Below are 230,686 nucleotides of genomic sequence, written 5' to 3' on the forward strand. Positions count from 1 at the left end.
CCGGGGTCGTGGCCTCCATCGCGGTCCACCTCGGCTTCAACGCGACCATGGCCGTGCTGACCGTCGACTCGCCCGTGACGCAGGCGGCCGTCCTGGCGGTACAGGCCGTTCTCGCGATCACCCTGCTCGCCACCCAGCGCGATCGCCGGACGGAACCGCCGCTCGTCCAGGCGGAAGCGGCCCTCCACCCCCACCAGGCCGTCACCGAACACCAGGCTGTCATCGAACACCGGGCCTTCACCGAGCACGAGGCCGTCACCGAGGTGTCGCCTCTGATCAGTCCGGCCCGAGGCTGATTGATCCGGGCGGCACACCAGAACCGTCGCACGGTGGCAACGGACCACCCGAGGCCCCTTCATGACGCCACCGCGCCGGCCGCCCCGCCCCCGCCGGACCTGGATATGACCTCGCTGTGTGGCCCCGGGCCCGGACGGATCGACAGGGCAGGCGACCTGGTGGTGGTCGACGGGGAGGTAAACTGGTCGACTCCCGAGTGCGCGGGCTCCGGGATCGACAGTTACGACATGGCTCCGGGCACGTACCCCGTCTACGCGGGGAGCGTCGATCTGGGGGACGGGGAACGCCCCGGCCAGGTTCGCTACTACGTGAACACGCTGTTCGTGGCGTTCGCCACCCCCGAGGCGATCTCCGAATCGACAGGGTACTTCGACGAATCCGCCGCTCTGCGCATCGATGCATACGCATGCCTGTGGAGCCGCAGGGCGGAACGGAAAACCCTCACGGGGCTCAGGGAGTCGATGCTGTCCCCAAAGCCCTTTCCAGGAGAGGGCCCTGGCCCAACGAGGTGACCGACCCGGATTCCGGGGCCGATGTGATGTTGTTCCCGGTGGCTGACAACAGTGTGTCCTCCATCAAGGCCCTGAACAACGACGGCGAACTCCTCGCCCTGCTCTACTTGACCTGGTCCCCCTGACAGCACCGCGACCCCAGGGCGCGGTTGGTACTGAGGGGCCAATGGGGCGGACGGCATCCCGGCCGTGGTGACGTTGCGGACCCTCGATGCGGGGACGGCCGGGGAACCGATGGCGCTGCGCGCGGACGTTCCCACCAGACCCCGGCACCGCGCCGACCGCATGCCGCTGCCACTGCCCGGCGTCGGCGCGGCGGCCGGCACCGCCGGGACCACGATCGACACCCGCCCGTGCCTCGCGTTCACCACGGCCGTCACCGGCAACGGCACCCGCATGCACGACACGTAGCGCGGAAAGAACGAGTTCTACCTGCGGCTCGCCTCTTCAGCGGCGGTGACACAGAACCCGAACATTCACGCGATCGTTTCACGATCACCCGACCCCACCGTGTGTTCGCACCAGCAGGTCGGACAAGAACCCCCAAGTTGACCGAGAAGACAGATGAGTTCGCGCCTCGCCACAGGTTCATCCCGCTGCGCCCGCCTCGCCATGGCCGCCGTCGCCATGGCCGCCCTCACCGCCACGCTCACCGCGTGCGGCCCTGAAGAGACCGGGGCTGAAGTCGGTTCTTCGTCGGCGGGCAGGGAAACGGCGAGTGGGACAGCCGACAAGGACAACGACGTCGATGGTGCCAAGGACGGCTACTGCAGCGACAGCAGTGGCGCCGACGGCGGAAAGGACAAGGACGTCGACGGCGCCAAGCAGGACCAATTCGCCAAGAAGTGTGACAACGGCGATCTGAACTTCATCCCCGCGACGTTCTCCGAGGGCAGCGGCTACCACCTCGTCACCGCTCAGGCCAAGCCCGGTGTGACCTGCTTCCTCCAGGGCCCGCCCCAGCAGGTCATGTTCGGCTCCGACCCCGACACCGTGGCCGCCGACGCCGGTCAGGGGGTCGGCGAATCGATCAAGCTCAAGGGGTCCACCGCCGCTTAGGCAGCTCGTTCCGGGTCTGGGCGGCCGAGGTCTGGGCGAGGGCGTCGAGGAGTTCGCCTGTGCCGACCAGTTGGGCGGCGGCTGCGCCCTCGTCATCGCTGTTCAGTAGGTCAAGGGCCTGGGTTGCCGTGGTGACGGCGTTGCGATGGGGGTACGAGGGTCCGCGCTGGGGCGTTGGTGCGGTGCCGGTTCCCTCGTCGTGTGGGAGGTTGCTTGCGGTGAGGCGTTGGCGGATGCGGGGAAGGGAGAGGTCGGGGGCGAGTGTGGCGCCGGAGAACCAGATGGGATCGCGGTCGGCGTTGCGGTCGCCGACGATGGCGACGGAGTAGCCGATGGCGTCGCCCGACGGTGCGATGCGCATTTTGACGCGTACACCCTCTTCTGTGAGTCGAGCGAAGAACTCGTCCTCGCTTGCGGCTCCGGCCAGGGCGGCGCGCACGTGTCCGCGCAGGCGCTCGCGGGCTGTGAGCTGGTGTCCCCTGCGGGTGGCTTTCTCTTTCTCGGCACGGGTGGGGCGTTTGGCGGCGGTATGGTCGCCCCGCTCGACACGGCTGTAGCCTCCAAGGCCTCATCAACATGGTCGCCGAACCGCGCGAGTACGGTGTCTGCTTCACCTCGCTCCACCGGAGCCTGGACGCCACCGCTCCCGGGGGGCATTTACCATGTTTTCGCCGCTCGCGCCGAGTTCGTCCGCAAATTCATCGCCGTCGGCACTAGTGGCGGCCTGGCCGCCGTCCGCGCCCGCGGCCGTGACTGCTGGCAACTTGCCATGCCTGTGCACCCCGTGCACGATGTGACGCCACGCGCACGGAACCGGTTGCCCCTGCTCCGTTGCTGGGGCCAGGATTGTCTTGGCGACGCACAGGGGGGGGCACGCATGCCACGGCGGGGATTGCTCGATGACCGCTATCGCTTGCTGCGGATGATCGGCGCGGGCGGGATGGGAGTGGTTCATGAAGCACACGACACGATGCTCGACCGCAGAGTAGCCATCAAGATTCTTTCGGCCACGGCCGCCTCGCTGGACAGTGAGGAAATGTCTGAGCGCTTTCGGCGCGAGGCTCGGGCGCTGGCACGGATCACGGGCCCCCACACTGCGGCGTTGTACGACTTTGGAGTCCTCGATGCCGCTCCATATCTCGTGATGGAGTTTCTGGACGGTGTGGACATACAAAGCCTGGTGGCCTGGCGAGGCCGACTACCGGACGCGGCAGTCGTGGCTATAAGCGCCGGTGTTTGCTCCGGCCTGGCAGCGGCGCACGCTGCAGGCGTTCTGCACCGCGACGTCAAACCGACGAATGTGCGGATCACCACCCAGGGGCGGGTGGTACTGCAAGACTTCGGGCTTGCGCGCCTGGTTGAGGACACGGCGATAACGAAGGTGGGCGCGCTGATGGGCACACCTCGGTACATGGCTCCCGAGGTCATGCGGGGTGAGCGGCCCGGCCCGGCGGGCGACCTGTATGGCCTTGGCCTGTGCATGTATCTGATGCTCACGGGTGAACCACCGCTTGATGGAGTCGAGGAGGTCGGAGCCATCGTGGAGCGCGCGATTGATGACGGGATACCACGCCTCGTCGGCAGTCACCACACGGTCGCGTTCGAACTGGCCGAGCTGGTCGACTCCCTCGCAGCCAAAGAGCCGTCCATGCGGCCGAAGGGCGCTGGCGCTGCTCTCCCTGCTCTGCTGGCAATGCAAGCTCCACCGAACATGGTGCGGCAGCTCGGCGAAATGGTGCGGGAATGTATCCGGGACGGAGCCGTCGAGTTTGTTCACAACCCCTCCGGTGCGGAAACTTCCTATCCTGAATATCTTGACGCCAGCTTCGTGTATCGCGGCCCCGGACAGCGGTCAGACCATGTGCCGCCGCTATCCCTAAGCGATATGACCCGCCAGACCGTATTGAGTAGCATGACGGCCGAGAACGCCCTGTCCCGCCAGAGAGAGGCAGTCAGTCTTGTCCTGCGCGGAGAGTTGCAGGAAGCCGTCCGAGTGCTTACCTCAGTGGTGCAGGTGTGTTCCGCAACGCTTGGGTCCGACCATCCCACAACACTCGCGAGTCAGTACTGGCAGGGCGTTTGTCTTGCAAGACTCGGTGCGAGCGGGGAAGCGCTTGCGCTGTTCTCCGGGGTTAGCGCGCGTGTAGAGCAAGGAAAGGACAGGGCAATTGTCTGAACTGGAAATACACGTCGTGGCGAACAAGCACCCCGATGGAGGTGAGGAGGACCTTCGTTCCTTGCTGCGCTGGGTGGAAGCCGATGAGTTGCTGCGGCATGAGGTGAGAAGCCGACTCGTCAGCTCTGAGGCAACGTCACGCGGTTCCATGGGAACTGGCCTTGACGTACTGCAACTGGTGATTGGCTCAGCGCTTTCGACTGGTGCACTGGCTGTCTCAGTGTTGCAGTGGCGCGACTCCAGACGCAATCGGCCGGGGCTCGTCCTCCGCAGGGGCGGCGTTGAGGTAGAGATCCCGGTGGAGAGTACGGGTGCGGACCTTGAGAGGCGCATCATCGCGCTCCTGAGCCAGGAACCGGACGGCCCAGCCGACGATGAACAGGCTTCCTGATCCCGCTGCCTCCAGGGCCGTACTCATTGGCACAAGCTCCTACCAGAACCTTGAGCAGTTGCCTGCTGTGGAGGCCAACCTTCGGGACCTATCGGATGCTTTGCGCGACGCGATGCTCTGGGGATTGCCCGAACAGCACTGTGCCGTTGTGGCAGACCCCAGCGATGCTTCCGCCATGCTCGATCCGGTGTACGGAGCGGCCGAGGAAGCCACCGACACTTTCCTGGTGTACTTCGCGGGGCATGGCCTGCGCGATGCCGACTCCGCAGACCTTTATTTGGCGTTGACCGGTTCTCGTGAGGGCACCGGCTACACAGCGGTCGCCTACGAGCACTTACGGACAGCTGTCCGCTCCTCCAGGGCCCGCCGGCGAGTGATAGTGCTCGATTGTTGCTTCAGCGGGCGCGCGGCCAGGGCTCTCGCGGGTAACACAGACGCACTGGCCCTTCAGGTGGCAGTGGACGGCGCGTACGTTCTGACGTCGTCGCCCAAAGACAGGGTGTCGCTGGCTCCCGAAGGGGAACTCCACACCGCCTTCACTGGCGAGCTGCTCCACTTGATGCGGTTGGGAGTGACAGGTGGGCCGGAACTCATCGACCTCGACACGATCTACCGTGTGCTCGACGAAAGGCTGCGGGCAAAGAGCCGGCCGCAGCCTCAGCGCTCGCAGGAGAACGACATCGGACGGCTGCCGCTGATCCGCAACCGGGCACGCGCCGACCACCGCTTTCCGGCAGGCCCGGTCCTGGATGTCGACGTTCGAGCCGCCATGGTGGCTGCCGGGCTGAAGCTGGCCCGTCTGCTGCGATCCCAGGGGCGCAACCGTGACGCTTTGCCGGTGCTGCGTTTGGCTCTTGAAGAGCAGGCACCAGAGGGAGAAAGCAACACCTTTGCCGTACAGCTTGAACTCTCGGAGGTGCTGGCCGACGCGGGCCAGATGAGAGAGGCGATCGAGGTGCTGGAACAAGCCTTCCACCAGACCCACAAGACGTTCGGCCCGGAAGCTGTACTGATCTGCCGCCGACTCGCTGACCTGCTGCAGGAGTCCGGTAACCACATTCAGGCATGTGAGGTGCTTAAACATGCCCTGGACCTGAATCAGCACGGAACGATCCGTCGGCCTGCGCTCTGACCCGCAAGGCAGGCCAGAATAGACAACGTCAGGTGAGACGCTGGTGGTCGGCCGAGAGCTGAGCGGGAGCGGCCGCGTTCGGTACGGCCGCAGACCCCCGGTACGGCAGCGGGGCCCGGACCGTGCGTCGCGGCCCTGGCCCTGCCCCGTGCGGTGCCACCCCGCGACAGTGGTGCGTCAGCTCTGTGCGGTGTCGTCGCCCGTCTGCCCGGCGCCCTCGGCTGCGCCTGCCTTCTCGCGGATCTTGCGCACCAGCTCCGCCTTCCGGTCGGCTGCTCCCTGACGGTCGAGGTTGCGGTGCGGACCATTATTCTGCCGTTCGGCGCGGGACAGCCTCTTGCGCTGGCCGCCGCCCATGCCCACGGGGTTGTTGATGTTCTTGCTCACAGTCATAGGTTCTCCCGGAATGATGTGAAGTGATCTACGGATTCATCGGTGGGGGACGGGCGCGGCCACGCCGAGGGATGTCAGCAGGGGCCCATCACGCTCTCACACGTAAATCCGCGTCCTGGCCTTCGGCCGAGTATGCGCCGTGCACGGACCTGCTGGTCATGTATCGGTGCAAGCGCGAGACATCGATCCCAACCTCCCCGATCGCCCGCGCCCCGACCGTGCCCGCCATGATCTCCAGCCGCGGGGCAATCGCGTCCAGCGCCCGGCCACCTACGGCAGGAACCCTTGTACCGTTCGGCAAGAGCATCCCGGATGTCGAGGGCCTTACCGGCCTTGAGCGCGTGACGATCCCCGGGGCGGGTGCCCGGCCGGGCCGCGGGACGGCCGGCGCGAGGCCCGCGCTGGTAAGGTTGGCTCACGCTTGCAGAGAGCCTGGGCCCGTGCCGGACAAGGCACGGGCCCCGGTCCGTTCAGGGCGCCGAAACGAGGAACCCCCATGAAGGAGAAGCAGCCGGCCTCCGGCCGCTCCGGACCCGGCAGGTCCGACCAGGGGAGGGCCCCCCGGGGCGAGCTCTCGGTGCCGGGGACACTGGCGCCTGGCCTCCCGTCGGCCGGGTCCTTCGCGGAGATGGACCTCCCGGTCGAGCTGATGGGGGTGCTGGCGGGGCTCGGGGTACGGGAGCCATTCCCGATCCAGGCGGCCACCCTGCCGAGCGCGCTGGCCGGCCGGGACGTCCTCGGCCGCGCGCGGACCGGCTCGGGAAAGACCCTCGCCTTCGGGCTTGCGCTCCTCGCACGTACGGCGGGCCGGCGCGCCGAACCGAAGCGCCCTCTCGCGCTGGTCCTGGTGCCGACAAGGGAACTCGCGCAGCAGGTGAGCGAGGCGCTGGCTCCCTACGCGGAGGCGCTCGGGCTACGCTCGGTGACTGTGGTCGGCGGGCTCGCGATCAGCCGGCAGGTGGCGGCGCTCCGGGCGGGTGCCGAGGTCGTGGTGGCGACGCCGGGACGGCTGGCCGATCTCGTCGCCCGGCGGGACTGCCACCTGGACCGGGTGCGGATCGCGGTGCTGGACGAGGCGGACCAGATGTGCGACATGGGTTTCCTGCCGCAGGTCTCGGAGACCCTGGACCGGATGCCCCCCGGCGGGCAGCGGATGCTGTTCTCCGCGACGCTCGACCGCAACGTCGATCAACTGGTCAGGCAATATCTGAGTGAGCCGGTGTTCGCCGCGGTCGACCGGGCGGAGGGCTCGGTCGCGACGATGGAGCACCACGTACTGAACGTCCATCCCGCCGACAAGTACGCGACAGCCACCGAGATCGCTGCTCGGGACGGGCGGGTGCTGATGTTCCTGGACACCAAGCACGGTGTGGATCAGTTCACCCGGCACTTGCGGAGCAGCGGCATACAGGCGGGGGCTCTGCACAGCGGGAAGTCGCAGCCGCAGCGCACGCACACGCTGGCCCAGTTCAGGGACGGCGAGATCACGGTGCTGGTGGCCACCAACGTCGCTGCCCGTGGCATCCACGTCGAGCACCTGGACCTCGTCGTCAACGTGGATCCGCCCTCCGATCCCAAGGACTACCTCCACCGCGGCGGGCGCACCGCGCGTGCCGGGGAGTCCGGCAGCGTGGTCACGCTGGTCACGCCCGGCCAGCGCCGGGACGTGAACCGGATGATGTCGGACGCCGGGATCCGGCCCACGGTCGCTCAGGTTCGCTCCGGCGAGGAGAGGCTGACCAGCATCACAGGCGCGAAGCGCCCGCCCGTGCAGGACGGGGCGAAGACCGGCAACGCGGCGTTCCGGGGGCTGGGTACCCACGCGGGCCGCCCGCCGAAGGAATCCCGCAAGGCCGCGGAGGCGCGCACGATGGCGGAGGCCCGCAAGGCCGCCCGAGCGCGCAGGGCCCACTGACGGGCGGTACGGCCGCCGCGGTCGGGAGACACAAGGAGGCACCCACTGCCTCGCATCGAGTGGAGCGTCAAGGAGTGCCGATGACGAACAGGGTCCAACGACCCCAGGAGGACGCCGAGTTCGAGTTCATCCTGGCGAGGGCGGACGTGCCGGTGCTCGCGTACTTCCACGGGGTGTGGCCCAAGGCCGCGGCAGCATGCAAGGAAATGGATCCCCTGGTGCGGGAGGTTGCCAACGCCTACCAGGGCCGACTGATCGTCGTGCGGGCCGACATCGCAAGGTGCCCCAGCCCCGTACGGCGGTACGGCGTCACCGGCGCGCCCTCCTTCGTGCTGATCGATCGGGGCGAGGCGATGGCGGCCGGGAACGGTCCGATGTCCAGGACCGCGCTCGGGGAGTTCCTGGACGCCCACCTGTGAGCAGGCCGCATACCGGCCGGCGAGGTCGCGCCCGCAGCGACCGGCCCGGGCACCATCGTGGCCGCAGATGTACAACTCTTCACCGAAACCGGCGAGTGCCCTGGTGAGGTCCTGGTGCTCGCGCAAGGCGGCTACCCGTCGTGGCTGGAAGTCTGCTCATCGAACGACGAGACCGAAGTGAACCTGGGCGCCGAGTTCAAGTTCAGTAGCGGACGGGCCTGAGTGACCGCAACTTCCGGGTGCTGATTGTCGGCGCCGGTACTTGGTGCGGGGGAGCATCCGTATCTGTACCCGCAGGAGAACGGCGATTTCAGGCGTCCGGGCCGCTGCGCGTTGAGGATCAGGGCCTCTACGGCTCTGTTGGCTGGTCATGGGCGGCGCTGGTTCCGATCGCCGTCGAGGACGGCTGCAAGGTCATCAAAATCCCGACGAAATCCACGGCTGGCATCTCCGCCACGAAAAACCTGGCCCGCTTCCTTGGGGTGCCTGATCAGGTGTTCCCACGCCGGAACGGCAGCGTGAGCACGAAGCGGCCCCGGCCGCGCAAGAGGTGGGTGGCCGTCACGTCGTCGGTCGGGGCCCCAATCCAGGACCCGGAACCGGCGATGGAACTCGTACTCGGCTTGGGTCTCGTCGGGATCTCCGGCACGGAGCATGAGACGGCGGTGTGTTGCCTCAGGAGACAGGCCGTCGAACGGTAGCGGAGAGCCCTGGCCAGAGCGAAGCCGGCCGACAGTGTCGAGCACAGCGGGGCGGAATTGCCGGACGAAGGGGCGGAAGGCTCGCGCGGAAGTCGGCCTGCCTGAGGGCTTCCGCTTCTACGACCTCCGCCACAGCGGGAACACCCTCGTTACCCAGTTGGGCGACACGTTGAAGGACGCCACGGTCCGTGCCGGCCAGTCCTCGGAGAAGGCGGCCCTGATCTACCAGCACTCGACGCTGGAGCGGCAGAAGGAGGTCGCGGCCGGACTCGACGCCCCCGTGCGCGCGGAACGGCATGGCGTGGCCGAGGCCGAGGCAAGCGGTGCGGAAGTGGTGCGCCGGGCCTGACGCTGGACTGGCCGACCGTTCGGGAGCTGACGTGACGCGGCGTCAGCGCTCCGAACCGGCGTATCGTCACGTAAAGGATGACCCCGGGGACCACATGACGATGCAGCCCGGGGTCGACCTCTTCGACGAGCGTGGCCTCGACCTGACCAGGGAACAGTTCCATGCCTCGGTGATCGACATGATCGGGCAGATGTCGGCCCGACCCGTCCGTCACGGGCCGGGCCGGTCCCCGCTCGTCAGGACTTGCTGGGCAAGTGAGTACATTGACGAGCCGTGCGGCGGAGGTATTTCCGGAGCCGACGGCTATGGGGGGAAGTATGGGCAACCGACGGCTGCATGGATGTCTCGGCACCGTGGTGGGGCTGGCTCTTGCGGTGCTTACGGCCATGCTTCTCGGCAGGGCATTGAGCGCCTGCGACGCTGGAGTGAACAATGCGGCGAACAGCACCTTCCTGCTCTTCCTCTTCATCCCATGCCTCTGGGCTGTCCTGCTCCTGGGCTGGGTGGCGGTGGGCGCCCTCCTGGGGAACCGACCGCTCCTCCACGCTCTCGCCCTCGCGGTGGTACTCCTTGGCCTTTCCTGGTGCGCCATCTCGCTTTTCTGGAGTGGCATCACATATGACTGTCCCAGCGGCGTACCCCCGTGGTGGCCAGGCTTCCTTCCCGCCCCCGGGTTCTGAGTAAGGGCCGGGGACCGGCGCTGTGGCTTCGCTCCGTTTCCAGCCTCCGCCGCTTCAAGTGGTGTAGGCCGCCGACGAGGTGCCCGTGGCCGGAGCCGGATGCGACGCTGCGGACCTGGGTCGCTCCGCCGTGGACGACGACACGGTCGGGGCCGTCCCCGGAGGAGCCGACTTCTTTCCGCTCGCCGACGACGCGGCAAAGCTGCCCAAGCGGCTGCTCAAAGCCATCAGGGAGACGGCGGTCGAGGACGATGATCCGCAAGAATCCGTGCCGGATCCGCGGCGCGGGTCGTGAGGAGGCGGACGAGCGCCCCGTCGCCACGATCGTGCAGGTCTTCGCCCTGGCCGATGTGATCGGGCTGCGCCGGCGTCTGATGGTGCTGCTCGGCGCGTTCGCCTCGATGTGTCCGGAGGAACTGGCCGAGCTGCGGCGGGGCGACATCGACCTGGGCGCCGGGTCGGTATGGGTGCGGCGTGTCGCGCCCGAGCTGAACACCGGTCATCGCGTCGTCGGGGACCCCAAGTCCCGTGCGGGTAAGCGGGAGATCGCTGCCGGCCTTCGTACACGTCGACGTGCGACGACACCTGGACTGGTTCGCCCAGCCCAGCCCGGCCCGGACGGGCTGGTGTTCATCGGCGAGAAGGGGGCGGCGCTGCGGGGGACCACCTTTGGCCGCAAGTGGCGCAGGGCGCGCGACAAGGTCGGCCTGCCCGGGGATTTCCGCTTCTACGACCTGCGGCGCACCGGCAACACTCTCGCCGCCGACACCGGCGCCAAGCTGAAGGATCTGATGGTCCGCGCGGGTCAGTCGTCCGAGAAGGCGCAGTTGATGTACCAGCACTCCACCAAGGAGCACCAGCGCAGGCTCGCTGCAGATATCGACACCACTGTGCGCCATCAGCGGGTGAAGGAGGCGGAGGGCACCGGCGAGGGCGCGACTGTCCACCCACTCGTTCCTCGTCCGCGTGACGTCGATGGACTCGTCTCGCGGGAGGCGTGACGCTTCTCTGAGCGCCGGACCGGCACTCCGCTGGTCCGGCGCTTCACGTCCGCGCAACATCCACGATCCGGCCATCATGTGGCGCAGGTCACTCGAAATGGATCTCGCGACATGAGATCGCCGGGCGCGAGCCGTCGTCCAGGGGCTTGCGCTTCTCAATTCCGCGCGATAACCGGTCCCTTATGGGACGCGAATGGCGCGCGGCCTCGAAATGGTCTAGACAACAAATAACCCCCGGGTCATCGACCTGGGGGTTTGTCGTGGAGCGGGTGACGAGAATCGAACTCGCGCTCTGAGCTTGGGAATCCCCCAGCACGTGATGCCCAGGCGTGACTCTGACCAGCGAATACGCAGTGCGGATGGTCTCCGGGCCAGGGGTCGGATGGGGCCCGTAGCGACCGCTGTTTACCCCTACGAGTGGCACGTAGTGGCACGCGCCCCGCAGGGATGCCCCGCGTGGGGTGGTCTCTTGTGGGAGGTATGCCGGTGGGGTCGGCGGCCTCGTCATCGAGGATGAATGTCCTGACCGCGGCACGCCAATGTGCGCCTACGCGGGGGCCCTGGACGGTGACCGTCGTTGGTTCCGACGTTCCGACGGCACTGCGCGCTTCGCGGGCACGCGCATAGAGGCGCGTCGGGGGCCGACAGGCCCTCGGCGGGAACGTTGAAACCGCTGCCGGGTTCATGCCGGGAAGGGACGTCGGTGGGACCTGGTACCTGGTGGCGTGCCTGCCCTCCCGTATCCGCCGTGGTGATGGCGACGTAACAAAAGCTGTTGGCCGGTGTTCGCCGATCCGGGATGATCCGCGTGTCCGGAGGCGGGGGCTTCCGTTGTCAGACCTCTCGGTCAGACTCGTGGCATGAGCGTGAGGTCAGACTTCTCCCTGGATTTGCAGCTGGGGCTTGTGCTGAATGAGGCCGTTCATCCGGATGTGAAGGGAGCTCTCGTATCAGCAAGAGATCACATGAACAGTGGGCGAGGAAGGCATCGCCGTGGCGGGAAGGTACTCATCCACCTGTTGGAGGCGGTCCGTCAACGTGCGGCGGACGTTGGCGAATGGCAGGTCGTCCGGCTGGTACAGGACTCACTGGACTATGCCGAGGGGCGGATCCTTCAACCTGACTTCCATGAGCGCCATCGCCTGTTCCAGGATGGCGTTCGTAACAAGAGGCTGCAGAAGTATGTGGGAAACGGGCTCGGGATCGAGCTCAAATACCTTGCGGAGGCAGGTCGTGAGTTCGTTGACGAGCATCCTGATGTCGGCGTGGACGATCTGATCGCCCACCTCTACTCGCTCTCGGAGGATGCGCGGTTCCTTGACGCGCCCGAGGACCGTCCGGGGCGGTATCGCTTTCTCCGCGGGCGTGCGGAGTTGGCGGTGTGGCTGCAACGTGTCCTGCAGGAGCGGGTGGACATCGAGGATCCAGCAGAAGCTGCTCGCCGAATTACCACCTCGCCGGAGGCCATTGTCCTGCTTGCCGCAGATACAGAAGGCCAGATGGTTCTCCGCGCGGCGGAGTTGCACCGGCGATCGGGCGGCCTGGCGGCCTTGCGTACGGTCGTGGAGGATCCCACGGCGTCCGAACACGCACTTCAGCGTGCCTTGGAAGGACAGCACTGGATCTTCGGCGGACGGTTCGTGGGGGAGGCGATCCATCGTCGGCTAGTGCCGGGGGACGAGGTCGATCTTCCTCTGATTCGCCATGACGGGGCTTTGCACGTCGTCGAGTTGAAGCGAGCCATGAGCCTGACCGGCCCTCTGGTGAAGAAGCACCGCGGATCGTGGATTCCTACGGCCCAAGTGCACGACGCCGTCGGTCAGGCCGTGAATTACCTGGTCGGCTTGGACGAGAACCGCCACCGGCTCCGCGAAGATCTTGGCATTGAAACCCGTCGAGCCAGCGCGATGGTGCTGATCGGGCACCCGTTGGTGCAGCCCTTCGTACCCGAGGAGTCGATCAACGAGGCGTTGCGCACACTCAACACTCACGTGAATCGCGTCGAGGTGCTCACCTACAAGGAGTTGATCGACAACGCCGAACGTTCCCTCGGCAGCACATCGGCGGCCTAACGAGCTCGTGCATGGTTGGCGGTAGCGCGCCGATACCTTGATCGTTGATCATGGTCGGTGTGGTGGAGAACCGGGCTCGTGCGGCAATCATCCATAGCCAGCGGATCACTGGGCTGACGCCCGACGTGATTGCTGAACTCGTAGCTGAGATCGGCCCCTTGTGGCACGAGCGGCATCAGTCCGGACTGGCCTCGCGGCCTCGGCGTCGGGCGGTCGGTGCCGGAGCGAGGCACAAACTGGTCTTCGTCGACCGGCTGTTGGCCACGCTGGTGCACCTCCGCCACGGGGCCACACATGACGTACTGGCCTGCTGGTTCAGCGTTGACCGCTCCACGATTACGCGTGCAATCGGTGAGGTACGGCCCCTGCTCGTTGGTTGCCGATTCCAGGGCCATGCGGGCGACCGTAGCAGTGGTGCGGCGGCCAGCAGGGGGATTCGAACCCCTCGGCGGCACCGGAGACCGGGTGTACAGGGCGGGCTGCCTTGCCAGACCGCCCCGGTAGAGCTGACCCGGAACAGGATGTGGTGCAACCGTCCGAGGGCCGTCGGTGGTCCTGTGGTCTGTGAGACCAAATCTGTCCCGGCGTCGTGCCGAACGGCGCGGCCTGCGTCTGTGGCCTGTAGGCACCGTCCTGGCCTTGACCTTCATTATCGCGATCTCCGTCGCCAGTGCGGTGTTCTTCGCCGGATGGGACCTGCTCGGTGCTCGTGGATTGAAGCCTGAGCGCCGCATCGACGCCAAGACGCTGTTCGACTTGGTGAAACTGTCCTTTGGGGTGGTCGCCGGCGCTGGAGCCTTGGTCGCGTTGGTTGTGGCCTACCGGCGCCAACGTGTCGACGAGGACGGTGCTCTGCGTGATGCCACCCGCCTGCACAACGAACGTTTCGCTGCCGCAGTCTCCCAGCTCGGCGATCAATCCGCCGCCGTGCGCCTCGGTGGTGTTCACGCCCTAGCCGGCCTCGCCGATGACGCCCCCACTCGGGACCTACGACAGACATGCATCGACGTTCTGTGCGCATATCTCCGACTCCCATACACCACCGGGGACGATCTTCCGCAGCAGGGGAATACGGATGCCCGGCACGAGTACATGGCGCTTCGGGAGGTACGGCACACCGTCATCCGTCTGATTCGGGATCGTCTCCGTCTCGCTCCCCAGCATCCCCATTCCTGGCAGGGCCATAATCTGGACTTCACCGGAGTCGTCTTCGACGGCGGCGATCTTTCGGGCGCGACGTTCTCGGGGGGCACCGTCACTTTCAAGAACGCAACCTTCAATGCGGGAGCGTTCAGCTTCGACGAGGCCGATTTCAGTGGTGCCACGGTTGACTTCCGCCTCGCAGATTTCACCTCCGGCGTGGTCACTTTCATAGGCGCGATGTTCTCCGACGGATTAATCGATTTCAACGGCGTCAGCTTTGGCGCCCACACAGCCAGCTTCGTCGGCGCAAGATTCTCTGGTGCCGAAGTCGACTTCCAGGACGCCTACTTTAGCAGCCACGTCAGCTTCGGCAGTGCAACGTTTGCTGACGGCAGGGTCAGCTACATCGGCGCAGACTTCACGGATGCCGGAGCCGATTTCCTCAACGCAAGGTTCTCGGGCGGCACAGTCGACTTTAGCGAGGCCATGTTTTCCGGACACAGCACATTCCGTCAGGCAACGTTCTCTGCCGGCACCGTCCTCTTCGACGGCGTGGACTTCTCCACCGGCAGTGTCATCTTCCCACTGGCGATCTTTTCCGGAGGCACCGTTGATTTCAGAAGAGCGACCTTTCGCGGTGGCGTCCTCGATTTCGCCGATGCCTCGGGGGACGTCCTCCCGGTTGGGCTGAATCCTTTGCCGTCCGGCGTGACGTTGCCTCAGGCGTGGCGCTCACCACTCGGCCCTTGATGAGGCGTCCATTACAACAGGTGTCGGGCTTCCGTGTGGCACAGGCGCGGCAGACGTATACGAGCCCAGGAGCACAAGACAGTCCCATTCCAGCCATGGCTCGAAGCCGACGTGCTGTCCGGTCGTTGCCACCAGTATCAGCTCGGTTGCCGAAAGCCGTTGAGCGAAGACATCTGACGGGCCCGACCATGGACAGGTCGGGCCCGTCAGCGATTGCCGATCTGGAACGCGTTTCTTCGATTGATGCTCAGGGGTCTTCGGCATAAGCGCCGAAGACCCCAGTTTGTTTGACTGTGTGGTCACCTTGCGGTGCGGACGGGACGTGCTTCGACCGTCACAGCGAGTTGCGGCCAGATGGGAGGAAGGCCGGAACCGCCAGTAGTCGAATATGCGACCGCAGAGGCACGGAGGTTGACATCGCGTCTGCAATGACGAGCCAACTCACACCGGTGTGAACCAGTTCACGTGAAATGCGTCTCGCCATTCGAGAAGCCTGGCGTGGAAACGCATCGAGGCGGTGCCGAAGATAGCTGGAACCTGGCCTCCGTCAGGGGATAGGGCTGGCGGAGGGCTGGTCAAGCCGGGAATGGTCTAGACAACAACGAAGCCCCGGGCCGCTGGCCTGGGGCTTTTGTGTGGAGCGGGTGACGAGAATCGAACTCGCGCTCTGAGCTTGGGAATCACAGGCGCTTTGTTTACTTCCTCGCAGGTCGGCGGCTTGAATGGCTGTTGGGTGTGATCTGCGGAGCCGCTGTCATGTCCTCTGGGTGGCCGTGGTTTACCGCCTCTACTGGTGCAGCAGTGGTGCGAGACAGGTGCCACTTCTCTGTCGCCGCGAACCCTCCTGGGTTGATGACGACCACGCTCGCGTTCCACCAGACCCTTGGGTTCGGCTGGTTGCGAACCCTCCTGGGTTGATGACGACGCGCGAGAGGCGCCTACTGGAGATCTACCGGGCGTTGCGTTGCGAACCCTCCTGGGTTGATGACGACCGCCGGCGGAACGTGGCGGAACGACCCGGTGTCGGTGTTGCGAACCCTCCTGGGTTGATGACGACGGCTCCAGCACAGGTTGCGGAGTCAAGGGCTGGGCGTTGCGAACCCTCCTGGGTTGATGACGACGTGCGGAAACAGGTGACTGCCCCGGGCGCGAGCCGGAGTTGCGAACCCTCCTGGGTTGATGACGACGGGTCGAACGAGGGACCGGAGATGGGACAGCAGCGCGTTGCGAACCCTCCTGGGTTGATGACGACCGGCGGCACCGTCCGGGTCGGCCGGTCCGACATCACGTTGCGAACCCTCCTGGGTTGATGACGACCACCAGGTAGCCGGACAGGCGCAGGCCCAGGGCCAGGTTGCGAACCCTCCTGGGTTGATGACGACCCTGAGATCCACTGTGAGGTCGCGCCACACACGGGGTTGCGAACCCTCCTGGGTTGATGACGACCACCGGAGGGGCCACAGCGGGGCGCCGATCTCACGACGTTGCGAACCCTCCTGGGTTGATGACGACCCCGACGGTAAAACCGCAGGTCAGAGCATTGATGATTGGCCGCTTCGCGAGCTGTTTTGCAGCGGTCCGGCGGTAGTGCATCTGTGCAGGTCAGAAGGGTTCAGAGGATGTCTCCTGGGCCGCCGAGGTCGACACCGAGTGTGGTGGATTCGATCATGTCGGGGGAGCGGGTCGTGTAGGCGACGATGCTGTCGTATTCCGGGTCGATGGTGGTGTTCAGGGCTGCCATGAGGGCGCGGTACTGAGCTGTGGTGAGTTCGCCCTGGAAAACGCTGCGCTGGGTCCAGTGGAGGTATTTTCGGCAGGTTTTGAGGACTTTCGGGTTGCGTTCGACGGCGGTGTCGTAGACGAGGATCACGAAGATGGCTGGTCACCACCAGGGGCGGAAGGGCTTGTACGGCTTGTCTTCGAGGCACATGCGGACGATTTTGAGGGCTTCGAGGTGGATGAGTTCCTCGTAGCTGACTTTGCGTTTGAGCGTGCGGTGGTGGACGGTCGTGGCGAGTTCATCCTTGACGAGCGCGGCGACTTTCTTGCGGCCGTCCTTGCTGAGGGAGGCTCTGGCGACGTCGGTTTCGAAGTCGGTCGGCTTCAGCTTTTTCTGGCTCGCGGCGCGCTTGAGGAGCCGTTCCGCGAAGAGGGGCTTGAAGGGCTCGGCCAGGTCGAGTGCGAGGGTGTTGCGGCGTCGGTCGGTGTCGGAGTGGAGGAAGCCGATGGCCGGGTGGAGCGGGGTGGTGCGCAGGGCGGTGAGTACGCGGGCGTAGACGAGGGTGTTGAGGTAGCTGATGAAGGCGTTGCCCGCGTTGGTGGGAGGTCGGCGGGTGCGGCCGTTGAGCCGTAGCCAGGCGGGGAGTTGGGTGTCGAGGACGGCCCATGCGGTGCGGCGGAAGTTGCCTTCCTGGCCCATGACCGCGTCGCTGTCCTTGCAGTCGGGCAGTGCGGCGCGCAGGGACGACAGGGCGGAGTCGAGGAGGTCGGTGTCCATCGCCCAGCGCAGGTTCTGGGCGGTGGCGAGGACGAGTGAGCGGCCGACGGCGACTCTTCGGTCCGGGTCGGCGGTGATCTCCACCTGGCGGCGGATGACGCTGGCCGATGACATGGATTCCGAGGGACTGAAGTGTCCGGCGTGGTTGCCGTAGTGGTCGAGGACGTGGAGGGCCACGCCGTTGCGGCTCAGCAGGGACAGGGCTGAGGTGTTGATGTCGACGTGGTCGAAGGCCACGAAATCGCGGATGTCGGTGATGGGGATGCGGACCGGGCTGCCGTCGGGGCGTTCGATGCGGACGCTGTTGTCCTCGCGCCGGATGCGGCACGGTTCGGTGAGCCAGTAGGTACGGCCGACGGCGGGCATCAGTCTCCCCAGCAGTAGTCGAGGTAGGAGCAGCCGCGGCAGTTGCCGCGTGTGAGACGGGCCGGCGCTTCGGGGGCCGCGATGACGCCGCGGGCTTGGACTTCGGAGTCCTCCGCCTCGGCACGGGCGGTCGCGTCCCAGGGGACGTCGGTGGTGCGGCGGATAAGCGGGTAGTGGATGGTGCCGCCCCGGACGGTGATGCCCCGGCGTTCCAGCAGCAGGCAGTAGTGGCGGACCTGGGCAGCGTGGGCTGGCGAGGGGACGCGGGAGGACTTGGTCTCGTGTACGACCGCGCCCGTGGTCACCCAGTCGATCTTTGCTTCGCCGAGGTCGATGTCGCGTCGGCGGGTGAAGGTGGTGTCGTCGATGACTTCCCCGAAGGCGACGAGGTCACTGCGCTGTTCGGGCCGGTAACCGCGGCTGTACAGCCACAACTGGCGCGGGCAGTGATGCAGGTACTTGATGTGCACGCCGCCCAGCGGGGCGTTGCCGTCTTCTTCCGGCCCGTGGTCGGCGGCGTCGGTTGTTCGTGAGCTCACAGGATGGTCTCCGGCTCCTGCGGGGCTTCCAGCCCGAGGGTTTCGTCGTACTCCCCGTCGATCACATGGACTCCCAGGCCCCGGTCGTACTCAGCGTTGTAGGTCTTCAGCTGGCCGTACCGAAGCGGGATGAGCAGGCCGGCCGCGCGGAGGAGGTGGCCTTCCCGGCCGGTGGTGAGCTCCCGGTACTCCTCAATGTCGTCGCGATGCAGGACTTCGACGCTGTCGAATTGCTCGCTGAGCTTCTGGGCGAACTCGGAGCGGTCGTGGAACGGATCGGTGAAGGTGAGGAAGACATCCCTGAACGCGTCGCGGGCTCGGCGGGTCCTCTCCAGCCACCCCCTGCCCCAGTCGGTGTCGTACGCGAGGGCGAGGAGCCGGTCGATGTCCTGTTCGCTGAGCGTTTCGGTGCCGTCCGCTGTGAGGGTGGCCAGCGCATCCCAGGAGGCGGCGACGGCTTCTGGTTCGTAGGGACGGGTGCCGTCCGTACGGTGGACCCGGAACTCGGCAGGGCCGTCGGGGTGGAGACCGCGCCGGTTGACCCGGCCTGCGCGCTGGGCCACTGCCTCGACCGGGGCGTTTTCCACGGCTCCGCGGTCGAAATCGAGTTGCAGGGAGACTTCGACGGTCTGCGTGGCCACGGTGAGCCCGCCCCGCCGAGCCCGGTCGTCCGCGTGGCGTTCGGGGTGCCGTTTCAGGAGGTTCCGTTCGATCGCGTTCCGGTCGCGGTTTTTGAAACGGGAGTGCAGCAGCAGGGCGCTGTGCGGGTCGTCGAGGCAGGAGTCGCGGGCGTCGTCGTGCAGATCCTTGAACAACTGCTGAGCGCCGACGACCGTGTTGACGACGGCCAGGACGCTGTGACCTTCGCTCAGCCAGCCGCGCAGCCGTTCGACACTTGCGGCGGAGGTGAGGGGGATGTCGTCCAGCACGAGACGGTGGCGGACCGGGCTGGTGCCCTGGGGCGCGCGATGACAGGTCACCGGCCGGTTGAGGCTCTCCTTGATGATCTCGGTCATGGGCGGGGCGAGGGTGGCGGAGAGGACGGCGACCCGGCTGCCGAGCCGCTCCCACAGCCCCATGGCCGCGCAGAGACGGCCGAAGGTCTCCGGTTCGTAGGCGTGGAGCTCGTCCAGGACGAAGACGGAGTTGGTCTGTTCGAGAAGGACGGAGGAGTACACCGGTCCCGCGACGGCGCCGCGCAGAAGTTGGTGGGGGGTGGCGACGCGCAGACGTTGGGCGAACAGGCGCATGGCGCCGGCTCGTGCACGGGCCTGGCGTGCCATCGCGGCCGTCGGCTCGGCGTACCGGCGCTCGTTGGAGGTCGCGCTGTTGTCGGCTGCGTCGCTGTCGTACCTACCGCCGGCCGGTGCGTGGTCGACCGGTGGACAGTCGTCCTCAATTGCTTCGCTGAGAAGGGTGTGTGCGACGGCGCCGTGAAGGAGGCCGATGTCCGGCACTGTCTCTTCCGCCGCGGGGACGAGATCGTTTTGCAGTCGGCGGCGTGCCGCGTTGAGGGAGGCGCGGTACGGCAGCGTCCATACGACACGGGGCAGGCCCGGCATCGCTGCCGTTTGTCGGGCGGCCCAGGACAGTCCTGCTTCCGTCTTGCCGCTGCCCGTGGGGGCGATCAGGACGAGATGGCCGTCGGTGTCGGCTGCCTGGCGTTGGTGTGGGTAGGGCGTGTGGGGGAGCCGCTCGAAGTAATCGGCGGGCAGCGGCATATGGGTCTGCAGGCGCTCGTGCGCCGACCCGGCGTGGTCGGCGAGTGTCAGCGCGCCTTGGGCGAGGACAGCGAGCAGCCCGCGGTCGGCTTTGACGGGCCCCCGCCAGGTATCCAGCAGATGTTCGAGAGCCAGACGGGCCCGCTCGGCGAGGGTGGGGCCGCCAGCGGTGATGGGCGGCGGGTCCATGCCCAGGGCGCCGGAGAACCAGGCGACCAGTTCCCTGTGCAGTCCGAGCTGGACCTGCACCTGTATTCCTCCCGCGTGCGGGGTGTGGGTGAAGGCTTCGTCCCACCGGGTCTGGCTGTTGTACGTCTGCGACAGGCTGGGCTTGCCTCCGGCGGCGCCCGACGCCGAGGTGTGCAGAGCGCGGTGGTGGGTCGCGACGAGCGTGGCGACCATGAACCGGTCCTCGTCGTTCCATCCCGCTGCCGTGGCGAGGAGATCGACGTACGCGAGGGACAGCACTTCGTGGCGCTGGCCCCACAGTTTCCCGCCGGGACGAAGCTGCTGCTGGAAGCCTTCGGCGACTTTGCCGGCGTCGTGCAGGAGCGCGGCCCTACGGACGCGGGCCCAGAAGGCGGGTTCGGTGGCGAGGACGCCTGCGTTCGCGAGGCGTTCCTCGATCTGGGAGACGGTGTCGTGGACGGTGCGGGAATGGGTCGTCAGACGCTCGGGATCGTCGGCCGGGGCGGACTTGGCCCGTACGTCCGGCAGGACGCGCCGGGGAGTTCTCGGGGTTACGGGCTGAGCAGCCACACCGCCTGCCCTTTCTCGTCCCGATAGGCGTTCCGGACGGGTTGGCGGCCGGTTGGGGCGTCGCACCACAGAAAGTCCTCCCACGCCGTGGTGAGACGGTCGGTGGAGACACTGGCCGCCATACGGTGCAGCGTCGCGCTGGGTACGTCGTGGCCGCCGGCCGGTGCCAGAGCGTGGTCCACCACCGCCTTCTCGGCGGGGCGCAGTGTGCTGGGCCGCACGCGCAGGGGATGGACGATGTCCTGTGAGCGTCCCAGGCGCAGGGGCCAGCGGGGACGGCGCAGTGCTCGGGCGATGCGATCGCCGTCGGCTCCGGGCAGCCATACGCTCAGATGGACATGCGCGAGGAAGGAGCGGTCTCGGATCGTCATGCCGCCCTTACCGGCGCGTACACGTCCCGAGACAGCCGGGTTGGAGCCGTCCGCGGCGATCGGGTGGTACGTCTCGGCATCCACACCGTTCCCCTCGGACCAGGCGGCCATCCCCAGGGCCACGGACTCCGAGGGCTCTCCGGTGGCCGCCGCCAGCAGTCCTCGCACGGTGGAGGGCGGCGGCAGCGGCAGACCATGGCTGAGGCCGGGGAAGAGGGGATCACGGAAAGATGCGACGGGGGCCCAGAAGTCCGCCCGCCACGCCGTCTGCGGCTCATGCGGCACGGAGATCACCGCTTGGGGTCGTCGAACCAGCCGTCGAGTCGGCCTTCGCGCAACTCGGCGGCCAGACCTCGCAGGACAGTCCGGGGATGGTCGATGACCACCGTCCCATCCCCGATCTCCTGGGCGCACTCCTTCTCGAAGTCCTCACGCAGATCGTCCCGGAACCCGGGGCGCCAGCCGATCCGCACCGGGGCCTCCCACTCGCCGTCCCATGCCGCCAACTCTTCGCGCAGCACCTTGCCCCGGACGCGCAGGCCGGTGCCTTCCTGGCCGTCGACACAGTGCGCCAGCGGATTGATGCCGCCCTTGAACGGCACCAGCACGATCAGGGCGGGCACGCGGTCCCCGTAGTGGAGGGCCTGCTTGGCCCCGCCGCTCAGGTGAGCCAGCGCCTCCAGCAGCATCGCTGCCCGGGACCGGCGTTCCTCGATGGGCAGCCGTACGGCGGGCTGGTCCCGGAACGTGGTGGCGGATGCCCCGGCCGCCGCGGCGTCCGCCACGGCGAGGGCCTGTTCCTGGGTGAGGTAGTTCGGCCTGCCCACACCATTGTCGCCGGGGAGGGTGAACGTACCGATCCTCGGCACATCCAGCAGGAACGGGGCCGCCAGATCAGCGGTGTAGAACTCGTGCCCGTGCAGCACGGGCTCGGTGACCCCGCGCGACATGACACCGAAGTCCTCTGTCGGATATGCGGGCTCGACCGACATCAGCGTGCCCAACATGAACGGGCTGTCGCGCAGGGTAGTGGCCGCGTCGTCCTTCTTCGCTCCGGCCCGCATGTAACCGAACAGGTCGTCGTCGGCGTACCGCACCGGATCCGCCTCGGTGTTGGCCTTCTGCGCCTTGTTCTGTGCCTTGCCAACCCGGGTGACCGGGGAGGGCACGGCACCCAGCTCGACCATGCCGTCACGCGTCCAGCGCCGGACGGCCTGCGCGGAGATATAGGGATAGTGCCGACCACGGATACGGGCGTATTTCACCCTCGACTTGGTCTCCTCCGCCTTGCCGTTGTTCGGCGCGCCCGCCTCAATCGCGAGCACCATTTTTCCCGCCAGATAGGCCATCAGGCCGCTCCCCTGTCCTCGTCCTCGTCGCTCTCGTCGTCGGCGTCAGCGAGCACCGGTTGTTCGAGCAGACGCTCCGTGCGGGCCTGTTCGTCCGCGTCCACGGCCTTCTCGTTCACGGCCACGCCGCGCTCCTGGAGAAGTTGCAGCACGCTGGCGGCCAGCAGCATGCGCTGCTCCCAGGCACGGGGGCGCTGCTGGATCAGTGGTCTCCAGTCCTCCGGACCAGCTGCCACCGGTCGGCCGTCGAGCGTCAGTCGGAAGTGCGCCTGCATGAGCAGGGTGCCGAGCTTGTAGTCGCTCAACGCGACGTTCCGGTACTCCGCCAGCCGGCCCCGCGGGCTGCCGCTACCGTGCTCGATCCAGTCGACGACCACGGTCGCCACCGGCGTCAGGTCCGGATTCATGCCCAGAATCTCCTTGGCGTAGGTGAAGGCGAGCCCGGTGAGGGCGCGTCGGCCCTCTCCGGTCCAGGAACCGTCGGGCGCGTCCAACAGGTAGTGGAGTTGCGCGAGCAGCGACCGGCTGCGGCCGTCCTCGGCCTCGAACAGCAGTCGCGCCGACTCGGCGGAACCGCTGGCAGTCACATGGCCCTGCTTGTCCCGCCGGGTGAGGGCAAGCTCCAGCAGCCGCCAGCCCCGGCGCAGTTCCGCGTTGCCCTCGACCGTCGCCAGGAATACGGGTACGGCGCGACGCGTCCGGGTCACCCGGAGCCAGGGTTCCTGGTTGTCGTTCTTGAAGCTCCACAGCGTGGCGGCGGCAGGCAGACCGGCTCTCAGAGAACGCAGGGCACGGACAGCGATCAGCTCGGGCCGGGCGCCAGCCCGCAAGCCGGTGAATCCGAGATGCATGACCCGTCGGGCCCGCAGCACATTGCGTGCCGCAAACTCCCGTTCCACCGCGTCCACTTCGCAGGAGAGGACCGTCGCCGATCCGGCAGTGACCCAGGCGCCGTACGGCAGGGCCCATGCCGCGATACGGCAACCTCGGCAGACCGGCCAGCCCGGAACGCCAGGTGGCAGCGTGTTGAGTGCCTTGTTGGTGTCGAACATCGGCAGAGACGACTTCGTCCACACCGCCGCGGCGGCCGTTCCGCAGAATGTGCAGGGCCGCGTAGGCGCGTCTGGGGCGTCGGGTACGAACATCTCGGTGATCCCCGGCAGTAGCACCGCCTGGTCGCGGGAACGCTTGCTGTGCGTCGCCTTGGAGTTCGGATACAGCGCGAAGAGGACCTTCCACCAGTCGTACGCGGCGGTGTCCTTCGCGGCCATAGCGGCAGCCGAAATGTCATCCACCAGACGGGAGGCAACCAAATCGAGATCGGCCTCGGTGACGTCCTGCGGGATCGCGCGCTCGGCCAGCACCGCGATCGCCCACGCCCCCGCGCGCTGGAGCGGATGGCTCGTCGCCGCCAGCGGTCCCGGGGCCGTGGTGAGCGTGCTCACCGGATCCACCCGAACCCCTGCGCCGTGTCGAGCCCCAGGCCCCAGGAGCGCAGAGCCTCCACGAACCGGGCGTCGGCCTCCATGGCCACCCGGACATCCGCCCCGATCCTCGGCGCTCCCCGCACGGTGAACCGGCGCCGGGGCCCGGCCTCCAGCACCCGTAACCCGTGCGGGGCCGGAAGGCCCAGAACGTCGGCCTTGTGCGTCAGGTTGTGCTGAAGCCGTTCGACGTAATGGTCGTCGCCCGGAAGGAGATAACGGCTCTCGTGCTTGACCACTACGGGAGTGGCCGTCCTCAACTCCACCGGGCCGTCCGACGCGGGGGCGCCCACATCGACGGTGAAGCCGCGCACGGCCAGACGAGCCGACCCCCACACGATCTCGGTACGCGAAGCGAGCGACGCCACCAGCACCGCCGCGATCTCCGGAACCGGAGACCCGAACCACACCGACCCATCGCGCGACGTCGTGTACACGCCCTTCTTCTTCGGGGCCCCCTTGAACTGCGGACTCGTCAGCCCGAACGGCTTGAGCGGCTGCCCCTTCCACCCCTCGTCATGCAACGACTGGGCCAAGGCGGCGTCCTGGCTCCCCAGAAGCTCGTACATCACGGCACGCGCCGGCCCGTGCACGTCCTCCCACCGCAAGCTCGGCACGTCCGCTCCGACGTCCACTCTGACCCGCATCACACCCCCAACATCTTTGACAGCAGTGGCTGTTGTCGCATCACGAACCGAACGACCGTGGCTTGGTCAGACCCTAGCCGAGCGAAGGAAGGAAAGTCGCAATCGGTTATAAATTCCACCAAAGGCTTGATTTCTATGCTAGGGACGCTATTCCGGTCCGAGCAGCGCTGAAGCTGTCTGCTGTGAGGCCGAACCCGTAAACTAACGGGCACCACTGACAACCACCCCGCGGCAGCCATAGCCGCATGTCACTCAACGCTCTGACCTGCACTGATGCATCACCGCCGGATCGCTGCAAAATCCGCCCCGAGACGCCGCCGCAAGACGGCTCTGACCAGTGGTTTTACCCTCGGGTCGTCATCAGCCCTGGAGGGCTCGCAACCCGAAACCGACGACAGTGACCTCGGTCGCGCCGACGGTCGTCATCAGCCCTGGAGGGCTCGCAACACGTCCGGGGGCGCCCCCCGTGCGGCCTTGGCGAGGTCGTCATCAGCCCTGGAGGGCTCGCAACTTGGGTAAGTCGGCCTCGATGCGGATGGCGCCCGCCTGTCGTCATCAGCCCTGGAGGGCTCGCAACACGACGCCCGGAGCGCTCGGTGGGAAGCGGCTGCCCGTCGTCATCAGCCCTGGAGGGCTCGCAACCCGGATCCGTCCTCGTCATCGCCAGCCTCGGCTTGTCGTCATCAGCCCTGGAGGGCTCGCAACTGGAACCCGGCGTGGAGCAGGGTGGCCATGGCCCGGTCGTCATCAGCCCTGGAGGGCTCGCAACAAATGTGTATGCAGGATGCGCAGCGGCTTGTTGACGCCCCGGTCGTCATCAGCCCTGGAGGGCTCGCAACCGGCGCCCGCCTGTGGTCCGGGCAGATCGCCCACGGTCGTCATCAGCCCTGGAGGGCTCGCAACCAAGACCGGAGACATGAAGGACGGCTACGCATGAGCAGTCGTCATCAGCCCTGGAGGGCTCGCAACGGCGTGGCGGAGTACAGCGCCGATGGCCGCGCGGCGGGTCGTCATCAGCCCTGGAGGGCTCGCAACATGAAGGCGTCATCGGGCGGGGCGGAGTCGTCTGCCAGTCGTCATCAGCCCTGGAGGGTTCGCAACCCGGGCGCGATCCACCGGTCGTGAAAGACGGACCGGTCGTCATCAGCCCCTGGAGGGCTCGCAACGCGTAGTGCCGGGCGGCGTCGGGGTCGGGTCGGGCGGTCGTCATCAGCCCTGGAGGGCTCGTAACGCGTTGCCGGGCGGGATGCAGGGCGGGGCTGGCGGGTCCTCTTCAGCCCTGGAGGGCTCGCAACCGGATGGTTGTCATCCGCTCGGTGATGTGCGGTATGGCGCCAGGGCGAGATCCGGGGCCTCGGGACAGACTGTTGGGCAGTACTGGTGCCAGGTACAGGTATGTCAGATGACCGGTGGCGGCCGGTTGCCTCAGATGGTGCCTGGCCGCTTCGAATGCGGCGACGCCGCCCCTTCCTCGGCGAGGCAGTGAACGAGGCTCCCTCCCGCTGTGCTGACGGCCTGCATCATCGTGGAGAGCACTGACTCCGGCAGGGTCCCCTGACCGAGGCCGCCGTCGCGGACTATCGCTTCCAGCTCACGGCGTGACTGTTCGCCGGCCGCCAGGACGGGATGGCGGAGGATCTCGCGCGCGGCATAGGCGTCGCCTGCCTGCGTGGTGTCGCTGACGATCGCGTTGTGCAGGGGTGGCTCTGGGCTTCGCAGCCTTCTGGCGCCAGGTCGATCGCCGCCAGGACCAGCCTCACCCGGAACATGCGCAGGTGCGGCGGGGTCGGCTCCAGGGCATCCCGTACGGCGCGCGTCACAGCGGTGAACGCTTCTGCCGTGGCACGTCCCGCGAGATGGTCGGCGTAGTGGCGGAGGATCTGTGCGACGGCTTCTTCCCACGGTTCGGTGATCGTGGCCTTCTCGATCAGGGAGTTTGCTGTGTCCGGGTCGGCCGTGTGCAGGCGTGCCATGGCGTGTGCTTGCCTGCTGTCGTGCAGCCGCTCAGGGGTCTGGCCATAGGCTGTCGCGTGTTCTGCCGCTTGGGGCCATTGGCCGGTGGCGACAAGGAGCCGGGTGCCGTCTTCGAGCAGGAGGGTGTGTAGCCAGGGGCGTATGTGGTCGAGGGTCGCGTCGGTGGTGAATCCCGTGAGGTCGATGGGGTGGCCGTGGACGGTCACTGTGCCGCCGTCGTGTACGGCGCGGTGCACGCTCATCAGCTGCTGATAGGCAGCACGCGGGTCCCCCGCTCGGGCGGTCAGGCGCATGAGGTTGACGATCGGCTGGAGGCAGGCGATGGCGCTGTCTCCGGTGAGGGGCCATGCCGGCCGGAAGAGGCGGAGCTGACGCAGGCACAGGTCTGTCGCCAGGTCGGTCAGGCCGCGATCGGAGGCGATCAGCGCGGACAGGTTCCAGGTGGCGCACGCGAGATTGATCCGGTCGAGGAGGGGCCCGTCCTGTGCCGACATCTCCGCACAGGTGTGTACCTCTTCGACCCGGGCGGCGAAGCTGGGGTAGACGAGGTGGGACCGGCTGACCAGCGGGAACCGCTTGACGAACCGGTGGAGTTTTGCCTGCGGGTGTGGCGCGGTCACGGCATCGGCCTTTCCGTGGAGTCGGCGGGGTGCAGGATCGCGGTACGTGCCGCGTGAGCGAGAACGCTCTGAGCGCGGGCGTCCAGGCCGATCCGGTTCCAGTGGAAGATCACGTGGTAGGAGATGACCTCGCGCAGGCCGCGTTCGAGGGTTCCGTCCCGGGCGGCTGTGCCGAGGTCTCTTCCCGCGTGCCGGAACGCGTGGACCCAGTCGGCGGCGGGCTTGAGCGTGCGGTCCGACTGGAGCATGGGGCCGGTGGAGCTGGTGTCGGCGAGGAGCAGTTGCCGCAGGCTCCCGGCCATGGCGTGGACTTTGGCCGTCGGGACGTCTGGGGGCAGGGGCCGTTCCTTGGCGACGCGGTGCCAGACGTCGCCTTGCTCGTACCACTCCAGGCCGGCCGCGCGCATCAGGGTGGCGCACAGCAGTAGTGACAGCTCCCGGCGGCCCAGCTCGCCATGGCCTGTGGTGAGGACGGCGCGGCTGTCGGCGTGGAACAGGGTGTGGGCGATGGTCATGCTGGTGTCGCCGCCGAAGGCCGCGGTTTCGGGTTCGTAGATGCCGGGCCACCAGCGGTGGACTCGACCGCCGGCGGTGAGTTCGTCCAGCGTGTCGGCCAGTGCCGAGGGGAGCTGAGCCCCGGGCGTGGGGAGTAGTCGCATCCGCCAGCACGGGTGCTTCCGTATGAACCACCAGCCCGTGATCATCCTGTCCTGTTGGGTTAGGTCCAGGACGGGGGCGATGTGGTCGGCGGCGGTCTGCTCGGCCTTGTCCCAGTCGGCGAACTGAACGTACAGCTGACGCCACGCCGGGAGCCCCGCCTGCTGGGCGAGCGCGCGCTGTCCGGCCTGCCGGTAGACAGCGACGGCGGCCTCCAGGCCGGCGGGTTCGAGTCCGGCGTGAGCTGCGGCGTTGTTCGTGCCGGCACCGGCCAGGACCTCCAGCACGGCGTGCAAGGTCGCTTCCACGCGGGCGGGTTGGTTCAGTCGATCAGCAGACATGCGTCCCATCCCGAGATCGGCGCAGCGTCGTGCGCTGCGGTGGTCAGGGCGAGGGCGGTGCCCGCGTCGCCTTCCAGGAGGCCGGGATCGGGGCCGGGGTGGGCGTGCCGGGTCAGGGCGGCGGCGATGCCGGGCAGGGCAGCGCGTAAGGCGGGGGTGACAGCATCTTGGGCGGTGCGCCAGGCGGTCTGGTAAACGCCGGCCCAGCCGTGGCACAGGCTCGTGTCGGCGATCGTGGACAGTTGGCCGGGGTCGGTCAGGCAGCGGGCCATGGCGTCCTCGTACAGGTGCTGTCGCGCGGTGTCGTGGCGGGCGATGGAGGCGAGTTGTCCGGCGCGGGCGATGCTGGGGGTTCCGTAACACCAGCTGGGGCGGGCCGGGCCGGTCTGTCCGGGGGTGCCCGCGTGGAGGTCGCCGAGGTGAAGGTGTTCGGGCCACCAGGGTCCGCCGGGGCCGTCCTGCCGCCACGCGTCGAGCCAGCCGAGAATGGTGTCGATGGCGCCATGGTGGCCGTCGACGGTCAGGCCCTGCCGCAGGGCACGGGCGAGCAGCAGCAACGGGCCTGTGATGCCGTGAGCCGCACCCAGGTTGGCGTGCCCGCCGGGGAACTGCCGGGACTGGGCGAGGTTCGGGTCATGGCCGACCCACCAGCCGGGCAACTCCCCCTGATCGCTGTCTCGGATGGGCCGGGTCAGCGCCACGAGATAGGAGAGGACACGTTCGATCGCGTTTCCGGTTGGGGCGCGGCGCAGGAGGTAGGCGCCGATGCCGGTCATTCCGTAGAAGACGTCATACTCGTGGAAGGTGGGCCGGTGTCCGCTGCGCAGACGGCTGTCGGCGGCATCGGCGCGGCGGTGAGTGAGATCGGTGATGTGCCGGTCCATGGTGGCCGCGGTGTCGTGGTAGCGGGCCGAGTCGGCGGTGACGGCACAGCTGAGCATGAACGCGACGGCGGGCGCGCCCAGGTAGAGGCCGCTGGTGTCTGCGGCGCTGACGTCGGTGGCGACGGCGCTCTTGATCCAGGTGTGTGCCTGCTGCCAGGTGCCGTTCCCGGTGCGGGCTCGTTCGATGTGGAGCAGGGCGGTACCGGCTGCGCCGACGGCCAGGGACTGCGCGGCCCAGGGCTGGTCGTCGGGCGGGGGTGCGGGGGTGGTCAGGCGCCGGGCGAAGGAATCGGCCGGGCTGGTTGTGGTGGTCACGGTCGGCTCTCCCGGTGGCGCAGGGCACAGGCTCGGACGAGCCGGCCAGTGAGGCGTTCGTGGTCGGGGTCGACGGGCAGCGCGCGGATGTAGTGCTGGTGGAGAAGGGACATCAGCACGGTGTGTGGGTCGCGCTGCCGGGCCAGCTGATCGCGGTACATGTGCAGGGCGGAGGCGCGGTCCTGCCAGGCGGCGGCCACGTCCGGGCCGCCGGGGGTGGACCGCAGTGCCGCCCCGTCGGGGTGGGCCAGGGCGAGGGTCTGACGCAGCAGGGCCCGGTCGAGTGGGCCGTGCTCGCGGGGCAGGTGGCGGGTCAGCCAGTCGGCCGCCTGGTCCGCGTCGCCGGTGAACCGTGTCGCCAGGTCGTACATGCTCGCGGCGGTGAGAGCGTGGCCGGTGTGGCTGTCGCCGGACGTGAGGCGTATCTGCGCCAAGCAGGCGGCCGAGTCGGCAGCAAATACCGCGTGGGCCGCATCGAGGGCGGGGCCGTGACCGTAGCGGCCGGTCTGCGGCCGGTAGGTGGCCAGCTCCAGGCGGGAGGCCAGGCGCTGGTCGTGCAGAGCGTCGGCCCAGTCGTGGAGGATGGCGGAGACCGCGCCGTAGTCGTCCGGAGTCGGCAGGTGTAGGTACAGCGCCAGATGCTGGTCGGAGTCGGGCCGTGTGGTGTCGCGGTGACGGCGGAACCACCACCGTGGCGGGTCGGTGAACTCGGCGAGCAGGCTTGGCAGGTGTCCGGTCAGGATCTCGCCGAAACGCTGCGGGTGAGCCTGGAGTTGAGCGTGCAGGATCGACGCCCGTCCCGGCATCAGAGCCCTGGTGGTTGCGGCCGGTGCTGTGAGCGCGGGTGGCTCGGAGCGGAGGCCCGCGGTGTTCGCCAGCTTCAGGGGGATCAGCAGTTCGTGCGGGCGGCCGATCCAGGCGCGGTCCTCCGGGCCGGGGGTTTCGCGCAGCTCGATACGGCGGGTGCTGTCGAGCCGGGCCCGCAGCACCGCCCGATGCAAATGCTGAGACAGGTCGATGGGCAGCTGCTGGTCGTACTCGACCAGGGCCACGCGGTCGGGCACACGGAACCTGTCCCGCCAGCGGTGCAGGGCGGTCTCCCAGTCGGGCATCGAGACAGTGCGGCCGGGCAGGTCCTCGGCGGCCAGCAGCCAACGTGCGGGCGCGAGTACGGTCCGCTTGTACCGCACGCGCGGCAAGTACGGCAGGCGCGCGGCGGCGCCGAAGTTGAACGCCTTGTACACGGCGCAGCGACTGATGGTGATCTCCGCCAGGAACCGGGCGAGGGGCGGTGTGTGCACCGAGGCTTCCAGCGCGTGCGGGACACGGGGCTCGATACGGCGGCCGGTGGACATCTGCACGAGGTAGAACTGCCGGGCGTCCGCGGTCACTGCCAGGTCGGTCAGCGGGATGACACCTGGGCCGGGCGCGGGGTGCTCCCCCAACGGGATGACGTGCGGGAGCAGCCGCATGGTGCGGGTGACGTTCTCGTTGCGGCGGCGGCGCGGAGGGAACGACAGCTGAGCGGGGATCGCTCCGGGGCTGGCGGTCGCGTAGCTGGACGCAAGAGCGGACTGCGCCTCGGGCGGAAGCAGATGGGCGAAGCGCCCGAGCATGCTGCTGCCCGGACGAGGCGCCCCGGTGATCAGCAGCCGGTAGTCGGAGTGCTGGACGGCGTCCAGCGACGCGGCGTGGATCTCCACCGCGACCTCCGCCCGCGGAACCGGGAGGAAGAGTTCGGTGTCGCCGGCCGCGAGTTCGGAGACCATCGCCTTGGTGAGGACGATCTCGGGGCTGTCGTCGAGCATGGCCTGCTGGAGCAGGGTGAGGATGGTCTCGTCCCGTTCGACCAGTTGGCGTGGGGCGCGAGTGCGATCCGCACCGAGGTAGTCGGCGGGGAAGCCGAGACCGCTGTCGGCCACCAGGTCCAGGACGGGCACCATCGCCCCGGCCCCGTATCGCGCGCGGAACCGCTGGTGGTAGTCCCGCCACTGCGGATAGCCGTACGGGTGCGGCGTCAGCCGGTACATGACGGTGGCGGCTTCGGCAGCTTCGCACACCAGATGCTCAGGGATCTGAACGTCGCCGTCCAGGACGGTGTCCACCAGCAGCGGCACGCGGGCGGTGGCACTCACGTCCTGCATGCTCTGAGTCAGCCGGGCGCCGGGTGCCCACGGGGCCACGGTGTCCGGGCGGTTCACGCCGTCCCGGATCGACGCGAGCCGGGACGCCAGGTCTGCGATGTCGCGAATGCTGGCCGCGTCTGCCTTCACCAGCTGATCGCACACGTAGTTGAGCGTGTCGGTGCACGTCATCGGCGGCCAAAGGCTGCTGATCAGGATGTGCTTGGACAGAAGGCCGGCGAGGAGGCTGGAGAGCTGCTCCGGGCGGGCGGCCGGGAACAGCTCGGCCAGGCCGCGCAGCAGGGCGCTGTACGGGACGGGCGTTGCGGCTGCGGTGAGGGCAGCGGCCACGGGCCGGGTACGGCGGATGGACAACTCGACCGGGGCCAGCAGCTTGGTGTGCGCGTCGGACGGCAGACCGGGCACGACGTGCCGGTTGCCGCGCCGCTGGCCCGCGTTGTTGGCGACGACGTCCAGCCGGGCAAGCAGTCCGGGGGACTGTTCGAGGCGGGTGATGACGTCGGTGAGCCAGTCGGCGTCTGCGCGGAGCACGGTCCGCTGTTTGTCGCTCCACACCACACGCGTGGCCCGGCCGGCCTGCGCGGGGGCGACCCCGGCGAACACACCGAATGGTGTGGCCCGGTGGCTCCAGCGCAACAGGTACGAGGCCAGCGACAGGACGGCTCGGCGTACACGCCGGGAGTCGGTGTGTTTGCCGTCCAGGATCGCGGCGACCTGCTGGAACAGGATGGGGCTGGCAGCGGCCAGCGCTTCGGGCACCTGGTCGCGCCACACCGTGGCCAGCCATGCCCGGCCCTGCGTGGCCGCGTCGTCGCCGTACATGTCCAGGTCGGGCAGGGGTATCGCACCGGCAGCGGTGGAGGCACGTAGCAGTGCGCCGTGCTGCCACTCGTAGCCGATGGGTGATCCGTGTGCCACAGGTTTCTCCTCCTCCTATGGGACGCGCATACGGGTGTCGTCGGGGGGGGGGGGGGCGGGGGGGGGGGGCGCCCCCCGGGGGGGGGGCGCCGGGCGGGGCCCGCCGGGGTGGGGCTTGGGGGCGCGGGGGGGGCCGGGCCCCCCCCGGCCCCCCCGGCCCCCCCGGGGGGGCCCGGGGGGCCCCCCCCCCCCGCCCCCCCCCCCCCCCGACGATGGAAGGACCCGTCAGGAAGGGTCCTCGATGAAGGAGTTGCAGGAGCTGGCGCCGTTGGCGCAGGTGTTGCCGCAGCCGTCGCTCGTGGAGCACATGAGCTTGCGGTCCGGGTGCTCGGCGATGACGACGCGCACGTCCAGCTGGAAGTCGTCGTCGAGCAGATCCGCAACCGGCGGCTCGGCCAGCATGGCAGTGGTCATGCGATCACTCTCCCTTTCTCGATGGGGTGGTGCATGAAGTCCTGGCCCGGCACCGCGTACTACGCGGCCGACCAGGAGACCGAGATCCGGCTGTGCTTCTTGTCGATGACCTGATCGCCGGGAATCTGGTCATCAGGGGTACCGGCCGGGTAGATGGCGACGCGCGGGCCGGGTCCCCCGCGGTGCTCCTTGCCCCAGGCGCGAATGAGATCGGCGATTTCGCCGGCGAACGAGGCGCCATCAGGGCCGAAGGCGTGGACGCCGTACTCGACGTTCTTGTCGTCCGGGGTCCGGCGCACCAGTACGTAGGCGAAGTTCGGGCCACGGACCGCGGCCATGGAAAAGCCCTTGTTGCTGGGCTCGACCACGGCGGTGTCCGAGTCTTGGTCGACGGACATGATGCAGAACCCGGGCGCCATGGTCGCCAGGTACATCTGGAGCGTGCCGATGAGTTCGGTGCGGCCCACGGTCACACCGGTCCACGTCTCAGCGCGCGGGGTGCGCAGCACACCCTCCAGCGAGGAGGGGTCCACGGTAGGCCCGTCATCGAACCGAAGACTGACCCCGTCGCCCAAGGGCAGCCGCTGCTCGTCGTGGGCGCCCTCGCCCTGCATGGGGACAAAGCCGCACACGTGAGCGCTGGAGCTGACCAGACGGTCGCCCTCGCGGACAAAGCCGTACGTGCGCGTCAGGCTCCGGATACGCAGCGGGACGACGAGCCGGCCGCCTTCGGTCAGCTGCTCGCGCCAGGCGGGCGGGACATCCCAGGCCCCGACGGTCACCACGATGGCGTCGTACGGCGCGTACTCGGGAACGCCGTCTGAAGCGTCAGCCGTCAGGACGCGGACGCGGGAGTAGCCGGTCTCGGCGAGGAAGCGCGTGGCGCGGGCGTCGGCGTCGGCGTCGATGTCGACCGTGGTGACCTGACCCGTGTCACCCACCAGCTCAGCGATGTACGCGGCGTTGGGCCCGTTCGTGCCGAACTCCACGACGTTGTCGCCAGGGCGGATGTCGGCTTGTTCCAGCTGCATCGCCTGGACCTGCGGAGCGGAAACCGAGCTGGTGTGATGGCCGTGCTCGTCCTCCTGGGTGATCACGGCGTTGTAGGTGCTGTACGCGTCGTCGAGCGACGCCTCCGGTACGGCCAGGTGCCGGGGCACCTTTCGCATGGCGGCCTCGACGCCGGGCGACACGATCGTGCCGTCCTCCTTGAGTTGGTCGACGGTCTTGTTGCGGAGCTTGGTGGCCTCGTCGGGATTCACGGTCGCATCGGTCACAGAGGGGGTTCCTTACGTGGTGTCTCGGACAACTGCGCGGGCTGATAGGCGTCCTGGCCTGGCGGTCGGCTGCGACGCTAACCAGGTCGCAGTCTCTGGGGGACGGGTACGCGCCGCCGGAAGGGCCTCCGGAGTTCGGCTGAAACACAGTTCCGTGGCTGGCCACGGGTGTTCTTCCTCCTCCTTTCGTTCGGGCGGTCGGGCAAAGTCGAGAAGTGGGATTCCAGGAGCTAGCGTCTCCTTAGGGGGAAATTCGAGGCTGTTGTTCGAGATGCTCGAATTTACGCAAGAGGACGGGGCCCAGATTGTACGTGCGCCCGCTTTTCAGGTCGTAATGCTCGGCCATGGACTCGATCAGGTCCAAGGAGTCAGGCGGCGACAGTGAACTCGCCGCAATTAGGCTGTATGCAAATTCGTATTGCGCCACTGTTTCTGGATCGTCAAACAACTGGCCAGACGCGAAGCATTTCAGATAGGCAAGTGTCGGTGCATCCGAGAAGGTCATCAGTTTCAGTGCGCCTTCAATTGCCGGGTGTCCGCCGGCCGCAAATGGCAGTACCTGTGCGATGATTCTGCGCCGGCGCATCAGCGTGGCGATGTGGCGCAGTGCTTCGGCCATCACTGCAGGGCCGCCGATCATCCGCCGTAGGGCAGCCTCGTCAAGTACGGTCCACACTGCGGGCCCTGTTGCGTCTTGGAGCATCTTTGCGCGTTCGAGCACTGGAGTAAGCAGGTCTTTGATCGCGTCCTCGGCTGCTGTTGGGAGGCCGGAATGGAGGACCGCTTGCGCGTACGCCTTTGTTCGCAATATTCCCGGGATGACCTGTGGGGCATACTCGTGGATACGTTTTGCGTTCTGTTCGGCCTTGGCTGCTTCAATGCTTTGGTCGGGTTGTCGTAATTTCTTCAGCGCGTCACAGTTTCGGAAGAAAAACCCTCCGGTGTCGAAGAGGTCGTCAAGCCTGGGCGCGATTTCGGGCCGGATCCTGCGCGTGCCCGCCTCCAGCATTCCGATGAACGCGCCGGTCACAAAAAGCTGATGCCCGACCTCTCCCTGTGACATTCCTTCCTTTTCGCGGTGGTATTTGAGTTCTGCGCCGAGTAAGGCATGGACTGACGGTGACGTGTCCAGCGGCTTTGGGTGCATGGGAATCCTAGGAGAGTCAGTAGAGGCGTCTTGTCCGCTGCAATCAGTCCTGCGGTGGACGAGACATCTGCTGTCCTTACAGGCCCTTCAGGGCTTGCTGTTCGTATCGGACGATCGCCTCGTCGGAATAGCCGAGGTGTTTCCAACGGGTCACGGCGTCACCGCGGGGAAAGTCGTCTCCCCAGATGACCGTTCGGCGCGCGCTGTGAGCGCTTCCGGTCCCGCGCAAACGTACGGAGGGGAATCCCTGCCTGCCGGCCAGCGCCGACAGCGTCGCCTCCGCCTCGGCATCGTTCGCGACGGTGAGAGATCCCGCCCGGCGGGAGCCGCCAACCGGCACGGCGAGCCGGTACCGCGTCTTGCCGTCCGTCTCACCTACGGGCACGGCGAACGCCGAGTCCAGGAGCGTGGGGTCGGCAAGCCTTTCACGCATCGACGCGCGGTCAGTCTCCAGTGTGTGCTTCATGAATCCCCCTGTCTGAGGTCAGTTCCGGTGGGGCCGGACGAGTGGCCATGTGGTCAACCGGGCCGACGTGGGACGCATCACCGCGTCCGCCCGAGGTTGTGGGCCGCTCGGCGCGACAGGATGTCTGGGTGGGGTTGCCGCCGGGGGAGCGCATCACTTGTCGTCTCCCATCAGGTCGAGGAGAGCGAGGATGGCGAGAGCGAACCGACGGAGGTGAGGTACGGCCTGGCCCGGTTCCGGACGCTCGTCGTGCAGAGCAAGCAGGAGACGCAGTTCCTCGGCGGGATACGTCGCGACACGGTGCGGTGCGACCTGCATGAGCTGGGTCGTTGCCCTGCGGAACCTGTCGCTGATCCGCGCGGCTTCCTCATCACTCAGCACATGGGCGGAGTGCTGCCGCGTCCGGTGCGGCAGGGGAAGACGGAGACGGGGTAAGAGGCTGTTTACCGTGCGGCCGGGGGCCGCTGGGGCGGGGCCGGCCTGCTCGCAGAGGACCTCGTTCAGGATGTCGTAGAGGTCGTCGCTGATCCCGTCGTCTGCGAGCGAGCGGGTCAGGGCGTCAACGAGCCTGCGCATTGTCGTCTCTTGGGTGGAGACGGGCCCGCAGACCACGGGGGTGATGTCCGCGAGGGTGACCATCACGGCTTCCTTTCGGGGACGCGGAATGTGCACCACGTCGTCATGCCGTCGTCGCTGACGCCCCAGTCCTGCGCGAAGACGGCGACGAGGAACAGGCCGCGGCCCGTCTCGTCCACGGCGTCCGCGCAGCGCAGTGCCGCCCGGGTCGGGTTGCCATCGGTGACCTCGATGCGCAGCTCGTCGAGGGTGCGCAGCACTCGCAGCTCGACGTCTCCCCGGCCGTGCCGGATGGCGTTGGTGACCAGCTCGGAGACGGCGAGCACGATGTTCTCGGCCTCGGGATCGGGGACCTTCCACAGCCGCAGGTGGGCCCCGGTGATACGGCGCATGCGGGCAACGCGGGTCTTGTCCGGGGGGAACGCCACCGCGAAGCCGTCGGAGGTCTGGGACAGCAGTTCTGCTGCGACCGTTGCGACGGGTGTGGTGGGGGTCATTGGGAGCCTCCCAGGTGGGCACTGCGGCGTGCGGCGTGGGTGTGTCGCGCGGCACGCCTCGTCTCCCAGTCCTGCAACGTGTCAGGGAGAGGCACTGCCTCGTGTGCGTGCGCCCCCACCGACATGTCTGTGCGCAATGGCTTGGGCCCGCTGTCCTTGGGGGTTGACCTCTCGCCTGGCGCGCAGGCATCGGCCGCGATGCTGTCTGTGCTGCCCCGGCTGTGAGGGGCCGCCTTTCGGAGCGTGGTCATGTGCCCATCGGACCGCGTGACGATGTTGCCCAACAGGGGAATCGTGAGGGGGAAAATATCTGTCAAGGGGGAAACTGCAGTGCGGAATTAAGGACATGATTGGATTCCGTCCACTGACAAGGGCACACTCATGACAGCAGATCCGTTCGCCGAACTGCTCCTCCGACTCCGCAAGGAAGCGGGACGAACCCAGGAACAGCAGGCAGCCGCGATCAACGCTGTGTCCGGCCGACACACCGTGACCCGCCGAGAGATCAACCGTTACGAGCATTCTGAGAACATCCCGACAAACCACACGCTTGCGCATATCGCCGTGGCCTGCGGTGTCCCATTCGAGGAGCTACAGAAGGAAGCCAAGGCAGCTCGTGCCAGGCGGAGGAAGGAGGACCAGGACGACGTGAAGCGCCGCACGCTACTTGGGGGCGCCGCTGTTGGAGCGGCTGCCGCTGCCGAACCGTGGGGGCGACTTGCCTTCGCGCTCGGCAAGGGATCCACGATCGACTCGGCCTCTGCGGCGGCGCTCGTTGATCGAGCCGCCGAACTGCACCTAAGCGAGCTGGACCTTAGCGGTCGCCGACTGCAAAGCGTGGTCGAATCACACCTGGACGCGATCACTGCCGCTCTGACTCATGCCGGCGAGTACGAGCGGGCTCTCACGATCGCCGCCGGTGAGACCGCTGCCCTTGCCGGATGGGTGGCCTGGGATCTGGGGGAGCACCAAAAGGCTGGTGCCTACTACAAGGTCACATCAGAGTGTGCAGAGGCCGCCGGGCACCCGCCATTGAGGGGGCTGGCCTTGACCTACGCCAGCTATGGCGCCGCCACGCCGAAGAAGGCATTGGAACTGCTGTCCCAGGCGGCTCAGGACGTTCGAGGCCATGGCAACGCAACCGCTGCTGCCTGGGTCCACGGCAGGCAGGCCGAGGAGGCGGCTCAGACCGGAGATGAGACGGGCGCGATGCGTGCGTTGGAGCGTGCCCGCTTTGCCTATGACTTCGCGGATCACGTCAATGAACAAGCGTGGGTCCGGTTCGTGACCCCGTACCGGATGGACTCGCTGGCGCTCTCGGTGTATGGGCACTTGCGGCGCAAGGAATTGACCACCACCGCGGACAGCGCGGTAGCACGTCTAGGGGAGGCTCTACCGGATTCCGGCGTTGTCGTTCTGGGTGATCTGGCCTCGGCGCTGCTTCGCGGAGGTGACGTTGACCGGGGGGTCTACGTCTCACATGCGTTTGCGGCTGCGGCACGGGCCAAGCCCAACACCATGGGTAAAGAGCGAGCCCGGGCAGTCGCGGCCCGGCTTCCCCGTAGGGAACGGGAACTCTCCTACCACCTAGAGCAATTCGCGTCCTGAGTCCTCACTCCGCCACCGGCAGCGGACGAGTACTCGGGACGCGAACGCCGATGCGCGCGGGGGCGGGGAGTTACGCCGCAGTCGTCTCCTCGACAACCCAAGACAGGTACGCCTCGGACCCTCCGGTCACGGGAAGAGTGATCCACTCCGGAACTTCGTAAGTGTGCTGTTCCGCTACCCACGCCGCGAGGTCCGGGAGTCGGTCGGTCGTGGTCTTGTACGAGATTCGCCACTCCTGCGCGGTCTCGATGGCACCCTTCCACCTGTAGACGGCTGTGAACGGCGCATCGATGTGAGCGCACGCCGCCAACTGCTTCTCAACAGCCCCCCGTGCCAGCGCCTTCGCCCGGCCCTCGTCGTCAATGGTCGTTTGCGCAATCACAATCTCGCTAGTGGCCATGCAACTACCTCTCCTCTCGGCGTAACACGACTCTACCCAGCGGACTTACCTACATCTGAAGGAATCGAGCTGGAGGCGCTCCTTCGCCGCGACTCCAAGATCACTGCTCGGGCTCACCCTCCGGATGCTCCGCCAGGACGCCGTTACGGTCGGGATGCCACCGGACGCTCGCGTCGTCCGAGAAGAAGACGTGCGGCCGGTTGTTGTCGACCACATGCGCCGGCCAACGCTGCGACATGAAGACGAACGTCCGACGGGCCCTATGCGGTGAGCGGGCGCGATTTGGCGCCCCTGGCTGGGAAGGTCCCGCTCTGACTCGTCGTAAACCTCGCTTGCCACGTAGGCGCCGCCGAAGCGCACCAGAACGTTGCTCAGCGGTGTGTCACTCGCGTTCTCTATGGATACACGCCAGTGGTCGTAGCCGACCAAGTCCCCCTCGCTGTCGCGCTCTCCGCCCGCGGCCTCATACCTCATGTGTACCTGCCGCGCCTGCGACCACTTCCGGTGGAGGTAGCGGTGTGCCATGAACGGTTCCTCCAGCAACATGGCCAGCACATCAAAGTTCCGTCGCGGCGTTCGGACACGTGGTGCCGCGTTTCGCCGTACGCACGCGGTGACGCTCGGATACCTCGGTGCCACGCAGATCGCGAGCGGGAGCGTGGACGAAAGCGTGTGCCACTTGGGGTGGTGTCCTGGACGCGATGGAGGAGGGCATTTACTCCGGTCGTGCACGGCAGGCGGTCGTGGATATGCGCCATCTTGTCTCTCCGTACCGGCGCCGTGGCATCCCGGCGGTCGCCGAGCTGGATGCGCGGGCTGCCGCATATTTTGCCCGAGTAGATTGACGCCGTCGCCACGGAGGCTCGAAGGGGAGTGCGGATCGCATGACGAAGTCGCTGGAGATCAAGCCCATCGCCACCGTGGTCGGCGGACGCGCCGAGCCCATCGACGACCACTGGACCGGGACGGCCATCATCCGCTTGAACCCGGACTACCCCGTCGAGGTCGTCCAGGGCCTGGAGGAGTTTTCCCACCTGCTGGTCGTCTGGCACTTCCACAAGGCGTCGCCCGACGACGTCGCTCTCCACGCCCGCAGTCCCCGCAACAATCCTGAGTGGCCGTCCACCGGGACGTTCGTCCACCGCAACCACCGCCGGCCGAACCAGCTCGCCCAGTCCTTCCCCCGGCTGCTGAAGGTCGACGGCCTGGACCTGCACGTCACCGACCTAGACGCGATCGACGGAAGCCCGGTCTACGACCTTGCTCCCTACTTCAGGGAGATGGGCCCGCGTGGCGAGGTACGCGAACCCGGCTGGCCGGGCGAGATGCTCGCGGACTACTGGGACGACGCGCGGGACTGACGACACCTTCTCCCTCCCGAGGCACGTCGGCGCCTGTTCGCGTATGCGGTTTCCGTATCAACGTCCCCGGCCGCTTCGGGCGCTGGGCGGGGACGGCGGTGAATAGTTGGGCGGCTGGATGGCCGCAGCGCTCTGGAGTTGGGGCACGCCGCGTTTCGCAGGTCGTGGTGGTGTCGCGGCGGCGGGGAGTTCGGCGTGGTGGCGAAGGCGCCAGATGAGGACATCGCTGAGTGAGTCGGCAGTAGCCAATTCCCTTGTTTCCACAGCCCTGTGGAGAAGGGCGGTGGTGTCGTGTCCGGCGCGCTGGGCTTCGGCGAGGGTGGCGGCGAGGGCGGGCCAGTTCGGCTCGCCCTGGATGCGGTCGGCGTGTTCGGGCAGAACGGCGCGGAGGGTGTCGGCGTAGTGGGCCGTGGTGTGGGGCGGCAGGCTCTGGCCGTAGGCGCGCATCTCGGCCATGGGGGTCTGTGCGGCGGCGCGGTAGGCGGTGCGCAGATGCTGGGCGGCTTGGTGTGAGGCGGCGGCTTGCTGGGTGTGGCTGTGGGCGGCGTGCCAGTGGGCGGCGGCGATGGCGAGGAAGATGAGGGTGTCGATGATCATTGCGCTGGCGGCGCCGTCCTCGCCTCGGCCGAGGGAGGGGCCGGCGCGGATGATGTCGCGGGCGGCTTTGCGTAGAGCGCGGTAGTGGGTGCGCTGGGCGTGGATGTGGGAGCGGGTGGCGCGTTCGAAGGCACGGGCTGCTTCTTGCAGCTCGTTCAGGGTCTGGGCGGCCGAGGTCTGGGCGAGGGCGTCGAGGAGTTCGCCTGCGCCGACCAATTGGGCGGCGGCTGCGCCCTCGTCATCGCTGTTCAGTAGGTCAAGGGCCTGGGTTGCCGTGGTGACGGCGTTGCGACGGGCGTACGAGGGTCCGCGCTGGGGTGTCGGTGCGGTGCCGGTTCCCTCGTCGTGTGGGAGGTTGCTTGCGGTGAGGCGTTGGCGGATGCGGGGAAGGGAGAGGTCGGGGGCGAGTTTGGCGCCGGAGAACCAGATGGGATCGCGGTCGGCGTTGCGGTCGCCGACGATGGCGACGGAGTAGCCGATGGCGTCGCCCGACGGTGCGATGCGCATTTTGACGCGTACACCCTCTTCTGTGAGTCGAGCGAAGAACTCGTCCTCGCTTGCGGCTCCGGCCAGGGCGGCGCGCACGTGTCCGCGCAGGCGCTCGCGGGCGGTGAGCTGGTGTCCCCTGCGGGTGGCTTTCTCTTTCTCAGCACGGGTGGGGCGTTTGGCGGCGGTGTGGTCGCCCCGCTCGACTTGGAACAGGCCGAGTTCGGTTTCGATGGCGATGAGTTCTTTGTTGACGTGGCGGTAGTCGTTCCAGTTCCGTGCTGGCGTGAGGTCTCCTCGGACCTTGGTGGCGACGATGTGGATGTGGTCGTCTGCGTGGCGTACGGCGATCCAGCGGCATCCGTCCGGGTCGCCTTCGGGGGCTATGCCTGCTGCTGAGACGACTCGGCGGGCGATGGCGGCCCACTCGGTATCGGTGAGGACGCGATCGGTGGGGGCGGCCCGTACCGAGCAGTGCCAGACATGGCCGTCCGGTGCGCGGTCACCTGCCTGCTTGACGCGCAGGTCCATGGCCTTGGCGAGCTGGGCGCGGGCGGCGTTTTCGTCGGCCGAGCGTCCTGGATCGGGGGCGAAGCCGTCCCAGGAGGCGACCAGGTGGGGATCGGTGTGTTTGTTGGCCCGGCCGGGACCGTAGAGGTAGTTGATGACGCCGCGTGTGCTGCGGCCGGGCTTGACGATGTTCGCGATCACCTACGCCGCCTTCGCGGACACCGCTCGATCCGCGTTCTCGTCGAGATCGGCCAGTGTGGCGTGGACCTGCGTAAGGGCGTGCCTGGCCTCGGCGAGGACTGCTGTGTCCACAGGGTGTGCGGAACCGTTCGCGTTGAGGCGGTGGGCGATCTGGTTGACGTTGGTGCCGAGCTTGGCGACCTGGGTGCGCAGAGCGGCGAGTTCGTCGATGTAGTCGTCGAGTGGGGTGCGCTGGCCGGGCAGGGTGAGGTCGCCGTGGACGTGGGCCATGACGACGGCGCCGACGTAGTGGGCGCCTGCGATGTTCAGCGACCGCGCCTTGGCGAGGATCTCGGTCTTTTCGTCGACGCTGTAGCGGACGTCGACGCGCTCTTTGCGCTGGCTTGTGTCGCGCTTGCGGCGGCGGGCGACGCGGTGGAGCGCGGCTTCGTCGGCGGCGCGTGGCAGCGATGGGGCGGTGGTGTCGCGGGGCTTCTCCTCCTCGGGCGCCCCCTGGTGCCCGAGTTCCTCCGCCACCCCCGGGGCGGAGACAGTGCTGGACCGGCCGGTGGACGGTCCAGCGCCATTCCTTGCTCCGCCTGTGTCTGGGGCCGTGATCATCTGCTTTGGCGCGGTGGTCAGTTGGTGGTGCTGGTCGTGCATTTCTCTGCTCCAGGGCGGGTTCGTGGGGTTGGAACGGATCGGTTGCGGGGGCCGAGACCCGTCCCTGGCTTGGTTGATCGGCAGGGACGGGCGACGGGGCTGCGGATGGCTTGGGTGCGCGTGGGATTTCAGGCGTGGGCGTGGTCGAGTTCTTCCTGGAGCACGCGGGTGGCTTCGACCAGGCGGTCCTTGCCGATGGAGTGGCCCTGGGCGCGGATCGCTTTCTCGACGGCGCTGCGTGAGATGTTGCCGTCGGGGCCTCGGGGCGCGTTGCGGCCGATGGTGATGAGTTCATCCATGGTGGCGCTGGGCTGGCGGCCTTTTGGCTTTGCGCCGTCCGCCGGGCGTTCCGCCACTTCGGGCGCGTAATTCGCCACATGGGTGTTCGGCCGTGCGGTTTCGGGCTGGCCCGGAGAAGCCGTTGCGGCCTCGGGGCCCGGGTGGCGTTGTGGTGTGGCGGATTGCGCCGGTCGAGGTGGCTGGGGCCGTGTGGGGTGGCGGCGTATGACGAGGTAGAGGTGGACGGATCCGGCGAGGGCGAGCGGTGCGATGGCGGAGAGGGCGCCGACGGTGAGGTCGTCGAGATGGAGTCCGGTGCTGTGGGTCTGCTGGTTGAGGCGGATGGCGTGCAGGGCGTTGGCCCAGATGCTGGTGGCGGTGGCGATGCCGACGAGCGCCCACACGTACAGGCGGGATGGCAGCGGGGCGGTGCGCAGGATGAGCAGGGCGCCGACGCCGATGGCGATGAAGCCGTCGATGACGAGGGGGAAGGTGTAGGTCAGGAGCCCGCGGATGTGGATGGCGACGGCCATCTGGCGCAGGGCGTCGTAGGAGAGGGCGAAGCCGATGGTGCCGAGGAGGGTGATGCCGGCGCGGATCGCGGCGCTTCCGGGGGTGGGCACCGGGGCGGTGGGTATGGCGGGGGGCATGCGGAAGTACTCCGGGAAGGGTGTGTGGCGGCCACCGGCCTGGGCGGGGGCGGCGGTTGGCTGCCGAGGGGTGGTGACTCGTACCACTCGTCGCGTGCCTGTTCAGGGCAGGTACGGGTGAAGTGGTGATGTCGGGTTGACTCGTTGCGGGTGCCGCACTCGTCCCCGTGCTGACCTGCGCGGGGACGAGTGCGACGAGTGGCTACGGGTTACGGGCCGACCGCGGCGGCGGGCGCCGGTTCCTGTGCGGGGCAGTAGCGGGCCCAGGCGTCGAGGAACTGGTTGCGGGCGAAGCCCTTGGCCTGGGTGCCACCGGGGAAACGGTGGTTGGCCGAGCTGATGCCGTAGTCCTTCAGCAGCAGTTGCAGGCCGCGCGGCGTGAGGCCCTGCACGCTGTACTCGGCCCAGGGCGCTTCGGGGTCGGCGTTGAGCTGCTGGATGAGGCGGCCTGTGCGCAGGGTTGCCGGGTTGCCTTCGGCGGTGAAGACCCGGCGGATGTCGACAAGGATGCGGGTGCGGAGTCCGGCGTCCTCGTCCTGTCCGGCCTCGTGGGCGGTCATGGCCGAGCAGGTCGTACGGGCGAGGGCCGGCCACTGTCCGCCTGCCAGGTCGGCGACGATGACCAGTGGCTCCCAGGTGTCCGCGGCGCGGTCCTCGACCGGCATGACGGGCTCCATGCTCATCGCGGTGGCATGCAGCGGGTGCAGCCATGCGCTCAGGCGGTCGCGCAGCGCGTGGAGGGCGGGGGTGTCCCGGCCGGTGCGGAAAGCGGCGACGGTCTCGCCTGGAGCCCTGCGGCGCATGCGGATGACCACGGACCGGTCCATGATCGTGTCGGGCAGGTCGCCGATGCCAGCGAGGGCGGCCATCGCGAAGGTGGGGAAGGCGACCGGTGTGTGTTCTGGGCCGGTGACACGGAGGGTGGGGCGGTTGCGCTGGTGTCCGGCGTTGAGCAGTCCGCGCAGGTCTTCGTTGCGTTCGGCTGCTTTGAGGGTGCCGAACAGGGTGTCGGCCTCGTCCACGAGCAGGGTGGGCGGGTTCTTTGCCGTGATTGACCGGAAGATCGCTGCCGGGCTGGCGTTGACGGTGATCAGCGGGGCGTGCACGGTCTCGGTCACCACGTCCAGGAGCCGTGATTTGCCGCAGCGTTTCGCCGGACCGACCACGGCCAGGCGGGGCGCGTGCTGCCACGCGGTCTGGAGATGGGTGGCCGCCACCCAGAGCGTGACCGCCGTGAGCGCCTCCTCGCTCGGCATCACGACGAACCGCTTGATCTCCTCCCGGAGGTCCGCCAGCACGTGCTCGCCTTCGGAGACCGGGGCGGGATCGGGCTCGTCGGCGGGCGGCTCCGGGGACGCTGGCGTGGAGGGCGCGGGCTGGCCGGGTATGGCGACGGTGGGCCATGCGGCGGGCGTGGCGGGGAAGGATGGCGTGTTCGGCTGGGGGCCGGGCATACTTGGAATCAGCTCCTCTGCTTGCGGGCCATATGGGACGGCAATCCCGGCCTCGCGGGTTGATCGCTAGGGATGGCGGTTGAGAGGTTTGCGCTTGGCCCCCCGGCTCTGCCGGGGGGCTTTTCGCGTCTTGTGGGCGGGGCTCCTTGGTGCTCTCTGGTGGGGCTATCCAGTATGCCACACGGATTGCCGATCGCAGAAGCGTTATGCGTACCGCAGGACGCGTGCTATCGTTTTACCTGTGCCTGCGAACGGCAGAGACCCGCTACAAACGGAAGGAGGTGGTCATGGGGGACGAAGAACCCCAGCAGGGCGTGCTGATCAGCGGCGAGGAGAACGTCGCGGTGCGGATCAAGCTGGAGCGGGAAGCGCGTGGCTGGAGTACCAACTCGCTGTCCGACCGCCTGAACGAGGCCGGCTTCGACATGAATCCGTCCGCGGTCTGGCGCATCGAGAACCGCAAGCGCCGCATCAACGTGGACGAGGCGATCGGCTTCGCCGAGGTGTTCGGCATTGACCTGCGCAACCTGGTCGGCCCGCCGAACCTCGCTGCCAAGGCCCGTGCCATGGAGCTCATCGACGCCGTCGTCGACGCCTTCCGTCAGACGCAGCGCGCCAGCGCGGCCTTCACGAAGGCCCGGGTCGCCCTCGACGCCTACCTCGCCGAACACCCCGACATCCGCGAAGAGGCCGACGTGATGGTCTCCAACGCCATCGCCCAAGCCGCCGACAGCCACCTGCTGGAAGCGTACGGACCAGGGCCGGGTGACCATCCGGCTGGCGAGAGCGGCCCCAGCGGCGACGCGTAGCCCAACCTCCGCCTCTGGCCCGCAAACCCCAGGAGCGGACGCCCGTACACACAACCGCCATCCCACGCGATCAACCCCGCAGGCCGGCATTGCCGTGCCACACGCCTGCGAAGGAAGGACCCCGCCTTGCCCCGGCCGGCGATACCCCATGCCTCCACGCAGCCCCCGCGTACAGCGAAGGAGGTGACCCACACCGCCGACCGCCTCCTCACCGTGGACGAGGCAGCCGAACGCCTCGGCACCGGCGTCCGCTTCGTCCGCCGTCTCGTCGCGGAGCGCCGCATCGCCTTCGTCAAGGTCGGACGCCATGTCCGCGTCTCCCGGAGCGTGCTTGACGCGTTCATCGAGACCAACACCGTCCAGCCCGCTGTCCGTCGGACCCGTGCCCACTACGGGAGGGCGGCCTGATGGCGAAGAAGAAGGCGGCGAAGCGCCGCTTCGGAGCGGTGCGGCAGTACGCGTCGGGGCGTTGGACGGCCAGCTACGTCGACCCCACCGGCCTGCGGCGGCGCGCGCCGGAGACCTTCGCGACCAAGACGGACGCGGACATCTGGCTGTCCCAGATCGAGGCGGATCTCACGCGCGGTGACTGGACCGACCCGGATGCCGGGGCCGTCAACTTCGAGGAGTACGCTCTGTGCTGGGTCGACGAGCGCAAGCTCGCGGCCACCACGGAAGAGCTGTACCGCCGCTTGCTGCGGCTGCACATCCTGCCGGCCTTCCGGCAATGGGACCTTGACGAGATCACTCCGCCCCGGGTCCGTGCCTGGCGAGCCGAACGTCTGGAGACCATCAAGGCAGACACGACGGTCGCGAAGGCGTACAGGCTCGTGAAGGCGATTCTGCAGACGGCGGCCGACGATGAGCTGATCCGGCGTAACCCCTGCCGGATCAAGGGGGCGGGCAAGGAGTCCGCCGACGAGCGCCCGGTGGCCACCGTGGAGCAGGTGGACGCGCTCGCCGACGCGATGGGTCCACGCTGGCGGCTGATGGTCTACTTCGCCGCCTACGCCAGCCTGCGGCCGGAGGAGCAGGCCGAATTGCGGCGGCCTGACGTCGTCCTGCCCAACGAGCCCGGCCCGCGCGAGCGGCGCGAGGCCGAGCAGCACGAGCCCGTCCTGCTGCGCATCAGCCGGGCCGCGCCTGAGCTGACCACCGGCCGCCGGGTGACCGGCGACACCAAGTCCGAGGCGGGGAAGCGCACGGTCGTGTTGCCGGGCTTCTTGTACGTCGATGTGCGTCGGCATCTCGACTGGTTCGCAGCCAAGGAGCCCGACGGACTGCTGTTCGTCGGCGAGCGGGCCGCCTCCTTCCGCCGTTCCACCTTCGGTCGGAAGTGGCGCAAGGCCCGGGACAAGGTCGGGCTGCCGCCCAACTTCCGCTTCTACGACCTGCGGCACACCGGCAACACCCTCGTCGCCCAGTCCGGCGGCACGCTCAAGGACGTCATGGTGCGCGCCGGCCAGTCGTCGGAGAAGGCGGCGCTGATCTATCAGCACTCGCCCATGGACCGGCAGAAGGAAGTCGCTCAGGGCCTCGACGCCCGCGTACGGGCGGCGCGGAAGGACGCCGTCAGCAGCCACGGCGACGGGCGGTCCGCCTCGGACACCGACTCAAGTGGTGCGCCAGTGGTGCGCCGCGCCTGACCCCTCCGACACCCGCACCCAGGGGGCCGACGCGGCACGCGTCGGCCCCTTGACGCGGTCTCTTCAGCCTGAGAAACGGCATCGGTGAGCGGCTGAAGATCTACTTGTGACCGCTCAACTCCCCACTAATGCAAGGGGGTTGCCTTGACCGGGCCACCGATTCGAGCGGGTCGCCCAAACGAGGGGCACGTGACGCGAGTCACATGAAATCGATCTCGCCATTCGGGACGCACGCCGAACATGCGAACGGAGGGCCCGGGGCTCACCGCCTGAGTGGACGTTTCCGCCTCCCAAGTGGTGCGCAAGTGGTGCGAGAGGCCATGAGAGGTCTAGACAACAACGAAGCCCCGGGCCGCTGGCCTGGGGCTTTTGTGTGGAGCGGGTGACGAGAATCGAACTCGCGCTCTGAGCTTGGGAAGCTCATGTTCTACCATTAAACTACACCCGCGAGGCGGCCGGTGATCGGCTTCGCATCGTCGGACACTCTACCTCATCGTGGACCCCGGGCGTATCGCGCCGCGGGGTTTTTGCGTTGTCGGGGGGTGGAAGTGGGGGTGGCGGGCGGGGGTTGGGGCGTAGGGTCGGGGGCGGAGTGCCGGGGTGGGGGGCCTCCCGTTCATCCCCTAGTGTGGGCGTTCGTCCGCGTTTGTTGGGGAAGGGACCTGATGGACTTGATGGAGCGCACCGTCGTCCGCTGTGCCGAAGGGCATGTGTTCAGTACTGCGACGTTCCCGATGCAGCAGCTCGACACCGCGAGGATCGGGCCCGGTCGGCTCATCCGGTGTCCGCGGTGTGCGCGGTTGCGGCACGCCGTGCCGGTGGAGCCCGTGAAGGCTGTGGAGCTGGAACAGCGCTGACCCTGGTCGGCACCGGCGCGCGAGACCGCCCGATGGGGGCGGGCTCGCGCGCTCTGCGTATCCTCGGGGCGTGCTTCTCTCAGACAAGGACATCCGGGCCGAGCTCGATTCCGGACGCGTGCGCATCGAGCCGTACGACGGATCGATGGTGCAGCCCTCCAGCATCGATGTGCGGCTCGACCGGTTCTTCCGGGTGTTCGAGAACCACCGCTATCCCCATATCGATCCCGCCGTCGAGCAGGCCGATCTGACGCGCACGGTCGAGCCGGAGGGGGACGAGCCGTTCATCCTGCACCCCGGGGAGTTCGTGCTCGCGTCGACGTACGAGGTCATCTCGCTGCCCGACGACATCGCCTCCCGGCTGGAGGGGAAGTCCAGCCTCGGCCGGCTCGGGCTGGTGACCCATTCGACCGCCGGGTTCATCGACCCCGGCTTCTCCGGGCATGTCACCCTTGAACTGTCGAATCTGGCGACCCTGCCCATAAAGCTCTGGCCGGGTATGAAGATCGGACAGCTCTGTCTGTTCCGGCTCAGTTCGCCGGCGGAGTTCCCGTACGGTTCCGAGCGCTACGGATCGCGCTACCAGGGGCAGCGGGGGCCGACGGCCTCGCGCTCCTATCTGAACTTCCACCGGACCCAGGTGTGACCCAGGTGTGACGCCGCGCCGACGGGAACAATCCCTACGGGGGCGGCCGGGATAGTGGGGATGGCGGGACAGCGGGGAAGGCTGAGATGACGGAGACCCGGGAGAACCTGTCGTACGAGAGGTTCGGCGTGGCCGTCCGCGAACTCGCGCAGACGATCGCCGACGACGGTTACGAACCCGATGTCGTGCTGAGCATCGCGCGCGGCGGGGTCTTCGTGGCCGGCGCTCTCGCCTATGCCCTGGACATCAAGGACATCCACCTGGTGAATGTGGAGTTCTACACCGGCGTCGGCACCACCCTCGCCACGCCGGTGATGCTGGCGCCCCTGCCCGACGTCGTCGACCTCGCCCGCAAGAAGGTCCTCATCGCGGACGACGTCGCCGACAGCGGCAAGACGCTCAAGCTCGTCCGTGACTTCTGCGCGGACCATGTCGCCGAGGTGCGCGGCGCGGTCATCTACGAGAAGTCCCAGTCCCTCGTGACGTGCGAGTACGTCTGGAGGCGTACCGACCGCTGGATCAACTTCCCCTGGAGCGTCCAGCCGCCCGTCGTACGGCGGGGCGGGTAGGTCACGCGGCCGGTCCGCGGCCAGGTCCGCGGCCGGTCACGCGGCCGTGTGACGCCTGACGCCCGGGCGGAGGACGCCGGGGCGGAAGGCCCCGCCCCGGTGCCCTCCGGGGGAGACCCTCCGGGTCAGATCGTGCCCAGCTTCAGCAGCGACAGCAGCGCGACGAGCTGGATCGCCGACGCGCCCAGCGCCTTCGGCCACGGCAGATCGTGCGACTTGCCCACCATGATCGTGAAGAGCGCCCCGGACGCGATCCAGGTGACCCAGCCGAGGACCTGCACCAGGCCGTTCTCGCCGCCCAGGAAGAGCGCGAAGACCAGGCGCGGGGCGTCCGTGATCGACATGATCAGCATCGAGAGGCCCACGGTCGGCTGCCAGGCGCCGTCGCCGCCGAGCTGGCGCGCCAGCGTATGGGTCACCGCGCCCAGGATCATGCCGCCGAGGACGAAGGCGACGGCCGTCGTCAGGACGTACGGGATGGCGGTGGTCAGCGTCGCGTTGATGGCGTCGTCACGGGCCGTGTCGAAGCCGAAGAGCGCCAGCAGACCGTAGAGGAACGTCACGATCAGGGCGGGGCCCCAGACCGGGTAGTCACGCATCCGCAGAAACGTGTCCCCGGGGCGCAGCACGATGCCGCTCAGCAGTTCCTTCCAGCGCAGCCGGGGGCCGGCCGGGGCCGGGGCACCGCCCGCGCTGTAGGTGGCGCCGTCGCCGTACGGGTCGTCACCGAGGCTGAACGCCTGGGTGTGGCCCGGGTTGTTGGCGTACGGGTCGCCGTGCGCGCCCGGCCGGCCCTGGGGGGCGTGCGGGGGCTGGGGGCCGTGCGGGTCGCCGAAGTACTCCGGCTCGCCGTGTCCGCCACCGCCGCCGTGCTGCCCGCCGCCGGGGCCGCGGTGCATGCCGTACTGGCCGCTGCTGCCCGCCGGAGGCCACTGCTGCTGACCGTACGGGGGCGGGGCCGGGTGCCCGCCCCCGTAACCGGGTGGCGGCGTCGCCTGCCGTCCGTACGGCTGCTGCGGCGGTTGCTGCCGCTGCTGCTGCGGTTGTTGTCGCGAGGTGCGGTTGTCCCGGCCGCGTCCGATCCTGAATCCAGCCACGCGATCGAACGTACCTGGTCTCGGCCGGTGGGACGGCTGGGGCGGCGGGACGGACCGTCAGTTGCGGCCGAGCTGTGACATCCCTTAGGGGGACCCCGGGGGGTTTGCCCCAGGTGTCAAGGGGGGCCTACCCCAGGAAGATCGAGGTGCTGAACGTGATGACCGGACGGTTCGTCACACCTCCCGCACCCGTGGCACCACCGGCACCCCCGGCACCTCCGCCGTCCGGGGACGACGCGTACAGCGCGATCAGATCCGTCGTCTCGCCCCGGTGCGTACGGGTGACCAGGTCCGGGCGCCCGTCCCCGGTGAAGTCGGCGGCGAGAAGAAGCTCGGTGATCACCTTCCCCCTGCCCGGCGATCCCGTTCCCGCGCCCGGCTCCGCCCCCGCGTCCTGGTCCGTCCCCGCGTCCTGCTCCGTTCCTGATCCCGATCCCGGCCCCGCCCCCGGCAGGGTGGGCGCGGGCGGCAGTGTCACGGTCTTGAAACCGTACGGTCCTCCCGGGCGCCCCGGCCCCTCGGGGCCCCCGAGCAGCAGCTCGCCCCGGCCGGCCCGGCCCGGTGTACGGGCGCGGTCGGAGTGCACGAGGTCGTCGTAACCGTCGTCGTTCGCGTCCGCCGCGGGCGCGGGCGCCTCAAGGACGGGACCGCCCCCGGGGACCGGCGCCGAGGCACCGCGCGGGGCACCGGCCCGGGTGAAGGGACCGCGGAGGAAACTGACCTGGCCCGCGCTCGCCGTGACCGCGAGATCCACCTTCCCGTCGCCGTCGAAGTCGCCGCAGACGGGGTGGTCGGGCCATTCGTTGCCGAAGCGGGCCTTGCCGGGGATCCGGAGGACCACCGCCCTGCCGCTCGGTCCGGTGGGTCCGCCGAAGAGGATCTGGAGCGGTACGGGGGGCATGCCGTTGCCGTCGTACGGCGGATCCGTACCGATGATCAGATCGCCATAGCCGTCCTGATCGAGATCGCATACGGCCTCGGCGTCGAACGCGGCCGGGAGCACACCGTCCACCCGGGCGCCGTGCGTACGCGGGCCGAGGGTCTGCCGTACGGCGGGGTCGAGACCGCCGCCGGCACCGGCCGTGCCGTAGACGATCCCGATGCCCGGGTCGTCGCCGTACGGGTCGTCCGGGGCCCTGACCAGGTCGTTCAGTACGAGATCACGCTGGCCGTCGCCGTTGAGGTCGTCCGGGAGGCGGCTGCCCCGGCCGCGCGGTACGGGGTGGCGTACGGCGCCGGCCTTGCCCGAGAGCGGGGCGGTGTCGCCGTTCTTGGCCTTCGCCGTGCCCCCGCTGCCGCCGCCGGCCGCCGGATCCGGGCCGGCCGTACAGCCCGCCAGCAGCGCCGCCGTACACACGCAGACGCAGACGGCGGCGCGGGCACGGGCGGTCCGCGCGGTTCTCGCCGCATCCGTCTTTCCGGTCGTTCGCGTCGTTCGCCTGGTGCGCGTCGTTCGCCCGGTCTTCACCGCGCTCGGCGTGCTCGCGGTCTGCGTGGTTCTCATTTTCCGCGTGATTCGCGTGGCTGTGCTGTTCGGCATGCGCGACGCGGCCCTTGCCACCGCCCTGGTCACGAGGTGTATCCGCACGACCGCCCCACCCCATCCGTCCCGTCCGTACGTCCGGCCTCCGTGGCCCGCCGCCTCACCGGCCTGCCACATGATGCTCCCGCCCGGCCGCGGAACGAAAGCGAACGGCCGGACCCGCTCCCAGCCGGGTCCGGCCGTTCCCACCACGCTCACCCGGGGCGTACGGGTGTGAGCACCTCTCCGCGCGGGGTCACCCACGCTCTCCGCGCGGGGTGCACGACCGCGTCGCCTACTTCACCGGCTCCGGCTCCGGATCCGGCGCGCTCTCGTGGTCCTCCGACCCCTCCGGGCCGGCGGGCGTCCGTACCGAGTCGAGCAGGAGCTGCGCCACATCCACCACTTGGAGGGACTCCTTCGCCTGACCCTCGTTCTTCTTCCCGTTGACGGAGTCGGTCAGCATCACCAGACAGAACGGGCACGCCGTCGAGACGATGTCCGGATTCAGCGAGAGCGCCTCGTCCACGCGCTCGTTGTTGACGCGCTTGCCGATCCGCTCCTCCATCCACATCCGCGCGCCGCCCGCGCCGCAGCAGAAGCCGCGCTCCTTGTGGCGGTGCATCTCCTCGTTCCGCAGGCCGGGCACCTTCGCGATGATCTCGCGCGGGGGCGTGTAGATCTTGTTGTGGCGGCCGAGGTAGCAGGGGTCGTGGTACGTGATGAGCCCCTCGACCGGCGTCACGGGCACAAGCCTGCCGTCGTCGACGAGATGCTGGAGCAACTGGGTGTGGTGGATGACCTCGTACTCGCCGCCGAGCTGCGGGTACTCGTTGGCGATCGTGTTGAAGCAGTGGGGGCAGGTCGCGACGATCTTCTTCGACGGCTTCGGCCTCTTCGCCGGCCCGTCGTCCCCGGTGGCCGAGCCGCTGCCGGCCTCGGCCCCGTCACCGGCCTCGGCATCGTCCACGCCGAACGCCATGTTCAGCATCGCGACGTTCTCCTGGCCGAGCTGCTGGAACAGCGGCTCGTTGCCCAGACGGCGGGCCGAGTCGCCCGTGCACTTCTCGTCGCCGCCCATGATCGCGAACGAGACGCCCGCGATGTGCAGCAGCTCCGCGAAGGCCTTGGTGGTCTTCTTGGCCCGGTCCTCCAGCGCGCCGGCGCAGCCGACCCAGTAGAGGTAGTCGACCTCCGACAGGTCCTCGATGTCCTTGCCGACGACCGGTACCTCGAAGTCGACCTCCTTCGTCCACTCCAGGCGCTGCTTCTTGGCCAGCCCCCAGGGGTTGCCCTTCTTCTCCAGGTTCTTGAGCATCGTCCCGGCCTCGCTCGGGAAGGCGCTCTCGATCATCACCTGGTAGCGGCGCATGTCGACGATGTGGTCCACATGCTCGATGTCGACCGGGCACTGCTCCACACAGGCACCGCAGGTGGTGCAGGACCAGAGCACGTCGGGGTCGATGACGCCGTTCTCCTCCAGGGTCCCGATCAGCGGGCGCTCGGCCTCCGCGAGGGCCGCGGCGGGCACCGCGGCCAACTGCTCCTCGGAGGCCTTCTCCTCGCCCTCCATGGTCCTGCCGCCGCCCGCCAGCAGATAGGGCGCCTTGGCGTGCGCGTGGTCGCGCAGCGACATGATCAGGAGCTTGGGCGAGAGCGGCTTGCCGGTGTTCCAGGCCGGGCACTGCGACTGGCAGCGGCCGCACTCGGTGCAGGTGGAGAAGTCGAGCAGGCCCTTCCAGGAGAAGTGCTCGATCTGGGAGACACCGAAGACGTCGTCCTCGCCCGGGTCCTCGAAGTCGATCTCCTTGCCGCCGCTCGTCATCGGCGGCAGCGCGCCGAGGGCCGTGGCGCCGTCCGCCTCGCGCTTGAACCAGATGTTCGGGAAGGCGAGGAAGCGGTGCCAGGCGACACCCATGTCGGTCTTGAGCGCGACCGTGATCATCCAGACGAAGGACGTCCCGATCTTGATCATCGCGACCAGGTAGACCAGGTTCTGGAGGGTGCCGGCGTCGAGCCCCTTGAAGGCCGCGACCAGCGGGTACGAGACGAGATACGCCGCCTGGTACGTGTCCGCGTGGTGCAGCGCGCCCTCCAGGCCGCGCAGGACGAGGATCGCCACCCCGATGACGAGGATGACGGCCTCGACGAAGTACGCCTGGCCGAAGTTGGAGCCCGCGAAGCGCGACTTGCGGCCGGCCCTGCTGGGGAGCGAGAGCTGCCGGATGACGATCAGGGTCAGGATGCCGAGGGTCGTCAGCAGGCCGATCAGCTCGACGAAGACCTCGTACGGTGTCCAGTCCCCGATGACCGGCAGCAGCCAGTCGGCCTTGAAGAGCTGCCCGAAGGCGTTCACCAGGGTGAGGACGAGGGTGAAGAAGCCGACCGCGACGAACCAGTGCGCCACCCCCACGACACCCCAGCGGTTCATCCGGGTGTGACCGAGGAACTCCTTGGCCACCGTCCAGGTGCGTCGGCCCGGTTCGTCCGTGCGCGTGCCCGCGGGGACGGCCTGGCCGAGCCGCACGAAGCGGTAGATCTGCGCGATGGCTCGGCCGAACAGCGCCACACCGACGACGGCGAGTACCAGCGACACGGTGATCGCGGCGAGTTGCATGAGGGGCTCCTCGGGCCTGCCAGGGTGGGAAATCCGCACTCTACTAAGCGGTAACTTAATCGGTTCGTCGCTGAGGTTACCCACTTATCCCGACGCAATGTAGCGGCGTGGTCGGTGATCTGTGTCGCTCGGGGCACCCCGGCCGGTCCCAGGGCCGGGACCGGGGCCTCGTCGACGACCCCGTCGGCGGTCCCGTCGGCCGCTTCCCCCGGCCGCCCGGTCCGCGACCGGTGGGTCCGCGACCGCCTCAGTCCCCGGTCGGATCACCGTTTCTGTCCAGGGTGCCATCCCCGGCCGGGGCCCCGCTCGGCGCTCCGACGGAGATCCCCGCCGGCATCGCGGACGCCGCTCCGGCCGTGGCCCCCGCGGCCGGCCCGGCGGGCGCTCCGGCCGGTGCCCCGACGGGGTGCGCGGCCGTGCCGGGCCCCTGTCCGCGCCGGGCGTGCGGCAGCCCGGCGTCCGGCCGTACGGCGCCCAGCCAGGAGGCGTCCGACCGTGAGTAGGGCAGGGCGAGCCGTCGTGGCAGCCGTTGCGGCCGTCGCGCGGGCCGCCAGGGGAGCCGCCGCGCGGACCGCCGGACGCGTGACCTGTGGAGCGCGGGGAGTGTGTGGGCCAGGATCGCCAGATCGAGACCGAGCCAGTGGTGCTCCACATAGTGCTGGTCGAGCAGCGCCGCCTCGTCCCAGGGCAGCGGTGAGTGCCGCCGCACCTGCGCCAGTCCGGTCAGCCCCGGCCGTACGAGCTGACGCCACGGCGCCGCGCCGGCGGCGGAGCCGACCTTCAGGGGCGCGGGCCCCACCAGCGACAGCTCGCCGCGTACGACATGGGGGAGCCGGGAGAGCAGGTCCAGCCGGAACCGCCGGGTGCGCAGGGAACTCAGGATGAAGGGCCGTCCGTTGAGTCCTGTGCGGTAGTCACGCTGGAAAACACCGTCGGCCGGCCGGGACAGGGCGAGGACGAGGGCGGCTGCCGTGAGCAGGGGCGCGGCGAGCACCAGGAGGGCCGAGCCGAGCGTCAGATCCAGAAGGCGCTTGGGTTCCAGGCGGTGCTGCGGGCGCCACATCATGCGTCGCTTCAAGGTCACACCTGACCGTTTCTGTGCGTTCTGTTACTTTCCGGATTCTTTGAGGCTTACGTAGCTTTTGACTTATTCGAGGTATTTGATACAGAACGATCGCATGGAGGAGGGGCGTGAACCGGGGGCAACCCGCCGGGCGCAAGGCATCCGCACGTTAGTTGAGTCGACTCGACTCAGGTCCTTTGACTCCGGGGGATCTGTGATGCATCCTTGAGCCTGTTCCACTCAAGTCAGTTGGAGGAATCGAAATGGCACGTGCGGTCGGCATCGACCTGGGCACGACTAACTCCGTCGTCAGCGTTCTGGAAGGCGGCGAGCCCACCGTCATCACCAACGCCGAGGGCGCCAGGACCACGCCGTCCGTCGTCGCCTTCGCCAAGAACGGCGAGGTGCTCGTCGGCGAGGTCGCGAAGCGCCAGGCGGTTACGAACGTCGACAGGACCATCCGGTCGGTCAAGCGCCACATGGGCACCGACTGGAAGATCAACCTGGACGGCAAGGACTTCAACCCGCAGCAGATCTCGGCCTTCGTGCTCCAGAAGCTGAAGCGGGACGCCGAGTCGTACCTGGGCGAGAAGGTCACCGACGCGGTGATCACCGTCCCCGCGTACTTCAACGACTCGGAGCGCCAGGCCACCAAGGAGGCCGGCGAGATCGCGGGCCTCAACGTGCTGCGCATCGTCAACGAGCCGACGGCCGCCGCCCTGGCCTACGGCCTCGACAAGGACGACCAGACCATCCTCGTCTTCGACCTCGGTGGCGGCACCTTCGACGTCTCGCTGCTGGAGATCGGCGACGGCGTCGTCGAGGTGAAGGCCACCAACGGTGACAACCACCTCGGTGGTGACGACTGGGACCAGCGCGTCGTCGACTTCCTGGTGAAGCAGTTCGCCAACGGCCACGGCGTGGACCTGTCCAAGGACAAGATGGCCCTCCAGCGTCTGCGCGAGGCCGCGGAGAAGGCGAAGATCGAGCTGTCGTCCTCCTCCGAGACGACCATCAACCTTCCGTACATCACGGCGTCCGCCGAGGGCCCGCTGCACCTGGACGAGAAGATCAGCCGCGCCCAGTTCCAGCAGCTCACCGCGGATCTGCTGGACCGCTGCAAGACCCCGTTCCACAACGTGATCAAGGACGCGGGCATCCAGCTCTCCGAGATCGACCACGTGGTGCTGGTCGGCGGTTCGACCCGTATGCCCGCCGTCGCGGAACTGGTCAAGGAACTGACCGGCGGCCGTGAGGCCAACAAGGGCGTCAACCCGGACGAGGTCGTCGCCATCGGCGCCGCGCTCCAGGCCGGTGTCCTGAAGGGTGAGGTCAAGGACGTCCTGCTGCTCGACGTCACCCCGCTGTCCCTGGGTATCGAGACCAAGGGCGGCATCATGACCAAGCTCATCGAGCGCAACACGACGATCCCGACGAAGCGCTCGGAGATCTTCACGACGGCCGAGGACAACCAGCCGTCGGTGCAGATCCAGGTCTACCAGGGCGAGCGCGAGATCGCGGCGTACAACAAGAAGCTCGGGATGTTCGAGCTGACCGGTCTGCCGCCCGCCCCGCGCGGTGTGCCGCAGATCGAGGTCGCCTTCGACATCGACGCCAACGGCATCATGCACGTGGCCGCGAAGGACCTCGGCACCGGCAAGGAGCAGAAGATGACCGTCACCGGCGGCTCCTCGCTGCCGAGGGACGAGGTCAACCGGATGCGCGAAGAGGCCGAGCAGTACGCCGACGAGGACCACCGCCGTCGTGAGGCCGCCGAGACGCGCAACCAGGCCGAGCAGCTCGTCTACCAGACGGAGAAGTTCCTCAAGGACAACGAGGACAAGGTCCCCGGCGACGTCAAGACCGAGGTCGAGACGTCCATCGCCGAGCTGAAGGAGAAGCTCAAGGGCGAGGACACCGCGGAGATCCGCACCTCCACGGAGAAGCTCGCGGCCGTCTCCCAGAAGCTCGGCCAGGCGATGTACGCCGACGCCCAGGCCGGTGCCGCCGCGGGCGGTGCCGAGGGCGCCGCGGGTGCCGGACAGGACCGGGCCGACGACGATGTCGTCGACGCCGAGATCGTGGACGACGAGAAGCCCAAGAAGGACGGTGCGGCGTGACCGAGGAGACCCCGGGTTTCGACGAGAAGCCCGACGTCCCCTCCGGCGCCAACCATGACGACGCCACGCCGAACGCCGCCGGGCCGGACTCCGTGAAGGAGCCGGGCCCGGCGGCCTCGGCCGGGGACGTGCAGGAAGTAGCCCTGAAGGCGCAGCTCGACCAGGTCCGTATGGCGCTCAACGAGCGCACGGCGGATCTCCAGCGCCTCCAGGCGGAGTATCAGAACTACCGCCGGCGGGTGGAGCGCGACCGGGTCACGGTCAAGGAGATCGCCGTCGCGAGTCTGCTGACCGAGCTGCTGCCCGTGCTCGACGACATCGGCCGGGCGCGGGACCACGAGGAGCTGGTCGGCGGCTTCAAGTCGGTCGCCGAGTCGCTGGAGACGGTCGTCGCCAAGCTGGGCCTCCAGCAGTTCGGTACGGAGGGCGAGCCCTTCGACCCGACGATCCACGAGGCCCTGATGCACTCGTACGCTCCGGACGTCACGGAGACGACGTGCGTCGCGATCCTCCAGCCTGGGTACCGGTTCGGCGAGCGGACGATCCGCCCGGCCCGGGTCGCGGTGGCCGAGCCCCAGCCCGGGGCCCAGCCCAAGTCGGCCGACGAGCAGGCGGAGCCGGCGAACGACAAGGAGAACGGTGGCCCGGACGAGGGCTGACGTGACGCCGGACGGCGGTGCGGTGCCACAGGGTGCCGCACTGCCGGGTGGCGTCGGCAGTGAAGGTGGCGGAGAGGAGGGACGTCGGGAATGAGCACGAAGGACTTCGTGGAGAAGGACTACTACAAGGTTCTCGGGGTCCCCAAGGACGCCACCGAGGCCGAGATCAAGAAGGCGTACCGCAAGCTCGCCCGCGAGTTCCACCCGGACGCCAACAAGGGCGACGCCAGGGCCGAGGAGCGCTTCAAGGAGGTCTCCGAGGCGAATGACATCCTCGGCGATCCCAAGCGGCGCAAGGAGTACGACGAGGCGCGCGCCCTCTTCGGCAACGGCGGGTTCCGGCCGGGACCCGGCGCCGCGGGCGGCAACGGCTCGTTCAACTTCGACCTGGGCGATCTCTTCGGGGGCGGCCAGGGCGGTGCGCAGACCGGTGCCGGCGGCTTCGGCGGCGGCCTCGGGGACGTCTTCGGGGGTCTCTTCAACCGCGGCGGCACGGGCACGCGCACACAGCCGCGCCGCGGCCAGGACATCGAGTCCGAGGTGACGCTCAGCTTCACCGAGGCGGTCGACGGGGCCACGGTCCCGCTGCGGATGTCCAGCCAGGCGCCCTGCAAGGCCTGTTCGGGCACGGGCGACAAGAACGGCACCCCGCGGGTCTGCCCGACCTGTGTGGGCACCGGACAGGTGTCGCGCGGCACCGGCGGCGGGTTCTCGCTCACCGACCCGTGCGTGGACTGCAAGGGCCGTGGGCTGATCGCCCAGGACCCCTGCGAGGTCTGCAAGGGCAGCGGGCGTGCCAGGTCCTCGCGGACGATGCAGGTCCGGATCCCCGCGGGCGTCAGCGACGGCCAGCGGATCCGGCTGCGCGGCAAGGGCGCTCCGGGCGAGCGCGGCGGCCCCAACGGGGATCTGTATGTGGTCGTGCATGTCGACGCCCACCCGGTCTTCGGCCGCAAGGACGACAACCTCACGGTCACCGTGCCCGTCACCTTCGCGGAGGCGGCGCTCGGCGGCGAGGTGAAGGTGCCGACCCTGGGCGGTCCGCCCGTCACCCTGAAGCTGCCGGCCGGCACGCCCAACGGCCGGACGATGCGCGCCCGTGGCAAGGGCGCCGTACGCAAGGACGGCACCCGCGGCGACCTGCTGGTCACGGTCGAGGTGGTGGTGCCCCGGGATCTCGGCGCGCAGGCACGTGACGCGCTGGAGGCCTACCGCAAGGCGACCGCGGACGAGGATCCGCGGGCGGAGCTGTTCCAGGCGGCGAAGGGAGCGTGAGTCCCGTGAACAGGGCGGACGGACCGGACAGGGACGGCCGGCGGCGCAATCCTTACCAGCTCACCGAGGAGACGCCGGTGTACGTCATCTCGGTGGCGGCCCAGCTCTCCGGGCTGCATCCGCAGACCCTCAGGCAGTACGACCGGCTCGGTCTGGTCTGCCCGGACCGTACGGCGGGCCGGGGGCGCCGCTACTCGGCCCGTGACATCGAACTGCTCCGTCAGGTGCAGCAGTTGTCGCAGGACGAGGGCATCAACCTGGCCGGGATCAAGCGGATCATCGAACTGGAGAACCAGGTCGCCGCGCTCCAGGCCCGGATCGCCGAGCTGGCGGCGGCGGTGGACGGCGCGGCGGCGGCGATGCGGCAGCGCGAGGCCCAGGTGCATGCCTCGTACCGGCGGGATCTGGTGCCGTATCAGGATGTGCAGCAGGCGAGCGCGCTGGTGGTCTGGCGCCCGAAGCGGCCGACGGACTGAGAAGCGGCCGCCTGCTCAGGAGTGGCCGCCTGCTCAGGAGTGGCCGTCGGCCGGGGTATGGCCGTCGGCGGCTCAGGAGCGGCCGTGGGGCCGGGGCGTTCAGGAGCTGTGTGGAGGGCTCTCACCCAGGGGGTGGGGGCCCTTCTCCGTTTCCCGCTGTGCGGCCGTGTGCGGGGCGCACAGCCGCTCCCGGTGCCTCTTCCGCTCCCGGTGCCTCGTCGCGCTTCTGGCCCGCCCCCTGGCCCCCTCCCTGGGTCTGGGCGCCCTTGGCCCTGGGCGCCCCTGGCCCTGGGCGCCCGCCCGTGGTCCTCAGCCCTCCTCCTGGTCCAGGATTCCCGACTGGGCGACGAGATAGCCGAGTTGGGCGCGGCTGCCGCTGCCGAGGGTGGTGGCCAGCTTGGCGATATGCGCGCGGCAGGTCCGTACGTTCATCCCCAGCCGACGGGCGATGGCCTCGTCCACGTACCCCTCGACCAGGAGTTTCGCGATGGACCGCTGGATGCCCGTGATGCCGTCGGGGGTGGGCTCGTAGGAGACCTGCTCCGTCAGGGGCGTGGCGCGGCGCCAGAGCTGTTCGAACACCTGGGCCAGATAGTCGACGAGTCCGGGGTGGCGCAGTTCCAGCGCGATCTGCCGGTCGGAGCGGGCGGGTATGTACGCGACCGTGCGGTCGAAGATGATCAGCCGCTCGATCAGCTCTTCCAACGTCCGGATTTCGACCTTGCCCTCGGCCAACCGCTCCGCGTATGCGAGGGTGCCCTGGCTGTGCCGCACGGTGTGCTGGTACAGGGTGCGCAGACTGATGCCGCGGTCCACCACGGCCCGTCCCCGCTCCAGCGCCTCCGCCAGCACATGTTCGCTGCGACCACCGCCGGGCTGCACTGTCAGTACTTCCGTCCGGCACTCGGCGGTGGAGAGATCGAGCGCCGCGTTGATACGGCTCACACCCTCCAGAACCGTGATCGCGTGCGTGGTCGGCGGGTCCTGGGCGCTGATCGTCATGAACGGCTCGAAAGTGTCGGTCAGTTCGACGGCGAAGTGCCGGCGTTCCTGGATCTCCCGCTCGATCGGATGGAGACGCTTGGCGAGCGCCGCGGACGGCGGAACAGGGCGAAGCCAGTCGGCGTCGTCGGGATCAGGGTGCAGAAGAGCGAACTCCATGAGACATGGAGTCCCCGCGGCTTCGCCACGGGCTATGCGTCCGGAGCGCAGCGCACTGGCGTAAAGCCGCCTGCCGTCATCACACATATCGGTGACGGCATGGGGATGTGTCGGTTTTGAGTCGTTCGCGGGCAAATCTCCACCCCCCAGGGTCCTGAACATACAGGAACATGATGCCTCGTCCCGGTGGTGTTGACGTGCCCGGGTGAGACATCGTCTACATGGCGGGGGAGAGGAATCCATCAAGTGAGGACGAAGCCGACTATGTACAAGAGAATGCTTCGCGCGGTGGTTGCCACTGCTTTCTCTGCGGCTCTGGCCTATGGCGCGCTGGCTGTCGGGGGGGACATCGGCTGGGACTCCACGCCCGCCGGATCCACTGCTCAGGGTGCCCAGGGTCCGGAGTCGGGTGACATTAGCTGGGACGTCGCTCCGAAGGACATCGGCTGGGACGTGACGTCGGCCGGCAGCGGCCGCGTCACCGCATCGGCCGACCCGAGCGCGTGACCGTCCCGCCGGACGACCGGGTCTTCCGGCGCGAGATGGCCACGGCCTACCGGTCGGGGTGGCACTTCATCGATCTCGTCACGGCAATTCCTCACCGTGGTGATTCGCTGATGGTCACTCTGTTCGGCGAGCCGATCGTCGTCGTACGCGAGGAGGACGAGGACGTCCGTGCCTATCGCTGCCTCCGGAGGCCGCGAGGGGCTCCGCAGCCTGTCCGGTGTGCCATCCGTTACGACATGATCTTCGTCAATCTCGATCAACGGGACCACCAACTGGTCGAACCAAAGACCACCATCGCCACCCCCCGCAGCGCCTGAGCGATTCCCCCGTCGTTGTAAATCGCTCCGGCGCTTCCCCCACACAACGGCGCCATCGTGGACCTGAAACACGATGGCGCCGTTGTGCTGCCCGCGTGCGGGCCGCGTGCCCCACACACGCGGCCCGCACGCGGCTCGCTCCCGACTCGTCCCGGGCGCCCGGCTTCTCCGAGGTGGCCGAGGCATTACGCGCCTGAGACGCGCTTCATGCGTGCCCGATGCGTGTCTCATGCGCGCCTCTTGCGCGCCTCATGCGTGCCTCATACGTGGCCGAGCGCCCGGTCCAGGGCGATCTCGATGACGATCCGGTCCGGATTGGGCGCTGGGGTGCGTCCGTACCGTTCCGCGTAGCGGCTCACCGCGTCCGCCACCAGCTCCGGCTCCGTACGGACCGTGGCGCGCCCCTCCAGCGTCGCCCACTGGCCGCGCCGCACCTGGCACACCGCCACCCGCGCCCCCTCCGGGCCCGCCGCCAGGATGTTGGCGACCTTGGTGCTGTGCTTGTTGGTGATGATCCGGGCGAGCCCGGCCTCCGGGTCGTACGTCACACCGACCGGGACCACATGCGGCGTGCCGTCCGGCCGGAGGGTGGTCAGGGTGCACACATGGTGCTCGCGCCAGAACGCGAGAAAATCGGAGCTGGGATCGCGCACGTCGATGGACATACCGGAAGCCTAGGGGGCTTTCGTTTGGATCAGGCTGGATGAGGGAGTGGGCTCCCGGTTCAGGCTTGAGTGAAATAGACTCAACTTTGCGTATGTTGCTTCAGTCAAAGCCGCGGTCGGCACGGTCGCCGTGGCCGCCGCGGGTGACGTACGCGAAGCACCTGAGGAAGCACCTGAGGTTGAGACCCGTGCAAGGAGGAGAGTGGGCACGTGGACGCCGAGCTGACCAACAAGAGCCGGGACGCGATCAACGCCGCCACCAACCGCGCCGTGGCGGGCGGACATCCCGATCTGACCCCCGCACATCTGCTGCTCGCGCTGCTGGAGGGCCAGGACAACGAGAACGTCACCGACCTGCTGGCCGCCGTCGAGGCGGACCAGGCGGCGGTACGCTCCGGTGCCGAGCGGGTGCTCGCCGCGCTGCCCAGCGTGACCGGATCCACCGTCGCGCCCCCGCAGCCCAACCGCGAGATGCTCGCCGTCATCGCGGACGCCGCGCGGCGGGCCAAGGAACTGGGGGACGAGTACCTCTCCACCGAGCATCTGCTCATCGGCATCGCGGCCAAGGGGGGACAGGCGGGAGAGGTGCTCGACCAGCGGGGCGCCGACGCGAAGAAGCTGCTGGACGCGTTCGAGAAGACAAGGGGAGGGCGCCGGGTGACCACACCCGACCCGGAGGGCCAGTACAAGGCCCTGGAGAAGTTCGGTACCGATTTCACCGCCGCGGCCCGCGAGGGCAGGCTCGACCCGGTCATCGGCCGGGACCAGGAGATCCGGCGTGTGGTGCAGGTGCTGTCACGCCGTACGAAGAACAACCCGGTGCTGATCGGTGAGCCCGGCGTCGGCAAGACCGCCGTCGTCGAGGGGCTCGCCCAGCGGATCGTCAAGGGCGACGTGCCGGAATCGCTCAAGAACAAGCGGCTGGTTTCGCTGGACCTCGGCGCGATGGTGGCGGGGGCCAAGTACCGCGGCGAGTTCGAGGAGCGCCTGAAGACCGTCCTCTCCGAGATCAAGGCGAGCGACGGACAGATCATCACCTTCATCGACGAACTGCACACCGTCGTGGGCGCGGGCGCCGGCGGCGACTCCGCGATGGACGCGGGCAACATGCTCAAGCCGATGCTGGCGCGCGGCGAGCTGCGGATGGTCGGCGCGACCACGCTGGACGAGTACCGCGAGCGGATCGAGAAGGACGCGGCGCTGGAGCGGCGCTTCCAGCAGGTGCTGGTCGCCGAGCCCACCGTCGAGGACACCATCGCGATCCTGCGCGGGCTCAAGGGCCGGTACGAGGCCCATCACAAGGTGCAGATCGCGGACGCGGCCCTGGTCGCCGCGGCGGCGCTCTCCGACCGTTACATCACCTCCCGGTTCCTCCCGGACAAGGCCATCGACCTGGTGGACGAGGCCGCGTCCCGGCTCCGGATGGAGATCGACTCCTCGCCCGTGGAGATCGACGAGCTCCAGCGCGCCGTCGACCGCCTCCGAATGGAGGAACTGGCGCTGAAGAACGAGTCCGACCCCGCCTCCAAGCAGCGGCTGGAGAAGCTGCGCCGCGATCTGGCCGACCGCGAGGAGGAACTGCGCGGCCTCAACGCCCGCTGGGAGAAGGAGAAGCGGGGCCTCAACCGCGTCGGTGAGCTGAAGGAGCGCCTCGACGATCTGCGCGGCCAGGCCGAGCGGGCCCAGCGCGACGGAGACTTCGACACCGCCTCCAAGCTGCTGTACGGGGAGATCCCGGGCCTGGAGCGGGAGCTGGAGGAGGCCGCGGCGGCCGAGCAGGAGGCCGCCAAGGAGCCCACCGACAAGCTGGTCAAGGAGGAGGTCGGCCCGGACGACATCGCCGATGTGGTCGGCTCCTGGACCGGTATCCCGGCCGGGCGCCTGCTGGAGGGCGAGACGCAGAAGCTGCTGCGGATGGAGCAGGAGCTGGGCAGGCGGCTGATCGGCCAGACCGAGGCGGTGCGCGCGGTCTCCGACGCGGTGCGCCGTACGCGCGCCGGGATCGCCGACCCCGACCGGCCCACCGGGTCCTTCCTCTTCCTCGGTCCCACCGGGGTCGGCAAGACCGAGCTGGCCAAGGCCCTCGCGGACTTCCTCTTCGACGACGAGCGGGCCATGGTCCGTATCGACATGAGCGAGTACGGCGAGAAGCACTCGGTGGCCCGGCTGGTCGGCGCCCCGCCCGGCTATGTCGGCTACGAGGAGGGCGGCCAGCTCACGGAGGCCGTGCGCAGGCGCCCGTACTCCGTCATCCTGCTGGACGAGGTGGAGAAGGCCCACCCCGAGGTCTTCGACATCCTGCTCCAGGTCCTGGACGACGGCAGGCTCACCGACGGGCAGGGGCGGACGGTGGACTTCCGCAACACCATCCTGATCCTGACGTCCAACCTCGGCAGCCAGTACCTGGTCGAGCCGACCACCACCGAGGAGACGAAGAAGCAGCAGGTCCTGGAGGTGGTGCGGGCCTCCTTCAAGCCGGAGTTCCTGAACCGTCTGGACGATCTGGTGGTCTTCTCCGCCCTGACCAAGGCCGACCTGGCGCATATCGCCAAGCTCCAGATCGACCGTCTGGCGCGCCGCCTCGCCGAGCGCAGGCTCGCCCTGGACGTCACCCCGGCGGCCCTGGAATGGCTGGCCGACGAGGGCAACGACCCGGCCTACGGCGCCCGGCCGCTGCGCCGGCTCGTCCAGACGGCGATCGGTGACCGGCTCGCCAAGGAGATCCTCGCGGGCGAGATCACCGACGGCGACACGGTCCGCGTGGACCGCTTCGCCGACGGCCTGATCGTCGGCGCGGCCACCGCGGACCCGGAGGAGCCCCCGAAACCGGCCGGCAAGACGCTCTAGTCCGTACGCGCGGGCCGACTGGTCCCGCCGCGGCCGCCGACAGGCCCGTCACCCGCCCGGGTGGCGGGCCTGTTCGTGTTCAGGACGGGGAACTACCATCACCATGTACGAGCAATTTGTTCCGGCAATTTGCGATTCACTTGTTCACAAGGCGATTTACGGGGGTGGCGAATCCATGCTGCTGAGCTTTCGTGTCGCCAACCACGGCTCCCTTCGCGAACCCCAGGAGCTGAACTTCGCACCGACGTACGGGGACGACGACCGGCCGGCGGTGCCCGTGGCGGCGATCTTCGGCGCGAACGCTTCCGGGAAATCGACGGTGGTGGGCGCGTTCCGGTTGTTCCAACACGCGGTGCGTGAGTCGCAGGCCCGCTGGTTGCCGGGTGCTCCCGTACCGCGACGGCCCTTCCTCCTCGACCATGCGAGCCGCAACGAGCCGTCGTCGTACGCGGTGGATCTCCTGCTGAAGGGCGTGCGGTACGTGTACGGCTTCAGTGTCACGGACACGGAGGTCGCGGAGGAGTGGCTCTACGCCTATCCCAAGGGCCGCAGACGAGTTCTTTTCGAGCGGGATCGCATGACCGTGACCTATGGCGCGACGCTGACCGGTGAGCGCGTGGCAGCGGAGAGGACGATGCGGCCGAACAGCCTGTACCTCTCCGCTGCCGCACAGTCCTCGCATCAGCAACTCGGGGCGGTGTGGACCGCGGTGGAGGCCCCCATTGTCATCGAGGACGAGACTCGGCGGTCAGTCGCCGAACGTGGCGCGTTCGCGGTTCTGGTGTACGAAAGGCTGGAGACGCTGGGACTGCCGATCCGGGCAGAAGTCCTGGCGGCGGCCGACCTGGGCGTGCACGGCATTCGCCGTGGAGCCGGGAAGGCGGTCGACCCCGCGATGCCGGGGGACGCCAGGACGGGCCAGGAGTTCGGGAACGCCATGAGAGAGGCGGAGTCGGAGTCCTTGGAGTTTGTGCACCGGGTGGGGCATGAGGAGTTCGTCCTGCCTGTCGACGCCGAATCGGCCGGCACCAAGACCTGGCTGAACCTGGTCACCACGGCGGTCACGGCGATCCTGAGCGGAACGTCCATGTGGGTGGACGAGATCGATGTCAGCCTCCACCCCCTGCTCACTGCCAAGCTGCTCACGCTCTTCCAGGATCCGGAGCTGAACCCGCGCGGCGCTCAGTTGATCTTCACCACCCACGACGCGTCCCTGCTGGGCACGATGCTCGGGGACCAGGTGCTCCGCCGCGATCAGGTCTGGTTCGTGGAGAAGAACCCCGCAACCGGCGCGTCGGAGCTGTATCCGCTCAGCGACTTCAAGCCGCGCAAGGGCGAGAATTTCGAGCGCCGCTATCTGGCGGGCAGCTACGGAGCGGTGCCGCTGCTGCCGGAGACGGCCTTGGAGGACATGCTCAAGAAGTACTGGGGGGCTCATGGCGAGGTCGTTTCCGCGTGAGGGATCGGGCCGTCGGCGCGGCCCGGTCCGGCGCTCGGCGCGCACGATGCTGATCGTCTGCGGCAGCAAGGAGACCGAGCGGCAGTACTTACAAGGGCTGCGCGACGATCTTCGTAACCCTGCGGTCTCCGTCGTCGTACGCGGCAAGCCGTGCTCCCCGACACAGCTCGTGGCGTACGCACGCGGTCAGCGGGAGCTGAACAAGGGCGGGTACGACGAGGTGTGGTGCGTCTTCGATGTCGACGAGTATCAGGATGTGGCCCAGGCCGCCCTCGCGGCTCGTCGGCACAACATCGGAGTGGCTGTCTCCAATCCATGCTTCGAGCTGTGGCTCCTGCTCCACTTCGCGGACCACCGTGCGCACGTCGGCACGTACAAGAAGCTGCTCCCGCTGCTGGAGAAGCACGTGCCCGGCTACGACAAGACCCGGGTGGACTTCGCCAGATACCGGGGCGGGGTACCGCACGCGGGGGAGCGGGCCCGGAAACTCGACCCGACGGGCGCGGAACACGCCCTGAATCCCTCAACGGGCATATGGCAGCTCACGGACCGGATGGCGAACCCGTGACCCGCTGAGGGGTGGCCGGGGTTGCCAGGCCCCTCCTGGGATGGGGGAGGATGGCAGGAACCGTACGAAGGGAAATTCACGGTGAGCATCGACCCGTCCTCGATTCCGAATTTCGGGGGCCAGCCCCAACCGCAGGGAGCAGGACCGGCGGGCCCCGTCGTCCCTGATCAGGATCTGGTCAAGCAGCTCCTCGAACAGATGGAGCTGAAGTACGTCGTCGACGACGAGGGTGACCTCGCGGCGCCGTGGGAGGAATTCCGTACGTACTTCATGTTCCGCGGTGAGGAGGACCAGCAGGTCTTCTCGGTGCGGACGTTCTACGACCGGCCGCACCCCATCGCGGAGAAGTCCACGATCCTCGACGCGATCGACGACTGGAACCGGCGCACGCTGTGGCCCAAGGTCTACACCCACGTCCACGAGGAGGGGGACGGTCCGCCCACCGTCCGGCTCATCGGCGAGGCGCAGATGCTGATCGGCATGGGTGTCAGCCTGGAGCACTTCGTGTCGTCGACGGTGAGCTGGGTGCGGGCCTCCATCGAGTTCGACAAGTGGCTCGTGGAGCAGCTCGGTCTCCAGCCGGGTGACGAGAAGCCCGACGACGCCTGAGCCGGGCCCGTCCGCGGCGACCGCCGCCCCGTCCCACGCCGAGAGCCCGGCGGGGACCGTGACCACCCCTGGTCACGGTCCCCGCCGGGCTCCTCGCGTACGGCCGGAAGGGCCGGGCGGACGGCTACGCCAGTGTCTTGAGGCGTGCCGCCGCCTCCGCGAGGACGTCCGTGCGCTTGCAGAACGCGAACCGCACGAAGGGCGCGCCCCGGTCGCGGTGGTCGTAGAAGACCGCGTTCGGGATCGCCACGACCCCGCAGCGCTCGGGCAGGGCCCGGCAGAAGGCGAAGCCGTCGCTCTCGCCGAGCGGGCGGATGTCGGTCGTCACGAAGTACGTGCCCGCCGGGCGGTAGACCTCGAAACCGGCCGCCGTCAGCCCCGCCGAGAGCACATCGCGTTTGGGCCGCAGATCGGCGCGGAGCCCCTCGAAGTAGCTGTCCGGCAGCCGCAGGGCCTCCGCGATCGCGTACTGGAACGGCCCCGAGGCCACATAGGTCAGGAACTGCTTGGCGGAGCGCACCGCCGTCACCAGCTCCGGTGTGCCCGTCACCCACCCCACCTTCCAGCCGGTGAAGGAGAAGGTCTTGCCGGCGGAGCTGATCGTCAGGGTGCGCTCGCGCATGCCGGGGAGGCTCGCGATCGGTACGTGCTCGCCCTCGAAGACGAGATGCTCGTACACCTCGTCGGTGACGACGAGGAGATCACGTTCGACGGCGAGCTCCGCGACGGCCGCCAGGTGCTCGCGGCCGAGGACGGTGCCCGTCGGGTTGTGCGGGGTGTTGAGCAGGATCAGCCGGGTCCGGTCGGTGACGGCGGCGCGCAGCTCGTCCGGGTCCAGGTGGTACGCGCCGTCGTGGGGGCGCAGGGTGACCGGGACGCGGGTGCCGCCCGCCATGCCGATACAGGCGGCGTACGAGTCGTAGTACGGCTCCAGCGCGATCACCTCGTCGCCGGGCTCGACCAGCGCGAGCAGCGCGGCGGCGATCGCCTCGGTGGCGCCCGCCGTCACCAGGACCTCGGTGTCCGGGTCGTACGTCAGGCCGTACCGCAGCCGCTGGTGATCGGTGATCGCGGCGCGCAGTTCCGGTACGCCGGGGCCCGGCGGGTACTGATTGCCGCGCCCGTCGCGCAGTGCCCTGACCGCGGCCTCCCTGATCTCCTCGGGGCCGTCGGTGTCGGGGAAGCCCTGGCCGAGGTTGATCGCCCCGGTGCGTACCGCCAGCGCCGACATCTCCGCGAAGATCGTCGTGCCGCCGAGCCATTCTTTGGTCATGGCGGCCATCCTGTGCCGAACCTCTGGAGTTGCTCAAGTCAGCTTTGGGCCGCCGGCACCACGGGGAGACCCACGTCACGTCGGGTTCACGGCCATGTGCACACGACAGCACCACCGCAACTACCGCACCACCGCACGAGAGCACGGCAGCACGGCAGCACGGCAGCACGGAGTACGCGGGTCAGGGCGGCGCCGTCCGCGCGACGGGCGCGGGGCACCGCCACGGGGGAACAGAAGGACGGTGGGGATCGATGACTGTGGGAATTGTGGTCGTCCTGGTCATGGTGGCGATCGCGTTGGTCGGGCTGGTGTCGAGCGTGCGCAACCGGGACACCTCGCGTGCGCGGCGCCGTGGCGCGGCGCGCACCACGACCAGGAGCGGTGCCACCGCCGGCGTCCCGCTGAAGAAGAAGGGCACGAAGCGCACGAAGCGTCGCTCCGACAGCAGTTGGTGGGCCGGAGGCGGTGCCGCCGACGGAGGGGGCGGCGGCGGTTCGTGCGGTGGAGCTTCCTCTTCCTGCGGCGGGAGTTCGTCGTGCGGCGGCGGAGGGGGATGCGGCGGCGGAGGCGGCTGACACGGGGCAGCCGGTCCGCGGTGCCGACGATGCCCGGTGGGGGACGAACTCCCGCCGGGCATCTCCTTGTTGACCGTTCGGAGGCTCTTCTCCACCGGTCTTCGTCGCTTTTGTTGAACAGTTGAACTGTAGGGCCCCCGAGCGGATGGAAAACCCTGCCAAGTTGGGTAAAAGCGCTGTGAGCGTCGCGTACTTCGTGATTCCCTCGCTGTGAGAGCTTCCAGCCCTCGGACCTTACGCGGAGCCGAGCCGGCGATCTCCCCCCACAAGTTTCCCTCGCTCATCGTCCGGGTCGTCCCGGTCCTCCCGTCAAGCGTGTTTGCGGAGCCTGCCCATGCTCACCACTCTGAATACGGCCTACACCGATTCCCGTGCCGCCGATCTGGCCTGGGCGCTGGGCCGGGACCCACTGCCCGCCCTGGCCGTCCTCGATCTCGACCTCGACGGCGCCGGACTTCAGCTCAGACTGCTCGGCGCTTCCCACCAGGTACTTCTGGAGGAGGAGCGCGGTACCTGTTCCGAGACCGTCGCCTGTATCCCGGGCAGCAGCACTCCGCTGCCGCTCGGTGTCTCCAAGCGCCTCGGGGACTGGGAGTACGAGTTCGCGGCGCGCGTCGAGACGCTCTCGCAGGGCTCGTTCGCGGGCCGGGCGCAGGAGTTGCTCGCACTGGTCGCCGACCACCCGAACGGGTTGGCGGGCATCTTCCCCGGCACCCCGTACGCCTTCACCGCCATGCTGGCGCAGCGCGACGAAGGCCAGGTCCGCTGGCGTACCTGGCATGCGTACCCCCAGGAGGGACAACTCGTCGTCACGCGCACACGAGTGGGTGTGCGTATGCCTGCGGTGCTGTAGTTACACCCGTGTGGGTGACAAACCGCAATGAATTCGTGACGTAGCGTTACGGACATGATCGAGCATGTCGCGTCCTCGCCGCCCCAGGGTGGGAAACGGCTGCCCGTGCGCGCGGACGCGGGACGCTTTCTGATCCTCGCCGTGGTCTTCATCTGTGCCGCGTGCGGACTGGTGTACGAGCTGGAGCTGGTCGCGCTCGCCTCCTATCTGATCGGGGACTCCGTCACCCAGGCGTCCGTCGTCCTCTCGGTGATGGTCTTCGCGATGGGCATCGGCTCGCTGCTCGCCAAGCGGCTGCGCTGCCGCGCGGCGGTCGGGTTCGGGCTGGTGGAGGCGGCGCTCGCGCTGCTGGGAGGCTGTTCGGCACTGGTGCTGTACGGCAGCTTCGTGTGGATGGGCGAGTCCCGCTACGCGCTCGTCGGTTTCTCGCTGGCCATCGGCATCCTGATCGGTGCCGAGATCCCGCTGCTGATGACGCTGATGCAGCGGTTCTCCCGGCAGAGCGCGGAGGGGACCGTCGCCGATCTGTTCGCCGCCGACTATGTGGGGGCGCTCGTCGGGGGGCTCGCCTTTCCGTTCCTGCTGCTGCCCTGGCTCGGACAGCTCACCGGCGCGCTGCTGACGGGCGCGGTCAACGCGGTGGCGGGCGGCGCCCTGGTCCTGTGGCTCTTCCGGCGGGATCTGACACCGCGTTCGCGCTTGCTGCTGGTGACCGTCAATGTCCTGGTCCTGGCCGTGCTGGCCACCGCGGCCGTGCTGGTCGACGACTTCGAGCGGGCGGCGCGGCGCGCGGTGTACGGCGACCGGGTGCGGGTCGCGGTCCATACGGATGTCCAGGAGGTCGTGCTCACGGGCGGCCGGGACGGACCGCTGGACCTCTATCTGGACGGCCGGCTGCGGGTCAGCGGGCGCGACGAGTTCCGTTACCACGAGGCGCTGGTGCACCCCGCGATGCGCGGGGCGCACGCGCGCGTGCTGATCCTGGGCGGGGGCGACGGACTGGCCGCGCGTGAGGTCCTGCGGTACGGGGGCGTGCGCTCGGTCACCGTGGTCGAGCTGGACGAGGGGGTCGTCCGGCTGGCCCGTACGGATCCCGCGCTGGCCGCGCTGAACGGATACGCGTACGACGATCCGCGGGTGCGCGCGGTCTTCGCGGACGCGTTCACCTGGCTCAGGACGGCGCCGCGGCGGACCTATGACGTGGTGATAGCGGACCTGCCGAACCCGGGCATCACGGCCAGCACGAAGCTGTACTCGGAGGAGTTCTACGGTCTGGCCACCCAGGTGCTCACGGACGGCGGCCGGCTGGTCGTGCACGCGGGCTCGCCCACGGCCCAGCCGCACACGTACTGGACGGTCGACGCGACGCTGCGCGCGGCCGGATTCGGCACCGTTCCCTACAGCGCGACGGGCCCGCTCTCGGGTTTCGCCGCGGGACCCGACCGGGTGAAGGACGGCAGTCCGGCCGTGTCCGACTGGGGGTTCGCGCTGGCCGCGCTGGGCAGCCGTCCCCGGCTGGGCCTGGCGGCGCACGCGCCCCCGCTGCGGTCGCTGGGGATGCCGTTGCTGGCGGCCGGTGCCCGGGGGGTGGAGCGCACGCGGATACCGGATCTGCCGCCGTCGACGCTGGTGCATCCGCGGTACACCGGGTGAAGCGGGCGGGGCGGCGGTGAATCAGCCTCTGCAAGAAGGACGCTTCGGCGGCCGGGTCTGAGTAGGCTCGGTTTTCATGGAGCATGAGGTGTTCGTTCCGGTGGTGGCAGAGGCTCTCCGAAAGACGCTGCGGGACCCCTCTCGGGTGGCGCGCTGTGTCCCGGGGCTCCAGCAGGACGCCGACGAGTCGGCGGGTCCGCTCTCCGGCCGTCTCAAGGTCCGTATCGGCGGCCATACGATCACCTACCGGGGTGTGCTGACGCTGGTCGAACGGGACGGTGTCTTCACCGCCGAGGGTGAGGGCACGGAGGCCCGGGGCACGGGCTCCGCCAAGCTGACGCTCGCGCTGCGGCTCACGGAGACACCGGACGGTACGACGCTCTCCTTCACCGGCGGATCACGGGTGGAGGGCCGACTGGCGGAACTGGCCCCGGAGACGGTGACGGCCGCGGCGCACCGGCTGCTGGACCGCCTGGCGGCGCGGCTGGGCGAGGTGTCGGTCCCGGCGGAGACACCGGACACAGCAGAGACGGTGGAGACCGGAGAGACACCGGAGACGGTGGAGACGGCCGGCGCGGCGGATGCGGCGGGCGCGGCAGAGAAGGACGACGCGGCCGGGGTGTCCGGAGCCGCGAAGGCGGCTGATGGCGACCGGCCCGGACCGCCCCCGTCGGCGGACGCCGCGGCGGATCCGCTGCCGAAGCGCGGCTCCGAGGAGCCGGACCGTGTCGATGACGTGGACAGCGCCACCGATGAGGCGGACGGGGCCACCGCTGCCGATGACGACAACGCTGCCGCTGCCGATGACGACGCTGACGGTGGCGTCATTGATCCGAAGGACGCCGTCGCCGAGGAGCTGGAAGACGATCTGGACGACGCCGATCTGGAAGCCGACGCCGACGCCGACGCGGACGACCGCGGTGACGACGGCCGCGACGCCGATGACCGCGGTGACGACGATCTCGATGTCTCCGTCTTCGAGGTGGACGTGCCGTCGCCGTCCCTCGACGGGGAGACCATCTCCGGTGAAGGGGACTTCATCATTCCCGACGAGCCGCCCGCCGAGGCCGCGCACGCCCGGCGCACCATGATCGGCCGCAGTGCCGAGGAGGTCGACCACGCGCCGCCGCGCGGACGGTACGCGCCCGTGCCCGCGCCCGACTCCGGCAGTGCGGGGGCCACGCTGCGGTGGGTGGCCCCGGCCGCCGCCCTCGCGCTCGCCTCCGCCGTGGTGGTGGGACGCGCACTGCGCCGCCGCAAGTAGTGTCGGGGTGTGAGTAGCAGCGAAGAGAGCATCCGACTGGCGGCGGGCGACGCCGAGTTGACCATCACTCCGGAGAACGGCTGCCGGATCAGCAGTCTGCGGATCGGCGGGACCGAACTGCTGCGCCAGGGAGAGCGGTACGGCTGTTTCCCGATGGTGCCGTGGTGCGGACGGATCGCGGACGGACAGTTCCGCAACGGCGGTGTGGTCCATCAGATGCCCCTCAACTCCCCGCCCCACGCGATCCATGGCACCGGCCGGGACACGGCCTGGCGTACGGCCCGGGTGAGCGGGAGCGAGGCGGCGTTCACCTATGACCTCGCCGAGCCCTGGCCGTACAGCGGGCGGGTCACCCAGACCTTCGAGCTGACCGAGGACGCGCTGACGCTCGCGCTGGGGGTGGAGACGTATGACACCTCCTTCCCGGCCCAGGCCGGCTGGCACCCCTGGTTCCTGCGCAATCTGGGCGGCAGTGGCGGCGGCAGCGGCGGCGACGCACAGATCGATGTCGCCCCCGCCTGGCAGGAGGAGCGCGGCGGCGACCATCTGCCCACCGGCCGACGGGTGACACCGCGCCCCGGCCCCTGGGACGACTGCTTCGGGATGCCCGACGGTGTGGAGGTGACGCTCACCTGGCCGGACGAGCTGGAGCTGAAGGTCACCAGCCCGGCCGAGTGGGTCGTGCTCTACGACGAGCAGGCCGAGGCGGTCTGTGTGGAGCCGCAGTCCGGTCCGCCGAACGGGCTGAACACCGCGCCTCGGCTGGTCACCCCCGTCGAGCCGCTGGAGATCACCGCGAACTGGAGCTGGCGACGCCTCTGACAGCCCGGCCGTCGGCAGCGCATAAGCTCAGCCCCATGACTGACGCACGGGCTGAGCTGCTGCAACTGATCAAGGACAAGGCCGTGGTCCACGGCAAAGTGACCCTCTCCTCGGGGCGTGAGGCCGATTGGTATATCGACCTTCGCCGGATCACCCTGGACGGTCATGCCGCGCCGCTGGTCGGTCAGGTCATGCTCGACGCCACGGCCGAGCTGGACTACGACTGCGTGGGCGGGCTGACGTTGGGCGCCGACCCGGTGGCGACGGCGATGCTGCATGCCTCGGCCGCGCGCGGGAAGCGGCTGGACGCCTTTGTCGTCCGTAAGGCGCAGAAGACGCACGGTCTTCAGCGCCGGATCGAGGGCACCGAGGTGAAGGGCCGCCGCTGTCTGGTGGTCGAGGACACCTCCACCACGGGCGGTTCCCCGCTGACGGCCGTCGAGGCCGTACGCGAGGCGGGCGGCGAGGTCGTCGCGGTCGCGGTCATCGTGGAGCGGGGCGCGGCTCCGGCCATCGCCGAGGCGGGACTTCCCTATCTCCGTGTCTATGGGCTGGACGAGCTGGGTCTCGCCTGAGACCGGGCTCGGGGGCCGGCCCCGTGGTGCGAAGGGGCGGACCGTAGGCCCCTCACATCGTTGCTGAGCTGGGCATTCCACGCGGCCTTGGCTGTTTCACGTGAAACAGCCAAGGCCGCGTCGCTGTGCGGAGCGCCCCGGGCCCGGACGTCTGACAGAACCTGGATGCGGTGCTCCGGGTGGAGCTCGCACCGGAGTCTGGAAGGATGGGGGCGACGATGACGTCGCCCCCAGGTCAGGGACCCCAGTCAGGGACAAGCACCTCACACCCGCACATCACAAGGAGCGGCCCGATGCCCATCGCAACCCCCGAGGTCTACGCCGAGATGCTCGACCGGGCGAAGGCAGGCAAGTTCGCCTACCCGGCCATCAATGTGACCTCGTCCCAGACCCTGCACGCTGCGCTGCGCGGCTTCGCGGAGGCCGAGAGCGACGGCATCATCCAGATGTCCACCGGCGGTGCGGAGTTCCTGGGCGGTCAGTACAACAAGGACATGGTGACCGGCGCGGTCGCCCTCGCCGAGTTCGCGCATGTGGTCGCCGCGAAGTACGACATCACGGTCGCGCTGCACACCGACCACTGTCCCAAGGACAAGCTCGACGCCTATGTCCGTCCGCTGCTCGACATCTCCGCCGAGCGGGTGCGGGAGGGGCGTAACCCGCTCTTCCAGTCGCATATGTGGGACGGCTCCGCCGAGACCCTGGCCGACAATCTGGCCATCGCCGAGGAACTGCTCGCCAAGGCCGCCGCGGCCAAGATCATCCTTGAGGTCGAGATCACCCCGACCGGTGGCGAGGAGGACGGCGTCACCCACGAGATCAACGACGAGCTGTACACCACCGTCGAGGACGCGCTGCGCACCGCCGAGGCACTGGGTCTGGGCGAGAAGGGGCGCTATCTGCTGGCCGCTTCCTTCGGCAATGTTCATGGCGTCTACAAGCCGGGCAATGTCGTGCTCCGTCCCGAGCTGCTCAAGGACCTTCAGGAAGGTGTGGCCGCCAAGTACGCCAAGGCCGCGGGCAGCCAGCCGTTCGACTTCGTCTTCCACGGGGGCTCCGGCTCCTCGGCGGAGGAGATCGCCACCGCGCTGGAGAACGGCGTGGTGAAGATGAACCTGGACACGGACACGCAGTACGCCTTCACGCGTCCGGTCGCGGCGCACATGTTCACCAACTACGACGGTGTGCTGAAGGTCGACGGCGAGGTCGGCTCGAAGAAGACGTACGACCCGCGCACCTGGGGCAAGCTGGCCGAGGCGGGCATGGCCAAGCGCGTCACCGAGGCGTGCGCGGCGCTGCGCTCGACGGGCACCAAGCTCAAGTAGCGCACGGAGCACGGCGACGGCACGGCGCACGGCACCGCGCACGACGACGGCACAGCGCACGGCACCGCGCGCGGCGACGGCACGCAGCCTGCGGCGCGCGGCGCGCAGGAGCATGGAGCGGCTTCCGCATTCGGGCCCGGCACCTCCCACGGTGCCGGGCCCGATCCGTGTCCTGGGCCCGGTCCCTGTCCTGGGCCCGGCCCGTGCCCTGCGACGGGAACGTCCCAGGGAACGTCCTGGGGAACACGGTCGGCCGGGTCGCCCCCGGGCGTGGGGGCGAGGATGATCCCCGTATGGAGATCAGGCTGTCCTCGGCCAAGGGCCGCTGGATCATTTTCACGACGGTGCTCGGTTCGAGCATGGCTCTGCTCGACTCCACCGTCGTCAATGTCGCCCTGCCCCATATCGGGAGATCGCTCAACGCGGATCTGGCATCGCTCCAGTGGACCGTGAACGCGTACATGCTCACCCTGGCCGCGCTGATCCTGCTGGGCGGCTCGCTCGGCGACCGGTACGGGCGCCGCAAGATCTTTGTGCTCGGGGTGGTCTGGTTCGCGCTCGGCTCGCTGCTCTGCGGGATCGCGCCCAACGCCCTCGTGCTGATCGTCGCGCGGGCCTTGCAGGGGATCGGTGGCGCGCTGCTCGTACCGGGCTCGCTCGCGATCATCCAGGCGAGCTTCCATCCGGACGACCGGGCGCGGGCCGTCGGTCTCTGGTCGGGGTTCGGCGGGGTCGGCGCGGCGATCGGCCCGTTCGTGGGCGGCTGGCTGGTCGACGGACCCGGCTGGCGCTGGGTGTTCCTGCTGAATGTGCCGCTGGCCGCGATCTGTGCGCCGGTGGCGCTGCGGCACGTACCGGAGTCCAGGGACCCGGCGGCGCACGGCCGGTTCGATGTCCTGGGCGCGCTGCTCGGCGCGGTGGCGCTGGCGCTGATCACCTACGCGCTGATCGGCAAGACGATCTGGACCGGGGTGGCCGGGGTGCTGGTCGCCGTGGCCTTCGTACTCGTCGAGCGGCGCCGTCCCGACCCGATGCTGCCACCGTCGATCTTCGGATCACGGCAGTTCACCGCGGTGAATCTGGTGACGCTGTGCGTGTACGCGGCGTTCGGCGGTTTCTTCTTCCTCGCCGCGCTCCAACTCCAGGTGGTGGTGGGCTACTCGGCACTGGGCGCGGGGGCGGCGCTGCTGCCGACGACGATCCTGATGCTGCTGCTCTCCGCGCGCTCGGGGGCACTGGGGGAGAAGACGGGCCCGCGCCTTCCGCTGACCGTGGGACCCCTGCTGTGTGCCGGGGGCATGCTGCTGATGCTGCGGGTGGGCCAGGGCTCCTCGTATCTCGCGGACGCGCTGCCCGCGCTGCTGGTGCTGGGTCTGGGCATGGTGACCCTGGTCGCGCCGCTGACGGCCACGGTCCTGGGCTCCGTGGACACCGCGCGGGCGGGGCTGGCCAGCGGGATCAACAACGCGGCGGCCCGCGCGGCCGGCCTCCTCGCGGTGGCGGCGCTGCCGCTGCTGGCGGGCATGGGCCCGGAGGCGTACCGCTCGGCGACCCAGTTCGGTGAGACCTTCCGCCGGGCGATGCCGATGTGCGCGGGCATTCTGGTGCTGGGCGCGCTGATCGCCTTCGCGACGGTACGCAGGCCACAGGTGCCGGGCGAGCGGCCCGAATGCAAGATCCACTGCGGACTGACGGCGCCGCCGCTGGAACCGGAGACGGTACGGCGTTCCTCCCCCGGCGGAGGAGCGGCGGACCGTCCGGCGGCGGAGGGCTGACACGGCGGCCCGCCCGCCCTCGGCGGCCGGGGGCGGGTGATGCCGGGAGGACTTCGGGGTGGCCGGGAGGCGGTCCCGGAGGGGGTGGCCGGGAAGTGGTCCCTCAGGCGGGGCCGGGGGGACGAGCCCGGGGGGACGAGCCCGGGGCCCCGGCAAGGCAGACTGTACGTATGGCCATCCATAAAGACCTTCTGGGGGGACCGCCCCCCACCCAGCTTCCTGACGATCCCGAGCCGCGCGAGCTGCTTGCCAACGGGACGCCGCCCGCCGAGGTCGCCGCGAAGTACCCGACGTCCTCGCTGGCCTGGGCACAGCTCGCCGACGGCGCGTTCGAGAACGGCCGGGTCATCGAGTCGTACGCGTACGCCAGGACCGGCTACCACCGCGGGCTCGACTCCCTGCGCCGCAACGGCTGGAAGGGCCACGGCCCCGTGCCGTGGGAGCACGAGCCGAACCGCGGCTTCCTGCGCGCGCTGCACGCGCTCGCACGGGCCGCGCAGGCGATCGGCGAGCAGGAGGAGTACGAGCGCTGCTCGACGTTCCTGCGTGACTCCTCCTCGCTGGCCGCCGACACCCTCGGCTGACATCCCCGGCCGGCTCCCTCGGCCGGCACCCGCCACGGGGGCGGACACCGGGCGCACGGACGCCCGGGACAGCGGCACAGGCGCCGGGGACAGCGGCACCGGGGACAGCGGCGCCGGGGGAACCGGCGCGTGCGGGACCGGGCGTCCGGGCCACGCGGCCCCGGTGCCGTCCGGACCGCGCGGCGGCCCCGCACCCGTCGGCCGGCGTTCCCGCCCGCGGTTCCGCCTCCAGCGGTCCGTTGGCAGCGGTCCGCCGGCGGTGTGCCGCGGGGAAGTGTCCGGTGCGACCGTGACCGGCGGTGTGAAATTGTCCGGTCGAGAACGCAACCTTTCGAAGGCCCCGCCCGTCTGCCAGGGCGCGGGCCTTCGGTCGTCTGTACGATCCTGTGGGTCCGCGGCTCCACACCGTTCGTATCCTCCGGCCCAGAGGCAACCCCAGCCGCCCTCCCCTCAGCGCCGGTCTGACCAGGGGAGAAGTCCCGTCTTGGGCAAGCGCGCCATCAGCCGTCGAAGCCTCCGCCCCGGACGTGTCCGCGGTCGCCGGGCCAACCGCCGCCCCACGCTCAGTCCGCTGGCCCTCGGCGGGCTCGGTCTCGCGGGCGTGATCGTCCTCGGCGGAGCCGCGTTCGCCCTCCGGCCCGGCGCCCAGGAGGTCCCGTCCACGGCCGGCGAGGTCGCCGACGTCCTCGGTACGCCCCGGGCCGCCCCCGCCGCTTCCACGCCTCCGGAGTCCGCGTCCCCGCGGTCCTCGCCGCCCGCGCGGGGCGGCGGTCCCGGCGGGGCGAGCCCCTCCCCGTCCGTCACGCCGTCCGCCTCCCGCTCCTCCGTCCCGCCCCCGCCGCCCCGCGTGCCCGCCTCGGGCCCCGGCACCTTCACCACCGCGCGGACACAGGGAGACAGGGTCGGCTCGGGGCCGCTGCGCCGTTACCGGGTCCAGGTCGAGAAGGGCATAGACATCTCCGCGGCGGAGGCGGCCACCGAGATAGAGCGGATACTCGCCCATCCGCGCGGCTGGGCCGCGCACGGCAGGGGCTCCTTCCAGCTCGTCTCCTCGAACGCCGACTTCGTGATCCGTATCGCCACCCCGGCCACCGCCGACCGGCTCTGTCTGGCCCAGGGGCTCAACACCCGGGGCGAGCTGAACTGCGAGACCGTCGACGGTGTCGTGGTCAATCTGCGCCGCTGGGTGCTGGGGTCGCCCACGTTCGACGGGCCGGCCGCCGCGTACCGGCACCTGATCATCAACCACGAGGTCGGCCATGAGATCGGCATACGCCACCACCTGGGCTGCTCGGGGCACGGCAGGCCCGCGCCGGTGATGATGCAGCAGATCAAGGGCCTGGACGGCTGTGTGTCCAACCCCTGGCCGTTCACCGAGGACGGGAAGTACATCACCGGGCCGAGGGTCTGAGTCCCCAGGGCCGGGCGGATGGGGGGCGGCGGCGCCGGGTGGGGCCGGCCGGGGTGGGGCCGAAGGGGTCCGGGGGCCCGGGGGCCCGGGGGCCCGGGGGCCAGGGATGGCGAGCGGTGCCCGTGCACGCCCCCGCGCGCGCCCCCGGATTATGATGCCCGGAGGGGACCGGGGCTCCGTAACCACACGGAAAGGGGCGGACCGCTACCCGGCAGCACATATCGAGGAGACAGAGATGTCGCACGCCCCCGATGCCCCGGAAGCCGGTTCGGAAGCCCCGAACCTCGACTTCGCCGGGACCACCCCCTACGAGGACTACGTCCAGGCGGACGTCCTCACCCATTTGCAGCATCTGCGCTCCGACGACCCCGGTGAGATGGTCTTCCTCGTCACCACCCAGGTCATGGAGCTGTGGTTCACCGTCATCGTCCACGAGTGGGAGACCGCGTCCCGCGCGCTGCGCGAGGACCGCACCCAGGTGGCGGTCGACGCCCTCAAGCGCTCCGTACGGGAGCTGGAGGCGCTCAACGCCTCCTGGAAGCCGCTCGGCCAGCTCACGCCCGCGCAGTTCAACTCGTACCGCGGCGCGCTCGGCGAGGGCTCGGGATTCCAGTCGGCGATGTACCGGCGGCTGGAGTTCCTGCTCGGTGAGAAGTCCTCGTCGATGCTGGTCCCGCACCGCGGCGCCCCGCGCGTCCACGGCGAGCTGGAGAAGGCGCTCCAGGAGCCGAGCCTGTACGACGAGGTCCTGCGGCTGCTCGCCCGGCGCGGGCTGCCGGTGCCGACGGAGGTGCTCGACCGGGATCCCGCGCGGCGCCATGAGCCGTCGCCCGCGGTCGAGGAGATCTGGGCCGGGATCTACGCGGACCCCGACCAGCACAGCGAACTGATCAGGCTCGGTGAGGCGTTGACGGACGTCGGAGAGCTGGTCTGGCGATGGCGCAACGACCATCTCGTGGCGACGCGGCGCGCGATGGGCTCCAAGACCGGCACGGGCGGCTCCGCGGGCGTCGCCTGGCTGGAGAAGCGGGCGTCGAAGAACGTGTTCCCCGAGCTGTGGACGGCGCGCAGCCATGTCTGACTCCCTGGCCGTACAGGCCGCGATGCTGGACGCCGCCGACGAACTGGCCGGCCGGCGCGAGCTGTTCGCGCTCGACGACGGTGTCGTCTATCTCGACGGGAACTCGCTGGGCGCGCTGCCCCGCCATGTCCCCGGACGGCTCCAGGAGGTGATCGCCCACCAGTGGGGCGAGCTGCGGATCCGTTCCTGGACCGAGAGCGGCTGGTGGGAGGCGCCGGAGCGGACGGGCGACCGGATCGCGCCGCTCGTCGGCGCGGCACCCGGCCGGATCGTGGTCGGCGACTCCACCAGCGTCAATGTCTTCAAGGCCGTCGTGGCGGCCGTACGCCTCGCCCAGGACGGGCGGGGCGGCGGGCAGGACGGGCAGCCGGGCCCCGCCGACCAGCCGGGGCGGGACGGCCAGCCGGGCCCCGACGGGCAGCCGGGTCCCGCCGGGCGGGACGAGATCCTCGTCGACGCCACGACCTTTCCCACGGACGGCTACATAGCCCGGTCCGCGGCCCGGATGACCGGCTGCCGTCTCGTGCCCGTCGTACCGGAGGAGCTGCCCGCCGCGCTCGGGCCGCGCACCGCCGTGGCGCTCGTCAACCATGTCGACTTCCGTACCGGCCGCCTGCACGACCTGCCGGGGATCACCGCGGCCGTGCACGAGGCCGGGGCTCTCGCCGTCTGGGACCTGTGCCACAGCGCGGGCGCGCTGCCGGTCGGTCTGGACGCCCATGGGGTGGACCTCGCGGTGGGGTGCACCTACAAGTACCTCAACGGGGGGCCCGGGGCGCCCGCCTTCCTGTATGTGGCCGAGCGCCATCAGGAGCGTTTCGACTCCCCGCTGCCCGGCTGGACCTCGCACGCCGATCCGTTCGCGATGACACCGGACTTCGTGGCGGCGGAGGGCGTGGTACGGGGCCGGGTCGGCACCCCCGACATCCTCTCCCTGCTGGCGCTCGACGCGGCCCTCGACGTCTGGGCCGGGGTGCGGATGGAGGCGGTGCGCGAGAAGAGCCTGGCGCTCACGGACTTCTTCCTGGAGTGCGTGGAGGAGTACGCGCCGCCGGGCCGGGTCGAGCCGCTGACCCCGGCCGCGCACGCCGAACGCGGCAGCCAGGTCGCCCTGCGCTGCGCCGAGGCGCCCGCGGTGATGGAGACGCTGATCGCCCGGGGGATCGTCGGCGATCTGCGCAGACCGGATGTGCTGCGCTTCGGATTCACCCCGTTGTACATCGGTTTCGCCGATGCGGAACGGGCCGCGCGGGTGCTCGGGGAAGTCCTCCGCGAGGTGCCCGCGGGTCCGCTCGGGTAGCCGTCGGGGCGGTACGGGGGACGGGGCGGGACCCGCACCGGGGCAGGGAGTGTGATCGACCCCCTTCGGGGCTGATACCGTCCCCGCTGATCAGGCCAATTCGGCCCCCGTACCGAAAGGTTGGCGCAAGATGCCGGACCCCGCCGCGCACGAAGCCGTCGCTCGTGACGCCGCAGAGACCGAGTCGGCCTTCGCCCATCCGGTCGTCCGGCCCGATGCGAGCGCCGCGTACGGCGACCATCCTGATCAGGTGATCGACTTCTACGCTCCCCGGGCCAACCAGGAGCGGGTGCCGCTGGTCGTCGTCCTGCACGGCGGCGCGTGGCGGGCGCCGTACAACCGCGACCACCTCACCCCGTTCGCCGATTTCCTGGCCCGCCGGGGCTTCGCCGTCGCCAATGTCGAGTACCGGCGGGGCCCCGCCGTGCCGCAGCAGGGCGCCGGCGCCCCCCTCGCGGGCCGGTGGCCGGAGACGTTCGACGATGTCGCCGCGGCGATGGACGCGATTCCCGCGCTGGTCGCGGACGCGCTCCCGCAGGCGGACGCCCGGCGGACGGTGGTCACCGGGCACTCCGCGGGCGGCCATCTCGCGCTCTGGGCCTCGGCCCGTCATGTGCTGCCCGAGGGCTCGCCCTGGCGGCTGCCGGAAGCGCCGCCGCTGCGCGGAGTCGTCGCGCTGTCGCCGATCGCGGATCTCGTACGGGCCGTGGAGCTGGATGTGTGCGGTGGGGCGATCCTGCAACTGCTGGGCGGTGAGGAGGAGTTCAAGCGGCGCCGGGAGAGCGCGGACCCGGCGGCGCTGCTGCCGACGGGGATCGCGACCGCCATCGTGCAGGGCCGTACGGATCTGACGGTGCCGTACAGCGTGGCCGAGGAGTATGTGGACGCGGCGGCCAGGGCCGGCGAGACGGTCGGGCTGACGCTGCTGGAGGACGTCGGCCACTTCCCGCTCATCGATCCGACGGCGGACGCGTGCGCGGTGGTCGCGGAGGAGATCGCCCAGCTCGCGTGGTGAGGACCCGGGAGCGGGCGCGTGGTGAGGACCCGCGGCCAGGCCCGTGGTAAGGCCCCGCGAGCAGGCGGGCAGGGCGGTGCCGGGCGCGTGAGGCGTCGCACAGCGCGGACCGCGGCTGACCGGTCGGATCTCTCCCGGTCGGACCTCTCCATGGCCGGTGGGAGCCCGTAGTACCTGGGACGGACGCGGAAGGATCCGCTTCCGTGGTGACGACCCCCGTCGCCCCTGCCCCTACCGTGGCAACGTGACCGAGACAGATACCGGGAAGACCCGGAGCCCCGAGGTCCGCCTCGCCGCCGGAGCGTTCAGCAGCCTGCGCCAGGACCTCTTCCACGAGGCCTTCGCCTACCGTCCGCTGGCCCCGATGCGGACGGACGGGCCGATCACGCGCCGGCTCCCGGAGCGGATACGCCTGTACGCCGTCTGGACCCCGCACGCCCTGATCGTCGCGAGCGCCCTGCTGGTCCTCGTGATCGGTTTCGCCAACGGGGCCCTGCCCAGCGTTCTTCCGGTGTTCCCGGTGCTGCTCACGCTGGCCAGGCCGGTCGGCGCCTGGTGGCTGGCGCTGGGGGCCTCAGGACTGCTGAGCATCTTCGGCGGTTACGGCGACTCGCCCTGGCCGCCCAGCGCCTTCGCGGGCTATCTCGTCGTCATCACGGTGGTGGCGATCCGCACCCGGCCGCGCACCGCCGCCTGGATGTGGGTGGTGAGCGTCGTCTATGTGCTGTTCGCCTCGGTCTTCCTCGACCGGTACGGATACGGCAGCGCCACGGCCGGGCCCATGCTCTTCGTCTCCGCGCTCGTCCTGCTGGCCGTGAGCATGCGGCAGGTCCGCCAGGAGGCGAAACAGGAGGTGGCCGCCCAGCAGAGCGTCACCGCCGTCGAACGGGACCGGCGGACCCTCCTGGAGGAGCGCACCACCATCGCCCGCGAGCTGCACGATGTGGTCGCGCACCATATGTCGGTGGTCGCGATCCAGGCCGAGGCCGCACCGTACCGGGTGGACAATCCGCCGCCCGAGCTGGAGCAGGCCTTCGTCACGATCCGGGAGAACGCCGTCGCCGCGCTGACCGAGCTGCGCCGCGTGCTCGGTGTCGTACGGGCGGAGGACTACCAGGCACCGGACGCCCCGCAGCCCACCCTCGCCGATCTCGACGGGCTGCTCGGAAACGTCAGGGACGCCGGCCTGACCGTGGAGAAGACGATCACGGGCGCGGTGCGCGAGCTGCCGCAGGGCGTCGAGCTGTCGGCGTACCGCATCGTCCAGGAGGCGCTGAGCAACGCGCTGCGGCACGCCCCCGGCTCGACCGCGACGGTCGAGATCGCGTATGTCCTCGGCGGGCTGGGCCTGCGGATCGTCAACACCCCGCCGCGCGGGCTGGTCAAGCCGTCGCCCGGCGCCGGGCACGGCATCACCGGGATGCGCGAGCGGGTGACCATGCTCGACGGTGAGATGACCGCGGACCTCACCGAAGACGGTGGCTACGAGGTCGCGGCCTTCATCCCGGTGGCCGTGGAGCGCACGCGGAAGGACGGCGAAGCGGCATGACGATCCGGGTTCTGATCGTCGACGACCAGGTGATGGTCCGCGAGGGCTTCTCGGTGCTGCTGAACGCGATGCCGGACATCGAGGTCGTGGGGGAGGCCGTGAACGGCCGTGAGGCGGTCTCCCAGGTCGCGGCCCTGCGCCCCGACGTCGTGCTGATGGACATCCGTATGCCGGAGCTGAACGGGATCGAGGCGACTCGTGAGATCGTCGCGGCGGACGCCGAGGCGAAGGTGCTGGTGCTGACCACCTTCGACCTGGACGAGTACGTGTACCAGGCGCTGCGCGCGGGGGCCTCGGGCTTTCTGCTCAAGGACGCGTCCGCGCGGCAGCTCGCCGACGGTGTACGGGTGGTGGCCTCCGGCGAGGCCCTGCTCGCGCCGACCGTCACCCGGCGGCTGATCACGGAGTTCTCCAAGCTGGCGGAGGCGCCCCGGGCGCCGGCGATGGCCCGGGTCGGGGATCTCACGGAGCGCGAGACGGAGGTGCTGGTCCTGATCGCCCAGGGGCTGTCCAACGCGGAGATCGCCGAGCATCTGGTGGTGGCGGAGTCCACGATCAAGACGCATGTCAGCCGCATCCTGGTGAAGCTGGGGCTGCGGGACCGCACACAGGCGGCGGTGTTCGCGTACGAGGCACGGCTGGTCACACCGGGCTGAGGACGGACGGTACGGGGGCGGCAGGGGGACGCCGGTGTCCGTACGGCCCGCGGCTCCGTCCCCAGCCTGTGGACGAGCACGGGCCGTATGCCGTTCGTGTCGCCGGTCCCGCTGCCCGACCCTCGCCGCTACCCGGCCGCGCCTGTCGGCCCCGCCGTGACTGTTGGCCCTACCGCGCCTGTCGGTAACGCCGCCCCTACGGCCGGAGCGGGCCGGAGCCGGGCAGCGTCAGCCCCCACGCGCCCGGCCGCAGCGTCCACGTCCGGGTCCGCACCGGCCCGGTGACCCGGGTGTCCGCGCGATAGCGGAAGTCCGCACCCGAGACCGTCACCGAGAGCGCGCTCGCCCTGACCGGCTCGGGCGACGCGCACGTACGGATCACCACCTCGGCCCGGCCGCCGAACGAGCGCACCGTCACGCCCTCGACCGGCTCGTCCAGATCGTTCAGCAGGACACCGTCCGCCTCCACCCTCAGCCGGTGCGACTGCCCGCCGAGCACGGACGGCACCGGTCGTACCAACGTACGGACCAGCGAACGGCACGCGTGCCAGACCGACGCGGCCGGCGCCCCGGCCTGCGCGGGCACGCCCGGCAGGGCGGGGATACGGAGATCCCCCAGCACCACTCCGTCGCTGTCGTCGACCAGCAGGTCGAGCCGGCGCACCACCCCGTCCAGCACGGCGCGGGCCGCCGCGACCGCGCCGGTCGGCACGCCCAGCGAGCGCGCCACCTCCACGGAGACCCCCACCGGCACCAGCGAGAGCGCCCCGGAGGCCAGCTCCCGCTCCCGGTGGAGCAGGGAGACCGTGCGCAGCAGCGCACGGTCGTCGCCGATGACCACCGGCCGTCTGCCGTTCCGTCTGGCGAGCGCCCGCGCGAACTCGTCGGGACCGTCGGGGAAGCAGAACTTCACCGAGGCACCCGCGCTGAGCACGTCCTTCGCGATCCGCACCGATTCGCCGTCGGTCCGGCTGGCGACCCGGTCGATGACCACCAGAAGCTGCTGCGCGCCGCTCTCCGCGGGCTCTGGAGCCAACAGCTCGGTCCTTCCTTCGGGTAGCATCTTTGTGCAAGAGCCCCTTGCGCTATTGCGCCAGGGGCTTCGTCTATTCCGGGGCACCGGTTCGACGGTCAGGGCTGACTCGTACGACGTCGTGCGTAGTCGTACGGCGTACGTGAGCCGCATGGACGGTGTGCGCGGTCCCCGACCTTGGACATGCCCCGCCCGGAAGGGGTGTACGCCTGTGCCCGCACTTGTGCTGCTCGGTGCTCAGTGGGGTGACGAAGGCAAGGGAAAGGCCACCGACCTGCTCGGTGGATCCGTGGACTATGTCGTGCGCTATCAGGGCGGCAACAACGCCGGCCACACGGTCGTCGTGGGCGACCAGAAGTACGCACTGCATCTCCTCCCTTCCGGAATCCTCTCCCCGGGATGTATCCCGGTGATCGGTAACGGAGTGGTCGTCGACCCGGCCGTCCTGCTCTCCGAGCTGAGCGGGCTCAACGAGCGTGGTGTCGACACGTCCAAGCTGCTGATCAGCGGCAACGCTCATCTGATCACCTCGTACCACACCACCATGGACAAGGTGACGGAACGGTTCCTCGGCTCGCGGAAGATCGGGACGACGGGACGGGGCATCGGCCCGACCTACGCCGACAAGATCAACCGGGTCGGCATCCGGGTCCAGGACCTCTACGACGAGTCGATCCTGATCCAGAAGGTCGACGCGGCTCTCGACTTCAAGAATCAGATCCTCGCCAAGCTCTACAACCGGCGTGCCATCGAGGCCGGCAAGATCGTCGAGGAACTGCTGACCTACGCGGACCAGCTCAAGCCGTACGTCTCCGACACTACTCTGGTGCTCAACAACGCCATCGACGAGGGCAAGGTCGTCCTCTTCGAGGGCGGGCAGGGCACGCTGCTGGACGTGGATCACGGTACGTATCCCTTCGTCACCTCGTCCAACCCGACCGCGGGCGGCGCCTGCACGGGCGCGGGCGTGGGGCCGACGAAGATCAGCAGGGTCATCGGCATCCTCAAGGCCTATACGACGCGTGTGGGCGCCGGACCGTTCCCGACGGAGCTGTTCGACGAGGACGGCGAGGCGCTGCGCCGCATCGGCGGCGAGCGCGGTGTCACGACGGGGCGCGACCGCCGCTGCGGCTGGTTCGACGCGGTGATCGCGCGGTACGCGACCCGGGTCAACGGTCTGACGGACTTCTTCCTCACCAAGCTGGACGTGCTCACGGGCTGGGAGCGGATCCCGGTCTGTGTGGCCTACGAGATCGACGGCAGGCGGGTCGAGGAACTCCCGTACAGCCAGACCGACTTCCATCACGCGAAGCCGGTGTACGAGTACCTGCCGGGATGGTCGGAGGACATCAGCAAGGCGAAGAGCTTCTCCGATCTGCCGAAGAACGCGCAGGCGTATGTGAAGGCGCTGGAGGAGATGTCGGGCGCGCCGATCTCGGCGATCGGGGTGGGCCCGGGGCGTACGGAGACGATCGAGATCAACTCGTTCCTGTAACACGCCGGTCCTGGCCGGGGGCGGCCGTGGGGTCGCTCCCGTCCGCCCCCCCCGGCGAGTCATGGGCGGCCGGTCGCTTCCGGCCGCCCCTGGGCCGTCGTTCCTCGCCGGTCGCCCCCGGGCCGGCCGTTCTCGCTCAGTCGTCCTTGGTGTACGTGAGCGACTCCCCGCCCGTCGACTCCCGGTACAGACTGCCGTCCTGGAGGATGCTCAGCTCCGTCGGCTTCCCCGGGGTGCACGACGACATCGGCTCGCCCTCGGTGACCTTGGAGGGGCCGATACGCAGCGGGGCGTCCGGGCCGGGGGCCGAGGCGAGCGGCGCCTCGAAGACACAGTGGTAGCTGCCGCCGTCCTGGGCCGGTCCGTCCGCCGTGAGCGAGAGGACCGTTTCGCCCACCTCGCCCTGCTGGATGACCAGTCGACGGGTGCTGTATCCCGTCGCGGTGTCCAGACCGCCGGTCCAGGTGCCGAGGTATTTCTCGGGCACCACGCCCTCCGCGGCCCCGTCCGTGGGGGAGGCGGAGACGGACGGGGAGGGCCGGGGCGCGGCGCCGGCCGGCTGCTCCGGGCCGGCGGGGCCGCTCACCTGCGTCTGTCCGTCGTCCTGGGTGCCGCCGCCGTTCATGAACGCGTACACCGAGCCGCCCGCCGCGATCGCGACGATCAACGCCACGGCGATCAGGGCGGCGGTGCCGCGTGAGTTGCGCGCGGGCGGCTGTGGCTGTGGCTGCGGCTGGGCCTGCGGTCGTGGCTGGTGCGGGGCCGGCGCGAGTCCGTACGGCGGGGTGGGACCGAGCGGCGAGACCTGTGAGGCGGGTGGTGTCGCGGCGCCGTGCTGGCCGTGCTGGCCGTACGCGGGAGGGGCGCCGTAGGGCACCGGGGCCGGTCCGAACCCCGGCGGGGGGTAGCCCTGGGGATAACCGTACGGCTGGGGCTGTCCGGGCTGCATGGGCTGTCCGGGCTGCGTGGGCCGGGGCTGTGCGGGCTGGATCTCCGGCCGAGGTGCCGGGACAGGGACGGCACTGGGAGCGGGCCCGAGAGCGGGAGCGGGTCCGGAGGCTGCGGGCTGTGGCCGTGGCTGTGGCTGTGGCTGTACGAGAGTGGGCAGGGCGGCGGCCGGTACGGTTCCGGGCGCCACGGGCGCCACGGGGGGCGCCGCAGCGCCCACCGCCGTCGGGACCTGCTGCTGCGCCTGCTGCGGCTGCTGTTGAGGCTGAGGCTGAGGCTGAGGCTGTTGTTGGGCCTGGGCCGGGGGCTGCTCGGCGGGTGCTTCCGCTGATGCTTCCGCCGGTGCCGGTGCCGGTGCCGGTGCCGGTGCTGGTGCGGCCTGGGCGCTCGCTTGCGCCGGTACGGGCGCGGGCGCCTGCGTCGCCGTGGCGGGGGGCCCTGCGGCTGCTGCGGCGGTGACCGCGGCGGCGGCGACAGCGGCAGCGGGCGCCGGGGCAGGCGCCGGTGCCTTGGCGGGTGTGTTCGCGGCCGGTACTCCCGGGGCGGGTGCTCCCGTAGCGGGCGCCGGGGCCTCGGCGGCGGCCGGGGCCTTGTCCTGCGCCGGCGGCCGTATCCGGCCCGTCGGGTCCTCGTGCTCCAGCAGTCGCACCGCGTGCCGGCCCAGCCGCGCGAGCAGCTCGCCCGGCAGCCAGGGCTCACCGCCGGGACCCGCCCCCGCGTCCGCCGCCTCGCCCACCCGGGCCAGGATGTCCTTCGTGGTCGGCCGCGCGGCCGGCTCCTTCTGGAGACAGGCGTGCACCAGCACCGCCAGATTCTCCGACAGCCCCGACAGGTCCGGTGCCTCCTGCGCGATCCGGTACATCAGCGCGTGCGCACCGCTGTCGGTTCCGCCGAACGGCAGGCGTCCCGTCGCCGCGTACGCCAGGACCGAGCCCAGGGAGAAGACGTCGCACGCCGCCGTCACCCGGTCGCCCCGCACCTGTTCCGGAGCCATGAAGCCGGGGGATCCCACCAGCGCGCCGGTCCGGGTCAGCCCCTCTTCGGTCACCGTCTCCAGCGCACGGGCTATGCCGAAGTCGATCACGCGCGGGCCGTCGATCGTCACCAGCACGTTGGACGGCTTGAGATCGCGGTGGATGAGCCCCGCCGCGTGGATGTCCTGGAGGGCGTGGGCGAGACCCGAGGCCAGTATCCGTACGGAACGTTCCGGGAGCGGACCCTGACCGCCGGACACGAGGGTCTGGAGGCTCGGCCCCGCCACATAGCCGGTGGCGAGCCAGGGCACCGGCGCCTCCGTGTCGGCGTCGAGCACGGGCGCCGTCCACGCGCCGCCGACCCGCCGCGCCGCGGCCACCTCCTGCCGGAACCGGCCGCGGAACTGCTCCTGCTCGGCCAGTTCCCGCCGTACGAGCTTCACCGCGACCGTACGGCCGCGTTCCGAGCGCGCCAGATAGACCCGGCCCATCCCGCCCGCGCCGAGCCGCGCCAGCAGCCGGTAGGCACCGATGTGTTGCGGATCTTCTGCTGCCAGTCTCTCCATGGCCGCGCGGCCCCTCCCGTACGTGCGACGTGCGGTACTCGCCTGGATCATCTCGCATGGGACGACCGGACTCGCCGCGTATCCCGACTATCTCGAACGCCACTTCGGTGAAAGGTGTGCGCAGGGTGTGCGCCGGGTGTGGAGCGGGTGTGCCCGCGCCGGGTGCGGAACCCACTGCGGAGCCCGCCGCGGAGCCCCGGATGCGGGGGCCTCGGACGCGGGGGCCCCGGACGCGGAGCCGGGGTCAGGGGCGTGGGCCGATCGCGTCGAGCGCCGTCGACAGCCGCTCCAGCAGCCGTACGGTCTCGGCGAGGCCCTCCTCGCCCAGTTCCGCCGTCAGCCGCGCCGCCAGCTCCGCGTGCCCGGGGCCGGTCCGCCGGATCGCCGTCAGGCCCTCCCCGGTCGGGCGGAGCAGCTCGGCGCGGGAGTGGGCGGGGTCCGGTTCGTACGCCGCGAGGCTTTTCTCCACCAGCAGTTCGGCGATCCGCCGGACGTCCCGCGGGATGAGGCCCGTCGAGCGGGCGATCCCGGCGACGGGCAAGGGTTCATGGAGTACGGCGCCGAGGACCTGCCACCAGTCGGCGGCCAGCCCGGAGGGACGGGCCAGTTCCTCCGACACGGCGAGGAACTGCCCGTTCAGCCGGAAGACCGAGCGTGCGGTCCCGCTGAGGAGTTCCTGCGCGGAAGTGGGCCGCCGTCGCCGGTCGCCGGGCCCGTCCGGCCGGTCCCGCTCCCGGTGGGCGTGGTCCTGGTAGTCGTACGCGTCCTCTTCGTCCAGCCTGTCCTGCTCGCTCATGACTGAAGGATCGCGTACGCGCGAACCGGCCCGCGCCGGTGGGACGGCCCGACGGCCGACGGCTCACCTCGACGGCTCACCTCGACGGCTCACCTCGACCGCTCGACTGGACGGGCTCACTCCGGCCAGGCCGAGTTCTCGATCACGTCCACGAAGTCCGTCCGTACGAACCCCGGCGAGAAGCGCGTCAGCACATCGGCGTTCACCGTGCCGAAGGTCGTCTCGGGCCGGTGCTCGAACCCCTTCGTGAAGGCCCGCAGGATCCGCCGCTTGAAGTCGGGCCGCGGATGCGCGGCGACGACCGCGTTCCTGACGCTCTCCGGGACGGCGTCGAGTCCGATCCCCAGGACGTCGGCCTCCACCCCCGCCGTCACCAGCGCGACCTCGGGTTCCATGTGGTCCGGGATCCCCGGCGTCGTGTGCAGGGCGATGGCGGTCCAGACGATCCGCGCGCTCTCCGCCGGCAGCCCGTGGCCGAGGAGGAAGTCACGGGACGCGTCGGCGCCGTCGAGCTCGAAGCGCTGTCGCGAGGCGCGGTAGCCCTCGGTCAGGCCGAGGTCATGGAACATCGCGCCGATGTAGAGCAGTTCGGGGTCGTACGACAGCCCGCGCCGCCGCCCCTGGAGGGAGCCGAGGAGGAACACCCGGCGGGAGTGGTCGTACAGCAGGGGACTCTCGGTGTCCCGCACCAGCTCGGTGGCCTCCTTGACGAGGCCGCTGTCGGGGATCTCGATGTCGGCGATGCGCTCGGTCATGGCGGATTCCTTTCCGGGGGCGGGCCGGGGCGGGCCCTCCGAGGGGGATGGGTCCTGGCGTGTCCTCTGGCCCTGTCTCCACTGTCCGCCCGGACGCGCCGCCCCCGCCATGTCCCGACGGACGTACATCCCACACATCCGGCCATGGATCGGGGCTACCGTCGACGTCATGCGGTACGAGGAGCGAAGAGGGATCGTCGTGTTCGTCTACGACGGCGTCCGGCTGATGGATGTGGCCGCGCCGCTGGAGGTGTTCGGTACGGCGGCGGGGCTGGGCGGCGCGTACGGCACCACGGTCTGCTCGGCCGACGGCGGACCGGTGATCACCTCCACCGGCACCCGGCTCTGCGCGGACACGGCCGTGGCGGAGGCCGGTGACGCCCACACCCTGGTGGTGCCCGGCTCGGACGAACTGCCGCTCCGTTCGCCGCCGGCCGCGCTGCTCGACGCGGTCTCCGCACTCGCCGAGCGGTCGGCGCGGACCGCGTCCGTGTGCACCGGCGCCTTCGCGCTGGCCGCCGCCGGGCTGCTGGACGGCCGCCGGGCGACCACTCACTGGCGGCACACGGCGAGCCTGGCGCGGCGCTATCCGGCGGTGACCGTCGAGCCGGACGCGATCTTCGTACGGGACGGCCGTACGTACACCTCGGCCGGCGTCACCGCGGGCATCGATCTGGCCCTGGCGCTGGTGGAGGACGACGAGGGCGCGGACCTGGCCCGTGAGGTCGCCCGCGATCTGGTGGTGTTCCTGCGGCGGCCGGGCGGGCAGTCGCAGTTCTCGGTCGCCGCGCGTACGCCGAGCCCCCAGCACGACGCGCTGCGCGGACTGCTGCGCGGGATCGCGGCGGATCCGGCGGCCGACCACTCCCTGCCGGCGCTGGCCCGGCGCGGCGGGCTGAGCGCGCGCCATCTCAGCCGGCTCTTCGGCGAACAGATCGGCAGCACCCCGGCGGCGTATGTCGAGTCCGTACGGCTGGAGGCGGCGAAGGCGCTGCTGGAGGCGGGGGAGACGGTGACGGGGGCGGCCCGGCGCAGCGGTCTGGGCAGTGACGAGTCGCTCCGGCGGGTCTTCCTGCGCCATCTCGGCGTGACCCCGTCGACGTACCGCGCGCGCTTCCGTACGACGGCCCCGGCGCGGTGACGGCCCCGGCGCGGTGACGGGTCCGGTCCGGTGGTGGCGGTCCCGGTGCGGTGGCAGGTCACATCGGTGTCAGGTCACATCAGGGCCAGGGCCCGACATCATGCCGATCCCAGCCGCTCACGCCATACACCTTGGCCATACCGGCCCCCACCTGGCACTCCCTACCCTGACCCTCATGATCCCTCCTGCCGACCCGACGACGGGCGCCGCCGTGAAGGCCGCCGACCGCGCGCACGTGTTCCACTCCTGGTCCGCCCAGGACCTGATCGATCCGCTCGCCGTCGCCGGCGCCGAGGGCTCGTACTTCTGGGACTACGACGGCCACCGCTATCTCGACTTCACCAGCGGGCTCGTCTACACCAACATCGGCTATCAGCACCCCGCCGTCGTCGCCGCGATCCAGGAGCAGGCCGGGCGCCTCGCCACCTTCGCGCCCGCCTTCGCCGTCGATGTGCGCTCGGAGGCCGCACGCCTCATCGCGGAGCGCACCCCCGGCGATCTCGACAAGATCTTCTTCACCAACGGGGGCGCCGAGGCCGTCGAGAACGCCATCCGGATGGCCCGGCTGCACACCGGCCGTCCCAAGGTGCTCTCCGCGTACCGCTCGTACCACGGGGCCACCTCCACCGCGATCAATCTGACCGGCGACCCGCGCCGCTGGCCGTCCGACAGCGGATCGTCCGGTGTCGTCCACTTCCACGGGCCGTTCCTCTACCGCTCGCCCTTCTACGCCTCGACCGAGGCCGAGGAGTGCGTCCGCGCGCTGGAGCACCTCGAAACGACGATCGCCTTCGAGGGCCCGGCCACGATCGCCGCGGTCGTCCTGGAGACCGTCCCGGGCACGGCCGGGGTGATGGTGCCGCCGCCCGGCTATCTCGCGGGCGTACGGGAGATCTGCGACCGGCACGGCATCCTCTTCGTGCTCGACGAGGTGATGGCGGGCTTCGGGCGTACGGGCGCGTGGTTCGCCGCCGACCACTTCGACGTCGTGCCCGATCTGCTGACCTTCGCGAAGGGCGTCAACTCGGGCTATGTCCCGCTCGGCGGGGTCGCGATCTCGGCGGCCGTCGCCGAGACCTTCGCGACCCGCCCCTACCCCGGCGGTCTCACCTATTCCGGCCATCCGCTGGCCTGCGCCGCGGCCGTCGCCACCATCCGGGTGATGGAGGACGAGGGGGTCGTGGAGCACGCGGCCCATATCGGCGAGACCGTCCTCGGCCCCGGACTGCGCGAACTGGCCGCGCGCCATCCCTCGGTGGGCGAGGTGCGCGGTACGGGGGTCTTCTGGGCCCTCGACCTGGTCAGGGACCGGAAGACCCGGGAGCCGCTCGTGCCGTACAACGCGACGGGCGAGGCGAACGCGCCCATGGCCGCCTTCACGGCGGCCTGCCGGAGGAACGGCCTGTGGCCCTTCGTGAACATGAACCGTACGCACGCGGTCCCGGCCTGCAACATCACCGAGGCCGAGGCCAAGGAGGGGCTGGCGATCCTGGATCTGGCGCTGACGGCCGCGGACGAGCACACCACGGCGTAGCCCGGTCCGGGCCGCGCCGACCCACGGGCCGCGCCCACGGCCCGGTCCGGGCCACGGCCCACGCGCGGCCATGGTCCGGGCCCACGGTCAGGGCCGCGCCCACGGCCTCACGCGGCCACCGTCCGGGGCACTGTTCCACCGTTCCGGCCATGGACCGACTGTTCCGGCCATGGACCTGGCCACACCACACCCGTCCCATCCCGTCCTCCGGCACCCCCTGGCTTAAGGTGTCCGGAGCCGGACGAGGGGACGAACCATGCCCGCCAGCGGAGCCGTGACCCGCAGCACCTTGCGGCAGCAGATCGCGGACGCGCTGCGTGACGAAGTGCTGGCAGGGCGTTTACTGCCGGGGCAGGAGTTCACCGTCAAGCAGATCGCCGAGCAGTACGGAGTCTCCGCCACCCCGGTCAGGGAGGCGCTGGTCGATCTCTCCGCGCAGGATCTGCTCGACTCCGACCAGCACCGGGGCTTCCGGGTCCATCAGTTCTCGATCGACGACTTCCGCGGCATGGTCGAGGCCCGCTCGCTGATCGTGGACGGTGTCTTCCGCAAGCTGACGGGCGAGCTGATGGCCGCCAAGGCGCAGGGCGCGGCGCTGGTGTCCGTACGGCGCCGGGCCGAGGAGGCCGCGCGCGCCGCCAGGAGCGGGGACCTGAACGTCCTGATCGGCTACGACCTGCGGTTCTGGCGTGAGCTGGGCGCGCTGGTCGCCAACCGCTATGTCGCCGACTTCCTGCACCGGCTCCGGGTGCAGGCCTGGGTCTTCTCCGTGCCTTTCCTCCGGGACGAGGCCGAGGGCGGGAAGTGGCTGTGGAGCGGGCACGAGCAGCTCGTCGACGCGCTCACCCTCGGCGACGCCGCCGCGGTGCGTGCCGTGATCGGCGAGTACGACGACCACGCGCTGAGGTGGGCCGACAGACTGGAGAGTTCGCGGCGGTGAGTTTCGCGGCGGTGAGTGGGGACGGGGGAAGCGTGGACGGTACGGCCAGGTCACGCGCGGACGACGGGGTGGCCGCCGGAGCGGGCGCGGGGAGCGTGGCGCTGACCGTCGTCGTACCGGCGTACAACGAGGAGGCGCGCCTGGGCCCCACCCTCGACGCCATCCGCGCCCATCTCCGCGCCGATCCGGACCGCTGGGGCGACTGGGAGCTGATCGTCGTCGACGACGGTTCGACGGACGGCACGGCCGCGATCGCCGCCGAGGCCGCCGCGCACGAGCCGCGTATCCAGGTGCTGACGAGCGCGGGCAACCACGGCAAGGGCCATGCCCTGCGCCAGGGCGTCCTGGCCTCGTACGGCCGGCGTGTGCTGGTCACCGACGCCGATCTGGCCACCCCCATCGAGGAACTGGACCGGCTCGACAAGCAGCTCACGGCGGACGGCGACGGCGCGGCGATCGGCTCGCGCGCCCATCCGGACGCGCGTATCGAGGTACGTCAGCTCGCGCTGCGCGAGTGGCTGGGCCGGCTCGGCAACCGGCTGATACGGCTGGTCGCGGTCGACGGCATCAGCGACACCCAGTGCGGCTTCAAACTCTTCGACGGCGAGCGGGCGCGCGCCGCCTTCGCCGTGTCCCGGCTGGACGGCTGGAGCATCGACGTCGAGATCCTGCGCCACTTCCGGCGCTCCGGCTGGCCGGTGACGGAGGTCCCCGTGCGCTGGGCGCACCAGCCGGGCTCGAAGGTACGGCCACTGGACTACGGCAGGGTCCTGCTGGAGCTGGCACGGCTCAGGGCGGGGCGGCCGGACCCGGCGGGGGAGCGCGCGGACGGCCGGGCGGACGGTCACGCGGACGGCGGCGGAGGCGGTGGCGTTCGAGGGCTCCGCGGGTTCTGCGGGCTCCGTGGGCTCCGTGGGCTCCGCCGTGTGGATCTCGCGGTCGCCGGGCTGTTCCTGCTCGCCTCCCTCTTCCTCTACAAGGGCCTGTGGGCGGATCTGGACCACGCCTATCTCGCCGACGCGGGATCGGACCAGAACCAGTGGGAGTGGTTCTTCCGGGTCACCGCCGACAATGTCGTCCATCTGCGCAATCCGCTGTTCACCACCTTCCAGAACGTTCCCGACGGGGTGAACCTCATGGCCAACACGGTCATGCTCGGGCTCTCCGTCCCGCTCACACCCGTCACGCTGGCCTTCGGCCCCACGGTCACCTGGGCGCTGGTCCTCACCCTCGGTCTGACGGCCACGGCCGTCTCCTGGTACTGGCTGTTCGCGCGCCGGCTCGTCCAGGACCGCCGGGCGGCGGCGCTCGGCGCGGGGCTCGCCGCGTTCGCGCCCCCGATGATGTCGCACGCCAACGCGCACCCCAATTTCCTTGTCCTCTTCATGATCCCGGTGATCATCGACCGGGCGCTGCGGCTCTGCGAGGCGGCGGGCGCCGGCGCCGGCGCGGGCGCGGGCACGGAAACAACGGAAACAGCGGAAACGCGCACAAGGAAGGCGCGCACAAGGGAGGCGGAGACGGGGAAGAGGGAGACAGACGAGAGGGACAGGGAGGACGACGACGGGCGCCGCGTCCTGCGGGACGGCGTGCTGCTCGGCCTGTTCGTCACGTACCAGATCTTCCTCGGCGAGGAACCGCTGCTGCTCGCCGCGATGGGCATGCTGCTCTTCGCGCTGGCGTACGCCGTCGTACGGCGCGACAGGGCACGGGCGGCGCTGCGCCCCCTGCTGCTGGGACTCGGATACGCGTTGCAGGTCTGTCTGCCGCTGCTGGCGTTCCCGCTGTACTGGCAGTTCTTCGGCCCGCAGAGCTACCACAGCGTTCTGCACGGCGACAACGCGGGCAACAGCCCGCTCGCCTTCCTGGAGTTCTCCGGGCGCGCGCTGTTCGGCGACGAGACGACGGCCGACGCGCTCGCGATGAACCGTACCGAGCAGAACGCCTTCTACGGCTGGCCGTTGATCGCCCTCGCCTTCGGGATCGTGGTGTGGCTGTGGCGGCTCGCCGTGGTCAGGGCGCTGGCGTTCACGGCGGTGGCGGCGGCGCTGCTCTCGCTGGGGCCGAAGGTCCGTATCCCCTTCACGGACATCGTCCTGACCGGTCCCTGGCGGGCCCTCGCCCACCAGCCGCTGTTCGAGTCGGTGATCGAGTCGAGGGTGGCGATGATCTGCGCACCGGCGCTGGGCGCGCTGGTGGCGCTGGCGGCGGACCGGCTGACGGTCCGCCGGGCCGAGGCGGCGGCGGACGCCGGGGCGTCGGCCCGGTGGCGCAGACACCGGCTCGTCGGGCTCGTGGCGGTGGCCGCGGCGCTGGTCCCGATCGTTCCGACGGCGCTGCCGGTACGGGACCGCCCGGACGTCCCGCGGTTCATCGCCGACGGGATGTACCGCGCGTATGTCTCCGAGGGCGAGTCCGTCGTACCCGTACCGCTGCCCGACCCCGGCAGCGCGGAGGCGCTGCACTGGCAGTCCGCGACGGGCCTCGGATTCTCCGTGCCCGGCGGCTACTTCAACGGGCCGTGGGGCGAGGACCGTACGGGCGTCTACGGCGCGCCCGCCCGCTACACCTCCACCCTGCTGCGCGATGTCCGCTACAGCGGGCAGTCCCCGGTCATCGGGGCCAACTGGCGGGCGCAGGCGCGCTTCGACCTCGCCTTCTGGCGGGCGGGGGTCGTGGTGCTCGCGCCCCAGGCCAATGACGCGGCGCTGTACGAGACGCTGGAGAAACTGCTCGGGCGGCCGGGGAAGCGGATCGGCGGGGTCTGGATCTGGGATCTGCCGCCCACCGGGGGAGCGGGAGCGGTCCGCACGGGCTGACGGGAGCGGGCCGTACAGGATGATGTACGGGATGATGGGGGAGACGGCGGGTGTCCTCGGGTGGTCCTCCGCCGTCCTCGGGCGGCCGTCCGCCGTCCGTGACTCCTGACGGAGGGCCGACCGGGGCTCTTCGCTGAACGTGCCTGCCGCATTACGCTGTCCCGACCATCGCGCGCACGCGTACGACCTGTTGGAGAGCGAGCCTCCCTTGGCCTGTGACCTGTGGTTGGTCCCCCTCGTCGATGTGCTGTGCCACAGCCCCGACAATCCCTTCGCCGAAGAGATCGCCGTATACGACAAGGCGCTCGGCGACGCCGGGCTGCCGTCCGTCCCCGTCTTCGCCTATATGCCGGGACTCTCGGGGGACGTCGCCCCGGTGGCCGGTTTCGACTACGACGCGCTGCACTTCCTGCGGCGCGCGTATCTGCTCCAGCTCTGCGGCCTGGCGGTGACGCCGGTCGGTGAACTGGGCGGAGATTACGAGCAGTTGCTGGAGATGTTCGAGTCGACGGCCCAGCAGTCGCATCTCGTCTGGCACTACGACCACGCGGGCGCGTATGTCCCGGTGGACTACGACGCGCCCCTCTCGAACGAGGAACTCCTCGCGGGCGGCGGCCCGCTGGGCTCCACCCAGGGTCTGCTGCGCGAGCTGGAGATCGTCGCCCCGGCGATCGGTATCGACCCGGCCAACCCCCCGTCCGCCCCCGCCCCGCCGGAGCGCCCCACGTCCTTGGAGGAACCGGCGACCTCGATCCCCTACGACGACGGTCCGTTCGCCCGGGAGCGCCATGTCTGGCTGGGCCTGCACGCGGCGGCGACCAGAAGTCTGGGCCAGGGATCGATGATCATCTTCAGCTGACGGCCGCGCGACGAGGGCGGGGCCGGTGCGATCCACGCCGGCCCCCCTGCGGCCGCGTCCTCCCCGCCCGTCCCCCGTCCGTCCCGGGGGGTCCTCAGGCGTCCTCCGGGGTTCGCCGGGCGCCTACCGGGGCTCCGGCGGCCGTTGCCTCGGCATGTTCGGCCGGGCGCCCGGGGGCAGCGGGAAGCGGCCCGGTGGCGGTACGGAGCCCTCCCCCCGCACCCCGCCCATCGGCATCGACTGCATCACCAGTGGCGCGGGGCCCGAGCGGAACTCGATCATCCAGTCCGCCGTCTCCGCCCGTACCAGCTCCGTCACGTCCTCCGTGAACCGGCGCAGCACCGCCAGACACCGTTCCGCGGCCTCGCTCGCCGTGCCCTCCGTCGGCCCGAGGACCTCCCGCACACACTCCGACGCCCAGTCGAACTGGAGCGTCTGGAGTCTGCGCTGCACCCCCTGCGCCGTCGCGACCGCGCGCATCCAGCCGGACGTCAGCCCGAAGTACCGGTCGCACGCCAGACACGCGGCGCCCAGGAGCAGCGAGACATAGCCCCAGCCCGCCGCGCCCGCCAGCGCCCCGGTCAGGTCCAGCAGCGGCAGGGCGGCGCCGGCGGTCACTCCCAGCACCGTCGCGCCCCGCAGGACACGGGCGGCGCGCCGTTTCCGTAACCGTGTGCTCAGATACCACTCGACGGTGCGCAGCGCGCCGGTCTCGACCCAGCGGTACAGCTCGTCGAGCCGTTCCGCGGGCTCTCCCCAGTCACCGAGCGGGAAGGGCCCCCCGGTCAGATCGCCGTCGGTCTCGCCGCCGTGCGGCACGGCACCGCCGGACGAGGCGTCCTCCTCCCGGGCAGGGCCTCCGGGCTGCATCTCCGGCTGGCTCACCTGGGGTACTCCTCTGCGGTCTGCTGTGACGTTGCGTGACGACTGGTCGGCGGGCGGTCGCGATCGGACGGTGGACGGGACGGCGGCGACGGGGGGTTCCGCGCATGCATTCCTACCGCCGAATGGTGGGCTGTGTGTCCGAAATCCCGGTTTTTACCCCCACGTGTGGGCCTTGATCAGGTGGAGGAGTCAGGGGGCTCTCACTCGAAAGAGTTCGTTCCGGTGGGGTGGAGCGGGCTGCCCGGTGACCACGTAGGCTCGCCTTACAGAGGAAACCGTCGTCGAATGCCAGGAGTGACCGTGATTCCCGGTGGTGGTCAGCCCAATATGCAAGAGCTGCTCCAGCAGGCCCAGAAGATGCAGCAGGACCTCGCACGGGCGCAGGAGGAGCTGGCGGCGACCGAGGTCGACGGCCAGGCGGGCGGTGGTCTCGTCAAGGCGACCGTCAACGGCTCGGGCGAACTGCGCGGCCTCGTCATCGATCCGAAGGCCGTGGACCCCGAGGACACGGAAACCCTCGCGGACCTCGTCATCGCCGCCGTCCACGCGGCGAACGAGAACGCGCAGCAGCTCCAGCAGCAGAAGCTCGGTCCGCTGGCGCAGGGTCTCGGCGGTATGCCGGGCCTGCCCTTCTAAGACCTCCCGACACCAACTAGCGTACGTATCCGGCCCGTACCCGGGCCGTGTGCACGCACCACAGCAGGGGAAGGCAGTCCGTTGTACGAAGGCGTCGTTCAGGACCTCATCGACGAACTGGGCAGGCTGCCCGGCGTCGGTCCCAAGAGCGCGCAGCGGATCGCCTTCCACATCCTCCAGGCCGAGCCGACCGATGTACGCCGTCTCGCCCATGCCCTCCTGGAGGTCAAGGACAAGGTCCGGTTCTGCGCCGTGTGCGGCAATGTCGCCCAGGAGGAGCGCTGCGGTATCTGCCGTGACGCGCGCCGCGATCCGACGGTGATCTGTGTCGTGGAGGAACCGAAGGACGTCGTCGCCATCGAGCGCACCCGCGAGTTCCGCGGTACGTACCACGTGCTCGGCGGCGCGATCAGCCCCATCGAGGGTGTCGGTCCCGACGATCTGCGGATCCGTGAACTGCTGACCCGTCTCGCCGACGGCACGGTCACCGAACTGATCCTGGCGACCGACCCCAATCTGGAGGGCGAGGCCACGGCGACGTACCTCGCCCGCATGATCAAGCCGATGGGCCTGAGGGTCACACGCCTGGCCAGTGGTCTGCCCGTGGGGGGCGACCTGGAATATGCCGACGAGGTCACGCTCGGGCGTGCCTTCGAGGGGAGACGACTGCTCGATGTCTGACGCAACGCTGCACGCCACCCATCAGGACCCGGACGACTTCGCGGTCCAGATCGCCGACCAGATCGAGAGCTTCATCGTGGCCGTCACGGAAGTGGCGAAGGGCGATGAGCCGGACAGTGCCGTACCGTTTCTGCTGCTGGAGTTCTCGCAGCTCATGCTGGCCGGCGGCCGGCTCGGCGCGCACGAGGACATCCTCCCCGACGAGCGGTACGAACCCGATCTCGGCCCGGAACCGGACGTCGACGAGCTGCGTGAGCGCTTCGCGGTCATCCTGGAGCCGATCGACGTGTACTCCGAGGTCTTCGACCCGTACGAGCCGCGCAAGGCGCCCGTCGCGGCCCGTATCTCCGACGACATCGCCGGGGTGATCACGGATCTGCGGCACGGTATGGCCCACTACCGCGCGGGGCGTACGACCGAGGCGCTGTGGTGGTGGCAGTTCTCCTACTTCTCCAACTGGGGCTCCACCGCCTCCGCGACCCTCCGCGCCCTCCAGTCCCTGGTCGCCCATGTCCGTCTGGACCAGCCCCTGCCGGCCCTCGACGGCCTCGACACGGACCAGGACCTGGGCGAGGACGCGCTCGCGGAGGAGGCCGGCCAGGTGATGGCGGAGGAGATCGCGGGCCCCCTGGGCCTGCGCACCGTCAGGTGATCCGGACCCGCCGCCCGGCCCGCGTGCTCGGCCCGCCCGGCGCGCGCGTGCCCGACCGCTCGGTCTGCGTGCTTGGCGCGCGTGCCCGGCGGCCCGGTTCGCGTGCTCGGCCCACGGTGTGACGCGCCCCACGTTTTCGCGTGCCCCGGATCATCCGGGGCATGCATCCTCACCGAGCGGCTGCCGTACGGCGGGCGATGATCACTGAGTGAGCGGGACATCTCACGATGTGATATGTCCGAGTCGTCGTACGGTCGCTCGTTAAACTGAGCCGACAGTAGTGACGGACCGAGCGAGGAGCGCACGTGGGCCTTGTCGTGCAGAAGTACGGAGGCTCCTCCGTAGCCGATGCCGAGGGCATCAAGCGGGTCGCCAAGCGAATCGTCGATGCCAAGAAGAACGGCCACCAAGTGGTCGTCGTGGTGTCGGCGATGGGCGACACGACGGACGAGTTGATCGATCTCGCCGGGCAGGTGTCGCCGATCCCTGCCGGGCGTGAGTTCGACATGCTGCTGACCGCCGGAGAGCGGATCTCCATGGCCCTCCTGGCGATGGCGATCAAGAACCTGGGCCACGAGGCCCAGTCGTTCACCGGCAGCCAGGCGGGCGTCATCACCGACTCGGTCCACAACAAAGCGCGCATCATCGATGTCACGCCGGGCCGGATCCGTACCGCGCTGGACGAGGGCAACATCGCCATCGTCGCCGGGTTCCAGGGGGTGTCCCAGGACAAGAAGGACATCACCACCCTGGGGCGCGGTGGTTCCGACACCACCGCCGTGGCGCTCGCCGCCGCGCTGGACGCCGAGGTCTGCGAGATCTACACCGATGTGGACGGTGTCTTCACCGCCGACCCCCGGGTCGTGACGAAGGCCCGGAAGATCGACTGGATCTCCTTCGAGGACATGCTGGAGCTGGCCAGCTCCGGCTCCAAGGTGCTCCTGCACCGGTGCGTCGAGTACGCACGCCGTTACCACATCCCGATCCATGTCCGGTCCTCGTTCTCGGGGCTCCAGGGCACATGGGTCAGCAACGAGCCGCAAGGGGACCGCACGGTGGAGCAGGCCATCATCTCCGGTGTCGCCCATGACACCTCCGAGGCGAAGATCACGGTCGTCGGTGTCCCCGACAAGCCCGGCGAGGCCGCGACGATCTTCCGAGCCATCGCCGACAGCGAGATCAATATCGACATGATCGTCCAGAACGTCTCCGCCGCGGCGACGGGGCTGACCGACATCTCCTTCACGCTGCCGAAGACCGAGGGCCGCAAGGCCATCGACGCGCTGGAGAAGACGAAGTCGACGATCGGCTTCGAGTCGCTGCGCTACGACGACCAGATCGCCAAGATCTCGCTCGTCGGCGCGGGGATGAAGACCAACCCCGGTGTCACCGCGGGCTTCTTCGAGGCGCTGTCGGACGCGGGCGTGAACATCGAGCTGATCTCGACCTCCGAGATCCGTATCTCGGTGGTCACCCGCGCCGACGATGTCACCGAGGCCGTCCGGGCCGTGCACACCGCCTTCGGTCTCGACAGCGACTCCGACGAGGCCGTGGTCTACGGAGGCACCGGACGATGAGCCGGCCGCACGAGGACCGGCCGCACGAGGACCGGCTCTACGAGGACCGGCCGCGCGGCGACGCGCCGCGCGGCGGGGACGGGCGGTACGGCGACCTGCCGTACGGCGACGCCGGGGGCAGACGCGGGAGCGCCGCGCCATGAACGGCCGGCCGACGCTCGCGGTCGTGGGTGCGACCGGGGCCGTCGGCGCCGTCATGCTCCAGATCCTGTCCCAGCACGCCGACGTCTGGGGCGACATCCGGCTGATCGCCTCCCCGCGCACGGAGGGCCGCGAGCTTTCCGTGCGCGGTGAGCCGACCCGGCTCGTCGGCCTCTCCGAGGACGCCCTCGAAGGCGTCGACGTCGCGCTCTTCCTCGTGCCGGACGAGGTGTCCGCGCGGTGGGCGCCCGTCGCCGCGGCCAAGGGCGCCGTCGTCGTGGACAGTTCGGCCGCCTTCCGGATGGACCCGGATGTGCCGCTGGTCGTCCCGGAGGTGAATCCCCACGCGGTACGGTCCCGTCCGCGCGGGATCGTCGCGAGCCCGGCCTGCACGACCCTCTCGATGATCGTCGCGGTGGGCGCCCTGCACGCCGAGTTCGGGCTGCGGGAGCTGGTGGTCTCCTCGTACCAGGCGGTCAGCGCCGCGGGTCAGGACGGCATCACCGCCCTGCGTGACCAGCTCTCCCTGGTCGCCGGTACGCAACTGGGCACGCACCCGGGCGATGTGCGCCGCGCGGTCGGTGACACCACCGGTCCCTTCTCCGCCCCGCTGGCGCTCAATGTCGTGCCCTGGGCGGGGGCGGCCCAGGACGGTGGCTGGTCCTCGGAGGAGATGGCCATACGCGACGAGACCAGGAAGGTCCTGGCCCTGCCCGGCCTGCGGGTGACTGCGACCTGTGTCCACGTCCCCGTGATCACCGCGCACTCGCTCGCCGTGCACGCGCGCTTCGAGCACGAGATCACGGTCGACCGGGCGCACGAGATCCTGGCGACCTCACCGGGCGTGGTGCTGTTCGACAACCCCGGCGCGGGCGATTTCCCGACGCCCGCGGATGTGGTCGGCACCGATCCGACCTGGGTGGGGCGCGTACGGCGGTCGCTGGACGACCCCAGGGGGCTGGAGCTGTTCGTCTGCGGCGACAACCTCCGCAAGGGCGCCGCCCTGAACACCGCGCAGATCGCCGAGGCCATCGCTCTGGAGTTCTCGAAGCCGTAACTGTCCGTCTTGTCGGGCGTGGCTGAAAAGTCGACGAAAACCAGAAGCCGTTGAACCCTAAAACTTTGTAGGATCTGTGAACGTCCTGTGGTCAGGTTCATGGTCACACTGGCTTGAACTGGGACGTTGTCTTGTTCGACGATGCCCTTTCGTCTTTCCGTGAGAGCACTGCAACCGCCGACCGGCCGGGAAGCGTCTCTGCGGTCGCCCCTTCGCGGTGTCGCGAAATTGGGGCATAGGGGGAGATCGGTTACGTATGACGGCAATTGGTGCAGCGTCAAATGGGGTGACGTGCGCGTACAACCCTGACGGGGGACAGCGTGTCCAACAGGCGTGGCAGAGGTTCTCGACATCACAGCGATCGTCCCGGTACGCGGCACCGCGGTACGTCCGCTCCGGCGACCCCGCACACCCGGTGGTATGCCGGTGATCGCCCCCATGCCCGCCGCGCGGCCCGCCCGGCTGCCGTCCCAGCGCGAGGGCGCTGACGGCACGATGGCAGCGGGCACCACCGTCGACCACCTCACCGAGACCTATCGCGCCCACTACCGGTCGCTGCTCGGTCTCGCCGCCCTTCTGCTGGACGACACGGCCTCCTGCGAGGACGTCGTCCAGGAGGCGTTCATCCGGGTGCACTCGGCGCGCAACCGCGTGCGGGAGCCGGAGAAGACGCTCGCCTATCTGCGGCAGACCGTGGTGAACCTCTCCCGGTCCGCCCTGCGCAGGCGCATCCTCGGTCTGAAGCTGCTCTCCAAGCCGATGCCGGACATGGCGAGCGCGGAGGAGGGCGCGTACGACCAGCTGGAGCGGGACGCGCTGATCAAGGCGATGCGCGGGTTGCAGCGGCGGCAGCGCGAGGTGCTGGTCCTGAGGTACTTCGCGGACATGACCGAGGCGCAGGTCGCCGAGACCCTGGGCATATCGCTGGGTTCGGTGAAGGCGTACGGCTCACGTGGTATCAAGGCGCTGCGCGTCGCCATGGAGGCCACGGCATGAGTGGGCGGAAGGAACGGCGCGGCTTCGGCGGTGTGCACGGCCACGGCGAAGGCCGTGGGAACGAGCCGAGGAGGCTGTACGGTCCGACCGGGCCGGACGAGCCGTTGAACGACCTGACTGGAAACGGAATTGTGAACAACGGGCCGGATAACGAGCTGAGCGGCCTCGGTCCTACGGGTGCCGGCAGCAGCAGTGGAAGTGGCAGTGACCGCGGCGGTACCGGCGGTGGCGGCGGCGAAAGCGGCGGCGCCGGCGGCGGCAGCCATCATGACGGGGGCGGTGGCGGGGCGGGCACGGGCGGCCGTGCACCGGGCGGTGACGTCGGCGCGGACGCCGGCCGCCTGAACGGTGTACTCGGCCACGGCCCGAGCGGCGCTCCCGCCGCGGGACCGGCCGGCGCTCCGGGCGGGGATCTGCCCGGGAGCCTCGGCGGGGATCTGGGCGGGAGCCTCGACGACCTCGACATGGACGAGCTGGCCCTGCGCCGGCTGCTGCACGGCGCCGTGGACGATCTGCGGCCGTCCGAGGGAGCCCTCGACCATCTCCGCAAGGCGGTGCCGACCAGGCGGGCCAGAAAGCGGCAGGCCGTCGTCGGGATGGCCGCCGCGGCGCTGCTGTTCGGCACGGCCGTCCCCGCCTTCGTCCATGTCGCGAACTCCGGCGCCACGGCGGACGACCGCTCGGTCAACGCCGGGCACGGCGAGCAGACAGAAGGCGGTACGGGCACCAGCAAGGACTCCAGCGGCGCCGGGAAGGATCCCCACCAGCCTTCCGACCAGGTCTCCGCCGACGAGGACGATCCCGGCAAGGCGGCCACGCCGGAGGACACCGCGTCGGGCGGCACGGCGGAGGGCGGCTCGGCCGGTCCGGCCGACCCCGACGGCACCCACTCCTCGTCCTTGCCCACCTGCGCGGCGGGCCAGCTCGGGGTCGCGGTCGCCGAGGCCGGCGCACCCGACTCCGGCGGCAAGGTCTACGGCACCTTCCGCGTCACCAATGTCTCGACCACCGGCTGCGCGGTCACCGGCCTGGGGTCGGTCGGCTTCCAGACCGGGGGCGCGGCGGACGAGACCAAGATCAATGTCGTGGCGCACATGGCGGGTGACGCGGCGACCGGGCTGCCCGATCCGTCCCTGGAGTCGGCGGCGGTGATGCTCGCGCCGAACGGCGCCTACGAGGTGAAGTTCGCCTGGGTGCCGGCCGAGAGCTGTCCGACCACCGGAGCCTCTCCCGATCCCACACCGTCGGGCGACACCTCGGCGGGCGCGAGCGGCGGCACCTCCGCCGGCACGGACGCGGGAACGGGCACCGGGACGAACACGGAGACCCAGCTCCTCACCGAGGGCGGCCTCATGGACGGCAGTGTCTCTGTCCTGCACACCCCGGAACCGGGCGCGCCGGTCGCCCAGGCGACGATCCCCAACGCCTGCGCGGGCACGATCTACCGGACGGGTGTCCTCGACGCGCCGTAGCGCATGCCTGGCCGGGTCTCGCCGGGTGCGGGTGCGGGTACGCGTGCGCGTGCGGGGCGTGGGGGTGCGCGTGCGTGTCCCGGGCGTATGGCGTCTGGCCGTGCGCGGTGGCCCGGCGGGGGTGGTGGTGCGAGCGAGGGCGGTGCGGGCGGGCCGCGCTACGCCGCGGTCTCCAGCCCCAGCGCCCGGTCCTTGACCGCCTCCGCGTCGCGCCGGAACAGCCGGAACCACATGAAGATCACAAAGCCGACGAAGGCGAACCACTCACCGGTGTAGCCGAGGTTCTGGAACGCCTTGAGATCGAGCCCGGTGTTCTGCGGCGCGGCGGCGGGCACGGGCAGCAGCCCGTCCGGCGCCCGCGTGACGGTGATCCACGCGTCGTACACCTCGTACGGCACGACATTGACCAGCGAGGCCGCGCTGATCATGGCGAGCTGCCCCCGCGGCAGGCCCCCGCCCGCCCGCACCCCGTCGGAGCCGACGGACTCGGACGCCTGGAGCGCCCCGGTCACGCTGACCTCGCCCGCCGGCGGCGCGGGCGCCTTCCTGCCCTCGGCCAGCCATCCGCGCACCACGGGCAGCGCCTTGCCGCCGTCCGTGCGCAGCATGGTCAGTACGTACGAGCCGTTCCTGCCGTCCAGCTCCCGGTCAGGGACCAGGAACTGATCCCCGTACCGCCCCGTCGCCGTGGCCGCGCGGCCGGATGTCTCCTGATCGACGGGCAGCAGTGTCTGCACGGCGACCGCCGCCCGCTCCCCGGGATCCGGGCGTTCCTCGGCGGCCCGGTGGGTGTCGACCCGGTCCTCGAAGCGGCCGAGCTGCCAGGTCCCCATGAAGATGCAGAAGGGGATCGCCAGCACGACGAAGGCATTGATTCCCCACCAGCGCGGAGTCACCAGGAATCGGTACACCCCTCCACCGTACGGAACGCCCTCGCACCGCCCGGCGCCCGGGTCCCGCCCCGGGCGCCGGGCCGTCGCCTCAGCTCTCCCGGAGATGTCTCATCGCGAAGTCCAGCTCCAGCCGGACCTGCTTGATCCGTTCCTCCACGACCAGCGACCCGTGGCCCGCGTCATAGCGGTACACCTCGTGCACCGCGCCCCGGGCGGCCAGCCGGTCCACGTAGTTCTCCACCTGGCGGATCGGGCAGCGCGGGTCGTTCACCCCCGCCGAGATATAGACCGGCGCCCGGACCGCGTCCACATAGGTCAGCGGCGACGACGCCGCGAAACGCTCCGGAACCTCCTCCGGCGTGCCGCCCAGCAGCGTGCGGTCCATCGCCTTGAGCGCCTCCATCTCGTCGTGGTACGCCGTGACATAGTCGGCCACCGGCACCGCCGCGAGCCCCACGGCCCAGTCGTCCGGCTGGGTGCCGAGCCCGAGCAGGGTCAGATAGCCGCCCCACGAGCCGCCCGCCAGGACGAGCTTCGCCGGGTCGGCCAGACCGGAGTCCACCGCCCACCGCCGGACCGCCGCGATGTCCTCCAGCTCGATCAGCCCGATCCGGTGCTTGAGCGCGTCCGTCCACTCGCGCCCGTACCCCGTGGATCCGCGGTAGTTGACCCGTACGACCGCGAACCCGTGGTCGACCCAGGCGGCGGGTCCCGCGGCGAACGCGTCGCTGTCGTGCCATGTCGGACCGCCGTGGATCTCGAAGACCGTGGGGAACGGGCCCTGACCCGCCGGGCGCTGCACCAGCGCGTGGACCCTGCCGCCGGGGCTCTCGACCCACGCGTCCTCCACCGGCACCGAGGCGGGCGCCGCCATCCCCGGCGGATCGAGCACGACCCCGCCGGCCGTGGACCGGACCTGCGGCGGCTCCGCCGCCGACGACCAGAGATACTCCACGCTCCGGTCAGGACGGGCCGTCGCCGCCGACACCGTCCCGGGCGGGGTCTCCACCTCGATCAGCGCGCTCTTGGCGAAGTCATAGCGCCACAGCTCGCTGCGGCCCTCGAAGCTGTGCACGATCAGCAGCTCCGAACCGTCCGGATACCACTCGGCGCTGATGTCCCCGGGCAGTTCCATGGCGAGATCGGTCTCCTCGCCGGTCAGCGGATCCCAGACGACCGGCTCCCAGCGCCCCCGCCGCTGATGGCCGACGAGCAGTCTGCTGTCCCCGGCCACCGGTGCGAAGCCCAGCACCTCCAGGCCCAGCTCGCGCGTGCCGCCCTCGGTGTCGTCCAGCTCCGCCACCAGCGAGCCGTCCAGCCGCAGCACCCGCAGTGCCGAGTGCATCGCGTCCCCGTGCTCGGTGTGCTCGATCGCGAGCAGGGCGCCGTCGTGCGACAGATCCCCGACCCCGGCCGACTCCCGGTGGCGGTAGATCTCGACGGGCTCCTCCCCGGGCCGTACGACATGCAGCGTGGAGCCGTCCTCGTCGGTCGACCGCCCGACGACCGCCGTGCCGTCCCGCCCGAGCGCGAGTCCGGCCGGATAGGAGGGGCCGAGCCCCGGCGCCGCGGGCTCGTCCAGCGTGGAGGTCCCGTCGGTCCCGGCCCCGTCCGTCCCGGCCCCGTCGGTCCCGCCTCCGTCGTCCGTCCCGCCCCCGGTCGTCCCGGCCGCGTCCGTCTCCGTCACGTCCTGGACCGCGCCGTCCCGCTCACCGCCGCCCCGCGGGCTCGCGTCCCGCTGTCCGGGGGTGAACGGCTGGCGCATCCAGACCCCGAACTCGTCCCCGTCCGTGTCCGAGAACCACCAGATCCACTCGCCGTCGAGCGACAGCACCCCGTCCGTCGTCCCGTTCGGCCGGTCCGTCACCTGCCGCTGGGCGCCGGTCGCGCGATCCCAGGCGTACAGCTCATACGTCCCCGTCGCATTGGACACGAACAGCGCTCGGTCCGGCGCGTCCTCCGCCCAGTCGGGCAGCGAAACACGCGGCGCCCGGAAGCGCTTCTCCCACTCCGGCATCGAACCGGTGATCTGATTCATGACCCCATTCTGCGCCGGAACGCTGACATCCTGTCGGCGTCCCCCTCAGCCTGTGGACAACTCCCGGCCGAGGTGTGAGGTGATCTCGCGCAGGGCACGGAACTGATGAGCGATGCCCTTGTCCGGCGGTGTGACGTGGGGAGTCGCACGGACGCGGCGCACTTTGAACATACAAGTATTTTATGCGATGTGGGTACTCAATACATACAAGATAATTGAATTCCCTACTATATTACCCCGATTTAGGGGACAGGCAGGAATACACGATGGCTGCTCCACCCAGGCTCCGCGCCGATCGGTCGTGTATGTATGACGAGCTGCTCGCCGTGCACACGATCCTGCGCCGGGGCACTGCCCTCGTTTCCGAGTCGTTCGGGCGCCTCGCCGGCGGTGAACCCGTCGGTGTCAAGGTGCTGGTCAACACGGCCCGCTGGCTGATCGAGTCCATCCGCCGCCACCACGCGAGCGAGGATGTGCTGCTCTGGCCGGCGCTGCGCGACTTCGTGCCCGCCGAGGCCGCCAGGATGGACGAACTGCGCCTCGCCCATGAAGCGCTCGACGCCGAGTTGCAGGCGCTCAGCAGGACGGTCGACGCGATCGCCGCCCAGCAGGTCACCGGCGAGCCGGATGCGGCCCTGGTGGTCGTGGGCCAGGCCGCGCTGTCCGGTGTGCCGTCGGCGCAGCGGGTCCAATCCGTGCTCAACAGGCACTTCGACGACGAGGAATCCGTACTCCACGGGCTGATCCCGCAGGTGCCCGACGGCGAAGTCGTCCGGCTGCGGAAGGCGATCGTGGGCGGCGCGCCCCACACGGCTCCCCATCTCGTGTTCGGTCTGATGGAGGACCCGGAGGCGGTCCCCGGCTACGCGCCCATGGTGACCAATTTCCCCGCGCCCATGCGCTGGATGCGCCCGGTGCTGATCACGCGGTACCGCTCCTCCAAGAGGGCGCTGGGAGTTCCCGCGTAGCGGGGTTGTCGCAGGCCGGACCGTGCGGGATAGTTCTACAGCACTGTAGATATCAGTCGTGCCGGCAGTCCGTGGTTCGTGCCCCGGTGCCGACGACGACGTATCGGTTCCGTCCGATCCCGGGAGTGAGCAGATCTGATGTTCGGCTTGAGTGAACTGGCCCTGATCCTCATCGTCATCGTCGTTCTGCTCGGCGCGAAGAAGCTGCCCGAGCTGGCCCGTTCGGCGGGCAAGGCCGCGCGGATCCTCAAGAGCGAGACGAAGGCGCTGAAGGAGGAAGACGGGCAGGAGGAAGACGGCCAGGCGCGCGGCGGGCCCGGGGCGGAGCCCGACACGTCCGGCCGTCGCGTCGTGGTCGGCACCGTCGTCGAGCGGGGCGATCCGCCCAGGGAGCGGTGAGCCGTACGGGCCCCGCCTCCGGCGCTCCCCCACGCCTCGGGTCCGTCCCGTAACCCGGCGCCTAGACTGGCCGTCGGGTTCGGGTTCGGGCAATTCGGGTCGAAGGCCCCGCGGGACGGGAGAGTGATCGTGACGGCAGAAGTCGGCGGCTCCGGAGACCCTTCCGTCGAGGTGCTCGGGGAGGCGGCCGCCGCGTTCGGTCTGCTGGCGTCGTCGGCGCGGCTGCACATCGTATGGGTGCTGGCCCAGGGCGAGAGCGATGTCACCGGCCTCGCGGACCGGGTGGGCGGCACGCTTCCCGCCGTCAGCCAGCATCTGACCAAGCTGAAGCTCGCCGGGCTCGTACGCGCGCGTCGCGAGGGGCGCAGGCAGGTCTACTTCGTCGACGACCCCGGTGTGGTGACCGTGGTCCGCCTGATGGTCGGACAGCTCACCGACCGGGCGGCGCACGCTCCGGCGCGTTCAGCCCCGCTCCGTCACGCCTGACGGCGGTGCGGGCGACCGGTGGCGGGCAGCCACCTGTCGCCGCCGCCCGCCGCCCGCTGTCGGTGCCCGCTGCCCGTGACCCGCTGCTCCTTGCCCGCTGCCTCGTGCCGACCACCCGTGACCCGCCGCCTGTGACCCGCTGCCCGCTACCTGTTACTTGCTGCCCTCGCCCGCTGAACTCGGCTCCCGGCACCGCTACTTGCGCGTGGGCCGTACGTCAGGGGCTGGCCTGGTCGAATCCGTACCGCAGTGGCTGCACCTGTACGCGCGGGTCGCGCCGGTACACATACAGGGCCTCCACCTGCGCGCCGCCCGCCGGCCCGTCCACCTCGCAGGGGTACGTCACCTGCACCACGGGGGGCCGGTCGGTGACCCGCATCCGTACCCCGTCCGCGGGTCCTCCGTCGAGGACGGCTGTCTCCCATTCCGTCCCGCCGTGATCGTGATCGCCCATGCGCATACCCATGTGGACACTTTAAAGCGTGCGCAACTTTTGACCTATACGGCTTTTGGCGGGGGCGCGGTGACCGAACTCAGCGTAGTGCGCTCCCGGCCCGCCACTCCTCCCCACCGAGATTTCCAGTCCCCGTATCCGTTGCCCGCCGCCACGGACTCGCCGACGAGGCTTCCGAGGCGGTCGTCCTGCACCATCTGTGCGACCTGAGCGCGGAGCGGGTAGCCTCCGAAACCGGCGCCCCGGCCGGAACCGTCACGGCCCGTCCGGCGCGCTCGCCGCTCACCTCACCACCACGCTGCGCGAACTGGCCCAGGAACACGGGACACCGCCGTCCCCCGTCCCCGGCACCCCCGCCGTCCCCGCCCTTGTCGGCACCCCGCCGTCGAAGGCACCGTCACTGCAACGGGGAGCACCCCATGACCGATCGCGGCCGGAAGCCGTTCCTCTATGTCGTGGTCTGCGCGGCGGGCATCGCGGGCGATGTCACCACGCTGATCGCGGCGGCCCAGGAGCGGCAGTGGGACGTGGGCGTGATCGCCACTCCGCGCGGCCTGACCTTCATCGACACCGAGGAGATCACCGCCAGGACGGGCTACCCGATCCGTTCGGCGTGGCGCAGCCCCGGCGACCCGCGTCCGCTCCCGCCGCCGGACGCGATAGCGGTGGCTCCGGCCACGTTCAACACGATCAACAAGTGGGCGGCGGGCATCTCCGACACCCTGGCCGTGGGCATCCTCTGCGAGGCCTACGGCATGGGCGTCCCCACCGCCGTGCTCCCCTGCCTCAACGCGGCCCAGGCGGCCCACCCCGCGTACCGGCGGAGTCTGGACCGGCTGCGCGAGATGAACGTCCTGATAGGCACGCGCACTCCCCATCAGCCCGGCTCCCCCGATGTCGCGGCGAGCTTCGACTGGGAGGAAGCCCTGACCCTCCTCACCCCAGAACCACCCGCCCGCCCCTGACCCCGGAGGCGGGCCGGGGCCCGGACCCTGGCAACCAGTGGCGGTGGCGTGTCCGTTGCGGTGGCGGTCGGTGTCCGTGGCGGTATCGGCGGCGGGGGCGGGTTCGGCGGTGGGGTGTCGTCGGCGTTACTTTCGGGCGGTGGCGCACAACTGCCGGTCGATCAGGGCGTTCTGGGCCTTCATGGTGGCGAGGTCGGGGCCGGACCCGTCCGGGCCCCGGCGGGCGGGCGCGACGGAACGCGCCCCTCGGCGTGCCGTGTCCGGAGGGCACCGGCACGCCCGTGCGGCACCGCGCTGACCGGCCGGACACGGTCCTCGATGGTGAACCGATCTGTCGGACATCGTTAACCCGCGTTTGTGACGGGGAAGTCGAGGTGCGGTGAGGTTATGGAGCGCCCACGCGACCGGCCCTCCGCACTGCCAGTCACCTGTCGGGTTTGGCGAACTACCGGTAACGGAGTCCTGCCGGTGCCGCTCACCCCGCGGAGTAGCGGTTCCGCACGTCCCCGTCGACGGCCGCGTGCACGTCACCGGCCGAATCCAGGCTCGGCAGCACGAAGTTGACAATCATGAACTGGTGGCCGCAGTGGGGGCAGGAATGCTCGGTGCCCAGCGGTGGCAGCGGCGTCGGACGAGCGGCGTCGGTCCCGGCCGCCCCGGCCGCCTCGATCATCTCGACGGGCCCGGCCCATTCGACGGGCTCGGCCTTCTCGACCGATCCGACCGCCTCGAGCGATTCCACCGCTTCAACCGACTCAACCGCCTCGGCCGCGCCCGCCGGCTCGGCCGTGGGCGGTCCGGGGACGATCCGCGTGCTGTGTGTCCGCTCCCGGAGTGCACGGCATGCGGCGGTGCAGAAGCGTGCGTCGGGGCGGCCCCGGCGACGGGTCGTCGGGACGAACTCGGCGCCGCATGTGGCGCAGAGGCTGGTTGTGTTGCCCATGGAGCCTCCCGGGTCGGAGTGGGGGGTCGTCGCGATCCGTTGCTCAGTAGAGCGCCGAGATGGTTACCGCGCCGGAACGCCTGGCGTTACCCCGCCGTAACCCGTGCGCCCCGCTGCGGCCCGTGAGGTGCGATGTGGCCGAGACGGCGCAGGCCGGACGGCTGTTACTTCACTGAAACCCCGTCGGTGAGAGCATCGGGCGCCGGCGGTGAAAGCCAGGGCGGCGCGGATCCATGCCCGACGCGGTTTCGGTCCACTGTGGGGTCGCGCGTCCTGGATCGGCGGCCCCGCGGGAGGGACGGTAATTCCGCTTCCGGGGTCTCGGCGCGCACTGCGACGGCCGCCGCCTTTTGGTGCCGAGTTCCACCCTTGCCCGACCGAGCGGTCGGGCGGCGGTCGAATGGGTGATGAATAGCCGGAAGGTAAAGGAGAATGACTCGTTCCGGCTTCCGTACCGCCGTGCACCTGCCTGTTCAGCGAAATTGGCGGGCCGTCCAAGATAATGGATGGCGCGATGAGGCACGTCCTCTGGACTGTCCGCTGCTGTTAGAGTGAACACGCCAGGACAAAACGACTCTTGTTCGCCTGGAGACTCGTTCGAAAAGCGAGTGCTTACAGTTCGGCTCCTCGCTAGAGCGGACTCCACAGGCCCGAGAACAGAAGTGACTCGGGACCTGACTGCGGCGGAGCAGTGGTGATGCAGCCGTACAGCGCCGACGGTCAATTGTGACGAGCACCGATTGATCGATGCGTGGAAGCGGAATCGGCGTGTGCCGGCATGTGTCGCCCGAAAGTGACGCGTGAGGAAGGCGTTGACCGAGCGAACGGAGATGTAGGTGCGACGGGGGAGTACGGGTGTCAGGATCGTCGACGTCGACATTCGATCATTATCGACGGAAGGTTCACCGAGAAAAGCGGGCGAGGATCCGGACCATGTGGCGGCACTCGCGGAATTGGATGTTCCCTTGCCGCCCATCATTGTGCACCGCGACTCGATGCGGGTGATCGACGGACTGCACCGACTGCGTGCCGCCCAACTGCGCGGCGACCGCTCCATCACGGTGACCTTCTACGACGGCACCGAGGCGGACGCCTTCGTGCTCGCCGTCGAGTCGAACGTGCGGCACGGACTGCCGCTGTCACTGCGGGACCGCAAACAGGCCGCCGCGCGGATCATCACCACGCATCCGCAGTGGTCGGACCGGAAGATCGCCTCCGTGACGGGCATCGCCCCCCACACGGTCGCCGAGGTGCGCCGATCGCTGACGGTCGGCACCCCGGGGGAGAACATCGAGAGGATCGGCCGGGACGGACGGGTCCGTCCCGTCGGCATCGCCGAGGGGCGCAGACGGGCGGGTCAGCTGATCGCCGAGAACCCGGACCTGTCGCTGCGCCAGATCGCCCGGGCCGCCGGCATCTCCCCGGAGACCGCGCGGGACGTGCGCAATCGGCTCAGCCGAGGGGAGGAGCCGTTGCTCCCCCCGAGACCACGGGGCGTCCGGCCCCGGCCGCGTGAGGAGTTGCTGAAGGTCGTGCCGCAGTCGGGCTGTGGTGAGGCCCGGCCCGCCGGGGCCGCCGCCTACGCGGAAGGACTCTCGGCGGTGAACCGGCTCAAGGCGGATCCCGCTCTCCGGCTCAATGAGACGGGGCGTCAATTGCTGCGGCTGCTCAGTGTGCACATGCTCCCGCCGGACGAGTGGGAGGGAATCGTCGACACCGTCCCGCCGTACTGGAGCGGCACCGTGGCGCATCTGGCCCGCGAGTGCGCGCACATCTGGGAAGAACTCGCCGCCCGGGTGGAGAAGAACATCGCCCAGGGCAACGAATCGGCGGCTTCTCCCGCCGATTCTTCGACCTGTCCGACCGCGTGATTTCACCGGACTTCCCGACCGGCTTGTCCAACTGTGCGATATGAGCGGTTGGACGCCGGTGCCACTGATCCCTCTTGCGGCGAGCAGAAGCCTTCCGGCCGGGCGGCATTGCGTGACGCCGCCCGGCCGGAAGGCATGCCGCCGGGCCGATACGGCGTACTTTCGCGGGCCGGGCGCACGCCATTCACGCGGGGTACTTCCACGCGCGTAGCCCCCGTAATTCCTGTCCCGTGCACCTTTCTTCGGTGATCCGGTCGGCATGCCGGAAAGCCCGGCCGAAGCGCGTGGTTGGCCCGAATTCAGACAGGTATCGTCGCCTTCCGGATGGCGGGCCTGAATGTGTCCGAGGGACTCTTCGCCCATTCACGGCCGCTGCTCCGCCGAATCCCTACAGCAGGAGGTCTTCGTCGACATGCTGGTCACTCAGACCCCCGGTGGGGTGATGATGAAGGGCGGCGATGATGCGGAGCCCGCCAAGATCAGGCCGGGAACAGGGCGGCGGGTGCTCGCCTTTGTCGGACCGCATCGTGGAACCGTGCTCGCCCTCATTCTCGTGACCCTCGTCGATTCCCTCGTCATCGTCACCACTCCGCTGTTGCTGAAGGAGATCGTCGACAGCGGGATCATGAAGGACGACGCGGGGGTCGTCGTCGTCCTGGCGCTGATCGTCGCCGCGCTCGCCCTGGTCGGCTCCGTGACCCAGCTCGCGCAGAGCGCCCTGTCCGGACGTATCGGCCAGGGAGTCAGCTACGACCTGCGGGTCCGGGCGTTCCGCCATGTGCAGCGCATGCCCCTGGCCTTCTTCACCCGCACCCAGACCGGCGCCCTCTCCAGCCGGCTCAGCACCGATGTGGTCATGGCCCAGCAGGCCCTCACCACCCTGCTGCTGTCGGCCACCGGCGCCCTCACCGTGGTGCTGGTCCTCGCCGAGATGTTCTATCTCTCCTGGCTCGTCACCCTGATCGCACTTGTGCTGCTGCCGGTGTTCTTCCTTCCCTGGCTCTACGTCGGCCGCCGGCTTCAGGCGTATTCCAGGAAGCAGATGGAACTGCACGCCAACCTGAGCGGAACGATTCACGAGCGTTTCAATGTGCAAGGCGCCATGCTGGCCAAGCTGTTCGGCCGTCCGGCGGAGGAACTGGGGAAGTACCGGAGTGAAGCGGAGAAGGTGCGCGAGGTCGGCGTACGGCTGACCGTCTTCAGCCGCCTCGCGTTCATCCTCATGGCCCTGCTCACCGCGCTCACCACCGCCCTTGTGTACGGCGTCGGCGGCGGACTCGTCCTCGACGGAGTCATCGGACTCGGCACCCTGGTGGCCCTGGCCACACTGCTGGGCCGGCTGTTCGGCCCCATCACCCAGCTCTCCAGCATGCAGGCCAACGCCCTGACGGTGCTGATCAGCTTCGACCGGATCTTCGAACTGCTCGACATCAAACCGCTCATCGAGGAACGCCCGGACGCCGTCGCGCTCCCCGCGCCCAGCGGCAGCCGGGCCCCCGAGCTCCGCTTCGAGCAGGTCTCCTTCGGCTACCCCCGCCCCGAAGAGGTCTCCCTGGCCTCCCTGGAGAACCACCCGGCCGTCGGCGACGAGCGCAGCAGGACCGCGCCGGAGGTCCTGCACGGACTGGACTTCACTGTCGCCCCCGGCACACTCACCGCACTCGTCGGCCCCTCCGGCGCCGGCAAGACCACCATCACCCACCTGGTGTCCCGGCTGTACGACGTGACCTCGGGAGCCGTCCGCATCGACGGCAAGGATGTCCGCGACCTCACCTTCGACTCGTTGCGCGCCACCGTCGGCGTCGTCGCCCAGGACGCGTACCTCTTCCACGACACCATCCGCGCGAACCTCGCCTACGCACGCCCCGAGGCCACCGAGGAGGAGCTGATCGAGGCGTGCGAGCAGGCCCGCATCCGGGACCTGGTCCGCTCTCTGCCGGACGGGCTGGACACGGTCGTCGGCGACCGCGGCTTCCGGCTCTCCGGCGGCGAGAAGCAGCGACTGGCCGTCGCCCGGCTCCTGCTGAAGGCACCGGCGATCGTCGTGCTGGACGAGGCCACCGCCCATCTGGACTCCGAGTCGGAGGCTGCCGTGCAGCGCGCCCTGAAGACGGCGCTGAGCAACCGCACCTCCCTGGTGATCGCGCACCGGCTCTCCACCATCCGCGAGGCCGACCAGATTCTCGTCATCGACGACGGCCGGGTCCGCGAACGCGGCACCCACGAGGAACTCCTCGCCGCCGGCGGCCTCTACACCCACCTCCACAACACCCAGTTCAGCAAGTCCGGGACCCTGCCCCCGCCCCGCAGCAGCGGCCACCGCGAGCAGGCCCCGCCGCAGGGCCCGGAGGGCCCGAAGATCCGGACCCGCGGTGGCGGAATGCCCGGCGGCGGGATGCCCGGCGGCGGCATGGGAGGCGGTATGGGAGGCGGCGGTGTGCGCGGCCCCCGGATGCGGGGCGACGGCTCCTCCTGATCAGCGTCAGCAGCCCGAGAAAGCGGTCGTCCGTCGAAGGGGGAGACATGAACGGCACGTCGGTGGCAGCGCCCATCTCGGTGCTGGAGTTGTTCCGGGCGCGGGTGGTGGAGGCGGCGGGGGCGGTGGCTGTTGTCGAGGGTGAGCGGGAGCTTTCGTACGGGGAGTTGGATGCGGCGTCGGCCCGGGTGGCGGCGTATTTGCGGGGGCGTGGGGTCGGTCGGGGTGACCGGGTGGCTGTCCGGCTGGAGCGGTCGGCCGGTCTGATCAGCGCGCTGTTGGGGGTGTGGAAGGCGGGGGCCGCCTATGTCCCGGTGGATGGTGCTTATCCGGCGGAGCGGGTCGCGTTTGTGCTGGAGGATTCGGCGCCGGTTGTGACGATCGATGACTCTTCGGTCCTCGCCGCCGTCGGGGGTGGGCCTCCGGTGGTGGAGACGGCCGGGGATGACCTGGCGTATGTGATGTACACGTCGGGCTCGACCGGCATGCCGAAGGGTGTTGCCGTACCGCACGCGAGTGTGGCGGCGTTGGTGGGTGAGGCCGGTTGGGGGGTCGGTCCCGGTGATGTGGTGTTGTTTCATGCTCCGCATGCTTTTGACATCTCGTTGTTCGAGGTGTGGGTGCCGTTGGCGACGGGTGCGCGGGTGGTGGTCGCGGAGCCGGGTGTGGTGGTGGATGCGGCGGCTGTGCGTCGGCATGTTGCTGCTGGGGTGTCGCATGTGCATGTGACGGCGGGGTTGTTCCGGGTGCTGGCGGAGGAGGCGCCGGACTGTTTCGAGGGTGTTCGTGAGGTTCTCACCGGTGGTGACGTTGTCCCTCTGGAGGCGGTGGAGCGGGTCCGCGCGGCCTGTCCCGAGGTGCGGGTGCGGCACCTGTACGGCCCCACGGAGGCTTCCCTGTGCGCCACTTGGCACCTCATCGAGCCGGGCGATGACACCGCTCGGGTCCTGCCGATCGGCCACCCGCTCGCCGGCCGGCACGTCCATGTGCTCGACGACTCGCTCCGGCGTGTCGGCCCCGGGGTGACCGGTGAGCTGTACGTGGCTGGTGCGGGGCTGGCGCGTGGGTATCTGGGGCGGGCGGGACTGACCGCCGAGCGGTTTGTGGCGTCTCCGTTCGTGGACGGGGAGCGGATGTATCGGACCGGTGATCTGGTCCGTTGGACGGACGACGGTGAGTTGCTTTTCGGGGGACGGGCCGACGCCCAGGTGAAGATCCGCGGATTCCGGGTGGAGCTGGGTGAGGTGGAGGCGGTGTTGGCCGCTCAGCCGGGTGTCGCCCAGGCGGTCATAGTGGCCCGTGAGGATCGTCCCGGTGAGAAGCGGCTGATCGGCTACCTCGTGCCGAGCGGCCGGGACGTGGACACCGTGCTGCTGCGCGAGGACCTCGCGAAGTCGCTGCCCGACTATATGGTTCCGGCCGCCCTGGTCGTGCTGGACGCGCTGCCGTTGACCGTCAACGGCAAGGTCGACCTCAAGGCCCTGCCCGCACCGGAGTTCGCCGTCTCCGCGAGCCGGGAACCGCGCACCGCCGCCGAGAAGCTCCTGTGTGAACTCTTCGCCGACGTGCTCAACCTGGAGCGGGTCGGCGTGGAGGACAGCTTCTTCGAGCTGGGCGGCGACTCCATCATGTCGATGCAACTGGCTGCGCGGGGCACACGCCGGGGCGTCGTGTTCGGCGCGCAGGACGTGTTCGAACACGAGACGCCCGCCGCCATCGCCGCCGTGGCACAGCTCGACGTCACGCCCGACACGGCGCCGCCGCGGGACGCCCCCCTCTTCGACCTCACCGCGGAAGAGTCCGCCGAGCTGGCGGCCACGGTCCCCGGCCTTGCCGAGATCTGGCCGCTCGCCCCGCTGCAGGAAGGACTGCTCTTCCACGCCGCCTACGACGAGCAGGGCCCCGATGTCTACGAGGGCCAGTGGGTGCTGGAGTTGAGCGGACGGCTCGACGCCGCCCGGCTGCGGGCGGCCTGGCAGGGCGTGGCGGCCCGGCACGCGACCCTGCGGGCCGGCTTCCACCGGCTCGCCTCGGGGCGGTTGGTCCAGGCCGTCGTGGACGACGTACACATACCGTGGCGGGACGTCGACCTCTCCGGGCTCGGCGCGGAGGAGACCGGGGCGCGGCTCGACGAGACGGCCGCGCAGGAGCAGGCGAAACGATTCGACCCGGCCCGGCCGCCACTGCTGCGCCTCGTCCTCGTCCGGCTCTCCGAGGAGCGGCACCGGCTGATCGTCGTCACGCACCACATCCTCTTCGACGGCTGGTCCATGTCCGTCGTCCTCGACGAGGTCTCCGCGCTGTACGCGTCCGGCGGCGACGCCTCCGGTCTCGGCCCGGCGCCCTCCTTCCGGGACCATCTGGCCTGGCTCGCCCGGCAGGACAAGGAGACCGCGCGCACGGCGTGGCGGGCCGAGCTGGCCGGGGTGGACGAGCCGACCCTCGTCGATCCGCTGGAACGGGCGAGGGACTCGGCCGACGCCGGCCGTCTGAGCCGCGAGTTCTCCGAGGAGTTCACCGACCGGCTGGTCGCCTTCGCGCGGGGCGGCGGGCTGACGGTCAACACCCTGCTGCAAGGGGCCTGGGCGCTGGTGCTCTCGCGGCTCACGGGCCGTACCGACATCGTGTTCGGCGCCCCGGTCGCGGCCCGTCCCACCGAATTGCCGGGCGTCGAGGGAATGGTCGGGGTGTTCATGAACACCGTGCCCGTCCGGGTGCCGCTCGACGGCGGGCAGTCGGTGGGGGAGATGCTGACCGGTTTGCAGGGCCGCCAGTCCGCGCTGATCGGCTTCCACCACCTGGGACTGTCCGAACTGCAGAAGCTCACCGGGTCCCGCTCGGCCTTCGACTCGGTCCTCGTCTTCGAGAACTACCCTCGCGCGGTCGGCTCCGCCGATTCCCCCGACGCCCCGCGGACGGACCACGTCTCCACCGTGGAGGGCACCCACTACCCGCTGACGCTGGGCGTCGTCCTCGGCGACCGCCTCCGGATCCGCCTCGCCCACCGTCTCGCCCGGTTCTCCGACCCGGACGCCGAGGGCCTGGCGCACGCCCTGACGCGGGTGCTGGAGCAGATGATCGAGGACCCGTCGGTGCCGGTGGGACGGCTGGACGTGCCCGGCGTCACCGCCGACCCCGCCCTGCCGCCCGAGGCACCCGGACCGCACCCGGTCGGCTCCCCGCTCCCGCCCCGCCGCTTCACCGACCAGGCCGCCCGTACTCCCGCGGCCACCGCCCTCGTCGCCGCCGACCGCGAGCTGACGTACGGCGAACTCGCCCGGGACGCCGAGCGCCTGGCGCGCCACCTGTGCGCGCACGGCGTCGGCCCCGACACCCGCGTGGCCGTCCTGGCGCCCCGCTCGGTGGACCTGATCACCGCGCTGCTCGGCATCGCCCTCGCGGGCGGCGCGTACGTCCCCGTCGACCCCGGCCACCCCGCGGACCGCATCGCCTTCGTGCTCGCCGACGCCGCGCCCGGGGCGGTGCTGTGCACGACCGCGACCCGGCCGATGGTGCCGGGCGGGTTCACGGGACCGGTGGTGACCCTGGACGGACCACCACCGGCGGACGACCCCGGCGGGCGGGCCCGTGTGGCGCCCGACGCCGACCACACCGCCTACGTCATCCACACCTCCGGTTCCACCGGCACCCCCAAGGGCGCCGCCGTCACCTGGGGCGGGCTGCGAAATCTGGTCGCCGACCGGATCGAGCGGTACGCGCTCGGCACGGACACGCGTCTTGTGCAGTTGGTCTCGCCGAGCTTCGACGTGTCGATGGCGGACATCTGGCCGACGCTGTGCGCGGGTGGCCGGCTGGTGCTGGCCCCGCCGGGCGGGCACACCACCGGCGACGAGCTGGGCGACCTGCTGGCCGCTCACCGCATCACCCACGCCGTGATGCCCGCCGTCCAGCTCACCCATCTCCCGGACCGTCCACTGCCCGCGCTGCGCGTGCTGGTGAGCGGCGGCGACGCCCTCCCGGCGGACACCCGCCGGCGCTGGGCGGCCCGCTGCGACCTCCACAACGAGTACGGCGTCACCGAGGCGACCGTCGTCTCCACCGTCACCGCCCCCCTGGACGACACGGGCCCGCTGACGATCGGCGGCCCGATCGCACGCGTCGGCGTGCATGTCCTGGACGACTTCCTGCGTCCCGTGCCGCCGGGCGTGCCGGGTGAGCTGTATGTGACCGGCAGCGGGCTGGCCCGCGGCTATCTCGCCCGGCCGGCGCTCACCGCCCACCGGTTCGTCGCCGAGCCGCGCACCCACGGCGGGCGGATGTACCGCACCGGTGACCTGGTCCGCCGTACCCACGACGGCGAACTGGAGTTCGTCGGACGGGCCGACGAGCAGGTCAAGCTGCGCGGGCACCGGATCGAGCTGGGCGAGGTGGAGGCCGCGCTCGCCGGCCACCCGGACGTCGGGCAGGCGGTCGCCGCGATTCACGACACCCGGCTGATCGGCTACGCCGTGCCCGCGTACGGTCGCGCGCCGGATCCCTCGGCCGTACGCGCCCACGCCTCCCGCACGCTGCCCGACTACATGGTCCCCGCGGCCGTCGTGGTCCTCGACGAGCTGCCCCTGACCCCGAACGGCAAGCTGGACCGCGAGTCCCTGCCCGCGCCCGACTTCGCCGCCGGAGCCGTCGGCCGGGCGCCGCGCACCCCCGCCGAGGAAGTTCTGTGCACCGCCGTCGCCGAGATGTTCGGGCTCGACCGGGTCGGCGCCGACGACAGCTTCTTCGCGCTCGGCGGCGACTCCATCACCTCGCTGCAACTGGTCACCCGGGCCCGGCAGGCCGGACTCGTCGTCACGCCCCGGCAGATCTTCGACGAGAAGACCCCCGAGCGGCTCGCGGCCGTCGCCCGGCCCGTCGCCACCGGGGGCCGGGGAGCCGGCACCGACGACGGTGCGGGCGAGGTGCCCTGGACGCCCGCCGCGCGCTTCCTCGGCGAGCGGGTCGCGGGCGGCGCCTTCGCGCAGTGGACGATCCTCACGGCGCCGCCCGGACTCGGTCAGGACGCCCTCGCCACCGCGCTCTCCGCCCTCGTCGGCACTCACGCGATGCTCCGCGCCCGGGTGACCGACGACGGCGCCGGGCCGCGTCCGGTCGTCGGCGCCCGGGACACCGTGGACACCGCTGGTCTCCTGGTCCGGGTGGACGCGACCGGGACCGCGACCCGGGCAGAACTCGCCGACGTCACCGAACAGGCCGCCCGCGAGGCCGTGGACCGGCTCGACCCGGCGGCCGGGGCGATGGTGCGGGCCGTCTGGCTGGACGCGGGACCCGAGCGGGCGGGGCGGCTGGTTCTCGCCGTGCACCATCTCGCCGTCGACGGTGTGTCGTGGCGGATCCTGGTGCCGGACCTGAGGGAGGCGTACGAGGCCGCGGTCGCCGGACACACCCCGCGCCCCGCCCCGGTCGCCACCTCGTACCGGCGCTGGGCACGGGGGCTGGCGGTGGAGGCGCACCGCGACCACCGGGTCGCCGAACTGCCCGCCTGGGCCGCGGTGCTGCGGGACGCCACCCCGCTGCCCGGCGTGCCGCCGCTCGACCCGGCCCGGGACACCGCGGCGACCGTACGCCACGATTCCTGGACCCTGCGCGACAACGACACCGCCGTCCTCGTCGGCCGGACGGCCGCCCAGTTCCACTGCGGCGTCCACGACATCCTGCTCGCCACGCTGGCGGGCGCCGTCGCCCACTGGCGGCAGGACCCGTATCCGCCGGTTCTGGTGAACGTCGAGGGCCATGGCCGCACACAGCTGGACGGCGCCGATCTGTCCCGCACCGTCGGCTGGTTCACCAGCGCCCACCCGGTACGGCTCGACGTGAGCGGCGTGGACCTCCACGCGGCGATGGCCGGCGGGGCGGCGGCGGGGCGGCTGCTGAAGACCGTCAAGGAGCAGATCCGGGCCGTGCCCGGCGACGGACTGGGCTACGGCCTGCTGCGGTACCTCAACGACGGGACCGCACCCGCCCTCGCCGACCTGCCCGTACCCCAGATCGGCTTCAACTACCTGGGCCGGTTCGACGCCCGCGCGGACGGCTTCGGAGAAGCCGCGCATTCCGTGCCGTGGGAGCCGGCCACCCCGCGGGCCCTGTACAGCTCGGACGACCCGCGCATGCCCGCACCCCACGCCCTGGAGGCGGGCGCCGTCGTCCGGGACACCCGCCACGGCCCCGAACTGACCCTCACCCTCGGCCGCCCGGCCCGGGTGCTGGCCGACGAGACCGTGCACACCCTCGGCCGGGTCTGGCTGGCGCTGCTGCGCGGCCTGGCGGCCCACTCGGACCACCCGGCGGTCGGCGGCCACACCCCGTCCGACTTCCCCCTGCTGGACCTGGACCAGGACGAGGTCGAGCAACTCGAAGCGATCGCAGCGGACCTCGAAGGAGGGCTCTTCCGGTGACGTCCACCACCCCGGTCCACGGCTCGGCGCTCGCCGAGGTCTGGCCCCTGTCCCCGTTGCAGGAAGGTCTGCTCTTCCACGCCGAGTACGGCGGGCAGGGACCCGACCTCTACACCCTCCAGCGCACCGACCTGCTGGAAGGGCCCATCGACGCCGGGCGGCTGCGCGCCTCCTGGCGGGCCCTGCTGGACCGGCACCCCGCCCTGCGGGCCAGCTTCCACCGCCGCAAGTCGGGCCGGACCGTGCAGCTGATCCCCCGCGAGGTCGCCCTGCTCTGGCGCGAGGTCGATCTGTCGGACACGGACCTGACCGAGGAGGAGACGCTCGCCGAGGTGCGGCGGCTGGCCGCCGAGGAACGGGCGCGGCGGTTCGACCTCGCCAAGGCGCCCCTGCTGCGGCTGCTGCTGGTCCGGCGGACACCCGGGCGGCACTGGACCGTGATGACCTCCCACCACATCCTGCTGGACGGCTGGTCGATGCCGGTCATGCTCACCGAACTCGCCGCCGTCTACGCGGCCGGCGGCGATGCCTCCGGACTCGGCCCGGCACCCACCTTCCGCGACCACCTGGCATGGCTGTCCCGGCAGGACAAGGACGCCGCGCGCGCCGCCTGGCGGGCCGAGCTGGCGGACGTCGACGGCCCCACCCTCGTCGCCCCCGCCGATCCGGAGCGCGCGCCCGTGCTGCCCGAGAAGCAGGAGCTGACCCTCTCCGGCGAACTCTCCGACGCCCTGGCCGGCCTGGCCCGCGGGCACGGTCTGACCGTCAACACCGTGATGCAGGGCGCCTGGGCGATGCTCCTGGCCCGGCTGACCGGCCGCACGGACGTCGTCTTCGGCGCGACCGTCGCCGGCCGCCCCGCCGAACTCCCCGGCGTCGAGTCGATGGTGGGCCTGTTCATCAACAGCGTGCCGGTACGGGTCCGCCTGGACGCCGACCGGCCCGTGCTGCGGCTGCTGACCGAGCTTCAGGCCCGCCGGTCCGCGCTCCTGCCCCACCAGCACCTCAGCCTGCCCGAGATCCAGCGGGTGGGCGGACCGGGCGCGGTGTTCGACACCATGCTGATGTTCGAGAACTACCCCCGGCCGCCCGAGGAGGCGTCGGCGCCCGGAGCGCTCGCCTTCACACACATCGAGGGCCACCAGGCCACCCACTACGCGCTGACCCTCGGCGTGATGCCGGGCACCCCCATGAAGGTCCATGTGACCTACCGGCCCGACGCGGTCGACACCGACGTGGCCCGGGACCTGCTGGGCCGCCTGGAGTGGGTGCTGGAGCAGCTGGTCGCCGATCCGTCTGTGCCGGTGGGCCGGGTCGGCCTGGTGGGCCCGCTGGAGCGCGGGTTGGTGGTGGAGGGCTGGAATGCCACCGCCGGTGACGCTCCGTCGGCCTCTTCGGTGCTGGAGTTGTTCCGGGCGCGGGTGGTGGAGGCGGCGGGGGCGGTGGCTGTTGTCGAGGGTGAGCGGGTGGTGTCGTACGGGGAGTTGGATGCGGCGTCGGCCCGGGTGGCGGCGTATTTGCGGGGGCGTGGGGTCGGTCGGGGTGACCGGGTGGCTGTCCGGCTGGAGCGGTCGGCCGGTCTGATCGCGGCGTTGTTGGGGGTGTGGAAGGCGGGGGCCGCCTACGTCCCGGTGGACAGCGCCTACCCGGCGGAGCGGGTCGCGTTCGTGGTGCGGGACTCCGCGCCCGTCGTGACGATCGACGACCCTTCGGTCCTCGCCGCCGTCGGGGGTGAGCCTCCGGTGGTGGAGACGGCCGGGGATGACCTGGCGTATGTGATGTACACCTCGGGCTCGACCGGCATGCCCAAGGGTGTTGCCGTACCGCACGCGAGCGCGGCCGCCCTGGTCTCCGAGGCCGGTTGGGGCGTTGGTCCCGGTGATGTGGTGTTGTTTCACGCTCCGCATGCTTTTGACATCTCGTTGTTCGAGGTGTGGGTGCCGTTGGTGAGCGGTGCGCGGGTGGTGGTCGCGGAGCCGGGTGTGGTGGTGGATGCGGCGGCTGTGCGTCGGCATGTTGCTGCCGGGGTGTCGCATGTGCATGTGACGGCGGGGTTGTTCCGGGTGCTGGCGGAGGAGGCGCCGGACTGCTTCGAGGGTGTTCGTGAGGTCCTCACCGGTGGTGATGTTGTGCCGCTGGAGGCGGTGGAGCGGGTCCGAGCGGCCTGCCCCGAGGTGCGGGTGCGGCATCTGTACGGCCCCACGGAGGTGTCCCTGTGCGCGACCTGGCATCTGTTCGAGCCCGGCGAGGAGCAGGGCGACGTGCTGCCGCTGGGCCGGCCGCTCAACAACCGACAGGTGTACGTCCTCGATCCGTTCCTTCAGCCGGTGCCGCCCGGGGTGACGGGTGAGTTGTATGTCGCTGGTGCGGGGCTGGCGCGTGGGTATCTGGGGCGGGCGGGGCTGTCGGCGGAGCGGTTCGTGGCGTCTCCGTTCGCGGACGGCGAGCGGATGTACCGGACCGGCGACCTGGTGCGCTGGACCACCGGCGTCGAGCTGGTCTTCGTCGGCCGGGCCGACGCCCAGGTGAAGATCCGCGGCTTCCGGGTGGAACTGGGTGAGGTGGAGGCGGTGTTGGCCGCTCAGCCGGGTGTCGCCCAGGCGGTCGTCGTGGCCCGTGAGGAGCGGCCCGGTGAGAAGCGGCTGATCGGCTACCTCGTGCCGAGCGGCGAGGAACTGGACACCGGGGCCGTCCGCGATCAGGTGGCCGGCTCGCTGCCCGAGTACATGGTCCCGGCCGCCCTGGTCGTGCTGGACGCGCTGCCGCTGACCGTCAACGGCAAGGTCGACCACAAGGCACTGCCCGCACCGGAGTTCGCCGCCTCCGCGAGCCGGGAACCGCGCACCGCCGCCGAGAAGCTGATGTGTGAACTCTTCGCCGAGGTGCTGGGCCTGAAGCGGGTCGGTGTGGAGGACAGCTTCTTCGAGCTGGGCGGCGACTCCATCATGTCGATGCAACTGGCTGCGCGGGGCACACGCCGGGGCGTCGTGTTCGGCGCGCAGGACGTGTTCGAACACGAGACGCCCGCCGCCATCGCCGCCGTGGCACGGCTGGAGACGGGCGATGAGACGGCTCCGGGCGTCGACACGGGACCCGTGGCGCCGACGCCCGCTCTCGCGGCCTCCGGCGCCGCCGCCAGCCATCCCGGATTCGCCCAGTGGATGGTGGTCGCCGCCCCGCCGGCGCTGGACGTGGAGACGCTTGCCGCCGGGCTGGGCGTCCTGTTCGACACGCACGACATGCTGCGGGCCCGGGCGGTGGACGGGCCGGGGCTCGTGGTGGGGGAGCGCGGCGGTCCCGACCCGGCCACGCTGATCTCCGTACTGCGGGTGACCGAACCCGGCGAGCTGGACGGGGCCGCCGAGCGGGCCGCCCGGTCGGCTGTGGGGCGGCTCGATCCGGCGGCCGGAGCGATGGTGCGGCTGGTCTGGGTGGACGCAGGTCCGGACCGGGTGGGGCGGCTGGTCCTCGTCGCCCACCATCTGGTCGTCGACGGGGTGTCGTGGCGGATCCTGCTGCCGGATCTGCGGGCCGCGTGCGAGGCGGCCGCCGAGGGCCGGGCGGCGGAACCGGGCGCGGTGGGCACGTCGTTCCGGCGCTGGGCCGCGCTGCTGGAGTCGCAGGCCCGGCACGCGGAACGGGCCGCCGAGCTGGACGGCTGGCGGACGGTGCTCGGCGCGGGCGACGCGCCGATCGGCGCGCGGGCGCTCGACCCGACCCGGGACACCGCCGCCACCCTCGAACGCCATGTCTGGACCGTGCCCGCACCGCACGCACAGGTGATCGTCGGGCGCACCCCCGGGGTCTTCCACTGCGGTGTCCACGAAGTGCTCCTCGCCACGCTCGCCGCGGCCGTCGTAGAGTGGCGTCTCGGTACGGACCATGACGTTCTGGTGGATATCGAAGGCCACGGCCGTCAGGCGGTGTCCGGCGTGGATCTGTCGCGTACGGTCGGCTGGTTCACCAGCGTCCACCCGGTGCGGCTGGATCTGGCGGACATCGATGTGGAGGACGCGCTGGCCGGGGGGCCGGCGGCGGGGGCGTTGCTGAAGGCGGTGAAGGAGCAGGCGCGGGCGGTGCCCGGGGACGGGCTCGGATACGGACTGCTGCGCCATCTCAACCCCGGGACGGCACCGGTGCTGGCCCGGCTCCCCGCCCCTCAGGTGGGTTTCAACTATCTCGGCCGCTTTCCCGCCCCCGCGCCGGAACCGGCCCCCTGGCAGCCCGCCGGCCCGTCCGCACTCGGCGGCTCGAACAACCCGGACATGCCCGTCAAGCACGCCCTCGACGCCGGAGCGGTGATCCGCGACAGCGCCGAAGGCCCCGAACTCACCCTCCTGCTGAGCCACCCCTCAGGCCCGCTCGACGCCGCCTCGGTCGAACAGCTCGGCCGGCTCTGGCTGCGGCTGCTGGACGGCCTGGCCGCGCACACCGCTGACCCGTCGGCCGGCGGCCACACCGCCTCCGATTTCTCCCTCCTCGACCTCGACCAGGACGAAGTCGACGAGCTCGAAGCCGAGTTCGCCGACGAGCACCCGTAGTCACCCGCCCCGACACCGGCCTGTGGGCGGCCACCCGCCCGGCACCTGCCTGTCTGTGAGGAGTTACGCGATGACCCGATCCCAGGTCGAGGACGTCTGGCCGCTGTCGCCGTTGCAGGAGGGCCTGCTGTTCCACGCGGCCTTCGACAGCGATGGGCCGGACGTCTACCAAGGGCAGCGGCTCCTGGACCTGGACGGCCCCGTCGACGCCGACCGGCTGCGGGCGTCGTGGGAGGCGCTTCTCGCCCGGCACCCGGTGCTGCGGGCGGGCTTCCGGCGCCGCAAGTCGGGCGAGGCCGTGCAGGTCATCGCGCGCGCCGCGGAACTGCCGTGGCGGGTGGAGGACCTCTCCGGGCTGGACGAGGAGACGGCGGCGGCCCGGCTCGCGGAACTCGCCGCCGAGGACCGGGCACGGCGGATCGACCTGGTCACCCCGCCCCTGCTCCGCCTGCTCCTGGTGCGGCTGGCCGAGGACCGGCACCGGCTGATCGTCACCAGCCACCACCTGATCATGGACGGCTGGTCGATGCCCGTCCTCCTCCACGAGCTGACCGAGGTCTACGCCGCGGGCGGCGACGCCGCGCGACTTCCCCGGCCCAGCTCCTACCGTGACTACCTCGCCTGGCTGAGCCGCCAGGACAAGGACGCGGCACGCGAGGCGTGGCGGGCCGAACTGGGCGGCGCCCAGGAACCCACGCTGGTCGTGCCCGCCGATCCGGGCCGTACGCCCGTCCTGCCCGAGAGCCTGATCGCCGACATCCCCGAGAAGCTGACGGGCGAGCTGGTCGGCCTGGCGCGGCAGCACGGCCTCACCGTGAACACGCTGATCCAGGGTGCCTGGGCCATGGTCCTGGCGCGGCTGACCGGCCGTACGGACGTGGTCTTCGGCGCCACCGTCGCCGGGCGCCCCGCCGGGCTCGCGGGTGTCGAGTCGATGATCGGCATGTTCCTCAACACCCTGCCCGTGCGCGTCGAACTCGACGGCGGGCGGCCGACGGTGGAGGCGCTGAAGGAACTCCAGACCCGTCAGTCCGCGCTCATCACCCACCAGCACCTCGGCCTCGCCGAGATCCAGCGGCTCGGCGGCGCCGGCGCGGTCTTCGACACCCTCGTCGTCTTCGAGAACTACCCCCGCCCGCCCGAGGAGCCCGCCGCCCCCGACGCCTTCACCCTGCGCTTCGCCGCCGGTCAGGAGACGGCCCACTACCCGCTGACCCTCGTCGCCGTCCCCAAGGACCGGATGCTGTTCAAGCTCGACTATCGCCCCGACCTCTTCGACCGCGAGACCGCCGAGGCGATCTTCGGCCGGCTCGTGCGGGTGCTGGAGCAGCTCGCGGCCGACCCGAGGCAGCCGGTGGGGCGCGTCGACGTGATACCGGAGGCCGAGCGGACCCGGGTCGTCGGCCACTGGAACGCGACCGCGGCCGGGACACCGGGCGACTCCGTCCTGGAACTCTTCGCCCGTCAGGCCGGGCGGACGCCGGACGCCGTCGCGGTCTCGGACGGCGAGCGGGAGCTGACGTATGCCCAACTGGAGGATGCCTCGGACCGGTTGGCCCGTCGGCTGGCCGACCGGGGGGTGCGCGCGGGCGACCGGGTCGCCGTGGTGCTGGAGCGCTCGGCGGAGCTGCTGATCACACTGCTCGCGGTGGGGAAGGCCGGGGCCGCGTACGTCCCTGTGGACACCGGATACCCGGCGGAGCGGATCGCGTTCCTGCTCAAGGACTGCGACCCGGCGGCCGTGGTGTGCTCCGCGCGGACCAGCGCCGTCGTACCCGACGGTGTGCCGGTGCGGCTGGTGCGACTCGACGACCCGTTGCTCCTCGACGGCGGGGGTGGGCCTCCGTCCGTCCAGGTGGCGGGGGATGACCTCGCGTATGTGATGTACACGTCGGGCTCGACCGGCATGCCCAAGGGTGTTGCCGTACCGCACGTGAGTGTGGCGGCGTTGGTGGGTGAGGCCGGTTGGGGGGTGGGGCCGGGTGATGTGGTGTTGTTTCATGCTCCGCATGCGTTTGACATCTCGTTGTTCGAGGTGTGGGTGCCGTTGGTGAGCGGTGCGCGGGTGGTGGTCGCTGAACCGGGTGTGGTGGTGGATGCGGCGGCTGTGCGTCGGTATATCGGTGCCGGGGTGTCGCATGTGCATGTGACGGCGGGGTTGTTCCGGGTGCTGGCGGAGGAGGCGCCGGACTGTTTCGAGGGTGTTCGTGAGGTCCTCACCGGTGGTGACGTTGTGCCTCTGGAGGCGGTGGAGCGGGTCCGAGCGGCCTGCCCCGAGGTGCGCGTCCGGCACCTGTACGGCCCTACGGAGGCGTCTCTGTGTGCGACCTGGCATGTGCTGGAGCGGGGCGAGGATCTGGCCGGGGTGCTGCCGGTCGGGCGTCCGCTGACGAATCGTCAGGTATTTGTGCTGGACGCTTTCCTTCAGCCGGTGCCGCCCGGGGTGACCGGTGAGTTGTATGTGGCTGGTGCGGGGTTGGCGCGTGGGTATCTGGGGCGGGCGGGACTGACCGCCGAGCGGTTCGTCGCCTCGCCGTTCGCGGGCGGGGAGCGGATGTATCGGACCGGTGATCTGGTCCGTTGGACGGACGACGGTGAGCTGGTTTTCGTCGGCCGGGCCGACGCCCAGGTGAAGATCCGCGGCTTCCGGGTGGAGCTGGGTGAGGTGGAGGCGGTGTTGGCCGCTCGGCCGGGTGTCGCCCAGGCGGTCGTCGTCGCCCGTGAGGAGCGGCCCGGTGACAGGCGGCTGATCGGCTACCTCGTGCCGAGCGGCGAGAAACTGGACACCGGGGCCGTCCGCGATCGGGTGGCCGGCTCGCTGCCCGAGTACATGGTTCCGGCCGCCCTGGTCGTGCTGGACGCGCTGCCGCTGACCGTCAACGGCAAGGTCGACCACAAGGCCCTGCCCGCACCGGACTTCGCGGGCCGGGTGACGGGGCGTGAGCCGCGTACCGACGCGGAGCGGACGTTGTGCGAGATTTTCGCGGCGGTGCTGGGCCTGGAGCGGGTCGGCGCCGAGGACGACTTCTTCCACCTCGGCGGGGACTCGATCACCTCGATGCAGGTCGTCGCCCGGACCGGACGGGCCGGCCTGGTCCTGACGCCACGTCAGGTCTTTGATCTGCGTACCCCCGAAAGGCTCGCGCTCGCCGCCCGGCCGGCCGGGACGAAGCCCGTGACCACGACCGAGGAGGCCGTTGGCGAGCTGCCCTGGACGCCCGTCATGCGCGCCCTGGGCCGCGCCGCCGTCCGCCCCGGATTCGCACAGTGGGCGGTCGTCGCGGCACCGCCGGCGCTGAACGAAGAGGTGCTGGTCACCGCCCTCGGAACCCTGCTGGACACGCACGACATGCTGCGCGCCCGGGTCGCGGCCCCCGACGCGCCGGCCCTCGTGGTCGCGGACCGCGGCTCCGTGGACCCCGCCGGACTGGTGGCGCGGGTCGAGCCCCGGGCCGACGAGGACCCGGACCGGGCCGTGGAGCGGGCTGTACGGGACGTGGCGGACCGGCTGGACCCGGCGGCCGGTGCGCTGGTGCGGCTGGTCTGGGTGGACGCCGGCCCGGAGCGGACGGGACGGCTGGCCCTGGTCGCCCACCATGTCGTGGTGGACGGGGTGTCGTGGCGGATCCTGCTGCCGGATCTGCGGGCCGCGTGCGAGGCGGCCGTGGCGGGCCGACCCGCCGAGCCGGACCCCGGGGGGACCTCATTCCGGCGCTGGGCGCGGCTGCTGGAGTCCGAGGCGCGGAACGAGGCCCGGATCGCGGAGCTGGACCGCTGGCGGGAACTGCTCGGCGACGGCGACGCCCTGATCGGCGCGCGGGCGCTGGACCCCGCCCGGGACACCGCCGCCACCCTCCGGCACCGCTCCTGGACCCTGTCCGGCGCTCCGGCCCACGACCTCATCGGCCGTGTCGCCGTTGCCTTCCACTGCGGTGTCCACGAGGCGCTGCTGGCCACTCTGACGGGTGCGGTCGCCCGCTCGCGCTCCGGCGCGGGCGGCGCGGTGCTGGTCGACGTCGAGGGCCACGGCCGCGAACCGCTCGCCGGGGTGGATCTGTCGCGTACGGTCGGCTGGTTCACCAGCGTCCACCCGGTGCGGCTGGATCTGGCGGACATCGATGTGGAGGACGCGCTGGCCGGGGGGCCGGCGGCGGGGGCGCTGCTGAAGGCGGTGAAGGAGCAGGCGCGGGCGGTGCCCGGGGACGGGCTCGGATACGGACTGCTGCGTCATCTCAATCCCGGGACGGCACCGGTGCTGGCCCGGCTTCCCGCCCCTCAGGTGGGTTTCAACTATCTCGGCCGCTTTCCCGCCCCCGCGCCGGAACCGGCCCCCTGGCAGCCCGCCGGCCCGTCCGCACTCGGCGGCTCCATCGACCCGGACACCCCGCTGCTGCACACGATCGAGGCCGCCGCCGTGGTCCGGGACACCCCCCAGGGCCCGGCGCTGACCCTCACGCTGAACTGGGCCGAGAACATCCTGGACGCCGCCGACGCCGAACTCCTCGGCACGACCTGGCTCACCCTCCTCACCGGCCTGGCCAAGCACCTCGCGGACCCGTCGGCCGGCGGCCACACCCCGTCCGACTTCCCCCTCCTCGACCTCACCCAGGCCGACGTGGCGGAACTGGAGACCACGGTCCCCGGCCTGACCGACGTCTGGCCGCTCTCCCCGCTCCAGGAAGGACTCCTCTTCCACACGGCCTACGACGGCCGGGGCCCCGACGTCTACGAGACCCAGCGGGTGCTCGACCTGACCGGCCCGCTGGACGCCGACCGGCTGCACCGGTCCTGGAACGCCCTCGTCGCCCGGCACGACATGCTCCGGGTGAGCTTCCACGAACTGGCCGACGGCCGCAGCGTCCAGGCCGTCACCGGCGCGGCCGAGCCCCACTGGCGCCACGTCGACCTCTCCGGGCGCACGGAGACGGACGCGCTCGCGGAGGCCGAGACGCTGGCGGAACGGGAGCGCGCCGAACGTTTCGACCTGGCCGAGGCCCCGCTGCTGCGGCTGCTCCTGGTCCGGCTGGGCGAGCGCCGCCACCGCCTCGTCATGACCTCCCACCACATCCTGCTGGACGGCTGGTCCACGCCGGTCGTCCTCGACGAGGCGTTCCGGATCCACGCCGCCGACGGCGATGCCTCCGGTCTCGGCCCGGCGCCCTCCTTCCGGGACCATCTGGCCTGGCTCGCCCGGCAGGACAAGGAGACGGCCCGCGAGGCGTGGCGGGCCGAGCTGGCGGGCGCCGACGAGCCCACGCTGAGTGCCCCCACGGCCGCAGGCCGGGGACCGGCGGCCACGGAAGGCGACTCGGTGCTGCTCTCCGAGGAACTGACCCGCGCGCTGACCACCGTCGCCCGCGACCACGGCCTGACGGTGAACACGTTCGCGCAGGGCGCCTGGGCGATGGTGCTGAGCCGGCTCGCACGGCGTACGGACGTCGTGTTCGGCATTTCCGTCGCGGGCCGCCCGCCGGAGCTGGCGGGTGTGGAGTCGATGGTGGGGATGTTCCTCAACACGCTGCCGGTACGGGTGCGGCTCGACGGCGACGAGAGCGTGGCGCACATGCTGACGCGGCTTCAGGCCCGCCAGTCGGCCCTGCTCGCCCATCAGCACGTCGGCCTCGCGGAGATTCAGTCGCTCTGCGGCGCGGGCGCCGTGTTCGACACCATGCTGATGTTCGAGAACTATCCCGGTGACCCGTCCGGCCTCGCCGCCGGGGACGACGACGTCACCGTCGAACGCGTGCACACCCGCGCCAGCACCAGCTATCCGCTGGCGGTCGGCGTCATGCCCGGCGACCGGATCCGGGTGCACGTCACCTACCGGCCCGATCTCCTCGACCGTGACGAGGCCCTCCACGTGGCCCGGCAGGTCGAACGGGTGCTGGAGCAGATGGTCGCCGATCCGTCCGTGCCGGTCGGACGGGTCGACGTCGTGGGCCCGCTGGAGCGCGGGTTGGTGGTGCGGGGCTGGAATGCCACGGCCGGTGACGCTCCGTCGGCCTCTTCGGTGCTGGAGTTGTTCCGGGCGCGGGTGGTGGAGGCGGCGGGGGCGGTGGCTGTTGTCGAGGGTGAGCGGGTGGTGTCGTACGGGGAGTTGGATGCGGCGTCGGACCGTGTGGCGGCGTATTTGCGGGGGCGTGGGGTCGGTCGGGGTGACCGGGTGGCTGTCCGGCTGGAGCGGTCGGCCGGTCTGATCGGCGCGTTGTTGGGGGTGTGGAAGGCGGGGGCCGCCTACGTCCCGGTGGATGGTGCTTATCCGGCGGAGCGGGTCGCGTTCGTGCTGGAGGATTCGGCGCCGGTTGTGACGATTGACTCGGTCATCGACGCCGGGGGTGAGCCTCCGTCCGTCCAGGTGGCGGGGGACGACCTCGCGTATGTGATGTACACCTCCGGTTCGACGGGGACGCCGAAGGGTGTTGCCGTACCGCACGCGAGTGTGGCTGCCCTGGTCTCCGAGGCCGGTTGGGGCGTTGGTCCCGGTGATGTGGTGTTGTTTCATGCTCCGCATGCTTTTGACATCTCGTTGTTCGAGGTGTGGGTGCCGTTGGTGACGGGTGCGCGGGTGGTGGTCGCGGAGCCGGGTGTGGTGGTGGATGCGGCGGCTGTGCGTCGGCATGTTGCTGCTGGGGTGTCGCATGTGCATGTGACGGCTGGGTTGTTCCGGGTGCTGGCGGAGGAGGCGCCGGACTGTTTCGAGGGTGTTCGTGAGGTTCTCACCGGTGGTGACGTTGTCCCTCTGGAGGCGGTGGAGCGGGTCCGCGCGGCCTGCCCCGAGGTGCGGGTGCGGCATCTGTACGGCCCTACGGAGGCGTCTCTGTGTGCGACTTGGCATGTGCTGGAGCGGGGCGAGGATCTCGGTGGGGTGCTGCCGGTCGGGCGTCCGTTGATGAATCGTCAGGTGTTTGTGCTGGACGCTTTCCTTCAGCCGGTGCCGCCCGGGGTGACGGGGGAGCTGTATGTCGCTGGTGCGGGGTTGGCGCGTGGGTATCTGGGGCGGGCGGGACTGACCGCCGAGCGGTTCGTCGCCTCGCCGTTCGCGGGCGGGGAGCGGATGTACCGGACCGGTGATCTGGTCCGTTGGACGGATGACGGTGAGTTGGTCTTCGGGGGTCGGGCGGACGCTCAGGTCAAGGTCCGGGGCTTCCGGGTGGAGCTGGGTGAGGTGGAGGCGGTGTTGGCCGCTCAGCCGGGTGTCGCCCAGGCGGTCGTTGTCGCCCGTGAGGATCGTCCCGGTGAGAGGCGGCTGATCGGGTATGTCGTGCCGGGCGGCCGGGACGTGGACACCGTGCTGCTGCGCGAGGACCTCGCGAAGTCGTTGCCCGACTATATGGTTCCGGCCGCCCTGGTCGTGCTGGACGCGCTGCCGCTGACCGTCAACGGCAAGGTCGACCACAAGGCCCTGCCCGCACCGGAGTTCACGGCCACCACGGCCCGTGAGCCCCGGACGTCCGCCGAGAAGCTGATGTGTGAACTCTTCGCCGACGTGCTCCACCTGGAGCGGGTCGGCGTGGAGGACAGCTTCTTCGAGCTGGGCGGCGACTCCATCATGTCGATGCAGCTCGCCGCGCGCGGCAACCGCAAGGGCATCGTCTTCAGCGCCCAGGACGTCTTCGAGCACGAGACCCCCGCCGCCATCGCCGCCGTGGCACAGCTCGCGGACGACTCCGCGAGGGCGGAGGCCCCCGAGGCCGACTCCGCCGGTGAGGTGCCGTGGACGCCGGTGATGCGGGCCCTGCGCGACCGGGCCCCGCGTGCCCTGGAGACCGGGGACCTCGCCCAGTGGGCGGTGGTCGCGGCCCCGCCCGCCCTCGGCGAGCAGACACTGGCCGCCGGCCTCGGCGCCGTACTGGACACGCACGACATGCTGCGCGCCCGCGTCGAACCGGGTTCGGAACCAAGGCTGTTGACGACCGAGCGCGGCAGCGTGGACGCCGCCGGTCTGATCACCGTGACCAGCGCGACCAGCGCGACCACCGGCACCGCCGAGAGCCTCGACGCGCTCGCCGACCGTGCCGCCCACGACGCGGTCGGCCGCCTCGACCCGACGTCCGGCGTCATGGCACAGGCCGTGTGGATCGACGCGGGCCGGGAGACCGGACGGCTGGTGCTGGCCGTGCACCACCTCGCCGTCGACGCCGTGTCCTGGCCGGTGCTCCTCACCGATCTGCGGGCCGCGTGCGAGGCCGTGGCCGCCGGGCGGGAACCGGAGCCGGCGCCCCCCGGGATCTCCTTCCGGCGCTGGGCCGAGAGCCTGGCCGCCGAGGCCCGCAGGGACACCCGGACCGCCGAACTGCCCGCCTGGACCGCACTGCTCGGCGAGGGCGACGCCCGGATCGGCGGCCGGCCGCTGGACCCCGCGCGGGACACCGCGTCGACCGTGCGCCGCTCCACCTGGACCCTGTCGCCCGCGCAGGCCCGGGAGCTGGTGAACCGTGCCCCGGGCGCCTTCCACTGCGGCGTCCACGAGGTGCTGCTCGCCACCCTCGCCGGAGGCGTCGCCCACTGGCGTGAGCGGGCCGGGGGTACCGGCACCGCCCTGCTCCTCGACATCGAGGGGCACGGCCGCGAGGCGCTCGACGGCATGGACCTGTCCCGTACGGTCGGCTGGTTCACCGGTGTCAGGCCCCTGCGGCTGGACACCGCCGGAGTCGACGTCGCCCAGGCGCTGGCAGGAGGGCCGGCGGCGGGCGAGCTGCTGAAGGCCGTGAAGGAACAGGCGCGTTCCCTGCCCGGTGACGGAAGGGGCTTCGAGCTGCTGCGGCACCTCAACCCGGAGACCGCGCCCGTACTCGCCGAACTCCCCGTCCCCCAGGTCGGTTTCAACTACCTCGGCCGGTCCGCCGCCCCCTCCGGGACGGGCGTCGAGCCCTGGCGGGTCAGGGGCGGCATCGGTGGATCCGTCGACCCGGCCACACCGGTCAAGCACGTCGTGGAGGCGGGCGCCGCCGTACGGGACACGCCGGACGGGCCGGAACTGACCCTGAGCCTCAGCTGGGCCGGCGAGGTGCTGGACGCCACCGACGCCGAGGCGCTCGGGCGGGCCTGGCTGGCGATGCTCGACGGACTCGCCTCCCATGTCACCGACCCCGCCGCCGGTGGCCACACCCCGTCCGACTTCCCACTGCTCGACCTCACCCGGCAAGAGGTCGCCGAGATCGACACGGCGGTGCCGACGCTCACCGACGTGTGGCCGCTCTCGCCCCTCCAGGAAGGGCTCCTGTTCCACGCCGCGTACGACGAGCAGGGCCCCGACGTCTACGAGGGCCAGCGCTGGCTGGAGCTGACCGGGCCGCTCGACGTGGCACGGCTGCGCGCCGCCTGGCAGGCGGTCGTGGCCCGGCACGCCACGCTGCGGACCGGGTTCCGGCAGCTGGAGTCCGGGCGGTTCGTCCAGACCGTCGCCCGCGAGGTCGAGATCCCGTGGCGCGCGGAGGACGTCTCCGGCCTGCCCGAGGCCGAGGCACTGACGGCGTTCGAGCGGCTGGCCGCCGAGGACCAGGAGCACCGCTTCGACCTCACCAGGGCGCCACTGCTGCGGGTGCTGCTGGTGCGGATCGCCGAGCGGCGGCACCGGCTGGCGTTCACCAGCCATCACATCGCCTCCGACGGCTGGTCGCTGCCCGTGATGGTGAGCGAGGTCGCCCGGCTCTACGAGGCGGGCGGCAACCCTCGTGCCCTGCCGCCCGCCACCTCCTACCGCGCCTACCTGGAGTGGCTGTCGCGGCAGGACAAGGACGCCGCGCGCGCCGCCTGGCGGGCCGAGCTGGCGCCCGTGGACGGACCGACGCTCGTGATCCCGGCGGACCGGGTCACCGCGCCCGCCGAGCCGCAGCGCATCACCTACGAGCTGGACGAGGAGCTGGGCCGGAAGCTGGTCGCCCTCGGCCGGGGGCGGAGCCTGACCCTCAACACCCTGCTCCAGGGCGTCTGGGCGGTCCTGCTGGCCCGGCTCACCGGCCGCACCGACGTGGTGTTCGGCACCACGGTCGCCGGGCGCCCCACCGAGCTGCCGGGCGTCGAGTCGATGATCGGCCTGTTCATCAACACCCTGCCGGTGCGGGTCGGTCTCGACGGCGCACAGCCGGTGCTGGAGATGCTCACGGACCTCCAGGAGCGGCAGGTGGCGCTCATGTCCCACCAGCACCTGGGGCTCACCGAGATCCAGCGGCTGGCGGGGCCCGCCGCCACCTTCGACACTCTCGTCGTCTACGAGAACTATCCGCGCCCGCCGCTCGGTTCCGACGACCCCGACGCACTGTCCATCCGGCCCGCCGGAACACCGCAGGACGCGGGCCACTACCCGCTCACCCTCGTCGCGGTCCTGGAGAACGGGCGGGTGCGCGGAGACCTCGTCTACCGGCCCGACGCCTTCGGTCGCGGGGACGTGGAGGAGCTGCTCGCCGCCCTGGTGCGGGTGCTGGAGCAGATGGTCGCCGACCCGTCCGTCCCGGTCGGGCGGCTGGAGGCGACCGGGGCCGCCGAACGGGCCCTGGTACTGGGGGAGTGGAACGACACCGCCACGCCGGCCCAGCCCCGCGCCTCGCTCCCGGAGCTCTTCGCGGCCCAGGCGGCCCGCACACCGCGGGCGACGGCCGTCGTCGGCGGCGACCGCGAACTGACCTACACCGAGCTGGAACACGAGTCCGGGCGGCTGGCACGCCGGCTGCGCGAACTCGGCGTGGACGCCGAGACCCGGGTGGCGCTGCTGGTGCCGCGCTCGGTGGACATGGTCGTGGCGCTGCTCGCGGTCTCGCGGGCCGGCGGCGCCTTCGTGCCCGTCGACCCCTCGCACCCCGCCGACCGGATCGCGTACCTGCTCGATGACGCGGCGCCGCCGGTGCTGCTGTGCACCACCCGGACCCGGGCCACCGTGCCCGCCGGCCACCCGGGCCGGATCGTCGTCCTCGACGCCCTCGACGCCCTCGACGCCCTCGACGCCCTCGACGCCCTCGACAACCCCGACCCCGACGCCGCCGCCCTGCCCGCGCACCCGCTCGACCGGGTACCCGTGCCGCCGGAGCAGGCCGCGTACGTCATCTACACCTCCGGCTCCACCGGCACCCCGAAGGGAGTCGTGGTCCCGCACGCAGGTCTCGGCAATCTGGCCGCCGCGCAGATCGACCGCTTCGCCGTCGCACCGGACGCGCGCGTCCTGCAACTGGCCTCCATCGGCTTCGACGCCGCGGTCTCCGAACTGCTGATGGCGCTGCTGTCCGGCGCCGCCGTGATCGTCGCCCCCGCCGAGACCCTGCCGCCGCAGGTGTCGCTGGCCGAGGCGCTGCGCCACTGGGACGTCACCCACGTCACCGTGCCGCCGAGCGCGCTGGCCACCGCCGACGAACTGCCCGACAGCCTGCGGACACTGGTCGTCGCCGGTGAGGCGTGCCCGCCCGCCCTGGCCGACCGCTGGGCCGGCGACCGCCGGATGATCAACGCGTACGGCCCGACCGAGACCACCGTGTGCGCGTCGATGAGCCCGCCGCTGGCCCCGGGAGCGGACGTCGTCCCGATCGGCCGGCCCATCGCCAACGGGCGGACGTACGTCCTCGACGCCTTCCTGCGGCCCCTCCCGCCCGGTGTCACCGGCGAGCTGTACGTCGCGGGCGCCGGCCTGGCGCGCGGCTATCTGGGCCGGGCCGGACTGACCGCCTCCCGGTTCGTGGCCGACCCGTTCACCCCCGGCGGGCGGATGTACCGCACCGGCGACCTGGCCCGCTGGACCCCGGACGGGCTGCTGGTCTTCGCCGGGCGGGCCGACGCACAGGTCAAGGTGCGCGGCCACCGCGTCGAGCCCGGCGAGATCGAGGCCGTGCTCGCCGGGCACCCGGGCGTGGCGCAGGCGGCGGTCGTCGCTCGCGAGGACACACCCGGCGAGCGGCGACTGATCGGGTACGTCGTGCCCGACGCCGACGACCGCGGCCGTGACGAGCGGACCGCCCGCGACCAGGTCGCCGAGTGGCGGGTGCTGTACGACACCGTGCACGCCGAACCCACCGACGCCGAGTTCGGCGAGAACTTCGCCGGCTGGAACAGCAGTTACGACGGACAGCCCATCCCGCTCGCCGAGATGCGCGAGTGGCGGGAACGCACCGTGACCCGGATCCGCGCGCTGCGGCCCCACCGTGTGCTGGAGATCGGCGTCGGCACCGGACTGCTGCTGTCCCGGCTGGCCGGGGAGTGCGAGGAGTACTGGGGCACGGACTTCTCCGCGCCGGTCGTGGAGGAACTGCGCCGCCAGGTCGGGCGTGACCCGGAGCTGGCCGCGAAGGTGCACTTGCGGGTGCAGGCCGCGGACCAGACCGACGGGCTGCCCGAAGGACACTTCGACACCGTCGTCCTCAACTCCGTGGTGCAGTACTTCCCCGACGCGGACTATCTGCGGGGCGTGCTCGACCGGGCGCTGCGGCTGGTGGTGCCCGGCGGCGCCGTGTTCGTCGGCGATGTGCGCAACCACCGGCTGCTGCGGCCGTTCGCGACCGCTGTCGAGACCGCGCGCGCCACCGACCAGGACGTGGCCACCCTGCGCCGCGCGGTGGAGCAGAACCTCACCATCGAGAAGGAACTGCTGGTCGACCCGGAGTTCTTCGCCGCGCTCGGTACCGGGCTGCCCGACGCGGCCGGCGCCGACATCCGTCTCAAGCGGGCCCGGCACCACAACGAACTGAGCCGGCACCGCTACGACGTCGTGCTGCGCAGGACCGGCGCGGACACCCTGACCGTCGCCGACGCACCCCGGCTGCCCTGGCCGGAGACCGGCGGCCTCGCCGGGCTGGCCCGCCACCTCCGGTCCGCGCGTCCCGGCCGGCTGCGGCTGACCGGAGTGCCCAACCCCCGCGTCGCGCACGAGGTCGCCCTGGCCCGCGCCCTCGACGGGGGTGTCCCGCCCGCGTCCGAGGAGGCCGTGTCCGGCCCGGACGCCGAGGTGCTGTACGACCTCGGCGACCGGCTCGGCTACTGGGTGGGCGTCACCTGGTCGGCGACCGCGCCGGACGAGGTGGACGCCGTGTTCGTCCGCTCCGGACTCACCGCGTCCGCCGCCGTGGTGGACGTCTACACACCCGCCCCCGTGCCACCGGCGGCCCTCACCAACGACCCCGCCGTCGGCCGCGGCACCGGTGCCCTGCTGGCCGAACTCCGCGAGTACGTGGAACGGCGGCTGCCCGCCTACATGGTCCCGACCGCCCTCGTGCCGATGGACCGGCTGCCGCTCACCCCCAACGGCAAGGTGGACCGGCGCGCGCTGCCCGCCCCCGACTTCGCCGGACGCGCGGGCGGACGTGACCCCCGCACCCCCGCCGAGACGCTGCTGTGCCGCCTCTTCGCGGAGGTGCTGGGGCTGGAACGGGTCGGCGCCGACGACAGCTTCTTCGCGCTCGGCGGCGACTCGATCACCTCGATGCAGCTTGCCTCGCGGGGCCGCCGCGAGGGGATCGTGCTCACGCCCCGGCAGGTGTTCACCGAGAAGACGCCCGAGCGGCTGGCCCTGCTCGCCGAGGCCGCCGCCGCCGAGGAGGCGGCGATCGGCGGGGTGCCGTGGACGCCGGCCATGCGGGCTGTACCGGCCGACGGGACAGCGCCTGCCCGGTGGACGGCCCTCGCCGTTCCCGGCGGCCTCGACCGGGCGGCCCTGGAACGCGCGCTGCGGGCCCTGCTCGACACCCACGCGATGCTGCGCTGCCGGATGGGCGCCGAGGACGGCGGTGCGGAGCTGGTCGTCGGCGAGCCCGGAGCGCCGGACGCGGCCGGACTGATCGACCGGGTCGACGCCGGTGAGCGGCTCGACGACGCCGTGGCCCGTGCCGCGTCCCGGCTCGACCCGGCCGCGGGCGAACTGGTCCGGCTGGTGTGGGCGGACGCGGGCCGGGACAGCCGGCTGGTGCTCGTCGCGCACGAACTGGTCGTGGACGAGGAGTCGTGGCGGATCCTGGAGTCCGACCTGCGGACGGCGTACGAGGCCGCGGCGGCCGGACAGGAACCCGCGCTGGAGCAGGAGAGCACCTCGTACCGGCGCTGGGCGCGGCTGCTCACCGAGCAGTCGACCGCCCCGGAGCGGGTCGCGGAACTGGACGGCTGGGCGGCGCCGCCGGAGACCGGCGAGCGGCTCCCCGCCGCCGGCGCCGAGACCCGCGCCACCTGGTCCATGACCCCGGAGATCACGGCCGTACTCACCGACCGCACTCCGCGGACCTTCCACTGCACGCCGTCCGAAGTGGTCCTCGCCGCCCTCGTGGGCGCCGTGGTGGAGGGCACCACGGCGACCGGTGCGCTGCTGGACCTGGAGATCTCCGGCAGGGAGCCCGTCGGCGGGGCCGATCCGTCCCGTACGGTCGGCCGCTTCGCCCACCACATCCCCGTACGCGTCGATCTCGACGGACTCGACCTCGGCCCGGTCCGGGCCGGTGGCGCGGCGGCCGGGGACCTGCTGAAGACGGTCAAGGAGCAGACCCGGGCGGTGCCGGGCGGCGGCCTGGGGTACGGGCTGCTGCGCCATCTCAACCCGGAGACCGCGCCCCGGCTCGCCGCCCTCGCCCTGCCCACGCTGGCGTTCGGCTACCACGGTCACGCGCCGGACACCTCCCAGCCGTGGCGGCCCCTCGCCCGGTCCGCCACCACCCGGCCCCCGGCCCACGCGGTGCACGCCACCGCCGAGCTGCGGGACACATCGAACGGCGCCGAACTGACCCTGGAGCTCCGCGGCCGGGCCGACGCTCTCGGCCGGGGCGCGCTCGAACGGCTCGGCCGGGCCTGGCACGAGCTGCTCGGCGGCCTCGCCGCCCACACCGACGACCCCGCCGCCGGCGGCCACACCCCCTCCGACTTCTCCCTCCTGGACCTCGCGCAGAGCCAGATCGAGGAGCTGGAGGCGGGACTCGCCGACGACAAGTGACAGCAAACGACCGCAAGCCTTTGTGAGGAGTAACGCGATGCCCCGATCCCTTGTCGAAGACGTGTGGCCGCTGTCCCCGCTCCAGGAGGGTCTGCTCTTCCACGCGGCCCTGGACGACCGCGGCGGCCCCGACGTCTACACCGTGCAGGCCGTCCTCGCGCTCGACGGACCGGTGGACGGCGCCCGGCTGCGCGCCGCCTGGGAGGCGCTGGTGGCCCGGCACGCGGCGCTGCGCGCCTGCTTCCGCCATGTCAGCGGCGCCCAGATGGTGCAGGTCATCGCCCGTGAGGTGACCCTGCCGTGGCGCGAGGAGGACGTCAGCGCACTGCCCGGGGAAGAGGCGAGGGCCGCCGCCGACCGGGTGGCCGGCGAGGAGCTGGCCCGGCGGTTCGACCTCGCGGCGGCCCCGCTGCTGCGGATCGCCTTGGTCAAGCTCGCCGAGGACCGGCACTGGATGACCGTCACCAGCCATCACGTACTGATGGACGGCTGGTCCATGCCGGTCGTGATGAGCGAGTTGTCCGCCCTGTACGCGGCCGGTGGCGGCGCCTGCGGGCTGCCGCCCACGGCCTCCTACCGTGACTACCTCGCCTGGCTGAACCGGCAGGACAAGCAGCGGGCACGGGACGTGTGGCGGGCCGAGCTGGCCGGTCTGGACGACCCCACGCTGGTCGCGCCCGCCGACCTCACCCGCCTGCCCGACTCCGGCTTCGTCCTCACCGACCTCTCCGAGGAGCTGACGCAGGGCCTGGTGAGCCTGTCACGCGGACACGGGCTGACCCTCAACACGGTCGTGCAGGGCGCCTGGGCGGTCGTGCTGGCGCAGCTCACCGGGCGCACCGACGTGGTGTTCGGCGCCACCGTCTCCGGCCGGCCCGCCGAACTGCCCGGCGTCGAGTCCATGGTGGGACTGCTGATCAACACCCTGCCGGTGCGGGTGCCCCTGGACGGGCGGCAGCCCGCCGTGGAGATGCTGACCGCCCTCCAGGAACGGCAGGCCGGGCTGATCGACCACCAGCACCTCGGACTGCCCGAGGTGCAGCGCCTCGGCGGCCCCGGCGCGGTCTTCGACACACTCGTCGTCTACGAGAACTTCCCGCACGCGCCCGGCAAACCCGGCTCCCAGGGCCTGTCCATGCGCCCGGCGAAGCTCTCCCGTGACACCGCCCACTACCCGTTCACCCTGGTCGTGGCCCCCGGTGACCGGCTGCACGTCAAACTCGACCACCAGCTGGAGCTGTTCGACCGCGGGACCACCGAGGCCGTGCTGGACCGGCTGATCCGGGTGCTGGACCAGTTCGTCGCGGACCCGCGGGTGCCCGTGGGGCGGCTCGCCCCGGTCGGCGGGCCGGAGCGGGAGCGGGTACTGCGGGAGTGGAACACCACCGAGGCGGCCCCGACCGGGAGTTCGGTGCCCGAGCTGTTCGCCGCGCAGGCGGCCCGCACCCCCGACGCGGTCGCCGTGGTCGACGGCAAGCGGACCGTGACGTACGCCGAACTCGACGCCGCCGCGGCCCGGTTGGCGGGCCACCTGGCGCGGCGGGGCGTGCGGCGCGGCCACCGGGTCGCCGTCCTCATGGAGCGCTCGGCCGATCTGCTGACCGCGCTGCTCGCGATCTGGCGGACGGGCGCCGCGTACGTGCCCGTGGATGTGACCAACCCGGCCGACCGGATCACGTTCCTGCTGAAGGACAGCGTGCCGGCAGCCGTGCTGTGCACCCGCTCCACCCGCACCGCCGTGCCCGGGGACACCCCGGTGGCGCCGCTCGTCCTCGACGACCTCGCCGCCGACGGGGACGCGCCGGCGCCGGTGGCGCGGGTCACCGCCGACGATGTCGCGTACGTGATGTACACCTCCGGCTCGACCGGGACACCCAAGGGCGTGGCCGTGCCGCACGGTGCGGTCGCCGCGCTCGCCGGGGACGCGGGCTGGGGCGTACGGGGGGACGACGCGGTGCTGCTGCACGCCCCGCACGCCTTCGACGCCTCGCTGTTGGAGATCTGGGTGCCGCTGGTGTCCGGGGCCCGCGTGGTGGTGGCGGAGCCGGGCGTGGTCGACGCCCTGCGGATCCGCGACGAGGTCGCCGCCGGGGTGACCGTCCTGCATGTGACCGCGGGCACCTTCCGGGTGCTCGCCGAAGAGGAGCCGGAGTGCTTCACCGGGCTGCGCGAGGTGTTCACCGGCGGCGACGTCGTCCCGGCACAGGCCGTGCGGCGGGTCCGGGACGTCTGCCCGGACTTGCGGATCGGGCATCTGTACGGGCCGACCGAGACCACGCTCTGCGCCACCTGGCACTTCGTCGCACCGGGCTCGCCCGACTCCGGCCCGCTGCCGATCGGCCGGCCGCTGGCGGGCCGCCGGGTCTATGTCCTGGACGCCTTCCTCCAGCCCGTACCGGCCGGGGTGCCCGGCGAGCTGTACCTCGCGGGTGAGGGCGTGGCGCACGGGTACGCCGGGCGGACCGTCCCGACCGCCCAGCGGTTCGTGGCCGACCCGTACGCCCACGGGCGGCGGATGTACCGCACCGGAGACCTGGCGCGATGGACGGACGACGGCGAACTGCTCTTCGTAGGCCGGGCCGACGACCAGGTCAAGATCCGGGGCTTCCGGGTGGAACCGGGCGAGGCGGAGGCCGCGCTCGCCGCGCAGCCCGGCGTCCGGCAGGCCGTCGTCGTCGCCCGTGACGACGGCCCCGGCGAGCGGCGGCTGATCGGCTACGTGGTCGCCGAGGAGCAGGATCTCGACCCCGAACAGGTCCGCGCACAGGTCGCCGAGGTGCTGCCGGAGTACATGGTCCCGGCGCTGGTGATGGCCATGGTCACGCTGCCCGTGACCGCCAACGGCAAGGTCGACCGCAAGGCGCTGCCCGCCCCCGACTTCGTCTCGCGGGTCGCCGGACGTGCCCCCGAGAGCGAGACCGAGCGGCTGATGTGCACGCTCTTCGCCGAGGTCCTCGTCCTCGACGAGGTCGGCGCCGAGGACAACTTCTTCGAACTCGGCGGCGACTCCGGCCTCGGGATGCGCCTGGCCCGCCGGATCCGTGAGGAACTCGGTGTCGACCTGCCCATCCGACGGCTGTTCTCGGCGCCCACTCCGGCCGGGGTGGCCCGCGCGCTCGCCGCCAAGGTCCGGCCCGTGCTCCGGCGGGTCGAGGACCGCCCGGACCCGCTGCCCGTCACCGCGGGACAGCTCCGCACCTGGCTGCTGGACCGGCTCGCCGGCGACGGCGGGGCCGCGCCCGCGCACCACGCGCTCGCGCTGCGGATGCGCGGCGCCCTCGACCGGGACGCGCTGACGGCGGCGCTGGGCGATGTCGCCGACCGGCACGAGATCCTGCGCACCGTCTTCCCCGGCGCCGGTCGCTCGGTGCGCCAGCGGGTGCTCGAACCGGAGGCCGGGCGGCCCGCGCTCCATCTCACCGAGGCCCGCGAGGAGGAACTGCCCGCACTGCTCGGGCGGGCGACGGCCCGCACCTTCGACCTCACCCGCGAAGTGCCCTGGACCCACACCCTGTTCGCCCTCTCCGACACCGACCACGTCCTGCACCTGCTCGTGCACCGCATCGCCGCGGACGCGCAGTCGACCGGCGTGCTGATGCGCGACCTGGCCGCGGCTTACGGCGCCCGGCGCCGGGGACGTGCCCCCGAACGGGCGCCGCTGCCGCTGCAGTTCGCCGACTACGCGCTGTGGGAGCGGGAACTGCTGAGCGGCGAGCAGGACCGCGAGACCCTCGCCTGGGACGAGATCCAGTTCTGGCGTGGCGCCCTCGAAGGCGTCCCCGAGGGCCTGGAGCTGCCCACGGACCGCGTCCGCCCGGCGTTGCCCACCCGCCGGGCCGGATCCGTGCCGATCCGGTTGGACGCCGAGGCGCACGCCCGGCTCACCGCGGCGGCCGAAGCGTCGGGGGCCTCCCTGTTCAGCGCGGTCCAGGCGGCACTCGCGCTGCTGCTGGGCAGGCTCGGTGCGACCGACGACGTCACCGTCGGCACCGTGCTGCCGCGCAATGACGACGAGGTCGAGCTGGAAGGCCTGGTCGGCGCCTTCGAACGGCCCCTCGCCCTGCGCACGGACCTCTCCGGCGACCCCGCCTTCGCCGAACTGCTCGGCCGGGTGCACGAGGCGGGCCGTGAGGCCCGCCGCCGCCAGGACGTGCCCTTCGCCCGGCTGCTGGAGGCACTCGGCCTGCCGCCCACCCCCGACCGCCACCCCGTCTTCCAGGTCGCCCTCGACGTCCGCGACGAGGGCGAGGACCCGTGGGACGCCTGGCAGCTGCCGGGGCTGAACAGCAGCCCCGTCGGCCTGGGCACCGACGCCATGGAGTTCGACCTCTCCCTCCGCCTCGACGAGACCGAGGACTTCGACGGCGCCCCCGGCGGCCTGACGGGCGAACTGCGTTACGCCACCGACCTGTTCGACCAGGACACGGCGGTCACGTTCGCCTCGCGCCTGGTCCGGGTCGTGGAACAGGTCGCCGACGACCCGGACCTGCGGGTCGGGGACGTCGACCTGCTGCTGGACGACACCGAGCGGCGGGCGGCCCTGGGGTCCGGCGACGACGCCGGCACCGAACCGCCCGCGACGACGGTCGTCGAGGCGCTGGCCGCGCGGGCGGCCGCCACGCCCGACGCGGTCGCCGTGGCGGACGCGTCCGGGTCGCTCACGTACGCCGAGCTGGACGTGGCGGCGCGGACACTGGCCCGGCGGCTCGCGGCCCGGGGGATCGGCGCCGAGGACGTCGTCGCCGTGGACCAGCCCACGGGCGCCGGGCTGGTCGGCACGGTGGCCGGGGTGCTGCGGTCCGGCGCCGCGTTCCGACTGGCCTCCGGCCCGGCCCGGCCACCCGGGGAGACCCGCCCCACCGCCGTGGTCACCACCGCGGCCGGCGCCGCGTCCTGGGGGCCCGCCGAGGACATCCCCGTGCTGCTCACGGACGCCGGTGACGCCCCCGCCGGCGACGAGACCCCCCGCCCCCCGCTCCCCGGCCACCCGGCCCTGCTGCTCCCCGAGGCGGGCGGGGACGGCTCCCACGCGGTCGTCGAGCACCGCGCGCTCGCCGCCCGCGTCGCGCACCGCGCGCTCACCTCGCCCGTCTCCGGGACGACCCTGCTGGACACCCGCGTGCCGGGTGCGTCCCTGATCGTCCCGCTGCTCGCCACCCTGAGCGCCGGAGGCACCGCGCGCTTCGGCACACCCTCCGCCGGTGGGGCGGGCGCCGACCTCCTGGTCACCACCGGCGTCCTGTTCGCCGGACAGGACCCGGGCGCACCGCGGTACCCGGAGATCCTGGTCGTCGACGAGGAGCCGCACCGGATCCCCGCGGCCACCACCCGGGTCACCGGGCACGCCCTCCCCGAGACCGGCGGCACCTGGCTGGAGGCGCGGCTCGGCCCCGGCGAGTACCCGCCCGCCTCCGGGCTCCCGGCCGGACGGCCCCTCCCGGGCACCCTCGCCTATGTCCTGGACGACCGGCTGCGCCCGGTCCCCGTCGGCGTCGAGGGGGAGCTGTACGTGGCGGGCGCCACCCTCGCGCGGGGATACGCGGGACGGCCCGCGCCGACCGCCGAGCGGTTCGTCGCCGACCCGTACCGGCCCGGCGGCCGGATGCTGCGGACCGGCGAGCGGGCGAGGCGCGACGGCGAGGGCGTGCTGTCGCTGCGCGACCGGCGGATCTCGCGGGCCGTCAGGCCGGTGGGCGCAGGCGGCGGCGAACTGGGCGTGCTGCTGCCGCTGCGCCCCGAGGGCAGCCGGGCACCGCTGTTCTGCCTTCACCCGAGCATGGGCCTGAGCTGGTCGTACGCGGCGCTGGTGCCGTATCTGCCGGCCGACCTCCCGGTGTACGGCGTGCAGGCGCGGGGGCTCGCCGGGCCCGAGGAACTGCCGCACAGCATCGAGGAGATGGCCGCCGACTACGCCGACGAGATCCGCGCGGTGCAGCCCGAGGGCCCCTACCACCTGCTCGGCTGGTCCTTCGGCGGCATGATCGCCCAGGCGATCGCCTGCCGGCTGGAGGAGCTGGGCGAGGAGGTCGCGCTGCTCGCGCTGCTCGACGCCTACCCCAGCAGCGCCGGGAAGTCGGTCTCCCGGGACCGCGGGATCTCCCGCGAGGAGCAGATGTCGTCCCTGATGGAGCAGGAGATCGAGGTGTCGGCGGGCGTCGACGCGCGCGGCAACCTGGGGGACCGGGTGCTGTCGCGGATGCAGGAGGTGCTCGGCAACATGGCCCGGTTCGCGCCCGGCCACACCCCGCGCCGCTTCGGCGGTGACGTCCTGCTGTTCATCGCCGCCCACGACCGCCCGGACGAACTGCCCGCCCCCGCGGCCAGGGCCGGCTGGGAGCCCTTCACCGGCGGCACGATCGAGGCCCACGAGATCCCGGTCGACCACTACCGGATGCTCCACCCCGGACATCTCCCGCCGGTGGGCCGCGTCCTCACCGAAAGACTCACCGCTTCCGAGTGACCCATGTGAAATGCGCGAGCCCGACATCCGACAGCACCGAGACAGAGAGCGAAGGACACATGACGAACCCTTTCGACAACGAGAACGGCACCTTCCTCGTACTCGTCAACGACGAGGGCCAGCACTCGCTCTGGCCCGCGTTCGCGGAGATACCGCAGGGCTGGACCACCGCGTTCGGCGAGGCGAGCCGGGCGGAATGCCTGGAATTCGTCGAGCAGCACTGGACCGACATGCGGCCCAAGAGCCTCATCGCCCGGACACAGGGCGCCACCTCGGCCTGATCGGCGGACCACGGGCGGAAGGAGACGCGTGAACACCGAACAGGTGACCGCCGTGGTCATCGGCGACGTCGCGCTCATCGTCGTCGCCTCCTGGCTCCTGGGCGCGTTGGCCCGCCGGCTCGGACAGCCGACCGTGATCGGGCAGATCGCGGCCGGTGTCGCCCTCGGCCCCACCCTGCTCGGCCGGCTGCCGGGCGATCCGACGAAGACCCTCTTCCCACCGGAGGTGCTGCCGTTCCTGACGGTGCTCTCCCAGGTCGCCGTCGTGATCTTCATGTTCCTCGCCGGATACGAGATCAACTACCGGCAACTGCGCAGCGGCGGCCGGTCCGTGCTGGCGGTGGCCGCGCTGGCGCTGCTGGTCCCGGCCGGGCTCGGCACCGGCGCGGCGACCCTCCTCGACGGGATGTTCACCGCGGTCGAACCGGACGCGGGCGGGCGCACGTTCGTGATGTTCATGGCGGTGGCCTGCTCGGTGACCGCGCTGCCGGTGCTGGTGGCGATCGTCCGCGAGCGCGGCATGGCGGGCACGCCCACCGGCACCGTCGCCACCACCGCGGCCGGGATCATGGACGTGGCCGCCTGGCTGGTGCTGGCCGCCGCGTTCGCCGGCACCGCTCACTCCTCGGGGCCGTCGTGGCTGACGGCGCTGGTGCTGATCGTGCTGTTCAGCGCGGTCATGTTCCTCCTCGTACGGCCCCTGCTCGACCGGCTGCTGCGGCGCTCGGAGTCATCGCTGCTCAGCCCGGTGCCGCTGGCGCTGGGACTCGCCCTGGGCAGCGCCTGGGTGACGTCCGAGCTGGGGCTGCACCCGGTGTTCGGCGGCTTCCTCGCGGGCCTGGTCATGCCCCGCCGCAACGAGGTCCCGGACGCTGAGGTGCTCCAGCCGATGGAGCAGACCGCGGGGCTGCTCCTGCCGCTGTTCTTCGTCACCACCGGGCTGAAGTTCGACGTCGGCACGCTCGACGCCGACGGGCTGGTGCTGCTGGCGCTGATCCTGGGCATCGCCGTCGTCGGCAAGCTCGGCCCGGCGTACGCGGCGTGCCGGTTCACCGGACTCGCCCCCCGTCAGTCGGCGCGGGTGGCCGCACTGGTGAACACCCGCGGGCTCACCGAACTGATCGTGCTCAACGTGGCGCTCGAAGCCGGCGTGATCGGCCCCGGGCTTTTCACGGTGCTCGTCCTCATGGCCCTTGTCACCACTTTCATGACCGGGCCGCTGCTGACCTTGATCGGACGAAATGAGCGTCCGGAAAAAGAAATTGGACGGGTTGACGAGCCCGCCGGACAAATTCAGGCTCAATGAGAACGCAGACACGGACAGGGAGTTGGCTGTGGCAGCAAAGACCGAAGAATTCGACGTGGCCGTCGTCGGCGGCGGACCCGCCGGTTCCACCCTCGCCGCACTCGTCGCCAAACAAGGACACCGGGTCGTCGTACTCGAAAAGGAGAAATTCCCGCGCTACCAGATCGGTGAATCGCTGCTGCCGTCCACCATTCACGGCGTGTGCCGGCTCTCCGGTGCCGCGGACGATCTCGCCAAGGCGGGCTTCCCGCTCAAGCGCGGCGGCACCTTCCGCTGGGGTGCCCGGCCGGAGCCCTGGACCTTCTCCTTCTCCGTCTCACCCCGCATGGCCGGTCCGACCTCCGTGGCGTACCAGGTCGAGCGATCCAAGTTCGACGACATCCTGCTGACGAACGCCCGCAAACAGGGCGCCGACGTCCGGGAGGGCTGCTCGGTGCGTGGGGTCGTCGAGGACGGCGAGCGGGTCCGCGGGCTCGCCTACACCGACGCCGACGGCATCGAGCGCGAGATCAGCGCCCGGTACGTCGTCGACGCCTCCGGCAACAAGAGCCGGCTGTACAACAAGGTCGGCGGCACCCGCGAGTACTCCGACTTCTTCCGCAGCCTCGCCCTCTTCGGCTACTTCGAGAACGGCAGGCGGATGCCCGAGCCCAACCGCTTCAACATCCTCTGCGTGGCCTTCGAGAGCGGCTGGTTCTGGTACATCCCGCTCAGCGACACCCTGACCAGCGTCGGCGCCGTCGTCCGGCGGGAGATGGCCGAGAAGATCCAGGGCGACCCGGAGAAGGCGCTGCGGGGGCTGATCGACGAGTGCCCGATGATCGCCGACTACCTCTCCGACGCCACCCGCGTCACCGAGGGCCAGTACGGCGAGATCCGGGTCCGCAAGGACTACTCGTACCACCACACCACCTTCACCCGGCCCGGCATGATGCTCGTCGGCGACGCCGCCTGCTTCGTCGACCCGGTCTTCTCCTCCGGCGTGCACCTGGCCACCTACAGCTCGCTGCTCGCCGCCCGCTCCCTCAACAGCGTCCTGGAGGGCAAGGTCGACGAGGACGCCGCGATGCGGGAGTTCGAGGCCCGTTACCGGCGCGAGTACGGCGTCTTCTACGAGTTCCTCGTCTCCTTCTACGAGATGCACCGCGACGAGAACTCCTATTTCTGGCAGGCCAAGAAGGTCACCGCGAACAGCGAGCCGGAGCTCCAGTCGTTCGTCGAGCTGATCGGCGGTGTCTCCTCCGGCGAGCAGGGCCTGATGAACGCCGAGGCGCTGGGCGAGCGGCTGGCGGAGAACTCCCAGGAGTTCGCCACCGCCGTGGAGAAGTACGCCGCGAACGACGACGGCAGCTCCGTACCGCTGTTCACCTCCTCCGTGGTGCGCAACGCCATGCAGGAGGCGGGCCAGGTGCAGATGCGGGCGCTGCTCGGCGAGGACGCCGAACCCGAGGCGCCCCTGTTCCCCGGCGGTCTGGTCTCCTCCGCGGACGGCATGTACTGGCTGCCGGCCACGACCGGCTGAGGGAGGCGAGACCCCACCATGGCGTCCCGTGACGTCCCCGTGTACAGCCGCCGGGACCGGTTCGACCCGGTCCCGGAGCTGGTCGGGCTGCGCACCGAGTGTCCGGTGCTGCGCACCGAACTGCACGGCGGCCTCTCCAGCCAGGTCGTCGGCTGGCTGGTCACCGGCAGCGACGAGTCCCGTGAGGTGCTCAGCGACCAGCACCGGTTCACCATGCTTCCGCCCGCCGACACCGAGGCGCAGTCCCGCAGGCTCCAGAACATCGGCAACCTCCTGCACTACGACCCGCCGGAGCACACCCGGCTGCGCAGGATGCTCAACCCCGAGTTCACCATGCGGCGTCTGCGGCGGCTCCAGCCGCGCATCGATGACGTCGTCGAGGAGTGCCTCGACGTGATGGAGCAGACCGGGGCACCGGCCGACCTGATGCACCACTTCGCCTGGCAGATCCCGGGCCAGACCGCCTGCGAACTGCTGGGCGTGCCTCAGGACGACCGGGCGGAGCTGTCCCGCCAGCTCGACATCACCCGCGACGACGGCCGCGGCCGGGCCCGCCAGATGGCGGCCGGCCGGGCCTTCCGCGCCTACTTCCAGCAACTCACCGCACGGCAGCGCCGGGACCCCGGTGACGATCTGCTGGGCATGCTGGTGCGCGAGTACGGCGACGAGATCACCGACGAGGAACTGGAGGGCCTGGCCGCGTCGCTGACCTCCGCCGGCATCGAGAACGTCGCCAGCATGCTGGGGCTCGGCACCCTCGCGCTCCTCGAACACCCCGAGCAGCTCGCGAGGCTGCGCGAGGACCCCGGCCTCATCGACCGCGCGGTGGAGGAACTGCTGCGCTACGTCTCGGTGATCCCGACCCTCTCGCCGCGCACCGCGCTGGAGGACGTGCCGCTCGGCGGCCACGTGCTGCCGAAGGGGGAGCGGGTCATCTGCTCCGCCTTCGCGGCGAACCGGATCGCCGCCCCCGGCGACGATTCCAAGGACGGCTTCGACATCGCCCGTGAACCGGTGCCGCACATGGCGTTCGGGCACGGCGTGCACCACTGCCTGGGCGCCCCGCTGGCCCGGATGCAACTGCGCACCGCCTACCTGGCGTTGTTGCGGCGCTTCCCGGACCTGCGGCTCGCCGTTCCGCACGACGAGATCCGGTTCCGCATGCCGTCCTCACGGGTCTACTCCGTGGACGCACTGCCGGTGACCTGGTAGGAGGACAACGCTCATGCCGCAGCAGACCCCACAGCAGACCCCACAGCAAGCCCCACAGCAAGCCCCACAGCAAGCCCCACAGCAAGCCCCACAGCAAGCCCCACAGCAAGCCCCGCAGCAGGCACCGCGGGCACAGGCGTACCCCGAACTGCTCTACACCCGGCGCACCCGCTTCGACCCGGCGGACGACCTGCGGGCCGCGGCCCCCCTGAGCAGGTACGTCATCGGCCCCAACGAGTCCGACGAATGGGTCTGGCTCGCCACCGGCTACGCCGAGGTCCGCCGTATCCTCGGCGACCACACCAACTTCAGCACTCGTCGCCGTTGGGGCGCCGAAGGACCGGACTGGCGCCCGCCGGAGCTGGTGGGACACCTGATGGACTACGACCCGCCGGAGCACACCCGGCTGCGTCAGATGCTCACTCCCGAGTTCACCGTACGGCGGCTGCGCCGGCTGGAGCAGGACATCGAGGCGATCATCGAGGAGCGCCTGGACACCGTCGAGGCCGCCGGACCGGGCGCCGATCTGATGCCGCTGTTCGCCCAGCCCGTGCCGGGCGAGGTGCTGTGCGAGCTGATCGGCGTGCCGCGCGACGACCGGGCCGAGTTCCTGCGCCACTGCCACCGGCATCTGGACTTCTCCCGCAGCCGCAAGGTGCGGGCGGCCGACGGCGCCGCGTTCTCCCGCTACCTGGTGTCCATGGTGGCGCGGCAGCGCGAGGACCCCGACGACGGGTTCATCGGCGCGCTGGTGCGCGAGCACGGCGACCGCTTCACCGACGACGAGATGCGCGGCGTGTGCGTGGTGCTGATCCTCGCCGGCATCGACAACATCGAGGGCATGTTCGGCCTCGGCGTCCTGGCGATGCTGGAGAACCCGGACCAGTTGCCGCTGCTGCTCGGCCGACGCGACGGCGAGGGCCGGGCCTCCCGATCGGCCAAGGGCGACGGCGGCCGGCTCGCCTCCGACCGCGCCCTGGACGAGCTGATCCGCTACATGTCGGTGGCGAACGCGCCCACCCCGCGCACCGCCGTGCACGACGTGACCATCGGCGACCAGGTGATCAAGGCCGGCGAGACCGTCATCTGCTCGCTCACCATGGCCAACCGCGACCCGGCCCTCACCGAAGGACCGGACCGGCTCGACCTCGCCCGCGAGCCGGTCGCCCATGTCGCCTTCGGCCACGGCCTCCACCACTGTCTGGGCGCCGCGCTGGCCCGCACGGAGCTGCGCCTCGCCTACCAGGCGCTGTGGCGGCGCTTCCCGGACCTGCGGCTCGCCGTGCCCGCCGAGGAGGTGCGCTTCTACAACCGCGCGCTCGCCCACGGAGTGCACCGGCTGCCGGTCGCCTGGTGACCGGCTGAAAGGAGACGGCAGACCGATGGAGATCCGGATCGACCGCGACAAGTGTGTGAGCGGCGGCGTCTGCGCGATGTTCGCGCCCCAGGTCTTCGACCAGGACGACGAGGGCATGGGCGTCGTCGACAACGCCGCACCGGCCGCGGAACTCGCCGCGGCCGTGCGGTCGGTCGTCTGGCGCTGCCCGGGGCACGCCATCACGGTCCACGACCAGGAACCGGCGCCCGCGGAGACGGCCCCCGAGCCGCGCCGCTGAGCCGCCGGGAAGAGCGAGGGGGAGGGACCGGGTCACCCGGCCCCTCCCCCTTCGCTTCGTGCCGCGCTACCCGCTCCCGCCGCCCGGTGCCCGCAGCGTCTCCAGCCGCCGTGCCTCGGCGACCCCCGCGCACCCGGCCAGCCCCAGCGCGTCCGTCAGTTCGGCGGCCAGGAGTTCCAGCACCCGCCGGACGCCGTCCTCGCCGCCGGCCGCCAGGCCCCAGACCGGGGCGCGGCCCACCAGCACACCCGACGCGCCGAGCGCCAGGGCCTTGAGGATGTCCGTGCCGCCGCGCACCCCGCCGTCCAGGAGGATCTCGCAGGCCCCGCCGACGGACGCCACCACGCCGGGCAGGGCGTCCACAGAGGTCATCGCGCCGTCCAGCTGGCGGCCACCGTGGTTGGAGACCACCAGGGCGTCGACGCCGTGCTCCACCGCGCGCCGCGCGTCCTGGGGGGCCAGCACGCCCTTGAGCACGATCGGCAGCCGGGTGCACGCGCGCAGCCGCTCCACGGACGACCAGGTCAGGGACCGGGAGAAGGTCTCGGCCGTGTGCACGGCCACCGCCGACGCGCCGTCGTCGCCGTGGTGCGCCGTCGAGGCCCCGCCGCCCAGATGGACCGCGCGGACGTGGTCCGGCAGCGCGAACCCGTTGCGGACATCACGCAGCCGACGGCCCATCCACGGCACGTCGACGGTGAGCACGATCGCCTCGCAGCCGGCCGCCTCCGCCCTGCGGACCAGATCCAGCGTCCGCCCGGTGTCCCGCAGCCAGTACAGCTGGAACCACACCGAGCCGCCGACCGCCGTGACCTCCTCCACCGGCGCACTGCTCAGGGTCGCCACGGTGAACGGCACACCCGCCGCCTTCGCGGCCCGCGCGGTCGCCACCTCGCCCTCGGGATGGACCAGCCGGTGGTACGCCACCGGCCCGATCGCCACCGGCAGCCGTACCGCCCGCCCCAGCAGCGTCGCCTCCGTACCGCACCCGGACACGTCGTTGAGGACCCGGGGCCGCACGAACACACCGTCGAACGCCGCCCGGTTGGCCGCCAGCGACAGCTCCCGGCCGCTGCCCCCGGCGATGAAGTCCCACACGTCGGGCGGCAGCGCCGCCGCGGCGGCCCGCTCGACGTCGTCCATGTCGAGCGGGACCGCCACCGGGCCCCGGCCGGCGTCACCGGGGGCCATGCTGCCCGGTCTTCTCCAGTTCCACCGCCTCGTACAGCGCCTTGATGTTGGCGCTGCCGAAGGTGCCCGCGCCCTGCCGCTCGATGATCTCGAAGAACAGCGTGTGCTTGGGGTGCGTGGAGGCGGTGAATATCTGGAACAGCTGACCGCCGTGGTCCTCGTCCGCGAGCAGCCGTGTCTCCCGCAGCATGTCGATGGAGTGCGTCTCCAGCGCGATACGGCCCTCCAGCAGGTCGTAGTAGGTGTCCGGGGTGTTCAGGAAGCGGACACCGCGGTCGCGCAGCGCGCGGACCGAGCGCACGGCGTCGTCGCTGGAGAAGGCGATGTGCTGGATGCCGGCCCCGTCGTGGTTTTTCAGGAACTCGTCGATCTGCCCCGGCTCGGCCCTGGTGTCGGGCTCGATCAGGGTGAGGGTCACCGCGCCGTTCGGGCTCTGCACCACCTTCGACTCCATCGCCTGCGCGCCGACGGCGATCCGCTCCTCGAAGATCTCATGGAAACCGAGGGCGTTGCGGTAGAGCCGCACGGTCGTGTCGAGGTCCCCCGCGGGGAGGCAGACCGCGAAGTGGTCGATCTCCAGCAGCCCCACCTCGCGGGAGAAGGACGGCTGGTGACCGGCGACGGGAGTGAACCCGGCCGGAAGCCCGCCCGGCGCACCGGGCTCGCGCTCCACCAGCGTGTGGACGATGTCCCCGAAGCCGCCGATGAGCGCGGTCGCACGCGGCCCGTCCTCGGAAGTCCGCTCCGGCCCGCGCAGCGCACGGGCCCCGCCGGACACGGCGGAGGTGAACGCGGCGCCCGCGTCCCGGGTGCGCAGCGCGATGTCGGCGACGCCGTCGCCGTGGGCCGGGAGATACGCGGACGCGGGGTGCCGGTCGCTCAGCGGGGTCGTCAGGACCAGGGTGATCCCGCCGTGCCGGAGCGCGACGCCGCGGTGATCGGCGCCGACGCTCTCGCCGGCCACGGAGAAACCGTAGGTGTCCTGCCACCCCCGGGCCGCTGTCTCCAGGTCCTCCACGAACAGCTCGACATAGTCGATCGTGTAATGGCTGATGGGTTTGCTTCCGCTCGCTCGATCATTCATGACGGTCCCTGGATCGAAGAAGGATCGGAAATTGCGGGCCCAACCGTACAACTCGATCCGCGAATACCGCACGTGTCAAATCTGGGCACCCGTGTCAAAGGAGCGGCATTGTCGCAGTTGGTCAAGTGCGTGATACTGGCCCACATGCCGATCCGGGAAAATCTTGCGGAATTGAGTGCGGAGCCGCTGCACACATCGCTCAACGCTGCGTCCATGGAGTCGATGAATCTGCTGAACAATATTGCCGGAGCCTATCCCGACGCAATATCGTTCGCGGCCGGCCGACCCTACGAGGGATTCTTCGACACGGATCAGGTCCATGAATACCTGAAGGTGTTCACGGACCATCTGCGAAGCGAGCGGGGAATGACGCGGCAGCAGGTCTCCCGCACCCTCCTCCAGTACGGCGACACCAAGGGCGTGATCACCGAACTGATCGCCCGCAACCTCGCCGTCGACGAGGGCATCGACGCCGACCCGCGCTCCGTCGTCGTCACCGTCGGCTTCCAGGAGGCGCTGTTCCTGGTGCTGCGCGCCCTGCGCGCCGACGACCGTGACGCGCTGCTTGCCCCGTCCCCCACCTATGTCGGTCTCACCGGCGCCGCCCTGCTCACCGATCTGCCGGTGCTGCCCGTGCGCTCCGGGGAACACGGGCTCGACCTGGGGGAGTTGGTACGCCTGCTGCGCGCCTCGCGCGACGCCGGCCGCCGTGTGCGCGCCTGCTACGTCACGCCGGACTTCGCCAACCCCGTCGGCGTCAGCATGACCGTCGCCGACCGGCACCGGCTGCTGGAGATCGCCGCGTCGGAGGGCCTCCTGCTGCTGGAGGACAACCCCTACGGGATCTTCCACCGCACCCCGGACCGACGCCCGCCCACACTGAAGTCGCTCGACACCGAGAGCCGGGTCGTCTACCTCGGCTCCTTCGCCAAGAGCGGTGTGGCGGGCGCGCGGGTCGGCTTCGCGGTCGCCGACCAGCCGGTGGGCGGCGGACTGCTCGCCGACGAGCTGTCGAAGATCAAGAGCATGCTGACGGTGAACACCTCACCGATCGCCCAGGCCGTCATCGGCGGCAAGCTGATCGCCAACGACTTCAGCCTGGTGGCCGCCAACGCCAGGGAAACCGCCGTGTACCAGAGCAATCTGACTCAGGTCCTGGAAGGGCTCGCCAAGCGGTTCAGGGAGTGCGAGGGGGTGACCTGGAACGAACCCGACGGCGGGTTCTTCGTGGTCGTCACCGTGCCGTTCACCGTGGACGACGCCTTCCTGGAGTACGCGGGGCGCGAGCACGGCGTGCTGTTCACGCCCATGCACCACTTCTTCGGAGCGGGCACCGACTCCCGCCAACTGCGGCTGTCCATCAGCACCTTGACCCCGGAGCGGATCGAGGAGGGGCTCGACCGGCTGGCCGCCGCCGTCACCTCACGCCTGCCCGGCGGCACCACCGCCGGCGGCACCACCGCCGGCGTCGCCACCGGGGCGGTCTCGTGATCCGCACCCTGGCCGTCGTCGGCACCGGACTGATCGGCACCTCGGTGGCGCTCGCCGCCGTGCGGCGCGGCGTCACCGTCCACCTCCTCGACACCGACGCGTCCGCGGTCCGCACCGCCGAGCTGCTCGGCGCCGGCACCGCGCGGCCACCCGGGGAACCGGTGGACCTCGCGGTGCTCGCCGTACCGCCGAGCAAGGTCGCCGACGTGCTCTCGGAACAGCAGGCGCGGGGCCTGGCGCGCAGTTACACGGACGTGGCCAGCGTCAAGGCCGGCCCGGAGCGCGAGGTGCTGGCCCGCGCCCCGCGGCCCGCGCACTTCGTCGGCGGCCACCCGATGGCCGGCCGGGAGCGCTCCGGGCCGCTCGCCGCGCGCCCCGATCTCTTCCAGGGCCGGACGTGGGTGCTCACCCCCTCCCGGCTCACCTCCAAGCGCGCCTTCGACCGGGCCCTGGAGCTGATCGCCCTGTGCGGAGGGGTGCCTGCGGTCATGCAGAGTTCGGCCCACGACGAGACCGTGGCGATCACCTCCCACGCCCCGCACCTCATGGCCAGCCTGGTCGCGGCACGGCTCGGCGGCCGCTCGCCGGTCACCGCGCTCCTGGTCGGCCAGGGGTTCCGGGACGCCACCCGGATCGCCCGCGGCGAGGCCCGGCTGTGGACCGACATCATCGAGACCAACGCCGCCGAGATCGCCGGCGTCCTCAGCGCCCTGGAGAGCGATCTCACCCAACTGCTCACGGCGATGCGGGACCTGTCGGCGCGGGATCCGCGGAACCGGGCGCAGAGCCGGCGGAACCTCACCGCCCTGCTGGAACGCGGTGTCGCCGCGCTGGAGTCGCTGCCCGCCCCGGCACCCGGCCCGCTCGCCGCCGACACCGCCCGGGTCGACGTCACCATTGCCGAGCGTCCGGGCGAACTCGCCCGGCTCCTCGACACCGCGGCCGGATACGGCGCCGGCCCCGACACCGTCGCCGCGCCGGTGGCCCCGCACGGCCCGGACGGACCGCTGGTCATCCGGTTCGGGCTGGCTCCGGCCGAGGCGGCCACCCTGGCGGAGAAACTGGCCGCCGCGGGCTGGGACGTCGTCCGCGAGGACGACGTACCCGACGGGAGGGCACCCGCTCTCGTCGGAGCTCCCGGCTGACCGCACCCGCTCCCCCGGCACACCCCACCCGCTCTCCCGGCACACCGGAACCCTCCCCGGCCGAGTGGCCAGGGAGGGTACGGGTCCGGTCAGGTCCGGACCCGGCACGGTGCCCCTCGCCGGGGGAATGTCCGAGGGGCAACGTGTGATCAGGGTGTCGCCAGCGCCTCCGTCGGCGGCAGCCGGGCCGCGCGCACCGCCGGATAGAAGCCCGCCAGCGCGCCGATGACCAGGGTCGAGCCGATGCCTCCGGCCATGGCCCATGCCGGGACGACCGACGGCCAGCTCTGGTAGGAGGCGTAGCCGATGGTCACCGTGATCCCCAGGGCCACCCCGCCGACGCCGCCGAGCAGGGACAGCAGCTGCGACTCGCACAGGAACTGGTTGCGGATCTGGCCGCGCGTGGCACCCAGCGACCGGCGCAGACCGATCTCGGAGCGGCGCTCCAGCACGGAGATGACCATGGTGTTGGCCACGCCGACACCGCCGACCAGCAGCGCCACGGCGCCGAGGCCCAGGAGCAGTCCGCTCAGGGTGTCGTCCGTGGCCTCCTTGGCGGCGAGCGCGTCGGAGGGCCGGGAGACGGCCACCTCGTCGGGCTTCTCCGGGTTGGCGGTGGCCCCGAGGATGCCCTGCACCTCGGAGACGTGCTCCTCCACGGCCCGTACGTGGATCTCCGTCGGGTAGCCGTCGAATCCGAGGTTCTCCTCCGCGTAGGGCCAGCCGACCAGCGCCTGGGTGTCCAGCTCCGGGACCAGCTCGTTGGGCGCGAGCACGCCGATCACGGTGAACCAGCGGTCGCCGAGCCACACCTGGATGTCGGGTCCGGCGCGGTGCACCCCGAGTTGTTCGGCGGCGCGGGGACCGAGCACCACGGACGGATAGCGGTCGTTGGCCGTGTTCAGCCAGCGGCCGTCGGTCAGTTTCGCGCCGGTCGTCTCGGTCAGGTTGGTCTTCGCCGCCTTGACGGCGATACCGCTGGTCTCGGCCTCGGGGATGTGGTCGTTGCGGTAGACCTTGGCGTCGACCTTGCCGAGCGCCGTCACCGACTCCACATCCGGGAGGTTGCCCACCATGCCCACCGACTCGCTCGGCAGATGGGAGGCGTCACCGCTGAGCGACGGCCCCGGTGTGACGGACAGCAGATTGGTGCCCAAGGCGCTCAGCCGCCGGTCCAGGTCCTCCGTGCTGGACGTGGAGATGCCCACCACGCCCACCATCGCCGCGATGCCGATGGCGATGCCCAGCGCGGACAGGAACACCCGCATCGGCCGGGCCCGCAGCCCGTACCCGCCCACCCGCAGCACATCGGCCGGACTCATCCGGGCCGGGCGGGGCCGCGCGCCGGCCGCGCGCCGGCCGGACCCCGTCACCGCTCCGCCCCGGGGGCGACGGCCGCCATCTCCCGGCCGGTGGCCGAGTCGTGCTCGATCCGCCCGTCCTTGAGCCGCACCTCGCGCGGCAGCGACGCGGCGACATCCCGGTCGTGCGTGATGACGACGACCGTGGTGCCGGCCTCGTTCAGCTCGTGCAGCAGCGCCAGCACGGTCGCGCCGGACCGGGAGTCGAGCGCGCCGGTCGGCTCGTCGGCCAGGAGCAGCGGGGGATCGCCGAGCACCGCGCGGGCGATCGCGACCCGCTGCTTCTCCCCGCCGGAGAGCTGGTGCGGCTCGTGGTACAGCCGGTGCCCGAGCCCCACCCGGCGCAGCGCCGCCTCGGAGAGCCGGCGCCGCTCGGCGCGCGGGGTGCCGCTGTAGAGCAGCCCGTCGGCCACGCTGTCCAGTACCGGGATGCCCGCGGTGAGATGGAACTGCTGGAACACGAAGCCGATCGTGCCGGCGCGCAGCGCCGACAGCTCGCGGTCGCTCAGCTCCTCGACCGGGTGGCCGTCGACCCGGACGTGCCCGGAGGTCGGGCGGCTCAGCGTGCCCATGATGTTGAGCATGGTCGACTTCCCGGACCCGGACGGCCCGACGATCGCGACCAGTTCACCGCGCCCGATCACCAGATTCGTGTCGGCCAGCGCGACGACCTCCCCGTACCGCTGGGAGACCCCCGTCAACTCGACCACATGAGGCGTCACTTGGGCACCCCCACATCCATGCCTTCCTTGATGCCCGAGCCCTTCACCTCGACCAGTCCGTTGGCGAACATCCCCAGCTCCACCGGCACCATGTCACTGCTGCCGCCGGCCGCCGGGACCTCCAGGGCGTAACCGCCGCCCGGACGCGCCATCAGCGCGTTGACCGGCACCGCGAGCACGTCCTTGCGGCTGTCGGCCTCCAGGATCACGTCGACGGACGCGGCCTGGTAGCGGCCCAGCTTCTTCTGGTCCCCGATCTTCAGCTGGACCGGCAGGGTCGCCTCGTCCGCGCCCTGGCTCTCGCCGCCGGCCCCGGTCCCGGCACCGCCGTCGTTGCCCGCGGTGCCGATGTCGGTGACCTCGCCCACCACGGTGCCGCCGTCCGGCAGCCGGACCGTGGCCTTGGAGCCCTCCCTCACCAGGTCCTCGTGCTGGGGGTCCAGGTCCATGGAGACGATCCGCTCGGTGCCCGTCCAGGTCAGCACCTCGCCGCCGGCGACCGCGCCGGGCGAGGTCCTCAGCTCCGCGACCCGCCGCGACCCCGGTGCGACCACCGCGTCCCCGGGCCGTACGGTTCCGGTCTCCTCGGCGTTCAGGTCGTCCTGCCACTCCTCGACCGCCTCGGCGGTGCCCGAGGTGTACTCGTCGTTCACCGTGAAGCCGTCGTAGCCCAGCTCGGCGAGGTTGCGCTCCAGCATCCGCACGTCGGCGCCCTCGCTGCCGGGCTCCAGCGTGCGGTAGAAGGGGATGGACCCGTACAGCAGGGGCACCTCGCGCTCGTTGACCCGGTAGACGGCGTCGCCGCGTCCGAGCGTGTCGCCCTCACCGGGCACCCAGGTGACGAACTCGCCGCCGTCGGCGGCCCGGCCGTTGCCGCCCTGCCCGCTCTGCCCGGACGCGGAGGAGGCGGAGCCGTTGGTGACGGCGGTCGGCTCACCGTGGCCCAGGGTGCCGTCCAGGGTCTCGGTGCTGGTCAGCGTCATCCGCTGGACCTTCGCGGTCGCGACCGGCCGGTCGGGGGCGGCCTGCGCCGTGGAGCCGTCGTCACCGCTGAACGCGCCCGTGGCGGCGAGTCCCGCGGCGGCGGCCACGACGATCGCGACCACCACGATGAGGGCCGTACGGCGGGTGCGGCGCCTGCGCCGGTCCGCCGGCGGCCGGCCGGCCTCCTCGGCGACGGCCGGCTGTGCCGCCTCCTCGGCGACGGCCGGTGTCCGGTCCCCGTCCTGCGTGACCGCCGGGACCCCGCCCGGCTCCACGACGGCCGGCAGGTGTTCCGTCTCGTCCCGCGTCGTCACTGGCCTCCGCCGCCCTGAATCATCATGCCTCCGCCGGGCCACTTGTCCTGGCAGGCGGAGCGGGCCTTCTGGAAGGCGGGGTCGGCCATGCTGAGGCCGGCGCCGGCGAAGTCGAGCCCCATCTGACCGCCGTTGATCTCGGGGTCCGGGAATTTCGGCACGCCGTTCTCACGGATGCACTCCGCCCAGGCGGCGACCTTCGTCGGATCGAGCGGCTCGCCGCCCTGCCCTTGGCCCTGGGCCTGCGGAGCCTTGTCACGGCAGGCCTCCATGGCGCCCTGGAACTCGGGCGAGTTGGTGTCGACGCCGCCCGCGTCCATGCGGACACCGCCGTCGGCCTGCTGGGGATCGGGGAATCCGGGTACGCCCTCCGCGCGCATGCACTCGGCGAACGCCAGAGCCTGGTCGAACGCGCTGTTCGCCGACGGTGAGGAGTCCGAGGACGCCTCACCGCCGGAGGCCGCGTTGGAATCGTCGGAACAGCCGCTGATCAGCGCGCCTGTGAGCAGCAGGGATACGGGAAGGAGCGCGCGCCCGATCAGGGCGCGACGGTGTGTGGAGAACATGCAGGGAGTTCTACGCCGGGCGCGGTTACACGCGGGGAACAACCGCGCCCGCCTCGTGCCCGGTCCCCACGCGTTATTCCCCTGTTATGGGCCCCAGGGCATCCTGACCGGCATGAGAGTGCTGATTGTCGACGACCACCTCGAACTCGCCGAGACGATCGCCGCCGGACTGCGGCAGGAAGGCATGGCCATCGACCTGGCACTGGACGGCCAGCAGGCGCTGGAGCAGGCCACCGTGTACGACTACCACGTCATCGTGCTCGACCGGGACCTCCCGCTGATGCACGGCGACGAGGTCTGCCGTGCGCTGATCAAGCACGGCTGCCGGGCCCGCATCCTCATGCTCACCGCCTCCGCCACCGTCGCCGAACGCGTCGACGGACTGAGCCTGGGCGCCGACGACTATCTGACCAAGCCGTTCGCCCTGGCCGAGCTGATCGCGCGGATCCGCGCCCTCGCCCGGCGCGCGCACCCCGCCGTCCCGCCGGTGCTCACCCACGGTGATCTGTCGTTGTCGCCCGCCGAGCACACCGCCTGGCGCGGCGGACGCCAACTCGACCTGTCCCCCAAGGAGATGGCCGTACTGGAGCTGCTGCTGGCCGCACGGGGCGCGGTGGTGTCCGCGGAGGAACTGCTCGAATGGGCCTGGGACAACGCCACCGACCCGTTCACCAACACCGTGAAGGTGACCGTCAGCCGGCTGCGCCGCAAACTGGGCGACCCGCCCGTGATCGAGACGGTGCCGCATGTCGGCTACCGCATCTGAACCGGCCGGCCGGTTCCGCATCCGCTGGTCGGCCCGGCTCCGGCTCACCCTCCTGTACGGGACGCTGTTCTTCGTCTCGGGCGCCACCCTGCTCGCCGTCACCTACCTCCTGGTCGTGCAGAGCCCCGCCTCCAAGGGCACCAAGGTCACCACCATGAACGCCTCGCGCAACCCGGCGGTCCGGGAGATCACGGCCGAGATCTCCTATGTCGCCGACCGTGAGCGCCAGGAGGCCCAGCGCACGCTGCTCACCCGGTCCGGGATCGCGCTCGGTGTGATGACCGGTGTCTCCGGTGGGCTGGGCTGGCTGGTGGCCGGGCGGGTGCTGCGGCCCGTACGCGTGATGACGGAACGGGCCCGGCGGATCTCGGCGCACAACCTGCACGAGCGGCTCGCGATGCCCGGCCCCGCCGACGACGAGCTGAAGAACCTCGGCGACACCTTCGACGGGCTGCTCGCCCGCCTGAACGTCGCGTTCGACGCACAACGACGCTTCGTCGCCAACGCCTCGCACGAGCTGCGCACCCCGCTGACCCTGCAACGTACGGTGATCGAGGTCGCGCTCAGCAAACCGGACCCGGACGTGAAGGCACTGCGGGCGGTGTGCGAGCGGGCCCTGGCGATCGGCGAGGACCAGGAGCGGCTGATCGAGGCGCTGCTGACCCTGGCGAGCAGCCAGAGCGGGGTCTTCCGGACCGAGCCGCTGGACCTCGCCGACGTCGTCACCGACGTGCTCGACGACCTCGCGCCCACCCGCCCCGGGAACGTCACCCTGGATATCTCGCTCGCCCCCGCCGCGACCGAGGGCAACACCAGTCTCCTGGAACGGCTGGTGACCAACCTGGTCGGCAACGCCCAGCGCTACACCCCGCACGGCGGCTGGATCCAGGTGACCACCGGCCTACAGGACGGGGCGCCCACGGTGCGGGTCGTGAACAGCGGACCGGTGGTCCCGCGCGAGGCCATCCCGTCGCTGTACCAGCCCTTCCAGCGGCTCGGCCACCGCTCCGCGCGCGCCGACGGACACGGTCTCGGGCTGTCGATCGTCGCGGCGATCGCCCGCGCCCACCGGGCCCGGATCGTCACCGAGCAGGGACCGGAGGGCGGGCTCGACATCACCGTCACATTCCCCCGCCGCAGGGAGGAGCTGTACGGGGTGCCTCTGTCCGATCCGCCCAGGACACCAGCGCGGGAACGGCCGGGACGGCCCGCATAGTTCGACGGCGGGGTCCATGACGCCGGATCATGCCGCGGTGCCGCATGGGCGTCCTGCTGCCGCGCATGGGGGGCAGGAATCGGCGTACAGGCTCTCTCCTCTGCGGACCATGGGCCATGTCCGATCACCAGATGTCCATGCCGCCGCATGTCGCGACACGGTGCGGGAGGTGATCCACGGACGCGTCATCCGCATCGGCCGCGAACCGTACGGTGCCCGCTCCTGCGCCGCCGCATCACCAAGACCGGGAAGGAGCCGCCCGACCCCGAACGCGACGCCAAGGCCCCACCGCCTGCCGACGACCTACCACCGCACCCACGACGCCCCCCACTTTCAGTCTCTGGAGGGGGCTTTGAGGCAGGCGTTTCCCGAACCCACCGTGGAATACGGCAAATCCGGGATCCACAACATGACCGTGCTCGATTTCGAGGTCGAGCTGGCCCCGGACGCATGGGTGGACGGAACGGCGGCGATGCCCAGGCCCGACTACGCCTACATCACCCTCATCGATGTCACCGCCGGCGAAGCCGCCGTCTTCGCCGTCTGGCTCCGTGACTCCTTCGCCCCCGCCCCGCACCTCGTACGCTTCGCCAGCAGCCTCGCCATGGCCAACGGCGAAGACACCCCGTCACCCTTGCCGGCCACGTGTGGCACCGAAGAGATCAGGGCCGTCCTGCACCACCACCTCGACGCCATAGCCCGCGTCTGGGTGCGTGAGCACCGCGATTGCGATCCGCGACGCCGTAGTTCGGTGCCGGTCGCTCGCATTGGATGACGCTTCGTATTCCCAAATTGACATCATGTAGTTAGGCTCGGCGCTCTGACGCGACCTGTGGGGGGAAGATGTCAGGGGGGATGTACGGCTGGCTGTTCGCTGCCGTGGCGGAATTCGGGCGGATGTCCAAGCTCAAGTTGTCCGGGGGTGGAGGTGACGAAGCCGCCATTCGCGGACCGCTCGAGATCTTGCTTCAGGCGGTGGGTGAGCACCACCAACAGCCCGAAGTCATGTGGCATGACGAGTTCCGCCTTGCCGACCTCGGGGTGCGACCCGACTACGCTGTCCGCGCCAACGGCGAGCTGACCGGTTACATCGAGCTCAAGAAGCCCGGCCTTCCGGTCGATCCGGATACGTTCGGCAAGGCCAATCGGGAACAGTGGGAGAAGCTGCGGAATCTGCCCAACCTGCTCTACTCCAACGGGACTGAGTGGAGACTGTTCCGGGACGGCAGACAGTTGGGGGAGACCGTCTGGTTCACCGGCTCACTGAAGAGCGCGGGGGACAGGCTCGTTCCTGCTGATCCCGGTGCCTTTGACGCTCTGCTGAAGACCTTCCTTCTGTGGAAGCCCGCTCCCATTTCCCAGGTCGCCCGTCTCGTCCAGCACGTCGCGCCGCTCTGCCGCCTCCTCCGGTCTGCCGTTCTTGAGCAATTGGCCGCAGAAGCCAAGTCCTCCAGTCCGGACACCGACATACGCGCCAGACCTTTCACCGGTCTGAAGAACGACTGGCGCAAGCTGTTGTTCCCGTCCGCCGACGATGCCACGTTCGCGGACGGCTACGCGCAGGCCGTCACCTTCGCTCTCCTGCTGGCACGCTCGGACGACCATCTGACCGAGGGCGCGAGCCTCCACGATGTCGGTCGCCTGCTGGACGCGGACCACGCGCTGATGGGACGGGCGCTGCAACTGCTCACCGGCAACGTCAATGAACGCTTCAGCGTCACCCTCCAACTGCTTCAGCGAACAATCGCCAAGGTGAACTGGTCGGCGATACGCACAGGAAACCGTGACGCCTACCTCCATCTGTACGAGCACTTTCTGACTGTCTACGACTCCGCGCTGAGGCAGAGGAGCGGCTCCTACTACACCCCGCACGAGGTCGTGGAGGACATGGTCCGTCTCACCGAGGACGTGCTGCGTACCCGACTGGGGCAGGCCGACGGCTTCGGCACGGACGAGGTACGGATCGTGGATCCTGCCATGGGCACCGGGACCTACCTCCACACGATCATCGAACGGGTGGCAGAGCAGGCCGCCGACCGCTACGGGCCCGCCATGGCACCGGACGCCATATCCCGGCTCGCATCGCGCCTCAACGGTTTCGAGTTGCAGATGGGGCCCTTCGCCGTCGCGGAGTTAAGGACGTCCGACCTCCTCAAGCGCTATGACTCGCCGTTGCCCGAGGGCGGTCTCAACCTCTTTGTCACCGACACCCTCGACAATCCCTTCGTTGAGGACGAGTACCTGCCTTCCACCTTTGGTCCGCTGTCGGACTCCCGGAGACGCGCCAACAACCTGAAGGCGAATACCCCCGTCACGGTCGTTATCGCCAATCCCCCCTATGACGACAAGGCGGAGAACCGCGGCGGATGGGTGGAGAAGGGCAGCGGGAAACACGAGGCGGCCCCGCTCGACGGCTTTCGGTATCCGGGCAACGGGCGCTACGAGCACATGCTCAAGAACATGTACGTGTACTTCTGGCGCTGGGCCACCTGGAAGGTCTTCGACGCGCACGAAGACGACCAGCACGGTGTGGTCTGCTTCATCACTCCCTCCGGGTGGGCGACCGGGCCCGGGGGCCGGGGCATGCGCGACTATCTGCGTCGTACATGCGACGAGGGCTGGGTCATCAATCTCTCCCCCGAAGGACAGCGAGCGGAAGTCGCCACTCGCGTCTTTCCCGGTGTCGCCCAGCCGCTCGCCATCTGCATCTTTGTCCGCAAGGCGGGTGCCGTGCGGAACAAGGACCACCGTGCGCGGGTCCACTACCGCTCACTCGCGGGCAGGCGTGCCGAGAAGTTCCGACAACTGCGTGAGATCGATCTGGACGACGACGGCTGGCGGGAGACGCATGCGGGAGCCGCGCGTCCCTTCACCCCACTGACCCAGTCCGGGTGGGAGGACTTTCCGGCGCTGGACGACCTCTTCCCCTGGGGCAGCCCAGGTGCGAAGTCGAATCGTTCCTGGGCCAGCGCTCCTTCCGCCGAAACTTTACGTCGACGCTGGACAACGTTTGTACGCGAGACCGACCAGACGGAGAAGGGCAAGCTGTTCAAGGAGACCCGCGACCGCACACTGAACAGTAAGAAGGAGCCATTGCCAGGACAGTCGGCTTCTCCTCTCTCGATCGGTCAGGAGACCTCCGTCAGTCCCAGACTCATTCGCACAGCGCTGCGCAGTTTCGACCGGCAGTGGCTGATCGCGGACAACCGGGTGCTCGATTACGCACGCCCTGATCTGTGGGCGTCAATGCAGGAGGGGCAGCTTTTCCTGAACCAGCAGTCGTCACATGAGATCGATTCCGGGCCGGCTGTCGTAGTAACCCATCTCATCCCTGACACGCACCATTTCAATGGGCGCGGGGGCAGGATCACGCCTGTCCTGCATCCCGACGGCTCTCCCAACATCCCGGCGGGCCTTGTGTCCTATCTGGCCCGATCGCTGGGCGCGGAACGAGTCACCGCGACTGAACTGACCGCGTACACCGTGGCCGTCGCGGGACACACCGCCTTCACCGAACGATTCGCCGAGGAACTGCTCACTCCCGGCGTGCGGTTGCCGCTGACCCGGGACAGGGCGTTATGGAATCGGGCAGTCACTCTCGGCAGTGAAATCCTATGGGCCTCGACCTACGGCGAGCGGTGCGCCGACCCAGGTGCGGGACGACCTGTTGGCCACGTCGAATTCCCCGCAGGGGATGAGCGGCAAGTCCGCTACCTCAAGAACGTCGGCAACGGGGTCCCGAGCCAACTGCGTTACGACGCCGAGGTGCAGACGCTCTACATCGGAGAAGGAGCGTTCGCCCCGGTGCCCGAAGCCGTATGGGCCTACGACGTCGGCGGCATGCGCATCATCAACAAGTGGTTCGGCTACCGCAAGGCCAGTCCCAGCAGCAAGAAGACAAGCCCGCTGGACGACATCCATGTCGAGTGCTGGCCTCAGGAATGGACCAGAGAGCTGATCGAACTGCTCTCTGTGCTGCGTCGCCTCACAGACATGGCCCCCGCTCAGGATGAGCTGCTGACCGAGATACTTGCCGCACCCGTGGTCTCGCACGCAGACCTGACTACGGCTGGAATTCTTCCGATCGCGGCTGCGAGCCGGAAGGCACGGCAACGTTCCGCAGACGTGCTCTTCCCCGAGGAGGACGTCAGCTGATCAGGATCTGCTCAATCCGAGTCACGCAAACTGGCCAGTGCTTCTTCGAAAGAGATGGAGCCCTGAGCCAGTCGCCGAACGCAACGAGCCAACGGGGACGCCTGGAGTTCGCACGCCTCGACAAGCCCGGCAACTCCGCTGAGGCGTTCCTCCGCCAACTCGTACAAAGAGCGAAAATGAATGGCCGTTCCAAGGTCGGTGGCCAGCAGTCGGCCACGGTCCCGGGCGACGAACTTCAGCCAGATCAGGGACGGGAGATCGGCGCGCACCTGGTCGGGGTCGAGGCCGCATGCGACCACGGCTTCCGCGGCGCCCCCATTGCCACCGGGGTCAGGCAGGGAGGCGGATACCAGATGGGCAAGCAGCTGCCACTGCGAGTCAGTGAGGTCTACGTGGGGCAAGGGACCCGTGGGGTGCATACCGCCATGCCTAACACATGGCACTGACATCGATGCTGATACTCAGGTTCCGGTGGTCGTGGCTCGGGCACTGACTGGCGCCCTGCTGGGCTGTCTTCCGATTGTTCTGTCCGGCTGCCGGAACCTGTTCTCATGGCTCCGGCCGGGCGGAACATGACCTGACAGGAGCTTGGCCAGAAGCCCCCTCGATGTCCTGTCTGCGCCACCCGGCCGGTGCCCACCTCCGGTTGGGAAGGCATCAACAGCATGACATCAGAGGCCGCAGCGGACACCGTGGACCAGGATGTGTTCGGCGGGGTCGACTCCCACACCGACACCCTCCGCGTCGCGGTCATCAGCGACAACGGCAGCCACCTCGCAGACGCCGAGTTCATCACCATCGCCGCCGGATACGCCGCGGCCCTGGCCTTCCTGACCGCCCACGGCAACGTGATCGCGATCGGCGTGGAAGGCACCTCCTCCTACGGAGCCGGCTTCACCCGCACCGCCCGCTCACACGGGCACCCGGTCATCGAGGTCAACCGCCCCGACCGGGCCGAACGCCGCCGCAGGTCGCGGGGCGTGAGGTGGGTTTCGGCGTGATGGGCGGCCCGCTCTCGTAGAGACCCCTCTCGCCAGCCTCCGCCGATGGGGCGCAGTCCGTAGGCCAGCACCGTGCTGGAGACCTCGTCCGGCGTGACGGACACCAGCCGCCACAACGCGCACCGACCTGCCGCGTTGCCGGGGAGGTCAGCGTCGTTGCCCAGGGTGATGCCGCGTTGGACGAGGCGGGCGAGCCAGGTGCGCGCCGTCCAGACCGTGTGCCGAACCGGTCGCCGTCGCGGCGAGTTCCCCTCGGCCCCGTGTGCCGGTGCGTTCCGGATCGAGCAGTACGGTTCCCGTTCCCTGGCCTGCCGCGCGAGTTCCCCGTGCGTATGGATCATTCTCGCCCGCCACTGCTTGCCCCCAGGTCAGTGCGTGATCAACCGGAATCTGCAGCAGTATCTCGCACCGGGCTGATGGCGTCGGCAGGCACTGGCTGACTGCGGATGGTCCCTGCTGCGGACTGCCCCTGCCGACCTGCGGCCGACCTGCTGCCAAATGTCATGTCACTCTTCCGGACATGGCGGAGCAGGGTAAGGGCGTGTTCACTGGCCATCGGACACAAGGTCGCCGCTCCTGCGCCAAGCGTTCCGGAAGAACGTGCGGGGTTGTTGACGGTCACTGTCAGTCGCAGCGGTTGCTGTGCTTTGCCGCTGTACTTATAGTTCTGTGTCCGCAGATGGTGGGACTTACCCACAAAGGCTGACGGACCGTCGTCAGACAGTCTCAGGCGAGCACGTCTTCGCGCTATCGGTTCTTCTCGCGTGATGCCCTTGCGTGCTCTGCCGCCCCTTCTTGTCTCTGCGCTGCCCGCCTTTGTGCCGCCCGGGCTTGCTTCTCCGCCGGGGTGTGCATGGCCTTCAAGAAAGCCGCCTCCGGAAGCGGCTCGTCCTCCCCGAGCCGGTCGGGGCTCGTCCCGTCGACAGCGTCATCGGGTGTACGGACTGTATCCAGCGTGTCCCGCACGTCTTCGGTCTCACGTCTTCGGTCTCTCACGTCTTCGGTCTCTATGGGTGTGTCGTACACGAATCCAGCGCCGGCGGGAGTCTGTTCGAACTCGCAGCTTTCCCGGTAGGCCCCGCGGCAGCGCCTTGAACCACCGCACCCGCCGAGAATTTTGAGACCCACGGTCTCCAGCCCTGGCCCTGGACCTTCGCCTCACCGGTCACCGCCAGAGCCACCACCACAATGCGATCGATCCCGGGAGCACGGATCATGGGTGGGAGCGATCGAAGGGACGACCACTCGTTCGGGCGCCGGCACGGGCCCGACCCGCACCGTGAGGGATCTGGAATGAGAGACTTTGCTGGGGCCAAGTGGGGCTATGTGACACGCAGAATCAACGACCGGGACGCGACCGTACCCGGTGGGTCGGTTCGCGAACCGCAGCTCGGGGATCTCGTGGTCGCCACCGTGACCCACCTCGGCGAGCTTGACCATCTGGAGGATGTCCACGGTCGGCGCGTCCGTCTCTACTCGGGCGACATCGTCGTGGGTGCGTACGGCAACCGGTATGCCACGGACTTCTACGAGGGTTACCTGCCGACCGGGCCCAACGTTCATCTGCTGACGGCGGGCGGCCTTGTGGGAACGGTCGCCTCGGCGCATACGCGACGGCTGCCACCGACCGAGTTGAAGGTGATCGGCACGCTGAACGACCGGTCCGGGATGCCACTGTCGCTGGAACACTACGCGCGGACGCCGTCGCCGCACACGGCGCCGGAGTGGGGCACTCTCGTCGTGCTCGGCTCGTCGATGAACGCGGGCAAGACCACCACGGCGTCGGCCATGGTGTGCGGCTGGACGCGAGCCGGACTGGCTGCCGGGGCGGGCAAGGTCACCGGTTCCGGCAGCGGCAAGGACCGCTGGATGTACATCGACGCGGGCGCCAGCACTGTAGCCGAATTCCTCGACTTCGGCATGTCATCCACGTTCGGCTATCCGGTCGAGCGGCTCCAGACCACGATGATCGCCATCCGTGACGCCCTGGTGGACGACGGTGCGGACGCGGTCGTCCTGGAGATAGCCGACGGGCTGCTGCAGTCCGAGACACGGGCGCTTGCCGAGTGCCTGCCCGGATTCGCCCACGGTGTCGTACTGGCGGCGGCCAACGCGCTGGACGCGGTGGCCGGGGTGACGATCCTGCGCGGACTGGGGGTCCCGGTACGCATGGTGAGTGGCCTCGTCACCGCCAGCCCCCTCGCCTCCCAGGAAGCACACGCGGCCACGGGACTGCCGGTCCTGTCCCCGCCACAGTTGGCAAACGGCGCGGCCGTGGACCTGGTGCGTGCGCCGGCCCGGCAGACCGCCGCCACGACGGGACCCTTCGCCGACGCTGCTGCCTGGGGCTGATGCCCCGTGATCCCGGCGATCGTCTACCTACCTGACGGGCGTCCCCGGCCGGGGGAGTTGCGCGAAGCCGCCCTGGACGTCCTTGAACTGCGGCCGGCCGAAGTGGTGCTGCCCGAGGCCACGGTCCGTGACGAGCGCGGCGGGCGGCTGTTCGACGGTTCGACGTTGATGTTCGACCCCGCGGCCGGTGGCGGCCCCCTGTCTGACGCCGCCGCAGACCGGCAGGCCCGAGCATTCGGCGTGACCAACACGGCCTTCCACGTCCAGCGCGCCCTGCGGTTCGCTTCAGCCCTGCTCGGCCACCCTCTCCCTCACCTGCTGGTCAGAATCGGGATGCACAACCAGCCCCGCCGCTGGCACGGAGGGCATTACCGGGTTCCCAGGCCGTCACTCACGGACGAGCCCGCCGCTCTCAGCAGTGCGGGTGAGATCCATCTGGGGGGCGGCGCCGGATTCGTCCCGGCACCGGACGGCAGCCGGTATTTCCATGCCCCCGCGCACAACGTCGCGATCATCTGTCACGAGGTCGGCCATCATCTGTGCCGGCACACCGCGGACTTCCGGCTCAACCGGCTGCGTCCTCCGGCGCAGCAGACCAACCGGAAGATCGCCCTGGACGAGGGCACAGCAGATGTCCTCACGGCCATCCTGATGGGCACCCCGGACATCTACGGCTGGCATCGCGGGGCCATCGCCGAGTGGGACCAGCGGCGCCGCAAACTCCAGCCCCGGTGGACAATGGCGCACTTCTGGGGCGGGCGGGACCAGGACCCGCACGCCGACGGCACCGTATGGGCATCGGCATGCTGGTCCGCTCGTGAGCGGGTCATCGCCACGGGTGCCGACGCCGCGCGCTTCGACGCGGCGCTGCTGCGCGGCATGGAGTCGGCCGGAGCCGACCCCGCCCGGCTGACCAAGGACGCCTTGAACCAGCGCAGCCAATTCTCACGGCTGCTGTCCGCGATCACGCGTGCCGACCCCGGACTCGCGCCGCTGGTGCTGACCGCCATGGCCGAGCACGGCATACGCCCCGGCGCGAGCAACGCGGCTCTCAAGGACGCCGCCCGCGCGGACCTGACCGGGGAGGTGGGCAGATGAAGGACCGCCGTGCCGACGTGGGAATGATGCGACACCTGTGGCGATTCCGTTCCTACGGCCGCCCGCACCTGGGCACACTCGTGCTCGGCGTGGGACTGCGTATCGGAGAACTGATCGCCGACCTGGCGGCACCCTGGCCGCTGGCGCTGGTCATCGACAACGTACTCAAGGGCCGGACCGGCGGCCCACTGGTCTGGCTCACGGGCATCGTGGGCGATTCCCCGCTGGCCATGCTCACCGTGGCCGCCGTCGCGCTGCTGCTGATCACCCTCGCCTCGGGGGCCTTCGACTACTTCGGTGACCGTGTGATGAACAGTGCCGGAGAGCGCATCACCGCGGAGATCCGTACGGACGTCTTCGCCCATATGCAACGGCTCCCCATGAGCTACCACGACAGACAGGCGGCCGGGGAACTGACGAGCCGCGTCGCGGTCGACACCACCCGGATCCAGGACGCTCTGGTCGACCTGTTCTCCACACTCCTGCCCGGACTGCTGGCCTTCGCGGGCTACGCCACCGTCATCCTCTCCGTTGACTGGCGCCTGGGGCTGATCGCGATCGGGGGCGCCCCGCTGATTCTCTTCACGGCCGCCCGCTACACCCGGTTGACCCGCCAGACGGAACGGCGGCAGCGCGCCGCCGAAGGACACCTCGCCGCCTTCGTCACCGAATCCCTTCAAGGCATCCGCACCATCCATGCCTTCGGCCGCCAGGATCTGCACGACGCGCATTTCGCCACCAGCAACGGCACCACCCTCGACGCCGGCCTGCGCAGCGTCGAACTGCGGGCCCGGTTCACTCCACTGCTCGAAGCCGCCGCCGCGGTGGCCACCGCGGCACTGCTGTGGGCGGGCGGCCTCGGTGTCGTGAACCACTGGTGGACCGTCGGTCTGCTGGTCGTGGTGACCAGCTACCTCAAAGACATGATCAAGCCCATGCGATCGATGTCCCGCCTTTCGATCACCTTCCCCCAGGGCGCGGCCTCCGCGGAACGCGTCGCCGGCATCCTCGACCAGCCACCGCCGCCCCCGACACCGCCCCGGCGCCTGCCCGACCGCGCCGCCGGCCGAATCGACCTGCGCGACATCACCCTCGACTACGGCCGCGGCCCCGTCCTGAACCACTTCGACCTCACCGTCCATCCCGGCGAACACCTCGCGCTGCTCGGACCCAACGGCTCCGGCAAATCCACCGTGCTCTCCCTCATCGCCGGGCTCTACCCGCCCACCCGCGGCCACTTGCTCCTCGACGGCCTCCCCCTCACCGACATCCCCGCCATCTGGCTGCACCGCCAGATCGCGGTCGTGCTGCAGGACACGTTCCTGTTCTCCGGCACCATCGCCGACAACATCAGCTACGCCCGACCCGACGCCGGCCCGCACGAGATCGCCCAGGCGGCGGAGGCGGCCCTGGTCACCGAGTTCACCGAACGCCTGCCCGATGGCCTGGGCACCCGGCTCGCCGACCGAGGCGCCGGACTCTCCGGCGGCCAGCGCCAACGCGTCGGCATCGCCCGCGCCATGCTGGCCGACGCCCCCGTTGTGCTGCTCGACGAACCCACCACGGGACTGGACAACGCCGCCGAAGAACTCGTCGTCCACGCGCTCGGCCGCCTGGTCGAGAGCCGCACAGCGGTCATGACCACCCACCGGCCGGCCCTCACCCGCCTCGCCACCCGCACCATCCATCTCCACGACGGCGCCCTGCACATGTGGCGCAGTCCGGCCTCGGCGTCGGCCCACCGGCAGGCCGCGCGGGCGACCCGACGGACCGCCTGAACGGCTTAGCCCCTGACGTGGCCGGAGCTGCCGCCCCGCCCAGCAAGACGCACGCGCGGGCGCCGCCCGAGGACTCGGCTCCCAAACGGCTTCCAGGGCGCCCCCAAAAACCACTCAGGGGCCCGACCCGCGATGCGGATCAGGCCCCTGACCTGGTGTTTCGGCTGTCGGGGTGGCGGGATTTGAACCCACGACCTCTTCGTCCCGAACGAAGCGCGCTGCCAAGCTGCGCTACACCCCGATGTCGCTCGTGTCGCGGCGACATCGATTACTTTAGCCCACCGCTGGCCGGAGACGAAATCCGGTTTCGGGGTGGCTCCTGGGGGTCAGGGGCGGGCTGTGAGGGTGAGGAGGGTTGCTTCGGGGGGGCAGGCGAAGCGGAGAGGGGTGTAGCGGTTGGTGCCGCAGCCCGCCGAGACGTGCAGGTAGGCCGTGTGGCCGGCGGAGCGGTGGGTGGACAGGCCCTTGACGCGGTCCGTGTCCAGGTCGCAGTTGGTGACCAGCGCTCCGTAGAAGGGGATGCAGAGCTGGCCCCCGTGCGTGTGGCCCGCCAGGATCAGGGGGTAGCCGTCGGCGGTGAAGGCGTCCAGGGAGCGCAGGTACGGGGCGTGCACCACGCCGATCGAGAGATCGGCGTCCTGTTCGGGGCCGCCCGCGACCCGCTCGTACCTGTCCCGCTTGATGTGCGGGTCGTCCACTCCGGTGAAGGCGATCTCCTGGCCGTCGATCTTGAGCCGGCCGCGCGTGTTGTTCAGGCCCACCCAGCCCGCCGCGTCGAACGCGTCGCGCATCGGCTCCCACGGGTTGTGCACCGCGGAGACGGCCGGAGCGTTGCCGTTCAGACCGTGGCGCCCCTGGGCCTTCTCGAAGAGGTAGCGGGCCGGGTTGCGGAGCTTCGGACCGTAGTAGTCGTTCGAGCCGAAGACATACACGCCCGGAAACTCCATCAGCGGCCCCAGGGCGTCCAGCACCTCCGGTACCCCCTCGGGGTCGGAGAGGTTGTCGCCGGTGTTCACGACGAAGTCCGGACGCAGCCCGGCCAGCGACTGGAGCCACCGCTGCTTCTTGCCCTGCCCGCTCACCATATGGATGTCGGAGACCTGGAGGACCCGGAGATCACGCATGCCCCGCGGCAGCACCGGGACGGAGATCCGTCGCAGTCGGAACGAACGGGCTTCGAAACCGGCGGCGTAGGCGAGACCGGCAGCGCCGACTGCCGCGATTCCCAGGGGTACTCCGTAGCGTGCGCGCATGCGCCCATCGTCGCAGACGCCGTGCCGACGCGTAATCCGTGGGCGGCCACGACGGGCCACCTGCCACACTTGCCCTCATGACCAGCCTTAAGTCCAAGCTGAAGGAAGACCTCACCGAGGCCATCAGGGCGCGCGACGAGCTCCGCTCCGCCACGCTCCGGCTGACGCTCTCCGCGATCACCAAGGAGGAGGTCTCGGGCACCAAGGCGCGCGAGCTCTCCGACGACGAGGTGCAGAAGGTGATCGCCAAGGAGGCGAAGAAGCGCCGCGAGGCGGCGGAGGCCTTCACCCAGGGAGGGCGCCCGGAGCAGGCCGAGCGGGAGCGGGCCGAGGGCGTACTCCTCGACGCGTACCTGCCGAAGCAGCTCACCGACGAGGAACTGGGCGCCATCGTCGCCCAGGCCGTCGAGGAGGCCAAGGCGGCCGGAGCCGAGGGGCCGCGCGCGATCGGTGCCGTGATGAAGATCGTGAACCCGAAGGTCGCGGGTCGCGCCGACGGCGGCCGCGTCGCCTCCCTCGTCAAGCAGTCCCTCGCCTGATCCGTCCGGCCCGTCTGCACCCGTCCGGCCCGTCTGCACCCGGCCGGTGCGTCCGTCCTGCCCGACCCCGCCACCCCGTCTGACCTGCCTGATCCGTCCGGCGTGGTCCGTCGCAGGCATCCGTGACCTGCACCTGACACCGGTGTCTGTCGCCTGGCCGCCCGTGGTGGTGCCCCTGTCTTCGGGGCCCCGCCCGGGAGCTGGCCCAGGAGCCGGTCCCCTCGGGCCGGTCCCCTCGGAGCGGGTGGGTCGGCCTTCCCGGGCCCGGTGTCCGTGAAACCCGCGGCCTCCTTCGCGCAAGCCCCCGCCCGCGCGGGTCCGCCCGCGCCAGGCCACCCCTACAGGCCCCCGCCCGCGCAGGCCCGCCCATGCGGGTCCCCGCAGGCCCCCGCACGCAAGGGCGCCCGGTCCGTGATGTCTCACGGACCGGGCGCCCCTTCATGTCCTACCTGGCACGCACGTCCTACCTGGCACGCATGCCATCCCTGCCATCCCTGGCATGCCTGGTGAACCAGCCGTGCCCGCCGGTTTACGGGAAGTCGCCGCCGCCGTCCTGGCCGCCGCCGTTCCCGTTGCCACCGCCGCCGTTCCCGTTCCCGCCGTTCCCGTCGCCGCCGTTCTGGCCGCCCTGGATCAGGCCCGGCGGGATCGCACCGCCGGGGCCCTGGTTGCCGCCCGGCCTGCCGTCCTGGCCGCCGTTGTCCTGACCGCCGTTGTCCTGCCCGGCGTCGGCCCCCGGCTTGTTGGGGTCCTCCTCCGGGGCCTTCGGCGCGTCCGGGATGCTGATCTCGTTGAAGCCGAGCGCCGGCCTGCCGTCCAGCGCGCCGGACATGGCGTCCTTCCAGATCGGTCCCGGAACCTCACCACCGAAGACCTTGTCGTAGTACTCGCTGCCGATGGTGATGTCGACCATCTTCCGCGAGTGCTTCGGGTCACCGACCCACACCGCGCCCGACATGTTGGGCGTGTAGCCCACGAACCAGGCCGCGTACCGGAAGTCGGTCGTACCGGTCTTGCCCGCGCTCGGCCGGCTGCCGAGGCCCGCCTGCTGGCCCGTACCGTCCTCCACCACGCCCTTCAGCAGCGTGTTGATCGTGTCGGCCGTCGTCTCGGACATCGCGCGGTCGCACTTCGTCTTCGGGACCGGCATGGGCTTCTTGTTCGGGCCCAGGATCGACTCGATCGCGATCGGGGTGCAGTACGTGCCGCGGCTGGCGAAGGTGGCGTACGCCGACGCCATGGTCAGCGGCGACACCTCCTGGGTGCCCAGGGTGATCGACGGAACCTGCTGGATTTTCTTCCCGTCGGCCCGCTTGACGCCCATCTTGGCCGACAGATCGGTCACCGGGCAGACGCCGATCTGGCTGATGAGCTGGACGTAGTAGGTGTTGACCGACTTGGCGGTCGCTTCCTTCATCGTGTACGGCCCGACCTCGGACTCGTTCTCGTTCTCGACCGGGATGTCCCGGTCGGTCCACGGACCGTCGCAGGTCTGCACCGGGGTCGGATACGTCATCTCGTACGGGGAGGGGAAGGTCTGCGTCGCCGGGATGCCCCGCTCCAGCGCCGCCGCCGCGACGATCGGCTTGAAGGTCGACCCCGGCTGGTAGCCGGCCCCGCCGCCCATCTTCTGGTCGACGGACAGATTGATCTGGGTCTCGTTCTTCCCGAAGCCGTACGGCCTCGACTGGCCCATCGCCAGGATCTTGCCGGTCCCCGGCTCGACGATCGTCAGCGCCGTCGCGACCGGGTCGCTCTGGAACACATGGTCCTTGATCGACTCCTGCGCCGAGTTCTGCGCCTGCGGATCCAGGGTCGTACGGATCGTCAGCCCGCCCTGGTTCCAGAGTTTGGCGCGCTCCTCACGGTCCTTGCCGAAGACGGGGTCGGTGAGGAAGACCGAGCGCACGTAGTCGCAGAAGAAGCCCGCCCCGGTGACGGCCGTGATGCAGCCGTTCTTGGGGCGGCTCACATTGAGCTTGATCGGCGTGGCCTTGGCGCGGTCGGCCTCCGCCTGGGAGATGTCCCGGACGTCGGCCATCCGCTGGAGCACGGTGTTGCGCCGCTTGGTGGCCTCTTCCTCGTCATTGACGGGGTCGTACCTGCTCGGCGACTGGACGATGCCCGCGAGCATCGCCGCCTCCTCCACCTTCAGTTCCTTGGCGGGCTTGGAGAAGTAGCGCTGGGCGGCGGCCTCGATGCCGTACGCCTGCTGCCCGAAGAAGGTGATGTTCAGATAGTTCTCGAGGATCTTCTTCTTGCCCAGTTCCTCCTCGACCTGGATCGCGTACTTCAGCTCCTGGATCTTGCGGCCCAGGGTCTGCTGGGTGGCCGCGGCGACCTTCTCGGGGTCGTCGCCGGCCTCCTCCACGAATACGTTCTTCACGTACTGCTGGGTCAGGGTCGACGCGCCCTGGGCGACGCCGCCCGACTGCGCGTTGCGGTTGAGCGCCCGCAGCACACCCTTGAGGTCGACGGCCCCGTGCTCGTAAAAGCGCGCGTCCTCGATCGCGACGATCGCCTTCTGCATGTACGGGGAGATGTCCTTGAGCGGTACGACCGTGCGGTCGCGGGAGTAGACCGTGGCGATACGGCCACCCTTCGAGTCCAGGATCTCGGTGCGCTGGCTCAGCGGCGGAGTCTTCAGGTTGGCGGGGATCTCGTCGAATCCCTCGACCGTTCCCTTGGCCGCGAGCCCCAGCGCGCCGAAGGCCGGCAAGGCGATTCCCGCCAGCACCGCTCCCGCGAGCACGCTGACACCGAGGAACTTGGCGGCCTGCTGGGTCCCGGTCAGACCCCCGCCCGAGCGCTTTTTTGGCATGGGGGCAGCCTACGTTCTCATTCGCCGGACACGCGTCAAGGCTCTGGCCTAAGCTGGACTCAACTGTCACAGCCAAGTGGTTGCGCATCAAGCCTCGGACGTGAACTTCCCGTGAACCCCGAAGCACGGGAAGCGATGTCCGATACGCCCAGGCCTGGTATTTGATGCCCGTTGTGATTCAAGTGAAATGCCCGACTGTGTCGGATGGGTCCTTTATACCCTCGGGTCACTCCCCTGGGTGATCTGCCGCGTACGCATAGTCCGTTCGGACCATTCAAGATTGGGCCCGAAGGGGGTGTTGCGCCGTGCCCGCCTTCCGTAACGTCCTCAACTGGCAACGGTGAATATGCCGCTGCCGCCGTGGGGGAGCCTCAATTCGGGAGAGGACGGCGCCAGCATGGGCTGGGTAACCGACTGGAGTGCGCAGGCAGCTTGCCGCACTACCGATCCAGATGAACTGTTTGTGCAGGGTGCGGCGCAGAACAGGGCCAAGGCGGTGTGCACCGGATGTCCGGTGCGGACGGAATGCCTGGCCGACGCGCTGGACAATCGCGTCGAATTCGGCGTGTGGGGCGGGATGACCGAGCGGGAGCGCCGCGCACTGCTGCGCAGGCGTCCGACCGTCACATCGTGGCGGCGGCTGCTCGAGACCGCGCGCACGGAGTACGAACGCAGCGCGGGCCTGTTGCCCGTGGGCTTGGAGGATGACGAGACGTACGAGACGTACGCGGCGGTCGGGTAGCCGGCCCGGTGACCACCGGTCAGCCGCCACGGCTCACCGGCTCATAGCGCCACCACCCTGTGGATTCCGACCCGTGGACCAGCAGGTCGGGCACCATGTCGACAGGAGGCCGGGCGCGGTCCGGGCAGGTCGCTCCGTCTGAGCGGACATGTCTCAGCGACATGTCTGAGCAGGCACGTTTGAGCAGGACGTGTGAGTGAGCGCGTCCGAGCAGGCACGTCTGTGCACGTACGCGGTTCAGAGCAATTGCGCAGTTCAGAACGTTCCCGAGGGTGTTCCGGAAGGACGTTATCCAGGACGTCCACGCCCCCCGAGGGAGTTCCTGGGAGGCCGTCGCGGCTCGATCAGCCGCGCCGTCCCCGCCCACCATCGCGTCCCGCCGTTCAGGTCGCAGGACGACCGTTCGCGAGACGATCACCGATGATCCTGAGCCCCGCGAGGTCATGAACATCGCCCGGCAGGGCGGCCACTTCGGCCACCGCCACCTCGGGATGGAGCGCGGTGAAACGATCACGTGTCCGCTGTTCGCGCGCGAGCACCTGCATGCGCTCGGCGTGCAGGCGCAGCAGACCCGCGGTCAGTTGTTCCACACCCAGTTGTTCCACACCTGTGACAGAACCCGTGACGAAATCGCCGGCAGGACCGGTGACGGAATCCGTGACGGAAGTGTCTGCGGCAGCGGCCCGCGCGGGCGGGAGATCCGGCGCGAGCGCGGCAGACTGGGCTGGTTCGGATGATTCGGACGATGCTGGAGTGGGCGGCTCGGGCAGGGGGGATGCGGGCGCGTCAGGGTCGGGCGAATGATGTTCGGCGGCTTGTGCGGCCTCGTGCGCCTCGGCGGCTTCGGGAGAAAAACCGTCCGGGGCAGCACTGCCACGAACAGGAGCATTCCCAGCGACCTGATCCACAATGCGGCCCTCTTCAAGATTTTCTGCCGCGGCCAGTGCCCGCTCGGCCGACAGCCGGGCGGCGCCGCTGCCATGGACCCGGTTGAGGACCAGTCCGGCCAGGGGCATCTCCTCGGCCGCCAGCCGCTCCACGAAGTACGCGGCCTCCCGCAGGGCGTCCCGTTCCGGCGCGGCGACCACCAGGAACGCCGTGCCCGGCGCCTGGAGCAGCCGGTACGTGGCGTCAGCGCGCGTACGGAACCCGCCGAACATCGTGTCCATCGCCGTCACGAACGTCTGCACGTCGCGCAGGAACTGACCCCCGAGCAGCTTTCCGAGCGTGCCCGTCATCATCGACATACCGGCGTTGAGGAACTTCATCCCGGCCCGGCCGCCCATCTTGGCGGGAGCCATCAGCAGCCTGATGAACTTCCCGTCCAGGAAGGATCCGAGGCGTTTCGGCGCGTCCAGGAAGTCCAGCGCCGAGCGCGACGGCGGAGTGTCGACGATGATCAGGTCCCACTCGTCGCGGGCCCGTAGCTGGCCGAGCTTCTCCATCGCCATGTATTCCTGCGTGCCCGCGAAGCCGGCCGAGAGGGACTGGTAGAAGGGATTCTCCAGAATCGACCGGGCCCGCTCGCCGTCGGCGTGCGCCTCGACGATCTCGTCGAAGGTCCGCTTCATGTCGAGCATCATGGCGTGCAGTTCGCCGGGGCCCACGATCCCCTTGACCTGCCGCGGGGTGTTGTCGAGCGAGTCGATGCCCATGGACTGGGCCAGCCGCCGGGCCGGGTCGATGGTCAGGACGACGACCTTCCGGCCGCGTTCCGCCGCCCGTACGCCCAGGGCCGCGGCGGTCGTGGTCTTGCCGACGCCGCCGGAGCCGCAGCACACGATGATGCGGGTGGTCGGGTCGTCGAGCAGCGGATCGATTTCGAGCGGGGCGGCCGCCGGATCCAGCGTCATGCGAGGACCTCCCGGTCCTTCGGGGCCAGGGGGGTAGTACGTGAAGTTCCGGAGCAGGGACCGGGGCCGAGGCAGGGGCCGGGGCCGGGACTGGACCCGAGCCCAGGAGCGAGCCGGAGCCCCGGACCGAGCCGGAGCCCCGGACCGAGCCGGAGCCCCGGACCGAGCCGGAGCCCCGGACCGAGCCCGAGCCCCGGACCGAGCCCGAGCCCGGGACCGTCGGAGCGGACAGGGCGACCACGGTGGGGGCCGACAGGGCGGACACGTCGGCGGGCGGCGGAGCGGACAGGGCGGACGGGGCGGACCAGATGGGCAGGGCGGACAGGGCGGGCAGGGCGGACGGGGCGGGAGCCCTGGACGGTCCCGGGCCGGGACAGGGTCATGAGAAGGCCTTCCCGAGTTGCCGTAGCTCCCTCGCCAGACGGTAGAGACCGGCGAGGTCCATTCCTTCCCCGATCAGCGGGAGTTCGTACGCGGGCAGCCCGAGCTTGGTCAGAACAGCCCTCTGCTCCCGCTCCAGCTCCACCCGCTGGGCGTGCTCCGCGGCCTGTTCGAGCAGTGGGCCCACCAGCTTGGTCGGCGCGCCCACCCCGGCCGTCGCCAGCGCCTTGGCGACCTCCTTGCGACGGTTGCCCGCCGCGGCGCGGACGGCGGCCTCGTCGAGGAGATGCGGACGCACCATGTTCACGATGACCTTGCCCACGGGCAGCTCCGCGGCCCGCAACTCGGCGACCCCGTCCGCGGTCTCCTGGACCGGCATCTCCTCCAACTGCGTGACCAGGTGCACCGCCGTGTCGGGCGACTTCAGGACCCGCATCACGGCCTGCGCCTGATTGTGTATCGGGCCGATCTTCGCCAGCCCCGCCACCTCGTCGTTCACATTCAGGAAGCGGGTGATACGGCCGGTGGGCGGGGCGTCCATCACCACGTAGTCGTAAGTGAAACGTCCCTGCTTGTCCCTGCGCCGTACCGCCTCGCACGCCTTGCCGGTCAGCAGGACGTCCCTGACCCCGGGCGCGATCGTCGTGGCGAAGTCGATCGCCCCGATCTTCTTCAGCGCCCGGCCCGCGCTGCCGAGCTTGTAGAACATCTGGAGATAGTCGAGGAGGGCGCGCTCGGCGTCGATGGCCAGCGCGTAGACCTCGCCGCCGCCCGAGGCGACGGCGATCTTCCGCTCCTCGTACGGAAGGGCTTCCGTTTCGAAGAGCTGTGCGATCCCCTGCCTGCCCTCGACCTCGACGAGGAGGGTGCGCTTGCCCTCCGTCGCGAGGGCGAGCGCGAGTGCGGCGGCGACCGTGGTCTTACCGGTACCGCCCTTGCCGCTGACGACCTGGAGCCTGCTCACATAATCGAGCCTAACCAGTAGGGCCCCGGGCTACGCACGAGGCCGCCACACGGTGCGGATACAGTCGGCCCATGACCAAGTGGGAATACGCGACTGTGCCCCTTCTCGTGCACGCGACCAAGCAGATTCTGGACACCTGGGGCGAGGACGGCTGGGAGCTCGTCCAGGTCGTTCCCGGGCCGAACAACCCCGAGCAGTTGGTGGCCTATCTGAAGCGGGAGAAAACCGCATGAGCGGAGCTGTCGAGGCGGCCCTCGCCGAGCTCGGGCTGAAGCTGCCCGAGGTCGTACCGCCGCTGGCCGCCTATCAGCCGGCGGTCAGGACGGGTTCGTACGTCTACACCTCGGGGCAGCTCCCGATGGTGGAGGGCAAGCTTCCGGTCACCGGCAAGGTGGGCGCCGAGGTCACTCCGGAGGAGGCCAAGGAACTCGCCCGCACCTGCGCGCTCAACGCCCTGGCCGCCGTGAAGTCGGTCGCCGGTGACCTGGACCGTATCGCCCGCGTGGTCAAGGTCGTGGGCTTTGTCGCCTCGGCCACGGACTTCACCGGGCAGCCGGCCGTACTGAACGGCGCGAGCGAACTGCTCGGCCAGGTGCTCGGCGACCGGGGCGTGCACGCGCGCAGCGCCGTCGGTGTGGCGGTGCTGCCGCTGGACGCGCCTGTCGAGGTCGAGATCCTGGTCGAGCTGACCGAAGACTGACCGGGGCTGACCGGGACTGATTAAGGCTGACCAGGACTGACGACGACCGACGAGGACTGGCGAGGACCGGCGAGGACTCGCGATGGCCGGCCAGGGTCGGCGGCCCGCTCGGTGCAAGACGCGGATACGGATACGGATACGGATACGGCCGGGGTCGTCGGCGGCCGGTCCTTTCCTTCTCCGAAGATCCCGCTCGGTGCGCGCGTGTCCGCGAACCGGGCGTGATCTTCGTGGTGCCGTACCGCTCCGTTGTGGGGCCGTCTGCTGTGTGGCCGGACCATATGCCCCACTAGGGCCTCTCGAACATCACCGCTTCAGCGCATAGCATCCGGCCATGCCCAATGGTCAGTGGTACCCGCCCGAGTGGCCCGAGCGGATTCGTGCCCTCGCCGCCGGTGAGATCACGCCGGCGGCTCCGCGGCGGGCCGCGACGGTGATGCTCCTGCGCGACGGACCCCCGGATGGTCCCGACACCGCGGGCGGCTCCGACCACGGTCCGGCCACCGGGGGCGGCTTCCACCACGGTTCGGCCACCGCGACCACCGCAGGCGGCTCCGTCGGTCCGGAAGGTTCCGGTGGGTCCGGCGGGGCCGGTCCGTTCGTGCACATGCTGCGGCGGCGTACCTCCATGGCCTTCGCCGCCGGCGCGTACGCGTACCCGGGCGGCGGGGTCGACCCACGGGACGACGACCGGCTCATCGGCTGGGCCGGTCCGGGCCGCGACGTATGGGCGCGCCGTCTCGGCGTGGACGCCGCCTCCGCGCAGGCCATCGTGTGCGCGGCGGTACGGGAGACCTACGAGGAGGCCGGTGTCCTCCTCGCGGGGGAGCACGCGGGCAGCGTGGTGGGCGACACCACGGGCGACGACTGGGAGGCCGACCGTGCCGCCCTGGTCGACCGAGAACTGTCCTTCGCCGACTTCCTGGACCGGCGCGGGCTGGTGCTGCGCAGCGATCTGCTCGGCGCGTGGACCCGCTGGATCACGCCGGAGTTCGAACCGCGCCGCTACGACACCTGGTTCTTCGTGGCCGCGCTGCCGACCGGCCAGCGTACGAGGAACGCCTCCACGGAAGCCGACCGTACGGTGTGGATCAGACCGGCCGAGGCGACGGCGGCGTACGACAGGGGCGAGCTGCTGATGATGCCGCCGACCGTCTCGACGCTGCGTCAGCTCCAGTCGTACGGTAAGGCCGCCGAGGCGCTGGCCGGTGCCGACGGCCGCGATATGACGCCCGTACTGGCCACGGCACGGCTGGAGGACGGCGAACTGGTGCTGAGCTGGCCGGGGCACGACGAGTTCACCAAGCGCGTCGACCCGAACGGAGGCCCCCGATGACCGATGCCGCCGCCCTCCCCGGTCAGCCGCGCGGCCGGGTGTTTTCGGGCCCGGCCACCGCCCGCGCGGTCAATGTCCTCGCCCCGAACCCCTCCGCGATGACGCTGGACGGCACCAACACCTGGATCGTCTCGGAGCCGGACTCCGACACGGCGGTCGTCATCGACCCGGGCCCGCTCTACGACGTACACCTCGAAGCGGTCGTCGCCGCGGCCGAGAAGGCCGGGAAGCGGATCGCGCTGACCCTGCTCACCCACGGTCACCCGGACCACGCGGCCGGCGCGGCGCGCTTCGCCGCGCTGACGCGTACGCCGGTACGGGCCCTGGACCCGGCGCTGCGTCTGGGGGACGAGGGCCTGGCGGCCGGGGACGTCATCACCACCGGCGGTCTTGAGCTGTGGGTCGTGCCCACCCCCGGTCACACCGGCGACTCGCTCTCCTTCCATCTGCCCGCCGACCGCGCCGTACTGACCGGTGACACGGTCCTCGGCCGGGGCACGACGCTCGTCGCCCACCCGGACGGCAGGCTCGGCGACTATCTCGACTCCCTGCGCCGGCTGCGCTCGCTCACGGTCGACGACGGGGTCCATACGGTGCTGCCGGGCCACGGGCCCGTACTGGACGACGCCCAGGGTGCCATCGAGTTCTATCTCGCCCACCGTGCCCACCGGCTGGCCCAGATCGAGACGGCCGTCGAGAACGGGTACCGCACGCCCTCCGAAGTGGTCGCGCATGTCTACGCGGCCGTGGACCGGTCCCTCTGGCCGGCGGCCGAACTGTCCGTCAGGGCACAACTGGAGTATCTGCGCGAGCACGGGCTCATCCAGTAGCACGAACGGGACTGTCGGCCGGGCGGGACTGTTGGCCATGTGGGGCTGTCGGCCGACGGGACCACCGCCCCACTGCTCCTGCTACCGCCGCCAGGGCTGCCGGTACCGCTGCCGCTGCGCTTTTGAACATGTGGCTGAACACGTGCCGACATGCCGAAGGGCCCCTCCGCGCGGAGGGGCCCTTCACGCGGTCCTGGCGTAAACGCGCCACTTTGCGGTGCACACGGCCGGCGAGGCGGCCGGTGGCCGGTCGCGACCGGTCGCACGAGGCCGGTCGCTGTCGGCTGCCACAGTCGGCCCGGCAGCCGTTCGCGGCAGCCGGTGTCGCCAGCAGCCGGTGTCGCCAATCGGTCGCGGTGGTCGGTCGCGGCAGCCGGTCGCGGTGGCCGGTCGCGGTGGCCGGCGCGAGCGCAGCCGGCCGCCGCGGTCAGCGCGAGCGCTTCGCGAGGCGCTCCACGTCCAGCAGGATCACCGCCCGCGCCTCCAGCCGCAGCCAGCCGCGCTGCGCGAAGTCGGCGAGGGCCTTGTTGACCGTCTCACGGGACGCGCCGACGAGCTGGGCCAGCTCCTCCTGCGTCAGATCGTGCACGACATGGATGCCCTCCTCCGACTGCACACCGAAGCGGCGCGACAGATCGAGGAGCGCGCGGGCAACCCGGCCCGGCACGTCGGAGAAGACCAGGTCGGACATCTGGTCATTGGTCTTGCGTAGCCTCCGCGCGACGGCGCGCAGCAGCGCCGTGGCCACCTCCGGACGGGCGTTCAGCCAGGGCTGGAGATCGCCGTGGCCCAGACCGAGGAGCTTGACCTCGGTGAGCGCGGTCGCGGTGGCGGTGCGCGGGCCCGGGTCGAAGAGCGAGAGCTCTCCGATCAGCTCGCCGGGGCCGAGCACGGCCAGCATGTTCTCGCGGCCGTCGGGGGAGGTGCGGTGGAGCTTGACCTTGCCTTCGGTGACCACGTACAGACGGTCGCCGGGGTCGCCCTCGTGGAAGAGCGCGTCACCGCGCGCGAGCGTCGCTTCACTCATCGAGGCGCGCAGCTCCGCCGCCTGCTCGTCATCGAGCGCCGCGAAGAGCGGGGCACGCCGCAGAACGTCGTCCACGTGTTCTCTCCTTGTCGACCTGCTCAGGGAACCGTGGTCCCCACCTGCGCGGGGACCGTCGTCCCCATGATGCCGTACGTGCCGCTTCTTCTCGGGTGGCTTGGCATCCCTGGACCGTTCGGCCCTCCGTCGGATTCCGCTTGTCCGAAACCGTGCGATCGATCACAAGTTTGGCGTACGTATGTGCTGCCGTGTGTGCGCAGGGCTGATTCGAGTGGTGATCGGCCAGGGCCGGGGCGGATGTCGGCGGGGGGCTTTACGCTGGCCGGGTGTCGAATCCGCCGGTGACAGCGCAGGCCAAGGGGGCTGAAGGAGTGTCCGTGGAGCCTCATTCCGCTGTGGGCGAACAGCCCTCGGCGAAACCGAAAAAAGTTACAAAAGGGATGAAAGTAGAGTCGGAACCGGGAAAGTCGGAGCAGGGAAAGCCCGAGCAGGGAAAGCCTCAGTCGAGGAAGCCGGAGGCGAGGAAGCCGGAGTCGAGGCTGGCGATGATCCGCAGGGCGCGGCGGATCAACCGTGAGCTGGCCGAGGTCTACCCGTACGCCCATCCCGAGCTGGACTTCCGGAACCCGTTCGAGCTGCTGGTCGCGACGGTCCTGTCGGCGCAGACCACCGATCTCCGGGTGAACCAGACCACGCCCGCCCTCTTCGCGAAGTACCCGACGCCCGAGGACATGGCCGCCGCCGTGCCGGAGGAACTGGAGGAGGTCATCCGGCCGACCGGCTTCTTCCGGGCGAAGACGAGGTCCCTCATAGGGCTGTCCACGGCCCTGCGCGATCAGTTCGGCGGCGAGGTGCCCGGCCGGCTGGAGGATCTCGTCACCCTGCCCGGCGTGGGCCGCAAGACGGCGAATGTCGTGCTGGGCAACGCCTTCGGGGTTCCCGGCCTCACGGTCGACACGCACTTCGGCCGACTGGTGCGCCGCTGGAAGTGGACCGAGCAGGAGGACCCGGAGAAGGTCGAGGCGGAGATCGCCGAGATCTTCCCCAAGAGCGAGTGGACGATGCTCTCGCACCGCGTGATCTTCCACGGGCGCCGTATCTGCCACTCCCGCAAGCCGGCCTGCGGGGCCTGTCCGATCGCGCATCTCTGCCCGTCGTACGGCGAGGGCGAGACGGACCCGGAGAAGGCGCGGAAGCTGCTCAAGTACGAGATGGGCGGCTACCCGGGCCAGCGGCTGAGCCCGCCCGCCGACTATCCGGGCAAGGCCGCCCCGCCGCTGGGCGCCGCGTGAGGCACGACGGGTGGTCGGGACGTACGACCATGTGACTGGCCTGATGCGGCAGCGAGGCAGAGCTGTACGAGCGTCCGGGCAGGGCGGGGCGCGGGGCGTGGGCGCGGGGCGAGGGCGGGACGATCCGCTGCACGGGCGGAACGATCCGGCCGGTAGAAGGCGTTGAGCGACAGGGGTGTGTATGACACGAACCGACAGGACCTACGACGAGCCGATGACCGGGTTCGCCGGTGGGGTCGCCGTCACCGCCGACGGGCTGCCGGACTGGCTCACGCCCGTCGAGCGCGCCGCGCAGACCGTGGCCCCGGAGCAGCTCAGCCGTTTTCTGCCGCCAGAGAGCGGCGCCGGACGCCAGTCCGCCGTGCTCGTCCTCTTCGGCGACGGCCCCCGGGGGCCGGAACTGCTGCTGATGGAACGGGCCAGCAGCCTGCGCTCGCATCCGGGCCAGCCCTCGTTCCCCGGCGGTTCCCTCGACCCCGGGGACGGCGACCCCGCGACCACGGGGCCGCTGCGGGCGGCACTGCGCGAGGCCGAGGAGGAGACCGGCCTCGATCCGTCGGGCGTCCAGCTCTTCGGCGTGCTGCCGAGGCTCTACATCCCGGTGAGCGGCTTCGTGGTGACGCCGGTGCTCGGCTGGTGGCGCCGCCCCACCCCCGTCGGCGTCGTCGACCCCGCCGAGACGGCCCGTGTCTTCACCGTGCCCGTGGCGGATCTCACGGATCCGGCCAACCGTGCGACGGCCCACCACCCCAGCGGTCATCACGGCCCGGCCTTTCTGGTGGGATCTGCCCTGGTCTGGGGTTTTACGGCCGGGGTGATCGACCGGATTCTGCATTTCGCGGGCTGGGAGCGTCCGTGGGACCGGTCGAAGCAGGTCCCGCTCGACTGGCGCGCATGACAGGCTGACCCCCATGCTCTGCCCTTCCGGGGAGCGGTAACCCCTTCCGGGGCCCTGTGACCGTGGTGATCCCGCCACCGGCCGCCGGACCCGTGCGCCAGCGGCCGGTCGGGGGCCCGTACCACCGGCGGGGCGGCAGCCCGCACCGCCGGCCGGACGGGCGACCGAGACGTATCTGCGAGGCTAGCGAGGCTATTGACGGTGAACGTGCTGGACATCCTGCTGCTGCTCGCCGCCGTATGGTTCGCGATCGTCGGATACCGCCAAGGCTTTGTCGTCGGCATCCTGTCCGTGATCGGCTTTCTCGGCGGTGGTCTCGTCGCGGTCTATCTGCTCCCTGTGATCTGGGGCAGGCTCACGGCCGACTCCGAGGTCTCGACCACGGCCGCCGTGGTGGCGGTCGTCATCGTGATCGTCTGTGCCTCCGTCGGCCAGGCCTTCACCACCCATCTCGGCAACAAACTGCGCCGCTACATCACGTGGTCGCCCGCCCGCGCCCTGGACGCCACCGGCGGCGCGCTGGTCAATGTCGTGGCCATGCTGCTGGTCGCCTGGCTGATCGGCTCGGCCCTCGCCGGGACCTCACTGCCGACACTGGGCAAGGAGGTCCGCGGTTCCAAGGTGCTGCTCGGGGTCTCCCGGGTGGTGCCGACACAGGCGTCGACCTGGTTCACTGACTTTTCCTCCGTGCTGGCGCAGAACGGCTTCCCGCAGGTCTTCAGCCCGTTCGACAACGAGCCCATCACCGAGGTCCGGCCCCCGGACCCGGCGCTCGCGGGCAGCCTCGTCGCCGCCCGCGCCCAGAATTCGATAGTCAAGGTCGTCGGTACGGCGCCGAGCTGCGGCAAGGTCCTGGAAGGCTCCGGGTTCGTCTTCGCCGAGCGCCGGGTCATGACCAACGCGCATGTGGTCGGCGGCGTCGAGGAGCCCACGGTCCAGATAGGCGGTCAGGGACAGCTCTACGACGCCACGGTCGTCCTGTACGACTGGCAGCGCGACATTGCCGTACTCGACGTGCCGAACCTTCCCGCGACGCCGCTCGAATTCACCGACGCGGACGCGGTGAGCGGCGACGGCGCGATCGTCGCGGGCTTCCCGGAGAACGGCGCGTACGACGTGCGCTCCGCGCGTGTGCGCGGCCGTATCAACGCCAATGGCCCGGACATCTACCGCCGCGGCGAAGTCCAGCGCGATGTCTACTCGCTGTTCGCGACCGTACGGCAGGGCAACTCGGGCGGCCCGCTCCTCACCCCGGAGGGCAAGGTGTACGGAGTCATCTTCGCCAGGTCGCTCGACGACCCGCAGACGGGCTACGCCCTGACGGCCGATGAGATCCGCGACGACATCACGCTCGGCAGGACCGCCAACCAGCAGGTCGACACCGATCAGTGCGCGCTGTAGCCCTCGGCGCGGCTTGGGCACGGCGGAGTCGTCATTTCCCGAATCACCGAACCCCGGGGCCTCCCGGGCCCCGGGTTTTCTTGGTGCTCCCCTGACGGACAGCGCCTGGGGTCTTTCGTTTGGATCTGGCTGGGCTCAGCCAGATCCAAACGAAAGACCCTAGCTCCGTTGATGGCGGAGCCGGGCCGAGACCCAGCGCGCCCTGCGGCGGAGAATCAGGGAAATGCCGAGCCGCGGATCATGGCCCTGACCTTCCGGGCCGCCCCTTTTGCGGGTGATCGGCCCAGCGGCCGAGCGGCGGTTGCGTGCTGCGTCACCGTAGTCGTGCGTCCAGCCCATACCCCGACGTCTGCCCCTGCCCCAAGGTCGGTAACCGCGCGGGAGAGGGCCAATTGGCCTATGCGCGAGGCAATTGGCTGTTCGTAGGACAAGCGTTCAGAGGGTGACCATATCGGCGCCCTGAATCAGTCGTCCGGGTTACGTCTTCCTCATAGGCGCAGGTACCACCGCATGCGCAGCCAGACGCGTCGGGCACGGTCCGTATCCGAGCCTGCCCCGCACTGCATCGCCCCGCTCTCGGCTCCCGCACCGCCCCGCCCTCAGCCCCTGCACCGCCCCTGCCCCGGCTCCCGCCCCTGCCCTCGCCCCGCTCTCGCCTTCACCCTCGCTCCGGGGCGTTTGACGATTGTCCGGTCAACGATCCGGCTCGGGGTCCTTGAGCCAGTTGATGAGCTCCGCGGAGAACGCCGCCGGATCCTCCTCGTGCGGGAAGTGTCCCAGCCCATCGAACAGCCGCCATCGGTAGGGCGCTTCCACATACTCGGCCGATCCCGCCGTGCTGCGCGTCCGCATCGCCGGATCGAGCGACCCGTGCAACTGGAGCGTGGGCACCCGCACCGGGCGCTTCATCCGCCGGTTGAACTGGATACCGTCGGGCCGTGCCATCGACCGCACCATCCAGCGGTACGGCTCGATCGAGCAGTGCGCCGTGGAGGGAATGGTCATCGCGCGCCGGTAGACGTCGATCGCGCCGTCGTCGGGGAGCGTGGGCCCGGACCAGCCCCGGATCAACTCGCCCACCAGCGCCGCGTCGTCCGCCACGAGCTGACGCTCCGGCAGCCACGGCCGCTGGAAGCCCCAGACATAGGAACCGGCCCGGCTCTGCGCGAAGTCGGAGAGCATCGCCGAGCGCCAGCGGCGCGGGTGCGGCATCGAGGAGACCGCGAGTCTGCGGACCAGCTTGGGCCGCATCACGGCCGCGGTCCAGGCGAGATAGCCGCCCAGGTCATGCCCGACGAGCGCGGCGTCCGGCTCACCGAGGGAGCGCACTACACCGGTGATGTCGAGGGCCAGATTGGCGGGGTCGTACCCGCGGGGCGTGCGGTCACTGCCGCCCACCCCTCGCAGATCCATGGCCACCGCGCGGTAGCCGGCGTCCGCGAGCGCCGTGAGCTGATGCCGCCAGGTCCACCAGAACTGCGGAAAGCCATGCAGCAGCAACACCAGCGGTCCATCGCCCAGCTCGGCGATATGGAAGCGGGCACCATTGGCCGCTACATCCCTGTGGGTCCAGGGACCAGGAAGACGGACGGCCGAGGTGGGCGTCGTACCCGAGGCACCCGAGGCACCGAAGGCACCGAAGGCACCCGCGCCCGAGCCACCAGGGGCGCCGGCGGCGCCAGGGGCACCAGCGGTACCGGAGGTCGCGGGCGAGCCGAAGGTCTTGCCCGGGTCGGAATCAGCGGCGGTCATGCAGATGAGCGTGCCACAGACTTGACGCGCTTCCCCACCTCGCGCGGGTGAGGCTTGACATTCTGGAGCACGGCGGCTGTCTGCTTGGCCGAGGCGATCGTCTTCTCCGGCGGCTTGACCTTCTTGAACTTCAGCAGGGCGAGCCCGGCGGCCAGCCCGGCGAGCACCAGGAACGCTCCCCCGACGATCAGGAACGACCAGGCGAGACCGAGTCCCAGATTGTGGATCCCGTACGCGGCGGCGAAGCTCAGCACCGGCAGCGAGAACAGCGCGAAGACCCCCGCGACGGAGATGGCGGCCCCACCCATCACGCCCCGCCTGACGTCCTGTCGGAGCTCGGCCTTGGCCAGGGCGATCTCATCGTGCACCAGTGCGGACATCTCGGCGGTCGCCGTGGCGACCAGTTGACCGATACTGCGGTCGGTACCGACGGCCTCGACCACCGTCCCGGTCCGGACAGCGTCGGCGACGTGCATGCCGGGGTCGCTCATCGGTGACTCCCTCTTTTCGCTTCTCTGCTACGGATCCGATGTCCGATCATGCCGGACTGTCGCGGTTATCGCTCGCCGCCCCCGCGTGTTCAGCCAGCCGACGGTGCTCCGCCGCCTTCGCCTCGTACAGCTCCGCCATACGCAGGTGGTACCCGGGATCGTTCTGTTCATAGATGTCGGGGATGCCGTCCAGGTCCTCGTCGCGCTCCTCTTCCTCGTACAGCGCCTGATAGGTACGGACCCGCAGCTTGAGGAGAATGCCGGACACGACGGCGGCGATCAGCGAGCCCGTCAGTACGGCGGCCTTCACCTCGTCGGTGAGCGCCGGGTCGTCCGAGAAGGCCAGCTCGCCGATGAGCAGCGACACCGTGAAACCGATGCCGGCGAGCGAGGCCAGCGCGAACACATCGGGCCAGGCCAGGTCGTCGTTGAGTTCGGCGCTGGTGAAGCGCGCGGCCAGCCAGGTACCGCCGAAGATCCCCACCGCCTTGCCGACCACCAGCCCCAGGACCACGCCGAGGGTCTCCGGCCGGGTGAAGACCTGGCCGAGCGCACCGCCGGAGACCGAGACCCCTGCGGCGAAGAGGGCGAACAGCGGTACGGCCAGTCCGGCGGAGAGGGGGCGCACCAGGTGCTCGACGCGTTCGCCGGGGGACTGCTCCTCCCCTTCCTTACGGTGGCAGCGCAGCATCAGCCCCATCGCGACACCGGCGATGGTGGCGTGCACCCCGCTGTTGTACATCAGGCCCCAGACGATCAGGGCCAGCGGGACATGGACGTACCAGCCGCGCACCCCCTTCCTCAGCAGCAGCCAGAAGACGGCGAGGGCCGCGACCGCGCCGCCGAGCGCCAGGAAGTTCAGGTCGCTGGTGAAGAAGACGGCGATGATCAGGATCGCGAAGAGATCGTCGACGACGGCGAGGGTCAGGAGGAAGGCGCGCAGCGCGGCGGGGAGCGAGGTGCCGATGACCGCGAGGACGGCGAGCGCGAAGGCGATGTCGGTGGCCACGGGCACGGCCCAGCCGCCCAGGGAACCGCCACCGACCGTGGTGACCAGCACATAGACCAGTGCGGGTACGGCCATGCCGGACAGGGCGGCGATGACGGGGAGCGCGGCGGCCCTGGGATCGCGCAGCTCTCCGGCGACCAGCTCCCGTTTGAGTTCGATTCCGGCGACGAAGAAGAAGACGGCGAGCAGCCCGTCGGCGGCCCAGTGCTGCAGGGAGAGATCGAGGCCGAGCGCACCGGGCCCGAAATGGACGTCGCGTACGGACGCGTAGCTGTCGCGCAGCGGGGTGTTCGCCCAGATCAGGGCGGTGAGGGCGGCGACGAGCAACAACATGCCGCCGACGGTCTCGGTGCGCAGCGCGTCCGCGAGGTAGTTCCGCTCGGGCAGTGGGAGGCGTCCGAGGAACTTACGGGGCGTGGTGGGCGCGGGCGCTGGCACGGTGCAGAACCTCCGGGGCGGCACGGCGGACATGACGGATCACATGCCGACCAGACTTCCCGGCGCACCCAGAGTTCTCATTGTGTTGTTGATGCTCGGCGTGTTGTTGACGCTCGGCCCACTTTACCCGGGGCAGGGTGCCCGGCACTTCCTGTGCCGGGCACCCCGCCCAGGTGCTTCTGTCACCCAGGTGTGTCTGTCGCCCGGGTCTCTCTGTCTCCGTGGGCATCCGCCCCCGGTGGTGCTCAGTCCTCGCTGGCCGCGCTGGGCAACTGGCTCTGGATGAGCTCCATGACGGAGGAGTCGGTGAGGGTGGTGACATCACCGAGCTGACGGTTCTCCGCGATGTCGCGCAGCAGCCGTCGCATGATCTTGCCGGAGCGGGTCTTGGGAAGTTCCGCGACAGGCAGGATCCGCTTGGGCTTGGCGATCGGGCCGAGGGCGGTGCTGACATGGCTGCGGAGCTCGGCGACGAGCCCGTCGTCGACCGTGGCGCTGCCGCGCAGGATGACGAAGGCGACGATGGCCTGGCCGGTCGTCTCGTCGGCGGCGCCGACGACCGCGGCCTCGGCGACCTTGGGGTGCGAGACGAGCGCGGACTCGACCTCGGTGGTGGAGATGTTGTGGCCCGAGACCAGCATGACGTCGTCGACCCGGCCGAGCAGCCAGATGTCGCCGTCGTCGTCCTTCTTGGCGCCGTCCCCGGCGAAGTACTTGCCTTCGAAGCGCGACCAGTAGGTGTCGATGAAGCGCTGGTCGTCGCCCCAGATCGTACGGAGCATGGACGGCCACGGCTCCGTGAGGACCAGATAGCCGCCGCCCCCGTTGGGCACCTCGTTGGCCTCGTCGTCGACCACCGTCGCGGAGATGCCGGGCAGGGCGCGCTGGGCGGAGCCGGGCTTGGTCTCGGTGACGCCGGGGAGCGGGGAGATCATCATGGCGCCGGTCTCGGTCTGCCACCAGGTGTCCACGATGGGGGTCTTGCCGGCGCCGATGTTCTCCCGGTACCAGATCCAGGCCTCGGGGTTGATCGGTTCGCCGACCGAGCCCAGGACGCGCAGGGAGGTCAGGTCGAACTTGGCGGGGATGTCGTCGCCCCACTTCATGAACGTACGGATCGCCGTCGGCGCGGTGTAGAGGATCGTCACCCCGTACTTCTGGACGATCTCCCAGAAGCGGCCCTGGTGGGGGGTGTCGGGGGTGCCCTCGTACATGACCTGGGTGGCGCCGTTGGCGAGCGGCCCGTAGACGATGTACGAGTGGCCGGTCACCCAGCCGATGTCCGCGGTGCACCAGTACACGTCCGACTCGGGCTTGAGGTCGAAGACGGCGTGGTGGGTGTAGGCCGCCTGGGTGAGATAGCCGCCCGAGGTGTGCAGGATGCCCTTCGGCTTCCCCGTCGTGCCCGAGGTGTAGAGGATGAACAGCGGGTGTTCCGCGCCGAACGCCTCCGGGGCGTGCTCCGCGGACTGGCGGCCCACAATGTCGTGCCACCACACATCACGGCTGTCGTCGAAGGCCGTGTCCTGGCCCGTACGCCGTACCACCAGCACATGCTCGACCTGCGGGCACTTGGTGACGGCCTCGTCGATGGCGGGCTTGAGGGCGCTCGGCTTGCCCCGGCGGTAGCCGCCGTCGGCGGTGATGACCAGTTTGGCGTCGGCGTCCTGGATACGGGAGGCGACGGCGTCGGCCGAGAAGCCGCCGAAGACCACCGAGTGCGCGGCCCCGATCCGTGCGCAGGCCAGCATCGCGACCGCGGCCTCGGGGATCATCGGCAGATAGACCGCGACCCGGTCGCCCTTGCGCACACCCAGCTCGGTGAGCGCGTTGGCGGCGCGTGACACCTCGTCCTTCAGCTCCGCGTAGGTGATCGCGCGGCTGTCGCCCGGCTCGCCCTCGAAGTGGATCGCGACGCGGTCGCCGTGGCCGGCCTCCACATGGCGGTCGACGCAGTTGTAGGCGACATTCAGCTCACCGTCCGCGAACCACTTCGCGAACGGCGGGTTCGACCAGTCCAGCGTCTCGGTCGGCTCGGTGACCCAGGTGAGCCGCCTCGCCTGCTCGGCCCAGAAGCCAAGCCTGTCCGCCTCGGCCCGCTCGTACGCCTCCGCCGTCACATTGGCGTGCGCGGCCAGCTCGACCGGCGGAGCGAACCGCCGCTCCTCCTTGAGCAGGTTGGAGAGGGAAGGATTCTCGGTCACAGTCCCATCTCCTTCCTGAGCGGATTGGCCAGGCTTTCGTTGCTCACGACATCTCCCTTTCCCAGGGCGTCCTATGTGTCCCGGGCCTAGCTCATCAGGCGGATGCCCGGGTGACAAGGGTGTTCCGGAAATTGGTTTAGACCTATGCGGCGCCAGCCCCGATGTGATCCTCCGCACGGCGGTGAGTGGCCCCTCTCCCCGGGGCAGGTGGGAAAGGGGGGCCACACACTCTCACGGATGGGGCGGGGGCACGGTTCAGGCGCGCGACTCCTCCAGCGTGGTCGGTGCCACCGGGTTGAACACCTCTTCGCCGGCCCTGCCGCCGCTCCTGATGCCGTCCGCCAGCAGATAGGCCTGGGCCTCGCCGACATGGAAGTACATTCCGTGCAGCTCCAGGGTGCCGTCGGCCAGTCTGCGGGCCACCGACGCATGGGCCCGCAGATGCTCCAACTGCTGGACGACATTGGTCAGACAGAGCTGCTCGACCGTGTCCGCGGGCAGCCGCCCGGAGATCCTGGCCCAGGACTGGTCCCGGCTCCTCATCCGCTCCAGGCTGGGCACCCCATGGCGCAGCCAGCGCCGCAGGGGGGTCGTGGGCTCGTCGTCCATGCCCTCGGGCGCGCTCAGCAGGGCCTGCATCGCCCCGCACCCCGAATGCCCGCAGACGGTGATGGACTCCACCCGCAGCACATCGACCGCGTACTCGATCGCGGCGGCCACCGACTCGTCCCCGCCGTCCGTCCCCGGCAGCGGTACGAGATTGCCCACATTCCGTACGGTGAAGAGATCGCCGGGCCCGCTCGATGTGATCATGCTGGTGACCAGCCGGGAGTCGGCGCAGGTGAGGAAGAGCTGCGAGGGCCGCTGGCCTTCGCGTGCCAGTCGCGCCAGCTCTTCGCGCACCAGCGGAGCCGTGTTGCGCTGGAAGGAGCTGAGCCCGCTGGTCAGTTGGCGGATGCTGGATGTACGTCCGCTCCCGCCGGGATCTCCCCGTCCGAGTTCCGTACGCGCCTCGTCCGACTGCCGCTCGGCGTCGGAACAGGTGGACCCGGGATGACCACCGCCGGACGGAGACCCGTCGGAGGGCACCCCGCCGGACAGGGACCCGCCGGACAGGGACCCGCCGGGCGAGGACCCGTCGGGGAGGGGCCCGCCGGGCAGGGAGCTGTCGGAGAGGGATCCGCCGGACCTCGTACCGCCGGGCCCCGCACCGTGGGACCGCGCGTCGCCGGACTGCGCGTGCCCGCCGCCGGACCGGCCGACGGCCGACTGCTCCTTCTCCATGGCTTCCGCGCCGGACTCCCCGGCTCCGGACCGGCCGCTGTCCTTGTATCCCGCATGTCCTGCATGTGCCGGGGCGGGGTGTGCCAAGAAGCTCTGCTCCATAGCGGCCCGCCCCGCGACGGCGTGCTCCGTGGAAGCCTCCGCGGAGGCCTGATCCAAGGAGGCGTGCCCCATGGAGGCCTGCTGCGAGGCGGCGTGCTCCCCGGCGGGGTGCCGGTCGCAGTGGTGATTGCGCCAGGGGGTCCAGGGACGGCAGCAGGCATGGAACTCACGCGCGGGCTCCGCGATCCGCGCGCCCGCCCGGCCGGTGAACTCGGCCCTGCCGCCCCGGGCGATGTGCGCGACCCGCCAGTCCTGCAGGGTCTCGTGGGCCGCGTGGTCCATGAAGGACCCGTCCAGTTCGACGACACAGTCCGCGCCCTGCGGTACCTGATGCAGCATCCGGCTGAGCCGTGGCACGGCGAGGAACGTCAACTCACCCCGCGCGTGCACCCGGTGGACACCACTGCGCACCTCCGTGGTGATCCTCGTCCTGGTCAGCCGGTGCAGCGAGACGGCCACCGCCACCGCGATCCCGATGGCCACACCTTCCAGCACGCCGGTGAGCACGACGGCGGTCAGCGTGATCACGTACACCAGCAGCTCGCGATTCCGTCTCACGCTGCGCATATGCGTGAGATTGACCATCTGGATCCCGACGAACATCACCAGCGCGGCCAGGGCCGCCAGCGGGATCAGATCGAGCACGGGGACCAGCAGCAGGGCCGCGACCGCGATCCACAGGCCGTGCAGCATGGCCGAATTCCTGCTGACGCTGCCGGCCGCCACATTGGCGGCACTGCGTACGGCGACTCCCGTGATGGGCAGTCCGCCGAGCGCGCCGGAGACGACGTTCCCCGCGCCCTGCCCGGCCAGTTCCCGGTCGAGACGGGCCCGTGGGATATGGACGGCCGGCTCCTTGCGGGCGGCCACCAGCTTGTCCACGGCGACCGCGGAGAGCAGTGACTCGACACTCCCGACCAGGGTGACCGTGAGGACGGCGGCGAACAGTCCCAGCACCGGCCCCTCGGGGAGTTCGGGCAGGGCATGGCTGCTCCAGGAGGGCAGGTCGACGCGCTCCAGGCTGATGCCGACGAGCGCGGCGGCGGTGGTCGCGACGGCCACCGCCGCGAGCGCGGCCGGCAGCTTCCGCACGGCCCGGCCCACCCGCCCCGGAATCCGTGGCCAGACGAGCAGCACCGCGATGGTCAGGAGGCTCACGGAGAGCGCGCCCGGATGCAGATTGGCCAACTGGGACGGCAGCCCCAGCACATTGGCGACGGCGGAACTCTGGGGAGAGCCGCCCAGCACGATATGGAGCTGGGCCAGTGCGATCGTCACACCGATGCCCGCGAGCATGCCATGCACGATCGCCGGGCTGACGGCGAGTGCCGACCGGGCCACCCGCAGCCCCGCGAGGACGAGTTGGGCGAGCCCGGCGCAGATGGTGATGGCGCAGGTGGTGCGCCAGCCGTACCGCTGGATCAGATCGGCCGTGACGACGGTCAGCCCGGCTGCGGGTCCGCTGACCTGGAGCGGAGCGCCTCCCAGCCGGCCGACGACCAGACCGCCGACGGCCGCGGCGACGAGGCCCGCCTGGAGCGGAGCGCCGGTCGCGAGCGCGATGCCCAGGGAGAGCGGCAGCGCGATCAGGAAGACGGAGATCGAAGCGGAGAAGTCTGCTCCGGCGATGCGGAAGCCTCGGTGGTCCGGAGGCGGGTCGTGCGGCCTCCGGAACCGTGAGAGGCGTGGGAAGCGCGACGCGGATCCTGTGCGGCTCTTCCGAGGGGTCTGGTCGGTCTGCGGGATGACGCTGGTGGACATAGTTCCCGTCTCCTCCGGGGCGGCGCGGACGCGGCCGTGGTGCGTGGCCGAGGGACACGGCGTGCAGCGGCGAGGGATGCACAGCTCAACTCTCGGTAAACGAATCGTAATGGAGAGTAAAGATTGTGGCAGGACTTTCCGGGCAAATGGCCCAAGCATTCACCTGTCATGGTGATTAGTGATTTTTTACGGCTTGTCGTTTCTTCATTTCTTAGGCCTGGATGTGACGGTGTCCGCGCTCGGCGCCGTGCCGGCAGACGCCGCTCGGCACTTCGGTACTGAAACCTGAAGGAAGAGGGTGGGCGGATGCTGGCCGCCACAAAGAGGACCGCCTTCGGCGCCGCCGTCACGGCGCTCGCCGTCGGCGTTGCCGGATGCTCCGGACCGGAGGGCGGCGAGGGCGCCCGCAAGGGCGCTCCGGGGGCCAAGGAGGCCGCCGGACCCCCCAAGGCCGTGATCAAACTTCTCGGTGACGGCTCGACCGCTTTCACCGGCGCCCAGCCGAATCTGGCCAAGCCCGAGCGGCTCAAGCCGGGGGAGAAGCCCCCGCAGTTCGTGGTGTTCTCGTGGGACGGCGCCGGCGAGGACAGCCAGAAGCTCTTCTCCCACTTCCGAGGGCTGAGCAAGAAGTACAAAATGACCATGACGTACTTCCTGAGCGGCGTCTATCTGCTTCCCGAGGAGAAGGCGGAGCAGTACCGGCCGCCCCAGCACTCACCGGGCAGCTCGGACATCGGTTTCAACGACGTCAAGGGCATCAAGGCCACCCTGCGGGAGCTGCGCGCGGCCTGGCAGGACGGCAATGAGATCGGCACCCACTTCAACGGCCACTTCTGCGGCGACGACGGCGGTGTGGGCACCTGGTCGGTCGACGAGTGGAAGAGCGAGATCAACCAGGCCAAGTCCTTTGTGAAGAACTGGAAGACCAACGCGGGGCTGAAGAAGGAGGCCCCCCTGCCGTTCGACTACGACAAGGAGATGGTCGGCGGCCGCACGCCCTGCCTGGAGGGGCAGAAGAACATGATGAAGGCGGCCCGGGGCATGGGCTTCCGCTATGACTCCAGCGGGATCAGCAACCAGGTCTGGCCCAGGAAGACCGAGGGCATGTGGGACATCCCCCTGCAACTCGTCCCCGTCCCGGGGCGGGACTTCGAGACCCTCTCCATGGACTACAACTTCATGTACAACCAGTCGGGGACGGTCAACGGCGACCCGTCGCAGCACACGTACTGGGGCAACCAGATGCGTGACGGCCTGCTCCAGGCCTTCGACCGCGCCTACAAGGGCAACCGCGCCCCCCTGATCATCGGTAACCACTTCGAGTCCTGGAACGGCGGCACATACATGCGCGCCATCGAGGAAACGATCAAGAAAGTCTGTGTGCAGAAGGACGTGCGGTGTGTGTCCTTCCGGCAGCTCGCCGACTGGCTGGACGTGCAGGACCCGGCCCACCTGGCCAAGCTGCGCGGTCTGCGTGTGGGCCAGGCGCCCAAGGGCGGATGGGAGCGGTTCCTGCCCACGGCGGCCGCGGGCCCCAAGTCCTCCGCGAGCCCGTCGTCCCATCCCTCCGCCCACTCCGGGAAGCACTGACGGCTGCGCATCGGCCCGGGTATGGGTTCCGGTCGCGGTTCCGGCGCCAGCCCCGCCCCGCCCCGCCCCGCCCCCGGCCCCGGCCGCGCGGGGCCGGGGTCGGGGCCGTCCTTCCGGATGACGTGCCGCTGACGAGGTGCCCCGTCACGCGGCGGTGGGCGCGTTCTACGACGGCTGGGGTACGGCCAGGGTCTCGCTGAGGACGAAGGCGGGGTCGACCTGGGCGGCCAGGTCGACCCCCGTCTTCGCGTTGCCCCAGCTCTGCGCGTTCTTGAGATGGAAGTGGACCATCTGCTGTGTGTACCGCTCCCAGTCGCGGTCCTCGTACGAGTCCTCCGCCGCGTCCTGGAGCGTCTGGAGCGCGCAGCGGTTGTCCGCCTCCAGCAGATCGAACGGGCGCGGCCTGCCCTTCTCCATGGCACGGACCCAGTTCGAGTGGCCCACCGCGATCAGCAGGTCGTCGCCCACCTCCGTGCGCAGGAAATCGAGGTCGTCGTCGCCCTGGACCTTGTTGCCGACGACCGCCAGCGGGACGCCGAAGTCCCGCGCGTACTGCTTGTACTGGCGGTAGACGGACACACCCCTGCGTGTCGGCTCGGCCACCAGGAACGTCATGTCGAAACGGGTGAACATTCCGGAGGCGAAGGAGTCGGAACCGGCCGTCATGTCGACGACCACGTACTCCTCGGGCCCGTCGACGAGATGGTTGAGGCACAGCTCCACCGCGCCGACCTTGGAGTGGTAGCAGGCCACCCCGAGATCGGACTCGGCGAACGGGCCGGTGGCCATCAGCCGGATCTCGCCGCCGTCGAGCGCGACGGGCCGGGCGCACGCCTCGTACACCGGGTTGTTCTCCATCACCCGGAGCAGTCGCGATCCCTCGCCGGGTGGTGTGGTCTTGATCATCGCGTCGGCGGAGGCGATCCGGGGATTGTTGCCGCGCAGATAGTCCTTGATCAGCGGAAGGTGTGCTCCCATCGCGGGGAGCGCGGCGGCCTCGGACTCGTCGAGACCGAGCGCGACCCCGAGATGCTGGTTGATGTCGGCGTCCACGGCGATGACGGGGGCTTCGTTTGCGGTCAGATGGCGGATGAAGAGCGAGGACAGCGTCGTCTTGCCGCTGCCGCCCTTGCCCACGAAAGCGATCTTCATGTTCACGTAGGGTAGTCGCAGTCTCGCACATGGTGATGGTTTCGCGTGAGGAAGACCACTCCAAGGTGGGGCGCGCGCCGCAGGCGCGTAGCCTCCCTACTTATGAGTACGACAGCCTCAGACGGCTTCTTCGCGCCGCGGCCGGAGGATCCCCTCGCCGCGCTGGCCGCCCTGCCGGGGGTACCCGAGGCGGTGGATTCGGTACGCGCGGCGGTCGACCGTGTCTACAGCCACCGTGTGATGCGGCGCCGCAGCAACGAGGTCACCTCGGAAGCGGCCCTGCGCGCGGCGCGCGGTTCCGCGGCGCTCTCCGGCGCCGACTGGGCGCTCGAAGAGGTGCGCCGGCGCAGCGACTTCAGCGCTGGGGCCGAGGCCCGTACGGTTGGCGCGGCCCTGCGGCTGAACGCGGAGGCCGGCCAGCTTCTCTCCATCTGGGTGCAGTCGCCGCTGCGGGTACTGGCCAGGCTCCACCTGGTGGCCGCGGGGGGCGCGGGTATCCCGGACCGTACGGTGGGCCGGCCCCGGCTGGCGGGCGAGCCGGTGGTGGAGGCGCCCGGGGGCGACATGGCCGGGCCGCTGGCCGAGGCTCCACTGCCCGGCGCGGACGAGGTGGCGGGACGGCTGGACGGACTGTCGGCGCTGATCGTCGCGGCGAGTGCCGCGCCGGCACTGGTGACGGCCGCGGTGGTGCACGGCGAGCTTCTCGCTCTGCGCCCCTTCGGCTCGTACAACGGCCTGGTGGCGCGCGCGGCCGAGCGGGTGGTGCTGATCGGGAGCGGTCTGGACCCCAAGTCGGTCTGCCCGGCCGAGGTCGGGCACGCGGAGCTGGGGCGCGCGGCCTACGCGGCGGCCTTCGAGGGCTACCTCTCGGGCACCCCGCACGGCATGGCGGTATGGATCACCCACTGCGGACGCGCGGTCGAGCTGGGTGTCAGGGAATCGACGGCCGTCTGCGAGGCGCTTCAGCGCGGCGCGGCCTGAACCCGTCCGAACAGGGTTGCGGCGGCACCGTGTCGGCGCCGCCGCTGGCATGTCCACCGAGTTACCAGGCGTCCTCGTTTGTATTGCCCATCAGGCCGGGTACTTTGCCCGTCACCTGGTGCGGCTGGCCCGTAATCGACGGGTCGACGTCGCGTGGGTACTCGGTTTTCATGCTTCGGTCCGTGGGGCCTTATGCGTTAACTGGTGATCCTCTCGGATGTCCTTGGTCTCGCGGGCCGTTGAGTCCTTTCTACTCCTGCCCATGAGAATGCGAAACCCCTGACCGTGCTTCTTTACTTTTAGTTTCAAACAGGGGTGAATCGGTCATGTGTCAAAGCTGTCCCGGCCGGGCGGATTGTTCCTCGCCCGGAGGCGGCCGCCGCTTTCAGGCGAGCGTGGACTGCCGGCGCCGGCTGGCGTACCAGACCAGCCCGGCCGTCGCCGCCGCCGCGCCCACGGCTGCCGCCGCGACCAGTGCCGGGCGCGCCGGCATGGAGAAGGCGGGCAGCCGCTGCTTGAGCCGGACGGGCCGGTTGAAGACGAGAATCGGCCAATCCCGCGCGAGCGCCTCGCGTCGCAGGGCGCGGTCCGGATTGACCGCGTAGGGGTGGCCGACCGACTGGAGCATCGGCACATCGGTGATGGAGTCGCTGTACGCGTAACAGCGGGACAGGTCGTACCCCTCGGACTCGGCGAGCGCCTGGACCGCCTCGGCCTTGGTCGGTCCGTAGGCGTAGTACTCCACCTCGCCCGTGAAGCAGCCGTCGGCGCCGACGACCATGCGGGTGGCCACCACCCGGTCGGCTCCCAGCAGCTCGCCGATGGGCTCGACGACCTCCGCGCCGGAGGTGGAGACGATCACCACATCGCGGCCCGCGGTGTGGTGGTCCTCGATGAGGGAGGCGGCCTCGTCGTAGATGATCGGGTCGATCAGATCGTGCAAGGTCTCGGCGACGATCTCTTTGACCTGCTGGACGTTCCAGCCCTTGCAGAGTGCGGAGAGGTACTCCCGCATCCGTTCCATCTGGTCGTGATCGGCGCCTCCCGCGAGGAAGACGAACTGTGCGTATGCGGTGCGCAGTACGGCGCGGCGGTTGATCAGACCGCCTTGGTAGAAGGACTTGCTGAAGGTCAGCGTCGATGACTTCGCAATGACCGTCTTGTCCAGGTCAAAGAAGGCTGCTGTGCGCGGCGAGGAGTGGTTTTCCACGAGGGCGAGCATATGCGCCCACCATTCGGCGTAAGCTCGCGCGTGTGGGTTTGCCTGAGAAGGCTCTCGGGTACACCATGGAAGTCACGGATCGTTCGCGACCGTGCTAACCCGGTCCGGCTCCTCCCCCCCCGAGTCGGCCGTGGGGACGACCCCCGCTCTCCCCCCCGGCGGGGGTCGTCGCATGTCCGGACGCGTTTTGGGTTCTCCATCCCGTTGTCCTCCTCTCCTCGACGGCTCTGTGTGGCGGTCTCTCTCCCTGTATACGCGTCACGGTGTGTAGTCGAAGCGCTGCTCTCCGGAAGTCACCGGTATGAGCGAGCTGGATATTCACAACTGGTGAGTTGTCCACAGTTTTCGAGCAAGATCCACACGATTTCCGGTTCTGTCGCACGGTGATTCCCGTTGTGAAGTTCACGGAAGCCGGAATCGCCGATACCGGATGGGCGCGAGATCGCGTTCGCAGTTCCGGGTCGGGGCGGAGATAGATATAGGGGGCGGAGATCGTGGCTGGATCCATGACATCCGATCGTTCACAGACGGCCGAGGGACGCGGGACGGGGCCGCTGATCGTCACGGAGGATGTGGAGCTCCTCGACGATCTGCTGCGGCTGTGCGCGGCGGCGGGCGCCGAGCCCGAAGTGCATCACTCGGTGCCGGAGCGGAAGGAATGCTGGGACGACGCCCCGATGGTGCTCGTGGGGGACGACGCGGCGGCCCGCTGCCGAGGCACCACCCGCAGACGGGGCGTGATGCTCGTCGGACGGGACCAGGACGACCCTGGGGTGTGGCGGCGGGCGGTGGAGATCGGCGCCGACTGTGTGCTGCGGCTGCCCGACGCGGAGAGCTGGCTCGTCGACCGGATCGCGGATGCCGCCGAGGGGGTGGGACGGCAGGCGCTCACGGTCGGCGTGATCGGGGGGCGGGGCGGCGCCGGGGCGTCGACGCTCGCCTGCGCCCTGGCCGTGACCGCGGCGCGGACCGGTCGGCGCACGATGCTCGTCGACGGCGATCCGCTCGGCGGAGGGCTCGATGTGCTGCTCGGGGGAGAGCAGGAAGAGGGCAGACGATGGCCGGATTTCGCGGCATCCAAGGGGCGGGTCGCGGGCGGCGCGCTGGAGGAGTCACTGCCGCGCCTCCATGAGCTGCGGGTGCTGAGCTGGGACCGCGGGGACGCGGTGGTGATCCAGCCGGAGGCCATGCGCTCGGTGCTCGCCGCCGCCCGCAGGCGGGGCGGTGTCGTGGTGGTGGATCTGCCGCGACGGGTCGACGAGGCCGTGGCGGAGGCGCTGGCCCAGCTCGACCTGGGGCTGCTGGTGGTGCCCGCCGAACTGCGGGCCGTCGCGGCGGCCCGCCGGGTGGCCTCGACGGTGAGCATGGTGCTCCAGGATCTGCGGGCGGTGGTCCGCGGTCCGTACGCGGCCGGGCTGGACGAGCGGTGGATCGCCGACGCGCTCAGGCTCCCGCTCGCGGGCGAACTGCCCCTGGAGCCGGGTCTGGCGCAGGACCAGGACGGCGGGGCGCCGCCGGGCTCCCGGGCGCGAGGACCGCTGGCCGCGTTCTGCACGGCCTTCTGGGAGCGGGCGCTGGCCGGGGACGGGAGCGTGACGTCATGACCGGCGGGACGGCCGCCGACGGGCTGCTGGACGCCGTACGGCAGCGGCTCGCGGAGAGCGGGGCGGATCCGACACCGGCCCGGGTGGCCGCCGCGTTGCGGGCGCAGGGGCGGTTGCTGGGTGACACGGAAGTGCTGGGCGCCGCCGCGGAGTTGCGGTGCGAACTGGTGGGGACGGGGCCACTGGAGCCGCTTCTCGCCGATCCGGCGGTCACCGATGTGCTGGTCTCCGCACCCGACCGTGTCTGGGTGGACCGGGGCGGGGGGCTGGAGCTGACCGCCGTGTCGTTCGCCGACGCCGCCTCCGTACGGAGGCTGGCACAGCGGCTCGCCGCGGTGGCCGGGCGGCGGCTGGACGACGCGCGTCCCTGGGTGGACGCCCGGCTCCCCGACGGGACCCGCATGCACGCGGTACTGCCGCCGGTGGCGGTCGGCTCCACGTGCCTCTCGCTGCGGGTGGTACGGCCGACGGCGTTCTCGCTGGCGGAGCTGACCGCGGCGGGGACTGTGCCGCCGGGCGGTGAGCGCGTGCTGCGGGCACTGATCGAGGCACGGCTGTCGTTCCTGATCAGCGGCGGCACCGGCACGGGAAAGACCACGCTCCTCTCCACCCTGCTCGGCCTGGTGGGTGCGCGGGAACGGATCGTACTGGCCGAGGACTCGGCGGAGTTGAGGCCCGACCATCCGCATGTGGTGCGGCTGGAGGGCCGCCCGGCGAACCAGGAGGGCGCGGGCCTGGTGGAGCTGCGGGATCTCGTCCGGCAGGCGCTGCGGATGCGGCCGGACCGGCTGGTCGTGGGCGAGGTCAGAGGGCATGAGGTCACCGAATTGCTGGCCGCTCTGAACACGGGACACGAAGGCGGCTGCGGCACCGTGCACGCCAATACGGCGGCGGACGTGCCCGCGCGGCTGGAGGCACTGGGGACGGCCGCGGGCCTCGACCGGGCGGCGCTGCACAGCCAGTTGGCCGCCGCGCTCTCGGCCGTGATCCATCTTGTGAGGGACCGCGACGGGCGCCGGAGGATCGCCGAGGTGCATGTGCTGGAGCGGAATGCCGCGGGGCTGGTGGTTCCGGTGCCGGCGCTGAGCTGGGGCGCCGAGGCTTTCGCTCACGAACGGGGCTGGCCACGGCTGCTGGAGCGGATCGGGGGCGCGCTGTGACGGGTCTGTGGACGGTGGTCTGTGCGGGGGCGTCGGCCCTGTGCGCGGGGGCCGCGGCCTGGCTGATGGCCGGCCACGCGCGCGGGCTCCGCCGGGCCGTGCTGCTGTTCGGGGAGGGGGGTGGGCCCGGCCCCGTGCCGGGGGTCCCGTCGTGGCGGCGCTGGACGGCGCTGGTCCAAGGGCGGGTACGGACGCTGGGCCGGGAATGGCTCTGTGTGCCACCGGCGGTCGCGCTCGCCGTGCTGGGGGAGTCGCCGCTGCCGCTGGTCGGGGGCGCGCTGGCGGTGCCGCTGATGAGGCGGAGGCTGCGCTCCGGGGAGCGGAAAAGGGCGCGGGAGCGGCGGGCCGACGGGATCGTCGCGCTGTGCGGCACGGCGGCGGGCGAGCTGAGAGCTGGTCTCCAGCCCGTTTCGGCGCTGCTGGTGGCCGCAGGGGCCACCGGCGGGCTGGGAGGCGCGGAGGCGGCCGTGCTGGCCGCCGCGCGGTTCGGCGGCGACGTACCGGGCGCCCTGCGTCTGGCGGCGCGTGAGCCGGGCGCTGACGGGCTTGTGGGACTCGCGGCGTGCTGGCGGGTGACCGTGGACGGTGGAGCGGGGCTCGCCGCGGGGCTGGACCGGCTGGAGGGCGCGCTGCGGGCGGACCGGGAGAGACAGGAGGCGTTACGGGCCCAACTGGCGGGTGCCTGGTCGACGGTCGTGCTGCTCGCGGCGCTTCCGGTGGTGGGTCTGCTGCTCGGCTCGGCTCTGGGCGCGGACCCGCTGAAGGTGCTGCTGCACACTCCGGCCGGCTGGGGACTGCTGGCGGTGGGCGGCGCCCTGGAGGGCGCGGGCCTGTGGTGGGCCACCCGGATCGTGCGGGCCGGGGAGGCGTCATGAGTCAGGAGTTCGCCCACAGGCTGTGGGTAACGGCTCAGGCGCTCGCCGCCCTCGGGTGCGCGGTGCTCGCGGTGGCGGCGGCGCGGCGGGAACGGCGCGTGCGCGGGCGGCTCGCGGCCCTGCTGGCGGTCGAGGACGGACAGGGGCGATCGCGGCCTGATCCGGTGGTATGGGTACGGCTCTGGGGGCCGCCGTTCTGCGCGGTGGTCATTGGCTGGGCCCTGGTCGGTGGGGCGGCCGGCTGGCTGGTGGGGCTCGTGGGCGCGTACGGGGTGCGGAGATGGCTGCGTAGCCGGAGGCCGGGAGACGGCGGGCCGGCCGACGAGGCGGCGCGTCAGCTCCCACTCGCGGCCGATCTGCTGGCCGCCTGCCTCGCCGCCGGAGCCGGGCCGCGTGAGGCGGCCGAGGCGGTCGGCGAGTCGCTGGGCGGGCCCGTGGGCGACCGGCTGGCACGGACGGCGGCGGAGCTGCGTCTCGGCGGCGAACCGGCCGAGGCGTGGGGGCGGCTCGGGGAGATACCGGGAGCGGCGGGGCTGGCCCGGTGCCTGGAGCGGGCGGCGGCCACGGGAGCACCGGCCGCCGAACCGGTGTCCCGGCTGGCGGAGGGCCTCCGGGCGGAGCGCTCGCGCGCCGCCCTGGCCAGGGCCCAGCGGGCCCAGGTGCTGATCACCGCGCCGGTGGGGCTGTGTTTCCTGCCCGCCTTTCTGGCGGTCGGGGTGGTGCCGGTGCTCATCGGCCTCGCGAGCGGACTCCTGAAGGGCCGTTGAGCCTTTCGGCGGGGCCGTGTCGAGCGGAACTTCTGTTCAGCGTTTTCTACGGGGAGGCAAACATGTGGATGACCATGCGCCGTACGGGCCATAGGCGTCGGACGACACGGATGATCCGGATCGGACGGACCTTGTGGAAGGGCCGCGGGGGCCCTGTGGGCCGATGGTGTCTGAGCCGGTGGGGAGGGGCGAGCCAGGTACGGCGGCGTCTGCGTGCCGACACGGGGATGGCCACGTCCGAGTACGCCGTGGCGACCATCGCGGCCTGCGCGCTCGCCGCCGTGCTCTACAAGGTGGTCACGAGCGGGTCCGTCTCGGCCGCGCTGGAGTCGGTGATCGGGAAGGCGCTCCATGCGCAGATCTGAGGCCGTGCGTTCCGGGCGCTCCGAGCGGGGCTCGGTGACGGCGGAGGCGGCCGTGGCGGTGCCGGCGCTGGTGGTGTTCACCATGGCCCTCGTCTGGGCGCTGACAGCGGCCTCGGCGCAGATCCGGTGCGTGGACGCGGCACGGGCGGGCGCACGGGCCGCCGCCAGGTCCGAGCCACGGGCCGTGGTGCTGGACGCCGCGCGCTCGGCGGCCCCTGAGGGCGCGAGGGTCACGCTGGGGCGTACGGGCGATCTGTGGCGGGTGCGGGTGGAGGCTCCGACGCCCGGGGCGGGCACGCTGGGCGTGACGCTCACGGCGGAGGCGGTCGCGTCGGCCGAGGACGCCCTGGACGCCTCCGGAGACGGCCTGGGAGGCCCGGGGCCGTCATGGGTGGCGCCGTGACCAGGGACCGGGGTGCGGCGACGGTGTGGGTGGCCCTGGCGGCCTCCGCGATGTGCGTGGTGTTCGCGGTGGTGCTCGCCATGGGGCAGGCGGTCCTCGCCCGGCACCGGGCGGCCGCGGCGGCGGACCTGGCGGCCCTCGCCGCCGCGGACCACGCGCTGCTGGGACAGGCGGACGCCTGCCGCCGGGCGGCAGGCGTGGCGTCGGCACAGGGGGCGGAGGTGGTGAGGTGCGGGCTGAGCGGGGGCATCGCGGATGTGACGGCTCGGGCGGCCTTCGGACCGTACACCCCGACGATCAGGGCCCGCGCCGGCCCGCGGCTCGCGACACTTCCGCCCGGGGCGGGAAGGGCCGTGCCATGAGATGACAGCCGTCGCAGGCCACTCCACGGGACGGCTGCTCCACGGAGGGCCGACGGCTACTACTCCACGGAGGGCGCGACCGGCGCGGCCACCGGCGTGCCCGGAGCTGTGGGGGGCGCCGGAACGTTCGAGCCTGCCGGAGTGCCCAGGGCCACCGGAGCCACTGGGGCGGTCCCGGTCCTCTGGGCCGCCGGGGCCTCGGGGGCCTCGGGGGCCTCGGGGGTCTCGGGGGCCGCCGGGGCGGTGGGATCCGGGGCGGAGCTGAGCAGCTCGGTCAGGAGTCGTACGGCGCCACGCTTGTGCAGGGGGTCGTTGCCGTTGCCGCACTTGGGGGACTGGACGCAGGAGGGACAGCCGGCGTCGCACTCGCAGGAGGCGATGGCCTCACGGGTGGCCGAGAGCCACTCCCGGGCCGTCCTGAAGGCCCGTTCCGCGAATCCGGCGCCTCCGGGGTGGCCGTCGTACACGAAGACGGTCGGCAGCAGGGTGTCCGGGTGGAGCGGTACGGACACTCCGCCGATGTCCCAGCGGTCGCAGGTGGCGAAGAGCGGGAGCATCCCGATCGAGGCGTGCTCGGCCGCGTGCAGCGCGCCGCCGAGCTGCTCCGGATTGACCCGGGCCCGGTCGAGCTGGTCCTCGGTGACCGTCCACCACACGGCCCGGGTGCGGAGTGTCCGCGGCGGCAGATCGAGCTTGCTCTCGCCGAGCACCTCGCCGGTGATCAGCCTGCGGCGCAGAAAGGAGACGACCTGGTTGGTGACCTCGACCGATCCGTAGCAGAGGCGTCCGTCGCCCCAGGGGATCTCGGTGTCGGTTTCGAGCACGGAGATGGCGGTGGTGTCGCGGGCGGTGGTGGAGTACGGCGGTGAGGCCTCCTCGACCAGGGCGACCGAGTCCGCCAGATCGAGCCGCTTCACCAGATAGGTCCGGCCCTGGTGGAGATGGACGGCGCCCTCGTGGACCGCCGTGTGGGCGGCCGCCTCGTCGACGGTGCCCAGCAGCCTGCCGGTCCCGGCCTCGACGATCTGGACGGGACTGCCGCCCTCGCCCCGGATGTCGGTGAGGTCGGCGGCCCGCTCCCGGCGGGTCCAGTACCAGCCGGAGGCACGGCGGCGCAGCAGTCCGGCGCTTTCGAGCTGCGGCAGCAGCTCGGGGACGGCCGGGCCGAAGAGCGTCAGATCGTCCTCGGTGAGCGGGAGTTCGGCGGCGGCGGCGCAGAGATGGGGGGCGAGGACATACGGGTTGTCCGGGTCGAGGACGGTGGATTCGACGGGCTGCTGGAACAGCGCCTCGGGGTGGTGGACCAGGAAGGTGTCCAGCGGATCGTCCCGGGCGACGAGGACGGCCAGCGCTCCTTCCCCCGTGCGGCCCGCCCGGCCTGCCTGCTGCCAGAGGGAGGCGCGGGTGCCGGGGTAGCCGGCGATGACGACGGCGTCCAGGCCCGAGACATCGATGCCCAGTTCCAGGGCGGTGGTGGCGGCGAGGCCGAGAAGCTCGCCGGAGTGGAGGGCGTTCTCCAGGGCGCGGCGCTCCTCGGGGAGGTAGCCGCCCCGGTAGGCGGCGACCCGGTGGGCCAGGGAGCGGTCCACCTCGGCCAGCCGCTCCTGGGCGATCACGGCGATGAGCTCGGCGCCCCGACGGGAGCGTACGAAGGCGACCGTACGGACGCCCTGGACGGTCAGATCCGTGAGGAGGTCGGCGGTCTCCGCCGTGGCGGTACGGCGGACGGGAGCGCCTTTCTCACCGTGGAGATCGGTGAGCGGGGGCTCCCAGAGGGCGAAGACCAGCTCGCCGCGCGGTGAGGCGTCGTCGGCGACCTCGTGGACGGCCAGCCCGGTGAGCCGGCCGGCGGCCACGGCGGGTTCGGCGGCGGTGGCCGACGCGAGCAGAAAGACCGGATGCGCACCGTAACGGGCGCATACGCGGCGCAGTCGGCGCAGCACCTGGGCCACGTGCGAGCCGAAGACGCCGCGATAGGTGTGGCATTCGTCGATGACGACATAGCGCAGCGAGCGCAGGAAGGAGGACCAGCGGGGGTGGGACGGGAGGATGCCCCGGTGCAGCATGTCCGGGTTGGTCAGGACGTAATTGGCGTACTGCCGGACCCATTCCCGCTCTTCGACGGGGGTGTCGCCGTCGTAGACGGCGGGGCGTACACGGGTGCCGAGGGGTTCCGCGAGCGCTCGGACGGCACGGCGCTGGTCGGCGGCGAGCGCCTTGGTCGGGGCGAGATAGAGCGCGGTCGCGCCGCGGCCGTTCGGGGCCTCCGAGCCGTCGAGGAGCGTGGTCAGCACGGGAGCGAGATAGGCGAGGGACTTGCCCGAGGCGGTACCGGTGGCGATGACGACCGATTCGCCGTCCAGGGCATGCTCCGCGGCGGCGGCCTGATGCGCCCACGGATGGTCGATCCCGGCCTGCTGAATGGCGTTGATCACTTCTGGTCTGATGCGATCCGGCCAGACCGCATGACGTCCCGCCCTCGGGGGCAGGTGCTCCGTATGGGTGATGCGCGTAGCACGGCCCGCTCCCGCGGCGAGCCGGTCGAGGACCGTACTGGGGGAGGGGCGCCGGCCCCCGGTCGCGGGGGGCCCACTGGGGCGGGAATTCCTGGCCATCGGCATCGAGTGTGTCACTGGTGTGACGGACAATGGGCTCAAGGCGTCGTGCGCGACTGCTGGTAAGTGATTGAATGCCATCGCGGCTGGCGATACGTCCCCTGGCTCCGTCGGGGAGACCCGAGGGGCGACCGCTCGATAGCAAGGTGCTGGAGGATCCGTGGACCTGTCCCTGTCGACTCGCAATGTGTCCGGCCCTGGTGGCGACCGTACGGTCGTCGAGGTCGGTGGCGAGATTGATGTGTATACCGCGCCCAAGCTGCGCGAGCAGTTGGTCGAGTTGGTGAACGACGGCAGCTACCACCTGGTTGTCGACATGGAGGGCGTGGACTTCCTGGACTCGACCGGTCTCGGCGTGCTGGTGGGTGGCCTGAAGCGTGTGCGTGCCCACGAGGGCTCGCTGCGTCTGGTCTGCAACCAGGAGCGCATTCTCAAGATCTTCCGGATCACCGGTCTGACCAAGGTGTTCCCCATCCACACCACGGTCGACGAGGCCGTGGCGGCCACCGACTGAGGTCGGCCGGAGCCTTCCGGAAGAGGGCAGAGGCACCGGGCGTTACGCCCGGATGCCCTCGCTCGTGAGTTCGCACGCTCGTACGTTCGAGGGGGATCGCATGGCCACCGTTGAACTGCGCTTCAGCGCCCAGCCCGAACACGTCAGGACGGCCCGCCTGGTGGCGGCCGCCGTGGCGCGCCGGGCCGGTGTCGACGAAGCAGTGTTGGACGAGGTCAGACTCGCGGTCGGTGAAGCATGCAGCCGGGCGGTCGGGCTGCACCGCAGCCATGGCATCACCGACCCGGTGAGGGTCGTGCTGACCGAGGAGGAGAAGAACTTCTCCATCGAGGTCGGTGACGGCGTCACCGGGACGGGTGGCGGCGCCGGTGGCGCCGGATCGGACGCGCCCGAGGGAGCGTCCTCGGGCGATCTCCACGACGGCGATGCCGAGGGCGAGGACGAGATGGGGCTCGCGGTCATCAGCGGTCTCGTCGACGATGTGGAAGTCAGCTCGGGAGACGACGGCGGGGTCATCCGGATGACCTGGCCGACGACGCCGGCCGTCGCGATGCCCTGATCGCTCCGTCCCCGTGGCTGATCCGCCCCGTTCCGATGGTTGACCGACGCGTCTCCGTGCTCGACCGGCCTGTCTTGGGGCCTGATCGAGCCGTTCCGGTGCCTGATCGGGCCATCGTCGTCGTGTCTGATCGGACAGCCGGGATGTTGTGATCGAAGTGCCCTGTCACCCCCTCGAAAGGCCCTGCTGAGCAGGGCCTTTCTTATTTCTCGAAAGATCGTCGATCATTTTATCAATGTGTTTATCCCATTACCTATTTTCAGCGCGATCATTTACGTATAGATAAGTCACGGTCGATTGCATGTGGCGTGCTCTGTTTTGATCAGGTCCTGCTCCCTACAATCCGTCCATCTTGAACGCTGAGCGTCAAGGAGGACGAATGGCGGGGCACTTCCATCCACAACTGTCCGAAAACCCCACTTCTCTCGCGGCGGCCATACTCACGGACGACAACCGGCTCATCGTGATCGTCATCGCGGTGGTCGCGCTGGCGGCGCTGTTCGTCGCCCAGCTCCTGGTGCGCCAGGTTCTGGCGGCCGGTGAGGGCACGGATTCGATGAAAGAGATCGCGGCGGCCGTACAGGAAGGCGCGAATGCCTATCTGGCCCGGCAACTGCGTACCCTCGGCGTCTTCGCCGTCGTGGTGTTCTTCCTGCTGATGCTGTTGCCGGCCGACAACTGGTCGCAGCGCGCGGGACGTTCGCTGTTCTTCCTGGTGGGTGCGCTTTTCTCGGCCGCCACCGGTTACATCGGCATGCGTCTCGCCGTACGCAGCAATGTGCGGGTCGCGGCGGCGGCGCGCGAGGCGACCCCGGCGGAGGGCGAGCCGGAAAAAGATCTCACGGCCGTTTCCCACAAGGCCATGAAGATCGCATTCCGTACGGGCGGTGTGGTCGGCATGTTCACGGTGGGCCTCGGCCTGCTCGGTGCCTCCTGCGTGGTCCTCGTCTACGCCGCCGACGCGCCCAAGGTGCTGGAGGGCTTCGGACTCGGCGCCGCGCTGATCGCCATGTTCATGCGTGTCGGCGGCGGGATCTTCACCAAGGCCGCCGACGTCGGAGCCGACCTGGTCGGCAAGGTGGAGCAGGGCATCCCCGAGGACGATCCGCGCAACGCCGCGACCATCGCCGACAACGTGGGCGACAACGTCGGGGACTGCGCGGGCATGGCCGCCGACCTCTTCGAGTCGTACGCCGTGACCCTGGTCGCGGCGCTCATTCTCGGCAAGGCGGCGTTCGGTGACTTCGGGCTCGCCTTCCCGCTGATCGTTCCGGCGATCGGGGTGATCACGGCGATGATCGGCATCTTCGCGGTCGCCCCGCGCCGCTCCGACCGCAGCGGAATGAGCGCCATCAACCGCGGCTTCTTCATCTCCGCGGTGATCTCGCTCGTCCTGGTGGCTGTGGCGGTCTTCGTCTATCTGCCGTCCTCGTACGCGGAACTGAACGGTGTGGACGATCAGGCGATCCTCACGCACGCCGGGGATCCGCGGGTGCTCGCCCTGGTCGCGGTCGCCATCGGTATCGTGCTCGCCGCCCTGATCCAGCAGCTCACCGGCTATTTCACCGAGACCACCAGGCGCCCGGTCAAGGACATCGGCAAGTCCGCCCTGACCGGCCCCGCCACCGTGGTGCTCGCGGGCATCGCCATCGGTCTGGAGTCCGCCGTCTACACCGCCCTGCTGATCGGGCTTGCGGTGTACGGGGCGTTCCTGCTCGGCGGTACCTCGATCATGCTCGCGCTCTTCGCGGTGGCGCTGGCCGGTACCGGACTGCTCACCACCGTCGGTGTCATCGTCGCCATGGACACGTTCGGCCCGGTCTCCGACAACGCGCAGGGCATCGCCGAGATGTCCGGCGACGTCGAGGGCGCGGGCGCCCAGGTGCTCACCGACCTCGATGCCGTCGGCAACACCACGAAAGCCATCACGAAGGGCATCGCCATCGCCACGGCCGTACTCGCCGCGGCGGCGCTCTTCGGCTCGTACCGCGACGCCATCGCCACGGCCGTGGCGGATGTGGGGGCCAAGGCGGGCGAGCTGACGCTCAGTCTGGACATCTCCCAGCCCAACAACCTCGTGGGGCTGATCCTGGGCGCCGCGGTCGTCTTCCTCTTCTCCGGACTGGCGATCAACGCGGTGTCGCGGTCGGCCGGCTCGGTGGTCTACGAGGTGCGGCGGCAGTTCCGCGAGCATCCCGGGATCATGGACTACACGGAGAAGCCGGAGTACGGGCGCGTGGTCGACATCTGCACCAAGGACGCGCTGCGCGAGCTGGCCACGCCGGGCCTGCTCGCCGTCCTCACCCCGATCGCGGTGGGCTTCTCGCTCGGGGTCGGTGCGCTCGGCTCGTTCCTGGCTGGCGCGATCGGCACCGGCACCCTGATGGCCGTCTTCCTGGCGAACTCCGGCGGCGCCTGGGACAACGCCAAGAAACTGGTCGAGGACGGTCACCACGGCGGCAAGGGCAGCGACGCCCATGCCGCGACGGTGATCGGGGACACGGTCGGGGACCCGTTCAAGGACACGGCGGGACCCGCCATCAACCCGCTGCTGAAGGTCATGAACCTGGTGGCGCTCCTCATCGCGCCCGCGGTCGTGCAGTTCAGCTACGGGAGCGACGCCAGCGCGGGCATCCGCACCCTGGTGGCACTGCTCGCGCTGGCCGTCATCATCGGGGCCGTGTATGTCTCCAAACGGCGCTCGGTGACGGTGGACGGTGGGGACGGCAGCGGCGGTGACGGCTCGGGCGGCGGAACGGAGAAGTCACCGGACCCGGCCGTGGCGTCCTGAGTTCTCCGGCGGACGGCGGGCGGGCGGCGCCGCGGGACGCGCCGTCCGCCCGTCGGCGGGCTCGGGAACTCACGTTCTTGGGAACTCACGGCGTGCGTGAGGTGTCTCTCCCTTGGTGCAAATGGCTGCAATAGCACACGGACTGGACGACCTGGACATGGTTGTCGCCCACTTGGCGTGTATGTTCCGGGGCCGAGAGCCTTGGAAGGGACCATCCGGTGAACAAGAAGCTTGTGGCCGCGCTGTCCGGCGGTGCGGTACTGCTCATGACGCTGTCCGGTTGCGGTGACGACAGCGAGGGCAAGGTGAACGACTGGGCCAAGAAGGTCTGTGACCAGGTTCAGCCCGAGCTGAAGAAGATCGGGGCCGCCAACACCTCCATCCAGCAGGCGACCTCGGACAGCACCAAGCCCATCGACGTCCAGAGGACCGACTCGGCGGCCTTCCAGTCCATCTCCGGCGCCTACAAGGCGCTGGGTTCCGCCGTGAACAGCGCGGGCGCCCCGCCCGTCGCCGACGGCGAGAAGACGCAGCAGGAGGCCGTCAAGGAACTCAACGCCACCTCCACGGCGTACGCGAGCCTCCAGCAGAAGGTCGACGAGCTCAACACGAAGGACCAGGCGGACTTCGCCGACGGCCTCAAGGGCATCGCGGACGAGCTGGACAAGCTCAGCAGGAGCGGTGACAAGGCGCTCCAGCGGCTCCAGTCCGGTGCGGTCGGCAAGGCCATGGCGAAGCAGACCGGGTGCCAGAAGACCCCGCCGACCAGTGCCGGTGCGACCGGCTCTCCGGCGAACGGCGGCTAGGGTCTTTCGTTTGGATCTGGCGAGCCCAGCAAGATCCAAACGAGAGGCCCTGGGTCCTCTCGAACCGTCCACCCCGCCCGCCACCGTCCGTATCGGCGTCGCTGCCGCCGTTCCGCGGTGCGCGCGGCGATCCACGACATCCGCTCTTGGACGCTCTCGAACACGACCACGCGGCCCGGTCCCCCGAACGGAGGGACCGGGCCGCGGGCCGTTGTCAGTGGGAGCCGCCACAATGGGCGGGTGAGTACGACCAGCCTTCCCGCGCCCGACCACTCGCCCCGACTCCGTGCGGCCCTCCTCGCCGCCGACTTCACCGTCGACGGTCTGCTCGACCTGCTCGGCGCGCCCGCGTACGCCGCGCTGGCCCGCAGCGAGACCGTGCCCGCGCTGCGCGCCACCCGCGGCGACACCCCGCTCGCCACGCTCGTACGGCTCTTCCTGCTCCAGAAGCCGGTCCCGCAGGAGCGTGCGGCGGCCACGCTGCCGCTGGACGAGGCCCTGGCCGACGGCTGGGTCGTACGGGACGGGCGGGAGGTCCGGGCGACGGTGGACGTCCGGCCGTACGGCGGACCGGAGGGGCAGGACTGGTTCATCGTGTCCGACCTGGGGATGGCCGTCGGGGGTGCCTCGGGCGCGAGCGGTCATGACGAGGCGGTGGTGCTCGGTGTGGGCGGGGCCTCGACGACCCTGGCGGGGATCACCGTACGGACCCCCGTCGAGAAGGCGCTCGACCTCGGCACAGGCTCCGGTATCCAGGCGCTGCACGCCGCCCAGCACGCCGTACGGGTCACCGCCACCGATCTCAATCCGCGGGCGCTTGGCTTCACCCGGCTGACGCTGGCCCTCTCCGGCGCGCCGGACGCGGAGCTGCGCGAGGGCTCGCTCTTCGAGCCGGTCGGGGACGAGACGTACGACCTGATCGTCTCCAACCCGCCGTTCGTCATCTCGCCCGGCGCCCGACTGACATACCGGGACGGCGGGATGGGCGGGGACGATCTGTGCCGCACCCTTGTGCGGCAGGCGGGCGAGCGGCTGCGCGACGGCGGATTCGCGCACTTCCTCGCGAACTGGCAGCACGTGGAGGGGGAGGAGTGGGAGCAGCGGCTGCGTTCCTGGGTGCCGCCCGGCTGTGACGCCTGGATCGTGCAGCGCGAGGTCCAGGACGTGACGCAGTACGCGGAGCTGTGGCTGCGCGACAGCGGCGACCACCGGGAGGACCCGGAGGAGTACGCCGCGCGGTACGAGGCGTGGCTGGACGAGTTCGAGGCCCGTAAGACGAAGGCGGTCGGCTTCGGCTGGATCACGCTCAGGAAGTCGGGCGGGGAGCGGCAGTCGATCGTCGTGGAGGAGTGGCCCCATCCGGTCGAGCAGCCCCTCGGCGAGACGGTACGGGCCCACTTCGAGCGGCAGGACTATCTGCGCTCGCACGACGACGCGGGGCTGCTGGCCGGGCATTTCCTGCTGTCCCCGGAGGTCGTCCAGGAGCAGGTGGGGCTGCCGGGGGCCGAGGACCCCGAGCATGTGGTGCTGCGACAGCACCGCGGTATGCGGCGGGCCACGAGGGTCGACGCGGTGGCGGCCGGGTTCGCGGGGGTCTGTGACGGGAGGCTGAGCGCCGGGCGGATCCTCGACGCGATCGCCCAGCTCATGCAGGAGGACCCGGTACTGCTCCGCGACCGCACGCCCCAGGCGATCCGACTGCTGGTGGAGGAGGGGTTCCTGGACCCGGCACCGACATCGCTCTGACACGACTGCCCGATGGGGTGTCCGCAGGGCCGCCGCGTCCGGGCCGGTGACCGCGGGGCCGCCGACCGACGGGCCGGTGACGACGGGCCGGTGACGACCGGCCCGTGGGCGGCCCGTCCGCCGGGGCATCGGCCCGGCTCTCGCTGCCGACCCGGTCGCCCGTGGGTCTTCGTGGGTCCGGAAGGGCGGGTCCGGACAGCGGGTCCCGGCGAGCGGGCGGCGAACACGCGCGTGGCGTTCACCCGGAATTCGTGCCCCTGACGCCCCGGGGTGTCAGCCTCGGCCTCCTGAACCCCCGGCGCCCCGTGAAGGGCGTCATGCCAGGAGCGAGGTACGGACATGGAGAGCGGGCCGGCGATCTTCGCGGGAGCGGTGTTCGCGCTGTTCGGCGCCGGACTGCTGCTGTGGACGGTGGCGCGGGTGCTCCACCGCGCGCCGGTGGCCCACGGGGTGCGGCCTGCGGCGTCCATCACGCTCGCGACACTCTCGGGCGTGCTCTTTCTCGCTCTCGGCGTGTGGTGTTTCGGTCGTATCTGATCCGCTTCCCCGGAGCCGGTCCCGTACCGCCGGACCATGATCGAACAGACCCGCGCCGACCGCCGCCCGGGTGCCGGACCTGCACCGTACGGGTTTCGAAGCCCTCGGACGCGACCGTTCCGGAACGTTCCGGCGGCGGCCGGGCCGGTGCCGCGCGACGCGACGGGCACGGGGGTCCGGGCGGCAGGAATGCCTGGAGTCGGGTTACCGTTCGAGTGGCCGTTGCGGGCTTTTGCCGTTTGACACGGGGGCGGGTTGTACCGTCACACTCCGCAGCGAAGCAGCGTCACCGCTGGGCCGCCCGCGCCCGGCCGTGCCGTACGCCCGTACTGCTGTACGCCCCGTACTGCCGTACGGGCCCACCGAGCGTCGACCGGAGAGAAGAGCGAAGTTGTCCCCGACCAGCGAGACCGCACACGGCGGCCGCCGACTCGTCATCGTCGAGTCGCCTGCCAAGGCGAAGACGATCAAGGGGTACCTCGGCCCCGGCTACGTCGTCGAGGCGAGCGTCGGGCACATCCGCGACCTCCCGAACGGCGCCGCGGAGGTGCCCGAGAAGTACACCGGCGAGGTGCGGCGCCTCGGCGTGGACGTCGAACACGACTTCCAGCCGATCTATGTCGTCAACGCCGACAAGAGGGCCCAGGTCAGAAAGCTCAAGGAGCTGCTGGCCGAATCCGACGAGCTCTACCTCGCCACCGATGAGGACCGCGAGGGCGAGGCCATCGCGTGGCACCTCCAGGAAGTGCTCAAGCCCAAGGTCCCGGTCCACCGGATGGTCTTCCACGAGATCACCAAGGACGCGATCAGGGCCGCCGTCGCCAACCCGCGCGAGCTCAACACGCGCATGGTCGACGCGCAGGAGACCCGCCGAATCCTCGACCGCCTCTACGGCTACGAGGTCTCGCCGGTCCTGTGGAAGAAGGTCATGCGCGGCCTGTCCGCCGGCCGTGTCCAGTCCGTCGCGACCCGGCTCGTCGTCGAGCGGGAGCGCGAGCGCATCGCGTTCCGCTCCGCCGAGTACTGGGATCTGACCGGTACGTTCTCCACCGGCCGCGCCGGGGACGCCTCCGACCCTTCCTCGCTCGTCGCCCGGCTGAACGCGGTCGACGGCCGGCGTGTCGCCCAGGGCCGTGACTTCGGCCCGGACGGACGGCTCAAGTCCGACCAGGTGCTGCACCTCGACGAGGCCGCCGCGCGGGCGCTCGCCGCCGCGCTGACGGACACCTCCTTCTCGGTCCGCTCGGTCGAGTCCAAGCCGTACCGCCGCTCCCCGTACGCGCCGTTCCGTACGACGACGCTCCAGCAGGAGGCCTCGCGCAAGCTGGGCTTCGGGGCGAAGTCCACGATGCAGGTCGCGCAGAAGCTGTACGAGAACGGCTTCATCACCTATATGCGTACGGACTCCACGACCCTGTCGGACACGGCGGTCTCGGCGGCCCGTGCGCAGGTCACGCAGTTGTACGGGGCGAGCTATCTGCCGGACAAGCCGCGTACGTACGCCGGGAAGGTCAAGAACGCGCAGGAGGCGCACGAGGCGATCCGGCCCTCGGGCGACCGCTTCCGCACCCCGGCGGAGACGGGTCTGACCGGCGACCAGTTCAAGCTGTACGAGCTGATCTGGAAGCGGACCGTCGCCTCCCAGATGAAGGACGCGGTCGGCAACAGCGTCACCGTCAAGATCGGCGGCAGGTCGAGCGACGGCCGGGACGCCGAGTTCTCCGCCTCCGGCAAGACGATCACCTTCCACGGGTTCATGAAGGCGTACGTCGAGGGCGCGGACGACCCGAACGCGGAGCTGGACGACCGCGAGCGCCGGCTGCCGCAGGTCGCCGAGGGCGACGCGCTCAGCGCCGAGGAGCTGACGGTCGACGGTCACGCGACCAAGCCCCCGGCCCGTTACACCGAGGCCTCGCTGGTCAAGGAGCTGGAAGAGCGGGAGATCGGCCGCCCGTCGACCTACGCCTCGATCATCGGCACCATCCTCGACCGCGGCTATGTCTTCAAGAAGGGCACGGCGCTCGTCCCGTCCTTCCTCTCGTTCGCCGTGGTCAATCTGCTGGAGAAGCACTTCGGCCGGCTGGTCGACTACGACTTCACGGCCAAGATGGAGGACGACCTCGACCGCATCGCGCGGGGCGAGGCCCAGGCGGTGCCGTGGCTCAGGCGCTTCTACTTCGGCGAGGGCGACGACAACGCGGGTATCGCGTCGGGCGCGGGCAACGGGGACGGGGACCACCTCGGCGGTCTCAAGGAACTGGTCACCGACCTCGGCGCGATCGACGCGCGCGAGATCTCGTCCTTCCCCGTCGGCGACGGCATCATGCTGCGCGTCGGCCGGTACGGGCCGTATGTGGAGCGCGGCGAGAAGGACGAGGAGGGCCACCAGCGCGCCGATGTGCCGGAGGACCTGGCGCCCGACGAGCTGACGGTCGCGTACGCGGAGGAGCTGCTGGCCAAGCCGAGCGGCGACTTCGAACTGGGCGCAGATCCGGTGACGGGCCATCAGATCGTGGCGAAGGACGGCCGGTACGGTCCGTATGTCACCGAGATCCTCCCGGACGGCACCCCGAAGACCGGCAAGAACGCGGTCAAGCCGCGTACCGCCTCGCTCTTCAAGTCCATGTCCCTGGACACGGTGACGCTGGACGACGCGCTGAAGCTGATGTCGCTGCCCCGGGTGGTCGGCAAGGACGCCGAGGGTGTCGAGATCACCGCGCAGAACGGCCGGTACGGCCCGTATCTGAAGAAGGGCACGGACTCGCGGTCGCTGGAGAGGGAGGACCAGCTCTTCAGCATCACGCTGGACGAGGCGCTGGCGATCTACGCCCAGCCCAAGCAGCGCGGGCGTGCCGCGGCCAAGCCGCCGCTGAAGGAACTGGGCACGGATCCGGTGAGCGAGCGTCCCGTCGTGGTGAAGGACGGCCGTTTCGGGCCGTATGTCACGGACGGCGAGACGAACGCGACCCTGCGGACCGGGGACAGCGTCGAGGAGATCACTCCGGAGCGGGGTTACGAACTGCTCGCGGAGAAGCGCGCGAAGAGCCCGGCGAAGAAGACCGCGAAGAAGACGGCCAAGGCTCCGGCGAAGAAGGCCCCGGCCAAGAAGGCGACGACGGCGAAGAAGGCCGTCGCGAAGAAGACGACGGCGAAGACCGCGGCGGCCAAGAAGACGGCGTCCGCGAAGGCGGCGTCCGCGAAGACGGCGTCGTCCACGAAGACGGACGACGCGTAAGGCCCGTTGGGGCGAGTGGCGGCGAGTGGCAGGGCCTCCGCGAGTGGCGGGGCCTGCCGCCGCGTCCACGCCCGTACCCGTACCCGTGCTTACGTCCGTGCCCATGCTCTACGGGTACGGGTACGGGTACGGGTACGGTGGTGCGCGTGTCGGCCGGGCGTGGGCCGGGTGCGGGTAAGCGCGCGTGCGGTGGCGGGGCCGGGTGAACGGTCCCCGACGGGCCTCGTGTGCGCCGTTGGACCTCGTGTGCGCCCGCGTGTTCGGCTCGTGTGCGTCCGCGTGTTCGGACGGGGCCTCCAGGGAGGCAACAGCTCCGGATAGGCTGGGCGGATGACGCGAGCCGAGCAGCCAACGGTCGTGAGCCCCACCTCCGACTCCGACGCACTTGCCGCAGACTCACGAGAGCGTGCCGTGCGGTCCCTGCTGCGCCTTCCTCCGCTTCGGCGGTTGTGGGGGGCGCAGTTCGCCGGCGGTATCGGCGATGTACTCGCCGTACTCGTGCTTCTGCTGCTGTCGTTGCAGGCGGCGATCGCCGAGGGCTCATTCGGTGCGGGATACCGGGGCGCGGCGTTCGCCGTCGCGGCCGTGTTCGGCGCCCGGGTCCTCGCGACGCTGCTCTTCGGCACAGTCCTTCTGGGACCGCTGTCGGCGCTGCTCGCGCCGGGCGGCGGGAGGCGACCGGCTTCCGCGGCCGGGGCCGTCGGCACGGGTGGGGCCACGGGGGCCGACTTCGGCGCCGGCACCGGCGCCGGCACCGGCGCCGAGGGCGTGGCCGACAAGTCCGTCGAACGCGGCGGGCTCGGAAAGCTCGGGAAACCCGGCAAGGCCGGCAAGAAGGCCGCCAGGCCCGCCAAGCCGGCGAAGGACGGTGGTCCGCTGGACCGCCGCTGGACGATGATCGTCGCGGATGTGCTCCGCCTCCTGCTGCTCATCGTCGCGCCGCTGTGGCTCGAATGGTCACCGGACCGGGCGCTCCCGATCCTGCTCAGCACCGTCTTCGTCCTCGGTGTCGCCGAGAGGTTCTGGACGGTCGCCAAGGAGAGCGCCGCCCCCGCCCTGCTGCCGCCCCCGCCGCTGGAGGGCGCCGCGGTACGGCCACTGCCCGACCACCTCGACGCGCTGCGCCGGCTCTCCCTCCGTACCGCCTTCGCCGCGGTGCCCGTCGCGGCGTTCGTCCTGCTCGTCGCCACGCTGGTCGGCAATCTGCTCGGCCTCGGCATCGACTGGTTCTCGTCGCATCAGGCGGCCCTCGGCTCGTATGTCGCGGCGGGACTGTTCTCCGCGTCGGTGTCCACCCTGTACTTCCTGGAACTGCCCGACGGCCGTACGCCGCGTCCCCGCTCCCCGCTCGCAGGTCTGCGACGGCCGTCCGCCGTGGGCGTGAACGTGAACGTGGGCGTGGGCGTCGGTACGGGTGCCGCCGACGCCGCTGGCGACGCCGTTCCCGGCGGCCGGGGCGGCGGCCGGGACAAGGGGCGTACGGGTGCGCTGCCGCTGCTGGTCCTCGCGTGCGGCGCGATCGCGGGAGCCGTCGCGTCCGCCGTGGCCGTCTCCGTACTCCACGCCAAGGACCTCGGCGGCGGCCCCGTGGCCTTCGCCCTGCTGATCCTGGCCCTGACGGGCGGTACGGGACTCGGCATCCGCGGCGCCGCGAAGGTGCTGCCCGCCCTGTCACGCCGACGTCTGTTCGCGCTCGGGGTCGCGATCACCGGCATCGCGCTGCTGGCCATGGGGCTGGTGCCGGACATGGCGACCGTGCTGTTCCTCGCGGTGTTCGCCGGCCTCGCGGCCGGGGTCGTGGCGAGTACCGGACACGCGCTTATCGACCTGGAGGCGGAGGAGTACCGTCGAAACCGAGTCACCGAACATCTGCAAGCTGTCGTCAGGGTCTTTGTCGCAGTCGGCGTGGTTGTCGCCCCCCTCGTCGCCGCGGCCATCGGCCCGCACCGCCTCGCCAATGGAACCCTTGTCTTCGCGCACGACGGCGCGGCCTTCACGCTGATGCTGGTAGGCGCGCTGCTGCTCCCGGTCGCGGCGGTCGTCCTCGCCAAGACGGACGACCGTTCCGGAGTGCCGCTGCGTCGTGACCTGCGTGACGCGCTGCGCGGGGGCGCGGACCCGGCCCTCTCCCCGGCCGGGAGCGGCTTCTTCCTGGCGGTCGAAGGCGGCGACGGAGCCGGCAAGTCGACCCAGGTCGAGGCGCTGGCGGAGTGGATCCGTGCCAAGGGCCACGAAGTCGTGGTCACCCGCGAGCCGGGCGCCACCCCGGTCGGCAAGCGGCTGCGCACGATCCTGCTGGACGTGTCGAGCGCGGGGCTGTCGAACCGCGCGGAGGCACTGCTGTACGCCGCCGACCGCGCCGAGCATGTGGACTCGGTCGTACGCCCCGCCCTGGAGCGCGGCGCGATCGTCATCTCCGACCGCTATATCGACTCGTCCGTGGCCTACCAGGGTGCGGGGCGTGACCTGTCGCCGACCGAGATCGCCCGTATCTCGCGCTGGGCGACGGACGGTCTCGTACCGCATCTGACCGTGCTGCTCGATGTCTCGCCGGAGACGGCGCGCGAGCGGTTCACGGAGGCGCCGGACCGGCTGGAGTCCGAGCCGGCCGAGTTCCATCAGCGGGTACGGTCGGGCTTCCTCACCCTCGCCGCCGCCGACCCCGCCCGTTACCTGGTCGTGGACGGCGGACAGGAGCCGGAGGCGGTCACCACCGTCGTACGGCACCGGCTCGACCAGATGCTGCCCCTCTCCGAGGCCGAGGTGAAGGCCCGTGAGGAGGCACGCAGGGCCGCCATCGAGGAGGCCCGCCGCAGGGCTGAGGAAGAGGCCGCGCGCAAGGCGGAGGAGGAGCGGCTGGAGCGCGAGCGCCAGGCCCAGCTCGCCAAGCTCCGTGCCGAGGAGGAGGAGCGCAAGCGCCGCGAGCTGGAGGAGGAGCGGCAGCGCGAGGCCGAACGGGAGGCGGCGGAGGCCAGGGAGCGCGCCGAGGAGGCGCGGCGGCTGGCCGAGGAGGAGCGTACGCGCCGGGAGGCCGAGGAGCGGGCGTACGA

The 230,686-nt window shown here is 70.6% G+C and carries 173 protein-coding genes, 2 tRNA genes, 6 pseudogenes and 2 CRISPR repeat arrays (1 of these 183 cut by a window edge); of the genes and pseudogenes, 115 read left to right on the forward strand and 66 right to left on the reverse strand.

The genetic code is table 11. From position 1 onward, the window contains the following. The 5 genes from ACFYYH_RS07660 to ACFYYH_RS07680 all read left to right on the forward strand — a co-directional run. The coding region (locus ACFYYH_RS07660) for a hypothetical protein (protein WP_388547298.1) at nt 1-296 on the forward strand (296 nt) is incomplete at its 5' end. Nucleotides 297-401: 105 nt separating this feature from the next. Then, nucleotides 402-809, forward strand: coding sequence for a hypothetical protein (locus ACFYYH_RS07665; RefSeq protein ID WP_388547300.1), 408 nt, complete (start codon nt 402-404; stop codon nt 807-809). Continuing rightward, nucleotides 806-934, forward strand: coding sequence for a hypothetical protein (locus ACFYYH_RS07670; protein ID WP_388547303.1), 129 nt, complete (start codon nt 806-808; stop codon nt 932-934). The genes ACFYYH_RS07665 and ACFYYH_RS07670 overlap by 4 nt, the downstream gene beginning before the upstream one ends. Before the next feature lie 67 nt (nt 935-1,001). Continuing rightward, a complete protein-coding gene (locus ACFYYH_RS07675; protein ID WP_388547306.1) occupies nt 1,002-1,220 on the forward strand; it encodes a hypothetical protein in 219 nt (72 codons plus the stop codon). Between the two features lie 153 nt (nt 1,221-1,373). Beyond that, nucleotides 1,374-1,868 carry a hypothetical protein gene (locus ACFYYH_RS07680; RefSeq protein WP_388547308.1) on the forward strand — a complete coding sequence of 165 codons (495 nt, stop codon included), beginning with the start codon at nt 1,374-1,376 and terminating at the stop codon, nt 1,866-1,868. On the opposite strand, the gene ACFYYH_RS07685 is transcribed toward ACFYYH_RS07680, so the two are convergent. Next, nucleotides 1,846-2,229 (reverse strand): hypothetical protein, encoded by a 384-nt coding sequence (locus ACFYYH_RS07685; protein ID WP_388547310.1) that lies wholly within the window; start codon nt 2,227-2,229, stop codon nt 1,846-1,848. The two genes, ACFYYH_RS07680 and ACFYYH_RS07685, sit on opposite strands and share 23 nt — an antisense overlap. A gap of 516 nt (nt 2,230-2,745) precedes the next feature. Here ACFYYH_RS07685 and ACFYYH_RS07690 point away from each other — a divergent pair. The 3 genes from ACFYYH_RS07690 to ACFYYH_RS07700 are packed head-to-tail and all read left to right on the forward strand — an operon-like array spanning nt 2,746 to nt 5,567. After that, nucleotides 2,746-4,044, forward strand: a complete 1,299-nt coding sequence (locus ACFYYH_RS07690) for a serine/threonine-protein kinase (RefSeq protein ID WP_388547313.1) — start codon at nt 2,746-2,748, stop codon at nt 4,042-4,044. Then, on the forward strand, nt 4,037-4,435 hold the full coding sequence (locus ACFYYH_RS07695; RefSeq protein ID WP_388547316.1) for a hypothetical protein: 399 nt from the start codon (nt 4,037-4,039) through the stop codon (nt 4,433-4,435). The genes ACFYYH_RS07690 and ACFYYH_RS07695 overlap by 8 nt, the downstream gene beginning before the upstream one ends. Continuing rightward, nucleotides 4,419-5,567, forward strand: a complete 1,149-nt coding sequence (locus tag ACFYYH_RS07700; protein WP_388547318.1) for a caspase family protein — start codon at nt 4,419-4,421, stop codon at nt 5,565-5,567. Before ACFYYH_RS07695 ends, ACFYYH_RS07700 begins: the two co-directional genes overlap by 17 nt. A 177-nt stretch (nt 5,568-5,744) precedes the next feature. Here ACFYYH_RS07700 and ACFYYH_RS07705 read toward each other — a convergent pair whose 3' ends face one another. Then, nucleotides 5,745-5,960 carry a DUF6243 family protein gene (locus ACFYYH_RS07705; RefSeq protein WP_388547321.1) on the reverse strand — a complete coding sequence of 72 codons (216 nt, stop codon included), beginning with the start codon at nt 5,958-5,960 and terminating at the stop codon, nt 5,745-5,747. Between the two features lie 496 nt (nt 5,961-6,456). Here ACFYYH_RS07705 and ACFYYH_RS07710 point away from each other — a divergent pair, with 496 nt between their 5' ends. The 8 genes and pseudogenes from ACFYYH_RS07710 to ACFYYH_RS07745 all read left to right on the forward strand — a co-directional run bounded on the left by ACFYYH_RS07710 (nt 6,457) and on the right by ACFYYH_RS07745 (nt 14,990). Beyond that, entirely contained in the window at nt 6,457-7,875 is a 1,419-nt protein-coding gene (locus tag ACFYYH_RS07710; RefSeq protein ID WP_388547323.1) for a DEAD/DEAH box helicase, read from the forward strand. An 80-nt stretch (nt 7,876-7,955) separates the two neighbouring features. After that, a complete protein-coding gene (locus tag ACFYYH_RS07715) occupies nt 7,956-8,294 on the forward strand; it encodes a thioredoxin family protein (RefSeq protein ID WP_388547326.1) in 339 nt (112 codons plus the stop codon). A gap of 57 nt (nt 8,295-8,351) precedes the next feature. After that, complete coding sequence (locus tag ACFYYH_RS07720) at nt 8,352-8,516, forward strand: hypothetical protein (protein WP_388547329.1); 165 nt, start codon at nt 8,352-8,354, stop codon at nt 8,514-8,516. A gap of 495 nt (nt 8,517-9,011) precedes the next feature. After that, nucleotides 9,012-9,344: pseudogene (locus ACFYYH_RS07725) on the forward strand (site-specific integrase); the annotation flags it as partial. A gap of 891 nt (nt 9,345-10,235) precedes the next feature. Next, a pseudogene (locus ACFYYH_RS07730) lies at nt 10,236-11,025 on the forward strand (tyrosine-type recombinase/integrase); the annotation flags it as partial. An 860-nt stretch (nt 11,026-11,885) separates the two neighbouring features. Continuing rightward, nucleotides 11,886-13,097, forward strand: a complete 1,212-nt coding sequence (locus ACFYYH_RS07735; protein ID WP_388547331.1) for a Shedu anti-phage system protein SduA domain-containing protein — start codon at nt 11,886-11,888, stop codon at nt 13,095-13,097. 50 nt (nt 13,098-13,147) lie between these two features. Beyond that, nucleotides 13,148-13,822 carry a transposase family protein gene (locus tag ACFYYH_RS07740; RefSeq protein WP_388547334.1) on the forward strand — a complete coding sequence of 225 codons (675 nt, stop codon included), beginning with the start codon at nt 13,148-13,150 and terminating at the stop codon, nt 13,820-13,822. Continuing rightward, entirely contained in the window at nt 13,737-14,990 is a 1,254-nt protein-coding gene (locus tag ACFYYH_RS07745) for a pentapeptide repeat-containing protein (protein ID WP_388547337.1), read from the forward strand. Before ACFYYH_RS07740 ends, ACFYYH_RS07745 begins: the two co-directional genes overlap by 86 nt. Before the next feature lie 831 nt (nt 14,991-15,821). Next, nucleotides 15,822-16,502: direct repeats of the CRISPR family, unit length 29 nt; unit sequence GTTGCGAACCCTCCTGGGTTGATGACGAC. Nucleotides 16,503-16,602: 100 nt separating this feature from the next. Here the strand turns inward: ACFYYH_RS07745 and cas2 are convergent. From cas2 to ACFYYH_RS07835, 18 genes are all read right to left on the reverse strand, one after another. Next, nucleotides 16,603-16,860, reverse strand: coding sequence for a CRISPR-associated endonuclease Cas2 (gene cas2 / locus ACFYYH_RS07750; RefSeq protein ID WP_245703093.1), 258 nt, complete (start codon nt 16,858-16,860; stop codon nt 16,603-16,605). A 12-nt stretch (nt 16,861-16,872) separates the two neighbouring features. Continuing rightward, complete coding sequence (cas1b, locus tag ACFYYH_RS07755) at nt 16,873-17,853, reverse strand: type I-B CRISPR-associated endonuclease Cas1b (RefSeq protein ID WP_388547339.1); 981 nt, start codon at nt 17,851-17,853, stop codon at nt 16,873-16,875. Further along, nucleotides 17,853-18,392 (reverse strand): CRISPR-associated protein Cas4, encoded by a 540-nt coding sequence (locus tag ACFYYH_RS07760; protein ID WP_388547341.1) that lies wholly within the window; start codon nt 18,390-18,392, stop codon nt 17,853-17,855. Before ACFYYH_RS07760 ends, cas1b begins: the two co-directional genes overlap by 1 nt. Next, a complete protein-coding gene (gene cas3 / locus ACFYYH_RS07765) occupies nt 18,389-20,872 on the reverse strand; it encodes a CRISPR-associated helicase Cas3' (RefSeq protein ID WP_388547344.1) in 2,484 nt (827 codons plus the stop codon). The genes ACFYYH_RS07760 and cas3 overlap by 4 nt, the downstream gene beginning before the upstream one ends. After that, nucleotides 20,854-21,528: a CRISPR-associated protein Cas5 gene (cas5, locus tag ACFYYH_RS07770; protein ID WP_388547345.1), complete on the reverse strand. Its 675-nt coding sequence runs from the start codon at nt 21,526-21,528 to the stop codon at nt 20,854-20,856. The genes cas3 and cas5 overlap by 19 nt, the downstream gene beginning before the upstream one ends. Nucleotides 21,529-21,533: 5 nt before the next feature. Then, nucleotides 21,534-22,592, reverse strand: a complete 1,059-nt coding sequence (gene cas7i, locus ACFYYH_RS07775) for a type I-B CRISPR-associated protein Cas7/Cst2/DevR (RefSeq protein ID WP_388547347.1) — start codon at nt 22,590-22,592, stop codon at nt 21,534-21,536. Next, nucleotides 22,592-24,037: a hypothetical protein gene (locus ACFYYH_RS07780; protein WP_388547349.1), complete on the reverse strand. Its 1,446-nt coding sequence runs from the start codon at nt 24,035-24,037 to the stop codon at nt 22,592-22,594. The genes cas7i and ACFYYH_RS07780 overlap by 1 nt, the downstream gene beginning before the upstream one ends. Next, nucleotides 24,034-24,693, reverse strand: a complete 660-nt coding sequence (gene cas6, locus ACFYYH_RS07785) for a CRISPR-associated endoribonuclease Cas6 (RefSeq protein ID WP_388547352.1) — start codon at nt 24,691-24,693, stop codon at nt 24,034-24,036. The genes ACFYYH_RS07780 and cas6 overlap by 4 nt, the downstream gene beginning before the upstream one ends. Nucleotides 24,694-25,076: 383 nt before the next feature. Further along, nucleotides 25,077-26,018: direct repeats of the CRISPR family, unit length 29 nt; unit sequence GTCGTCATCAGCCCTGGAGGGCTCGCAAC. 282 nt (nt 26,019-26,300) lie between these two features. Next, complete coding sequence (locus ACFYYH_RS07790) at nt 26,301-27,317, reverse strand: hypothetical protein (RefSeq protein ID WP_388547355.1); 1,017 nt, start codon at nt 27,315-27,317, stop codon at nt 26,301-26,303. Further along, complete coding sequence (locus tag ACFYYH_RS07795; RefSeq protein ID WP_388547358.1) at nt 27,314-28,282, reverse strand: thiopeptide-type bacteriocin biosynthesis protein; 969 nt, start codon at nt 28,280-28,282, stop codon at nt 27,314-27,316. Before ACFYYH_RS07795 ends, ACFYYH_RS07790 begins: the two co-directional genes overlap by 4 nt. Before the next feature lie 14 nt (nt 28,283-28,296). Further along, the gene (locus ACFYYH_RS07800) at nt 28,297-29,514 is read right to left on the reverse strand and encodes a lanthionine synthetase C family protein (protein ID WP_388547360.1); all 1,218 of its coding nucleotides are present in this window, start codon (nt 29,512-29,514) and stop codon (nt 28,297-28,299) included. Beyond that, a complete protein-coding gene (locus ACFYYH_RS07805; RefSeq protein ID WP_388547363.1) occupies nt 29,511-32,576 on the reverse strand; it encodes a lantibiotic dehydratase in 3,066 nt (1,021 codons plus the stop codon). The genes ACFYYH_RS07800 and ACFYYH_RS07805 overlap by 4 nt, the downstream gene beginning before the upstream one ends. A gap of 225 nt (nt 32,577-32,801) precedes the next feature. Further along, entirely contained in the window at nt 32,802-32,990 is a 189-nt protein-coding gene (gene fxlA / locus ACFYYH_RS07810; protein WP_388547365.1) for an FxLD family lanthipeptide, read from the reverse strand. 59 nt (nt 32,991-33,049) lie between these two features. Further along, nucleotides 33,050-34,267 carry a methyltransferase, FxLD system gene (fxlM, locus tag ACFYYH_RS07815; protein ID WP_388547368.1) on the reverse strand — a complete coding sequence of 406 codons (1,218 nt, stop codon included), beginning with the start codon at nt 34,265-34,267 and terminating at the stop codon, nt 33,050-33,052. Nucleotides 34,268-34,508: 241 nt separating this feature from the next. Next, nucleotides 34,509-35,414 carry a helix-turn-helix transcriptional regulator gene (locus tag ACFYYH_RS07820; protein WP_388547370.1) on the reverse strand — a complete coding sequence of 302 codons (906 nt, stop codon included), beginning with the start codon at nt 35,412-35,414 and terminating at the stop codon, nt 34,509-34,511. Nucleotides 35,415-35,490: 76 nt separating this feature from the next. Continuing rightward, a complete protein-coding gene (locus ACFYYH_RS07825) occupies nt 35,491-35,880 on the reverse strand; it encodes a DUF6302 family protein (protein ID WP_388547372.1) in 390 nt (129 codons plus the stop codon). 153 nt (nt 35,881-36,033) lie between these two features. Further along, a complete protein-coding gene (locus tag ACFYYH_RS07830) occupies nt 36,034-36,519 on the reverse strand; it encodes a hypothetical protein (protein WP_388547373.1) in 486 nt (161 codons plus the stop codon). Beyond that, the gene (locus ACFYYH_RS07835) at nt 36,519-36,953 is read right to left on the reverse strand and encodes an ATP-binding protein (protein WP_388547376.1); all 435 of its coding nucleotides are present in this window, start codon (nt 36,951-36,953) and stop codon (nt 36,519-36,521) included. The genes ACFYYH_RS07830 and ACFYYH_RS07835 overlap by 1 nt, the downstream gene beginning before the upstream one ends. 381 nt (nt 36,954-37,334) lie before the next feature. Between ACFYYH_RS07835 and ACFYYH_RS07840 the strand changes: the two genes are divergently transcribed. Then, nucleotides 37,335-38,561 carry a helix-turn-helix transcriptional regulator gene (locus ACFYYH_RS07840; RefSeq protein ID WP_388547378.1) on the forward strand — a complete coding sequence of 409 codons (1,227 nt, stop codon included), beginning with the start codon at nt 37,335-37,337 and terminating at the stop codon, nt 38,559-38,561. A gap of 70 nt (nt 38,562-38,631) precedes the next feature. On the opposite strand, the gene cutA is transcribed toward ACFYYH_RS07840, so the two are convergent. Both cutA and ACFYYH_RS07850 read right to left on the reverse strand, forming a co-directional pair. Then, on the reverse strand, nt 38,632-38,961 hold the full coding sequence (cutA, locus tag ACFYYH_RS07845) for a divalent-cation tolerance protein CutA (RefSeq protein ID WP_388547381.1): 330 nt from the start codon (nt 38,959-38,961) through the stop codon (nt 38,632-38,634). 100 nt (nt 38,962-39,061) lie between these two features. Continuing rightward, entirely contained in the window at nt 39,062-39,199 is a 138-nt protein-coding gene (locus ACFYYH_RS07850; protein ID WP_388547383.1) for a hypothetical protein, read from the reverse strand. A gap of 646 nt (nt 39,200-39,845) precedes the next feature. Between ACFYYH_RS07850 and ACFYYH_RS07855 the strand changes: the two genes are divergently transcribed. Then, a complete protein-coding gene (locus ACFYYH_RS07855) occupies nt 39,846-40,322 on the forward strand; it encodes an SAM-dependent methyltransferase (protein WP_388547385.1) in 477 nt (158 codons plus the stop codon). A 57-nt stretch (nt 40,323-40,379) separates the two neighbouring features. Here ACFYYH_RS07855 and ACFYYH_RS07860 read toward each other — a convergent pair whose 3' ends face one another. The 4 genes from ACFYYH_RS07860 to ACFYYH_RS07875 form a co-directional block, all read right to left on the reverse strand. Continuing rightward, nucleotides 40,380-42,116: a relaxase/mobilization nuclease domain-containing protein gene (locus tag ACFYYH_RS07860; RefSeq protein WP_388547387.1), complete on the reverse strand. Its 1,737-nt coding sequence runs from the start codon at nt 42,114-42,116 to the stop codon at nt 40,380-40,382. Next, nucleotides 42,117-42,632 carry a plasmid mobilization relaxosome protein MobC gene (gene mobC, locus ACFYYH_RS07865; RefSeq protein WP_388547389.1) on the reverse strand — a complete coding sequence of 172 codons (516 nt, stop codon included), beginning with the start codon at nt 42,630-42,632 and terminating at the stop codon, nt 42,117-42,119. A gap of 254 nt (nt 42,633-42,886) precedes the next feature. Beyond that, nucleotides 42,887-43,687 carry a DUF2637 domain-containing protein gene (locus tag ACFYYH_RS07870; RefSeq protein ID WP_388547391.1) on the reverse strand — a complete coding sequence of 267 codons (801 nt, stop codon included), beginning with the start codon at nt 43,685-43,687 and terminating at the stop codon, nt 42,887-42,889. Nucleotides 43,688-43,896: 209 nt separating this feature from the next. Next, on the reverse strand, nt 43,897-45,141 hold the full coding sequence (locus ACFYYH_RS07875) for a DUF3631 domain-containing protein (RefSeq protein WP_388547393.1): 1,245 nt from the start codon (nt 45,139-45,141) through the stop codon (nt 43,897-43,899). 287 nt (nt 45,142-45,428) lie between these two features. Between ACFYYH_RS07875 and ACFYYH_RS07880 the strand changes: the two genes are divergently transcribed. The 3 genes from ACFYYH_RS07880 to ACFYYH_RS07890 all read left to right on the forward strand — a co-directional run bounded on the left by ACFYYH_RS07880 (nt 45,429) and on the right by ACFYYH_RS07890 (nt 47,596). Continuing rightward, complete coding sequence (locus ACFYYH_RS07880) at nt 45,429-45,950, forward strand: helix-turn-helix domain-containing protein (protein WP_388547395.1); 522 nt, start codon at nt 45,429-45,431, stop codon at nt 45,948-45,950. Nucleotides 45,951-46,133: 183 nt separating this feature from the next. Beyond that, nucleotides 46,134-46,358: a helix-turn-helix domain-containing protein gene (locus ACFYYH_RS07885; RefSeq protein ID WP_388547398.1), complete on the forward strand. Its 225-nt coding sequence runs from the start codon at nt 46,134-46,136 to the stop codon at nt 46,356-46,358. Then, nucleotides 46,358-47,596: a tyrosine-type recombinase/integrase gene (locus ACFYYH_RS07890; protein WP_388547401.1), complete on the forward strand. Its 1,239-nt coding sequence runs from the start codon at nt 46,358-46,360 to the stop codon at nt 47,594-47,596. Before ACFYYH_RS07885 ends, ACFYYH_RS07890 begins: the two co-directional genes overlap by 1 nt. Nucleotides 47,597-47,970: 374 nt before the next feature. Here ACFYYH_RS07890 and ACFYYH_RS07895 read toward each other — a convergent pair. Then, nucleotides 47,971-48,044 (reverse strand) — tRNA-Gly (locus tag ACFYYH_RS07895). A 217-nt stretch (nt 48,045-48,261) separates the two neighbouring features. Between ACFYYH_RS07895 and ACFYYH_RS07900 the strand changes: the two genes are divergently transcribed. The 3 genes from ACFYYH_RS07900 (at nt 48,262) to ACFYYH_RS07910 (ending at nt 49,668) form a co-directional block, all read left to right on the forward strand. Next, nucleotides 48,262-48,453: a hypothetical protein gene (locus ACFYYH_RS07900; protein WP_388547404.1), complete on the forward strand. Its 192-nt coding sequence runs from the start codon at nt 48,262-48,264 to the stop codon at nt 48,451-48,453. A gap of 70 nt (nt 48,454-48,523) precedes the next feature. Further along, entirely contained in the window at nt 48,524-49,099 is a 576-nt protein-coding gene (dcd, locus tag ACFYYH_RS07905; RefSeq protein ID WP_388547407.1) for a dCTP deaminase, read from the forward strand. An 86-nt stretch (nt 49,100-49,185) separates the two neighbouring features. Next, nucleotides 49,186-49,668, forward strand: a complete 483-nt coding sequence (locus tag ACFYYH_RS07910) for a phosphoribosyltransferase (RefSeq protein ID WP_388547409.1) — start codon at nt 49,186-49,188, stop codon at nt 49,666-49,668. A gap of 125 nt (nt 49,669-49,793) precedes the next feature. Here ACFYYH_RS07910 and ACFYYH_RS07915 read toward each other — a convergent pair whose 3' ends face one another. The 4 genes from ACFYYH_RS07915 to ACFYYH_RS07930 all read right to left on the reverse strand — a co-directional run bounded on the left by ACFYYH_RS07915 (nt 49,794) and on the right by ACFYYH_RS07930 (nt 55,982). Further along, entirely contained in the window at nt 49,794-50,765 is a 972-nt protein-coding gene (locus tag ACFYYH_RS07915) for a Yip1 family protein (RefSeq protein WP_388547411.1), read from the reverse strand. A 127-nt stretch (nt 50,766-50,892) separates the two neighbouring features. Continuing rightward, nucleotides 50,893-52,269, reverse strand: coding sequence for a VCBS repeat-containing protein (locus ACFYYH_RS07920; RefSeq protein WP_388547414.1), 1,377 nt, complete (start codon nt 52,267-52,269; stop codon nt 50,893-50,895). Between the two features lie 313 nt (nt 52,270-52,582). Then, nucleotides 52,583-54,904, reverse strand: a complete 2,322-nt coding sequence (locus tag ACFYYH_RS07925; RefSeq protein WP_388547417.1) for a (Fe-S)-binding protein — start codon at nt 54,902-54,904, stop codon at nt 52,583-52,585. Nucleotides 54,905-55,151: 247 nt separating this feature from the next. Beyond that, nucleotides 55,152-55,982, reverse strand: coding sequence for a sugar transferase (locus ACFYYH_RS07930; RefSeq protein ID WP_388547419.1), 831 nt, complete (start codon nt 55,980-55,982; stop codon nt 55,152-55,154). 248 nt (nt 55,983-56,230) lie between these two features. Between ACFYYH_RS07930 and dnaK the strand changes: the two genes are divergently transcribed. From dnaK to ACFYYH_RS07950, 4 genes are all read left to right on the forward strand, one after another. Continuing rightward, a complete protein-coding gene (dnaK, locus tag ACFYYH_RS07935) occupies nt 56,231-58,087 on the forward strand; it encodes a molecular chaperone DnaK (protein WP_388547422.1) in 1,857 nt (618 codons plus the stop codon). Continuing rightward, complete coding sequence (gene grpE / locus ACFYYH_RS07940) at nt 58,084-58,746, forward strand: nucleotide exchange factor GrpE (RefSeq protein WP_388547425.1); 663 nt, start codon at nt 58,084-58,086, stop codon at nt 58,744-58,746. Before dnaK ends, grpE begins: the two co-directional genes overlap by 4 nt. Before the next feature lie 90 nt (nt 58,747-58,836). Further along, complete coding sequence (dnaJ, locus tag ACFYYH_RS07945; protein WP_388547427.1) at nt 58,837-60,021, forward strand: molecular chaperone DnaJ; 1,185 nt, start codon at nt 58,837-58,839, stop codon at nt 60,019-60,021. Between the two features lie 5 nt (nt 60,022-60,026). Continuing rightward, complete coding sequence (locus ACFYYH_RS07950; protein ID WP_388547429.1) at nt 60,027-60,497, forward strand: heat shock protein transcriptional repressor HspR; 471 nt, start codon at nt 60,027-60,029, stop codon at nt 60,495-60,497. A 309-nt stretch (nt 60,498-60,806) separates the two neighbouring features. Here ACFYYH_RS07950 and ACFYYH_RS07955 read toward each other — a convergent pair whose 3' ends face one another. Beyond that, nucleotides 60,807-61,820 carry a helix-turn-helix transcriptional regulator gene (locus tag ACFYYH_RS07955; protein ID WP_388547431.1) on the reverse strand — a complete coding sequence of 338 codons (1,014 nt, stop codon included), beginning with the start codon at nt 61,818-61,820 and terminating at the stop codon, nt 60,807-60,809. Between the two features lie 102 nt (nt 61,821-61,922). Between ACFYYH_RS07955 and ACFYYH_RS07960 the strand changes: the two genes are divergently transcribed. Both ACFYYH_RS07960 and ACFYYH_RS07965 read left to right on the forward strand, forming a co-directional pair. After that, nucleotides 61,923-62,165 carry a 5'-nucleotidase gene (locus ACFYYH_RS07960; protein WP_388547434.1) on the forward strand — a complete coding sequence of 81 codons (243 nt, stop codon included), beginning with the start codon at nt 61,923-61,925 and terminating at the stop codon, nt 62,163-62,165. Continuing rightward, nucleotides 62,162-62,482, forward strand: a complete 321-nt coding sequence (locus ACFYYH_RS07965; RefSeq protein ID WP_388547437.1) for a (2Fe-2S)-binding protein — start codon at nt 62,162-62,164, stop codon at nt 62,480-62,482. The genes ACFYYH_RS07960 and ACFYYH_RS07965 overlap by 4 nt, the downstream gene beginning before the upstream one ends. Nucleotides 62,483-62,742: 260 nt before the next feature. Here the strand turns inward: ACFYYH_RS07965 and ACFYYH_RS07970 are convergent, their stop codons facing one another. After that, on the reverse strand, nt 62,743-63,147 hold the full coding sequence (locus tag ACFYYH_RS07970) for a pyridoxamine 5'-phosphate oxidase family protein (RefSeq protein ID WP_388547440.1): 405 nt from the start codon (nt 63,145-63,147) through the stop codon (nt 62,743-62,745). A 210-nt stretch (nt 63,148-63,357) separates the two neighbouring features. Here ACFYYH_RS07970 and clpB point away from each other — a divergent pair, with 210 nt between their 5' ends. The 4 genes from clpB to ACFYYH_RS07990 all read left to right on the forward strand — a co-directional run bounded on the left by clpB (nt 63,358) and on the right by ACFYYH_RS07990 (nt 68,630). Beyond that, complete coding sequence (gene clpB, locus ACFYYH_RS07975; protein WP_388547443.1) at nt 63,358-65,994, forward strand: ATP-dependent chaperone ClpB; 2,637 nt, start codon at nt 63,358-63,360, stop codon at nt 65,992-65,994. A 175-nt stretch (nt 65,995-66,169) separates the two neighbouring features. Then, nucleotides 66,170-67,453 (forward strand): ATP/GTP-binding protein, encoded by a 1,284-nt coding sequence (locus tag ACFYYH_RS07980; protein WP_388547445.1) that lies wholly within the window; start codon nt 66,170-66,172, stop codon nt 67,451-67,453. Further along, entirely contained in the window at nt 67,431-68,021 is a 591-nt protein-coding gene (locus tag ACFYYH_RS07985) for an RloB family protein (protein WP_388547447.1), read from the forward strand. The genes ACFYYH_RS07980 and ACFYYH_RS07985 overlap by 23 nt, the downstream gene beginning before the upstream one ends. A gap of 81 nt (nt 68,022-68,102) precedes the next feature. Next, a complete protein-coding gene (locus ACFYYH_RS07990; protein ID WP_388547450.1) occupies nt 68,103-68,630 on the forward strand; it encodes a YbjN domain-containing protein in 528 nt (175 codons plus the stop codon). A 124-nt stretch (nt 68,631-68,754) separates the two neighbouring features. On the opposite strand, the gene ACFYYH_RS07995 is transcribed toward ACFYYH_RS07990, so the two are convergent. Next, nucleotides 68,755-69,903: a pyridoxal phosphate-dependent aminotransferase gene (locus ACFYYH_RS07995; protein ID WP_388547453.1), complete on the reverse strand. Its 1,149-nt coding sequence runs from the start codon at nt 69,901-69,903 to the stop codon at nt 68,755-68,757. Nucleotides 69,904-70,154: 251 nt separating this feature from the next. On the opposite strand from ACFYYH_RS07995, the gene ACFYYH_RS08000 reads away from it, so the two are divergent. The 15 genes from ACFYYH_RS08000 to ACFYYH_RS08070 all read left to right on the forward strand — a co-directional run bounded on the left by ACFYYH_RS08000 (nt 70,155) and on the right by ACFYYH_RS08070 (nt 86,341). After that, nucleotides 70,155-70,478, forward strand: a complete 324-nt coding sequence (locus ACFYYH_RS08000) for a hypothetical protein (protein ID WP_388547455.1) — start codon at nt 70,155-70,157, stop codon at nt 70,476-70,478. Between the two features lie 334 nt (nt 70,479-70,812). After that, the gene (locus tag ACFYYH_RS08005) at nt 70,813-71,331 is read left to right on the forward strand and encodes a DUF2617 family protein (RefSeq protein ID WP_388547458.1); all 519 of its coding nucleotides are present in this window, start codon (nt 70,813-70,815) and stop codon (nt 71,329-71,331) included. Between the two features lie 54 nt (nt 71,332-71,385). After that, nucleotides 71,386-72,984: a polyamine aminopropyltransferase gene (locus tag ACFYYH_RS08010; protein WP_388547460.1), complete on the forward strand. Its 1,599-nt coding sequence runs from the start codon at nt 71,386-71,388 to the stop codon at nt 72,982-72,984. A gap of 76 nt (nt 72,985-73,060) precedes the next feature. Further along, nucleotides 73,061-74,248: an SRPBCC domain-containing protein gene (locus tag ACFYYH_RS08015; protein ID WP_388547462.1), complete on the forward strand. Its 1,188-nt coding sequence runs from the start codon at nt 73,061-73,063 to the stop codon at nt 74,246-74,248. 9 nt (nt 74,249-74,257) lie between these two features. Then, nucleotides 74,258-75,070, forward strand: coding sequence for an aldose 1-epimerase (locus ACFYYH_RS08020; protein WP_388547465.1), 813 nt, complete (start codon nt 74,258-74,260; stop codon nt 75,068-75,070). A 35-nt stretch (nt 75,071-75,105) separates the two neighbouring features. Then, nucleotides 75,106-75,645 (forward strand): orotate phosphoribosyltransferase, encoded by a 540-nt coding sequence (gene pyrE, locus ACFYYH_RS08025; RefSeq protein ID WP_388547466.1) that lies wholly within the window; start codon nt 75,106-75,108, stop codon nt 75,643-75,645. Nucleotides 75,646-75,938: 293 nt separating this feature from the next. Then, nucleotides 75,939-76,970, forward strand: a complete 1,032-nt coding sequence (gene fbaA / locus ACFYYH_RS08030; RefSeq protein ID WP_388547469.1) for a class II fructose-bisphosphate aldolase — start codon at nt 75,939-75,941, stop codon at nt 76,968-76,970. Nucleotides 76,971-77,263: 293 nt separating this feature from the next. Next, nucleotides 77,264-78,745, forward strand: a complete 1,482-nt coding sequence (locus ACFYYH_RS08035) for an MFS transporter (RefSeq protein ID WP_388547471.1) — start codon at nt 77,264-77,266, stop codon at nt 78,743-78,745. A gap of 170 nt (nt 78,746-78,915) precedes the next feature. After that, nucleotides 78,916-79,329, forward strand: coding sequence for a DUF3151 domain-containing protein (locus ACFYYH_RS08040; protein WP_388547474.1), 414 nt, complete (start codon nt 78,916-78,918; stop codon nt 79,327-79,329). A 484-nt stretch (nt 79,330-79,813) separates the two neighbouring features. Continuing rightward, nucleotides 79,814-80,740 (forward strand): DUF3152 domain-containing protein, encoded by a 927-nt coding sequence (locus ACFYYH_RS08045; protein ID WP_388547477.1) that lies wholly within the window; start codon nt 79,814-79,816, stop codon nt 80,738-80,740. Nucleotides 80,741-80,975: 235 nt separating this feature from the next. Further along, the gene (locus tag ACFYYH_RS08050) at nt 80,976-81,821 is read left to right on the forward strand and encodes a tryptophan 2,3-dioxygenase family protein (RefSeq protein ID WP_388547478.1); all 846 of its coding nucleotides are present in this window, start codon (nt 80,976-80,978) and stop codon (nt 81,819-81,821) included. After that, the gene (locus ACFYYH_RS08055) at nt 81,814-83,121 is read left to right on the forward strand and encodes a kynureninase (RefSeq protein ID WP_388547480.1); all 1,308 of its coding nucleotides are present in this window, start codon (nt 81,814-81,816) and stop codon (nt 83,119-83,121) included. Before ACFYYH_RS08050 ends, ACFYYH_RS08055 begins: the two co-directional genes overlap by 8 nt. A gap of 130 nt (nt 83,122-83,251) precedes the next feature. Continuing rightward, complete coding sequence (locus tag ACFYYH_RS08060) at nt 83,252-84,136, forward strand: alpha/beta hydrolase (protein WP_388547481.1); 885 nt, start codon at nt 83,252-83,254, stop codon at nt 84,134-84,136. 244 nt (nt 84,137-84,380) lie between these two features. After that, the gene (locus ACFYYH_RS08065) at nt 84,381-85,685 is read left to right on the forward strand and encodes a sensor histidine kinase (RefSeq protein WP_388547482.1); all 1,305 of its coding nucleotides are present in this window, start codon (nt 84,381-84,383) and stop codon (nt 85,683-85,685) included. Continuing rightward, a complete protein-coding gene (locus ACFYYH_RS08070) occupies nt 85,682-86,341 on the forward strand; it encodes a response regulator (RefSeq protein WP_388547485.1) in 660 nt (219 codons plus the stop codon). Before ACFYYH_RS08065 ends, ACFYYH_RS08070 begins: the two co-directional genes overlap by 4 nt. 196 nt (nt 86,342-86,537) lie before the next feature. On the opposite strand, the gene ACFYYH_RS08075 is transcribed toward ACFYYH_RS08070, so the two are convergent. Next, nucleotides 86,538-87,380, reverse strand: a complete 843-nt coding sequence (locus tag ACFYYH_RS08075) for a diacylglycerol kinase (protein ID WP_388548097.1) — start codon at nt 87,378-87,380, stop codon at nt 86,538-86,540. Between the two features lie 205 nt (nt 87,381-87,585). On the opposite strand from ACFYYH_RS08075, the gene ACFYYH_RS08080 reads away from it, so the two are divergent. Further along, a complete protein-coding gene (locus ACFYYH_RS08080; RefSeq protein ID WP_388547487.1) occupies nt 87,586-88,869 on the forward strand; it encodes an adenylosuccinate synthase in 1,284 nt (427 codons plus the stop codon). Between the two features lie 136 nt (nt 88,870-89,005). Here the strand turns inward: ACFYYH_RS08080 and ACFYYH_RS08085 are convergent, their stop codons facing one another. The 3 genes from ACFYYH_RS08085 to ACFYYH_RS08095 form a co-directional block, all read right to left on the reverse strand. After that, entirely contained in the window at nt 89,006-91,357 is a 2,352-nt protein-coding gene (locus ACFYYH_RS08085; RefSeq protein WP_388547488.1) for a protein kinase, read from the reverse strand. Nucleotides 91,358-91,601: 244 nt separating this feature from the next. Next, entirely contained in the window at nt 91,602-92,153 is a 552-nt protein-coding gene (locus ACFYYH_RS08090) for a MarR family winged helix-turn-helix transcriptional regulator (RefSeq protein WP_388547490.1), read from the reverse strand. Nucleotides 92,154-92,269: 116 nt separating this feature from the next. Then, a complete protein-coding gene (locus ACFYYH_RS08095; protein ID WP_388547492.1) occupies nt 92,270-92,908 on the reverse strand; it encodes an HD domain-containing protein in 639 nt (212 codons plus the stop codon). A gap of 169 nt (nt 92,909-93,077) precedes the next feature. On the opposite strand from ACFYYH_RS08095, the gene ACFYYH_RS08100 reads away from it, so the two are divergent. The 4 genes and pseudogenes from ACFYYH_RS08100 to ACFYYH_RS08115 all read left to right on the forward strand — a co-directional run. Then, nucleotides 93,078-94,049 (forward strand): GlxA family transcriptional regulator, encoded by a 972-nt coding sequence (locus ACFYYH_RS08100; RefSeq protein WP_388547495.1) that lies wholly within the window; start codon nt 93,078-93,080, stop codon nt 94,047-94,049. Between the two features lie 175 nt (nt 94,050-94,224). Continuing rightward, entirely contained in the window at nt 94,225-95,583 is a 1,359-nt protein-coding gene (locus ACFYYH_RS08105; protein ID WP_388547497.1) for an aspartate aminotransferase family protein, read from the forward strand. A gap of 256 nt (nt 95,584-95,839) precedes the next feature. Next, complete coding sequence (locus tag ACFYYH_RS08110; RefSeq protein ID WP_388547500.1) at nt 95,840-96,523, forward strand: GntR family transcriptional regulator; 684 nt, start codon at nt 95,840-95,842, stop codon at nt 96,521-96,523. 95 nt (nt 96,524-96,618) lie between these two features. Then, nucleotides 96,619-97,062, forward strand: a pseudogene (locus tag ACFYYH_RS08115) (glycosyltransferase); the annotation flags it as partial. Here ACFYYH_RS08115 and ACFYYH_RS08120 read toward each other — a convergent pair. Next, nucleotides 97,020-97,229 (reverse strand): annotated as a pseudogene (locus ACFYYH_RS08120) (hypothetical protein); the annotation flags it as partial. The pseudogenes ACFYYH_RS08115 and ACFYYH_RS08120 overlap by 43 nt on opposite strands. Nucleotides 97,230-99,550: 2,321 nt before the next feature. Between ACFYYH_RS08120 and ACFYYH_RS08125 the strand changes: the two are divergent. Further along, complete coding sequence (locus ACFYYH_RS08125) at nt 99,551-100,201, forward strand: hypothetical protein (RefSeq protein ID WP_363081026.1); 651 nt, start codon at nt 99,551-99,553, stop codon at nt 100,199-100,201. A 123-nt stretch (nt 100,202-100,324) separates the two neighbouring features. Here ACFYYH_RS08125 and ACFYYH_RS08130 read toward each other — a convergent pair whose 3' ends face one another. After that, on the reverse strand, nt 100,325-101,086 hold the full coding sequence (locus ACFYYH_RS08130; protein WP_388547503.1) for an SLATT domain-containing protein: 762 nt from the start codon (nt 101,084-101,086) through the stop codon (nt 100,325-100,327). Between the two features lie 300 nt (nt 101,087-101,386). On the opposite strand from ACFYYH_RS08130, the gene ACFYYH_RS08135 reads away from it, so the two are divergent. From ACFYYH_RS08135 to ACFYYH_RS08170, 8 genes are all read left to right on the forward strand, one after another. Further along, entirely contained in the window at nt 101,387-101,722 is a 336-nt protein-coding gene (locus tag ACFYYH_RS08135) for a YbaB/EbfC family nucleoid-associated protein (RefSeq protein WP_388548099.1), read from the forward strand. 81 nt (nt 101,723-101,803) lie between these two features. Continuing rightward, complete coding sequence (recR, locus tag ACFYYH_RS08140; RefSeq protein WP_388547506.1) at nt 101,804-102,403, forward strand: recombination mediator RecR; 600 nt, start codon at nt 101,804-101,806, stop codon at nt 102,401-102,403. Further along, nucleotides 102,396-103,055, forward strand: coding sequence for a DUF5063 domain-containing protein (locus tag ACFYYH_RS08145; protein WP_388547508.1), 660 nt, complete (start codon nt 102,396-102,398; stop codon nt 103,053-103,055). Before recR ends, ACFYYH_RS08145 begins: the two co-directional genes overlap by 8 nt. A 305-nt stretch (nt 103,056-103,360) precedes the next feature. Beyond that, on the forward strand, nt 103,361-104,632 hold the full coding sequence (locus ACFYYH_RS08150; protein WP_388547510.1) for an aspartate kinase: 1,272 nt from the start codon (nt 103,361-103,363) through the stop codon (nt 104,630-104,632). Next, nucleotides 104,629-104,775: a hypothetical protein gene (locus ACFYYH_RS08155; RefSeq protein WP_388547512.1), complete on the forward strand. Its 147-nt coding sequence runs from the start codon at nt 104,629-104,631 to the stop codon at nt 104,773-104,775. Before ACFYYH_RS08150 ends, ACFYYH_RS08155 begins: the two co-directional genes overlap by 4 nt. Further along, nucleotides 104,772-105,830, forward strand: coding sequence for an aspartate-semialdehyde dehydrogenase (locus tag ACFYYH_RS08160; protein ID WP_388547514.1), 1,059 nt, complete (start codon nt 104,772-104,774; stop codon nt 105,828-105,830). The genes ACFYYH_RS08155 and ACFYYH_RS08160 overlap by 4 nt, the downstream gene beginning before the upstream one ends. A 420-nt stretch (nt 105,831-106,250) precedes the next feature. After that, nucleotides 106,251-106,826 carry a SigE family RNA polymerase sigma factor gene (locus ACFYYH_RS08165; RefSeq protein WP_388547517.1) on the forward strand — a complete coding sequence of 192 codons (576 nt, stop codon included), beginning with the start codon at nt 106,251-106,253 and terminating at the stop codon, nt 106,824-106,826. Next, nucleotides 106,823-108,298, forward strand: a complete 1,476-nt coding sequence (locus tag ACFYYH_RS08170) for a hypothetical protein (RefSeq protein WP_388547519.1) — start codon at nt 106,823-106,825, stop codon at nt 108,296-108,298. The genes ACFYYH_RS08165 and ACFYYH_RS08170 overlap by 4 nt, the downstream gene beginning before the upstream one ends. A 158-nt stretch (nt 108,299-108,456) precedes the next feature. Here the strand turns inward: ACFYYH_RS08170 and ACFYYH_RS08175 are convergent, their stop codons facing one another. Continuing rightward, nucleotides 108,457-109,209 (reverse strand): SURF1 family protein, encoded by a 753-nt coding sequence (locus tag ACFYYH_RS08175; RefSeq protein WP_388547521.1) that lies wholly within the window; start codon nt 109,207-109,209, stop codon nt 108,457-108,459. A gap of 70 nt (nt 109,210-109,279) precedes the next feature. Continuing rightward, nucleotides 109,280-111,229: a prolyl oligopeptidase family serine peptidase gene (locus ACFYYH_RS08180; RefSeq protein WP_388547522.1), complete on the reverse strand. Its 1,950-nt coding sequence runs from the start codon at nt 111,227-111,229 to the stop codon at nt 109,280-109,282. Between the two features lie 305 nt (nt 111,230-111,534). Between ACFYYH_RS08180 and ACFYYH_RS08185 the strand changes: the two genes are divergently transcribed. The 3 genes from ACFYYH_RS08185 (at nt 111,535) to ACFYYH_RS08195 (ending at nt 113,082) form a co-directional block, all read left to right on the forward strand. Beyond that, entirely contained in the window at nt 111,535-112,197 is a 663-nt protein-coding gene (locus tag ACFYYH_RS08185; RefSeq protein WP_388547524.1) for a hemerythrin domain-containing protein, read from the forward strand. Nucleotides 112,198-112,335: 138 nt separating this feature from the next. Further along, nucleotides 112,336-112,596 carry a twin-arginine translocase TatA/TatE family subunit gene (locus ACFYYH_RS08190; protein ID WP_388547526.1) on the forward strand — a complete coding sequence of 87 codons (261 nt, stop codon included), beginning with the start codon at nt 112,336-112,338 and terminating at the stop codon, nt 112,594-112,596. A gap of 129 nt (nt 112,597-112,725) precedes the next feature. Next, a complete protein-coding gene (locus tag ACFYYH_RS08195; RefSeq protein WP_388547528.1) occupies nt 112,726-113,082 on the forward strand; it encodes an ArsR/SmtB family transcription factor in 357 nt (118 codons plus the stop codon). Between the two features lie 217 nt (nt 113,083-113,299). Here the strand turns inward: ACFYYH_RS08195 and ACFYYH_RS08200 are convergent, their stop codons facing one another. Next, the gene (locus ACFYYH_RS08200) at nt 113,300-113,548 is read right to left on the reverse strand and encodes a hypothetical protein (RefSeq protein ID WP_388547530.1); all 249 of its coding nucleotides are present in this window, start codon (nt 113,546-113,548) and stop codon (nt 113,300-113,302) included. Nucleotides 113,549-113,955: 407 nt separating this feature from the next. Between ACFYYH_RS08200 and ACFYYH_RS08205 the strand changes: the two genes are divergently transcribed. After that, the gene (locus ACFYYH_RS08205; RefSeq protein WP_388547531.1) at nt 113,956-114,501 is read left to right on the forward strand and encodes a flavoprotein; all 546 of its coding nucleotides are present in this window, start codon (nt 113,956-113,958) and stop codon (nt 114,499-114,501) included. 475 nt (nt 114,502-114,976) lie between these two features. On the opposite strand, the gene ACFYYH_RS08210 is transcribed toward ACFYYH_RS08205, so the two are convergent. After that, on the reverse strand, nt 114,977-115,444 hold the full coding sequence (locus ACFYYH_RS08210; RefSeq protein ID WP_388547532.1) for a hypothetical protein: 468 nt from the start codon (nt 115,442-115,444) through the stop codon (nt 114,977-114,979). Between the two features lie 965 nt (nt 115,445-116,409). Between ACFYYH_RS08210 and ACFYYH_RS08215 the strand changes: the two genes are divergently transcribed. The 12 genes from ACFYYH_RS08215 to ACFYYH_RS08270 all read left to right on the forward strand — a co-directional run bounded on the left by ACFYYH_RS08215 (nt 116,410) and on the right by ACFYYH_RS08270 (nt 158,032). Then, a complete protein-coding gene (locus tag ACFYYH_RS08215; RefSeq protein WP_388547533.1) occupies nt 116,410-117,315 on the forward strand; it encodes a ParB N-terminal domain-containing protein in 906 nt (301 codons plus the stop codon). Nucleotides 117,316-117,727: 412 nt separating this feature from the next. Continuing rightward, entirely contained in the window at nt 117,728-119,791 is a 2,064-nt protein-coding gene (locus tag ACFYYH_RS08220; protein WP_388547535.1) for an ABC transporter ATP-binding protein, read from the forward strand. A gap of 47 nt (nt 119,792-119,838) precedes the next feature. Beyond that, nucleotides 119,839-126,204, forward strand: a complete 6,366-nt coding sequence (locus tag ACFYYH_RS08225; RefSeq protein WP_388547537.1) for an amino acid adenylation domain-containing protein — start codon at nt 119,839-119,841, stop codon at nt 126,202-126,204. Beyond that, a complete protein-coding gene (locus ACFYYH_RS08230) occupies nt 126,201-130,745 on the forward strand; it encodes an amino acid adenylation domain-containing protein (RefSeq protein WP_388547539.1) in 4,545 nt (1,514 codons plus the stop codon). Before ACFYYH_RS08225 ends, ACFYYH_RS08230 begins: the two co-directional genes overlap by 4 nt. A gap of 70 nt (nt 130,746-130,815) precedes the next feature. Further along, entirely contained in the window at nt 130,816-145,635 is a 14,820-nt protein-coding gene (locus ACFYYH_RS08235; protein WP_388547542.1) for an amino acid adenylation domain-containing protein, read from the forward strand. Nucleotides 145,636-145,672: 37 nt separating this feature from the next. Continuing rightward, on the forward strand, nt 145,673-152,095 hold the full coding sequence (locus ACFYYH_RS08240; protein WP_388547544.1) for an amino acid adenylation domain-containing protein: 6,423 nt from the start codon (nt 145,673-145,675) through the stop codon (nt 152,093-152,095). A 59-nt stretch (nt 152,096-152,154) separates the two neighbouring features. After that, nucleotides 152,155-152,376, forward strand: a complete 222-nt coding sequence (locus ACFYYH_RS08245) for an MbtH family protein (RefSeq protein WP_388547547.1) — start codon at nt 152,155-152,157, stop codon at nt 152,374-152,376. A 28-nt stretch (nt 152,377-152,404) separates the two neighbouring features. Beyond that, entirely contained in the window at nt 152,405-153,682 is a 1,278-nt protein-coding gene (locus ACFYYH_RS08250; protein WP_388547550.1) for a cation:proton antiporter, read from the forward strand. 28 nt (nt 153,683-153,710) lie between these two features. Beyond that, nucleotides 153,711-155,204 carry a tryptophan 7-halogenase gene (locus ACFYYH_RS08255; RefSeq protein WP_388547552.1) on the forward strand — a complete coding sequence of 498 codons (1,494 nt, stop codon included), beginning with the start codon at nt 153,711-153,713 and terminating at the stop codon, nt 155,202-155,204. Nucleotides 155,205-155,222: 18 nt separating this feature from the next. Further along, nucleotides 155,223-156,416 carry a cytochrome P450 gene (locus tag ACFYYH_RS08260; RefSeq protein ID WP_388547555.1) on the forward strand — a complete coding sequence of 398 codons (1,194 nt, stop codon included), beginning with the start codon at nt 155,223-155,225 and terminating at the stop codon, nt 156,414-156,416. A 13-nt stretch (nt 156,417-156,429) separates the two neighbouring features. Next, on the forward strand, nt 156,430-157,773 hold the full coding sequence (locus ACFYYH_RS08265) for a cytochrome P450 (RefSeq protein WP_388547557.1): 1,344 nt from the start codon (nt 156,430-156,432) through the stop codon (nt 157,771-157,773). Between the two features lie 25 nt (nt 157,774-157,798). After that, a complete protein-coding gene (locus tag ACFYYH_RS08270; protein ID WP_388547559.1) occupies nt 157,799-158,032 on the forward strand; it encodes a ferredoxin in 234 nt (77 codons plus the stop codon). A gap of 66 nt (nt 158,033-158,098) precedes the next feature. Here ACFYYH_RS08270 and ACFYYH_RS08275 read toward each other — a convergent pair whose 3' ends face one another. Both ACFYYH_RS08275 and hppD read right to left on the reverse strand, forming a co-directional pair. Beyond that, the gene (locus ACFYYH_RS08275; RefSeq protein ID WP_388547561.1) at nt 158,099-159,223 is read right to left on the reverse strand and encodes an alpha-hydroxy acid oxidase; all 1,125 of its coding nucleotides are present in this window, start codon (nt 159,221-159,223) and stop codon (nt 158,099-158,101) included. Beyond that, complete coding sequence (gene hppD, locus ACFYYH_RS08280; protein ID WP_388547563.1) at nt 159,210-160,307, reverse strand: 4-hydroxyphenylpyruvate dioxygenase; 1,098 nt, start codon at nt 160,305-160,307, stop codon at nt 159,210-159,212. Before hppD ends, ACFYYH_RS08275 begins: the two co-directional genes overlap by 14 nt. Before the next feature lie 144 nt (nt 160,308-160,451). Here hppD and ACFYYH_RS08285 point away from each other — a divergent pair, with 144 nt between their 5' ends. Continuing rightward, nucleotides 160,452-161,798, forward strand: a complete 1,347-nt coding sequence (locus ACFYYH_RS08285) for a PLP-dependent aminotransferase family protein (RefSeq protein WP_388547564.1) — start codon at nt 160,452-160,454, stop codon at nt 161,796-161,798. Further along, complete coding sequence (locus ACFYYH_RS08290; RefSeq protein WP_388547567.1) at nt 161,795-162,943, forward strand: prephenate dehydrogenase; 1,149 nt, start codon at nt 161,795-161,797, stop codon at nt 162,941-162,943. Before ACFYYH_RS08285 ends, ACFYYH_RS08290 begins: the two co-directional genes overlap by 4 nt. Nucleotides 162,944-163,092: 149 nt before the next feature. On the opposite strand, the gene ACFYYH_RS08295 is transcribed toward ACFYYH_RS08290, so the two are convergent. From ACFYYH_RS08295 to ACFYYH_RS08310, 4 genes are read right to left on the reverse strand one after another with little or no spacing between them, the layout of a single operon-like run. Beyond that, nucleotides 163,093-164,265: an ABC transporter permease gene (locus tag ACFYYH_RS08295; protein WP_388547569.1), complete on the reverse strand. Its 1,173-nt coding sequence runs from the start codon at nt 164,263-164,265 to the stop codon at nt 163,093-163,095. A gap of 47 nt (nt 164,266-164,312) precedes the next feature. Next, entirely contained in the window at nt 164,313-165,026 is a 714-nt protein-coding gene (locus ACFYYH_RS08300) for an ABC transporter ATP-binding protein (protein WP_388547572.1), read from the reverse strand. Further along, the gene (locus ACFYYH_RS08305; protein WP_388547574.1) at nt 165,023-166,324 is read right to left on the reverse strand and encodes a peptidoglycan-binding protein; all 1,302 of its coding nucleotides are present in this window, start codon (nt 166,322-166,324) and stop codon (nt 165,023-165,025) included. Before ACFYYH_RS08305 ends, ACFYYH_RS08300 begins: the two co-directional genes overlap by 4 nt. Continuing rightward, entirely contained in the window at nt 166,321-166,890 is a 570-nt protein-coding gene (locus ACFYYH_RS08310; RefSeq protein WP_388547577.1) for a hypothetical protein, read from the reverse strand. The genes ACFYYH_RS08305 and ACFYYH_RS08310 overlap by 4 nt, the downstream gene beginning before the upstream one ends. A gap of 112 nt (nt 166,891-167,002) precedes the next feature. Here ACFYYH_RS08310 and ACFYYH_RS08315 point away from each other — a divergent pair, with 112 nt between their 5' ends. From ACFYYH_RS08315 to ACFYYH_RS08335, 5 genes are all read left to right on the forward strand, one after another. Continuing rightward, on the forward strand, nt 167,003-167,656 hold the full coding sequence (locus ACFYYH_RS08315; protein ID WP_388547579.1) for a response regulator transcription factor: 654 nt from the start codon (nt 167,003-167,005) through the stop codon (nt 167,654-167,656). Next, entirely contained in the window at nt 167,637-168,872 is a 1,236-nt protein-coding gene (locus ACFYYH_RS08320) for a sensor histidine kinase (RefSeq protein WP_388547582.1), read from the forward strand. Before ACFYYH_RS08315 ends, ACFYYH_RS08320 begins: the two co-directional genes overlap by 20 nt. Nucleotides 168,873-169,281: 409 nt before the next feature. Beyond that, a complete protein-coding gene (locus ACFYYH_RS08325) occupies nt 169,282-169,647 on the forward strand; it encodes a hypothetical protein (RefSeq protein WP_388547584.1) in 366 nt (121 codons plus the stop codon). An 80-nt stretch (nt 169,648-169,727) separates the two neighbouring features. Continuing rightward, entirely contained in the window at nt 169,728-173,027 is a 3,300-nt protein-coding gene (locus ACFYYH_RS08330; protein ID WP_388547585.1) for a type ISP restriction/modification enzyme, read from the forward strand. A 665-nt stretch (nt 173,028-173,692) separates the two neighbouring features. Further along, nucleotides 173,693-174,028, forward strand: a complete 336-nt coding sequence (locus ACFYYH_RS08335; RefSeq protein ID WP_388547587.1) for a transposase — start codon at nt 173,693-173,695, stop codon at nt 174,026-174,028. Nucleotides 174,029-174,135: 107 nt separating this feature from the next. Here ACFYYH_RS08335 and ACFYYH_RS08340 read toward each other — a convergent pair. Continuing rightward, nucleotides 174,136-174,369, reverse strand: a pseudogene (locus ACFYYH_RS08340) (hypothetical protein); the annotation flags it as partial. A gap of 952 nt (nt 174,370-175,321) precedes the next feature. Between ACFYYH_RS08340 and ACFYYH_RS08345 the strand changes: the two are divergent. The 3 genes from ACFYYH_RS08345 to ACFYYH_RS08355 are packed head-to-tail and all read left to right on the forward strand — an operon-like array spanning nt 175,322 to nt 179,256. Continuing rightward, the gene (locus ACFYYH_RS08345; RefSeq protein WP_388547589.1) at nt 175,322-176,380 is read left to right on the forward strand and encodes a DUF1611 domain-containing protein; all 1,059 of its coding nucleotides are present in this window, start codon (nt 175,322-175,324) and stop codon (nt 176,378-176,380) included. A 57-nt stretch (nt 176,381-176,437) separates the two neighbouring features. Further along, a complete protein-coding gene (locus ACFYYH_RS08350; RefSeq protein WP_388547590.1) occupies nt 176,438-177,478 on the forward strand; it encodes a hypothetical protein in 1,041 nt (346 codons plus the stop codon). Next, a complete protein-coding gene (locus ACFYYH_RS08355; protein ID WP_388547591.1) occupies nt 177,475-179,256 on the forward strand; it encodes an ABC transporter ATP-binding protein in 1,782 nt (593 codons plus the stop codon). Before ACFYYH_RS08350 ends, ACFYYH_RS08355 begins: the two co-directional genes overlap by 4 nt. Before the next feature lie 167 nt (nt 179,257-179,423). Here the strand turns inward: ACFYYH_RS08355 and ACFYYH_RS08360 are convergent. Continuing rightward, nucleotides 179,424-179,497: transfer RNA gene (locus ACFYYH_RS08360), tRNA-Pro, on the reverse strand. A gap of 85 nt (nt 179,498-179,582) precedes the next feature. After that, nucleotides 179,583-180,509, reverse strand: a complete 927-nt coding sequence (locus tag ACFYYH_RS08365) for a metallophosphoesterase (protein ID WP_388547594.1) — start codon at nt 180,507-180,509, stop codon at nt 179,583-179,585. A 77-nt stretch (nt 180,510-180,586) separates the two neighbouring features. On the opposite strand from ACFYYH_RS08365, the gene ACFYYH_RS08370 reads away from it, so the two are divergent. Beyond that, a complete protein-coding gene (locus ACFYYH_RS08370) occupies nt 180,587-181,048 on the forward strand; it encodes a GatB/YqeY domain-containing protein (protein WP_388547597.1) in 462 nt (153 codons plus the stop codon). 529 nt (nt 181,049-181,577) lie between these two features. On the opposite strand, the gene ACFYYH_RS08375 is transcribed toward ACFYYH_RS08370, so the two are convergent. Continuing rightward, nucleotides 181,578-183,869, reverse strand: a complete 2,292-nt coding sequence (locus ACFYYH_RS08375; RefSeq protein WP_388547599.1) for a transglycosylase domain-containing protein — start codon at nt 183,867-183,869, stop codon at nt 181,578-181,580. A 397-nt stretch (nt 183,870-184,266) separates the two neighbouring features. On the opposite strand from ACFYYH_RS08375, the gene ACFYYH_RS08380 reads away from it, so the two are divergent. Next, nucleotides 184,267-184,611: a WhiB family transcriptional regulator gene (locus tag ACFYYH_RS08380; protein ID WP_030353248.1), complete on the forward strand. Its 345-nt coding sequence runs from the start codon at nt 184,267-184,269 to the stop codon at nt 184,609-184,611. Nucleotides 184,612-184,994: 383 nt separating this feature from the next. Here ACFYYH_RS08380 and ACFYYH_RS08385 read toward each other — a convergent pair whose 3' ends face one another. Together ACFYYH_RS08385 and ACFYYH_RS08390 are read right to left on the reverse strand one after the other, a co-directional pair. Then, nucleotides 184,995-186,464: an ArsA-related P-loop ATPase gene (locus ACFYYH_RS08385; RefSeq protein WP_388547601.1), complete on the reverse strand. Its 1,470-nt coding sequence runs from the start codon at nt 186,462-186,464 to the stop codon at nt 184,995-184,997. 379 nt (nt 186,465-186,843) lie between these two features. Then, on the reverse strand, nt 186,844-187,809 hold the full coding sequence (locus ACFYYH_RS08390) for an ArsA family ATPase (protein ID WP_388547604.1): 966 nt from the start codon (nt 187,807-187,809) through the stop codon (nt 186,844-186,846). Between the two features lie 71 nt (nt 187,810-187,880). Between ACFYYH_RS08390 and ACFYYH_RS08395 the strand changes: the two genes are divergently transcribed. From ACFYYH_RS08395 to ACFYYH_RS08410, 4 genes are all read left to right on the forward strand, one after another. After that, nucleotides 187,881-188,042: a DUF4177 domain-containing protein gene (locus ACFYYH_RS08395; RefSeq protein ID WP_093601778.1), complete on the forward strand. Its 162-nt coding sequence runs from the start codon at nt 187,881-187,883 to the stop codon at nt 188,040-188,042. Continuing rightward, entirely contained in the window at nt 188,039-188,509 is a 471-nt protein-coding gene (locus ACFYYH_RS08400; protein ID WP_388547606.1) for a RidA family protein, read from the forward strand. The genes ACFYYH_RS08395 and ACFYYH_RS08400 overlap by 4 nt, the downstream gene beginning before the upstream one ends. A 334-nt stretch (nt 188,510-188,843) precedes the next feature. Next, nucleotides 188,844-189,845, forward strand: a complete 1,002-nt coding sequence (locus ACFYYH_RS08405; protein WP_388547610.1) for an NUDIX hydrolase — start codon at nt 188,844-188,846, stop codon at nt 189,843-189,845. Then, nucleotides 189,842-190,675 carry an MBL fold metallo-hydrolase gene (locus tag ACFYYH_RS08410; protein WP_388547612.1) on the forward strand — a complete coding sequence of 278 codons (834 nt, stop codon included), beginning with the start codon at nt 189,842-189,844 and terminating at the stop codon, nt 190,673-190,675. Before ACFYYH_RS08405 ends, ACFYYH_RS08410 begins: the two co-directional genes overlap by 4 nt. Nucleotides 190,676-191,102: 427 nt before the next feature. On the opposite strand, the gene ACFYYH_RS08415 is transcribed toward ACFYYH_RS08410, so the two are convergent. Then, nucleotides 191,103-191,777, reverse strand: coding sequence for a Crp/Fnr family transcriptional regulator (locus tag ACFYYH_RS08415; protein WP_015034542.1), 675 nt, complete (start codon nt 191,775-191,777; stop codon nt 191,103-191,105). A gap of 338 nt (nt 191,778-192,115) precedes the next feature. On the opposite strand from ACFYYH_RS08415, the gene nth reads away from it, so the two are divergent. The 3 genes from nth to ACFYYH_RS08430 all read left to right on the forward strand — a co-directional run bounded on the left by nth (nt 192,116) and on the right by ACFYYH_RS08430 (nt 195,311). Continuing rightward, nucleotides 192,116-193,012, forward strand: a complete 897-nt coding sequence (gene nth / locus ACFYYH_RS08420) for an endonuclease III (protein ID WP_388548102.1) — start codon at nt 192,116-192,118, stop codon at nt 193,010-193,012. Between the two features lie 181 nt (nt 193,013-193,193). Further along, nucleotides 193,194-193,910 (forward strand): NUDIX hydrolase, encoded by a 717-nt coding sequence (locus tag ACFYYH_RS08425; protein WP_388547615.1) that lies wholly within the window; start codon nt 193,194-193,196, stop codon nt 193,908-193,910. A 201-nt stretch (nt 193,911-194,111) separates the two neighbouring features. Next, nucleotides 194,112-195,311, forward strand: coding sequence for a MarP family serine protease (locus tag ACFYYH_RS08430; protein WP_388547617.1), 1,200 nt, complete (start codon nt 194,112-194,114; stop codon nt 195,309-195,311). 159 nt (nt 195,312-195,470) lie between these two features. Here ACFYYH_RS08430 and ACFYYH_RS08435 read toward each other — a convergent pair whose 3' ends face one another. The 6 genes and pseudogenes from ACFYYH_RS08435 to ACFYYH_RS08460 form a co-directional block, all read right to left on the reverse strand. Beyond that, a complete protein-coding gene (locus tag ACFYYH_RS08435; protein ID WP_388547619.1) occupies nt 195,471-195,650 on the reverse strand; it encodes a hypothetical protein in 180 nt (59 codons plus the stop codon). Between the two features lie 354 nt (nt 195,651-196,004). Further along, a complete protein-coding gene (locus tag ACFYYH_RS08440) occupies nt 196,005-197,063 on the reverse strand; it encodes an alpha/beta fold hydrolase (RefSeq protein WP_388547621.1) in 1,059 nt (352 codons plus the stop codon). Then, complete coding sequence (locus ACFYYH_RS08445; protein ID WP_388547624.1) at nt 197,060-197,554, reverse strand: phage holin family protein; 495 nt, start codon at nt 197,552-197,554, stop codon at nt 197,060-197,062. The genes ACFYYH_RS08440 and ACFYYH_RS08445 overlap by 4 nt, the downstream gene beginning before the upstream one ends. 46 nt (nt 197,555-197,600) lie before the next feature. Next, nucleotides 197,601-199,034, reverse strand: a complete 1,434-nt coding sequence (gene nhaA / locus ACFYYH_RS08450) for a Na+/H+ antiporter NhaA (protein WP_388547627.1) — start codon at nt 199,032-199,034, stop codon at nt 197,601-197,603. A gap of 212 nt (nt 199,035-199,246) precedes the next feature. Then, nucleotides 199,247-201,205, reverse strand: a complete 1,959-nt coding sequence (gene acs, locus ACFYYH_RS08455) for an acetate--CoA ligase (protein WP_388547629.1) — start codon at nt 201,203-201,205, stop codon at nt 199,247-199,249. 255 nt (nt 201,206-201,460) lie between these two features. Further along, nucleotides 201,461-204,352: pseudogene (locus ACFYYH_RS08460) on the reverse strand (SulP family inorganic anion transporter). 306 nt (nt 204,353-204,658) lie between these two features. Between ACFYYH_RS08460 and ACFYYH_RS08465 the strand changes: the two are divergent. Beyond that, nucleotides 204,659-205,942: a hypothetical protein gene (locus tag ACFYYH_RS08465; protein ID WP_388547632.1), complete on the forward strand. Its 1,284-nt coding sequence runs from the start codon at nt 204,659-204,661 to the stop codon at nt 205,940-205,942. Between the two features lie 165 nt (nt 205,943-206,107). Here the strand turns inward: ACFYYH_RS08465 and ACFYYH_RS08470 are convergent, their stop codons facing one another. After that, on the reverse strand, nt 206,108-207,094 hold the full coding sequence (locus ACFYYH_RS08470; RefSeq protein ID WP_388547633.1) for an ATP-binding protein: 987 nt from the start codon (nt 207,092-207,094) through the stop codon (nt 206,108-206,110). Nucleotides 207,095-207,196: 102 nt separating this feature from the next. Between ACFYYH_RS08470 and ACFYYH_RS08475 the strand changes: the two genes are divergently transcribed. Next, entirely contained in the window at nt 207,197-208,075 is an 879-nt protein-coding gene (locus ACFYYH_RS08475) for an oxidoreductase (RefSeq protein ID WP_388547635.1), read from the forward strand. A 385-nt stretch (nt 208,076-208,460) separates the two neighbouring features. On the opposite strand, the gene ACFYYH_RS08480 is transcribed toward ACFYYH_RS08475, so the two are convergent. Next, nucleotides 208,461-209,297, reverse strand: coding sequence for an HAD family hydrolase (locus ACFYYH_RS08480; protein ID WP_388547638.1), 837 nt, complete (start codon nt 209,295-209,297; stop codon nt 208,461-208,463). Nucleotides 209,298-209,803: 506 nt separating this feature from the next. Here ACFYYH_RS08480 and ssd point away from each other — a divergent pair. The 7 genes from ssd to ACFYYH_RS08515 all read left to right on the forward strand — a co-directional run bounded on the left by ssd (nt 209,804) and on the right by ACFYYH_RS08515 (nt 214,833). Further along, nucleotides 209,804-210,901 carry a septum site-determining protein Ssd gene (gene ssd, locus ACFYYH_RS08485; RefSeq protein ID WP_388547640.1) on the forward strand — a complete coding sequence of 366 codons (1,098 nt, stop codon included), beginning with the start codon at nt 209,804-209,806 and terminating at the stop codon, nt 210,899-210,901. Continuing rightward, entirely contained in the window at nt 210,898-212,061 is a 1,164-nt protein-coding gene (locus ACFYYH_RS08490) for a TadA family conjugal transfer-associated ATPase (protein ID WP_388547642.1), read from the forward strand. The genes ssd and ACFYYH_RS08490 overlap by 4 nt, the downstream gene beginning before the upstream one ends. 65 nt (nt 212,062-212,126) lie before the next feature. Further along, the gene (locus ACFYYH_RS08495) at nt 212,127-212,936 is read left to right on the forward strand and encodes a type II secretion system F family protein (protein WP_388548105.1); all 810 of its coding nucleotides are present in this window, start codon (nt 212,127-212,129) and stop codon (nt 212,934-212,936) included. After that, nucleotides 212,933-213,703 carry a type II secretion system F family protein gene (locus ACFYYH_RS08500; RefSeq protein WP_388547644.1) on the forward strand — a complete coding sequence of 257 codons (771 nt, stop codon included), beginning with the start codon at nt 212,933-212,935 and terminating at the stop codon, nt 213,701-213,703. Before ACFYYH_RS08495 ends, ACFYYH_RS08500 begins: the two co-directional genes overlap by 4 nt. Nucleotides 213,704-213,930: 227 nt before the next feature. Then, on the forward strand, nt 213,931-214,068 hold the full coding sequence (locus ACFYYH_RS08505) for a DUF4244 domain-containing protein (protein WP_237540801.1): 138 nt from the start codon (nt 213,931-213,933) through the stop codon (nt 214,066-214,068). Continuing rightward, entirely contained in the window at nt 214,055-214,471 is a 417-nt protein-coding gene (locus ACFYYH_RS08510) for a TadE family type IV pilus minor pilin (protein ID WP_388547646.1), read from the forward strand. Before ACFYYH_RS08505 ends, ACFYYH_RS08510 begins: the two co-directional genes overlap by 14 nt. Next, nucleotides 214,456-214,833 (forward strand): Rv3654c family TadE-like protein, encoded by a 378-nt coding sequence (locus tag ACFYYH_RS08515; protein WP_388547648.1) that lies wholly within the window; start codon nt 214,456-214,458, stop codon nt 214,831-214,833. Before ACFYYH_RS08510 ends, ACFYYH_RS08515 begins: the two co-directional genes overlap by 16 nt. A 59-nt stretch (nt 214,834-214,892) precedes the next feature. Here ACFYYH_RS08515 and ACFYYH_RS08520 read toward each other — a convergent pair whose 3' ends face one another. After that, the gene (locus ACFYYH_RS08520; protein ID WP_388547650.1) at nt 214,893-217,529 is read right to left on the reverse strand and encodes a DEAD/DEAH box helicase; all 2,637 of its coding nucleotides are present in this window, start codon (nt 217,527-217,529) and stop codon (nt 214,893-214,895) included. A 79-nt stretch (nt 217,530-217,608) separates the two neighbouring features. Here ACFYYH_RS08520 and ACFYYH_RS08525 point away from each other — a divergent pair, with 79 nt between their 5' ends. The 8 genes from ACFYYH_RS08525 to tmk form a co-directional block, all read left to right on the forward strand. After that, entirely contained in the window at nt 217,609-217,962 is a 354-nt protein-coding gene (locus ACFYYH_RS08525) for an STAS domain-containing protein (protein ID WP_003967428.1), read from the forward strand. Between the two features lie 100 nt (nt 217,963-218,062). Beyond that, entirely contained in the window at nt 218,063-218,521 is a 459-nt protein-coding gene (locus ACFYYH_RS08530) for an ATP-binding protein (RefSeq protein WP_388547653.1), read from the forward strand. 379 nt (nt 218,522-218,900) lie between these two features. Further along, on the forward strand, nt 218,901-221,312 hold the full coding sequence (locus ACFYYH_RS08535; protein WP_388547656.1) for a sodium-translocating pyrophosphatase: 2,412 nt from the start codon (nt 218,901-218,903) through the stop codon (nt 221,310-221,312). 218 nt (nt 221,313-221,530) lie between these two features. Next, nucleotides 221,531-222,118 carry a small secreted protein gene (locus ACFYYH_RS08540; protein ID WP_388547658.1) on the forward strand — a complete coding sequence of 196 codons (588 nt, stop codon included), beginning with the start codon at nt 221,531-221,533 and terminating at the stop codon, nt 222,116-222,118. Between the two features lie 240 nt (nt 222,119-222,358). Beyond that, complete coding sequence (locus tag ACFYYH_RS08545; RefSeq protein ID WP_388547660.1) at nt 222,359-223,864, forward strand: methyltransferase; 1,506 nt, start codon at nt 222,359-222,361, stop codon at nt 223,862-223,864. A 339-nt stretch (nt 223,865-224,203) separates the two neighbouring features. Next, nucleotides 224,204-224,401, forward strand: a complete 198-nt coding sequence (locus ACFYYH_RS08550; RefSeq protein ID WP_388547662.1) for a hypothetical protein — start codon at nt 224,204-224,206, stop codon at nt 224,399-224,401. 391 nt (nt 224,402-224,792) lie between these two features. After that, on the forward strand, nt 224,793-227,636 hold the full coding sequence (gene topA, locus ACFYYH_RS08555; protein WP_388547664.1) for a type I DNA topoisomerase: 2,844 nt from the start codon (nt 224,793-224,795) through the stop codon (nt 227,634-227,636). A gap of 330 nt (nt 227,637-227,966) precedes the next feature. After that, nucleotides 227,967-230,686, forward strand: partial view of a dTMP kinase gene (gene tmk / locus ACFYYH_RS08560; RefSeq protein WP_388547667.1) — the 5' portion only. It continues 955 nt past the right edge of the window; only the first 2,720 of its 3,675 coding nucleotides appear in the window; it begins with the start codon at nt 227,967-227,969; its stop codon lies beyond the right edge, outside the window.

Source organism: Streptomyces sp. NPDC002018, from assembly GCF_042890865.1.
In the GTDB taxonomy this organism is placed as follows: Bacteria; Actinomycetota; Actinomycetes; order Streptomycetales; family Streptomycetaceae; genus Streptomyces.

What these genes read in the sequence shown, in the direction of transcription:
- ACFYYH_RS07665 (WP_388547300.1), top strand. Translation starts at nt 402, where the DNA reads ATGACCTCGCTGTGTGGCCCCGGGCCCGGACGGATCGACAGGGCAGGC.
- ACFYYH_RS07680 (WP_388547308.1), top strand. Translation starts at nt 1,374, where the DNA reads ATGAGTTCGCGCCTCGCCACAGGTTCATCCCGCTGCGCCCGCCTCGCC.
- ACFYYH_RS07685 (WP_388547310.1), bottom strand. Translation starts at nt 2,229, where the DNA reads ATGCGCATCGCACCGTCGGGCGACGCCATCGGCTACTCCGTCGCCATC.
- ACFYYH_RS07690 (WP_388547313.1), top strand. Translation starts at nt 2,746, where the DNA reads ATGCCACGGCGGGGATTGCTCGATGACCGCTATCGCTTGCTGCGGATG.
- ACFYYH_RS07700 (WP_388547318.1), top strand. Translation starts at nt 4,419, where the DNA reads ATGAACAGGCTTCCTGATCCCGCTGCCTCCAGGGCCGTACTCATTGGC.
- ACFYYH_RS07705 (WP_388547321.1), bottom strand. Translation starts at nt 5,960, where the DNA reads ATGACTGTGAGCAAGAACATCAACAACCCCGTGGGCATGGGCGGCGGC.
- ACFYYH_RS07710 (WP_388547323.1), top strand. Translation starts at nt 6,457, where the DNA reads ATGAAGGAGAAGCAGCCGGCCTCCGGCCGCTCCGGACCCGGCAGGTCC.
- ACFYYH_RS07715 (WP_388547326.1), top strand. Translation starts at nt 7,956, where the DNA reads ATGACGAACAGGGTCCAACGACCCCAGGAGGACGCCGAGTTCGAGTTC.
- ACFYYH_RS07735 (WP_388547331.1), top strand. Translation starts at nt 11,886, where the DNA reads ATGAGCGTGAGGTCAGACTTCTCCCTGGATTTGCAGCTGGGGCTTGTG.
- ACFYYH_RS07740 (WP_388547334.1), top strand. Translation starts at nt 13,148, where the DNA reads ATGGTCGGTGTGGTGGAGAACCGGGCTCGTGCGGCAATCATCCATAGC.
- cas1b (WP_388547339.1), bottom strand. Translation starts at nt 17,853, where the DNA reads ATGCCCGCCGTCGGCCGTACCTACTGGCTCACCGAACCGTGCCGCATC.
- cas7i (WP_388547347.1), bottom strand. Translation starts at nt 22,592, where the DNA reads ATGGCCTATCTGGCGGGAAAAATGGTGCTCGCGATTGAGGCGGGCGCG.
- fxlA (WP_388547365.1), bottom strand. Translation starts at nt 32,990, where the DNA reads ATGACCACTGCCATGCTGGCCGAGCCGCCGGTTGCGGATCTGCTCGAC.
- ACFYYH_RS07820 (WP_388547370.1), bottom strand. Translation starts at nt 35,414, where the DNA reads ATGCACCCAAAGCCGCTGGACACGTCACCGTCAGTCCATGCCTTACTC.
- ACFYYH_RS07825 (WP_388547372.1), bottom strand. Translation starts at nt 35,880, where the DNA reads ATGAAGCACACACTGGAGACTGACCGCGCGTCGATGCGTGAAAGGCTT.
- ACFYYH_RS07830 (WP_388547373.1), bottom strand. Translation starts at nt 36,519, where the DNA reads ATGGTCACCCTCGCGGACATCACCCCCGTGGTCTGCGGGCCCGTCTCC.
- ACFYYH_RS07835 (WP_388547376.1), bottom strand. Translation starts at nt 36,953, where the DNA reads ATGACCCCCACCACACCCGTCGCAACGGTCGCAGCAGAACTGCTGTCC.
- ACFYYH_RS07840 (WP_388547378.1), top strand. Translation starts at nt 37,335, where the DNA reads ATGACAGCAGATCCGTTCGCCGAACTGCTCCTCCGACTCCGCAAGGAA.
- cutA (WP_388547381.1), bottom strand. Translation starts at nt 38,961, where the DNA reads ATGGCCACTAGCGAGATTGTGATTGCGCAAACGACCATTGACGACGAG.
- ACFYYH_RS07850 (WP_388547383.1), bottom strand. Translation starts at nt 39,199, where the DNA reads ATGTCGCAGCGTTGGCCGGCGCATGTGGTCGACAACAACCGGCCGCAC.
- ACFYYH_RS07855 (WP_388547385.1), top strand. Translation starts at nt 39,846, where the DNA reads ATGACGAAGTCGCTGGAGATCAAGCCCATCGCCACCGTGGTCGGCGGA.
- ACFYYH_RS07870 (WP_388547391.1), bottom strand. Translation starts at nt 43,687, where the DNA reads ATGCCCCCCGCCATACCCACCGCCCCGGTGCCCACCCCCGGAAGCGCC.
- ACFYYH_RS07875 (WP_388547393.1), bottom strand. Translation starts at nt 45,141, where the DNA reads ATGCCCGGCCCCCAGCCGAACACGCCATCCTTCCCCGCCACGCCCGCC.
- ACFYYH_RS07880 (WP_388547395.1), top strand. Translation starts at nt 45,429, where the DNA reads ATGGGGGACGAAGAACCCCAGCAGGGCGTGCTGATCAGCGGCGAGGAG.
- ACFYYH_RS07890 (WP_388547401.1), top strand. Translation starts at nt 46,358, where the DNA reads ATGGCGAAGAAGAAGGCGGCGAAGCGCCGCTTCGGAGCGGTGCGGCAG.
- ACFYYH_RS07900 (WP_388547404.1), top strand. Translation starts at nt 48,262, where the DNA reads ATGGACTTGATGGAGCGCACCGTCGTCCGCTGTGCCGAAGGGCATGTG.
- ACFYYH_RS07910 (WP_388547409.1), top strand. Translation starts at nt 49,186, where the DNA reads ATGACGGAGACCCGGGAGAACCTGTCGTACGAGAGGTTCGGCGTGGCC.
- ACFYYH_RS07920 (WP_388547414.1), bottom strand. Translation starts at nt 52,269, where the DNA reads ATGAGAACCACGCAGACCGCGAGCACGCCGAGCGCGGTGAAGACCGGG.
- ACFYYH_RS07925 (WP_388547417.1), bottom strand. Translation starts at nt 54,904, where the DNA reads ATGCAACTCGCCGCGATCACCGTGTCGCTGGTACTCGCCGTCGTCGGT.
- dnaK (WP_388547422.1), top strand. Translation starts at nt 56,231, where the DNA reads ATGGCACGTGCGGTCGGCATCGACCTGGGCACGACTAACTCCGTCGTC.
- dnaJ (WP_388547427.1), top strand. Translation starts at nt 58,837, where the DNA reads ATGAGCACGAAGGACTTCGTGGAGAAGGACTACTACAAGGTTCTCGGG.
- ACFYYH_RS07955 (WP_388547431.1), bottom strand. Translation starts at nt 61,820, where the DNA reads ATGTTCAGGACCCTGGGGGGTGGAGATTTGCCCGCGAACGACTCAAAA.
- ACFYYH_RS07960 (WP_388547434.1), top strand. Translation starts at nt 61,923, where the DNA reads ATGTACAAGAGAATGCTTCGCGCGGTGGTTGCCACTGCTTTCTCTGCG.
- ACFYYH_RS07970 (WP_388547440.1), bottom strand. Translation starts at nt 63,147, where the DNA reads ATGTCCATCGACGTGCGCGATCCCAGCTCCGATTTTCTCGCGTTCTGG.
- ACFYYH_RS07980 (WP_388547445.1), top strand. Translation starts at nt 66,170, where the DNA reads ATGCTGCTGAGCTTTCGTGTCGCCAACCACGGCTCCCTTCGCGAACCC.
- ACFYYH_RS07985 (WP_388547447.1), top strand. Translation starts at nt 67,431, where the DNA reads ATGGCGAGGTCGTTTCCGCGTGAGGGATCGGGCCGTCGGCGCGGCCCG.
- ACFYYH_RS07995 (WP_388547453.1), bottom strand. Translation starts at nt 69,903, where the DNA reads ATGACCAAAGAATGGCTCGGCGGCACGACGATCTTCGCGGAGATGTCG.
- ACFYYH_RS08000 (WP_388547455.1), top strand. Translation starts at nt 70,155, where the DNA reads ATGACTGTGGGAATTGTGGTCGTCCTGGTCATGGTGGCGATCGCGTTG.
- ACFYYH_RS08005 (WP_388547458.1), top strand. Translation starts at nt 70,813, where the DNA reads ATGCTCACCACTCTGAATACGGCCTACACCGATTCCCGTGCCGCCGAT.
- ACFYYH_RS08010 (WP_388547460.1), top strand. Translation starts at nt 71,386, where the DNA reads ATGATCGAGCATGTCGCGTCCTCGCCGCCCCAGGGTGGGAAACGGCTG.
- ACFYYH_RS08015 (WP_388547462.1), top strand. Translation starts at nt 73,061, where the DNA reads ATGGAGCATGAGGTGTTCGTTCCGGTGGTGGCAGAGGCTCTCCGAAAG.
- pyrE (WP_388547466.1), top strand. Translation starts at nt 75,106, where the DNA reads ATGACTGACGCACGGGCTGAGCTGCTGCAACTGATCAAGGACAAGGCC.
- fbaA (WP_388547469.1), top strand. Translation starts at nt 75,939, where the DNA reads ATGCCCATCGCAACCCCCGAGGTCTACGCCGAGATGCTCGACCGGGCG.
- ACFYYH_RS08035 (WP_388547471.1), top strand. Translation starts at nt 77,264, where the DNA reads ATGGAGATCAGGCTGTCCTCGGCCAAGGGCCGCTGGATCATTTTCACG.
- ACFYYH_RS08040 (WP_388547474.1), top strand. Translation starts at nt 78,916, where the DNA reads ATGGCCATCCATAAAGACCTTCTGGGGGGACCGCCCCCCACCCAGCTT.
- ACFYYH_RS08050 (WP_388547478.1), top strand. Translation starts at nt 80,976, where the DNA reads ATGTCGCACGCCCCCGATGCCCCGGAAGCCGGTTCGGAAGCCCCGAAC.
- ACFYYH_RS08055 (WP_388547480.1), top strand. Translation starts at nt 81,814, where the DNA reads ATGTCTGACTCCCTGGCCGTACAGGCCGCGATGCTGGACGCCGCCGAC.
- ACFYYH_RS08060 (WP_388547481.1), top strand. Translation starts at nt 83,252, where the DNA reads ATGCCGGACCCCGCCGCGCACGAAGCCGTCGCTCGTGACGCCGCAGAG.
- ACFYYH_RS08070 (WP_388547485.1), top strand. Translation starts at nt 85,682, where the DNA reads ATGACGATCCGGGTTCTGATCGTCGACGACCAGGTGATGGTCCGCGAG.
- ACFYYH_RS08085 (WP_388547488.1), bottom strand. Translation starts at nt 91,357, where the DNA reads ATGGAGAGACTGGCAGCAGAAGATCCGCAACACATCGGTGCCTACCGG.
- ACFYYH_RS08090 (WP_388547490.1), bottom strand. Translation starts at nt 92,153, where the DNA reads ATGAGCGAGCAGGACAGGCTGGACGAAGAGGACGCGTACGACTACCAG.
- ACFYYH_RS08095 (WP_388547492.1), bottom strand. Translation starts at nt 92,908, where the DNA reads ATGACCGAGCGCATCGCCGACATCGAGATCCCCGACAGCGGCCTCGTC.
- ACFYYH_RS08100 (WP_388547495.1), top strand. Translation starts at nt 93,078, where the DNA reads ATGCGGTACGAGGAGCGAAGAGGGATCGTCGTGTTCGTCTACGACGGC.
- ACFYYH_RS08105 (WP_388547497.1), top strand. Translation starts at nt 94,225, where the DNA reads ATGATCCCTCCTGCCGACCCGACGACGGGCGCCGCCGTGAAGGCCGCC.
- ACFYYH_RS08110 (WP_388547500.1), top strand. Translation starts at nt 95,840, where the DNA reads ATGCCCGCCAGCGGAGCCGTGACCCGCAGCACCTTGCGGCAGCAGATC.
- ACFYYH_RS08145 (WP_388547508.1), top strand. Translation starts at nt 102,396, where the DNA reads ATGTCTGACGCAACGCTGCACGCCACCCATCAGGACCCGGACGACTTC.
- ACFYYH_RS08155 (WP_388547512.1), top strand. Translation starts at nt 104,629, where the DNA reads ATGAGCCGGCCGCACGAGGACCGGCCGCACGAGGACCGGCTCTACGAG.
- ACFYYH_RS08160 (WP_388547514.1), top strand. Translation starts at nt 104,772, where the DNA reads ATGAACGGCCGGCCGACGCTCGCGGTCGTGGGTGCGACCGGGGCCGTC.
- ACFYYH_RS08165 (WP_388547517.1), top strand. Translation starts at nt 106,251, where the DNA reads ATGCCGGTGATCGCCCCCATGCCCGCCGCGCGGCCCGCCCGGCTGCCG.
- ACFYYH_RS08170 (WP_388547519.1), top strand. Translation starts at nt 106,823, where the DNA reads ATGAGTGGGCGGAAGGAACGGCGCGGCTTCGGCGGTGTGCACGGCCAC.
- ACFYYH_RS08180 (WP_388547522.1), bottom strand. Translation starts at nt 111,229, where the DNA reads ATGAATCAGATCACCGGTTCGATGCCGGAGTGGGAGAAGCGCTTCCGG.
- ACFYYH_RS08185 (WP_388547524.1), top strand. Translation starts at nt 111,535, where the DNA reads ATGTATGACGAGCTGCTCGCCGTGCACACGATCCTGCGCCGGGGCACT.
- ACFYYH_RS08190 (WP_388547526.1), top strand. Translation starts at nt 112,336, where the DNA reads ATGTTCGGCTTGAGTGAACTGGCCCTGATCCTCATCGTCATCGTCGTT.
- ACFYYH_RS08200 (WP_388547530.1), bottom strand. Translation starts at nt 113,548, where the DNA reads ATGGGTATGCGCATGGGCGATCACGATCACGGCGGGACGGAATGGGAG.
- ACFYYH_RS08205 (WP_388547531.1), top strand. Translation starts at nt 113,956, where the DNA reads ATGACCGATCGCGGCCGGAAGCCGTTCCTCTATGTCGTGGTCTGCGCG.
- ACFYYH_RS08210 (WP_388547532.1), bottom strand. Translation starts at nt 115,444, where the DNA reads ATGGGCAACACAACCAGCCTCTGCGCCACATGCGGCGCCGAGTTCGTC.
- ACFYYH_RS08220 (WP_388547535.1), top strand. Translation starts at nt 117,728, where the DNA reads ATGCTGGTCACTCAGACCCCCGGTGGGGTGATGATGAAGGGCGGCGAT.
- ACFYYH_RS08225 (WP_388547537.1), top strand. Translation starts at nt 119,839, where the DNA reads ATGAACGGCACGTCGGTGGCAGCGCCCATCTCGGTGCTGGAGTTGTTC.
- ACFYYH_RS08235 (WP_388547542.1), top strand. Translation starts at nt 130,816, where the DNA reads ATGACCCGATCCCAGGTCGAGGACGTCTGGCCGCTGTCGCCGTTGCAG.
- ACFYYH_RS08240 (WP_388547544.1), top strand. Translation starts at nt 145,673, where the DNA reads ATGCCCCGATCCCTTGTCGAAGACGTGTGGCCGCTGTCCCCGCTCCAG.
- ACFYYH_RS08245 (WP_388547547.1), top strand. Translation starts at nt 152,155, where the DNA reads ATGACGAACCCTTTCGACAACGAGAACGGCACCTTCCTCGTACTCGTC.
- ACFYYH_RS08260 (WP_388547555.1), top strand. Translation starts at nt 155,223, where the DNA reads ATGGCGTCCCGTGACGTCCCCGTGTACAGCCGCCGGGACCGGTTCGAC.
- ACFYYH_RS08265 (WP_388547557.1), top strand. Translation starts at nt 156,430, where the DNA reads ATGCCGCAGCAGACCCCACAGCAGACCCCACAGCAAGCCCCACAGCAA.
- ACFYYH_RS08270 (WP_388547559.1), top strand. Translation starts at nt 157,799, where the DNA reads ATGGAGATCCGGATCGACCGCGACAAGTGTGTGAGCGGCGGCGTCTGC.
- ACFYYH_RS08275 (WP_388547561.1), bottom strand. Translation starts at nt 159,223, where the DNA reads ATGGCCCCCGGTGACGCCGGCCGGGGCCCGGTGGCGGTCCCGCTCGAC.
- hppD (WP_388547563.1), bottom strand. Translation starts at nt 160,307, where the DNA reads ATGAATGATCGAGCGAGCGGAAGCAAACCCATCAGCCATTACACGATC.
- ACFYYH_RS08285 (WP_388547564.1), top strand. Translation starts at nt 160,452, where the DNA reads ATGCCGATCCGGGAAAATCTTGCGGAATTGAGTGCGGAGCCGCTGCAC.
- ACFYYH_RS08295 (WP_388547569.1), bottom strand. Translation starts at nt 164,265, where the DNA reads ATGAGTCCGGCCGATGTGCTGCGGGTGGGCGGGTACGGGCTGCGGGCC.
- ACFYYH_RS08310 (WP_388547577.1), bottom strand. Translation starts at nt 166,890, where the DNA reads ATGTTCTCCACACACCGTCGCGCCCTGATCGGGCGCGCGCTCCTTCCC.
- ACFYYH_RS08315 (WP_388547579.1), top strand. Translation starts at nt 167,003, where the DNA reads ATGAGAGTGCTGATTGTCGACGACCACCTCGAACTCGCCGAGACGATC.
- ACFYYH_RS08320 (WP_388547582.1), top strand. Translation starts at nt 167,637, where the DNA reads ATGTCGGCTACCGCATCTGAACCGGCCGGCCGGTTCCGCATCCGCTGG.
- ACFYYH_RS08325 (WP_388547584.1), top strand. Translation starts at nt 169,282, where the DNA reads ATGACCGTGCTCGATTTCGAGGTCGAGCTGGCCCCGGACGCATGGGTG.
- ACFYYH_RS08330 (WP_388547585.1), top strand. Translation starts at nt 169,728, where the DNA reads ATGTACGGCTGGCTGTTCGCTGCCGTGGCGGAATTCGGGCGGATGTCC.
- ACFYYH_RS08335 (WP_388547587.1), top strand. Translation starts at nt 173,693, where the DNA reads ATGACATCAGAGGCCGCAGCGGACACCGTGGACCAGGATGTGTTCGGC.
- ACFYYH_RS08345 (WP_388547589.1), top strand. Translation starts at nt 175,322, where the DNA reads ATGAGAGACTTTGCTGGGGCCAAGTGGGGCTATGTGACACGCAGAATC.
- ACFYYH_RS08355 (WP_388547591.1), top strand. Translation starts at nt 177,475, where the DNA reads ATGAAGGACCGCCGTGCCGACGTGGGAATGATGCGACACCTGTGGCGA.
- ACFYYH_RS08365 (WP_388547594.1), bottom strand. Translation starts at nt 180,509, where the DNA reads ATGCGCGCACGCTACGGAGTACCCCTGGGAATCGCGGCAGTCGGCGCT.
- ACFYYH_RS08370 (WP_388547597.1), top strand. Translation starts at nt 180,587, where the DNA reads ATGACCAGCCTTAAGTCCAAGCTGAAGGAAGACCTCACCGAGGCCATC.
- ACFYYH_RS08375 (WP_388547599.1), bottom strand. Translation starts at nt 183,869, where the DNA reads ATGCCAAAAAAGCGCTCGGGCGGGGGTCTGACCGGGACCCAGCAGGCC.
- ACFYYH_RS08380 (WP_030353248.1), top strand. Translation starts at nt 184,267, where the DNA reads ATGGGCTGGGTAACCGACTGGAGTGCGCAGGCAGCTTGCCGCACTACC.
- ACFYYH_RS08385 (WP_388547601.1), bottom strand. Translation starts at nt 186,464, where the DNA reads ATGACGCTGGATCCGGCGGCCGCCCCGCTCGAAATCGATCCGCTGCTC.
- ACFYYH_RS08395 (WP_093601778.1), top strand. Translation starts at nt 187,881, where the DNA reads ATGACCAAGTGGGAATACGCGACTGTGCCCCTTCTCGTGCACGCGACC.
- ACFYYH_RS08400 (WP_388547606.1), top strand. Translation starts at nt 188,039, where the DNA reads ATGAGCGGAGCTGTCGAGGCGGCCCTCGCCGAGCTCGGGCTGAAGCTG.
- ACFYYH_RS08405 (WP_388547610.1), top strand. Translation starts at nt 188,844, where the DNA reads ATGCCCAATGGTCAGTGGTACCCGCCCGAGTGGCCCGAGCGGATTCGT.
- ACFYYH_RS08410 (WP_388547612.1), top strand. Translation starts at nt 189,842, where the DNA reads ATGACCGATGCCGCCGCCCTCCCCGGTCAGCCGCGCGGCCGGGTGTTT.
- ACFYYH_RS08425 (WP_388547615.1), top strand. Translation starts at nt 193,194, where the DNA reads ATGACACGAACCGACAGGACCTACGACGAGCCGATGACCGGGTTCGCC.
- ACFYYH_RS08435 (WP_388547619.1), bottom strand. Translation starts at nt 195,650, where the DNA reads ATGGGCTGGACGCACGACTACGGTGACGCAGCACGCAACCGCCGCTCG.
- ACFYYH_RS08440 (WP_388547621.1), bottom strand. Translation starts at nt 197,063, where the DNA reads ATGACCGCCGCTGATTCCGACCCGGGCAAGACCTTCGGCTCGCCCGCG.
- ACFYYH_RS08445 (WP_388547624.1), bottom strand. Translation starts at nt 197,554, where the DNA reads ATGAGCGACCCCGGCATGCACGTCGCCGACGCTGTCCGGACCGGGACG.
- nhaA (WP_388547627.1), bottom strand. Translation starts at nt 199,034, where the DNA reads ATGTCCGCCGTGCCGCCCCGGAGGTTCTGCACCGTGCCAGCGCCCGCG.
- ACFYYH_RS08465 (WP_388547632.1), top strand. Translation starts at nt 204,659, where the DNA reads ATGCTGGCCGCCACAAAGAGGACCGCCTTCGGCGCCGCCGTCACGGCG.
- ACFYYH_RS08470 (WP_388547633.1), bottom strand. Translation starts at nt 207,094, where the DNA reads ATGAAGATCGCTTTCGTGGGCAAGGGCGGCAGCGGCAAGACGACGCTG.
- ACFYYH_RS08475 (WP_388547635.1), top strand. Translation starts at nt 207,197, where the DNA reads ATGAGTACGACAGCCTCAGACGGCTTCTTCGCGCCGCGGCCGGAGGAT.
- ACFYYH_RS08480 (WP_388547638.1), bottom strand. Translation starts at nt 209,297, where the DNA reads ATGCTCGCCCTCGTGGAAAACCACTCCTCGCCGCGCACAGCAGCCTTC.
- ssd (WP_388547640.1), top strand. Translation starts at nt 209,804, where the DNA reads ATGACATCCGATCGTTCACAGACGGCCGAGGGACGCGGGACGGGGCCG.
- ACFYYH_RS08490 (WP_388547642.1), top strand. Translation starts at nt 210,898, where the DNA reads ATGACCGGCGGGACGGCCGCCGACGGGCTGCTGGACGCCGTACGGCAG.
- ACFYYH_RS08495 (WP_388548105.1), top strand. Translation starts at nt 212,127, where the DNA reads ATGGCCGGCCACGCGCGCGGGCTCCGCCGGGCCGTGCTGCTGTTCGGG.
- ACFYYH_RS08500 (WP_388547644.1), top strand. Translation starts at nt 212,933, where the DNA reads ATGAGTCAGGAGTTCGCCCACAGGCTGTGGGTAACGGCTCAGGCGCTC.
- ACFYYH_RS08505 (WP_237540801.1), top strand. Translation starts at nt 213,931, where the DNA reads ATGGCCACGTCCGAGTACGCCGTGGCGACCATCGCGGCCTGCGCGCTC.
- ACFYYH_RS08510 (WP_388547646.1), top strand. Translation starts at nt 214,055, where the DNA reads ATGCGCAGATCTGAGGCCGTGCGTTCCGGGCGCTCCGAGCGGGGCTCG.
- ACFYYH_RS08515 (WP_388547648.1), top strand. Translation starts at nt 214,456, where the DNA reads ATGGGTGGCGCCGTGACCAGGGACCGGGGTGCGGCGACGGTGTGGGTG.
- ACFYYH_RS08520 (WP_388547650.1), bottom strand. Translation starts at nt 217,529, where the DNA reads ATGGCATTCAATCACTTACCAGCAGTCGCGCACGACGCCTTGAGCCCA.
- ACFYYH_RS08530 (WP_388547653.1), top strand. Translation starts at nt 218,063, where the DNA reads ATGGCCACCGTTGAACTGCGCTTCAGCGCCCAGCCCGAACACGTCAGG.
- ACFYYH_RS08535 (WP_388547656.1), top strand. Translation starts at nt 218,901, where the DNA reads ATGGCGGGGCACTTCCATCCACAACTGTCCGAAAACCCCACTTCTCTC.
- ACFYYH_RS08550 (WP_388547662.1), top strand. Translation starts at nt 224,204, where the DNA reads ATGGAGAGCGGGCCGGCGATCTTCGCGGGAGCGGTGTTCGCGCTGTTC.